The organism is Bacillus nitroreducens (assembly GCF_964021195.1).
In genome coordinates this window covers 1,980,663-2,211,348 of the sequence record NZ_CAXHYI020000003.1, presented here as the reverse complement: position 1 = coordinate 2,211,348, position 230,686 = coordinate 1,980,663, and the positions used below count along the sequence as shown (strand labels likewise).

The window sequence follows — 230,686 nt, the reverse complement described above, 5'->3', positions numbered from 1 at the left end:
TGACATAATCATCCAAGATAAATTTTAGAAATTTTCCCCTTCTATCGACATCGTATATAGTTTGACCGCGTAAAGCATCACAAAACTGCTCGGTTTCTTCTGGCTTTTTAATTATTTTTGGCCATAATACCGTGACTTTATCAATGGTCTTTCCATTTACAAGTTGTAATAATGTTCGTCTTACCGTTTCAACTTCTGGTAATTCTGGCATAACATTCACTCCTTTATTAAAACATCTGGCATAAAGCAGCCCGACTTAATAGATATCTACTTAGTCTTTGTGAAATCTTTAAATCGGGCATCCACCAGAGGCTTACATGAATCAGCTGAGTAAAAACCCCTGCAGATTCATGTCAAATTATTTCGCATCATACCAGGTCTTACCGTATTCATAGTCAACTTTTAAAGGTACTTTTAAGGAAATCGCATTTTCCATTACTTCTGGTACAATTCTTTTCAATATTTCAATCTCTTCTTCTGGTGCTTCAAATATTAATTCATCGTGTACTTGTAAAAGCAATTTTGTTTTTAGCTTATCAGCTTTTAATCTCTTAGCCATATCAATCATTGCCTTTTTGATAATATCAGCTGCACTTCCCTGAATTGGAGTATTCATTGCCGTTCTTTCTGCAAAGCTACGAACATTAAAATTACGAGCCGTAATTTCAGGGATATATCTTCTCCTGTGTAAGAGGGTAGATACATATCCTTTCTGCCTAACTTCCTCTACAATGTCCTCCATATATTCTTTAACCCCAGGGAAACTTGCAAAATAGCGTTCAATAAAATATCCCGCTTCCTTCCGTGTAATCCCCAAGTTTTGGGACAATCCAAAATCACTGATTCCGTACACTATTCCAAAGTTAACAGCCTTTGCTTGACGTCGCATATCAGAGGTTACTTCATCCTCCTCCACATGAAACACATCCATTGCTGTCTTTGTATGAATATCCAAGTCATTCGTAAAAGCACTGATTAAATTTTCGTCGTTTGCAATATGTGCTAATACCCTTAATTCAATTTGAGAATAATCAGCAGCAAAGATATACCAATCCTTTTGCGATGGGACAAAGGCTTGCCTTATTTTACGTCCTTCTTCCAGTCGAATAGGGATATTTTGCAGGTTCGGATCAGTCGAGCTCAACCTTCCTGTTTGTGTTAAGGCTTGCTGGAACCTAGTATGAACCTTGCTAGTATCTTCATGAACAACTTTTAATAGGCCTTCAATATAGGTTGATTGAAGTTTTCCAATTTGACGGTAGTGCAAGATATATTCAATGATTTCATGTTCCTTAGCTAGCTTTTCCAAAATATCTGCTGAAGTGGAATAACCTGTTTTGGTTTTCTTGTACACCGTTAATTGCAATTTTTCAAATAAAATTACTCCAAGTTGCTTAGGGGAGTTAATATTGAATTCTTCTCCAGCAAGCTCATAGATTCTTTGTTCGAGTTCCTGAAGATGCTCTTTTAACTCTTCTCCCATTGCTTTTAAACGTTCAATATCCACCTTTACACCTGTTGACTCCATTTCAGCAAGAATGATAGACAAAGGCATTTCCAAATCTGTGAAGAGCTCATATTGTTCATTTTCTTTTAGTTCTTGCAGAAATAGGTCTTTTAATTTTGCAAGACTTACTGCCTTTCTTACCAGATGTTCGGCCAAAACTGGTTCATCTGGTATGCGCTGTTTAGCTCCTTTTCCGTACACCGCTTCATCTGTTTGAACATCTGTAATTCCCTTGCCTTTAGCAATTGCGGCAATATCATTTGTCGAATCTGAAGGGTTTAAGATATAAGCAGCAATTAAGCAATCGAATTCAATTCCTTGTAAATCAATCCCCATCCATTTTAAAGCGACAATTGATTTTTTTGCATCGAATACCGTTTTCTTTTTCGCTTTATCCTTTGCCCAATTCATAAAGCTTGTGGATTCTAGAGCAAGCTTTGTAGGGATATAATAATTCCCGTTCATATTTGAAAGAGAAATGCCTTGAATATCTGCTTTATGGTATGATTCGTCGAGCACTTCGATAATTAAAGATGCTTCATCTGTTAACATTTCTTCTGTGATTTCATCTACTATTTTAAAGGAGATCTCTTCCAGGGGCTTGTCTTCTTTTTGCTCGCTTCCTTCTACTTTATCGAGTAAAGAATTAAATCCAAGCTCTCTGAAAAGTTTAATCACCTGATCCCCATCGTATCCATTATATTCGAGGTCAGAAACCCCTATCTCAATCGGGGCATCACGATGAATGGTCGCAAGCTTTTTACTCATAATAGCTTGTTCTTTATGTTCCTCCAGCTTTTCCTTTAGCTTCTTTCCGCCCACCTTATCAATCGAGTCAAGAAGCTCCTCCAATGTATTGAACTCATGCAACAGCTTCAATGCTGTTTTCTCGCCTACACCAGGAACACCTGGAATATTGTCAGAGTTATCCCCCATGAGACCCTTCATATCAATTATTCGTTCTGGCGTGATCCCATACTTTTCTTGAATAAACTCTGGTGTATAAGAATCTACATCAGTGATTCCTTTTTTTGTTATATCGACAGTAACTCGATCGGAAGCTAACTGCGTTAAGTCCTTATCTCCTGAGATAATTTTAACCTCAAATCCTTCTTTTTCAGCTTGTAAGGATAGGGTTCCGATAATATCATCGGCTTCATAATTTTCTAATTCATATCTGGCAATCTGATATGCATCTAATAACTCACGCAAAAAAGGAAACTGTTCTGATAGCTCAGGTGGTGTTTTTTGGCGCCCTCCCTTATATTCACTAAAAGTACTATGTCTGAACGTTGTTTTCCCTGCATCAAAGGCTACTAAAATATGGGATGGCTTTTCTTGTTCAAGAATACGGTTCAAAATCATTGTAAAGCCGTAAATGGCATTTGTATGTACACCTTTATCATTATTAAGCAGTGGTAAAGCAAAAAATGCCCGATACGCTATACTATTTCCATCTACTAAGACAATTTTTTTATCCAAGAATAACTCTTCCTTTCTACGACAATATTGGGCCACCAGGCTTGGTGCCAAAAAAATAGCCGTCATTTCCTATTGTTCATTTTAACATGTATTGAACATAAATAGAAAATACGACTATTGACTATTCCACTCCAACTATTAGTACGTCACTCAACTCTCCGTTAGGGAACTCATTAAAACATCAAAGGTGAGAGATACCTACGGATAAAGGACCGAACAAATAAAAAAAGACGTTGCCGCATCCTATGGCAACGTCTTTGTGACCCACATCGTGCGGGCCGCAACTAACATCAATGGGGCAAGAAAATCCCCTCTTATTTAAGTTTGACTTTATTCAGTGAACCCCATTAACATTCTTGCATACGGAGAATCTGCTGGTAAGATAATGACTGTTTCTCCATCAATTGTCGTCTTATAGGATTCTAGTGTACGGAATAAATTATAGAAATCTGGGTCCTTAGAGAAGGCTTCGTTATAAATTCGGGCTGCTTCTCCTTCCCCTTCACTTCGGATAACTTCAGCGTCAGCTTGTGCCTTCGCAATAATTTCTTTTACTTCACTATCCGTTTGTGCCTCAATTTCATTCTTTCTTGCATCCCCACGTGAAAGATAATCTTGTGCTGTAGAATCACGTTCTGAAATCATTCTAGTATAAACAGATTGCTCGTTTTCCGCTGGTAAATCTGTTCGCTTCATTCGAATATCAGTAACCACAATTCCATATTTATCTTCTTCAAGGTTTTTGTTCACAATCTCTGTAATACGGTCGTTAAGACTTCCACGTTCAGATTTCTCATCATTAATAATTTCATCATAGTTCAAATTACCAAGTTCTGTTCGAATTGCAGAATAGACGAATTCATCAAGCTTTGCCTCTGCATTAACAACGGTCCGGGTTGTGGAAATCATTTGTTTCGGATCTTCAATTCGCCATATTGCATAATTATCAATCGTCATTCGCTTTTTATCTTTTGTATTAATTTCAGCCTCTTGCACATTATAAATCATTTGGTATTTTGGCAAAGTTTCAACTGACTGGATAAATGGAATCTTATAGGAAAGACCTGGCTCTTCAACAATTCGAACAACTTCTCCGAATTGTCGTATGACCTTATACTCTCCTTCTCTTACGATAAATAAATTTACCAAAACAATCCCAATAAGGATAAGTATAATAAGGATGCCAATTCCACCCTTTGTATATTTGCTAAATTTCGAACTTCCTTTTTGTTCTTTGAAATCGACTACATTTTCACTCATTGGTTGCCACTCCCTTCTGTTTGTACAGGAGGAACCTGCGTTTGACTTCCAGCAGGACGAATTGGCAAGTATTTCATCGTATTGCCGTCATCCTTCATAATATATATTTCAGTGTTTGGTAAAACTTGATCCAATGTCTCAAGAACGAGTCGTTTTCTAGTTACTTCAGGATTCTTTACGTATTCGTTATATAAAGCATTAAAGGTTGCTACGTCCCCACGTGCAATTTCAATACGAGCCGCTTTATCACCATTTGCACGTGAAATAAGCGCTGCTTTCTCCCCTTCTGCTTCATTCATTTTTTGATTACGGTATTTATTTGCTTCATTAATTTTTGTATTCATAGTCTCACGGGCATCCGTTACATTCGTAAATGCCTTACGGACTTCTTCATTTGGTAATTCAACATCTTGTAATTTAACTGCAGTTACTGAAATTCCAATATCATATTTTTCTAAGAGATCAACTAATAATTCTCTTACTTCTCCCTCAATTTCAGCCTTTCCTGATGTTAAAGCATCATCAATTTTCGAACTTCCAATAATACTTCTTAGAGATGCTGACGTGGCATTATACAGAATTTGCTCTGGGTCCTGAGAGTTAAATAAGAATTTCTCAGGGTTTGTTATTTGCCATTGAACAACCATATCTGCAAGTACAATATTTTCATCACCCGTTATCATCTTTGTATCTTTTGGTATGTCTGTAATTTCTCCGCCTTTTTGGTCATATCCAAACTGGAGACTATATGTTGTTTTTGGCAATGTCTCAACATCTTGGATTGGCCATGGTAACTTAAAATGTAAGCCTGGTTCTGAAATAGCTTCATCTGCTTTCCCAAAAGTTAAAATAATCGCTTGTTCTGATTCATCAACTGTATACCATGATGTAAAACCTGCTACACCTAAAATCAATACGAGCACACTAAGTCCTGCAATCGTATATATTCGTTTCAAACTAACCATGTTTTCCCCCCTCAGTCTATTTCTACAATATTCTATACGATTATATTATAAAAAGGTTTCAATTTAGTAAAAAAAATGACAAGGACATGACTGTCCTTGTCAAAAAGGTTTGGCCTCCAAAATGAAGGGGTTCTCATAAACATCATACGATTCGTATATTAAGTGAATATGTTTCCATTGTAAATCTTTTGTAAATAGAACATTTAATTAACTTAAATATACTTTTTTAACTGAATCGTAACAGTAGTTCCTTCCCCTACCTGACTATTTATTTGAACAGTTCCTTCATGTGCCTCGATAATATGTTTGACAATCGCAAGCCCCAATCCTGTGCCTCCTGAATTCCTAGTTCTCGCCTTATCTACCCGATAAAACCTTTCGAAAATTCGAGGCAACTCACTTTTATCAATTCCTATCCCCGTGTCAGAAATTTCAATTCGTACAAAATCCTCGAAGTCTGTCGTTTTCACAATCACCTTAGCTCCATTAGGAGAATACGACAAACTATTGCTAATTACATTTATGAAGACTTGCTTTAGTCTGTCTGAATCTCCATCAATCTCTGTTATTGTATCACTGACAATAAGGTCAAGCTGAATATCCCTTTCGATTGCCTTTGATTGTAAGACTCGCAGACTATTTTCTAATAGTTCCTTAATATTTACTCGTGACAGATTAAGTGTAAAACCCTTATTCTCCATTTTGGATAAATCTAATAAATCTTGAATAAGGACTTGAAGTCGATCACTTTCATTTAAGATGATTGTTAAAAATTCCTGCAACACTTCCCGGTCATTCATTGCTCCATCTAATAGAGTCTCCGCAAAGCCTTTAATGGAGGTAATCGGTGTACGTAGTTCATGTGAAACATTTGCAACAAAATCCTTACGCATTTGCTCAAGTCGTTTTAAATCTGAAATATCATGAAAAACAAGAACTACGCCTTTCCATTCCACATTTGCTCCTAATATCGGTGCGCCATATACTTCAAAGTCTTTCTGTTCATTACCAATCTTGAGATGGATTTGTCTGCGAAGATTGCGCTCTGTCATAAATATTTCTTCTACCAGTTTTACAATTTCTTTCTGAGTAAAAGCCTCATAATATAGTTGTCCCTTTAAATCTTCTTGTTCAAATGAAAAGATCTCATTGATGGAACGATTAAAAATATTGATATAACCTTTGCTATCAATAAATAAAAGGCCACTCCCCATATTCTCGATCAAGGTATGTAGGCGGTCATGTTGCATTTCATAGGACTTCGTCATATCTTCAATATTTCTAGCAACGATATTAATTGACTGTCCTAATAGTCCAGCCGAGCTTACATAGTCTTCATACGTTCTTGCTCGATAATCTCCCTTTGCGAGTTCATTTACCGCTTTTGTAGCCGCATCGATTGGTTTTGTATAGCTGCTCGTAATTCTTACAATGAGAGATAAGATAACGACCAATGCAATTGTTAAACATACAAACAGCGCAATCCAAACCTGCTGAACTGTTTTATCAACTGGTAATCCATGTACTGCACTATTCGTGATAAGACTGCTAATAAATTGGCCTAACACAAAACCCATGCAAAGAAAGACAATAATAATTAATATGATAATTGCAAGAAGAAGCCTTGAATGAAATTTATTCATATACCTTTGGCTCCTCAAGCTTATAGCCCAACCCTCTCACTGTTTTAATAAAATTTGGTCTTTTCGAATCTTTTTCAATCTTTTCTCTCAAATGACTAATGTGAACATCTACAATTCTTGTATCACCAGCAAAGTCATAGTTCCAAACCGCACTTAAAAGTTGGTCTCTTGTTAACACTCTTCCTTTGTTCTTCGCTAAGTATGCAAGGAGTTCAAATTCCTTAGGTGTTAACTCAAGGGCCTCCTCATTAAAATATGCCTCGAAATTTTCTGGCAATATTTTCAAAGGTCCTATCGTGAGTAACTGAGATGTTGTAAGATCTTCCACCGAATTATCAACGATTTTACTCGTTCTCCTAAGTATAGCTTTTACACGAGCCACTACTTCCCTCGGGCTAAATGGTTTAGTCATATAGTCATCAGCACCAAGCTCTAAACCTAATACCTTATCAAATTCATCGTCTTTTGCTGTTAACATTAGGATTGGGATATCTACCTTATTTTGGCGAAGTTGTTTGCACACTTCAATCCCATCTAATTTGGGTAACATTAAATCTAATACAATTAACTGTGGCCGTTCTGCCAAGGCCTTCTCCAAGCCTTCTTCTCCATCCATTGCAGTAATAACCTCGTATCCAGCCTGTTGCAGATTATAGTGTAGTAATGTAATGATTGAACGCTCATCTTCCACAACCAGTATTTTTTTCTTCATTGACTTCCTCCAATAAATAAGATAAACCCCATCATTATTTTTCTCTCTTTATAAAATCATTATAGAATAAGATTTATAGTCTGTCATGAACAACAAAAAAAGAGAGGCTAAGCTCTCTAAAAGTTTTCGAGTATATTTCCTTCCATGGGAGTAATCCGATGTGGTGGACAAACCAGTAATTTACCTTGGATTGCTAGCAATTCCTCCTCATCGTGCGCTGTAACTGAAATTTCGACAGTGTGGTCATGATAATTTACTCTTGTGACTTCAAATAGAAATTGAATCGTAGCATAATGATATAGCGGGTGCAAAAATTCAATTTCTTGTTTGAGAATATGAGTTCCTGGACCTGGCAAATATTTTGAAATTGCTGCAGTTATAATTCCAGTCAGCATTACAGTGGGAACAATCGGCTTTTTAAAAGGGGTTTGAGATGCATAATCATGCTGAATATAAAGTGGATTCGCATCATTCGTCAAACCTAAATATAGTAGTAAATCTTTATCTTCGATTTTTTCAGTAAGGTTTAATTTTTCACCAACTGTTATTTCATCAATCTTTCTTCCTAGTTTTCGCTTTTTCCCTAATAACATGAAAAAGGTAGCACCTCCAGTTAAATGCGCCTTTGCGTATTTACGTCCAGTTTTTAGGCCCATAGAAAATGGGCCATAAAGACATTACATCTTTAGCCTTTGATCTCACAGACTAAGGAACTTCCCCCAGAAATCTGAGGATTAAACTATATTTAGTCAGATTCAAATCGCAACTTGACACTTCATGCATGGCTTCACTTAATTATAGTTTAAAATGACGAATGAATAAAGTTTAGTGAAAGCGATTACATTTTGTGTGTACAAAAAATTCGGGGAAATAACCCGAATCTTTGTTGTAGAGTTTATAATTAGGCTAGGATATTCATGACGTTTTTAACGGAAGCTGCTGATTTAGCTAGCTCAGCTTTTTCTGATGCTGTCAGTTCAAGCTCAATAATTTTTTCAATTCCGTTTGCACCTAGAATTGTTGGTACTCCGAGGTAAATCCCTTCAAACCCATACTCACCTTCAAGATAAGCAATTGCAGGTAAAACTCGACGCTGGTCTTTTAAAATTGCCTCTACCATCTCAACTAAGGAAGCTGCTGGTGCATAATAGGCACTTCCGTTTCCTAATAGACTTACAATTTCTCCGCCGCCTTTACGAGTACGTTCAACAATTGCGTCTAAGCGTTCTTTGGAAATTAAAGTTTCTAGTGGAATCCCACCTGCATAGGAGTAACGAACAAGGGGTACCATGTCGTCACCATGACCACCAAGTACAAATCCCGTTATATCTTTCACTGATAGATTTAACTCCTGGGCAATAAATGTACGGAATCGTGCAGTGTCAAGTACTCCCGATTGGCCAATGACACGATTTTTCGGGAATCCAGATTCTTTAAAAACTGTATAGGTCATGGCATCAACTGGGTTTGTTAACACGATGATATAGCTATTTGGAGAGTATTTTACAATTTCCTGGGCAACACTTTTCATGATTTTTTGGTTTGTTTGCACAAGGTCATCACGGCTCATACCTGGCTTACGAGCAATACCTGCAGTAATTACCACAATATCAGAATCAGCTGTATCTTCATAATTAGCAGTACCAGTAATGTTAGCATCAAATCCTTGAACAGGACTAGCCTCTAACATATCAAGTGCCTTTCCTTTTGTTGGATTTTCCATTTGGGGAATATCCACTAAAACGACATCACCCAATTCTTTTTGGGCAAGTAGAAAAGCTGTTGTTGCACCCGTAAAACCACTACCAATGACAGAGATCTTCTTCCGTTTAAATTGACCCATTATACTTCCTCCTATCCGTCAATATGCAAGTAACTACCCTATATAGGGTAGTTACTTGTATCTATAATTAGCCTAAGTTCTTGATTAGTTCATCAGCAAACTCCGAACATTTAACTTCTTTAGCACCATCCATTAGACGGGCAAAGTCATATGTTACAACCTTAGATTCAATTGTTTTTTCCATTGAATTCGTAATTAGTTCTGCTGCCTCGTTCCATCCTAGGTGTTCAAGCATTAGTACACCTGATAGTAATACTGAAGATGGATTAACTTTGTCTAGACCAGCATATTTTGGAGCCGTACCGTGTGTTGCTTCAAAAATTGCATGTCCAGTTTCGTAGTTAATGTTAGCTCCTGGTGCAATTCCGATTCCACCAACTTGTGCAGCTAGCGCATCAGAAATATAGTCACCATTTAAGTTCATTGTTGCTACAACATCAAATTCACGTGGACGAGTTAAGATTTGTTGTAAGAAGATATCAGCAATAGAGTCTTTTACAATAATCTTACCAGCAGCTTCAGCATCAGCTTGTGCTTTGTTAGCAGCATCTTTTCCTTTCTCTTCAACGATACGATCGTATTCTGCCCAAGTAAATACTTTATCTCCGAATTCTTCTTCTGCAAGTTCGTAACCCCAGTTCTTGAAAGCACCTTCTGTGAACTTCATAATGTTACCTTTGTGAACTAGTGTTACAGATTTACGGCCTTGTTCAATCGCATAGTTGATAGCAGCACGTACTAGACGCTTTGTTCCTTCTTCAGAAACTGGCTTAATACCAATACCAGAAGTTTCTGGGAAGCGAATTTTATTAACACCAAGTTCAGTTTTTAGGAAGTTGATTAACTTTTCAACTTCTTCTGATCCCTTAGCATATTCAATACCTGCATAAATATCTTCAGTGTTTTCACGGAAGATTACCATATCTGTATCCTCTGGACGCTTAACTGGTGAAGGTACACCTGTAAAATAACGCACTGGACGTAGACAAGTAAATAGGTCTAGTTCTTGACGTAGTGCAACGTTTAATGAACGAATCCCACCACCAACTGGAGTAGTAAGAGGACCTTTAATTGCAATTATGTAATCGCGAATCACATCTAAAGTTTCAGCTGGTAACCATTCACCAGTTTGGTTAAATGCTTTTTCCCCTGCTAAAACTTCTTTCCAAACAATTGATTTCTCGCCGTTGTATGCTTTTTCAACAGCTGCTTCTAATACTCGTGACGCTGCTGCCCAAATATCTGGACCAGTTCCATCACCTTCAATAAAAGGAATAATTGGGTTGTTTGGTACGTTCAATACGCCATTTGTTACTGTAATTTTTTCTCCTGCCACTAGTATTACCTCCTAAGATTCATAAGAAGTATTTCAAGAGAAAATTTCTCTTGAAATACTCTTCTATTCTAATATAATTATTCAGATTTATTAACCTCTTTGTTCAATTTGAACATATTTTTGCATTCCTGGCCCTGTATATTCTGCACGTGGACGGATTAAACGGTTGTTATCATATTGTTCTAAGATATGCGCTAACCATCCAGAAACACGGCTAACTGCAAAAATAGGTGTAAATAAATCATGATCAATACCTAAGCTATGGTACACAGATGCTGAATAGAAATCAACATTTGGTGGAAGTGGTTTTTCACTTGTAACAATTTCTTCAATTTTAGTTGACATCTCATACCATTTTTGTTCGCCAGTAATTGATGTTAGCTTTTGAGACATTGCTTTTAAGTGTTTTGCACGTGGATCACCTTTACGATAGACCCTGTGCCCGAACCCCATGATTTTTTCTTTATTTGCTAATTTTGTTTTAACATAGTTTTCAGCGTTTTCAACCTCACCTATTTCAGTGAGCATCTTCATAACAGCTTCATTTGCACCACCGTGAAGTGGACCTTTTAATGCTCCAATTGCAGCAGTAATACCAGAATATACATCTGATAAAGTTGCAACACAAACTCGAGCCGTGAAAGTAGATGCATTAAGTTCATGATCTGCATGAAGAACTAATGCTTTATTGAAAGCTTCTACCGCAATCTCGCTTGGTTGCTCGCCGTTAAGCATATATAAGAAGTTTGCTGCAAAGCTAAGATCCGTACGAGGAGCAATAGGTTCTAATCCTTTACGAACACGTGAAAAAGCTGTAACGATTGTTGGTATTTTTGCTTGAAGGCGTATTGCCTTTCGGTAATTGGCTTCTGGATCCATGACATCTGCTTCATCATCATATAAACCTAATAGTGAAACAGCTGAGCGTAGAGCACCCATTGGATGGACCTTATCAATTGGGTAAGTTTTGAAATGATTTAATATTTCCTGAGGTAATTCTGCATTTTCAGCAAGCTGCTTCGTTAGTTCAGCTAACTCCTCTTTATTTGGAAGTTTGCGATGCCATAATAGGTAGATTACTTCTTCAAAACTAGCATTTTCAGCTAAATCATCAATATTGAAACCCGCATACGTTAACGTATCATCAATAATTGAACTGATAGAAGAAGTTGTAGCTACAATTCCTTCAAGTCCCTTTGTTGCCGTCATATGACCCTCTCCTTTTTTCATATTCCCCTACCCCCATCTTAAGAGGTAAACCTGAGCGCTCGCTCAAAAAGAAAACATTTTGCTTATACTTGAATACGAGTTAAGTACTGTAATTCTCGCTAAGTAAATGCTTTCATTTTTAAATAAGTGCTCAAGTCACAAATAACAAAATAATATTGTGACTATACAATCAATACAAATCTTTCATGCAAGTGAAATCGAAAAATATGTAGAAAAGATATATCCTTCGACTCTATTATAATAAACAATCTGACTTTTGTGAATTAAAAGAGGTGAATATCCCCTAATAAATTATTATTACACAAAAACATCTTCCTATTAGGGCATTTTTCACTAAGTATCAGAGTCGCTTTCCCCAATTAAAGATTCAAATAATTAGACTGTCTGATTTGTGGAGCGTTTTCAACTTTTTCTCGAATATTTTCACTCGCTCATAACGTATAATATCACAAATTTATTTTTTTCTCCATAATCGGGAAACTTTATCAGCTATTTCTTCGTATTCCTTTAAAAGAACTCATAGAGATTGTAAAATAATATATGTAGGAAATACCTAGGGAGGAAAGAATTTGAATATTAACTATGTACGAAGTTTTCTTCGATTTCTAATGGTTATTGTATTAATAGTCACTGGAGTTGTCATAAGTTACTATCTTTTCAAATTGACTTATCCGTTTATTTTTGCCATATTAATAGCTTTCCTAATTAATCCTCTAGTTAATTTTTTCGAGCGTAAAGGAAGAATGCCTCGTGGATTATCCGTATTTTTAGGGATTTTTCTAGTATTTGGTAGCGTGATGGGATTACTAACTTTATTAGTTGCTGAAATTATTTCAGGTGCAAATTATTTAGCAAAAGAAGTTCCACAGCATTTTGAAAGGCTCATCATCTATTTCGAAAACTTAATTGTTGGACAAGTTATTCCTTTATATGAAAGATTAACAAGTATGTTTGATAACTTGGATCAAGGTCAACAGCAGACGATTATGGATAATATAAGCAATGTTGGTACTACAATTGCTACAAATGTTGGAGAATTTATTAAAACATTCTTAGAGAACATTCCCAAGTTTTTAGGCTGGTTACCGAATGCGGCAACTGTTATCGTATTTTCTTTGCTTGCAACATTTTTTATTAGCAAGGACTGGAACAAATTCGTCATAATGGGAAGAAAATTTATTCCTGTAAAAGCAAGAACAAGTGGTAAGTCTGTGATTACAGAATTAAAGAAGGCATTGTTCGGTTTTATCAAAGCACAAGCAACATTAATATCGATTACTGCTGGAATTGTGTTAGTTGGATTATTAATCCTACGTGTCGATTACGCTATCACTATTGCCTTATTAATTGGACTTGTTGATCTACTTCCATATTTGGGAACAGGACTTGTTTTTGTGCCTTGGATTATATATTCCGCTTTTAGTGGTGATCTTCCGTTAGCAATTGGACTTGGCATTCTATATCTAGTTGTTATCGTGCAGCGTCAAGTGATGGAACCAAAAGTTCTCTCTTCCAGTATTGGACTCGATCCTTTGGCAACATTAATATCGCTTTTTGTTGGATTTCAATTGTTTGGTTTTATCGGTTTAATTATTGGTCCTGTCATCTCAGTAATCATTAGGACCTTATATACAACTGGAGTATTTCAAGAAATATGGACCTTTATTGTCGGAAAGGAAACAAAATAACGCCATTGCAATTGCAATGGCGTTATTTAAATTTACCAGCGACGGATAACTGTGAAATTTCCCTTATCAATTCTTCGTCTAATCCAATTTGCTATAATCGGCTTTACATATTTTCGTGTTCCAGGAATAAGGAGCAGTAACCCTATGAGATCAGAGATATATCCAGGTGTTAACAGCAGTACAGCTCCTATAAAGATGCAAATGCCATCTAATATAGCCTCTCCTGGTACCTGTCCATATTCCATCTGTTGCCTAGCGCGTCCAATTGTTTCGAGCCCTTGTTTCTTTGCAAGCCATGCGCCTAAAATCCCTGTAAGGATGATTAATAGAATGGTAAGTGGAATTCCAAGGGTTTTCCCAGATAGGATAAAAACACTAATTTCTAAAGCCGGTACGATGATGAACAAAGCTAGTAAAATTTTCATTTCGTCCTCCTTACTTGAAGGCTTTTCTTATATTATATGTTTTCTACACCCAAAAGAGTAGTTATTACGAAGAAAAGTGCGAGCACTTTTGCAAGACTTGCATAAGTTGCTCGCTTTTACGAAGTAATTCTACCTTTTTAGAAACTGATTCTTTGAGCAAATATGCGCTTTAGAGAAAAAAGAGAGAAGGTTACCCTTCTCTCAGATTGCTTACAAACGCTCGCATACTTCATTGCTAGCCTCACTCGTCCGCTCATGAAGGCAACTTCTATTCGCGTCTTTAGTTGCTGCGCGCCTTTTCTAACAAGCGTTATCAAGACAGTCTGGGAACGTGAATCTTACTTGTGTTTCCTATAAAAATGAGTGTAGACAAAGTCAGGTTTGACTTTGTCTACACTCTAAGAGAAGGTTATCCTTCTCTTTTTTACAGTACGTTTGCATGTCCTTCGTAGATAACTCCACGAGATGAATCAACTGTAATATCTTGTCCGTCTGTTAAAAGTGTGGTTGCTTTTTCCACGCCAACAATCACAGGGATACCAAGGCTTAATCCTACTACAGCTGCGTGGCTAGTAAGACCACCCTCTTCCGTGATTAAAGCAGATGCTTGCTCCACATACTTCACCATATCACGGTCAGTTGCAGGTGTTACAAGGATAGCTCCTTCGAACATTTTCGTTTTTGCATCCTCACTAGTATTAGCTACAACAACCTTACCAAACGCAGACTTTCTACCGATACCTTGTCCACTAGCGATTGTATTCCCTACAACATGAACCTTCATGATGTTTGTCGTTCCACACTCACCAACTGGCACACCTGCAGTAATTACAACCAAATCACCTGGCTTAACGATTCCAGTGTTTAATGCACTTTCTACTGAGTTATCAAGCATTTCATCTGTAGATGTTGCAACATTTCCAGTTTGTGCATAAACACCCCACACTAGAGAAAGTTTTCTAGTAGTTGAATCATTTGAAGTAACGGCAATGATTGGAGCTTTTGGACGATATTTTGAAATCATTCTTGCCGTATGGCCACTCTCAGTTGGAGTCACAATTGCTGACACATCTAAATTAAGTGCAGTATGAGCTACAGATTGACCAATCGCGTCTGTAATCGTGATGCCAGAGAGTTTACTACGTTGAGATAAAATTTCACGATGTACTAAAGCACTTTCTGTGCGGGAAGCGATATTATGCATTGTTTGAACAGCTTCAACTGGATAAGTACCTGCAGCAGTTTCACCAGATAACATAATGGCATCTGTTCCATCGAAGATGGCGTTCGCAACGTCACTTGCTTCTGCTCGAGTCGGTCTAGGATTACGTTGCATAGAGTCTAGCATTTGAGTAGCAGTAATAACTGGCTTGCCAAGAGCATTACATTTCTTGATCAATTCTTTTTGAACGAGTGGTACTTCCTCAGCAGGAATTTCGACACCTAGGTCACCACGTGCCACCATTAATCCATCAGATACTTCAAGTATCTCATCAATGTTGTCTACACCCTCTTGGTTTTCAATCTTTGGAATGATTTGGATTGCTTCCCCGTTATTTTCTTCTAATAATTCTCTAATTTCTAATACGTCTGAAGCACGACGAACAAATGATGCTGCTATGTAATCGACATCCTGCTCAATACCAAACACAATATCTTTCGCATCTTTTTCAGTAATTCCAGGTAAATTCACACGAACACCAGGTACGTTTACACCTTTTTTGTTCTTTAAAGTACCACTATTTAGTACTTTTGTAAGAATTTCACGCTTTTGGTGGTGAATTTCCACTACTTCTAGTCCGATTAGACCATCATCCAATAGGATTTTGGAACCTGGTTGAACATCTTCCATTAGACCAGAGTATGTAATTGAGAACCTTTCAGGAGTACCAATTACCTCATCCATTGCTAGGATGACATTTGATCCTTCAACTAATTCGATTGCACCATTTTCCATTGTATGTGTACGAATTTCCGGTCCTTTTGTATCTAATAAAATCGCAATATTTTTACCAGTAATTTTTGAAGCCTCACGAATATTTTTTATACGTGCACCATGTTCTTCATAATCACCATGTGAAAAATTAAGTCTAGCTACATTCATTCCTGCTTGAGCTAAAGCAACCAATTTTTCAATACTTTCACTAGCAGGTCCTATCGTACATACTATTTTCGTTTTTCTCATTTTATATCCTCCTCTAACTCGCTTTAAGCGAATACCACACTACAAAATTGAATTATCCCTATGTCTAAATTGACAGTTCTTGTGACAGGTTATACATTTTTTCTTCAAGCGTGTGTTTACGATCTAACAGATCCATAATATCGTGGTCAACTAGTTGGTTCTGTTGAATTCCCACAGCTCGTCCACCTTTACCTTCAAGCAGTAATTCAACAGCCTTCGCACCTAAGCGGCTTGCCAATACACGGTCAGCTGCAGTTGGAGAGCCTCCACGTTGGATATGTCCTAAGACACTAACTCTTGTTTCAAAATTGGTTGCCTCTTGAATTTTCTTCCCAATATCAACTCCGCTGCCTACACCTTCAGCAACAACAATGATACTATGTTTTTTTCCTCTTTCATGGCCACGGATAAGCTTTGCTACAACATCGTTAATGTCATAATTTACTTCAGGAATTAAGATCGTTTCAGCACCACCAGCTAGTCCTGCCCATAATGCAAGATCTCCCGCATGTCTTCCCATTACTTCAATAACATATGTACGTTCATGTGAAGTAGCTGTGTCTCTAATTTTATCAATTGCATCAATCACTGTATTTAATGCAGTATCAAAGCCAATTGTAAAATCTGTACCTGGTATATCGTTGTCGATTGTACCTGGAACACCCACACATGGAAAACCAAGTTCCGTTAATTTTTGGGCTCCACGGTAAGAACCGTCACCACCGATTACAACTAAGCCTTCAATACCAAGCTTTTTCAATTGTTCAATTCCTTGTTTACGTCCTTCTTCTGTTTTAAATTCTTCACAACGAGCGGTATAAAGCATTGTACCACCACGATGAATAATATCTCCAACAGACCCAATTTCTAATTTTTTAATTTGACCACTAATTAAACCAGAATATCCTTGGTAAACTCCATACACCTCTACATCATGAAAGATCGCTTTTCGTACAACCGCACGAATCGCAGCGTTCATTCCAGGTGAATCTCCACCACTTGTTAATAACCCTATTCTTTTCATATTTCCACCTCTATGTAAAAAATAATAATGAAGCACTAGTATTCCATACTATTCTCAAATACGTCTTAGGTTTTGGGTAGCCCATTTTGTATTATTCATTCGTTATAGTATTTTCTCGCAATATGTATAAAATAACACTAATATATCACTAAAACAACTAAGATATTATAACAAATAAAACGAAATGTGTGAAATTTTGACGAAAAATCGAAAATATAAAGGAATATTTATAAAAAGGGGGGAAAATCCTTAATGTATAGTATCGTCTAATTTTCTATGAATACTCAAATTTAAGGCCCACACGAGGTTACTTGAAAGAATTGCCACTTAAAGAAGTGGCCTTCTGTCTTTTATCTTACATTCGAAAAAATTCCTTTTGAATCATCAGTGGCATCCTCTTAGAGGATTTACTATTATTTAGATTTCGTGGACGAATAAAAAACAAAGGAAAACGTGCTCTACACATTGTGTAAGATGCACGTCTTTTTTTACTGAACTCCAATGTACTCTTCTTCAGCAATTGTAAATTGACCAATTTTTTTATATTTTTGATATCGTTGTTGAACTAATTCATCTTTATTTAATTTTAATAGCCCCTTTAATGACTGTTGTAAAACCGTGTCAATGGAAGTTGCTTGTTCAGCAATGTCCTTATGGGCCCCGCCTTTAACCTCAGGAATGATTTCATCCACAATTCCTAATTCCTTTAAATCTGGAGCGGTTATTTTCATTGTCTCGGCAGCCTTTTTAGCAAGTCCTGCATCTTTCCAAAGTAATGCCGCAGCTCCTTCAGGAGAGATAACAGAATAGGTTGAGTTTTCAAGCATATGGATGTGATTTCCAACACCTAATGCTAGTGCTCCACCACTTCCACCTTCACCAATCACGATACAAATAACAGGTACTGTTAAACTTGCCATTTCAAACAGATTCTTAGCAATGGCTTCACTTTGGCCACGTTCTTCTGCTGCTTTTCCTGGATATGCACCTTTCGTATCAATAAAACAAATGATTGGTCGGTTAAATTTTTCAGCCTGCTTCATTAAACGAAGTGCTTTACGGTATCCTTCTGGATGCGGCATTCCAAAATTCCGTCGGATATTTTCTTTTGTATCTTTCCCACGTTGATGTCCAATTACCGTTACAGGAAGCCCGTGATACTTTGCGATTCCTCCAACAATTGCAGCATCATCACCGAAGTAGCGATCACCATGACATTCGAAAAAGTTTGAAAAGACATGTTCAATATAATCAAGGGTTGTTGGTCTTTCTGGGTGACGAGCTATTTGCACACGGTCCCAAGGTTTTAAATGGCTATAAATTTCATTCTCCAGTTTTTGAAGTCTAGTCTCAAGCTTTGAAATTTCGTCAGAAAGGTCAACTTTTGAGTTTGCTGTAAAATCTTTTAGCTCGGTAATCTTCTTCTTTAATTCTACGACTGGTTTCTCAAATTCTAGTTCCCCTACCAATTAACTGCACCCCCGCTCATATGAATATCTACTATATTTGCTAAAGTATCCCTTAATTCATGACGGTGGATAACCGCATCTAATTGGCCATGTTTTAATAGAAATTCTGCCGTTTGGAAATCTTCAGGAAGATCCTCACGAATGGTTTGCTCAATTATTCTTCTACCAGCAAATCCAATTAATGCACCAGGTTCAGCAAAATTATAGTCACCTAAAGATGCAAAACTAGCAGATACACCACCAGTAGTTGGGTGAGTCATAATTGATATAATCAGTCCGCCCTGATCACTGAATAGTTTTAAAGCAGAACTAGTTTTTGCCATTTGCATTAAACTTAGAACACCTTCCTGCATTCTTGCTCCACCTGATGCAGTGAAGATCAGAAATGGTACCTTTTCTTCCATTGCCTTTTCAATGGCTCTTGTTATCTTTTCTCCAACTACAGAGCCCATACTCCCCATCCGGAAGCTAGAATCCATAATTGCTAGTATAATGCGATTACCATCGATCGTTCCTTCTCCAGTAACAACCGCTTCATTTATACCTGTTTTTTCTTGATCCTTCTTAATCTTTTCAAGATAATCAGGAAAACCAAGTGGATTTTCTGATACCATGTCTTTATCAAATTCAATAAAAGAACCTTCATCAAGCAAGCTCTCTACTCGTTCATAGGCAGTCATTTGATAATGATAGTCACAATTCATACAAATCTTATCGTTTTTCACTAATTCTTTCGTATACATGATTTTTTTACAATTTGGACATTTACTCATAATTCCTTCAGGAACATCTTGTCTTGCTTGTACAGAAGGGATTGAAGCATATTTTTTCTTTTTTACAAAAAAGTCTTTTATCAAAAAGGAACCTCCTCACACGTTTCATATAGAATGGCTTTCTTGACCTAGTTATCTGCTTGTTTCAAAGCTATAGTTGTATAACGAAAGAAGGATACTATATCTCCTTTCGTTGCCAAAAAAGCAAGTACTTATACTTTACTCCATTGTCTGGCTATTTTTTGTAGGATTATGTCTTGAAAAAAGCGACAAATTCCTACAAGATTATTTTTTCATAGGCAGCTAAAGCTTTATCCGAATTCTTTTCACGTATTCCAGCCAATAACTCTTCAAAACCTTCTTGGTTTATTCCATGAGTCTGGTTCTCATAAATAAACTTAACAAATTCATTTAGAACGACCCAAATTCTCACTAATAATCGATTTCCTGTAGCTTCAACAATCATTCTAAAAAACAATTCTTTATGTTCTACAACAGCGTGTAGTTCATCTAGCTTTTGACTATCCATTCTTTGACAAGCTAATTCAATACTGGATTTCTCCAGCACCTGCTTTGCTTCTAGGAGATCATCCTTTGTTTTATCTCCTTGAATAATGAAAGTACCTAAAAGATGAATTAATTGATGGTCACCAAAATCTTTTAAAAAGGTACCTTCCCCTCTTCTTGTCTCAATTAGCCCTAATAATTCCAATGAACGCAATGCTTCCCTAACAGAAGATCGGCCAACATTAAGGCGCTCTGATAGCTCACGTTCAGATGGAATTTTATCCCCAGAGGAAAGCCCATCATCTTCAATGATGGACCTAATTTGCTTTACAATTTCAATGTAAACTTTTGAGTTAGGAGAAGTCACATTATCTCATCCAATCAATATTTCGGTCATTTTATTTAATGATGGCTTGTTGTCTTGTCCGTTTAGCCACTTCTTCTGGATTTACCGTAATTCTCGCAACACCTGTTTCCATGGCTGCCCTAGCTACATTTGCTGCGACTGCAGGAGCTACACGCGGGTCAAATGGTCCAGGTATGACATAATCAGGTCGGAGTTCCTCAGGCGTTACAAGTGATGCAATTGCCTCTACTGCGGCAATCTTCATTTGTTCATTAATATGAGTCGCTCTAGCATCTAAAGCTCCTCTAAAAATACCTGGGAATGCAAGTACGTTATTCACTTGGTTCGGAAAATCAGAGCGCCCTGTACCAATAACTTTTGCACCTGCTTCTAGTGCCACATCTGGCATGATTTCAGGATTTGGATTTGCCATTGCAAAAATAATTGGATCCTGATTCATGCTTTTTACCATTTCTGCTGTAAGGGCACCCGCAACAGATACACCAATAAACACATCTGCACCTTTAAGAACATCTGCAAGTGTTCCTTCGAGGCGATTACGATTTGTATATTTGGCTACTTCTTCTTTTACATCGTTCATACCAAATGTACGACCTTCGTAAATAGCACCCCTCGAATCACACATAATGATATCCCGAACCCCATAACGATATAGGAGCTTAATAATAGCAATTCCAGCTGCACCTGCGCCATTTGCAACCACTTTTATTTCAGATATTTTCTTTCCAACAAGTTTCAATGCATTTACTAGTCCTGCAACTGTAACGATTGCAGTACCGTGTTGATCATCGTGAAAAATTGGAATATTGGTTTCTTTTTTAAGTCGCTCTTCAATGATAAAGCAATTAGGTGCTGCAATATCTTCTAAATTAACCCCACCAAAAGTTGGCTCTAATAATTTTACAGTTTCCACAATTTGGTCGATATCCGTTGTATTTAAACAAATTGGAAATGCATCGACACCTGCAAAACTCTTAAACAATACAGCCTTTCCCTCCATAACCGGAAGAGCCGCTTCGGGACCAATATTTCCCAAACCTAACACCGCTGTACCGTCAGTAACAACTGCTACCATATTCCCCTTCATTGTGTACTCATACACTTTGGACTTATCATCATAAATATCCTTACATGGTTCTGCTACTCCTGGTGAGTATGCCAAACTTAAGTCCTTTGCATTTTTTACTGGTACTTTTGATTTCGATTCTAACTTACCTTTATGAATCTGATGAATATGTAGAGCCTCTTCCCTTAGGGTCATTTTCTTTCTCACTCCTTAAATTAAAGAAATGTTGTCCAACATTTTTCATTAAAACTAGTAAATTTATAAATGCTTTTCATGCAAAATTAAGTGGTCTGGCCACATCTCTATTCTACTACAATATAACATAATTGATGTTCGTGTAAAGGGGGATGTTACTGTAGCACCACATTTTTGTCCCCCAGTAAATCCTTCAGTTGGTTCAATAATTCTGGGCATGATTGAATCCAAAGCTCTGGTTGAAGTTGGATTAATTTTTGTGATTCCTCATAGTAAAGAACAACTGGAGTTTCTCCAGGATATTTCTTTAATAATTCTTTTAGAACAATATAAACTTGATCCCCTTGATGTTTTTTCTCCATTCTAACGAAAAGTTTCGTTTCATCTGGCATGTCCACATTCTCAGGTAATTCTTGTACCTGGTTAATAATCAACTGCAATTGATTATTTCTAGTGTCCATTTTCCCTTTGAATAATAGGAGTGCTTCATTTTTGATAAGGGAAGATGAGTGAGTATATGTTCTTGGGAATGCAACGCCATCTATTTCACCTGATTCATCACTAATGGTTAAGAAAGCCATTACTTCCCCTTTTTTAGTACGAATGGTACGTTCTTTCGTGATGAATCCACCGATCACAACATTTTGTTGTAGGTACATTGAAGTCTCTGATATTGAAATGGCCCCATTTTTCTTTAAATAAGATGAGTATGATGAAATAGGATGGCTTGATAAGTAGAAACCTAAAGCCTCCTTTTCAAAACGGAGTTTTTCCATTTCCTTAAATGGTTTAACCTCAACATATTTCGGTTTTAGTCCAAATTCATCCTCAAAAAACATTTCAAATTGATTTTCATCATCCTTTGGACGTACAAGTTCTGCATGTTCTAGTGCAACGTCTAAGGTTGCTAATAGGGTTGCACGATGTTCTCCAAATTCATCAAAAGCTCCTGAGCAAATTAATGCCTCCATTGTGCGTCGATTTATACTTTTTACCGAAGTTCTTACACAGAAATCAAAAAGATCAGAGAAAGGTTTAACCTTTCTAGACTCGATAATCTCTTTTAGGGCAGCTGCTCCTACACTTTTAATACCTGCAAGACTAAAGCGGATCGCCTTTTTCTCAACAATAAACGGATAAAAACTTTTATTTATTGAAGGTGGCAAAATTTCGATGCCCATTTGTTTTGATTCGCGAATGTAAGATCCTAATTTTTCATCATTGCCGATTACACTTGTAAGTAAAGCTGCCATAAAATAGAGGGGATAGTTTGCTTTTAAATAAGCAAGTTGATACGCAATCATACTATAGGCAACAGCATGACTTCGGTTAAATCCATAATTAGCAAACCTAACAATTAAGTCATAAATTTCGTTTGCTGTTTTTTCGTTATAACCCCTCTTTAAACTACCTTGAACAAAATGAGCCCGCTCTTTATCAAGGACATCTTTTTTCTTCTTACTTACAGCTCTTCGTAAGAGGTCTGCTTCTCCAAGGCTAAAACCAGCCATTTTGGAAGCAATTTGCATAATTTGTTCCTGGTACACAATAACCCCATATGTTTTCTCAAGAATCGGGATGAGATCTGGATGTGGATATTGGACTGGTTCTTGGTTATGTTTTCTAGCAATATACAGTGGAATGTTTTCCATCGGACCAGGTCGATATAGTGCATTAACAGCTACAATGTCCTCCAGTTTATTCGGTTGTAGCCTTGCAAGGACACTTCTCATTCCACTCGATTCAAGTTGAAAGACACCCGTAGTATCACCTTTGCTTAACAAAGCAAACGTCTTTTGATCATCTAAAGGAATAGTCGATAAATCTATTTTCCTTCCAGTGCTTCTATTAATTTGTGTTTGAATGTTTTCAATGAGTGTTAAATTTCTAAGTCCAAGGAAATCCATTTTTAAAAGGCCTATTTCTTCTAACTCATTCATTGGGAATTGTGTTAAATATACCTCGTTATGACCTTCTTGAATGGCAATCAAGTCTGTAAGTGGCTGTTCACTTATCACAACCCCAGCCGCATGTGTAGAAGTGTGTCTAGGTAGCCCTTCAATTTTCTTAGCTGTTTCAAAAACTTTCCGTCCGATTTCAATATTTTGAATATAGTCGCGCAGCCCTTGTGATTCTTCATAAGCTTGTTGAAGTGTAATTCCTAGCTTACTAGGAACTTGTTTGGCGAGAAAATCCGCCTCTTTAGGTGAAATTCCCATAACTCTTCCAACATCACGTAAAGCAGCTCTTGCAGCTAATGTTCCAAACGTGATAATTTGCGCAACATGAAGTCTTCCATATTTTTCCGAAACATATTCAATCATTTCATCCCGACGGTTATCAGGGAAGTCAATATCAATATCAGGCATTGAGACTCTTTCAGGATTTAAAAATCGTTCAAATAACAACTGATGTTCAATTGGATCAACATCTGTAATTCGAAGCACGTATGCAACTAGTGAACCTGCAGCCGAACCCCTTCCTGGACCTGACAAAATTCCATTTTCATGAGCATGCTTCATAAAATCCCAAACAATTAAAAAATAATCACTAAAATGCATTTTTTTAATGATCTCAAGTTCATACTCCAACCGTTCCAGATGTTCATCTGTCGGTTTTTGATATCTTTCATACAATCCTTTTAAACAAACCCTTGATAAATATTCCCCAGCTGATTCCCCATTTGGAACTGGAAATTTAGGTAAGGCAAATTTACCTAACTGAATTTCCACATTACAACGTTCTGCAATTCGTAAAGTATTTTCAAGAATTTGTGGAGTATCAGAAAAAAGGTCTGTCATCTGTGATGGAGTTTTTAAGTAAAATTCGTTAGTTGGTAGAGTTACCCGACCCTCATCTGATAGTTTTGTGCCATGCTTAATTGACAATAAGCATTCATGTGCAAATGCATCTGATTGCTCTATGTACTGAACATTGTTAGTTGCTACAAGGGGAATCTGTAATTCTTCCCCCATTTGGAAGAGTTTCTGGTTTATCTCCTCCTCATCTCTTAATCCATGGTTTTGGATGGCTAAATAGAAACTACCTTGTTCAAATAGTTGTTTATATGAGTGGGCTCTCACTTTTGCCTCTTCATAATTCCCAGCCATTAAACATTTTTCTATATCTCCATGTCGACCTGGAGAAATACCGATTAGCCCTTTACAATAATGTGATAACCATCTTCTAGGTATGCCAGCCTTCGATTTTGTCTGGATACTACTACTTATTTTTAATAGATTTTGATACCCTTTATTGTTTTTCGCGAGTAATACGACAGGGTATGCTTGTTGTTGATTATGTTCGTCCTCCGATAGAACGGAAGCAGTCATACCAATGATTGGCTTGACTCCTCGTTTTTTACATTCTTTATAAAAGGCTATCGCCCCATACATTACGTTATCATCCGTCAACGCCAATGCTTGATATCCTAGATTACTTGCTTTTTCAACCAAAGCTTCTACTTTTGCTGCACTCGATAAAAGGCTATAGGCGCTCTTAACTTGAAGATGAACAAAAGGCAAAGAAATCACACCTTTTTTATGTTTTTTCGTACTTTTTGATACTTTAATTATAGACCTAATTACAAAACAATCAAAACAAAACTCATAGAATCTACTGTTTGTCCATATACATGTAATAACTTATCATTTCAAAAAAAGAAGGTGTCCTAATGGATATGAACAATGCGTTTATGCCAGCATTTATTCATAGTTTTTTTATTGCACTTGGTGTTCTATTAGGCGGCTCCCTGATAGGAGGGCTAGGAGCGTTTATATCGGGACAAGCGCCATTGTCTGAGATTTATTCAGTTGCCAGCAAGTTGAAAATTTGGGCACTTGTTGCTGCTATTGGAGGAACATTTGATGCATTTTACAATTTTGAACGTGGTATTTTTCTCGGACAAACAAAAGACGTATTTAAACAATTTCTTTTGATTGTATCCGCGATGGGTGGAGCACAGTTTGGTTGGAGAATTATTGAATGGTTAACACAGGAGCATATCACTTAATGAGAGTACCAACCTATTATCAAAAACCTGGTTGGCAACGGTTTTTCGCAGGTGTTATAATTGGTGCCTTAATAAGTTGGTTTATCTTTCTGTATCAATTTGGTGTGTTACAAGAAAAACAAATTCAAAATATAACCGAACAGGAAGCAGAAATTGATGACCTAAAAAAAAGTAATGAAATTCTGATTGAGGACGCAAAAAAACTTAATGAGGAAAATAAAAACAAGCTTAAAATCCAAGATTTCGATATCACCTTTGCAAACCGTAAAAATGTCAATCTTAGTTCACTCGATCTCCACATGCTCAAGAGTGCTGTGTTAGAGGATCTTAATTCCTTAATTGGTCAGGATATTCAAACTTTATCTAAAAGCAAAGAACTTTTATACAGGACTATTGAGAATCGAGACTACGAATTGGACGATAAAACATATAAACTCAAAATTCACACGGTATTTGTTGATACAACACTTGAAATTTCACTTAATATTGAACTTGTAAACTAAGACTAATTAAGCTTCCTTTATGGAGGCTTTAATTTTTTGGCTATTCTCTAGGCTATCTAGCGTTTTATTGTATAAACCCTAATTGGTTGGAGCAGATTGTTGTGACTCTTCGGAAATGCACTGAGATTTTCTTAGAACGTAGGCTGATTGTTACATCCAATTCAGAAACATGTGAACGTTTTGTTACAATATCATTTCAATATTTAGAAAATTTTAAAAACATATAGCATTTTTAGGCAGAAATGAAATAAAATAAAACATAGATAGGAGGGAAATTATGTATATTAACCGTAGAAAGCTCGTAAATGAAAAAATGGCACGGATTAAAAATGGATACTCCGCTTATGCTGAATCCCCAGATATCGTCATTGCACTCAAAAAGGAAATCCAAGCATTAAACATCAATGTCGTTGAAGAAGTAACTGAACTGGGTTCATGGTTTATCCCTGTAAAATTTGAAAGCTAAATAAAGTCGCACACCTGAGGAGCGACTTTATTTCTTTATTTTTCTTCATTGCAAACAATCTGTAAATCAGCAACCACTTTATCGACATCTTGCCAAGTGTATATGGTAGCTCCAGATGCCAATGGGTGCCCCCCACCATTATATTTTTTTGCTACTTCGTTAATGATAGGTCCCTTAGACCTTAAACGAACACGGATTTGATCGCTTTCCTCCACGAAAAACACCCAAGCTTTGATATTCTCAATATTACCCAATTGACTTACAAGCTGTGACGCTTCTGAAGGTGTTACATTATATTCTTGTAAAATTTCCTTTGGGAGCGCCATCCACCCAACACCCTCTTCTGTCACTTTATAATTCTGATAAACATGACCACTGAGTCGTGCTACATTTTCCTTTGTTTTATATAAATTTTCGTAAACATTGGGAAAATCAAACCCATACTCTATTAATGCTCCTGCATATTTGAATGTTTTTGGGTTTGTACTAGGAAATAAAAATCGTCCAGTGTCTCCAACAATTCCTGCAAAAAGAAGTCTCGCTGCTTCCTCTGTTAGAGTGAATCCCCGCTCTTTTCCTTGTAAGTATAGTTCATAAATCATTTCACTACATGAACTAGCATTTGTATCTACCCATAAAAGATCTCCATATGGGTCTTCATTCGGATGGTGATCAATTTTTATGAGCTTTTTTCCAAGATTATATCGCCCATCAGAAATTCGGCCTTGATTTGCTGTATCACAAACAATTACCAATGCCTCTTCATACACTTCATCAGGAATTTGATTCATTTCTTTTAAAAAAAGTAAAGAGGGCTCATCCTCACCAACGACAAATACTTCCTTTGTCGGAAAAGAGGCTTTTAGTAGTTCTGCAAGACCGCATTGTGAACCATACGCATCTGGATCAGGACGTACATGTCGATGAATGATAATCGTATCAAATTCGGTAATTGTATCTAGAATAGTTTGAATCATGTTTTTCCCCCTTTTAAGGATGTTCATAAAATACGGTGAGATGACAGATCGATATAAAAGCCTCGACTTCCTTTGTAGATCTCCAAAGTCCCCTCGCCCTGTGAAAGCCAACTGGCTTGCTTTCGCCCTTTCGTATTGTTGTAAATACGATAATGGTAGTCGTAGCTGCACCACTCATGAACCTTCGACGCAGAATGGGGAATTGTCATCAAAATATACTTGTTATGTCGACGTTGTCCTTTTCATCTTTCTTTTGAACACGTATTTTTATTTAAAATCTTCACGAAGTATACACATTCTATGTACTAGCATTTTTATAATGTTCTGCGTTACAATAGGATTAGCAATTTAGAACTGGAGGAAACTTCATATGCAAATACTTGTTGTGTTTATCATTTTTTCACTTGTATTTTATTTTTATTATAAAACAAAATACTTTCGTACAAGACGTCCAATTGAAAAACAATGGCTCTCTGCAAAGTCTAGTATGGCGCTAGGACTATTTGTTGCTCTATTTGGTTTAAATACTTATTTTGTACACCCATCTACTGTTTCTTATGTAATTGGGACTGTACTTATCTTAGTAGGTAGCGGTAGTGTTTGGGCTGGTTTCCGTGCATACAAGCATTACCTTCCATTTGTTATAAAAGAAGCTGAACAACAGGGATAATTTAAAAAGGGACGCAAGAAGCGTCTCTTTTTAAATTATAAAAGATAGGTAGTGTAAAATTTCGTATGTAGTTTTCTTTGTCAAGCTTCAGGCGCCCCTGCGCTTTTCTTTTTTATCTTTCGATTAATTGAGCCATCATCATGGCTTTTCCTACAACAACTCCACCATTGAAAACTTCAACATCAACCTTACCAAACCTTCTTCCCACTTCTAGTACTCTTGGATGGATTTCCATCATACTGTCAAGTTGAACAGGTTTCATAAAATACACAGTCATGTTCTCAATAACCAAATCGCCTTTTTTAAACGTCTTTAACACTCGATTGGCAGCCTCGGTGACAATTGTCGTAAACACACCGTAGGATATGGTTCCCAAATGGTTGGTCATCTGTGGTGTCACTTCACATTGATAAATTGCGGCACCATCAGCTGAAATGTCAATTATTTGATTTGTGACAATATCGTCAATTGTTTCTCCCACCTGTGGTTGACGCCCAATCATCTGTAAGGCCTTTAATACGTCCTGGCGACTGATGATTCCCTGCAAACGGTTAGACTCGTCCACGACAGGAAGCATTTCAATTCCTTCCCACACCATCATATGTGAGACGGATGCAACAGAGGTTTTCCCATTAACAGTCATAGGCTGTTTTGTCATCACTTTTTCAATAGAAGTACTTGGATCCTGCCCCATGATATCCTTTGATGTAATCATACCAACAACCTTTGATTGATGGTCAATAACAGGGTAACGGCCATGGCCTGTTTCAGCATTGTGCTCATACCATTTCTCGACGTTATCAGTAATACGAAGGCTGACTGTTTCAGATTCTGGTGTCAAGATATCTTCAACCAAAACTATTTCCTTCTTAATGAGCTGATCATAAATTGCACGGTTAATCATGGTTGCAACTGTAAAGGTATCATAGCTGCTTGAGATAATTGGTAATTGTAGGTCATCCGCAAGTTTTTTCACATGCTCATCCGTATCAAAACCACCCGTTATGAGTACGGCTGCTCCTGCATTTAATGCATATTCATGTGCCTTAGTTCGGTTTCCGACAATCAATAAGTTACCAGCACCAGTGTAACGCATCATAGCTTCTAGCTTCATTGCGCCGATAACAAATTTATTGAGTGTTTTATGTAGCCCCGCTTTTCCCCCTAGCACTTGTCCATCAACAATATTGACAACTTCCGCAAAGGTAAGCTTTTCAATATTTTCCTTTTTCTTGCGTTCTATCCGAATTGTTCCGACCCGTTCAATGGTACTTACATATCCTTTATTTTCAGCATCCTTAATCGCACGATAAGCTGTTCCCTCACTTACCTTCATTTCCTTTGCAATTTGTCGAACTGATATTTTCTCACCAACTGGAAGTGTATCAATATACTGTAAAATTTGCTCATGCTTTGTCGCCAAGCTCTTCACCCTCTACTAATCATACTATCTACATTTACGTATTTTCTTACCTCCATTATACGGGCGAAGCCTATATTATTCAATTTTATCTAATGACAACTAAGCATTTCTGCCTAGATTAAACCAATACAATATAGGATACAAAAATGAGTCCATAAAACATAGTGTGCTTAGTCTATCATTCTTAGTTCGGAAATGCCTGTAATAACGAATGGCTTCGTTAATGATCTAGTTAAATCAAATACTACAGATTTAGTACTGTCGCATTCTTTGGCGTCGTTTTGCGGTTCCAGTTTGTGGACTAGTTCGTTTCTGTGTTAATTTTGGATTATATAATAAACCAATAAGATTCCCACTAACCACAATAAAAGCAAAAACAAGCCACGAAATTGCAAAGGCTCCTTCCAAACCTCCTGCCTCAATGTTTAGTCGTGGTACCCCATAATAAAGTAATACACCGCAAAGTAATAAACAAAGTAATAATCTATTATGCATACCTTTTCCCCCTTTACCTATGCTTGTATCAATATATGAAGCAAGCAAGCAAAAAAGACGTGAATCCTCACGTCTTTATTAGAGAGTTATAATTCAATGACGTCTCCTGCTGTTAATACCTTGCCATCGCTAGACGTTAGTCTGGAGACAAACTCATCCGCATCCTGTTCGATTACTGGGAATGTATTATAATGGATTGGTACAACTGTTTTTACTTTTAGCCATTCTGCAGCAATAAGTGCATCATCTGGTCCCATTGTGAAATTATCGCCGATCGGCAAGAATGCAATGTCAATCTCGTTAAGTTCACCAATTAATTTCATATCATAAAATAATGCTGTGTCCCCAGCGTGGTAGATTGTCTTACCTTCTGCTGAAAATAGGATTCCACCTGGCATTCCCGTATAAATAAATTCCTGTTTCTCTGGTATTTCAACGCTTGAACCATGGAATGCAAGCGTATATTTTACTTTACCAAAGTCAAATTGGTGGGCACCACCGATATGCATCGGATGAACATTCAATCCTTGCCAACCTAAATAGACTGCAAGTTCATTTGGGGCTACGACAAGGCTTGAATTACGTTTTGCCAATTCCACAGTATCCCCGACATGGTCACCATGGCCATGAGTCAGTAAAATAACATCTACTTTTTCTGTAGAAGCCTGCAGATCTGTATTCGGATTACCTGTAATAAAAGGGTCAATGATGATTGTCTTACCACCTGTTTTTATTTTTACTACAGAATGTCCATGATAGGAAACTTTCATATGTATCTCCCCTTGCTTAAATTAATATATACCTACAGTATATTACTTCTTGTTCAATGTTTACTTTCCTTCTTTTTATTCCCTGTTCTTTTGAAAAGCAAACCGTCAAATTTGAATGATTCTACACATCGGTTTACTTTTTTTCTTTTAATTGCTACTCTTTATTTATCATTAAGGCTATTCTAAAGGATGTTGCTTTTGATACGAGTGAAAACCAATTGATTGAAGCGGAAAACTTCGTCTAAAGCGTAAATCAATCGTATAAAAAACAACAAGGTTAATGAATACAGCCGCTAATAAAAAGGAAGTGTCATGGATGAATCAACGATTACAACAACTCTCTAAATGGTTAAAGGAAAAAGAGATAACATCAGGTTTTATTACATCTACTCCAAACGTATTTTATTTAACAAACTTTTATACGGATCCACATGAAAGACTTCTTGGGTTATTCGTTTTTCAAGATGAAGAGCCTATTTTAATCTGTCCAAAGATGGAGGTTGCCCAAGCCCAAAATGCTGGCTGGCAATATGAAATCATAGGTTATAATGATACTGACAATCCTTGGCAACTAATTCAACGTTCTCTTGCAAAACGCAATGTGACTGTATCTACTTTAGCACTAGAAAAAGAACACCTAAATGTTGAACGTTTTGAGCAACTACAACGATTATTTCCTTCTGCAACTTTTGTTTCAGCTGAAGACAAATTAAACACTTTACGGATGATTAAAGATGAAAAAGAGATTTCTATCCTTCAAGAAGCAGCAAAATTAGCTGATTATGCAGTTGAAGTGGGAGTAGAAGCTATTGCTGAAGGTAAATCAGAATTAGATATAATTGCAACACTTGAATTTGAATTAAAGAAAAAAGGAGTTCGCCAAATGTCCTTTGATACTATGGTATTAACGGGATTAAAAACAGCAGCTCCTCATGGAAAACCAGGTTTAGAAACAATCAAAAAAGGGGACTTTGTTCTTTTTGACCTAGGGGTAATTGTTGACGGATACTGCTCTGATATCACAAGAACAGTTGTATTTGGCGACATTTCAGAGAACCAACGTCAGGTTTATGATACGGTCTTAAAGGCTCAATTAGCATCGATTCAAGCATGTAAACCAGGAACTAGGGTTGGAGACATCGATATTGCAGCACGTTCTATCATTTCTGATGCTGGATATGGTGAATATTTCACCCACCGAATTGGTCATGGTCTCGGTATTGATGTTCATGAATTCCCTTCTATGAATGAAACAAATGATATGCCATTACAAAAGGGGATGGTCTTCACGATTGAACCAGGCATTTATGTTCCTGAAATTGGCGGAGTTCGAATCGAAGACGACATGCTCATCACCGCTGATGGAGCTCAAACACTTACAAGCTTCCCAAAGGAACTTATCATAAAATAATTACTCAAAAAGGACCTTTTAAGGTCCTTTTTAGTTTACTGCATTCTCTTCTTCCTCAAATTTTGAACAGAGATATTCAAACAATTTATGGTTAAAATTATCTTGATTGCGTACATAATCAAATAGGATATCATATTGCTCTTTATTGTCCTGTAAACTTTCTAATACCTTGAAAAATAATTCCTTCTGTTCCACAATCGTATCCACAATTTCCTGTTCTTTCTCACCCTTCTTATCAAACTGCTTTGAGATGATTTCACTATTTAATTCATGTTGTTTAAGAGATGCAATGATTTGGTCAAATTGTTCTTTTACAAGGTTGATATTTTCAGTAACCTTTCGATTAAAGATTTCTTGACTTTGGACAATCCGCTCTAAGATCTCAAGTTGTTCTTTATGTTCCCCATATTGTTCGGCTGTTGTTTCATTATGCTTTTCCTGTTTTCTCATAAAACCAACAAGTACCTCCAATACATTTTTCTGTTCCTTTACTTTGTTCGATAGCTGGTCTTCCTTATTTTTTTGAGTTAACTCATGCGAAAAAAATTGATGTTGAAGTCCCTTTTGTTTCTCCGCTAATTTCTTTATTAGTTGGTCATTGCTTTTTATATATTCCTTAATGGTTTCGTTATGTTTTTGCTGTAATTTAATATGTTCAGATACATAATTCGAATAGAAAATCGTTTGATTTGGATCTTTAGTTGAGGAACTTGCTGGTTTGTGAACAAGTCGTGCTAATGATTCATTAATAAAGACAGATGAACCCATAATTTTGCACTCCTTTATAAAGTAGTAGGCATGTGTCTTCCTTTCTTTATCCTATTTTTATGTACAAAAAATGGTGACAATGATTAATGGTTAATTAAACTGTAGTAAAAGTTCATTTTTTTCTCAATATTAGTGTAAATCCAATTGCGGAAGCAGTGTTATATTGATAGTAGATAGTAGATAGTCCATTTCTTTATTTTAGGAGGCTGTTAAAATGCTAGTTACCTATAAAAAAGTTCTTGTAGCTGTGGATGGTTCGAAGGAAGCCGAATGGGCATTAAAAAAAGCAATTGATGTTTGTAAGCGGTATTCTGCTCAATTAATCATTACCCATATTATCGATGTGAAACAGTTTTCTGATATTAGAGCTTACAATCTTAACTTAACAGATAAAGCAGAAGAATATGGAAAAGAGTTACTAGCGAAATACGAGGATTTAGCAAATCAATCTGGTATTGAGGATGTAAAAACCGTATTAGAATTTGGCTCACCAAAAATAAAAATTTCAAAAGATATTGCACCAGAACATCATGTAGATTTGATCATTTGCGGTGCAACAGGATTAAGCGCAGTCGAGAGATTCTTAATTGGCAGTGTTTCTGAAAGCATTACACGATATTCTAAATGTGATGTTATGGTTGTTCGAACAGAAAAAGATCTTTAATATATAGTGAAGTGCAAACAAAAAAATCGTGATTCCTCACGATTTTTTTGCATTTTTTATTTTTTGTAATACCTTCCGCACTTCTTCAAAACCTGTTCCCCCAGCACTCTTACGGCGAGCTACAGCTGTCTCAGGTAACAATACTTCATATATATCCTCATCAAACAGCGAAGAAGCTTCTTTAAATATTTCAAGTGGTAAATCACCTAAAAAAACATCGCGTTCTATACAAGTTAATACAAGCTTGCCAACGACTTCATGTGCTTCCCTAAAAGGGAGACCTTTCGAAGCTAAATAATCTGCAAGTTCAGTTGCATTTGAAAAATCCTTTTTCACAGCAACTGCCATAACTTCTTTTTTCACCTTCATCGTTGAGATCATTCCAGCAAATATCTTCAAGGAACCTTTAATTGTCTTAACGGTATCAAACATGCCTTCTTTATCTTCTTGCATGTCTTTGTTATAGGCAAGCGGTGTTCCTTTTAACACAGTTAGTAGCCCAAATAAATTACCGTATACTCGTCCTGTTTTCCCTCGGATTAACTCTGCCATATCAGGATTTTTCTTCTGTGGCATAATGCTACTTCCCGTTGCAAAGGTATCATCAATCTCGATCATATTAAACTCTTGAGAAGACCAAAGGATAATCTCTTCACAAAAGCGTGAAAGATGCATCATGATCATGGAACTATTACTTAAAAATTCAACGATAAAATCACGGTCACTAACCGCATCAATGCTATTTTCATAGATTTTGTCAAAACCTAAAAGCTCTGCACTGTAATGACGGTCAATCGGAAAGGTAGTTCCTGCTAATGCACCTGCCCCTAGCGGAGAGAGATTGATTCGTTTTAACGAATCCGTTAAGCGCTCTTTATCACGATCAAGCATCCAATAGTAAGCTAATAGATGATGAGCAAATGAAACAGGTTGTGCCCTTTGCAAATGGGTATAACCAGGCGCTACCGTTTCAACATGCTGCTCAGCTTGTTCCACTATTGAATTTTGCAATTCCTCAACAAGTTGAATAATCTCATTTACTTGCTGTCTCAAGTATAGATGCATATCTGTTGCAACTTGGTCATTTCTGCTACGTCCTGTATGAAGTTTTCCGCCAACTTGGCCGATCTCGTCAATCAACATTTTTTCAATATTTAAATGAATGTCTTCATTCGCAATAGAATATTCCAATTCATTATTTTGGGCTTTCTCCAGTAACGAAATAAGTCCTGATTTGATCGTTTCGACTTCTTCCATAGAAATGATTCCACACTTACCAAGCATTGTTACATGAGCAATACTTCCTTGTATATCTTCCTTCACCAATTCTTGGTCAAATGAGATGGATGCACCGAATTCATCGACCCATTCAGCTGCGCTTTTGGTGAATCTTCCTCCCCAGAGCTTCTTCATATGCTTACCTTCTTAGTGTTATTTACAATACTATTCACTTTTGTTGGTAATCCCCATAATGAAATGAAGCCAACTGCTGCGTTATGATCAAATTCATCATCAGATGTATAGGTTGCTAGTTTTTCATCGTACAATGAATTATCAGATTTGCGACCTTCAACTATTGCATGGCCTTTAAATAGTTTAACTCGTACAGTTCCATTTACATGTTTTTGTGTTTCTTTTAAGAAACCTAATAATGCATCTTTTAATGGGGAAAACCATAAGCCATTGTAAATTAATTCGGTAAGCTTGCTTTCAATGACAGGTTTGAAATGGGCTACTTCTTTAACAAGCGTTAGGTCCTCTAACTCTTTATGTGCCTTAATTAATGTCATTGCTCCAGGACATTCATATACTTCACGAGATTTAATACCTACAAGACGATTTTCTACATGATCAATACGGCCTACTCCATGTTTTCCTGCTATTTGATTTAATTCTAGAATTAAATCGGATAAGGAATATTGCTGACCGTTAATTGCTTTTGGAACACCTTGAACAAAGTCAATTTCAATTATGTCTGGTGTATTAGGTGTTTGTTCAAGAGGTGCCGTTAATTCGTACGCTTCCTCTGGTGGTGCTGCCCAAGGATCCTCTAAAATTCCACATTCATTACTTCGTCCCCATAAATTTTGATCAATAGAGAACGGACTGTCTAAATTGATTGGGATAGGAATATTATTCTTTTTGGCATACTCAATTTCCTCTTCACGCGACCAACTCCATTCACGAACTGGGGCTAATACTTCGAGTTCAGGATTTAATGCTTTAATCGAGACTTCAAAGCGTACTTGATCATTACCTTTACCCGTACAACCATGTGCCACTGCAACAGCATTTTCTTTTTCTGCGACTTCAACTAATTTCTTCGCTATTAACGGACGAGATAATGCAGAAACCAAAGGATACTTTCCTTCGTAAAGTGTATGTGCTTGCAAAGCAGCTAGAGCAAAATCATTCGCAAATTCTTCTTTCGCATCAATTATATATGAAGAGACAGCTCCAACTGTTATAGCTTTTTCTTTTATAAACTGAAGGTCTTTCCCTTCACCAACATCTAAACAGCAAGCAACAACTTCATATCCTTGCTCTTGTAACCATTTAACGGCAACGCTTGTATCTAGGCCGCCTGAATATGCTAATACAACTTTCTTTTTGCTCATGTTGGATCTTCCCTTCGAATATTAATTCATTTAATTTTATAATTATACAATTATAATGTATAAATATAGCAACTCAATTCGATTTTTACAATAGAAATTTAGGAAAAAAATGAAAAAAATTTTTACTATTTCTTGTAAAGTGGTAGTAGTGTAAAATAAGAGCAAGTCAGATAAAGGGGAGATAGTATGGGTGATTATTTTCAATATGATAAGCGACTTGGGATCTCACTGCCTTTGTTAGAGCAAGAGTGGGAAGATTATACGGAGGAGACGCAACAGCATATATTGTACATGTGGGAACAAATCCGAGGACATATTCCTGATCGAATTGCAGAGATTGAAAAAATTATTAATGATAAACAAGAACAGCTTGGCAATGAAAGTGATTTCTCGCGGTCGTGTGAACTAAACAATGAGATATCAGAATGCGCTTCAATCATTAATGATTTATGGATTTGGTACAGATTGAATCAAGGAATAACGAATAGAATGCACCAATAGAAAAGGTCTAATCACGACATGGATTAGACCTTTTTGATATCTTTCTTTATTTCACTTATGACATGAGTGAGTTCTGGCAGGATTAATTTTTTCATTGCAAGTCTTACCGCTCCAGAAGAACCAGGTGTTGAAAAGATAGCTGTATCATTACATACACCTGCAATAGCTCTTGAAAGAATTGCTGCCGACCCAATATCTTCCGTATAGCTAAGCATGCGAAACAATTCACCAAACCCTACAATTTCTTTATCCAATAATTTTTTCACCGTTTCAATGGTAACATCACGTTTAGCGATGCCAGTACCTCCATTTGTTAAAACCACATCGATGTCTTTATTGGTACACCCTCTTCTAACTGCTTCTTCGATACTTGTGGTCTCATCCTTGATAATCTCATATTCCTTAACGGTGAATCCATTCTCTTCAAGTAGAGAAATCATTAGTTGACCACTCTTATCATTTTTTTTTGTTCTCGTATCACTTATTGTAATAACTTTACAATTAATTGAGGAAGATGTTACTTTCTTATGCTCATGAACACTCATTTCTTAAGACTCCTTTTCCTTCAAAAAACGCAGACGATAATAATTATGAGCAAAATCACTCACTTGTCTCGTGAGTTGATAATTCATACCCGCACCGATTGCCATGCTTATAAGGGGAATCCCTTGAATCATTCTTTTTCGAAGAACTGATATGGTAATTGCCTTTATGATATGTTTCAATGGGAGTTCAAGCCATGTTTCATCAGTTAAGTCTTCTGAACCTTGATAAAAGTAATGATTTTGACTTGTTCCATCAATTTCCCCTACAAGTGATTCCCATCCTTGGTAACGAATTCGTTTTGGTAAAGTAGCCGCATGGAAAACCTTTAACGAGGTCATCATCTCATACGGTGTGTTGACTTCATACCCGTACGTCATCGCAACTAATTGGACAATACGTAAGTTAATAACTGTTATCGCAGGTATATCTGTTCCAAGTAATAGAAATCCACCAGTCCCAGTTAACCCTCCGTGTGCAAAAGAGTAGAGACGGTGCTTTGCAATCTGGTTTTCAGATAGGTATGTAAGTTGGTCAATCGCTAGTTCTTTTAAATCAGGTATATCCTCAATGTCCTCGTTAAAAATACGTGCCGAACGAATCAGTCTTTCCCGTGCGTCCATTTGAAACTGAGACCCTTGGAGAATTGCATGTAAATGAAATAACCAATTATCAAGTTTTGAAAAGAACTCCGTTCGAATGTTCTCAGGAATCAGGTTTAACGAATGATCTAGCCACTTATCATACGTCATTTCAAAATCTGTTTGCTCATGTCGCAATTGCTCTGACCATTTTTCGATTTCCGTAAGAATTTGTAATTCACGTCCTGAAAGCCGCATATTCAACCTCCGTTTCCAACATTAACTAAACTGTATTATACCATAGTATATATTGACAATAAAAAAAGACAAACCCAATAAGAGTTTGTCCAGCATACATTTATTTTGTTAAACGCATAACGTCACGAGCAATCATAACCTCTTCATCAGTAGGTATGATTAGTACTTTTACTGGTGAATGTGGATAGCTAATAAAGGCTTCCTGACCTCTTACCTTATTTAGTACTGGATCCCAATAAACTCCCATGAATTCTAAACCAGTTAAAACTCTAGCACGGACGCTTTCACTGTTTTCACCAATTCCCGCTGTAAAGACGATTGCATCAATACCATGCATACGTGCAGCATAAGAGCCAATATATTTATGGATTCTGCTTGCAAATACCTCTAGTGCTAATTTAGCACGTTCGTTTCCTTCATCTGCTTGCTCCTGAAGATCACGTAAGTCACTTGAAAATCCAGAAACACCGAGCATTCCACTTTCCTTGTTTAACACATCTAGAACTTCATCAGCTGTTTTGCCCGTTTTTTCCATGATAAATGGAATTAGAGCAGGGTCAATATTTCCTGAACGAGTTCCCATTGTTACACCAGCAAGAGGTGTAAAGCCCATAGAAGTATCAATTGATTTTCCGCCTTCAATGGCAGCAATACTTGCTCCATTACCTAGGTGACAAGATAGGATACGAAGTTGCTCTAATGGTCTTTCTAAAATTTCTGCCGCGCGTTGGGAAACATATTTATGAGAAGTTCCGTGGAAACCATACTTTCTAATGCCATACTCTTTATAATAGTCGTATGGTAAGCTATATAAAAATGATTTTTCAGGCATTGTTTGATGGAACGCCGTATCGAATACAGCCACAGCTGGAACATTTGGTAAAACTTCCTGAAATGCTTTGATTCCAGTCAAATTAGCAGGGTTATGCAATGGTGCTAATTCAGAAAGTCTGTCTATTTCAGCGATAACTTCATCCGTAATAACCACTGAATCAGCGAACGATTCCCCACCGTGAACAACCCTGTGGCCAATTCCTTCAATTTCATCCAAGGATTTGATAATTCCTAGTTCAGTTAGTTTTTCAAGTAAAATTTTTACTGCTACAGCATGATCTGGTAATTCGACTTCTGTTGTTTGTTTTTCACCATTAACTGAGATAGTAAAAATCCCTTTATCAAGACCAATCCGTTCGAAAATTCCTTTTGTAACAACTTCCTCACTTGGCATTTCAAATAGTTGAAATTTAAGTGAAGAACTCCCTGCATTTATGGCAATGATTTTTGACATTTCGTCCGCTCCTTTGTAAATATCCTCAAGGTTGGAAAATTCCGTTCTCCCTTATTCTGTGCAATTTGACACAGTTTAATTGATGCCATTCTCATTTAAACACTGGCATCAGAACATTTCAAGGAGTATGATGGTTTGGTACCGTTTTCGACATAAAGTTCTTATATTCAGACAACAGAAAGCGCTATTATTGAAAAATACCTTGTGTCCTTACATCGACATTTGATTAAAACACTGCTTACAAAATGGTTTCCTTACTGAAGCGATGCGGGTAACGTGTGATAACGAGTTTTATACGCCTAGAAATAGCCAATATAAAGAGACCTTATTTTAGGTCTCTTCAGATCAGTTTTATTGTTTTTCTTGTATAAACCATTCATCAATTTGTTGAATAATTCCTGCCATTGCATTTTGATTAGAAAATTTCGGTAAATTTGCAAGCAAGGCCTTCTTTGGTGCTTTTACCTCTGGTCCTTTTTTCTGGATAATAAAAATACTTTTCGCTGCCTTTTCATTATTAAACAAGGATAATGGCAACTGAATCAATCCTTGGATAACAGAGTGCTCTTTCAAATATTCATTTAATTGCTTTGCATATTCACTTGTAAACAAATGATTAGGAACGAGGAAAAATAAATATCCTCCTTCCTTCGTATATTTCAGACTTTGCTCGATAAAAAGGTGGTGCGCATAAGAATGCCCTTCCGTAGCGCGAAGTTCGAAGCTCGCAGCTCCACTATCATTTGGGTAATACCCAACCGGTAGATCACATACAACAACATCAACTGGATCGATGTAAAGTGGTTGAAGACTATCTTGGTTATATAATTGAATCGAATGTTGCTGTAAGTTAGCACTCACATAAGCCAACCTAACTAACAAATCATCGATATCAATTCCAAAAGCCTGTATTTCCTTGGATTGATTTTGATTCATAACGGTCGTAAGTAAATTTCCAGTTCCAATTGCTGGATCAAAGATACTGAAACTATTCAAGGTGCTTGTAAATTTCGAAACTAGATATCCCAGGAAGATTGAAACGGCATCAGGTGTCATCTCATGATTCGGTTGCGTAGCTTCTTTCATCCCTTTTAATGCAGCTAACTGATAGGCTTTACGAATTTCTTCAACTGTGTATTGTTTAAGATCGAGTTGGCTATATTCTTTTTCGATACGCTTTTTTGATATTTCGCTAAGCTCTTCCTGAAGGATCGTATTTTGGAAGAGGTTTTCTCCAGTTTCTGCGACTGCTTCAAGGTATGTACATGATAATTCTTCTTTTAAAACCATTGCAGTGTTATCAATAACAGTAAATAGTTTTTCAATTGCGGTTAATTGTGCCATGTTTATCTCCTCTTTCGATCTCTGTGCATATCTATTTATTTTAAAAGAAGTTGCAGTATTATTCAACAATGCAAAAAAGAACCCCTAGGTTGGGATTCTTTTTTGACGCTTTCTATTTTACTTAGCTGCCTTTGCTGCTTCTATGGCTGCTTCATAGTTAGGATGATTTGTTGCTTCACTTACATACTCTGCATATGTTACAGTATCATTACTGTCAACTACGAATACTGCACGAGCTAATAAGCGTAGTTCTTGAATTGCTACTCCAAAAGCTTCTCCAAAAGAAAGATCTCGGTGATCGGATAGTGTTTGAACATTTTCAATACCGTTTGCACCACACCAACGTGCTTGCGCAAATGGCAAATCAACACTTACTGTTAATACTTTAACATTTTCTAAACCAGCTGCTTCTTCATTAAAACGACGAGTTTGTGCATCACATACACCTGTATCTAGTGAAGGTACAACACTGATTAAACGAACAGAACCTTTTGAATCTGCAAGTGTAACTGGTGATAAATCGTTTGCTAAAACAGTAAACTCAGGTGCTTTGTCTCCTACTTTTACTTCATTTCCTAATAAAGTCACTGGATTGTTTTTAAATGTGATAGATGCCATTTTACCAAAATCCTCCTTTAAAAAATATGTACAGAATAAATCATATCTTTAATTCCAAAGAATTGCAATTATTTTGAATTAAAAAGAGGTTAACTGTTCCAACAGTTAACCTCTATGGTCTTATATATCAAAATCAGGTTTTTTGTCTTGATTTTGATGATCTTGATTATTTTTTTTTAACATTTGTTGAATCTTATCAACAGCTTGTGGTGCTAGTTCAAGTAGTTTTTCAAATAAGTGAGTACTTTCATCAAGATGAAGCATCTTCACTCCATTTGCACTTACAATTAAAAAGGCGATTGGTGTAATAGAAACTCCACCACCACTTCCTCCACCGAATGGTAGTTTGGATCCTTGCTGCTGTTGTTGGTCTCCGCCTCCACCACTATCTTTTCCACCTTCACCCTGTCCTTGTCCCTTAAACTCGCTACCCCCTGCAGCAAATCCAAAGCCAACTTTCGAAACTGTTAAAATAACACTCCCATCGGGGGTTTCAACAGGGTCACCAATGATTGTATTTACATCAATCATTTGTTTTAAATTTTCCATTGCAGTCTTCATTAAACCCTGTATTGGATGATCAGACATGATAAATCCCTCCAGAACGAACTAAATTGATTTTTTATCCGAATCAGCTTTATTCAGTTTTGAGAGGGATGGTGAATGAAACTTTGGCATACCCCCTCGCCACCTTTTAAACGCTTTTACTCCTGCGACAATAGCATGCCCGATTCGAAAATGAATCATGCATGTAAACCTTGTTTCCGATACAGGCACTTGAAATGATGGAGTTATCGAATAATCTGGATGGGTTTTAAGAGTTAAATAATGACTCATAATCCCGACAAGCGTCCCTTTTAGAGACCATCCAAGACCAGTAATAATACCCGTTTGGGCAGCATCTCCGACACCAATATGAGAATGCCACTCGAATTTTGATACCGAAATTTTCTTTAAAAAATTTCTTAAAATTGGCACCATATCTATGATCTTTTGAAGAATTTTTTTTGCGTCTTGAATATTTTTAATTAAATTATGAATGGAGAATTTATCTTTTTTTCTTTTTTCACCTGTCTGTATATTAGATTGTTGTTCCTTTTTAAACACAATTCCTGGTGTTTCATCGTCAACAGCGACCATTGGTACATTAATGGTATATTTAATAAGACCGAACCAGATGCTAAATCTTATTTTAATATGGTCATCGTCCTGTGAGTGATTTGCTGAAATATAGATAGTTAATCTAGTTATCATGATTAGAAGGATCAAGAGGCATAAAAATAATAAAATGAATAAGAGCCACTTCATGACACTCACACCCTTTCAATGTTTCATTATCACCTATCAGGTAGTAAAAAATACACAAAAAGGGAGTGTTTGGAAATTAACAAAATGTCCAAGTTGACGCTTATTTGCTCGAGTATTATATCCGATAATCGTTAGGAATTATATTCATTTTCCCTAACAAAAAAGTGTGCCCATGATGGACACACTATTTTTGTATATGCGTAACGGTTGTATCTGATAAAAGATCATGAATGCCCTGTTTTTTAGGAAGGAAGGCAACTATGATATATCCTATAAAAAATAATTTTGAAATATATCGACCTATAAACTCCCTAAATAGAACCGTCATCCATGTTAGAGGTTTTTCATTAAGTGAAACAACCTTGATTCCAAATACCATTTTTCCTAGTGTCTGGCCAAAAAACTTTGTCATTAATACAAAGTACACATAAAATACAACGGCTGTTGAAATCGATACTAAACTAAACATGCTACTTTCAGTTAACGGAATATCTAACGCTCTAAATACTGGGTATATTAGAATACGGTTTAGACTGCCAATCACGATAAGATCTACTACATACGCCCAGAAACGCATCCAAAATCCCGCATATCGTAGTTGAGCATCATTAACAGTACGCGTTGGATATTCGTGAGCTCGGTTATCATCTTGTATCCCATCATGTGTAAGATCCATATTCAATTTAATTCCCCCCTGCCTGAGCGTACAAATACATCATTCTAGGTGAATTAGGTTGTGATAATAAATGAACTAACGTAGCCATTTCTAAGTCATCACTAAAGATTTTTTTCGCACTCATTGAAAATAGTGAACCAAAACCAAAATGAGTCGAGTATTCAACAACCTTACTATCTTCAAGGTTGTAATCCTTTTTCATCGCTTCAACTGTATCTTCAAAATAGCCAAGTTCATCAATTAATTGATTTTCTTTTGCTTGTCTACCATCATAAATTCTTCCGTCAGCAATTTTACGAACCTCAGATTCTGACATGTTACGACCTTGGGCTATCACATCCACAAATCCTTGGTACGCATTATCTACCATTGTTTGCATGATTTGTCTCTCTTCATCAGTCATTTCTCGACTTGAAGACATGATATCTTTATATGGCCCGCTTTTAATTGTTTCAAATTTCACGCCATACTTCTCCGCAAGTTCACTATAGTTAATTCCTTGCATAATTACACCTAATGAACCAGTCATTGTATCAGGTGTAGCAAAAATTTTATCCGCCGGAGCAGAGATATAGTAACCGCCTGAAGCTGCCATAGCCCCCATTGACACATAAATCGGTTTTTCTGTTGCTTCTTTTAAATCTGTAAGTTTTTTATGTATTTCGGCACTTTCAACCACACCGCCACCTGGCGAATTCACTTTTAGAATGATCCCCTTAACTGTTTTATCTTCTTCCGCTTTCTTAATCATTTTTAAGAATGCTTGATGATTATATCCAGCTGTTTCGAAGAAAGAAGTCACATTACCAGTATCCTGAATGACTCCATTTACAGATAATACAAGAATCTTATCGGTTCCCGTTCCTTCGATTAACACATTTTCAATATAGTCCTCATTTGGTGTTTTCAAGAGTTCATCAGAAAATGCACTGAAGTTTTTCGAGGCTAGATTTGTTGCAAAATTAAAAAAGACTGAAAATACAAATATGACTGCAGCAATTCCTAGTGCTGCCCACCGTTTCCCATTCATTCTGTTTTCCTCCTATTTTTATGTATGGTAATATCTGATGCAACTTGGCGACTTATGCCCTAATTTTTGGAGCCCACAACTTTAGACACAACGCTATTTCACCTTTAAATATCTAAGACATCGCCAAAGACTTAAACTTTTATTCTACTTAGTCTAGACCAAAGTTGAATAAAGTTTAGAAAGTGTTCAAAAATAAATACGAATTAAAACAAAAATGGTTTCATTTTATTGGTAAACTATTAGTAAGATACATAACAAATTTCATTATAATTCAATTAATCACTTAAATCATATACAGGAGGTTTTTCATTTGCAACGTCGTAATGTCTATTTCTTTTACCGAAAAGAAGAGAAACTCATTGAATATGTAGAAAAATTAAATAAGCTTGCAATGGAACATGATTTTACGATCGTAGAGGACGCTGCAAAAGCAAATGTCATTGTCAGTATTGGCGGAGACGGTACTTTCCTACAAGCAGTGCGCAAAACAAATTTCCGACAAGACTGTCTTTATGTAGGGATTTCAACAACGGGTTCTTTAAACCTTTATTGTGATTTCCATGCAGATGATACGGATAAAATGGTTGAGGCCATGTTGAGTAAAAATATTGAGGTTCGCCGTTATCCAATTTTAGAAGTGAAGATTGATGATTATCCAGCCTATTATTGCTTGAATGAATGCTCAATTCGTTCAGCAATCATTAAGACATTTGTCTTAGAAGTGTATATTGATGATTTACATTTTGAAACCTTCCGCGGGGATGGAATGATTATTTCAACTCCTACTGGCAGTACCGCTTACAATAAATCAGTACGAGGTGCTGTTGTAGATCCTTTACTTCCTTGTATGCAGGTAACCGAACTTGCTTCATTAAATACGAACCAATATCGGACTTTGGATTCCCCATTTATATTAAGTGGCACAAGAAAATTAACATTACGGGATGTTGAAGATGGCAATGATTTCCCTACCATCGGTTTGGATAATGAAGCTTTAAGTATTCGTAATATTAATCAAATTGAAGTTAAGCTAAGTGAGAAAAGAATTAAAACTGTCAAACTAAAGGATAATTCATTCTGGGAAAAGGTAAAGCGGACTTTTTTATAGGAAACACTAATAAAATTTACTTTCCTAGACTCTCTTAAAAACGCTTATCAGACAAGGCTCACAGCTGATCGAAGACGCGAATAGAAGTTACCTTCATGAGCGGACATGTGAGGCTAGCAACGAAGTATGCAAGCGTTTTTCAACAGTCTTTAGACCAAGCAGTAGCTTGGTCTTTTTTATTATCTTTCAAACATAATTTGACCGTTAATAACTGTCTTCACAACATTTGTACTGAGAATATTCTCTTCTTGGATATTGAATATATCTTGATCAAGCACTGTAAAATCAGCTTTATAACCAGGGGTAATTTTCCCCATGTTTTCTTCTTTACCAATCGCATAGGCACTTCCTGTTGTATATAATCGGACTGCCTCGAAAACGGAAATTCTTTGTTCATGCATGTGTATCTCGTCCCCTTTGGGCTTTCTTCGAGAAACTGCTGCATGAATACCATGAAGTGGATCTATCGGTTCAATTGGGGCATCAGATCCGCCTGCACAATGTAATCCTTCTTGGAGGAGTGTTTTCCATGCATAGCAAAACTTCATATTCAATTTACCAATTCTTTCAACTACCCAAGGAAAATCAGAGACAACAAATCTTGGCTGAATATCAAGGATTACAGGTAATTGTTTCGCACGGTCTATTAACTCTTTTCGTAAAATTTGAGCATGAATGAGGCGATCTCGTTGTTTTGGTAATGGAGGATATTCCTCAATTGCATCTAATGCATATTCAAAAGCAAGGTCACCTATAGCGTGAACCGCAATTGGCATCTTAAAATTTCTAGCTTTTTGAACAAGCCTTTTTAGCTCATCTAACGTATGGATTGCTACACCAGACGTCTCAGGTGAATCATTATACGGATAACTCAGTAAAGCCGTTCGTCCCCCTAGTGAGCCATCGGCAAAAATCTTCATCGCTCCAAACTCGAGATACTCTCCACCTTCACCGTAAGAATAGCCCAAACGATGCATATCCTCAACAACCTCATGATGAACCAAAAGATTTGTTCTAAATTTATACCCATCTTCATTGATTACTTTCTGAAATCCTCGATAAGTCCGAAGAAACCCTCCATAATAATTCAAGTCTTCTGTATGTCCACCAACTAGCCCTTTACTTAGGCAATCTTTAATAGATAAACGCAGGGCATGTTGAAGATACTCCTCTGTAACCTTTGGTATTACTGCTTTAACCAATTCTTGTGCTTGATCTAATAGATACCCTGTGGCACGCCCCTCTGAGTCCCTTACAATAATACCACCTTCAGGGTTTGGCGTATCGTCTGTGATACCTGCCAACTCCAAAGCTTTTGTATTTACAACAACCGCATGGCGACAAATCCTCTTTAACATGAGTGGGTGATTCGGAGAAAGTTCATCCAACTCATAACGGTGAAAAATCTTTCGATCTGGAAGCTGATTTTCATTCCAGCCTTCCCCGATAATCCATTCACCCGCTGGCTTATCCTTTACATAATCATGAATAGCTTCCGATATCTGTTGTGAGGATGTCATCTCTGAAAAATCCAGTTTCATCAGTTTTTCACCATGACCAATGAGGTGCAGATGGCTATCAACAAACCCAGGTAACATGGTATTCCCTTCTAGACTGATCACTTTTTCGATTCGATTTTTATATTGATTTTCAATCTCCTTCTTCAGTCCTGTGGCTACGATCATACCGTCTTCCACAAACACAGCTTCAACCTCATAGTTTTCATGTTCTATTGTATAGATTCGTCCATCTGTCCATAATGTTCCCATCTTCACACCATCCATTTACGCTCATTTTAAGTCCACTTTAACATGAACAAGCAGATAGTAAAAAATAACTACCTGCTTTTGCATACATGGTTATGCTTTTAATTTAGATAATTCTGCTTGTCTAAGCTCAATTCTTCTAATTTTTCCTGATGTTGTTTTAGGAAGATCACTTACAAATTCAATTTTTCTAGGATATTTATACGGAGCCGTAGCTTGTTTTACATGTTCTTGAAGTTCCTTAATTAACTCATCATTTGAAGTTATGCCTTCACGTAAGACAACAAACGCTTTAACGACATTTCCACGAACTTCATCTGGACTAGCGACAACTGCACATTCCTTTACGGACGGATGTTTTACAAGTGCATCTTCTACCTCAAATGGACCAATCGTATAACCAGAGCTAATAATAATATCGTCAGCACGCCCTTCAAACCAGAAATAGCCATCTTCGTCCTTTTTCGCTTTGTCACCTGTAATGTAGTAATCTCCTCTAAATTGCATAGCTGTTCTTTCAGCGTCTTTATAATATTCCTTAAATAGGGCTGGAGTGTCTTTATGTACCCCAATATCCCCCACTTCACCAACTGCGCAAGGCTTACCAAACTCATCGACAATTTCAACATTATTACCAGGTGTAGGTTTACCCATTGAGCCAGGTTTAATCGGCATCCCCTTTAAAACTCCTACCAATAGGGTATTTTCTGTTTGTCCATACCCATCCCGAACCTCAATGTTAAATTCTCGTTTAAAGGTATCAATAACTTCACGATTCAAAGGTTCTCCAGCTGATACAGCACTGTGTAAAGCAGGCAATGTGTATTCTGATAGATTTTCGACCTTTGCCATGAGACGATATTCTGTAGGTGTACAACATAAAACATTTATTTCATATGAACTTAGTAATTGCAGGTATTTAATAGGATCAAATTTACCAAAATAAACAAATCCTGTTGCACCACTTCCTAGTGTAGATAGGAATGGACTCCAAATCCATTTTTGCCAACCTGGTCCAGCTGTTGCCCAAACAATATCTGATTCATTAATGCTTAACCAATATGGGGCTGCCGTTTTTAAATGTGCATATGCCCACCCATGTGTATGAACAACTCCCTTTGGATTCCCAGTTGTTCCAGAAGTATAAGATAAAAAGGCCATATCATCCTTACTAGTCTTCACAATAGCAAGTTCTTCAGATTGTTTCTTCATTTCATCATCTAAAGAAATCCAGCTTTCGGCTTTTCCGCCAACTGTAAATTTGGTTATATGTTCTGTATTATCTATGGTTGAAAATTGTTCGCAATACGGATGATAGCTAATAATAGCTTTTACATCTCCATGTGTAATCCGATACTGAAGATCTTTTGGACGAAGCATCTCAGAACTTGGGATTACTACTAATCCCGCTTTTAATGCTCCTAAATAAACCATGTATGCATCGACTAGACGAGGAATGATGACTAATACTTTATCGCCTTTGCTTAGTCCGCTGTTGATTAGAGTATTTCCAATTCGATTTACATTTTTGAAGAGATCTATGTACGTAATTTCCTCTTTATTCCCCTGTTCATCTTCCCATTTTAAAGCAATTTTATCTGGGTTATTCGTATACTTTTCAATTTCTTGAACCAAGTTATACTGTGCAGGTGCAAGTAAATCTTCTCTTTTCACGACAACTCCTCCTCTTAATTGATATTCTAATTATATAAAAAAGTTTGAACAATTTGGAAGAGGTTTTGTGAATTTTTTATGACCAGCTTATAATATCTGATTTTAAAGTCTGATAGTAATCCCGTCTCTTAATATGAGGTCGCGTAGAAAACCAAATAAGGAAATCAGCAGTATTATAATGATAAATAAAATAAAGGACGAGGTTGCCCCCGTCCTTGTAGCCATTTATTTATTTTTTAGAAGTTACCTCCGCCCATTTGTTGTTGAGCGAAAGATACTAAACGCTTAGTGATTTCTCCACCAACTGATCCGTTAGCACGAGAAGTAGTGTCAGCACCAAGGTTTACACCAAACTCTTGAGCAATTTCATATTTCATTTGGTCGATTGCTTGTTGTGCACCAGGTACTAGAAGTTGGTTGCTGTTGTTGTTGTTTGCCATGTGATTTCACCTCCTTGTGAGTATATATTGTGTAAAATCACATGGCATAATACATGTAAATCACTGGTAAATGTTCACAACATTGTCAAGGCTTTCTATTAGAATAGATCCTCAATTTCTTCCTTCTCTGAAAAGTCTAACGTGAGAATCTCAGTTTCCTGAACTGCTTTTTCAATTAAACTTTCAAAATCTGTATAACTTTCATAATGCGTTATTTTTTCAAGTCTTGGTCTAGTTTTTGGTGCTTTCGGTGTAAAGATTGTACAACAATCTTCATACGGTAGGATTGATATATCATGTGTATCGATTTTCTTTGCCATTTCAATAATGTCAAATTTATCTACCGTAACAAGCGGTCGAATAATAGGTGTATTTGTGACATTATTTATGACATGCATGCTTTCCAAAGTCTGGCTCGCCACCTGTCCAAGACTTTCACCAGTTACAATCGCAAGGGCATTGCGTCTTCTTCTAATTTCATCTGTAATCCGCAACATCATTCGTCTTGTTGAAATCAATGTATAGTTTTCAGGAATTTGTCTCACAATTGTTGTCTGTATCTCAGTAAACGGGACGATATGCAACTTAATTTTCCCTGAAAAGTTTGATAGTTGCTGTGCGAGATCAATAACCTTCTGGCGTGCTCGTTCACTTGTGTATGGCGGACTATGAAAATGAACTGCTTCGATCGTTAGACCCCTCTTCATTGCTAAAAAGCCAGCAACAGGACTATCTAGCCCTCCAGATAGCATAAGCATTGCTTTTCCACTTGATCCAACAGGAAGTCCGCCTAAGCCTACTTCATCTTTAAATGTAATGTATGTTGCTTCTTTTTGAACCTCTACACGAACATTAATGTCTGGAGTATGCACATTTACATAGATTTCCCCTGCATTTTTTAAAATATGACTTCCTAGCTCATAATTTAATTGATTAGAGTCAAGTGGGAATGTTTTATCCGAACGTCGGGCAGAGATTTTGAATGATTTTCCCTTATAATCAAGTTGTTCGAATATGGCTAAAACTCCATCTTTAATTTTTTCAATATCACTTTCAACCTTTACTGCTAGACTAAAGGTTTGAATACCAATGATATTCTTCAGAACTTCAACAATTCCCTCATGCGCCTCTCCGTTTAACTTTATATAAATTCGATCTCTTGTCTTTTCAACCTTGAGCCTTTTGTAGTTATTCAGTTTTCTCTCAATCGTACTAGCCAATTTATTTATGAATAGATTTCGATTACGGCCCTTTGTTGTAATCTCACCGAATCGAATAATAATGTGATCATATTCCATTTCTTTCCCCCATTACATTTTGTAATTTTTTTATTGCATTTTCAATCGCTTGTATAATAATTGGAACCTCAGCAAGTTCATTTTGAGGTGACAAGCTAATTCGAATTGAGCTATTTGCTAAAACATTCGGCACCCCCATTGCGAGCAATGTTTTACTTGGTTCATTATTTTTTGATGAACATGCAGAGGTAGTGGAAACATAAATCTCATTTTCCTCCAATAAATGAACAAATACTTCAGGCTTCAACCCATCAATTGAAAAGTTAATAATATGAGGAGCACTAAATTGTTCTGGTGTGTGTATTTTAACCGCGCTTATCAATGATAATTTTTCGGTTATACATTTTTTTAGTTGTGAGAGATGTTTAATATTTTCTTCCCTATTTTCTAACGTTAACCTTAGTGCTTTTGCAAGAGCAACAAAACCAGCTACATTTTCCGTTCCTGCCCTTTTTTGCATTTCTTGGTCTCCACCCGAAATCAAGGGCTTTATTCTCACACCTTGTCGGACGTAAAGGACACCCGTTCCTTTAAGACCATTAAACTTGTGACCTGAAATTGTACATAAATCTAGTTTAGCCTTATAGAAATCTAATCGAGTTTTACCCATTCCTTGTACGTGATCAACATGATAGATGACTTTCGGATAATTTTCCAATAGCTCGCCTATTTCTTCAACGGGCTGGATTGTTCCTACCTCGTTATTCACATGGATAATTGAAACCAAAATGGTATCTTCACGGATTGCATTTTTTAAGCTATCAATGGAAACAACACCATTACTGTCTACAGGGAGATAGGTTATCTCAAAGCCAAGCTCTGTCAATTGCTTACAGGCCTCACTAACAGAAGGATGCTCAATTGATGTGGTAATTATATGTTTCCCACGATTTTGATATTGAAGAGCAGTCCCCTTGATTGCATAATTATTCCCTTCTGAACCACCAGAAGTGAAAATGATTTCCTGTGGTTTTACTTGTAAAAGGTTGGCTATCTGTGAACGCGATTGACTTAACAACTTTTCAGCTTGTCCACCAATCCCATGTAGGGAAGAAGGGTTCCCAAAATATGATTTCGCTACTTTTATATAAGAATCTATTACATCATCAAATGGTTTTGTTGTTGCACTATTATCTAAATAAATCATCGTTTTACCCCTACTTCGCACATATTTTGCATCAAAATCATACCATACAAATCGAAAAGCGCAAGGTGCCCATCCCTCGGCGACAATCATAAGACGAACGCTGGTAAAAGGCGCACTTTGCCTTCAGAAGCGATTGGCTTATGATTTCAAGCCGATGGCACCTGCTGCTAGACACAAAAAATTGGTCGGAAATTCCATAAAAACTTAACCTTTTTAAAAGAGTAAAGGACCTCCAATTGGGGTCCTTTACTTTTTATCATTTTCAAGTAAAACTTCGATCTTTTTCAATGCTCCTGGATCAATATCCTCAATTGCAGTTGCCGCTTGTTCTAGAGCAAGCGCATATTCATAATTCCTAAAAGCTTTTTCAGCTTCATTCAAACTATCTGCTATTTTCGGATTCCGGCTTCGATATCGATTACCATATTGAATAACTTTTTCCGCAAGATAGACTTGTTCAATCATTTCTTCTGTATTCTCATATGTCTTAGATACTAAATCCAGTGCATTTTGTAAGGCTTCATTCACAGTACCCATATTCAGCGGCTTTTCATCCAGAGTTGACATGACTTGCGTTAAAGACAAATTCGCTTCTGACAATAGTTCAGAATATTTAGCAGGTAAGCCTGGAATATTACTTTTTGAAATAAGTCGTTTAGCATCAGCAAGCTTTTTGACCATATCTGAAATTTGTTCTCTTGCATGGAGTTCATCTTTACGAAGAGTTTTCAGCATTTCGGAATACTGTAAATGCTCCTGTTTTACTTCTTGAATCTTTCCATACACTTCTTCAAGTTCCATTCTAACTAAAGAATAGGCAATTTGATCTTCATCAAGCTTTACTTGTATGGACACATATTGCTTCACAAGTTGCTTAATTTGTTTGACAATATTTCGATGTCTTTCAATATCATTCTCATTCAACCTGTAGCTTTGCTGCACAAAAGATGTTTCTTCTTCTGTCTCTTTACTACCTTCAATTAAATCTTCGAGGTCCTGCTCAATTTTTTCTACTTCATTCTTAACAAACTGATTTGCCTTGACTTCTGCCTCTAATAAATCATAAATAGTATCTAATGCCTCTCTTGTGTCATCAAGTCCCTTTTTCACTTCATCTAGCTTAAGTTCCTCAATTAAACTAATATACTTCGTTAACTGCTCCCTCATTCTTTCGATTTCTTTTAAAATCTGATGATGTTCAAGCGAATAACCTTCCTGCTCCATTTGGTTATATCCATCTGAAACTTCGTTTAATTGATTTGGAATTACATGTTGACATTCATGTAATAAATGCGGAATTTCATCCATTTGCTGCTTAGTTAAAGCAAGGTCTTCTTTAATTTGTAGAACAATTTCCCTAGCTTCGAAATAATTCCCGTTTGTGGTTGCTTCTTCAAACTCATTAAATTTACCGTGTATTTCCTCCAGAATGGTTTCAAGCAATTTTTCTGTACGACCATAAGTGTGACGGTGTGCAAGCAAGCTCTTCTTTAAATCACGATATAATTTATTTAATTCTTCAACCTCAATGCGATTTTTTTCTTCACTTCCTACTAATTCCTTCAATTCTTCTAGAATTGTTGCAATATTCGTTTCTGCATCATTTAAAATTGCTTCTATTTGAGCAAGTACACGTTTCGCTTTTCCAAAGCGGTATTTATCCGCTAGGTCCTCTGAATCGAATAATAATTCCTCCACATCAGGAAGTGCAACAGTGACCACTTCATCCCATTGTTTTCTCCAGCGTTCAAACAACTCTTCCGTTTGGCCTGTCATGTTTAGCTCTTTTACTTTCGCTATTTCATCGGTAACGGGGCGATTCATCATGTCAATTTTCCAAGCTTCAAGCCGATCTACTTCTGTATATATTTTTTTTCTAGAATAAAATCCAAATATAGCAACTACACCAACTACTACGATTATGCCGATTATGATTTCCATAATTTGGCCTCCTTGCTCCCACAATCAATCTATTTTAGACAATTTATGTATAGTAAATTATTATTTTAAATAAGGAATTTTTAAATTACTTGTTATTATCGAGATAATTGAAATATTCAATAGCTATAAGCTTTTAGAAAAAGCTTTTTTAAAATCTTCTTAAATGTTTTTTTAATGTATTTATGATACCATGTAAACGACAATTTTTGACTATTACTTTTAATTTTTTTACAAATTTTATTAAAAATGAGGGATTTGTCGATGAAAGCAGATGGTCATGTTCACACACCCTTTTGTCCACACGGCACAAAAGACCCATTTGAAGATTATATATTCCGCGCTATTCAATTAGGATTTAATGAAATTACTTTTACTGAGCATGCGCCTCTTCCAGCCCGATTTAACGATCCAACACCTCACAAGGATAGTGGAATGGATCCAAATGATTTAGAAAAATACTTTTCAATCCTAAAAAACCTTCAAACAAAGTTTGCATCCGATATCAAAATTAATATTGGATTAGAGGTTGATTATATTGAGGGATTTGAAGAGGACACGAAAGCTTTTTTAAATGAATATGGTCGTTACTTGAATGATAGCATTTTATCGGTCCATTTTCTACAAAATAAGGATCAGTACTATTGCCTTGACTATAGCCCTGACACCTTTGCAACGATGATACAAGATTTTTCATCAGTTGAGGGAATCTATGAAACTTATTACGATACATTGTTACGTTCTATTACTGCAGATCTCGGTCCATATAAACCTAAACGGATTGGACATTTAACACTTGTACACAAATTTCAAAAAAAATTTCCGTGTTCAAAGCCTTTTGACAAGAAAATTTCTGAGATTTTAGATCTAATCGCGGAGCAGGGATTATCCCTAGATTACAATGGCGCTGGTATAAATAAACCTCTTTGTCAAGAAGTTTATCCAAATAATAGAGTCATACAAGAGGCAATAAAACGAAAAATCCCTCTCGTCTATGGATCTGATGCCCATAGTTGGAAGGATTTAAATCAGGGGTTTGAAGACCTATATAAAGATGCAATTTTAATGTCTCCGACTAAATGTTAACTGGCAATAGAGTCACTTTATTTTTCACCGTTTGGGGTTGTCTGCAGATGGTCAAATTGACCCATCTTTCGATTTCAGAGCAATACTGTTCACTCACATACATTTCATATGGCATTAAATGCAACACTTCTGTCATATATTGAGGGTGTAAATAAGGCATAGAGAGCATACCCTTTAATTGCATAATGACATATGGTATCGAAATAGGGGCAAATTCTAATTGTTTTGTTCCTGTTTCAAAAATGGCTTGAAAATAGTACTTTTCTTTTGTCATATAGGTGGTCATAATTTCGCGAATCAATGTGGTATCAAATGTAATTTCCCTTTGGACAAATCGTGATAATTGACGATTATCCTTTTGAAATTCCATGATACCTCTAATTGCTAGCAGTAAACATTCTCTTGCTGTTCTGTTATCTAATTCAAGGTAGGCATTTTCGACAATTGCCAAATATCTCTCTAAATAAGAGGAAACGAGATATTCTAGTAAGCCTTCTTTACTTCCAAAATAATAAGATATATTGGCAACATTACATTTTGCATGTTTCGAAATTTCACGAACAGTTGTACCATCAAAGCCCCTTGTATTAAATAAAAAAACAGCCGATTCAATAATTTTTTGTTTCATGCTTTTTTGTTTCATACCCAACCCACCTTACCTTTATTATTCTGCGTACTTTGTTATTGTATAGATTTCGCTAGTTTTAGGCAGATTCCTTTAAGATTTTATCGACAAGTCATGCACGATAAGCTATTATTGATATAATTTATGTAGGAAATACTCAAATGGAGGGGAACCATTATGTTTCATGTCGAACAATATAAAGGTAATAAAGTAGAAGACTATAGACTAGTAACAAAACAACTAGACGCTTTACTTGAAGGAGAGCATGATCAAACGGCGAATTTAGCAAATGCATCTGCTTTACTTAACCAATTTTTAGATAATATCAATTGGGTTGGTTTTTATGTAAAGAAAGAAAATGAATTAATTCTTGGACCATTTCAGGGGTTACCAGCATGCGTAAGAATTCCAATGGGGCGTGGAGTTTGTGGTACAGCAGCACAAAAGCAACAAACTGAAAGAGTGCCAGATGTGCACCTTTTCCCAGGACATATTGCATGTGACAGTGCTTCACAATCAGAAATAGTAGTCCCAATAATGAAGAATGGTGAAGTATTTGGTGTTTTAGACATTGATAGTCCAATCAAAGATCGCTTTGATGAAGTTGACCAACAATGTTTAGAGGAATTTGTAAAAGTCTTAGAAAAGCATATATAAGAATAAAGCCAGTGGGCTTCTCCCCACTGGCTTTTTCTACTTAGACTTCTAAAGCTTGATGTAAGTCCTTCCAAATGTCCTCCCACGCCTCTAGACCAACAGAAAGGCGTATCAAATTATCCGTAATTCCCATTTCCAATCGTGATGCTTCTGGAACAACTGCATGAGTCATTGTCGCAGGATGTTGGATTAGCGTTTCTGTATCACCAAGACTCACAGCAATTTTAATTAAGTTCAACCGATTTAATATATTTTGAGCATCCTTTTTGGAGCCTTTGATTGTAAAGGATATCAAGCCACCTGGTTTCTTCATTTGTTTTTTCATAATCTCATAGTCTAAACTATCCGCATCACCTGGATAAAATACTTGCTCCACACTTTTATGTTCCTTTAATAATCTAGCTATTTTTTCTGCGTTCTCGCAGTGGCGTTCCATGCGTATCGGAAGAGTTTTAAGGCCACGCAGTAATAGCCATGCATCAAATGGTGACATAATTCCACCAATATCTTTTTTTGTTGTCATGGCAACTTGTTGAATAAAGTCTTTTTTCCCGACAACCAAACCAGCGATAACATCACCGTGTCCGCCGATATACTTTGTTGCGCTATGAATGACGATATCACAGCCTAATTGAATAGGTTGCTGCAAATACGGGGAGCAGAAGGTATTGTCCACAACAACTGGAATTTTATACTGCCTTGCAATATTTACAATTTTTCGTAAGTCAATTAGTTTCATTGTTGGGTTTATTGGTGTTTCAACGTAGATTAACCTTGTTTGAGGCGTTATTTTTGAATGTACTTCTTCCTCATTATCCATATTACTAAAGTCATGTGTAATATTGTATTTCTCCTCCATCATTTGGAGAAGTCCAAACGTACATCCATAAATTCCTTGTGAGCATAGAATATGATCACCTGATTTTGTTAGAGCAAACAAAACAGCCGAAACAGCCGCCATACCTGATCCAAATGAAAGCCCCGCTTCTCCGCCCTCCAAAAGAGCAATTCTTTCTTCCAAAAGCTTAACTGTAGGGTTTCCTAATCTTGAATATATAAATCCTTCTTCAGCACTAGCAAACCGTGCCTCACCTTGTTCAGCGGTTTCAAATATAAAGGTCGATGTTTGGTAAAGAGGTGGTATTAAGCTTCCATATTCAGCAGCCGTTGAGCCACCATGTATTGCTAATGTTTCAAAATTCTTATTTTCCTTACTCATGCTTGTTTATTTCCCCCTTCATTCTTGGCTCCTACAAGTAGCATATGACAACACTCTGTATTTTGAAAGCGTTTTCTAATTTAAGGGAGGATTACTCGGTTTTTATCAATAAAGTGTTTTCGCACAAAAAAAGACATTCGTTTAAGAATGTCCTTCACTAACAAAATTTTCACTCGCAATGACTTTATTTTTCCCTGATTGCTTTGCTACATATAATGCATTGTCTGCGCGACGAAAGAGGCTTTTGAATGTTTCCTCATATTCTTTATACCAAGTTGCTACACCACATGAGATTGTTATTTTTGGATTAGAATCTTGCTCTACCCTTTTTACAAGGCGCTCTGCTACAGCAATGCCTGAAACAAGTTCAACTCTGGGTAAATATATGGCCAACTCTTCTCCACCCCATCTTGCTCCAATGTCATTTTCTCGGATATTTTCCCTGATGAGATTGGCTATTTGAACAAGTGATTCATCTCCAACCTGGTGACCGAATGTATCGTTAACTCGTTTAAAATCATCTATATCAATGAGTATAAAGGTACCAAATGCATCTCTCTCCATTGATTCTTGTACACTATTTTCTAAATGCTTACGTGAGTAAAGCTTCGTTAAAAAATCTGTAATCACTAGTTTTTCTAATTCCTCGCGAAGAATTGAGTTTGAAAATGCCAGGGATGAGTGATGAATGAGAGACTGCATAAGCTTAAATTTATCAAATGAAAAGAAATAAGGTAATTCATGTAAAACAATTGCAACCCCCAATATTTCATCACGCTGTATCATTGGAACTGACATCATAGAACGGTAGGAAGAATCACTAAATGCTGGGTCTATTTGTAAATCACCAATAAAAAGAGGCTCATTTTCTACTAAAATTCTTTTTAGACTATATAATACATATCGCTCTCCTAAACCTTCCTCAAAAAAAGCAGTACTTCCTGGTAGTACCTCTATTTGATCTTCTGATTGTAAAAAGAAACCAACTTCTTTTGCACCAAACGATTTTGTAATTTGGCTTGACATAAATGTCATTGTATCTTTTAAACGTAAATTTGAATTTAATTTATGTGAAGTTTCATTAATTAATTGTAAATCTGCAATCAATTGCTTCGATTGTTGATAGAGCTGGGCGTTTTCAAATGCATGGCCAGCTGTATTTGCCAATAGTTCAATAAACTGTATTTCTGATTTTGGGAATTTCAATCCGTAATGGGCATTGATTTGTAATACTCCATATACCCCTTGCCGTCCTTTTAAAGGAGCATAAATCACAGACTTTTTGTTAGATTCCGAATCTTGCATTTGCAAAATTCCAGTAACAAAAGCTTGCATCACAGGGGAATTCTCGCCATCTTCATACTCTTGAATATCTTTTATCGGAATTACATTATGTCTTGTATTATCATGGGCAAGAAATAATGTAAATGTAAATGATGGGTATACATCTTGTAACGTGTAAATAACCTCTTCAAGGACAGCGTCAATATCCATCGTTGAATGAAACTTAGAGGTTACCCTAAAAAGTTGTTCATATCTAATTTCTTCATTTGGAAACATCATATTTAATCACCCATCTGATTAGTAATACTTTCTTGCTTTATCACAATTTCTATCTCCATTATAATAGATAATTGCCTAAAAATGTCTCTTTATCTCAGAAAAAAATCTGAAATTCTTACAATAAACCAGATTGAAAATGATATTTCGACATAAAATAAGAGGAACTTGCATAGAGTAGTCTGAATTCCTTCACATAGTTCATTCGAGAGTACCCTCACGGAAATGAAAACTTGACTTCCTTATCTGAAAATCATATAATTGTCGTTGTGTAAAATATTGCAGCATATGTGAGTAGGTTTTTGTTCTATTTTGTTCCTCTTAATGAGCATTTGCTTAAAGATGGTGTATCACGTAACTCTTGGCTGCTGGAGCGAAGATACATGAAAACAAAATAGTCAAGAACATCTAGCGCATCTGTTTTTATTTTACAACAAAATAAAAACATTGAAGGAGGAGTCATTCATGGCTCGTTATACTGGTCCAAGCTGGAAATTATCCCGTCGTCTTGGAATCTCATTAAGTGGTACTGGTAAAGAATTAGAAAAGCGTCCTTACGCTCCTGGACAACATGGTCCAAACCAACGCAAGAAGCTTTCTGAATATGGATTACAATTACAAGAAAAGCAAAAGCTTCGTCATATGTACGGTGTAAATGAGCGTCAATTCCGTACTACATTCAACCACGCAAGCAAAATGCAAGGAATCCTTGGTGAAAACTTCATGATTCTTCTTGAATCACGTTTAGATAACCTAGTTTACCGTCTAGGTCTTGCTCGTACACGTCGTGCGGCACGTCAACTAGTTAACCATGGTCATATTCTTGTAGATGGAGGACGTGTTGATATTCCTTCATACCGTGTAAAACCTGGTCAAACGATTGCAGTTCGTGAAAAATCACGTAACCTTGTAACAATCAAGGAAGCTATTGAAGCAACTACTTTCGTACCAGAATATTTAACTTTTGATGCTGAAAAATTAGAAGGAACATACACTCGTTTACCAGAGCGTTCTGAATTACCAGCAGAAATTAACGAAGCATTCATCGTTGAGTTCTACTCTCGTTAATAATTTTGCTTCATACATGGGTTTTAAAAAACCTAGGATCGTTGATTTTTCAACAATCCTAGGTTTTTTTTGCTTTTTTAACATAAATCTTGCTTTAGATGTTTTTACTTAATACCATTTATTCCAATTTTTCCTTGAAAGATTTTTCATCTTTTTTCGTATACTGAATGACATTTCCTATCCGATTAAAAAGGTGCTCCGAAAAGGAACACCTCTACATTCTTAGTATTTAATTAAGAAGTATTTTTTCTTACCACGACGGATAACAGTAAATTCGCCTTCAATTCGATTCTTTTCTGTAAGTACCGCATTGATATCTTGGAATCTCTCTCCATTCACATAGATGGCTCCATTTGATATATCTTCACGTGCTTGACGCTTTGAAGGAGAAATTTTACTCATAACCAATAAATCAACTAAACCAACTTCAGCTTCTCCAGCATATTCATATGAAGGTACGTCTTTAAAGCCTTGCTTTATCTCATCAGCAGTTAATTCACTAATTGAACCACTGAATAAAGCTGTTGAAATTTTCACAGCTTGCTCGAATGCCGCATCTCCATGTACCAACTTCGTTACTTCCTCTGCCAACGTTTTTTGGCCCAAACGCTTTTCTGGCGCTTCTTGCATTTCAGCTTCAATCTGTTCAATTTCTTCTTTTGATAGAAAAGTAAAGTATTTTAAATAACGAACAACATCACGGTCATCTGTATTAATCCAGAATTGATAAAACTCATAAGGTGATGTTTTTTCTTTATCCAACCAAATTGTTCCACCTTCAGTTTTACCAAACTTTGTACCATCTGCCTTAGTCACAAGAGGTATAGTCAAACCAAATGCTTTTGCATCGTCAACAGTCTTACGAATTAATTCTAGTCCAGCTGTGATATTCCCCCATTGATCACTACCCCCAATTTGAAGTCGACAGCCTTCATTTTCATAAAGCTTTAAAAAGTCATAGGATTGTAAAATCATATAACTAAACTCTGTGAAAGAGATTCCTGCATCTAGACGTGATTGTACAGAATCTTTAGCCAGCATGTAATTTAAACCAAAGCTTTTTCCAATGTCCCTAAGGAAAGAAATGAGGTCTAAGTTCCCAATCCAATCATAGTTATTTGCAATTTGCGCTGGATTTTCCTTTGCTTCAAAATCTAAAAAGCGAGAAAGTTGCTCTTTAATACTGTTGCTATATTGCTCGACTACCTCTTTCGGATTTAAGGTTCTTTCTGCCTTTTTACCACTTGGGTCACCGATTAAACCCGTTGCACCACCAACTAACGCAATTGGTTGGTGTCCAGCCAATTGAAATCTTCGTAGAGTCAAAACACCTACTAAGTGTCCAATATGTAAACTATCTGCAGTTGGATCGAATCCACAATAAAGTTTTATTTTCTCATTTTGCAAGAAATTTTGTAATCCTTCTTCATCTGTTACTTGATTTATAAGTCCTCTAAAAGCTAAATCCTGTATAACATCCATTATCTACGTCTCCTTTTCACCATATAGGGTTTTTCTATCATATTACATATAATAATGTCAAATAAATATTGGAAATTCATAAAACAATACTATTGTAAGTGTCGTATATGCTATAATGTACTTGAATTTTAGGGGGATGATTATGGATTCGAATAGATTACAAATTTTGGAAAAGATTCGCTCAATTCGACAAAAAATCACATCGAATCAGGTATACCAAGCTATTACTGGCAAGAAGGCACGAAAAAGTGTAAGAGTTACATATGGTGTTGTCTGGAACTTATTCTTAATTTTCATTATTATAACCATATTAGGTCTTGGCTTTGCTGGTGGAGCAGGTGCGGGATACTTTGCATCTTTAGTAAAGGATGAACCTGTTCGAAGCTATGAGAGTTTACAAAAAGACATCTACAACTATGAAGAAAATACAGAACTCTATTTTACAAACGAGGTGTACCTTGGCAAATTACGGTCAGACCTTCATCGTGAAGAGGTCGCACTTGAAGATGTTTCACAATATGTAATAGATGCTGTCATCGCGACAGAGGATCAATATTTTTATAAACATGACGGAGTAGTTCCGAAATCAATCTTACGTGCAATCGTACAGGATGTTACAAATTCACCTGTCCAAACAGGGGGAAGTACGTTAACACAACAATTGATTAAGAATCAAATCCTTTCAAGTGAAGTTTCGTTTGACCGAAAGGCAAAAGAAATTTTAATTGCATTACGACTTGAAAAGTTTTTTGATAAAGATGAAATTTTGGAAGCATACTTAAATATCATTCCATATGGTCGTAATTCATCAGGTCGAAATATTGCTGGAGTTCAAACAGCTGCTCAAGGGATTTTTGGTGTAGACGCTAAGGATCTAAACCTACCACAAGCAGCATTTATTGCAGGAATACCTCAAAACCCATATACGTATACGCCATTTTCTAACCAAGGTGGTAAGGTAAAAGACAATATTGAACCTGGTCTTAACAGGATGAAAACTGTCCTAGAACGCATGCTAACGGGAGGCTTCATTACAGAGCAGCAATATAAGGAAGCGCTCGAGTATGATATCCGGGCAAATCTGACCGAGCCTAAATTAGAACCAAGTGAAAAATACCCTTGGTTGACCGCTGAGATTGAAAAAAGAGCAACTGAAATTCTAATGAAAAAACTAGCTAAAGAAGACGGCTACGAAGAAAAAGACCTTGAAGAAAACAAGGACTTACGCTTACACTACCGTGAAATCGCTGATAGAGACCTACGTCAAAGTGGATATAAAGTCTATACAACAATTGACAAAGAAGTATATGATGCAATGCAAGAAGCAGTGAAAAACTTTCAATACTTTGGACCAGATAAACAGGAAGTTAAGAAAGATTTAGAAACCAATGAAGATGTTATAGTCATGGAACCAGAAGAAGTAGGCTCTGTCCTAATTGAAAATAAAACGGGACGTATCATTAGCTTTGTGGCTGGTCGTGATTTCGAACGTGAACAAACCAACCATGCTTTTAACCCTGCAAAACGTCCGAATGGTTCGACAATGAAGCCACTACTAGATTATGCGCCAGCCATGGAATTAGGTTTGGTACAACCAGGCAGTGTTATTGCTGATGTGAAATTCAGCTATGGAAAATACACCCCTCAAAACGTTGGGGGACCAAATGATTTTGATGGTTTAATGTCTGCAAGACATGCTCTCAAAGTTTCTAAGAATATTCCAGCAATCAAAACATATTTAAAAGCCTTTGATCATCGTCCAATTACGTTCTTAGAGAAGATGGGATTCACTTCGTTAGATGAGAGAGACTACAATGCTCCATCACTAGCGATTGGTGGGATGACATATGGAGTTTCTGTCGAAGAGAACGTGAATGCATATGCTACATTTGCGAACAATGGTCAGTTCATAGATGCTTATATGATTGAAAAAATTGTAACCAACGATGGTGAAGTCGTATACGAGCACGAAGTTAAACCTGTTGATGTCTTTTCACCTCAGACTGCCTATTTAACAATCGATATGATGCGCGATGTTATCAATGGTGGTACTGGTGCTGCAATGAATGGGTATTTAAAATTCAAAGCGGATTGGGCAGGAAAAACAGGTACAACTAACAGGTACGAAGACGTTTGGTTTGTTGCGACAAATCCAAATGTTACATTTGGTACTTGGTTAGGGTACGATACACCAAAATCAGTTTCTAGAAATGTAAAAGGACTCAATTATTCTCGAAGAAATATTCTACTTTGGTCAACTCAGATGAATGCTGTTTATGATGTTAAACCAGAACTAGTAAAGCCGAATGAGAACTTTAAAATGCCAGGTGGAATTGTTTCTCGTTCTTACTGTGGACTATCTGGATTACTTCCATCAGATTTATGTCGAGAAGCTGGGCTTGTACAGTCTGATATCTATAATGCTAAATTTGTACCGACAAAGGTTGATGATAACCTTGTGAAGGGTAAATATATTCAAGTAGATGGAAAAGCCTATCGTGTACCAGCAAGTGCTCCACAAGAATTCGTCCAGCAAGGAATCATGATTAAAAAAGAGTTCTTAGAGCAACATGGATTAAAAGATTCGCGAGCTATCCAACAGCTACTTCCAAATAACAGCCGTTGGAGTAACCTAGTGATTACGGAAGGGTCCGAGCTTAAAGACAATGGTTCTATTCCTTCTCAAGTAAAAGGGGCTTCGATTTCTTCTGGTACGTTGAGTTGGGCAAAACACGAACATAATGATGTTATCGGTTATCGCATATATGGAGCAGCGAACTTCACTTCAGATTTCAAAAAAATCGGCAGTGTACCTGCTACAAAAAATTTAAAATTCAATGTTGGAAATGCCGTTGCAGCTTATTATGTCACAGCTGTTGATGTTACTGGTAAAGAGACACCACTCGCAAATTCAATACTAATTAAGAACGGCGACTATAAATCAGAACCAGTGGTAGAAACTCCTCCGCCACCTACACCTCCATCCGATGGCGGTATTGGTAATGAAAATGCAAATGGTAATAACGGTAATAGTAACAACAATGAAAATGATGAAGAATAAAGGTTAAGAAAAGAGGTGATCCAATTAATGTGGATCACCTCTTTTTATCCATTATACTTTTAGCTCTCCATTGTGGAAAGATCACCTGTTGGTAAATCAAGCTCCCATGCCTTAAGAACACGCCTCATAATTTTTCCACTACGTGTTTTTGGAAGCTTTTCCTTAAACTCTATTTCACGAGGTGCAGCATGAGCAGCTAATCCTCTTTTAACAAAATTCCTGATATCTTCCTTCAACTCATTTGTAGCTTCATACCCATCAACTAATGCAACAAATGCTTTTATAATTTCGCCACGAACAGGGTCAGGTTTTCCGATAACACCTGCTTCTGCAATTGCAGGATGTTCGATCAGTTTACTTTCAACTTCAAATGGTCCAACCCGCTCACCTGATGTCATAATAACGTCATCAACTCGACCTTGGAACCAGAAATATCCATCTTCATCCATATAAGCAGAATCTCCAGATACATACCAATCCCCTGGCATAAAATAAGATTCATATTTAGCAGGGTTATTCCAAATGGTATACATCATAGCAGGCCAACCTTTTTTAATGGCTAAATTCCCCATTCGGTTCGGAGGTAATTCATTTCCTTGATCATCGACAACAGCCGCCTTAATTCCTGGGAATGGTTTGCCCATAGAGCCAGGCTTAATTTCTAAACAAGGATAATTACTTATTAGCTGAGCACCAGTTTCTGTCATCCACCAGTTATCATGAATGCGTAAATTAAAGATTTTTAATCCCCACCGTACAACTTCGGGATTTAGCGGTTCTCCAACACTTAACACATGTCGTAAGGTACGTAAATCATATTGTTTGACGAGCTCGTCCCCCGCCCCCATTAACATTCTAAATGCTGTCGGTGCACTATACCATACAGTAATCCCGTAATCCTCAATCGTCTGATACCAGTTTTCTGGGCTAAAACGACCACCTACAATGACATTAGAGGCACCGTTTAGCCAAGGACCAAAAATACCATATGAAGTACCTGTGACCCAACCTGGATCAGCTGTGCACCAATAAATGTCATCTTCTTTTAGGTCTAGTATCCATTTCGCCGTTTGATAATGCTGAATCATTGCATTATGAACATGCAAGACTCCCTTCGGTTTACCCGTTGAACCAGATGTATAATGTAATAGCATGCCATCGGTTCTTTCAACCCATTCAATCTGTAGCTCTTTGCTAGCCGTTTTTAATCGGCCAAGGAAATCAATGAAAGGGCCATCCTCCCTAACATCATCTCCAACGAGTAAGATATGTTGTAAGGATGGTAAATCCTCAAAAGGAACTCGGTCTACTAAGTCAGGCGTTGTGACAATTACTTTTGCGTCACTGTCTTCTAAGCGGTCTCGTACAGCACCTTCCATAAATGCTTCAAATAAAGGACCTACAATTGCTCCCAATTTAATAGCACCTAATACAGCAAAATATAATTCTGGAGAACGTGGCATAAACACAAATACACGGTCCCCTTTTTCAACATCTGCTGCTTGTTTTAATACATTTGCAGCACGATTTGTATATTCTTTCATTTCTTTAAATGTATATTTTTCTTCACGTGAAGGATCACGATAATAAAGGGCAATTTTATTTTTTCTATCACCTTCAGCATGGCGATCAATAGCCTCATAAGCAATATTTACTCTACCGGTTTCAGACCAAGAAAACTCTTTCTCTACGTCTGCCCAATCAAAGTTCGCATACGCTTCATCATAATCTCGTAAATTATAATTCCCCTTTGTTACTGGTAGCGCTTCCACTTTCATTTTGCATTTCCCCTTTATGTAAGTTATTTACTATTTTATTATAAAATAAAAAGACTCTTTTTCCAATTTTTAAAATTTTGTTTATATATTATTTTTCTGTAACATTGTATAATATTTGTAAACAAAACTGAAAACGTTTTATTTTCACTAGATTCATATATAATAAGAATGACATTTATAAATGGTGGTGACTTTGTGGAGCATAAGAAGACTTATAATGCTAAGGAACTTAAGACCCCTCATGGTGCGCTTATTATAGAAGGCCCTATATCAGGCGAGACTCTTGCTAGCTTAGAATTCCATGAAGATTTAGTAGCATTTCGTACACCAAAACAACAACATAAGGCATTAATTGAAATTGCCGATTTACCCGAAGGACGAATCATTATAGCAAGAGAGAATAACACTGTCGTTGGATATGTTACATATCTTTATCCAGACCCACTTGAACGCTGGTCTGAGGGAAAAATAGAAAATTTAATAGAATTAGGGGCAATTGAGGTTATACCTCAATTTCGAGGCTCAAAAGTTGGAAAAAATCTCTTAATAGTTTCAATGATGGATGACGCAATGGAAGACTATCTCATTATTACTACCGAATATTACTGGCACTGGGATTTAAAAGGTACAGGTCTAAATGTATGGGAGTATCGAAAGGTAATGGAAAAAATGATGAGCGCTGGTGGCCTGGAATACTTTGCAACAGATGACCCAGAAATCAGTTCACACCCAGCTAATTGTTTAATGGCTCGTATTGGAAAACGTGTATCTCAAGATACTGTTGAAAGATTTGATAGACTTCGTTTTATGAATCGCTTTATGTATTAAGGGATAACTGGATAAGGGGGATCCAAATGATTATTGAAGAAATAATGAAAAAAAATGTTATCACGTTAGCACCCAATGATACAATTGCTACTGCGATCAAATTGATGGATGAAAATAAAATTAGACATATTCCCATCGTTGATGTAAATCAACATGTAATTGGGCTAATAAGCGACCGAGATTTACGTGACGCAAAACCCTCCATCCTAGACTTTACGAACCATGATAAAAAGCTTGATACGAAAATAAAAGAGATTATGGTACGTAATGTAATAACTGGCCATCCATTAGACTTCGTAGAAGAAGTCTCTGCAATTTTTTATGAGAACCGGATTGGTTGCCTCCCAATTGAGTCAAATGGAAAATTAGTTGGGATTATTACAGAAACTGATTTACTACACACATTTGTTCAATTAACAGGAGCAAACCAACCAGGCACCCAACTAGAAGTAAAGGTTCCCAATCGCACTGGAACATTGGCAGACGTGATAAATGTTATAAAAGAGCATAATGTAAATATTCACAGTGTCCTTGTGTATCCTGATAAGGACTCTCAGTATAAAATTCTTGTGTTACGAGTTCAAACGATGAATCCTAATAAAATTGTTGAACATTTAACGAATGAGGGCTACGCCGTTATGTGGCCACATTCATCAGGGATTAGATCATGACAAACGAGGCTGTCTTCGTCTATTCGGACCAGTTGTTAAAATACCGATTTAGTCAAGATCACCCTTTCAATCAAACAAGGGTAATGCTTACATATGACTTGTTAAAAAGTTTGAACTTGTTAAATGACTCAAGTTTACTATCCCCTAGAATAGCAACAGATGAGGAACTAGAGCTAGTCCATGATCCTAGATTTATTGAAGCTGTCAAGTTAGCTGGTGAAGGAAAACTTTCCGAAGATAGAGCCCAAGGCTTTGGAATTGGTACAGAAGATACACCTGTCTTTCCTGGAATGCACGAAGCAAGTGCCTTATTAGTAGGCGCAACCCTGTCTGCAGTTGATCATGTGATGTCAGGAAAATCAAATCATGCTCTAAATCTTGGTGGAGGTTTACATCATGGATTCCGTGGAAAAGCCTCAGGATTTTGTGTGTATAATGACAGTTCCGTTGCTATCCGTTACATGCAACAAAAATATAATGTAAGAGTTCTATATGTTGACACAGATGCCCATCATGGTGATGGCGTACAATGGACATTCTATGATGATCCAAACGTTTGTACACTCTCCATTCATGAGACAGGCAGATACCTTTTTCCTGGAACTGGTAATGTTAATGAGAGAGGGTCTGGTAAGGGTTATGGGTATACCTTTAATATTCCATTAGATGCTTTCACGGAAGACGATTCATGGTTACATGCGTACAGGACTTCTTTTAAAGAAATAACAGAGTATTTTAAACCTGATGTCATCTTTACACAAAATGGTGTGGACTCACATTATTACGATCCTCTCACCCATTTGTCTGCAACAATGAGAATTTATCGTGAAATACCTAAACTTGCTCATGAACTTGCCCACCAATATTGTGATGGCCGATGGATTGCAGTTGGTGGTGGTGGGTATGATATTTGGCGTGTTGTACCAAGAGCTTGGTCACTTATTTGGCTAGAAATGATTGGGAAGTCAGATATAAGTGGAGAACTTCCAAAAGATTGGATTAACAGATGGCAGCCAAAGGCTAAATTTGCTCTTCCTTCATATTGGGACGATGAACCTACTATCTATCCTCCTATTCCTAGAAAGGCAGAAATCGAAGAAAAGAATGCGCTTACTGTAACTAAAGCTTTATATCCAATCCGACAAAAATAAAAAACACGGCCAATGAACTGACCCGCCAAAATGGGACTTAGAAAAAACACCTATGCTACCTGACGTCCATATTCAATTGGAGCCAGGTAGTTTAATTTTGCCTGTATTCGTTTTTCGTTATAGTAACACATATATTGATTCACAATCTCAATTACTTTAATATTAGTGATAGAAGATCTTCTATGGTCTTTGAATCCTTCCGACTTTAGCGAGGAGTGAAAGGATTCGATTACGGCGTTATCATGGCAGTTTCCTTTACGGGACATGCTTGTGATAATGCCTTTTTCTCTTGCGAAATTTTGATATGCATAGGATGTATATACTGATCCTTGATCACTATGCAATAGAACTTTTTTAGGTCTTCGCTTTTTTATGGCCTCTCTCAATGTACTTAATACAAAGTTCGTATCTTGTACTGAACTTACCGTATAAGCGACTACCTCGTTATTATACAAATCCATTATTGTTGATACATAAAGCATAGAAGAGCCATATGGTAGGTATGTAATGTCAGTTACCCACTTTTCATTGGGTCTTTCTGCCTTAAAGTTCCGGTTAAGAATGTTGTCCACAATAATATTACTTTCCCCATTGATATGTTTCTGTCTTTTTACTTTAATCTGACATTGAAGATTGAATTTTTGCATTATACCTTGTACAGTCTTGCGATTAACCTTAATGCTATAACGCTGTTTTAGAAGAGCTTTAATTTTTCTATGTCCATAATGATATTTAGTCTCTTCGCAAAGGTCGATTATAAGCTTTTCTAATTTTTTTGGCCCTCGATTAATGTATTTCTTTTTCCAACGATAAAATGTAGATTTTGGTATTTCTAGAACACTGAGTATATCAATTATTTTATATTTTTTTGATAACTCCTCTACCAATTCAATAACTACTTGCGGAACCAGCTCCTTTCGAGTTCTTTGTACTTTTTTAGAATTTTAATTTGCATCTGAAGATGCTTATTTTTGTTGCGTTCTATTTCAAGTTCATCCTGGCCTTCTGGACCTTTTCCATAACTGTACTGTTTTCCAATAGGCTGTTCAAAACGATAGCTTTCCCCATTACGATCCCAGCGCATCCATGTCTTTATTTGTGAGACATTCTTTATCCCCAATTCATTCATAATTTCTGAGTTTGTAAATCCATTCTTTTTCATTTCTATTGCTTTTACTTTAATCTCTGATGGATAATGTACCTTTTTCCCCATATAAAAACACCCTCCATAAATATCGATTAGTTATTAACTAAATTCGATACAGGGGGTGTTTTTTCCTTGTCTCATTTTACTGGGTCACTCTACAATGCCGTGTTTTTCTCTTTTTATTCTTTTGTTGATTTTCTAAATTCAATGCGATGCGGTAATACGACAATCTTTTCTTCTACATTTTCTTTGTTCATAAACTTCGTTAATAATCTCATCGCTACCGCACCAATATCATACATTGGTTGAACAACCGATGTTAACTGTGGACGCACCATAAGAGCTAAACGTGTATTATCAAAGCTGATTACTTCAATATCATTAGGAATTGAAATACCATGATCTTGTGCACTATGGATAACACCTAATGCCATTTCATCTGTACCTACAAAAATTGCTGTAGGCTTGTCTGCTAATTCATTGATTTTCTCAAAACCTTCAATCCCAGAATCATATGTGTAGTCCCCTTCAATGACATACTCATCATTGAATGAAAGACCCGCATCCTCAATTGCACGTTTATATCCCACTAATTTCTTTTCACTGTTAATTGGTTCATTTAATGGACCACTAACAAATGCAATCTTCTTGTGCCCTCTGTTAGCCAATTCAGTAACCGCATCATATGCAGCTTGCTCGACATCAATTGTAACAGTTGGTACTGTGTTTGTACTATCAACTGATCCAGCCAATACGATTGGTACAGGGGATTTTTCGAATTCCTCAATGTGTTCTTTCGTAATATTTCCGCTCATGAAGACAATACCATCTACTTGCTTACCAAGCATATTATTTAAGAGGTTAAATTCTTTATTCTTGTTTTGGTCAGAGTTACTAAGAATAATATTGTACTTATACATGGTTGCAATATCTTCAATTCCACGTGCTAACTCAGAATAGAATATATTCGAGATATCGGGAATAATAACCCCGACTGTTGTTGTTTTTTTACTAGCTAGACCACGCGCAACTGCGTTCGGGCGATATCCTAGTCGATCAATTGCCTCTAGTACTTTCTTTCTGGTTGTTGGTTTTACATTTGGATTTCCATTTACTACGCGAGATACGGTTGCCATTGACACATTGGCTTCCCTCGCTACATCATAAATTGTCACATTCATTGACAGCACTCCTTATTTCAAGTTACCTCTTATATGTTATTATGAACTGTTTTATACAAACAAATGTCATGTTTGCCCACTTTTTGAACATATATTTATCTAGATAATAATACGACACTTAGCTTACAAGGGCAAATACTTTGTGCATTTCTTAACAAATTCGTAAAAAATAAACCAAAAACCTCCTACTATAGTAGTAGGAGGTCGTAATGAAAACTATACACGAACGGCATGTGATGCCTTAAGTTCTGTAATCCATTTTTCAAATTGATCAAAATCCATTTGCTGTGCTGAATCTGATAAAGCTACTGCTGGATCTGGATGTACCTCCGCCATGACACCATCTGCTCCAATTGCAAGAGCAGCTTTTGCTGTTGGCAATAATAAATCACGACGTCCAGTTGAGTGTGTTACATCTACAAAAACTGGTAAGTGTGTTTCTTGTTTTAAGATTGGAACCGCAGAAATATCTAGAGTATTACGAGTTGCTTTTTCGTAAGTACGGATTCCTCTTTCACAAAGAATGATTTGATCGTTTCCTTGAGATATGATATATTCAGCTGCATTTACGAATTCATCTATCGTAGCAGCTAAACCACGTTTCAATAATACAGGTTTCTTAACAGAACCTGCTGCTTTTAATAATTCAAAGTTCTGCATGTTACGTGCGCCAATTTGAATCACATCGATATAATCACAAGCAACTTCAATATCTGCTGGATTTACGATTTCACTAATAACAGCCATATCAAATTCATCTGCAACACGTTTTAAGATTTTTAATCCTTCAAGTCCTAAGCCTTGGAAATCATACGGTGAAGTTCTTGGTTTAAAAGCACCGCCACGAAGTAAACGTAGACCGTATTTCTTCGCTTCCTGTGCAACTGCTGCTGTTTGCTCATAGCTTTCAACCGCACAAGGTCCAACGATGAACTGCTGGGCACCATTCCCAATTTTAACTCCTTTTACATCAACAATCGTATCCTCTGGCTTTTTCTTACGTGAAACAAGGAGAGCTTTACGATGGTCATCTTCTTGTATTTCTAATCCAGCTTTAAAAATTTCTTTAAAGATATGTTGCACTGTTGATGTTTCAAAAGGACCTTCATTGTGCTCTAAGATATTATTTAACATATCTCTTTCACGCACTGGATCGTAACGGTTCACACCTTGTGTTTCTTTTACTTTTCCAATTTCTTGTACCAATTTACCGCGTTCACTAATAAGCTTAAGAATTTCAAGGTTGATTTCTTCAACTCTATCGCGAAGGTTATCTAGTTCTGCTTTACTCATCTCACTCTTCCTTTCTCCACCCAAGTTTTATATCGCTATCTAGACGAATATATGATATATTTTTATTAATTAAAATTCATTATAAACGAAATTGTTTGATATGTCACTAAAAACTTTATTACCCAAACGCTTTTAAGTGATAAAGTATTTTATTTTTATCAACTCATGATATATAACTTGTTTGTTTGAATTTGCCGAGAAAAATATTTTCCTAAATGAAAGTCCATGGTTTGAAACCATGGACTTTCAGTTTATTCAGCTGCAGCCACTAGCGCGTCTTTTGTGATATTACGATGTGAAGTGTTCCATTTTACTTTACCATCCTCAAACAGGAGTGCCTGTGGAGATTCATGTTTGATTTCAAAAGCTTGTGCAATGTGATTAGATAGATCCTTTGCCTCTTGAACATACAGGTAATAAGTTGGCACATCTTCATATTCAGATACAAACTGTTCATACTCATCAAAAGCAGCCTTACTAATTGGACAAGTTAAGCTATGCTTAATAAAGATAAATTTACTTTCTTTCTCTAAGACATTGTTAAATTCTTCAATTGTTTCAATTTTTGTTTTCCCCATTGTTACATCTCCTATTGATTTGTATTTTGTACATTTTTTTCAGCATCCATTAATGCCTGTTGAGCTTCTGCAAGTTTCTCCTGAAATAATTCTTCACTTGCAGTCTGTGGTTTCGTTGTTTCCTCTCCTACTGAAGCAGTTGCTTGGTCTTGATTTTCTTGCGAAACTTCAGATTCATTTTGCTCATTTTGCTCATTAGGAACTTTAAGATCTTTTACCTTCGTTAAAATTTGATTAGATTGTTCTGAAATAGTTTTCGATAGTGAGTTCGTTTTTTCTTTCACAACAGAAGCTTGGTCGTTTATTTGTCTACGTAATTCCTGTCCTGTTTTAGGTGCTAAAAAAAGGGCTGTTGCTGCTCCAACAGCTGCTCCAACAATTGTACCTAAAATAAAATTTGAGCCACTATTCTTTTTTCCCATTCATTTAATCCCCTTTCTTATTACATTGTTGATTTGTCATGCTTTTGTTTTTTATCTTTCCATTTATCCCAAATCTCTATAACAGCATTCCCAACTTGGACAACTTGTGAGATTTTGGTTTTATTTTTCTCCAATTGCACGCCTATTTCATCTGTCACATTGCCGACTGATTTATTGAATCGTTGCAATGAAGTTCCTACATCCTTTACAGCATCAACAACTGTATTTAAACTTTCAGATTTCTGTTGAATATCATCTGCTAGCCTATTTGTTTTATGCAAAAGGGCTGTTGTTTCACTTGTTATGCCTTCCATCTGTTTCTCTAGCCCTGATAACGTCCCCGCTACATTATCCAATGTGTTTTGTAGGGAACGGAGCGTTTTTGAAAGATAGATGACTAAAATTAAAAATGCCACTGCAATTACTGCAACACTTATGTATACGATAAGAATCATTCGTGATGCACCTCCTTAACTAATACTTACCCGATTTTTACCGTTATCAAACATTTACTCCCATTGTTTAACTTTCGACAAAAAATAACGAAGTCCTCTTGAAAATTTTAAATGAATGTAATTTAATAAACAAATTTATTGTTTTCGGTTACAATAAGATTGTACATAAGCAAATAGAAGATGGAGGCCATTATACATGAAAGATCCTCGTATTGAAACACTCGCTCACAATTTAATAAATTATTCAATCCGACTTGGGAAAGGTGAAAAAGTCCTTATTGAAAACTTTGGTTTGCAACGCGAGCTTGTGATAGCACTTATTAATGAAGCTTATAAAGCAGGTGGATATCCATTTGTCTCGTTGAAAGATCACCAAGTAAACCGTGCTCTATTACTAGGAGCACATGAAGAACAGTTTGAAATGCAAGCTGACTTTGAAGCAAATGTTATGAGCAAAATGGATGCGTATATTGGCTTGCGTTCAGGTGACAACATTAATGAACTAGCAGATGTTCCAGATGACAAAATGAAAATTGAAGGCAATACAGTCGGTAAAAAAGTTCATCGTGAGATTCGTGTACCAAAGACCAAATGGGTTGTATTACGATACCCAAATTCTTCAATGGCCCAACTAGCAAAAATGAGTACAGAGGCATTCGAAGATTTTTATTTCAATGTATGTAATCTCGACTATGGCAAAATGAGCATTGCCATGGATGCACTAGTTGAGCTTATGGATAAAACTGATAAGGTCCGACTAACAGGTCCAGGAACTGACCTCACATTCTCGATTAAAGGGATTAAAGCGATAAAATGTGCTGGAGAAATGAATATTCCAGATGGTGAAGTATATACAGCACCTGTTCGTGATTCTGTAAACGGCAGTCTTACATATAATACACCATCACCTTATCAAGGCTTTACGTTCGAAAATGTATCGCTTACTTTCAAAGATGGGAAAATTGTAGAAGCTACTGCGAATGATACTGAACGTATTAATAAAATTCTAGATACGGATGAAGGTGCTCGTTTCATTGGTGAATTCGCAATTGGAGTAAATCCTTATATCCAACACCCAATGCAGGATATTCTCTTTGATGAAAAAATTGATGGAAGTTTTCACTTCACTCCAGGACAAGCATATGAAGATGCTTATAATGGAAATAACTCAAATATCCATTGGGATATGGTAAATATCCAGCGCCCTGAATATGGCGGCGGTAACATTTATTTTGATGATGTCCTTATTCGTAAGGATGGTCGTTTCGTAATTCCTGAACTAGAACCATTAAATCCCGAGAATCTAAAATAGAAATATTAGATGCCTTTGCAAGGATTTGCAATGGACATAAAATAGACCCTCGATTGATTCGAGGCAGCTGAAAAACTTACGTTTTTTATAGGTGATTAAATTGATAAATCATAAAAGACGACTAAAATTCATTTTTTGAATTAAAAGTCGTCTTTTTTATGCATATGATACCATTTCACCCTGGGTTATTACCCTAATAGTTTTAAAATCCGCTTTATATTTACCGTAAATATCGCCATGGCACCTTGTAATTCCATGCCAATTAGACCCGAGGATTTCGCTACATCATACCCGTGTCTGTGTTTTAATTCGCTATTTTTAGCTTCTATTTTATAACGCTCTTTGGATTTCTCTTTAAAATAGTCGCTTTCCTGAAATTCCATCTGTTCAGTTTGTACATTTGGTTTAATACTAACAGAATAAGTTTTACTTATAGCACCTTCCTTATAACAACCTTCTTTAAATGGACAGTGTTTACACTTTTCGATATCAAAATAATAGGTATCCACTTGATTGGCAGCTACGCCTTCCATTAAGATTTCTTTAGGTGATTTTTGGTTATACCGTGCTTTTGTGTGGGTAGCATCTACTATAATACTTTTACTTTTGATGATTTCCTTTTCAATCGCAATTTCTACAGTTTTATTGATTAACAAATCTAATAGGTCAACATTTTTTAAACGCAGTTTTCGAAATTTAGTTAAAGAACTCGGATCAATCACTGGCTCTTCAGGAGCCATATCTAAAAAATACTTAAAGGACATGTCGTACTTAGAACGCTCGACAATATCAACATCAGACAAGTCATGGATAGTCTTTAGCAATAAATATTTGAACATGCGAATAGGGTCGACAGCATTTCGACCGTTATCATGACAGTAATTTTCCTTAAGCTCTTCATATACGAAAGAGAAGTCCACAAGTTCATTAATTTTACGTAGCATATTCCTGCGGACCGACAATATCATAGATTTGCATAAACGGACTAAAAGTCATTGATTGTTGTTTTTGAATCATAGAACCCAACCACATAGAATTGATACAACCATTATACAATGAAAAAAGGTATTATTTTCTCAAATTCAGAGAAAATAATACCTTTTTAACTAATGTTGATTGGAGCGGAAGGCACGAGACTCCTGCGGGAAAAGCGTGGCCAGGGGAGACCCCAGTAGGCTCCCGGACCGCCCGCGGAAAGCGAGTGACTGCAGCGGAAATCAACACCAATTTTAGAAAGGGACTTTTTCAGTGCCTCGATTGATTCGAAGGTCTTTTTTTAAGTTATGGTAATAGTACTTTTTGGTAAGCATCTTGAAACTTCTGAATATCTCCTGCTCCCATAAATATTAATACACTGTTTTCGTGTTTCATAAGTATAGAAGTATTGTCCTCCTTAATTAACTCAGCGCCAGGAATTTTCCCCTGCAAGTCACCAATGGAGAGCTCTCCTCTATTCTCACGTGCTGAACCAAAAATATCACAAAGATAAACTTGGTCTGCTTTTTCTAAGCTCGCAGCAAAATCATCCAAAAACGTCTGTGTTCTAGTAAAGGTATGTGGTTGGAAAATCGCCACAATTTCACGATCAGGGTATTTTTGACGAGCTGCTTCAATGGTAGCATTTATTTCAGTCGGATGATGGGCATAATCATCAATTAAAATTTGGGACCCAACACGTTTCTCAGAGAATCTACGCTTTACTCCCTGGAAGCTTAACAGTTGTTCTTGAATAATGGACACATCAATATTTTCGTAGTGGCATAATGCGATGACACCTAAAGCATTTAACACATTATGATTTCCATATCCATTTATAGAAAAGCTTGCAAAAAAGGTATTTCGAACAAACACATCAAAGGTAGTTCCTTCCGTGTCTTTTTTAATATTACGGGCTTGGAAATCATTTCCTTCTCCAAATCCATAAAACACAACAGGGACCTTAGTCTGTATGCTTTGAAGATACTCATCATCTCCACAAGCAATAATACCTTTCTTAACTTGCAACGCCATTTCCTGAAAGGCATTAAATACATCTTCAACATTCGCAAAGTAGTCAGGGTGATCAAAATCAATATTTGTCATAATTGCATAGTCAGGATAATAGCTTAAAAAATGTCTTCTGTATTCACAAGCTTCAAAAACAAAATATTTATTATTCTCTGAACCTTTCCCACTTCCATCACCAATTAAATAGGAAGTAGGCTCTGCTCCCTGCATGACATGTGCTAATAAGCCAGTTGTAGATGTTTTTCCATGGGAACCCGTTACAGCAACGCTTGTATACTTTTTCATAAATTCACCTAAAAAACGGTGATATCGAATAACAGGTAGCCCCATTTCGATTGCTTTTGCTATTTCTTCATGAGTATCAGGAAACGCATTCCCAGCAATGACCGTAAGACCTTCATGAATATTTTCTTCAGTAAAAGGCAAGATCTTTATTCCTCTTTGCTCTAATGGCTTTTGCGTGAAATAAAACTTATCATGGTCAGATCCTTGAACCTCGTAATTCATGTCATGAAGTATCTGTGCCAATGAACTCATGCCAGTACCTTTAATTCCAACGAAGTGGTAAACTGTCATATAAAGAACCTCCAACAATGTCTATCTGTAAGACAGTATATGAAATTCATCTAGTTTTGATAATTGTACCCATTATACTATGTAATGGGTGTTTTAAAATAATCAAATTTATGTATATACAATCATCTCACATTTTTTCATTATAGCACTAAACAATGGTGAAGACCATTACGAAAAAATAACTAGCAACTAGCATAACACTATGCAAATTGTCCTACTAACCAAGAGGCAGTAGGGGATGAGTTACCCTTATTATGAACGTAGTCTGTTGGATTTAACCTTATTAATGATTGATTTTTGGTTGATGGAAATCGGTTAGGTAGGTCTTTTAGCCTAATTCTTAACCCATACAAAAAAAGGTCGATAACAAATGTTATCAACCTTCAAATAACTGGGCTAAATCATCTTCATCAATTAACACTTCACGCGGTTTACTTCCACGGGATTCTGATATTATTCCTTGCTCCTCCATCATATCAATTAAACGTGCTGCACGGTTATAGCCAATTCTGAAACGTCTTTGAACACTTGAAGTCGAAGCTCCACCTTGATCTAAGACAAACTCACAGGCCTCTAAAAAGAGCTCATCTTCTTCATTTGTGATTGAAGCTTTCTTTAAGAGCTCGTCCTGTTCAAACATGTAGCTCGGCTTCATTTCTGCTTTTACAAAATTGACAATTGCTTCAATCTCTTCATCTGTAACAAAGTTCCCTTGAACACGGAATGGTTTAGACGAGCCATTCTCTAAGAATAACATATCCCCTTTTCCAAGTAACTTTTCTGCCCCACTAACATCTAAAATGGTTCTAGAATCAACTTGGGAAGAAACAGAGAATGCAATACGGGTTGGAATATTTGCTTTAATTAATCCCGTAATGACGTCAACGGATGGTCTTTGGGTTGCAAGGATTAAATGAATGCCACAAGCCCTTGCTTTCTGAGCAATTCGACTAATATACTCTTCTACCTCACCAGGTGCGACCATCATTAAATCAGCTAGTTCATCGATGATGATCACAATATATGGAAGCTTACCACTTTTTTCATCATGCTTTTTCACCATTTCATTGTATCTACCTATATCTCTTACACCTGTATGAGCAAATAATTCATATCTTCTTTCCATTTCCTCAACTGCCCACTTAAGGGAGGCTGTTGCGGCCTTAACATCTGTAATTACTGGACTAACAAGATGTGGAATATGATTATAAGGTGCCAATTCCACCATTTTTGGGTCAATTAATAGTAACTTCACCTCATCTGGAGAAGCTTTATATAGTAAGCTGACAAGCATGGCATTGATACAAACACTCTTACCTGAACCTGTCGCACCAGCGATTAGACCATGTGGCATTTTTTGCAAATCTGTTACAATCGGATTTCCAGAAATATCAAGACCCATCGCCACGGTTAGTGGGGATTGATTCGTTGTAAATTCTGGACTTTGGATGATTTCTTTTAAAAGAACTGGCTTACTTTTACGGTTCGGCACTTCAATTCCAATTGTGTTTTTTCCAGGAATCGGAGCTTCGATCCGGATATCCTTCGCAGCTAAACTTAATTTTAAGTCATCTGATAAATTAGTGATCTTATTAACCTTTACCCCTGGCTCTGGATGAACTTCAAATCGAGTGACGGCTGGCCCCTGTGTCACATTTACAACATTAGCTCCCACTTTAAAATTTCGTAGAGTTTCATCTAAGATATTTCTCTGATCGAGCAACCACTGACTGTCATCATGTTGCTCCGCAGGTGGTGAATGTAAAAATGAAAGGTCAGGGAATGTATAGCCTAAAAGCTGTTCTGTGTCTTCCTGTTGCGTTATTTGTTGCTCAGGTTGACTCTGATGTTCATGTTGTTTACTTTGTATTTGTTGTTCCTCTAGTATATCTTGATGATTTTGCCCTTGTGGTACCTGTTGATTGACTGGCTCTATTGATTTTACTGGAGTAGCTTCTACTCCATTTTTTGCTGATCGCTCTGCAAGTCTCTGTCTATCTTTTTTAAACATCATGACGTTAAAAGGAATATTTGACCGTCTAGGACGATTATGCGTTGTTTTCTTATTTCCTTGAGAATCAAGTGGTTCTGAGAGGCTTTTTTCTGGTACCTCGTCAGTAACATGTGACTCTGATTTAACTGTTTGATTTTCTCCTTCTGTTACACGTGACTCTAATGGATTTGTTGCTTTTTCTTCTTGCGATATCTGCGACTCTAAGTAGTTTTGTTCCTTTGCTTCTTTAGTTACCTCTGGCTCTATGTGATTTATTTCTTTTTCTTCTTCAATTTCCTGTGGTACTGAATATGTTACCTCTTCTGTTACGTGTAATTCTTTAACTGTTTGCTTTTCTTCTTTAGATCTCAGCGAATCTGCGTGATTTAGTTTCTCTAACTCTTCTGTTACTTCTGGCTCAAACTGATTCGGTTCTTTTGCGTCTTCCATTACTTCTAGTGCTGAATCGTCTGTCATCTCTTCTGTTATGTGTAATTCCGATTTAACAGTTTCATTTTCTCCTTCAGTCACCACCGGCTCTGAGAAAAATGTCTCTTTTTCTTCTTCAGCTTTCAGTGACTCTGCGTGATTTGGTTTCTCTAACACTTCCGTTACTTCTGCCTCAAACTGATTCGGTTCTTTTGCGTCTTCCATTACTTCTAGTGCTGAATCATCTGTCATCTCTTCTGTTATGTGTAATTCCGATTTAACAGTTTCATTTTCTCCTTCAGTCACCACCGGCTCTGAGAAATCTGTCTCTTTTTCTTCTTCAGTTCTCAGTGAATCTGCGTGATTTAGTTTCTCTAACTCTTCTGTTACTTCTGGCTCAAACTGATTTACTTCCTTTGCTTCTTCAATTCCTTGTCGGTCTGGTAGATTTAGTTCCTCTACTACTTTAGTTTCAGCATGTACTTTCAGTTCTCCAACATTGATAGTGCCTGCTGAATTTTCCTTACCGACAACTTGTTCAACTGTTTTTTCTATTACATGTTCTGGGTCTTCCTTGATTAATTGATTAGCTAGGCTTGTTGACTTTTGATGTGTGTTTACATTCGAAACTACACGAAGCTTTGATTCAACTTGTTCAGTTTGTAGGTTTGTAGGAGCAACCTCTTTGTAGGCTTCCTTCCAAGCCGAAGCAATCGATTCTGTGTCTGTAATTGGTGTTGTAGGAAGTTCAAACTCTATTATTTCTTTTTGATTAGGTTTACCTAGACCATATACAGGGGATGGTATTTCTGTTGGGCGAAAGGGTTGCTTCTCTTTAACCCTTACAGGTTCTTTCTCTTTAACTGTTACAGTGGGTTTAGGATTTGAATTCTTGTTAGATTGTGAGGTTCTAGTTCTTCTTGATTGCACCTTTTCTGTCTTAACATTATCTTGCTTTTGATCTGGAATGATTGGGAAGCGAAAATTTCCTTTTGGGTATTCATAGGTAACTCTTGCCTCAACATGTTTGTTTTGTCGATGTTGAGTGGTCTTTATTTCAATTGGATCATCATATTCCTCTTCTGTCTTAAATAATTGTAGTAGTTTTTTTATCCAATTCACAACTATCACTCTTTCTATTCAGTTACACCTCGACGTATTTGTGCCAGATTTTTCACACGCACGATGTAGGTCAAAGACATGCCACAAGAAGTGGTTTTGCATTTCCCACTGAGTGTTAGTAAATCCAATAAAGCTTTTACTGGCAATTGCTCTCCATAAGGGATTCGTACCAGTTAATGCTTACAAACTTCCTTTAAAAAATCATAGCAGCTGTCGAAGCCTTCAAATTATATTCAGCAGAACTAAGAAACTTCTATAGAATATATTTAATTCTAGTTTCCATTGTAACAAAAAAGCCGCTAGTTTTCCTAGCGACTTTGGTAGAGTATATTTAATTTTTCGGTCGATTCTTTCCAAGGATGAAAATTGGTTCAAGTTTCCCATCTTCATATAGAAACGATAATGCCGTAATAGGGACTCTACCACTCGCGAAAAAGCTCATCGTCATTTGGGCAAGTATGTCATAACCAGTATTATTTTGTACATCCACAATGATAAGTACATCTTGATGCGGCACAGCAACTGCCATGGTTCCTTTTATTTGCTGGCTCATTTTTTGTAAAAATGAATCATTCAAAATACGGCTCGCATCATACCCATCATTTTTATTTATAAAATAGAATGTATTGCCCGCAACTTCATCTGTTTTATAGGATACGTCTAATGACCTAAGATTAAATCTAGCAATTTCACGAATTCGTTCAAACTCCCAGTTTTCTTTTTGGATCAACTTCTTATCTAATAATCGGTAGGTAGTTCCTAAGTCAAGGGCATAATAAATCCTTGTTTCTGCCGTATGGTCATCAAATAGTAAGTCAACCCCTTCATTTGACTGGGTTGGGAATGAAGTTGAACGAATGACAGGAAAAATATTTTTTTCTTTTCCTTCAAGTTCTAGCTTACTATTCATGAAAGTCAAGGATTCCTCAATATAATAAATTACCTCATCAAGACTCCCTTGGCCCTCTTCCTGATATTTTGCAACTATACCAGGGAGACTTACCGTTGTTCCTTTTTTCGTTTCCTTATCCTCAATACGCAACGTATCTTTTTCACGATCAAATGAAAAATCCCAATTATGATGAGCAAGCTTATCTTGGATAAGTTTCTTTAACTTCTTAGAGTCCATACTTTTTCTATTTTTTGAGTCCATACAATCAATCTCCTTATTTGCCTATTATCATATATTCTCTATCTAAAAACAAATGAAAGCCCCTAAAAAGTTTAGGGGCTCCCACTTAATATTCTACGGAAGATACAATCTTCATCATTTCACTGGCACTTTCCGAGATTTCACTTACCTTTGCTTCTGTTGTCATTTTTATTCCACCAATACCAACTGTTACGAGGTAAAGTTTGTTCTCTATCTCAAAGGCTTTAATATAGCCAAATCGCTCGTTATCTGAAAAAGTTTGATCAATAGTAAATTCTTCCTCAACAATTGCGTTATACATCACGTCGCTTGTGCGTGCTTCATTTGGATTTACAAATAATATAAAGGTTTGATCTCCCTTTTGAAGAATGACGTTATTTTCATCCTTCTTTTCTATGTCCATAGTTGATGGTAGATAAAAAGATATCTCACCGCTATCACTATTTGTTTTTTCAGGCTTGGCTTTAAATGCAGATTCAACTTCTACAACCGCTTCCTTTGATTCATCCTCTATCGATGCACAACCTGATAAAATTCCGACTAGTAATAGAAAAGTCACAACAAAGACCTTTCCTAATTTCATTTTTTCTCACCCCTTCTAGAAAGGTTGAATTTATCCAAGTATTCCCTGTTACTACTAAAGTAAGAGAACTACTTTCCATAAAAGCCCCATTAAAGGAACAAAGACCTAGAAGGCAAGTCCATGTAGCAAAGTCTTTGTAATCCATTGTAAGGGCCTAAACTAATTCAGTATCGTATGAACAAAACCCATATCAATGGATGGCTTCCATTATCTATTTACTATAATAAACCTATTAATTTCTTTGTTGCAAGAGTATTCTAGTTATTTTAATCAATAAGAAATAAGTACCAATTTTCAAACAGTAAATTATCTTTTTTGCATTCGATACATATACTGTCCAACTAGTAGCTTTACGACATGGGTGAACATGTCCTTTCGGTTCACATAATGATGAGTGAAGATACCGATTGCCCCTTCTGACGTTCGAATATCTTTTTGCTTTGTATATTCTACCATTATGTCACCAAGTTCTATCCCCGTTTTAAGTTGGATGGCAATCTCTGTAGGTAGAAGGATTCTAGCACCGCCCGCAATAATCGGTTCACGTTCCTTATCAACAATTGCACCCCAGTTGCATAAAAACATTCCAAATTCGGTTTCGACAACTCCACCCTCTAAGCCGATACCAAGGTCTGTCTGTTCTTTTTCAAGAGCAGCTTTACTGCGGTTGATTGCACCTTGTATGGTCTCTGTATCGGAAAATGGTTGAGCAGAAACACCCGATGCTACTGATGTCGATAGGAAGCTTGCATCAATTCCCTCGAAACCACTTATGATTGCTTCAATTTTCGCAGGATTTTTTGTACCAATTGCAACTTGTAACATTCCTAACACTCCAATTATGTATAATCTAATCTGCAAAACGAAAGCTCGGCATATGCCGAGCATAATTATTTTTTATCCATTTTGACGAATAGAATCGACTGTGGTACGGTCAGATGCCTTTACAAGAGTAACAAGTAATTCTTTTGCGGCTGCATAGTCGTCTACATGAATGATCGACGCATGTGTGTGAATATATCGAGAACAAATACCAATTACAGCTGATGGAACACCATCATTTGAAAGATGGACTTGACCAGCATCAGTTCCACCTTGGGAAACAAAATATTGATATTTGATGTTATTTGATTCAGCTGTATCTAACACAAACTCACGCATACCACGATGAGTAACCATCGTCCGATCAAAAATACGGAGTAATGCACCATGTCCAAGTTTTCCAAATGCATTTTTATCTCCTGTCATATCATTAGCTGGACTTGCATCAAGCGCAAAGAATATATCTGGTTTAATCATTGCTGCAGAGGTACGTGCACCTCTCAATCCCACTTCTTCTTGTACAGTAGCACCTGAATACAGAGTATTTGGGAGATCAACTCCTTGCAATTCCTTTAACAATTCAATAGAAAGACCACAACCATATCGGTTATCCCATGCTTTTGCCAAAATTTTCTTTTCATTCGCCATTGGTGTAAAAGGACAAATTGGAACGACCTGTTGGCCAGGTTTAATTCCCAAGCGAATTGCATCTTCCCGATCATCTGCACCAATATCAATTAGCATGTTTTTAATATCCATTGGCTTTTTACGTTGGTTCTCTTCCAATAAATGTGGAGGTATTGAGCCGATTACCCCAATAACGGGACCATTCTCTGTAATGATTTGAACCCGTTGTGCCAGGAGGACTTGGCTCCACCAGCCACCGAGTGTTTGGAAACGAAGCATGCCGTTGTCTGTGATTGAAGTTATTAAAAATCCAACTTCATCCATATGAGCTCCAACCATAACAGTCGGGCCATTCTCTGGACCTCGACGAACACCAAAAATACTACCTAATCCATCTTGAACAATTTCATCAGAGTATTTTTCAAGCTGAGAGCGCATAAACTTTCTTACCTGGTGTTCATTACCTGGAGCTCCAGGAAGCTCGGTTAACGTTTTAAAAAGTTCAAGTGTATCCTGTTTCAATGTCATTCTCCTTTATGGGTTAATGGATGTAAATGATGAATAGCAAAATTTATTTATATGTATGTACACTATTTAGTATATCGAAATTGTTTTTTAGTTACCATAGCATACATGGCGGTTTTACAGAATTCTCGTTATAATATGATAAGATATAAAGTTCGTCTAGGAGGGATAAAATGAGCTGGAATAAGTTTTTCCTTGGTTTTGGTGTCGGTTTTGCAGGTGCTCTTCTATTGAAAGAAGCGCTAAGTGAATCAACCATTCCAGGTGACAAAGCCTTAAAAATTGCAAAGGAAGCTTTCAAAAAGAACGGACCAATCGATGGGTCCTGGATTCAAATGAATCCTGAAAGCTATGAAAAATCCGGTATTGAGTATCAAGTATACAAAGGTGGTATTTCACGTAATTCAAATCAAGAAAGCCGCCAATATGAATTTATTATGGATGCAAAAACAGGATCGATTATCGAAGTAACGCCCTTGTAAGAAACTTGTAGCTTATAAGGAGTTCCTTATAAGCTATTTTATTTTCTTATTCGTTTCAAAGAATCCAAGATATCACCAGTTTTATTCCATTTGATCGCTCGATAATAAGCATCATGGTAAAAAATATACCAGGATTCCTTTTCTAGTCCCTCGTTCATCCATTTTTGTTTTTGCTCAATCGATTTCATTGGATAATCATCATAGGCCAGTACCCATAAAACATTTTTATGAGCATGTGTTGGCATTATGTCAGCCATATGAATGGCCTGTTCATTCTTATCTTTCAATACGATGATGGAGTGCCCATCACTATGCCCACCAGTATGTATGATTGTAATTCCTGGGACGACCTCAAGTTTTCCTGTAAACGTCTGAACCTGATGTTCAATTGCTTCCCAATTTTCCTTCCAGTATGTCGCTTTTGATCGAATATTCGGATGCCTCATTTCTTCCCACTCAACATCCGAAGTAATAATGACAGCGTTATCAAAAGTAGGAACCAATTTTTCATTTTCCCATTTAGTCAGCCCACACGCATGATCAAAATGGAGATGAGTCATGAGAACAATATCAATATCACCAGTAGTTAGCCCCAATTCTGCTAACGATTGTTCAATCGAAGATTCCTCTAAAACTCCAAAGTTTCGTTTGAGTTTTTCACTTAACTTTCCGTTTCCTATCCCAGATTCAATTAAGATATGTGTCGAACCTACCTTAACAAGGATCGGGTCTGTTCTAAGCTCAATTTGATTTTTTTCATTATGTGGATATTTTTTTGACCATAACGGCTTCGGTACTACACCAAACATTGCCCCACCATCTAAATTGGTCACTCCACCCTTTAGCCAAGTAAGAGTAATATCACCGATTGCAAGCTGTTCCATACTTCCCCCACCCTTCATATGAATATGGCTTCATTTTATCATGTTTAGAATGTTTAATAAATATAGTAAAAAACCCATAAACCAAACTGGTTTATGGGAAATATCTTTATGTTATTTGACTCTTTTCTACATTGTTTCCTGTATAGCGTGTAAACCAAGTTAATCGTAACAAAGCTTGCTATCGCTTCAAAGGCTCAATAGTAGCCTGTGTGGTATAACCGCGTAAAGTGTATACCAAAGGGATATAAAACAACAAAGTTTATGAAAAGAAATTATTTTTTTTGAAATCGAACCTCTGAACGATAAATAGGATGACCCATTTCGGAAAATTTTTCTTCGTATTCCGTCATGATATTGCCTTCGAAATCAGATTTATGCAAGTCAAGACTTACATATGTTAATAGAAGACCATACTCTGAGAAACTTTTCAAAGAATATTCGAATAACCCGCGATTGTCTGTTTTAAAGTGAATTTCACCCTCATCAACAAGAATATCCTCATACATTTGCAAAAAGGATTTATAAGTCAATCGACGCTTTTCATGACGAGTTTTAGGCCATGGATCACTAAAGTTAAGGTATACTCGATTAATTTCACCTTTTTCAAAAAATTCTCTTAGATTTACTGCATTTTGATTTAACAATTTAATATTTGGAATTTCTGCCTCAATTACACGATCCAAAGCTGAAACAATAACACTTTCGTATACTTCAATTCCAATATAATTAATATCAGGGTTGGCTTTGGCCATTTCCGTAACAAATCTCCCTTTACCAGTCCCTACTTCTATATGAATTGGATTGTCGTTTCCAAATATTTGATTCCAGTTTCCTTTATGCTCTACTGGATTTTCAATTACGTATTGTGGATAGGACGCTAATTTTTCCTTAGCCCACGGTTTATTGCGTAAACGCATGATTGCCACCTCATTTAAGTTGTATCGCACAAAAGAATAACATGTCCTTGTCATAGGTGCAAGACTTCCTGACAAAGTTTTCAGACAAAGTGAAAACCCACCAATAGGTGAGTTTATCATTGTATCGTATAAAAAAGGTCGTTTCATGGAAATGTAGTATATAGACAACATCAAAAAGGAAGTGTTCTTGAATGCCACTAGATCATACACATCAAATGGATATTTTAAAGGATATATTATCAAATCATCAAATGGATTGCTGTGGTACAGTTTCAGAATGTGAACAACTGGGACGACTAATCCAATCATTACTTGCTAATCCAAATATCGATCAAAACGTGAAGCAAGTATTAACTGATGTCTACTCCTATAGCCAACAAGGTCAGTACACACAGCACTTAGATAACCATATCGAGGCACATCAAAACCAAATCAGTTCATGGATATCAGATATTGACCAATTCTCATAATAACTGTTCTAGGGTTCGTAGCCAGTGACTTACTTCTTTGTCTTTCTTCTTTAAGTGGTACCAACTTAAAAGGTGCAAGGATTGAGCAATCACATACCACTTCATTCTTAGAAGCAAATGATCATTTAATTCCATTCCGTAAAGACTGATCCATTTTGGCCAGTCTTCTTTTTTTATATACCAATGAAGAAGCATCCCAATATCCACAGCAGGATCTGCAATCATGGCTCCATCCCAATCAATTAAATAGAGTTCATTTTCATCTGATAATAACCAATTATTGTGATTAACATCAGAATGGCAGACAACATTTTGATCTGTTTTTACTTTATCCTGATTCTCTTCTAAGAACAAAATTGCTTTTTTCACAATATCAAAATTTAGTAAATCAGGTTGTAAACTGCGAACAACATCCTGCAATATATCCTTCGCTTCAATAGGTTTTTTACCGATACGTCTTAGCATTTCGAGTAGCTCATTCGATTGGTGAATTTTTTTAAGCATACTTGCTACATTTTCACCATTCATATCAACTGGCTTTAATTCTCTTCCATTAAGCCATTGTTGTGCAGTTACTACATCGCCATTTTCCAGACGTTTTGTCCAAATCAACTTCGGAACAATTCCTTCTGCGGAAAGAACGGCCAGGAATGGCGATGAATTTCTTTTTAGAAATATTTTTTTATCATTTAATTGGGCAAAATACGCGTCTCCCGTCGAACCGCCTGCTGGGGAGTATTCCCACTCGTTGCCTAATACGTATGTAAGCCAGTTTATCTCCAATTTCAACACAACATTTCCTAATAAATATATAAAAACACATGGTAAGCAGCCTTAGGTACAGCAATAATCGTCCTATTTGTTGGAAGCTATTTACTTAGACCTAAAGACCCAATAACATCTGTAACTAGACATTAAAAAAGACAGCTATTGAAGACCTATATAACAATAGCTATCATACTAAATTTTATCGTTGATTTACAATTAAAGTCAAGACAAAGAAACTATTTAGGTATAAAAATAAGTGAAAATCGACTAGAAATTAATACATGAAGAGGGTCATTTTACCAAAAACTGCATTTTTCGATGTTGAACCTCTACCTGCAAAGGGATATTTCCGATATATTCACCATCGGCATGGATCAACATCTTATCTTCTGAATTCACACGGATATTTACACCTTTATGTTGGTCGATTTCCTTAAATTTTGTATGAACGCCAAAAAACACGGTAATAAATACAAACAGAAGCTTTAGCCTTGAAAGATTATGAACAACTGTAATGTCAAAGAAGCCATCTGTTGTCTTTGCCTTTGGTGCAATTTTCATACCCCCACCATAAAATGGTTGATTTGATATCGTGACAAACCAAACATTCTTATATTGAAAATCTCGTCCATCTATATTCACCGTAACACTCGTTAGTCGATATGTAAAAAGAAGGCTGATAAGTGCTCCGACATAGGCTAAAGAGCCTAAATGAACTTTATTTAAATACCTTTTCATTTTCGATTCATTTGTTAGCTTCGAAACAGCAGCATCAAAACCTGTGCCTAAACTACTCACGAAATAAGAGCCTGTTGCTCTACCTTGGACTTTACATTTACCGATATCAAATAACTTTCCCTTCTTTCCTTTATTCTGAATAATAAAGGAAAGGGCCTTTAGAGGAGACTTCGGAACATTAAACCCCCTAGAAAAATCATTTCCAGATCCAGCAGGGATGTAACCTACCTTTATGTTAGGGTAATACACCATCCCATTGACAACCTCATTAATCGTTCCATCCCCTCCGACTGCAATCACAGCGTCTACCTTATCCTCGAACATCGATCCAATTTGTCTTGCTAATTCTTGCGCATGTGTTGGATATTTTGTGAAAAAGGAACGATAATTGACTTTTTTCTGATTTAACTCAGCCTTAAGCTTATTCCAAACCTTATATCCTTTACCATTTCCAGCATTTCCATTTACGATAAAAATTAATAGTTTCATAGTCTATCCCCAAGAAAATTTCGACATCTATGCATTAATAGTATTTTAATTTAAAATAGTTTACAACACAAATAAAAGGTAGGCTACCCGAATTTCCAACTAGAAAGAGGAGATTCGTCTTATTTGTAGGGAAGAATGTAATTTCACCTGAAATTAGCCATCAAAAAAAGGTGCATTTTAATTCGCACCCTAATCCATACGTCTTACGCAAACAGTCTGACAATATTGTAATAAGACATTACCTGCTTTTAATTGCATATGTTTTAACGGAGAGCTCATATTTCTCAGGTTCGAAAACCACTCGTCATAGTTTCTCTTTTCCACTAACTCCACATCATATGGTACTTCAGGGAAATCAAAATATCCAGTTCGGTTTAAGATCACTTTTCGAATCGGCAACTCAACCCCGTATAACGAAAATAATGTGCGAACAATTCCATCCATCCGATCAAGTTCAATCATCGGAGATAATACTTTTTTAGTTTGTTTCCCAATACGTTCAATCCAAAACCTTTCGTTCGACCCTAGAAATACACTATCCTCTTCCCCTTCAAGCATAGTAATAAGCCAGGTAGTCGTTGGGCTAATGATAATGATCTCAACCTCAATAGGTGCTTTTTTCAATTTAAAAATAGGTTTGTATAGAACTAGATAGGTGTCAGGAAAACGCTGGAGAAAATATTTTAAATTGGGATCATTATAAAATTCCTTATCGACATAGGATTTTTCTCGAACAGTTGAGCTTGCCCACTTCAATTGAAACTCAAAAATACCATCAAGAAATGGTTGCTTCTCTAGTTTCTTTAAATCCCATTGTTTCCTTTTCTGTCGGATGAATTGACTGGGATACCGAAACATATCAACTTCATATCTAGAAATATAATCTTGTAATTTAATTAATTGAGCCAACCTTATAACACCTCATATCAAATGCTCCTTACGTAATTGCCGTCTAATTATTAGGCATCCACACCCGAGATAGGTCATACGTGGGATGTTACGTCCTTAGTCTGGGTTCATTCATTTCAGTCGGGAAATCAAATCCAGCACTGAATAAATATTTTACTTTATAAAATTAATTTTCCATGTAAAAAATAGGGGAGTTCTGTTGAATAAATGTAAAAATTCCCCTTCTAACTCATTGGAAAAATAGTTATCGGCTGATATTTGGGTGTTCGTAGCATATGGGTTTGATATAACACAAATTGTTCTATTTTACATACAACCTCGTCTTCAGCTATTTCTAGCATCCCAATAAAGTCATTTTGTGGAAATGGTTGTTCCGATTTCCATCGCCTTGCCATTGTAATATGTGGAGAAAATGGACGCTTATCAAGAGAAAAGCCTTGATTCACACATGCTTGATATACATCTTTTTGAAGGTCCCTTAATGACTTATTTTCATCCACACCTGCCCATAAAATGCGAGGTGAATCTGACTTTCCAAACGTTCCGAGTCCATTTATTTTGAGCATAAATGGTACGTGATTTTCTGCAATCTCGTACATTGCTTTTTCAAGGTTTACTAATTCAGCTCGGGAAGCCTGTCCACCTAGGAAGGCTAGTGTTATATGTAAATCTTCAGGATGCACCCACGACTTAAATGGGAAGCTTTTTTCAAGAATTGTCCTCCATTTAAACAAAAACTCCTTGGTTTGAGCAGGAAGTGCCAGTGCAAGAAAAAAATGAGTTTGACTCATAGGTAAGCTCCTTTTCCATCATGATTTGTATTATTTTAGCAAACTTACGGGTAAAGGGAAACATGAGGAGTGTTTTTTGGAAATCATACACACAGTGGTGTAGGATACCAGGTTAGTATGTCTAACTTCTAGCTCCCTTAGATATTTCTATCATAGTTGCCAATAATCTGGACAAATTCACACAAAAAAGCCCGTCATAGGACGGACTCCATTCTCATTTTGCTAGTTCATAAATTGCTTGTGCGTATATGGCAGTTGCTTTTATTAAGTCATCTATTAAAATATACTCATCTTTTTGGTGGGCAACATCTGGGCGACCTGGAAACAGTGGTCCGAAGGCAACGCCTGCTTCTAAAGATCTTGCATATGTCCCTCCACCTATTGAAACCAATGTTGCCTCTTCCCCTGTTTGTTCCTCGTATACTTTTTGTAAAGTTTGAATGAGCGGATGGTTCTTGTCAACATGATGTGGTGTTGAGTTGCTAAAATTTCTTAACTCAAAGCCAAATGTCTTGCATACTTCCTCAATTTTCTTTTTCGTACCATCCATATCATTTGTAACAGGGTAGCGTAGGTTTAACCCTAGACTCCCACCTTTATCATTAGAGTAGATAAGCTTACCGACATTAATTGTTAGGTCGCCTGTAATGTCGTCGCTATAGGCAACTCCAAGCTTTCTGCCCCTTGAATCACCTACAAAATATTCGTTAACAAAGTTTAAATAATGCTTTGCTTTTTCATCTAGGGTGTATCCTACTAAAAACGAAGCCAAATATAAACCCGCATTCTTTCCATGTTCTGGCTCCATCCCGTGTGCAGATTCACCTTCAAGCTGAAAGATCACTGTATCCTCGTCACAAATTCCACGGCCGACTAAAGAGTTTTTCTGTGTAAACGCCTGAAAATCATTTACCATCTCTAGTAAATTTCCTTTTCCTTCAAGCTTCGCCTCTGCGTAATCTGGAACCATGTTATAACGTCGACCAGAACTGAATGACGTTAAGCACAGGCTGCCATCAGAAGCTAGTTTTGATCTTTGAACTAAATCAAAATCAGCAATTCCTTTTTCAGCATAAATAATTGGAAAATCTGCATCTGGAGCAAAACCCATCGTGGGCATTTCTTCATGTTTAAAATAATGGTCAACGCAACGCCAGTCACTTTCTTCATCAGTTCCAATTATCATTCGAACTCGTTTAGAAAGTGGCAAATTTAGCTCTTTAATAATTTTCATTGCATAATAGGCTGCCATTGTTGGTCCTTTATCGTCCAAGGAGCCTCTTGCAACGATTTTCCCATCATAAATTTCAGCCCCAAACGGGTCACTTGACCAACCATCGCCCTCAGGCACAACATCTATATGACATAGTACACCTACTAACTCTTCTCCAGAACCAATTTCAAGATGTCCTGCATAACCATTTAGATTTTTTGTTAGAAAACCATCGGCACTGCCTTTATCTAATAAATAATGCAATGCCTGATCAATTCCCGCTCCAAAAGGCGCCGTAGGTGTTGCATTCTCCTCATCGAGAACACTGTTTATTCTCAAAAAATCTTGCGTATCTTTTATCAATTGTTCTTGACGTTTTCTAACTTCTTCAAGCCAGTTGATTTGTTCCATCTAAATTCTCCTTACTACTTATTTCTAGATACATACTGTAAAATGAATTTTCATCCTGATTCACTATATAGTGTACCGTCTCTAGAAGAATTATATATCTTTTTCTTCTATTTAGGGTCATTTGATGGAACGAACCAACTTTAAGGTCAAAAGAACTTTTTGAAAGTGATGTCGCTTATTATTGTGCTTTTTCTTTTTCCTTGTTCATTTTAATATCTGTCTTAATTTCAACACATCGACTAGGGCTTGGGAAAAGTTTACCTGCATTTAAGAGATTCTTAGGGTTAAATACTTCACGAATATTGGTTTGGGCTTGAATTTCTTCTTCTGTAAAAACAAAACGCATTTCTTCCATTTTTTCAATACCTACTCCGTGTTCACCAGTAATGGTACCCCCAACATCCGCACATACTTTCAAGCATGCACTTCCTGCTAATAATGCCTTTTCCGTTTCTCCAGGCACTCTAGCATCAAAGAGTATGAGAGGATGAAGGTTTCCATCACCAGCATGGAAAATATTCGCAATTCGCAATCCGTATTCTTTACTAATTTGATTGATTTTATTTAACACTTCAGGCAATTTACTTCTTGGAATAACACCATCTTGAACGAGATAATCTGGGGAGATCGCTCCCATCGCTCCAAAGCCTGTTTTACGATTCGCCCACCATCTAGCACTTTCCTGCTCGTCTCTTGCCACTTTGACTTCTTTAACATTTCTCTTCTTACAAACTTCTAATATCTCATTAATCTGTTCATCAATACCAGCTGCAATTCCATCTACTTCAATTAATAAAAATGCTTCAATATCCTTCGGGTGTCCAACTGGGAAGGCCGCGGCTTCTACACCCTCAATTGCAATTTTATCCATCATCTCTAACGCTGCAGGTACTATGCCTGCAGAAATGATATCAGAAACAGCCTGGCTTCCATCTGCAACTTTATCGAAATAAGCTAAGACTGTTTTTTTCGCTTGAGGATTCTTCAAAATTCTCACGGTTATTTTTGTCACGATTCCAAGTGTTCCCTCAGAACCTGTTAACAAACCAATCAAGTCATAGCCAGGCATATCACAAATCCCGTTATTTCCAATTTCGATTATCTCTCCATTAGGTAAAACAACTTCTAGGCCAAGTATATGGTTCGTCGTAACTCCATATTTAAGGCAGTGCGCTCCTCCAGCATTTTCAGCCACATTTCCTCCAATTGTACAACAGTATTGACTTGAAGGATCTGGTGCATAATAATAGCCTTTATCTGCAATTGAGTTTGTCAACTTCAGGTTGATAAATCCTGGTTCCACAACAGCACGTCTATTTTCAAGATCTACACTTAATAAACGTTTCATCTTGACTAGACTAATAATCACTTCTCCATTTATTGGAATTGCACCGCCACTTAGACCCGTTCCCGCTCCACGTGCAAGAAAAGGAAGGTCGTTTTCATTGCAGTATTTCACAAGTTCTGCCACTTCTTCCGTGTTCTTTGGAAAAACAACCGCTTTCGGTAAATGCTTGTGGATGGTAAACCCATCACAATCATAGGCAAGTAAATCTTCCTTGTGATAAAGAATTGAAGATGGCCCCCCAACAATTGAAGCTAAGTTTTTAATATGTTTATCATTTGTCTTAAGTAATTTCGTTTTTAGCGTTTTAAAAACCATTACTCTCCCCCCTTTTGCTGATCCTCTTTTTGATAAGCCCAATCCAACAATTGAACGGTATGAACAATTTTTTGATTCCTACCATGCTTTTGAACACCTATCGCCATTTGAAGCATACAACCAGGGTTCCCCATGGATATCATTTCGACATCGTCAGGGACATTTTCCATCTTACTTTCTAGTACGGCACCAGCCATTTCTGGATTGGTTATATTGTATATACCAGCACTTCCACAACAACGGTCAGCGTTTGGCATGTGAACCATCTCAACGCCAGGTATATTTAGTAGAAGGTCCCTTGGTTCTTGCCTAATTCCTTGACCGTGGGCTAAATGACATGCATCATGGTACGTAATTCGAGTATTCAATTCAGCTTTTGGCTTTTCGTAGCCTGTATCATGTAAGTATTTTGAGATGTCTTCTACTTTCTCTGAGAATTCTTCTGCTTTGGCTTTCCACTCAGGCTCGTCTTTGAACAATTCCGCATATTCCTTTAACATGCAACCACATCCAGCTGCGTTTACAACAATTGTTTCGCTATCCTTAAAAGCTTCAATATTTTGTTTTGCAAGCTTTCTCCCCGTTTCTCTATCGCCTGCGTGAACGTGAAGCGCACCGCAACATGTCTGATTTTTTGGTATGACAACGTCATTTCCATTCCTTGTTAATACGTTTATTGTAGACTCATTTATATCGCTGAACATAACATCCATTACACACCCTGTTAAGAATGCTACTTCATTTTTTGTTTCACCTTTCGCCTTGATAACGTTCTCATTTTTGTATTTTTTACGAACAGGCGTATTAATTTCTGGCATGATGGATTCCATCTCTACTAAATGCTTCGGCATGATATTAATAAGTCCAGTCTTTCGGACCGCCTTTTGAATACCGCTTTTTTGATAAAACTTCAGTAGACTCCCAAGTGAATTTAAGCGATTTTGATGAGGGAATAACCCTTCTAAGAACAATTTACTAACCGCTTTTTTAGCTCCAGTTAGTGGCATTGCTTGACGAATTTGACCACGAGCCTCTTCAATTAGTCCTCCTACATCTACGCTGGCAGGACAGGCTGTTGTACAGGCTCTACAATCTAAACATTGAAACACAGGATCCATAAATTGCTCATTCAATGTAAGTTTGCCTTCTGCAACTGATTTAATGAGGTAGACACGTCCTCTAGGAGAATGTTGCTCTTGTCCTGTTTGTTCATATGTTGGACACGATTCTAGGCACATCCCGCAATGTACACAGTCTGCCCATTTGTTTTCATCTGGATGATCATTCGCAAAATAATTACTTAAACTTAAACTATTTGTAGTACAAGCTGGCTCTTGGTTTACCTTTAAATCAGCTTCTCTTAAACTCACCTTATATACCCCCTACAAACCGTTTTGAATTCAGGACTTTTTTCGGATCAACCTTTTCTTTAATTCCTTCTAAAAGTGCGAAATAGGAAGGCTTCTCTCCCCATACATCTACTTTCAGTCGAAGAGCGTAAGGCAAGTGTGTAACTACTGCATAACCACCGAGTTGTGTAACACTCTCTCTTAGTTTCTGTATAGCTGTAACAATATTGTCACTCTCACCACTTAGATTGATTTGACATAAACCATGTCCTAATCCGCCATGGGCTTCAATTTTCACATTGATAGAATCTTGTAATTGTTTGCAAGCTTCTAATACCTGCAACACATCTAAATTGACGACCCCAACCTTTAGAGCCGCTTCAACTTGATTGTTACTGTTGACTTCAGTTGTTACGCCATTTGGAGCAATTCTTGAAAATTTGTCCCAAAACAAACGTGCTTCTTCTTGAGGTAAAATCTGTAGATTTGTACCTGTTGGTTGCAGATTGTTTTTCACAAATTCCTCTTGATAATGGACCGAGCTTTCTACATCTTCAAAACTAAGTGCTAACGTATAACTATCTTGATTTATCAGTCTTTTTGAAAGCGATGGATTTAATAATTCAACAGAAACAGGCTCAAGGATAGAGTCTAATAATTTAACAGCAAATGATTTAATTTCGTTTTCACTACCCTCTGAAAAAGATAGCAATACTAGGCTTTCATATTTTGGCAATGGTAAAAGCTTAAATGTAATCTCAGAAAGTACACCAAGAGTTCCCATTGAGCCAATAAAAAGCTTATTCATATCATAGCCGGCTACGTTCTTAACCACCTTACCGCCTGAACGTATAACAGTTCCATCTGGATATACGACACGAAGCCCAATAACAATATCACGGGCAGAACCATATCGAAGCCTCTTGGGACCGCTTTCATTCGAAGCGATAACTCCACCTATCGTCGCATATTCTGGCCAAGCTGGATCTAGTGATATTTTCTGGTTTGTCTTAGCTAAGTAATCTTGTAACTCCTTAATTGTAGTACCTGGTCTAACTGTTAACGTCATATCGCCTACTGTATGTTCTACAACGCCTTTATAGTTTTTTAGAGAAAGTAAAATATCAAAATATTCTACTAATCCTCCAAATCCTCTTTTTGTACCCCCACTAATAATTGATATTTTCTTCCCATTGCTATTTGCGTACTTAAGGAGACTTACAATTTCCTCCTCAGTCTTTGGATAAACGATTACATAACCTGAGTTTCCATATGGATTGCTTTCTCCTGAACCATCTTCCATATCAATCTCAGGAAATAAAGCTTTCAATTCTGTAAAGGATTTATCTGTTACGATCATTATTAGCACCTCCATTTGTTTCGTATAAAGAAACAGCGTTTTATAAATTCACAAAAATAAAATGCTCCAATTATTAAAAGGGTTTTAACGTTCCTTCATTTTTGAACCATTTACTAGTTAGATGACTCTTGTAATACGCTTTTTTGTAAAAGTTCTTCAACCAAATTTAAGTGTTCCAACATCATTTCGTTCGTTTTCTTTGGTTCTTTTAATTTAATATATTCATAGATTTTGATATGCTGTTTATCAATTAACTCAACAATATTCGTATCTTGTTGGATATAGTTATGAAAATCAATCATTGATTTTTCTAATGTGTTTGAAATCGATTGCAATAACTGATAAACAATTTTATTGCGTGTAGATTTAGCGATAATCATATGAAAATCGTAATCTGCTTCCCATCCGTTAGATGATCGATTCGCAAGCAAATCCTCCATTATCTTCAAATCATCATCTGTTCGATTTAATGCAGACATTTCAGCTATCCCTGGTTCTAGAAGCTTTCTAATTTGGAAAAGCTCACTAATATTTTCTGAATTAGGCAGTAACAAATAGCTATTATTAAACAATTTAGTTGAATCAAATGAACAAACATAACTTCCTTCACCTTGTTTGATGTTCACTAGCCCTTTTCCTTGCAGTAATATAATCGCGTCTCGGACAGCTGAACGCCCCACACCAAATAATTCACAAAGTTCTCTAATTGAAGGAAGTTTTTCACCTGCCTTAAACTTTTCCGACTCAATCATCTTTTCAATTTGCCTTGCAACTGTTTCGGATATTTTTTCAACTGGGATTTTTTCTACATTCACATTTCCACCACCTTTTCAGATATCACATATCAGACATGTGATGTGTGTTTAACAACATTAAATCACCATATTGTTTACGTGTCAATATACTTTTTAGAATCTTTTGATTCTTATAATTATTTTAATAAAATATTCTTACTGATTAATGAACCAATTTCACCCTTGAACTGTTAATCACTCAACAAAAAAAGCCTGGCTATCAGCCAGGAACTTTACCGTATCCAATACCTTTGGAATACGTATTCAATTGCATATATTTGAAAGTAGAATGTTATTTTGCTGCTCCTATTCTGAACAAGGAAATAACTCGTACCATTCAGAAGCAATCCTTCTTACACTATAATCAAAATCAATATGATTCCCACAATTGAAATAATAGGGAGAGATATGAAATTCACGGCATACTGTTCTGCCTGTATGCGAATCAAATCATCTTTTCTTATATTGACAATAAAATGATTGGACATGATTCGCAAATAGACTGTCTTTACCCATATTCTTAGAAAAATAACGAAACAAAGAAAGATAATCAATTTTATCCAAATGGGAGGTATAAGTAATATAGCTCCAGTTGTAATACTTACAATTTGTAAGCATTGAAATACATAAGCCTTATTCCTAAAAAAGACTTTCAAAAATACTTCCTGCAAGCTCTTCTTACGATTACGTTTTTGATATATTCGTTTTGAATTCCGATAAAAAAGAGGACTTCGTTTCTTTTGACTCGGAACTTTTTCCACATATTCAGAAAAAACAAAAATTCTTTTTACATACTTAAGCTTCTCATTTTTTTCGATGTAAACATCCTTAGAAAATGTCGTAATTTTATTCAATCGTGCCGAGGAATACATAAAAAATATCAGCCATTGTATGGGACTAATTATCAATAATAAGAAAAAAAATTGCTTAAGTGCCCATGTCACAAATGATAGGATGAAGACACCTAACATAACGAATACGAAAACTGTATAAATACCTTTTTTCCAGGGGGACTCAATATCATCCAGATACTGTTGCAATCCTAGAATCAGTGCTTTTAAGCTCATAAAAAACAAGGATAAGTAAAGAATTTCGATCATGGACAGACTGTAATATTTAACTAGGAAGGGCGCCAAAAAAACAACAAGAATAAGGACCCCGATGCTATACACAACGAGAGAAAAATTACGTGTTGATTTTTTCAAGGTATAAATAAGGTTACGTTTTTGTAGTAAAAATAACTGATCCGCCTCTTCTAAAAACGTTCGGATCCGTCCCTGCCAACAAATTAAATAAAACAATCCGATTACCATAAAGAGAGGAGTTCCTTCAATCCAAGCAGGTATTTCCTGCCACCAACGATAGTAATTATAACCAAGAATAGCAAATGCGGGAATAAATAAATATAGAAAAATAGTCCAATCTACTACACTTCTCCATATCCCCCATTGATAGGTGAACTCTTTATGTAGTCGAATACGAAATAAACTTTTATTCATGAACTGCTTCACCCTGTACGATTTGGTTAAAGCATTGTAGAAGTGGAGCATCAGGTAACCCAGCTTTATTGCGGATATCGTCTAGATTCCCCTCGGCTTTAAGTCTTCCACCTGCTACTAATACAAAACGATCACAGACCTTTTCCGCGGTGTCTAGAACATGAGTACTCATCAATATCCCAGCCCCACGTCTTTTCTCTTGGTCAATAAGTGACAATAAATCTTGCATGGCCATTGGGTCTAATCCAATAAACGGCTCATCGATAATATAAATGTCTGGTTTTATAAGAAACGCAGATATAATCATTACCTTTTGCTGCATTCCTTTTGAAAATGTACTTGGCAACTTATGTATCACTTTTTCCATATGGAAGAGCTCGACTAACTTCATGGCTCGTTCTTTAAACTGTGTTTCTTCAATCTCCATCACACCTGCCGCGAGATCAAGATGCTCCCATAATGTCAATTCATCATAAAAGACGGGTCTTTCTGGAATATACGCATATGTGTGGTTATTGATAAAATCGATTGTTCCATTCGTATTATCTAATAATCCAAGTATGGTTTTAATCGTCGTGCTCTTCCCTGCTCCATTTGGTCCGATAAGTCCAACGATTTCATTCCGGCTAATTGAAAAAGAAAGATCCTCTACAACCTTATGATTTTCTTCATAGCCAGAATCTTGTATTGAAACTTCCAATAATGTCTGTTTCACTAACATCCCCTCCACTCTTACATACGAAATTTCAATAAAAAGGTTCCCTTTATGGATTCCCTTTACCAAACTGTAATAAAAATGTAAAAAACAGAATAGTAGAAATAAACTATGATAATAATAGAGATAGATGTAGAATTTTGATAACTTATGCAGAAATAGTCATACTATTCAGATACAACTATATATATAGCAAACGCACCTACGAAAAGAAGAGGTGATGTAGGACATATATTAATGAACATTTGATTGAAATATAAATGGTTGTCACCTATCTCTATATTGGGATATCAATTGGTTTTTAGTACGACTGAGGCATGATTGATCATGTCCAAAAAATGATAAGGAGTGGTTTTTTGAAGCCTTCAACAAACCGTATGTTAACTCGTATCAAATCAGTCTACATGTTTATAAACGAAAAAGGGACTGTAACAACACAGGAGCTTGTGGATGAATTTGGAACTACATCAAGAACCATTCAACGTGATTTGAATGTGTTAGCATATAATGATTTGGTTCGCAGCCCTAGTCGAGGTAAATGGACAATCACGAAGAAAAAAGTCAAAATATCGTAGTCAACTACAAAGGGCGGATTAGAAGGTAGCAATTAACTTTTACAATGGAAGGCCTTTTCATACAGATACATATAGAGAAATGAATTTCAAATATAAAAAGGGCTGTCACTTGCGACAGCCCTTATTTCGTATAATTTTTTAATAACTGAACTTCTTCATCCGTTAGCTCACGATATTCCCCTAGCTCTAACGTTTCATCAAGTGGTAGTGGACCCATCTTCATTCTTTTCAAATAGACAACACGCTTTCCTACTGCTTGAAACATTCGCTTTACTTGATGGAATTTCCCCTCTTCAATAACGACTTCAATTTCTGAACGCAAGCCACTACTTATAATAGTTAGAACAGCTGGCATTGTTTTATATCCGTCATCAAGAGTAACTCCGTTTCGAAAGCTTTCCACATCCTCTTCGGTAACCTCACCTTCAATAATGGCTACGTATGTTTTGGGAACGTGTTTTTTTGGAGAAAGAAGTTGATGTGCTAGTTGACCATCGTTCGTTAATAGCAATAGTCCTTCTGTGTCTTTATCTAAACGCCCAACTGGAAAAGGATTATAAATGGTATCTTCCATCTCCAATAAGTCGATGACAGTCTCATGAAGACCATCTTCGGTAGCCGAGATGACACCTTGAGGTTTATTCAGCATTAAATAGATGAATTCCTTATATTCAATCACTTCACCATTCACAGTGACCGTATCCGTTTCAATTTTCACATGTTTACCTGAATCTTTAACTGGAACACCATTGATTTGAACTGCTCCTGATTTTAATAATCCTTTGACCTCTTTTCGACTGCCAAACCCACGATTTGCAAGTAATTTATCAATCCGCATGTAAGCACCTCCTTAAAATTAGTGCAAATACCCATCTTTCTTAGATTAGGCGTTTTATTCATAGCACAAACGCCCCTATTTCATACAATGTTATTGTACTTTCTTAAAAAGATAAGGAGCGATACCACAATGTATTATTATGACTATCGTCAACAACCACAAGGGAGCTTTTTCCCAGGTTTTCCTGGATTTCCAGGAGGAGGCGGAAATGTTGATCGCCGCATCGAACGCCTTGAGCGCCAAATACAAAGACTAGAGAATCAAATTGACCGTTTAGACCGTCGTGTAGACCGCATTGAGCGTCGTCTAGGCTTCGGTACTTTTCAGGGCTAACATTCGATAAGAACCTTCTAACCTAGGAACATTCCTACCTCACACAAAATGGAAGGCAAACAAGTTCGAAAAAAGGCTGTTACTCAACAGCCTTTTTTTGTTTTCGTGATAAAAATCTAAATCGACTGCCGAGTAGCACTTCTAATAAGCGTGAACGATAAGCTAAGAACAGATACACAGCAGCCCCCACTACAACTCCTACCAGAAGCACAAAGACTGATTGCATTCTTCCATTTTCATAGCCGACCACAAATGATAACATCCAATCAACGAACAATATTACCATTGCCATAAACATTGCAAAAATCCCCATTAATAAGGTTCTCCTCGCAAACAATGAATAACTATATCCTGCATGTCTTTGAATCATCCAAAAGGAATATGCAATGGCAACCGTATATCCTAATGCAGTGGCAAGTATGGATCCGATCTCTCCGAACCATGTGATAAATGGTGCGTTGAAACTCATTTTGAGAATGAGCCCCATGAACAAACTAACAACTGCAAATTTTTGCTTATTGATGCCTTGTAAAATTGCAGCCGAGATAGAAAAGAAAGAAAAGAGAATCGCCACAGGTGCATACCATCTTAAAATACGTCCACCTGCTTCACTCATCTCAAATAATGCATTAAAAGCAGGATAAGCTAATACTGACAAACCTACAACTGCTGGTAAAACCAGTAGCACACAGATTTGAAATGCCTTATCGATTTGACTTCTAAGTTGCTGGAAATCACCAGAAGTAAATGAATTTGTTATCGTTGGAACGAGCGTTAAACTAAATGCCGTTGCTAAAGATACAGGAATCATAACTAACTTTGGAACCATGAAGGTAAGATAGCCAAATATCCCTTCTGATATCTCCTCTGAAACTCCGTTACCCATCATTGTTTTATTAAAGGTAAGCTGGTCAACATATTGATAAAGTGGAATAGCCAACCCTACAATGACAAATGGTCCTGCATAGGAAAGTAACTCCTTGAACATTTCCTTTATTGTCATGTCCGTTTGCGGTCTACTTTTCGCAAGCATTTCATCTAGATATGGTTTTCGCTTATACCAGAACCATAACAGGACTGCCATCCCACCAAGTGCACCAACAAAAGCTCCAAATGTGGCTAATCCAACAGCAAATACTCTCTCGCCATCAATTACCTTCATCACAATAAAGGTCGCTGATAGTACAAAAAGAACTCGAACGAGCTGTTCTACTACTTGAGAAACTGCAGTTGGTCCCATTGATTGATGTCCTTGGAAAAAACCTCGTTGCATACTCATAATAGGTACAACTAACAAAGCAAAACTAACCATTCGAATGACATAGGTAACATCCTCAACAGTATTTACCGCATTACCTCCACCAAGCACTCTTTCAGCTAAGAATGGTGCCGCTAGATTAAGGATTGAAAATCCTACCAAGCCTGTAATTCCCATCACGACAAGTCCAGTCTTGTACATCCTCATACCTGTATGATAATCGCCTAAAGAGTTATACTTCGAAACAAATTTTGAAACAGCAGCTGGAATTCCCGCTGTTGAGACAAATAAAAAGATTGTATATTGTGCATATCCATATGAATAAAGGGCAGTACCAAATTTACCTACTAAATAAACGAAAGGAAAAACATAAATCATCCCAAGGATGCGTGAAATATATGTAGCAAGGGTTAAAACAAACGTCCCACGCAGTAATTTCGATTCAGACATAATAAATCCCCAATCATTAAATTTGAAGACTAACTAATCAAGTTTAGCATATTTTTAAATATTTTGAACCAGAATATTTTGGCTATAAAACGAAATATTGAAGTCTATCACTTCACCATGTATAGTTTAGACTTGTTAGTATTGAAATTCAACAATTTCTACTCCCCGTGATATGATATAAGTTAGGAGAAAGTTATTCCATTCTTATTATCCTATTATAGGAATAAGACGTCCCAAGGCCTACATGATGAAATTGACTCAGGCGGCACGAGACGATACGCCTGGTTTTTAAAAAAACGATGTAAGGATTGATTTTTTTATTCTTATAGATACGAATCCATGGGAGAGTGTGAACCTTGAAGGATATTATTTTGTTTGATGGCGTTTGTCATTTTTGTAATAACAGTGTGCAATTTATCCTTAAAAGAGACAAAAAACAACGTTACCAGTTTGCTTCCTTACAAAGCGACGTTGGGAGGTCCTTCTTGCGTAAGCACGGTATCTCCGAAAATTTGAATAGTTTTGTCTTAATTGAAGGGGACCAGTATTATACAAAATCAACAGCAGCTCTTAGGATCTGCCGTAATCTTACAGGTCCAGTACGCTATCTTTCTTATTTCAGATATATTCCAGCACCGATTAGGGATATATTTTATCATGTAATTGCCAATAATCGATATAAATGGTTTGGTAAACAGGAAACTTGTATGCTTCCCTCACCAGAGGTACGGAAACGATTTTTAGACCGAGAATAAGGAGTGTTCTATTTGCAATATGATGTAGTTGTAATTGGAGGGGGACCCTCTGGCTTAATGGCATCCATTGCTGCTGGAGAGCAAGGAGCGAAGGTTCTTCTTTTAGATAAAGGAAATAAGCTGGGTAGGAAATTAGCGATTTCAGGCGGTGGGCGTTGTAATGTCACGAACCGACTCCCACTTGATGAAATCATTAAACACATACCTGGAAATGGCCGATTTTTATATAGCGCCTTTTCCGTATTTAACAATGAAGATATTATTGCTTTTTTCGAAAAGCTTGGAATTCAATTAAAAGAAGAAGACCATGGCAGAATGTTTCCAACAACGAATAAGGCACAGTCTGTTGTCGATGCCCTAATAAATCGTCTTGAAACTTTAAATGTTCAGATCAAAACTAATACGCCTGTAGCTAAGCTAGAATACAAAGATGGCCAAGTTGCAGGTGTTCATTTACACAACGGTGAATACATTGAGGCTAAATCTATTGTCGTTGCCGTTGGAGGTAAATCCGTCCCTCAAACAGGTTCGACTGGAGACGGTTATGCCTGGGCAGAGGCTGCAGGACATACGATTACAGACCTCTTTCCTACCGAGGTTCCAGTTACATCAGATGAAGTATTTATTCAGAACAAAACACTACAAGGGCTTGCATTACGTGATGTAGCCGTTAGTGTCCTAAACCCAAAAGGAAAAACAGTCATCACCCATCAGATGGACATGCTGTTTACTCACTTCGGCGTGTCTGGTCCCGCTGTTTTGCGCTGTAGTCAATTTGTAGTAAAAACGATGAAAAAGTTCAAAGTTGACCGTGTTGTCATGAGTATTGATGCACTTCCTTCTTTAAACGAGGAAATGATTTTTCAACAAATCATAAAACTTGCAAAAGAAGAACCAAAAAAAGCTCTTAAAAATCTGGTAAAAGGATTCCTACCAGAACGATATCTCTTATTCTTATTGGAGAAAAATGAAATTGACCCTCAGGTTACTTTTGCAAATTTATCTCATGACCGTATTCGTGCATTTGCCAAGGATTGCAAACAATTTCAGTTCACTGTCAACGGTACGCTGTCGATTGAAAAAGCATTTGTAACTGGTGGCGGTGTTTCAATAAAAGAAATTCACCCCAAGGAAATGGAGTCAAAATTAATGAAGGGACTCTTTTTCTGTGGAGAAATCCTTGATATCCACGGTTACACAGGTGGGTACAATATTACATCTGCTCTTGTCACAGGGAGACTAGCAGGAGAAAACGCTGGGAAGCAAGCACTGTCCATACAGAACTAAAAAAAGGAGCCTAACACACTATACCGTCGTGAGTTAGGCTCTATATATAATCATGGCTGAAAAACAAAAGATTTGTCCATCCTCATCGTCACAAGTGACGCCCACTTGAAATTTAACCTCGATAATATCCTGTTCATCCAATCGAGCTAAAAAGTGGTTCATTGCATACTCAAGATCCTCTTCATGCTCCTCATCAAAAATCTTAACTTTTAATGCCATATCTCCACCTCCATCATTAGTATTGACAGAGTTTGAGAATGTTAAGCTTCTAATCTAGGATATTTACTATTTTTAAATTAGAAGTATCGGTTTTTAATGATGTTATTATCTAATTTTCTCTACCACATTTGCCAATAACCTCTCCATGTATCACCCTACTTACAGCCAACAATCCATTGAATATTAGTGGATTTCTTTTCTAGCTCCCAAACCTGTAAATAAAAAGCAAGTTATAAACGCAACGAATGTTACGGTGATGGCTATTACAAGTCCGATAAATGCCATAAATGTGTCGTCCCCAGGAAACTGTGGTTCGAGCGTAACAATCATGTAGGTAAAAACAAGTGTGAGTATTAAATAAAAGCTGCTGCCGATAAAACCTCTCAGCATACGCCCCTTCTTAACACCTTTCCACGCATTGGAAATAATTATCCAGGCATACAAACTAACAACTACAGCCCCCATCATAATAAGTAGATGGATGTAAGGAATCATTAGAAAACTTAGCCCAAAGAGGATGAGAAACGTCGTGCCAAATAGAAGTGCATTTACGACAAATAAAAATAACCCGCTTAGCCATGGTTTTTGGAACCACTCATAACTTAATAGCTTTTTCACTAAGCCATTTGAGGGACCAATCGAATTTACAAGTTTGTTTCGATTAAACCTTACAATCACCAACACCAACATGCCGATCAGTAAAAAAAGGGACATAATAGGATTCAGTTCCTTTCGATTATAAATAATGGTATCTAAACTAATTTTACCTAATAGTTTATTGCAAATCAATAAATAATTATTAATATTTAATCCATTATTATTGTTTTGAATAATTTATAACCATTAAAAAAACGTGAACTCTATTTAGAATTCACGTTATGTTCCTATTTGGTTTCACCAGTCCAGTTCAACATTCCGCCAACCATGTTACGTACTTTGTAGCCTTGGTTCTCCAAGTACGCGCAGACATTGAAACTTCTGCCACCCGAACGACAAATAATAATATATTCCTTTTCTTTATCAAAATAATCGAGGTTCTCTGGTATTTCTCCCATTTTTATATGTTTGGCTCCTGGGATCATGCCCTCTGCTACTTCTTCATCCTCACGAACATCCACAAGTTCAAGCTTTTCACCATTTTCAAGCTTTTGCTTTAGTTCTTCAGTTGTGATTTCTTCAATCATTAAGTCACATCCTTTCAAAATTCATCCTGACTATTATAACAAAGACAAAATACTTAATACAATTTCCACACAATTTATTTACCATGTTTTGTAAAACTAGAATCTCATAATAAAATGAAGTATGATGTTACTAGTTAAATAACAAGGGGGAATAAATCGTGGCCTATCCAAATACTGACGAGACCATTGAGCTGATTAAAGAGCTCGTTTTGATTCCAAGTCCATCTGGAAACACAACCGAGGTAATATCTTTCGTAGAAAAATGGCTTAGAGAGCACAATGTAGATACATATCGAAATCGTAAAGGCGGACTTATCGCTACCATCCCTGGCAAAGATGCACAAAAGAATCGTATGCTCACAGCACATGTGGATACATTGGGAGCGATCGTTAAAGAAATTAAACCGAGCGGCCGACTTAAGCTCGACCTAATTGGTGGCTTTAAATATAACTCTATCGAAGGTGAGTACTGCCGAATTGAAACCTCCACTGGCAAATTCTATACTGGCACCATCCTCATGCATCAGCAATCTGTACATGTTTACAAAGATGCTGGAAAAGCAGAGCGCAATCAAGATAATATCGAGGTCCGTATTGATGAAAAGGTGAAAAATGCTGACGAAGTTCGTGCACTGGGAATTGAAGTAGGTGACTTTGTTTCTTTTGATCCACGAGTTGAGGTAACCCCAAACGGTTATATTAAATCGCGACATTTAGATGATAAAGCCAGTGTTGGTATTCTGCTTCAGCTGATTAAACAAATCAAAGCAGAAAATATCGAGCTACCATATACAACTCATTTTCTTATTTCAAATAACGAGGAAATTGGATATGGGGGCAATTCCAATATTACACCAGAAACTGTGGAATATTTAGCAGTGGACATGGGAGCAATGGGTGACGGGCAAGCAACCGATGAATATACCGTTTCCATTTGCGCAAAGGATGCAAGTGGTCCATACCATTATGCCTTCCGAAAAAAGCTAGTTCAACTAGCTGAAAAACATGAGATAGGGTATAAAATAGATATTTATCCTTATTATGGCTCTGATGCTTCTGCAGCGATTCGTGCTGGCCATGATATTATCCATGGACTAATCGGTCCTGGAATTGATTCATCTCACGCATTTGAGAGGACACACAAGGATTCTATTGAAAATACAACAAAGTTAATCTATCATTACCTTCAATCTGAAATGGTGGAATAGTTCTAAAGTTAGGGTACCTAAAAGGTATCCTTTTTTTGATCATACACCCTTTATGCTTTCTCCTATTTTTAAATCTATGAATAGTGCATATCCCAAGGTTTTCGGAAACAACAACGGATTTAATAAAAAGAGTTTGTGTAGTATTGAACTCTAAAAAGTAGTATTTGAAGGCACTCTAAATGTTGTAGAGTTGCTCCGCTCTCCTGATAAGTGGTAAATGAGGATAGTCGGCAGTAACTGGAGTATTGTCAATCTCTTTAAAGGCGGAAGATGAAAAGCACTCTAGTGGTTATCGAGCATTATCAATATCCTAGAAAAAGGAATATGGGTGCACACGGTATGGGCTGGAGTATCATCAATCTCCTAGATTGTGGAAACTAGAAACACTCTAGACGGTGTGGAGTTATATCATTCTCCTAAAATAAGGAATATGAGTTCACTCGGCATCGGCTGGAGCATTATCACCCTCCTAGATTGTGGAAAATGGAGACACTCTAGATGGTGTGGAGTGGCACCACTCTCCTAAAATAAGGAAAACGAGAACACTCAACATGGGCTGGAGTATTATCAACATCCTAGATTGTGGAAAGTGGGGACACTCTAGACACTGTGGGGTTGCACTATCCTCCTAAAATAAAGAAAACAAGTACACTTGAACTGGATTACTCCCACTCCCCTAGATGTATCATCCCCACAAAAATGATCATGAAGTAAAAAATAGCCCTCACAATGCTGTGAGGGCTACTTCTATTAATTGGCTACAATATTTACAAGCTTTCCAGGTACTGCAATTACCTTACGTACTGTTTTGCCTTCTATTTGTTCTTTGACTGGGTCTGCACCCATTGCAATTTGTTCAAGAACCTCTTTAGAAGCATCTGCTGGAACATGTAGCTTTGCTTTTACTTTTCCATTTACTTGAATAACAATCTCAATTTCAGATTCAACTAATTTTGCTTCATCAAATGCTGGCCATGATTCGTACGCAATGGTCTCTGTATGACCAAGTTTCTCCCAAAGCTCTTCTGCCAAGTGTGGAGCAACTGGAGAAAGTAATTTTACGAAACCTTCAATATATTGCTTTGGTAATTCAGGTGCCTTATATGCATCATTGATGAATACCATTAATTGTGAGATTGCAGTGTTAAAGTGTAATGCTTCGTAGTCTTCTGTCACCTTTTTCACGGTTTGATGATAGACGCGTTCAAGGGTTGTATCATTTGAATTAGCTTTAACTTTTGATGAGATGTTTCCATTGTCATCGACAAGTAATCGCCAAATTCGGTCAAGGAAACGACGAGAACCATCAAGGCCGTTTGTAGACCAAGCAATCGAAGCATCTAATGGACCCATGAACATTTCGTATAAACGAAGTGTATCTGCACCATGTGATTCAATGATATCATCTGGGTTTACAACATTTCCTTTTGACTTACTCATTTTTTCATTACCTTCACCAAGAATCATACCTTGGTTAAATAACTTTTGGAATGGTTCCTTCGTAGTCACTACGCCGATATCATATAATACTTTGTGCCAAAATCTTGCATATAGTAAGTGTAGAACCGCATGCTCGGCACCACCAATATAAATATCAACTGGTAACCACTCTTTTAATTTTTCTGGATCTGCTAAAGCTTCGTCATTATGTGGGTCAATATAACGTAAATAGTACCAACAACTTCCAGCCCATTGTGGCATTGTGTTTGTCTCACGACGACCTTTTTTGCCAGTCTTTTCATCTACTACATTTACCCATTCCGTAATATTTGCAAGTGGTGATTCACCAGTGCCTGAAGGCTTGATTTCCTTCGTTTTTGGAAGCATAAGTGGTAGTTCTTCCTCTGGAACAGCAGTCATTGTTCCATCTTCCCATTGAATAATTGGGATCGGTTCACCCCAATAACGTTGGCGGCTAAATAACCAATCACGAAGTTTGTAGGTAATTTCTTTTTTACCAACTTTATTTTCTTCAAGCCATTCAATCATTTTCGTAATAGCTTCTTCTTTATTTAATCCGTTTAGGAAGTCTGAGTTTACATGCTCACCGTCGCCAGTATATGCTTCTTTTGAAACATCTCCACCAGCTACAACTTCTTTAATTGGCAATCCAAATTTTACAGCAAATTCATAGTCACGCTCATCATGTGCTGGAACAGCCATAATTGCACCTGTTCCATAACTCATTAAAACATAATCCGCAATCCAAATTGGCATTTTTTCTTGGTTTACTGGGTTAATTGCATATGCTCCTGTGAATACACCTGTTTTGTCTTTTGCAAGATCTGTACGTTCTAAATCACTCTTACTCTTGATTTGATCGATATAAGCTTTAACCGCTTCTTTTTGTTCAGGAGTTGTAATTTTTTCAACAAATGGATGCTCTGGAGCAAGTACTGCATAAGTAGCACCAAATAATGTATCTGGACGAGTAGTAAACACAGTGAAATTGTCATCATGTCCATCTATCTTAAACGTAACGTGTGCTCCTTCTGAACGCCCAATCCAGTTACGCTGCATTTCTTTTAAGCTTTCTGGCCAATCAAGATCTTCTAAATCCTCAAGTAAACGCTCCGCATATTCCGTGATACGTAGTACCCACTGTCTCATTGGACGTCTTTCAACAGGGTGACCGCCACGTTCACTTTTCCCATCAATAACCTCTTCGTTTGCCAGTACAGTTCCCAATGCTGGACACCAGTTTACAGGAATCTCATCTACATATGCTAAACCTTTTTCAAATAGTTTAATGAAAATCCATTGTGTCCATTTATAATATTTAGGATCAGTTGTATTAATTTCACGATCCCAATCATATGAAAATCCGAGTTCTTTAATTTGACGACGGAAGGTATTGATATTTTTCTCGGTAAATTCTGCAGGGTCGTTTCCTGTATCTAATGCATATTGCTCTGCTGGCAAACCGAATGCATCCCAACCCATTGGGTGAAGAACATTGTACCCTTGCATTCGCTTCATTCTTGATAAGATATCAGTAGCCGTATAGCCTTCAGGGTGGCCAACGTGCAGTCCCGCACCAGAAGGATACGGGAACATATCTAATGCGTAAAATTTACGCTTCCCTTTATCTTCTGTTGTCTTAAATGTTTTGTTCTGTTCCCAATATTGTTGCCATTTTTTCTCGATCTTTTGGTGATTGAAACTCATAAGACTTCCTCCTTAATCAAATACAAATCCTTACATAATCTTATATAAAAAACAAAAAACCCCTAATCCCAAAAGGGACGAGAGGATATGTATTCTTCCCGCGGTACCACCCACATTAGTGACAAATTGTGCACTCACTTCATTCATCCTTAACGCGGACCATACGACAAGCACTAGTTTGCATTCAATGCAGTTCATGCTTATTGCTCTAAGGCGAGTTCATGTTCATCAACGATTGACTTTCACCACCCGTCAACTCTCTAAACGTATTTAGAACATTACTACTCCTTTTCAACGCTACAATATTTTTTGATTATATTCAGTATTGTATAGAATTTGTGAATAAACTGCAAGTAGAATAGGAAAAATTGGGCTTTTCCTCCACCATTATACCCAACACTCTTTTCATTTAATCTAAAAATGTATATTACATAGCCAACTTTCTTAAACAAAAAATAGTAATGTTTGGGCTTACAATACTCAAAAAAAATGGTCATCTATGTGACGATTTCTTGACTAATAAACGCATTTTGAAGACCTTTAAATCCTTGTCACTATTGGAATGGTGCTTATATGCTCACCTTTTCACAAACTGTCCATAGTTTAGGTAATAAAGCGTGATTTAAATCACCTTTTATTAGATGTCCTCCGAATATGATAAAGGTGTAGAAATCAAATAACAAAATATTCAGGGGGGATTTATGATGAACAAAAAAATTAAATTATTGTTTGCCTCGTTAGTTGGAACGTCAATGATTTTATCAGGGTGTGGTAGTAGTCAAGAGACCATAAAAGAAGAAAAGGTAGAAGCTCAAACAGCTGGTTCTGAATCAAGCCAAGGTGAAATAATTGCTCCTCACAAAGATCTCAACCAGGAACCTGTCCCATTAAAAGTAGAAAGAGTTTCTGAAAATGAAGTAAATGTTGAAATGACAGCCCAAATTACGGATATTGAAATTGACAAAGGATATATATACAAAGCTTGGACATTCAATGGAGAAGCACAGGGACCAGTGGTCGTCGTCAATGAAGGAGACACAATAAACTTTACTATGAAAAATATGGACCCTGCCATTCCTCATAGCATGGACTTCCATGCCGTTCACGCAGCACCTTCAAAGAAGTTTATTGACGTAATGCCAGATGAAACTGGAACATTCTCTTATCCAGCAAATAAGCCAGGGGTATTTATGTACCACTGTGGAACTGCGCCTGTTTTATCACATATCGCAAACGGTATGCACGGAACAATCATTGTAAAACCAAAGAATGGATATCCAACAGACCATGAGGTTGATAGAGAATACTTGCTCATTCAAAACGAATGGTATAAATACAACGATTTACATGACATGACAAACGGTGTACCAAGCCAAGTTGTATTCTCTACAAAAGCTCTTAAAGATGGCGACCCAAACACGAATGGAGACACATTCTCATTAAAAGAAACTCCATTACTAGCAAAAGTAGGCGAAAAGGTAAGACTTTATGTTAATAATGTTGGTCCAAATGAAGTAAGCTCTTTCCACGTAGTTGGTACAATATTTGATGATGTATATATCGATGGAAATCCCGCTAACCACATGGAAGGATTGCAAACGGTAATGTTGCCTGCAAGCGGTGGAGCTGTAGTTGAATTTACAGTTACGGAAGAAGGTACATATTCAATTGTTACTCACCAATTCAACCATGCAACAAAAGGAGCAGTAGCATTATTAAAAGTAACAGCTGATGGACAATAAAAAAAGACCCTATAAAAAAGCACACAGGGCACTCTTTTACAAGGTCAACAAAAAGTCTAAAATAAGTGTATCATAAAAATAGAAAAATAGTTAAAAAAGAATCTCATTTTTATGAGATTCTTCAGAGTGTAGAGAAAGGGGTATTTTTTCTCTACACTTTTTGTTTTCGGTGGTTTTTGTAGTTGTAAGTTGACATTATTCTTTATCAAAAATCTTGAAAATATCACTCCCAACCATCTAGCCTTGCTTGGCTAGGTGGTTGGCAATCTTTTTCATGTTCTGGCAGGCTGCTGTAAGTAATACCTGCTCACTAGCATTTTTAATTCCCCGTAACCTACAGTAGCGAAGCCCATGCAGCTCTTTTGAGTCTGCGAAGCTTCGCTCTACGGTTTCTTTTCTAAACTTATAAAGAATTTTCCCTTCCAGAGAGAGGCGATTTAGCCTCACCTTATCTTTATGATCTTCCCAAACATGACGAGTAACAACTTTTTGCTTATTCCGGGATCTAGTGCATTGTTCAAGAAGAGGGCAGGTTGAACATTTCTTGGGATCTGACTTGTACTCTCGGTAACCTTCTCTTGTAGTTGAACGATATGTTAGTTCCTCGCTATTTGGACAAACATAAATGTCATTTTCTTTATTATATTTAAACTTCCATTTTGGAAAGAGTCCTTTTGTTGGTTGATACCTTCTATGGGCAATAACTCCAAAGATCTTACGATCTGATAATCCTTTGCAAATCGGATTAGTTAAGTATCCAGAGTCAAGAGCAACAGCTTCCACATTAAAGTTAAATCGTAAGATTTGACGATCTAAACGGCTAAGATATGGTATTGAATCATGGACATTACCTGGAGTTACGAATGCATCAGTTATAATGTTAAACTTCAAATCTGTTGTCCGATGGTCTAAATAACAGAACATCTCTTGCTTATTGTCTCGCGACATAAACCCACTTTCTGGATCTGTGGTACTTACTCTAATCTCTTTTGTTTCTTTCACCTCCTCCTTTTCCTTTAAAGGCTTTTTTCCATGTTCAGCACGATCTTCTTCAATTGCCTTATTTAACTCATTTAAATATTCACGAGTTTCTACTTCAACTTCTTCCCTTGTAAATTTATGTTTATTCGCATTAGCTTTGAGATGAGTGGAGTCCGTAAATAAGACTCTTCCGCCAACCATTTTGTGATTCATTGCAAGAAGAACAATTTCATCAAAGATTTCTTGGAAGATGTCTGTATCTTTAAAACGCTTATGACGATTCCAGCTTATTGTGGAATGATGTGGTACAGGATCTTTAAATCTGAGACCTAAAAACCAACGATATGCGACATTAAGTTTTATCTCTTGTTCAAGCTGTCTTTCGGAACGGATACCATAAAAATATCCAATAAACATCATTTTAAAAAGAACAAGAGGGTCGATCGAAGGTCGACCATTATCTTCAGAGTAGTAAGGTTTTACTCTCTCAATTATAAAAGAAAAATCTATGTATTTATCTATTTTTCGTAACAGATGGTTATCTGGAACAAGCTCGTCAATTGATACAAATTCAATTTCATTTTGTGTATTTTCCCTAGTATTTAACACAATATCACCAACCCTAATTTATTAAATATATTATAACATATTAACGCGGTGAATTATTAAAGTGTATCAAAAGAATAAAGGCTGTCGAGACTTTCTCGACAGCCTGAAGAATCTCATTTTTATGAGATTCTTTTCATTTCCTATTGAGCAGTATAGCCTCCATCAATCACACAAGCCTGACCCGTTATTCCCTTTGCGTGTTCACTCGCTAAAAAAAGGACATAACTCGCAATTTCTTCAACCTCTAACAGACGTTTTTGTGGAACAAGAGGATAAATAACCTCTTCTAAAACCTTTTCTACATCTACATTTCTGGTTTTTGCTAAATCTGTTAGTTGGTTTCGTACAAGTGGAGTATCAACATATCCTGGACAAATCGCGTTAACTGTAATCCCATGATCTGCTCCCTCTAGTGCAGCAACCTTCGTTAAACCAATTACCCCATGTTTTGCACTATTATATGCTGCCTTTCCTGCAAACCCTATTAAACCATTAATGGAAGCCATGTTAATAATTCTTCCAAATTTCTGTTGTTTCATAATTGGAAACACATGTTTAATGGCAAAAAATGGTGCTGTTAGCATTACTGAAAGAAGTAATTCAAACTTTTCCTTAGGAAACTCTTCTAATGGTGCAACATGCTGCAACCCTGCATTGTTTATAAGGCAATCAATTCTTCCATAGTTCTCATATGTTTCCTTAATAACCTCAATCATTTCTTTTTCATTTGTAACATTACATTTTAAACCAATTACTTCATAACCTTTTTCTTGAAGGGATGTTGCGGACTTTTTTACTTCTTGTTCATTTAAATCTGTTAACACAACAGACGCACCATTTTGGGCAAAGGCTTTCCCCATTTCGTAACCAATTCCCCGTGCTGCACCCGTGATTAACACAACCTTTTTGTTCACCTCTACGACCTCCTAAATTCCTAGACCTAAAGAAAATAAAGCAATTGCAATGATTAACCCGATTGTTGGAACAATGACTGTTAACGCACCCACGGCTCCATAGGCATCTTTATGTGTTTCACCACAAATTGAACGAACCGTCGTAACAACATAGCCATTATGCGGGAGAGAATCTAAAGCTCCAGATGAAATAGCAACAACCCTGTGAAGTGCTTCCGTATTAACTCCTGTTTCTATGTAGTGCGGAGCTAATAATGGAAGTGCAATAGCCTGCCCACCAGAGGCTGATCCTGTCATCCCTGCAATCACGCTAACTGCAATCGCTCCTCCAATTAAAGGACTTCCTGGAATATTTGTCATTGCATCAACAGCAATCTGAAATGCTGGTGATGCTTGCGCAACCCCTCCAAATCCAACAACAGCTGCTGTATTCCCGATTGCAATTAGTGCCCCGAGTGTTCCTTCAGAGAGGGCTTTACTGACGGATGTAAAATATTTACGATTTAACAAATAGGTCGATAGGACACCACCTAATAATGCAACGATAAGCGCAGATTGCGCAAGCTTGTCATGAAAAATAAATGAGATGATAAGAACTATGGCCAATGGTATAAGTCCTGTAATTGGATGTGGAAGTTCTTTATTTTCAACAATTGGGTCATTCTCCCTTGAGACAAAGGTTTCCCCTCTAGCAACAGCTTTTGAAATCATTCGTTTCAACCACCAATAACCGAAAACCATCATAAATACTGCTACGATTGCACTTACTTCCCATCCAGCCAATGGTGATGTACCTAAAAATTCAATTGGAATCCAGTTTTGGATTTCTGGTGATCCAGCAGAGGTCATTGTAAATGTAACAGAACCAAATGCTAATGTTGCAGGGATAAATCTTCTCGGTAAATTAGCTTCTTTAAATAAGCTAATCGCCATCGGATAAACAGAGAAGGCAACTACGAATAAACTTACTCCACCATACGTTAAAACAGCACAGGCAAGGACAATTGCAAAAATCGCGTATTTCATCCCTAACTTATCTACAATCCACTTTGATACACTATCAGCTGCACCACTATCTTCCATTACCTTTCCAAAAACAGCACCAAGTAAGAACATGAGGTACCATGACGTAACGAAACTTGAAAATCCACTCATATAATTTCCAACAAAATTAGCCTCTCCCTCACCTGCCAATTGTGGAAATAATGGTAAGCCACTTAGCACAGCAACAAATAAGGCACATAAAGGACCAGCGATTAAAAGGTTCATCCCTTTCATTGTTAAATAAATGAGAAGGACTAAACCACCAATTAGTCCAATCATACTAAGCATTTTGTATCCCCCTTATCAAAGAACTTTTTAGTAATCGCTTTCAATTCCATTTCCAATAGACGGCACGTTTAGTAAACCTCCTTTTTAGATTGCAGTTATAAACAATGCAAGCTGTGTGCCAAAATGAAAATCGCCATAAAATCGCCACCATCTGTTTTTTCCACTCTTCAATTTCCAGGTTCCCGGAATAATAATCTCCGATTTTTCAAAAAAACGTACTCTTATAGGCAAAAAAAGGATTCCATAATTCTGGAATACAATTCCGAATTTCTGGAATCTAAATTTCTAACTTAAATTTTTTTATTTTTTCATACATACTTGACTTGCTAATTCCAAGCGCTTTGGCCACTAATTGTTTATCTGCATCATATTTTTGGAGCGTTCTCTGAATGACCCTTTTTTCCGTATCTTCAAGAATCTCTTTTAATGTCTTTTGACCAATTAACAATTTAGGATCGTCCATTAAGTAATCAGGTAATGAACGCATCTCTATTTTTTCACCACTTGTTAAATGGATTGCAGCCTCAATGACATTTTCTAGCTCACGAAGATTTCCTGGCCATCGATGTTGACTAAAAATATTAAGAACTTCATCATCTATAGAAGTAATTCTTTTTCCTGTACGCTTTGAAACTTTTTCGATAAAAAATTTGGTAAGTGGCGCAATATCCTCTGGCCTTTCCCGAAGTGGCGGGATGGTGAAAGGGATTACATTAATTCGGTAAAATAAATCTTCACGGAATCTTTTTTCCTCAATCATTTGCTCTAAAGGTCGATTTGTCGCTGCAATTACACGAACATCAACTGGAATTGGCTTTACTGCTCCAACAGGCTCAACTTCTTTTTCCTGGAGAACTCGTAATAGTTTTATCTGCATATGTAGTGGCATATCCCCTATTTCATCTAAAAAGATGGTTCCACCATGTGCAAGAACAAACTTGCCTTTTTTTCCTCCCTTTTTTGCACCTGTAAAAGCGCCTTCTTCATACCCAAACAACTCTGATTCTAATAGGTTCTCAGGGATTGCTCCACAATTAATTTTGATAAAGGGATTTTGACTTCTTTCACTTAATTGGTGAATACTGTGTGCAAATAATTCCTTACCTGTTCCACTTTCACCGCGAATAAGAACCGAAATATCGCCTGAAGCAATACTTTTCACCTTTTCTTTTAATTCAAGTACTTGTTTTGATGCTGTTTTTATATCATTCAGCGTGTATTTTGCCCCATTGTTTTCCTGCCAATCTTCTATATAGGTTTGCAGTTGTGACATTAAGCTTTTAATGTGACTATTCATCTTATTTAGGGCCTTTGTATCTCTAAAAATGACTGCTCCAACTGCCCCAACAATTTTTTGATCGGAATAGATAGGAATTCTGTTTGCAATCATATAATTCCCCTTTATAAGCTGTGGACTTCCAATCTCTTCTTTACCTGTTTGCACAACAATGTGCATTCTAGTATTTTCAATTACCTCTGTAACATGTTTACCAATTACCTTATCTCGATTCACTTCAAGGAAATCACAATAATTTTGATTCATGTAACTAATTTTACCTTGATAATCGACAACAACGATCCATTCATAAGCAGTATCAATAATGGTTTCAAGAATTTTACTTTTAAACTCCAAATCATCTTGATCTAACATCAATTCTCCCTCCCCCCTAATTACATCATAACATTTGGTTTCTATAGATAAAAAAGACTTGATACCTTTTTTTAGTATCAAGCCTCCAACATTATGCACTTACCACAACATGTTTTTTTTCTTTTACTTGCTTATCATAAATGAGAGTAGTGAAAATGGATACAGTCAACAAGATCGCTAAAATGGTAAATAACATACTCATTCCCCATAAGTCAACGAGAATTCCTCCAAGGACTGGTCCTATCATCCGCCCACCAGTAGCCGTACTGTTGACAATTCCTTGGTAAAAGCCCTCTCTTCCTTTTGGAGCAAGGTTATTTGCTATGGTTGGCACAGCTGGCCATACGAACATTTCACCTACCGTTAAGATAATCATGGCCACCAAAAACCCGTTAAATGAGTTTGCTGTTGACACAATCAGGAAAGAACAAATAAAGATAAGAATGCCAATGATAATTTGTTTTTTCAACGATTTTGCGATGAATGTAATTACCAAGCTCAAAAGTGGCTGTCCTAAGACAATTAAACCTCCATTTACCGTCCATAATAAGCTGTACTGTTTCAATGTAATTCCAATGTCCTGGGTATAGCTTGAAATGGTTGCCTGCCACTGTACATAAGCCACCCAACACAATGCATAACCAATACAGAGAATAAGCAATGCTGTCATTTTAGATCGATTTTTAACCATTTTCGACTGTTCGAGTAGACTTGGTTGGTTTGCTTTCTCCGCTTTTATATTCCGATACCCATATACAGCCACTAAGAAAAAGAGAAAGTACATGAATGTATTTGCCATAAAAATATAATCAAATGAATAGGAAGCAACAAAACCACCGAGTGCTGATCCAATTGCAACACCAAGGTTTTGAGCAATATAAACAGCATTAAAAGACTTTCTTCCCCCTTCTGGCCAAACAGCTCCTGCCATTGCAAACATCGCAGGAAACACCATTCCAGAACCAAGACCGATAATTGTTAGAAAAATAACATAATGTGGCCAACCATGGAAGAAAGTAAGACCTATTAGAGCCACCAATGAAATCAGTATACCTGTCAGGATTGATTTGTAACCACCGATTTTATCAAATAGTACGCCACCTACTAAATTTCCAATAACGGTTGCACCCGCATTCACCATTAAAACAATGCCAGCAACTGATAAAGATTTTTCGAGATGTCCATGGATATAAATGGCATTTAGCGGCCACAAAAAAGATGAACCAGTGACATTGATAATCATTCCAATAATAATCATCCAAAGCGCTCTCGGCATATGGGGCACCCCCTTTTTTACATTCATTTGCACACCAAAAATATTCTATTCCTTTGCGTTCCTATATTCAATTTAAAAAAGTATTCCGATAAATAGTACATATTTTAGGCGTCAAACGAACTCTTAGTAAAAGGGCTGACTGCTAGACCTAGATAATTAGATACGAACACAAGGTTGTAGTTTGGTTTTCTAAATCAATAAAAAACCGACAAGCACTTTGCACTTGTCGGTTCAACTATTATTCAGGACGTTGTTTCGATTTTACAGGCTGCCCTTTTTGTAGGTATTTTTTCTTGGACTGTTTTACTGGGTCAAAATCTTTTCCAAACTCCATATCATTGCTGTTTACTCCATTTTTTGTTTTTTGCTCTGGATTATTTTGCTTCGAACGTTTTTTCATCACTTCATCCCCTACATATTATACTCTTGGATGACATTCACATCTAATGTCATATCATTTTGAAGTTGTTGTAATTGTAGTCTCATTCGGTGCAATCGTTCACGTTGCTGATCATTACAACTTTGAGCAAGTTTTGCTAATTCATTCGTAACTTCCTCTAATTGCAATTGAGCATTAGTATATTCGGTCGTGTTATAATGCTCCTGTTTTCTCGCTTCAGTAATTTGTTCCTCTGCATATTGAATCGTATCTTCACAACGTTGTAAAAAAGCATCCACCGATTGTCGAGTAGCCATTCTTTCCCCTCCTACATTCGTAATGAGAAAAAGAAGCTTTCTCTTTTATAGTGTGTTCATCTTGATTTTCTTTTTTCAATAAATTGTTTCCAATTTATGAATTCCACACACGAGGTCAAACAGACCAAATTAAAGCTAAATGGTGTACAGTCCGTGAACTTTTCAATTTCCATTTGAGTTCCTCAAAGCACACATGCTACAATTTATCGTAGTATTTTTTTCTTAGTGAGGAGGGGCGAAAATGCCTCAAGTTAATCCATTTCTATATTCATCAGATAATAAAAGATATCATACATGGAATTATCATTTACGTAATACATTTGGCCATAAAGTATTTAAAGTAGCTCTTGATGGCGGATTTGACTGTCCAAATCGGGATGGTACAGTTGCCCATGGGGGCTGTACGTTTTGTAGTGTATCAGGTTCAGGTGATTTTGCTGGAAATCGTGCTGATGATATTCTTACACAATTCCATACCATTAAAAGTATCATGCATGAAAAATGGAAGGACGGAAAATACATGGCATATTTCCAAGCTTTCACAAATACTCATGCACCAGTTGAGGTTTTGCGTGAAAGGTTCGAACCTGTGTTAAGCCAAGAAGGAGTTGTTGGTATTTCCATTGCCACAAGGCCAGATTGTCTTCCTGACGATGTTGTCGAATATTTAGCTGATTTAAATAAACGAACTTACCTTTGGGTTGAACTTGGGTTGCAAACAGTTCACGAAACAACAGCACAGTTAATTAACCGTGCCCATGATTTTCAATGCTATATTGACGGAGTCGAAAAACTTCGCAAACATAATATTCGCATTTGCTCCCATATTATTAATGGCCTCCCACAGGAAACGCCAGAAATGATGATGGAAACAGCCAGAGAAGTCGCAAAACTTGATGTGCAAGGGATCAAAATTCACTTGCTTCATTTATTAAAGGGAACTCCAATGGTAAAACAATTTGAAAAAGGTCTGTTGGAATTTCTCACTTTTGATGAGTATGTACAATTAGTGTGTGACCAACTGGAAATTTTACCACCAGAAATGATTGTTCACCGTATTACTGGAGATGGACCAATCGATTTAATGGTTGGTCCGATGTGGAGTGTTAATAAATGGGAAGTTCTCAATACAATTGATGCTGAACTTAAACGACGTGATAGTTATCAAGGGAAATATTATAAGAAGGTAGCGGAAAGCGTATGAAATTAGACCGTATTCTTCCATTTGCTCGGAACTTGTTACGACTTGCTGTGACTGAAGGAGATTATGCTGTTGATGCAACAATCGGCAATGGTCATGACACAACAATGCTCGCGGAATTAGTAGGTGAAACGGGGCAGGTCTTCGGTTTTGATATTCAACAGGAAGCGATTGAACAGACAACTGCTCGGCTAAAGGATCAAGAGCTTTATGAACGAGTTTGTTTGTTTCATAAGAGCCATAATCAACTTTTAACGATGATCCCAGATGAGGTACATGGTAAAATTGCTGGGGCCATTTTTAACTTGGGGTATTTACCAGGTGGAAACAAAGAAATTGTCACAAAGCCTGATTCCACCATAGAGGCAATTGAGCAATTACTTACCATTATGAAAGTTGAAGGTATAATTGTCCTCGTTATTTACCATGGCCATAAAGAAGGTGCAGTCGAACGAGATCGATTAATGGAATACTGTACAAATCTCGATCAAAATCAAGCTCACGTACTCATGTACCGATTTATGAACCAAAAAAACAATCCACCTTTTATTATTGCGATTGAAAAAAGATAGAGCCTAAAACTGCTAAAAAACGCTCGCTTTCGTCTCCGCTTAGTGGTGAGCCTTGTCTGAAATGCGTTTTCAAGCCAGCTTAGGAAAGTATTCGTAAAAGGTAATCTTATTAAAAAAGATAGAGCACGTTCCGCTCTATCTTTTCTTATTCAATGACATGTTGAAGTCTTCTGTAGGCTCGTCCATTTATATAAAAGAAGTACGATGTTTTTCCACCTAGCCTAATGATTTTCCTCGCCAATTTCGATACATTTCGTTGCGTTCTAACTTTTTCATCTGACAAATAAAGCCCCAATAAACCACGATTTATCAGTCTATGGAATTTTTCATTGGGTAATCCAATGGTATGCTTATCTGCCTCGTTGATAAAATGTTTGATACGCTCTACCAATTCATTTTCATGTGAATAGTAAAAACAGAAATTCAAGTCGCCACCTTGACGATCCTCTTCTTGATCCACAAAATAATCAAGAAGAATATGTAAACCCTGAATGTAGGGAAAATACCCATTACGAACTTTCGTAGCAATTTCTTCATTAAACTCCTCATGAAAGGCATAGGCAACTAAACAAAAAATGCCTAATGTGGACCCTGAGCAAGCTGAAAACTCATACCATTCCATTCTAGGTAGATTACGTTGATGACTTTTAAACCAATTCTCAAGCCTTAGTACACGTTCTTCTTCTTTTACATGCTTATGAATTTGCAATTCACAATAATAGCTTGATAATTCCTGTAAATAATCTGCAATTTTATCATAATGAATGATATGTTGAAGGACATCTTGACATGTTGTGACTAAACTTTCTAAATAGCCACCATCATCCTGTTCATTACGATATTGATAATAATTTTTTGTGGGTTGCCCTGGTCGCAATGCATCTGGCATGGAATCATGAAGTGAACGAAAATCGGTCGGATCTAATGAAGTACTGCGATCGCAAAGATTATCAAGATAATCACTAATCGTCTGATAGGCAACAATAAAACGAATGCATTCCTCCATTTTCCTACCTGCTAATAAGGCCATGATTGCCCCACCTTCACAGTGAAACGTTTTTGTTCGAATACTTGCTAAGGCCTGTTTCTTTAGCTCTTTATTTGGAATCGACTCTGCTTTCTTTTTCCAAACCGCTAATTCACGATGCACAATCGGAAATACCTCACGATACACTTTCTTCATTAAACTTATAGGTTGCGTTGGTACCATCGATATCACCTCAAAAAAGCACTAGGCGTACGGCATATACATATTTAAGATGAGCGCTTCAGTAGATTTTATTTACCCACCTGTGGCCTAGAGCTAGATTTTATTTTTTTATTACTTCAAATGATTAAGATTTACGATACTTGTGAAAGTTGATACACTTACATTAAATGATTTTACGTCTAATATCAAACGATTGGAAAGGATGTACCTATTATGATTTATCCGTACAAAGGGAAATATCCTGAAATCGCAGATTCCGTTTTTATTGCAGACTATGCGACAGTTACTGGTGATGTAAAGATTGGCGAAGAAACGAGTATTTGGTTTAACACCGTTATCCGTGGAGATGTGGCACCAACCATTATTGGAGAGAGGGTAAGTATCCAGGACAACTCAACATTACATCAAAGCCCTAACAATCCTTTGATTATTGAAGATGATGTCACAATTGGACACCAGGTTATATTACATAGTTCCATTATTCGTAGAAATGCTCTGATTGGGATGGGATCTATTATTTTGGACGGAGCAGAAATTGGTGAAGGTTCTTTTGTAGGTGCTGGTAGCCTCGTTCCCCCGGGTAAGAAGATCCCACCAAACACACTTGCATTCGGTCGACCTGCAAAAGTTATTCGTGAACTGACTGAAGATGATCATAAGGAGATGGCGCGTATACGCCGTGAATATGTGGAAAAAGGGCAGCATTACAAGCAGGTACAAAAAGAAGTCCGAGGGAAATAAAAAACTCGCCATTATTTTAGAGTGACCCAGTAAAATGAGACAAGGAAAAAACACCCCCTGTATCGAATTTAGTTAATAACTAATCGATATTTATGGAGGGTGTTTTTATATGGGGAAAAAGGTACATTATCCATCAGAGATTAAAGTAAAAGCAATAGAAATGAAAAAGAATGGATTTACAAACTCAGAAATTATGAATGAATTGGGGATAAAGAATGTCTCACAAATAAAGACATGGATGCGCTGGGATCGTAATGGGGAAAGCTATCGTTTTGAACAGCCTATTGGAAAACAGTACAGTTATGGAAAAGGTCCAGAAGGCCAGGATGAACTTGAAATAGAACGCAACAAAAATAAGCATCTTCAGATGCAAATTAAAATTCTAAAAAAGTACAAAGAACTCGAAAGGAGCTGGTTCCGCAAGTAGTTATTGAATTGGTAGAGGAGTTATCAAAAAAATATAAAATAATTGATATACTCAGTGTTCTAGAAATACCAAAATCTACATTTTATCGTTGGAAAAAGAAATACATTAATCGAGGGCCAAAAAAATTAGAAAAGCTTATAATCGACCTTTGCGAAGAGACTAAATATCATTATGGACATAGAAAAATTAAAGCTCTTCTAAAACAGCGTTATAGCATTAAGGTTAATCGCAAGACTGTACAAGGTATAATGCAAAAATTCAATCTTCAATGTCAGATTAAAGTAAAAAGACAGAAACATATCAATGGGGAAAGTAATATTATTGTGGACAACATTCTTAACCGGAACTTTAAGGCAGAAAGACCCAATGAAAAGTGGGTAACTGACATTACATACCTACCATATGGCTCTTCTATGCTTTATGTATCAACAATAATGGATTTGTATAATAACGAGGTAGTCGCTTATACGGTAAGTTCAGTACAAGATACGAACTTTGTATTAAGTACATTGAGAGAGGCCATAAAAAAGCGAAGACCTAAAAAAGTTCTATTGCATAGTGATCAAGGATCAGTATATACATCCTATGCATATCAAAATTTCGCAAGAGAAAAAGGCATTATCACAAGCATGTCCCGTAAAGGAAACTGCCATGATAACGCCGTAATCGAATCCTTTCACTCCTCGCTAAAGTCGGAAGGATTCAAAGACCATAGAAGATCTTCTATCACTAATATTAAAGTAATTGAGATTGTGAATCAATATATGTGTTACTATAACGAAAAACGAATACAGGCAAAATTAAACTACCTGGCTCCAATTGAATATGGACGTCAGGTAGCATAGGTGTTTTTTCTAAGTCCCATTTTGGCGGGTCAGTTCATTTGGCGAGTTTTTTTATCTTATTGTGCAGCTTGTGCCTTAAGCGTTTCTGCTTTGTCTGTACGCTCCCATGGTAGATCGATATCATTTCTACCAAAGTGTCCATATGCAGCAGTTTGTTTATAAATTGGACGACGTAAATCCAACATTTTAATAATACCTGCTGGGCGTAAATCAAAATTCTTGCGTACTAAATCTACAAGTACATCTTCTGATACTGTTCCAGTACCAAATGTGTCAACTGAAATAGAAACAGGTTGGGCAACTCCAATTGCGTATGCTAGTTGCACTTCACATTTGTCAGCTAAACCAGCTGCAACAAGGTTTTTCGCAACGTATCGAGCAGCATATGCAGCTGAGCGGTCAACCTTGGTTGGATCTTTACCTGAGAATGCACCACCGCCATGGCGTGCATAACCACCATACGTATCTACAATAATTTTACGACCTGTTAGTCCTGCATCCCCTTGTGGACCACCAATTACAAAACGGCCAGTTGGGTTAATAAAATACTTTGTATTTTCATCAATTAGCTCCTGTGGAACAACTGGATTGATAACATGTTCCTTTATATTTCGTTGGATTTGTTCCAATGAAATTTCAGGATGATGTTGAGTCGAAATAACAATTGTATCAATTCGAACTGGATTGTTATTCTCATCATATTCTACAGTAACCTGCGTTTTTCCATCTGGACGTAAATATGGAAGAATCTCGTCTTTACGAACCTTCGTTAATCTACGTGAAAGTTTGTGAGCTAATGAAATAGGTAGTGGCATTAATTCCTTCGTTTCATTACAAGCATAACCAAACATTAAACCTTGGTCACCTGCACCAATTGCTTCGATTTGCTCGTCAGTCATTTGACCTTCGCGTGCTTCTAAAGCTTGGTCAACTCCCATCGCGATATCTGGTGATTGCTCGTCAATCGAAGTTAATACTGCACATGTTTCATAATCAAATCCGTATTTTGCACGAGTATATCCGATTTCTTTAATCGTTTCACGAACAATCTTTGGGATATCTACATATGTAGAAGTTGTAATTTCTCCTGCAACAAGTACTAAACCTGTCGTAACAGAAGTTTCACACGCTACACGTGCATTTGCATCACTAGCTAATATGGCATCTAAAATAGAATCTGAAATTTGGTCACAGATTTTATCAGGATGTCCTTCTGTAACAGACTCAGAAGTAAATAAATGGCGTCTATTTGTCACAAACGCTTCCTCCTTTTGCAATTCAGAACCACAATAAGATGTGAGTTCTGATGTTAATTGATACGGTACTCATTCCCTTAGTATTGTTACCTACCCGATTTTCTATCCTTTATATGAACCAACCAATCAAACAATTAAACACATGAACTCGCGTTAAGTAACATATCTTTTAAAAATAAAAAACCTTTCCCACTTTTTGAGGAAAGGTATAATCGTTCTTCTCGCCTTTCACTCTTATCGATCAAGGTCATGCCTTGCTCAGGTTAGCACCTTATCACTTTTTGATAATGTTGACCTACTAATATATAGGTTTCACAATTAATCTTTTGATATGTAAGAAAAGTGATGGTTGCCGGGTTTCATTGGGCCTGTCCCTCCGCCAGCTCGGGATAAGAGAGTATCCGTTCAATGAATAATCATACCGTAGTCGTCCTTTTTATGTCAACACAATTCCTGAAAAATAGTACATCGAAGTATGTTATACTTTTTTCTTGAAAATTCGACAAATATCGCTAGTTTCAGATTTTCCAATGACTATTTTTACAATTCACCTGCACTTTCCATTGATATATTACGTAAAATACGTTAATAGTATAGACTATTTTTTCTAATGTGTTATACTAATTATAAAATTTGAGATTATATAAAGAATTACAAAAAAAGATAAAGGATGGTTTAACATGAATTCAGTTGAAGTTACAAATGAGCAGCTATTAGAATTAGTGAATGGAAAAAATGCACTTCATAACCTATCTGTTCCTATTTTAGTTGAAAAAGTACTAGCTAGACAAGAAGGAATCCTTACTTCGACTGGTGCTGTACGTGCAACAACTGGGAAATACACTGGGAGATCGCCTGAAGATAAATATATTGTTGAAGAAGAGTCTTCAAAAGATAAAATTGATTGGGGTAACGTGAATAAACCAATTTCTAAAGCTACATTTGAAAACCTTTACAGTAAGGTCTTAGCATATTTAAAAGAAAAAGATGAAGTATTTGTGTTTAATGGTTATGCTGGTGCTGACAAAAAAATACGTCTTCCAATTCAGGTAATTAATGAATTTGCTTGGCATAATCTATTTTCACAACAAATGTTCATTCGTCCCACTTCAGAGGATCTCAAGACACATCAACCTGAATTCACTGTCATTAGTGCACCGAATTTCAAAGCCGATCCGAAGGTAGATGGTACCCGCTCTGAAACATTTATTATTATTTCCTTCGAAAAACGAACAGTTTTAATTGGAGGGACTGAGTATGCTGGAGAAATTAAAAAATCGATTTTTTCAGTAATGAACTATTTATTACCACAACAAAATATTCTTTCCATGCATTGCTCTTCTAACGTTGGGCAAGAAGGAGATGTTGCTCTTTTCTTTGGATTATCTGGAACAGGTAAGACAACTCTTTCTGCAGATCCAAAACGCCGTCTAATTGGAGACGACGAACATGGGTGGTCTAGCTCTGGCGTGTTTAATATTGAAGGCGGTTGCTATGCTAAAACTATCAATCTTTCACGCGAGAAAGAACCACAAATTTTTGATGCGATTCGCTTTGGTTCGGTGTTAGAAAACGTTGTGGTTAATGAAAAATCAAGAATTGCTGATTATGATGATCATTCATTAACTGAAAATACAAGGGCTGCATATCAAATCGAAAATATTGATAATATTATAGTACCTAGCATTGCAGGTCATCCAAATACAATCATATTCTTAACAGCAGATGCATTCGGTGTGTTGCCTCCAATAAGTAAGCTTACAAAGGAACAAGCGATGTATCATTTCTTAAGCGGATACACAAGCAAACTTGCAGGGACAGAGCGCGGTGTAACAGCTCCACAAGCAACATTCTCAACTTGCTTCGGTTCACCATTCTTACCCCTTCCTGCGACTGAATATGCTGAAATGTTAGGTAGAAAGATTGATGAACATAATGTTCAAGTGTTCCTTGTGAATACAGGCTGGACTGGCGGAGAGTACGGTGTTGGCAGCCGCATGAAGCTGTCGTATACTCGTGCAATGGTTCAAGCTGCGTTAGAGGGCGAATTAACAAATGCTGAAACTGTTAAAAATGATATATTTGGATTAGAAATTCCGATTCATATTCCAGGTGTTCCTGATGATGTGCTTCAACCAGCAAAAACATGGGCTGACCAAAGCACATACTATGTAAAAGCAAAAGAATTAGCAATGAAATTCAAAGAAAATTTCAAAAAGTTCTCCAATGTTCCAAAAGAAATTGAATTATTGGGTGGACCACGGATCTAATTTAAAAGTACCATCAACTTTTCACAAACATATGGACCTAACTGAAAGTGCACTTATTTTGGTTAAGTTTTGAAACATTCGTCATTACTTCAGTATTTTATAAAAGCTCGAGGGCTATACTTCGAGCTTTTTTCTATTTGGCTTCCTTGTCTTCATCCATTCTGTTAAACGCCTCACAGTTTCTCTATTTTCATATGGGGGAAAATAATGAGTGTAATGTGGAAAGTACCAACTTTCCACCTCTTTCCCCAATTCCCTTACCCTTTTTTCAAGTCGGTAAGCATGGTGAATGGACACATTTTTATCTTTCTCACCATGGATAATGAGCAGAGGTGCTTCAAGCTTCTCGATTTCATAAAGTGGAGTTCTCCATTTATAACGTTCTGGATATTTTGTAGGTGTTCCCCCAATTACTCGTTTAAGCATTCGACGCAAATCATTTCGTTCAATATACGTAAGACTTAAATCACTAACGCCTCCCCAAGTAACCACTGAACAAACTTGGGGGTAGCGTATGGCTGTTAGAAGAGCCATAACACCACCACGTGAGAAACCAAAAACATGTATTCGTGTTGGAATGACTTTTTCATGCTGTTCCAGCACTTTAGCCGCAGAGAATGCATCATACCTGTCATCGCCTGCAAAGTCCTCATTCCCTTCTCCACCTTGATTTCCGCGATAAAAAGGCGCCATCACTACAAATCCCTCTGAGGCAAATTGGATTATCCGACCAATTCGAACCTTTCCAACATTTTTTATTCCACCTCGAAGATATAAGAAACCATCATACACACCTTCATCCTTTGGTTCAGCAAGGAATCCTTTGATTTTTAATCCTTTGCTCCAATATGTAATTAAAAAAAGTTCAATCGTAGGATTTGGAGAAGGAAATCGTTGTTTTTCAATAATGGTTCCATCCATCATTTTCTTCATCCCCCTTATGTTTACAAACAATTTCATGTTCCAAAAAATTTAAAAATAGGCATTCACACATTTTTGTCACGTTCATACTCTAATCTTAGATAATTAACTATAGCAGACAGTTGACCTGTCAAGGAGGAATGTATCTATGCGACGTTTCGTTGCTTACTTATTTGCATTACTGCTTATTATTCCATTAGTTGCCTGTAATAATAACCAGGTTCAGAAAATCCGTATTGCCGAGGTAACACGTTCTGTATTTTACGCACCACAATATGTAGCAATTACGGAAGGATTCTTTGAAGATGAGGGCTTGGAAATTGAATTAACAACAGTGCCTGGTGGAGATAAAACCATGACTGCATTAATTTCTGGTGGAGCTGATGTAGCCCTTGTTGGATCTGAAACATCAATCTATGTAGAGGCACAAGGTTCAACAGACCCAGTTATAAACTTCGCTGCTCTAACTCAAACAGACGGTACCTTTTTAGTGGCAAGAGAAAACATCGAGAACTTTAACTGGAACCAAATCAAAGACCGTACGTTCCTTGGTCAACGTAAAGGTGGAATGCCCCAAATGGTCGGTGAGTTTGTTATTAAAAAGCACGGAATTGACCCACAAAATGATTTGAATCTCATCCAAAATATCGACTTTGCCAATATCTCAAGTGCTTTTGCTTCTGGTACAGGCGATTTTGTCCAATTATTTGAACCTACTGCTAGTTTATTCGAAAAAGAAGGACGCGGCTATATTATTGCATCATTCGGTGAAGAGTCTGGTAAAGTACCGTATACAACTTTTATGACAAAGCAAAGCTTTATCGATAAAAATGGTGATGCTGTTGAAAAGTTCACACGTGCAATTTATAAAGCACAACAATGGGTAGAATCACATAGCCCTGAAGAAATTGCTGAATCTATAAAAGAGTTTTTCCCAGATACGCCTATCGATTTAATCACATCCTCTATTGAACGATATAAAAACCAAGGCTCATATGCAACAGATCCTGTTCTGTCTGAGGAGGCATGGAATAACCTACAAGACATTATGGATGAAGCAGGTGAATTACCTAAAAGAATTGACTATGAAACGCTTGTTAATACAAGTATCGCTGAAAAAGTAATTTCTAAATAGTTGTTCAAAAAAGTATGGTGAAAATGACACATTGATAGCGTAAATTCGAATAAAAGCTGACATTTTCTGCGAAGTCGAACGTCGAAAGCACCACATCTTGTGGACTCTCGTTAGCTTGCTATTGTATTCCTCACGTATTAACTCGATACACTCTGGTACTCAAAGCTGCACCGCCTCGAACTTTACGACATACAAGATGCTCCAGTGTCGACAAGACATGAGGCCACGGCGTTTTTATCGGGTGCAGTCCTTTTCATCTGCTTTTTGAACACGTATAAATAGGAGTGTTACTATGAACTTTTTATCCGTAAAAAATATCAACCATGTTTATTTTACAAAGGATCAGGCAAAAACCGCACTTGAGAATATTTCACTCACAATAGAGGAAGGAGAGTTCATCTCTCTCCTCGGCCCTAGCGGGTGTGGTAAAACAACGCTACTCTCGATTATTGCTGGATTATTAAAACCGACATATGGAGAAGTATTGATCGAAGGGAAATCAATCTCAAAATCAAAGTCTGATATTGGCTACATGCTTCAACAAGACTATTTATTTCCTTGGAAGACAATCGAGGAGAACATTCTTGTGGGATTGCAAATTATGAATCAAGAAACTGATCACACTAGAAAACAAACACTTGCTCTATTAGAAGAAATTGGGTTAATAGGAGTTGAAAAGTCTTATCCTAAACAACTTTCTGGTGGTATGAGACAAAGAGCAGCATTGGTAAGAACACTTGCCACAAACCCAAAAATTCTTCTATTAGATGAACCATTCTCTGCATTGGACTTTCAAACTAAGTTAAAATTAGAGGATCTTGTTTCAAATACATTAAAGGAATATCATAAAACTGCTATTCTAGTCACGCATGATATTGGTGAGGCCATTGCAATGAGCGACCGAATTTATCTCCTCTCCAAAAGTCCTGGAAAAATCGCTAAGGTTTTTGAGATTCCAGAATGTCTTCGTAACGAAACTCCATTTGATGCAAGACAACATCCAGAATACTCAAACATTTTTCAGCAAATATGGGAGGAGTTAGATAATCTTGAAACAAAACCTGAATATTAAAGTCCTTCACCGCACATATTTACAGTCACTCAAAAAAGAGAAAAGAGTTGTTAGGTTTTATCAACTCCTAATTTTTATCGTCTTTTTCGGGATTTGGGAGATGGCGAGTCGCAATCACTGGATTGATCCATTAATATTTAGTGCCCCCTCAAAAGTTGGGAAACTCTTTATTGAAAAAATAAACGATGGAACATTATTAAATAATCTAGCTGTCACGTTATTCGAAACGGTGCTTGGCTTTATCCTTGGCACACTATTAGGTGCTTTGCTTGCAGCAATCTTATGGTGGTCTGAACGACTATCAAACATTCTTGACCCCTATTTAGTTGTTCTAAATGCAATGCCAAAAGTGGCACTTGGCCCGATTTTAATTGTTGCATTAGGTACTGGATATATATCAATCATAGCAATGGGAGCCATTATTTCCGTAATTATTACAACAATTGTCGTATATACCTCATTTAAGGAAGTCGATTATAACTATATAAAAGTCCTTCTTACGTTCGGTGCTAATCGAAAACAAATCTTCCGCAATGTTATACTACCTTCCTCCTTCCCAGCGATTATCTCTACTTTAAAAGTAAATGTCGGACTATCCTGGGTCGGTGTAATCGTTGGAGAATTTCTCGTTTCAAAGCAAGGTTTGGGCTACTTAATCATTTACGGATTCCAGGTGTTCAATTTCACACTCATCTTCCTAAGTCTCATCTTAATAGCTATTTGTGCAACCTTGATGTACCAAGGCGTTGAGTACCTTGAAAGAAAGTTAATAAAGGACTCAAAGTAGAGAGCTCTTCTAGTTTAATACTAGAGGGCTTTTTTCGTTTTCATGTACTTTGTAACATAATCGATGCTATGAGGAAGTACATCATCCTTCATGATAAAACTGTAACGGCGGTCCGACTTAATCGTGTTTAAAGGAATCTCTTTTAGTAAAACAGGTCCTTTTGTCTCAAAGTAATCGGTTTTATCAAGTAGTCGGCTAATTTCCGCGAAGTAAATATTCTTGATTATGGTCTTCCCTTTCCCAATTACCTTATATTGTCCAATATATTCGATTTCCTGAACCTCGGCTCCTGTCTCTTCCATGACCTCACGAATAGCAGCTGCTTCTGGTGTTTCACCTTTTTCCACTTTTCCACCAGGAAATTCAAGACCACGTTCAGAATGATCTGTTAACAACCATTGGTCCCTGTAGCGACAGATTACCCAGACATGTTTTGGTTTAGTTGAAAAAGGATCTGGGGTAAACGATAAATTCACTTCATTTTTGTATATATCATGAAAAACAATCATTTTGTCTATTCTCCATTATTCTTGTTTTTTTTACTATGATAACATAAAGTGAATCTTCAATCAGCGTGGGGTGTTATTTCTCCTTCATTTGTTAGATAAGACATACAATTTGAGTCACAACAATGTTGCTACACAGAAGTGACATACAAGATTGTTCGACTTCTACTTAAATTCCCCAATAAATTGAAGGTCTTTATCACCACTTGTTAATTCGTGATAAAAAACAAGCCGCTTCATGAAGAAGTGGCTTAATCAATGTTACCTAATACTTCAAGTATTCCTTGGGATTTGATAAAATCCTTTGTTTCTTGGTCACCAAGTCGGTAGAGCATATGAAACACCTGAAGCATGGTTGAGTCATATTTATCATTGGAAGAGTCATTATGATATTCGACAAATGGTACATGTGCGCGTAAAAAACCTTCAATTTCGTTCGTATAATTTGTATTAAAAAGATTTCTTAATTGCTGAATTTCCTCGTCTGTCGCCTCTATTTTATACTCCCAAGTAGACCCAGACTTCACCTGAGATATTTCTCCACTCCCTACAGAGATATAATATGTTTTTTTAGGCTGTTGTTCCAACATGGTTCACTCCTAACAGTTTTACGTTATTTTAGCTTTTTCCCTCAAGGTAGAAAATATGCATTTCACACAAATCCACATGTGTTGACTGCCTAATTAATTAGGCAAGTAGTATCTTTTGATGATTTAGACCATATACTAATCTGCAATAATGCATTTGAATTCTGTAGGTGAAGGGGAAGCAAACATGAAATTAATTGATGAAATTTATGAATTGTACCGGAATAAATTAACGGGTGACGAAGAGGATGCAGACATTGTCGCATTTTCTGTACTTGAACAATTTGAACGGACAGACCTAATTGATTTATTAAACGATTTATCGGATCAAGAGTTACGTAATGTGGTAGGTTTTTATATGATCGAACTCCTCAAAGCAAAAATGGCGCGTGATGGAATTGGCCAATCGAGGATGATGACCGTGGATGAGTTGAGAGATATACATTAGCTTAATTTCTTGACTCCAAAAATATGGTTAGTTCTTTATGCAATATTTTATATTTGTAAACAAACAATCCCCTACACTCACAAAGAATGTAGGGGATATTTTTTCTTATTTACCTAAGAAAGACTTAAGCATCCAATTATGTTTTTCAAGTGATTGGTGGATTCCGAGAAGCATATCTCCTGTAGCTTCATCATCTGCCTCTTCTGCTACCTTCATCCCTTCCTTTAATTCACCTATTAGAATGGAGAAATCGTTAGAAATCGATGCTACCATTTCTTCTGCACTTTCATTTCCATTTGCTTCTTTAACGGATGACATTTCAAGAATCTCTTTCATTGTCGCGACAGGCTGTCCACCAATAGATAATAATCGTTCAGCTAATTCATCAATATATTGAGATGCCTCATTATAGAGTTCCTCAAATTTTTCATGTAGTGTGAAGAAATGTGGACCCTTTACATACCAGTGATAGTTATGTAGCTTAATGTAAAGTACACTCCAGTTAGCAACCTGTTTATTAACCATTTCAATTAATTGTGTTGACATTCCTATCTCCTCCTTAATGTTAGCATACCCTCTTTATATCACAGAAAAACGCAAATTTCGATATTGTTATTTTACAAATTTCAGACAGATTGCACACCTTCTGCCTTAATCCCGTGGTAAGATATAGGGGAATAAGAGGAAATTCCCTATACTACTTATCGTATTAATTGTCTCTATCAAAAAGTTTTTTCTTATTGTTGTCGGTTGTCCCTACATTAAGGAGCCAGTAGTAAGGATAGAGAACAATTCTCATGCAGAACATCCTAAAAATAAGGAGAATCCAGATGCAAAATAAAACCCTTCTTGAGTTAGCGAATGATTGGTTGGTAGAGGCTACAATTGATGATATCCAAGAAAAGTATACGAAAAATGAACTAACTGCCAAAGAACTCGTGCTCATGTATTTACATAGAATATCAACTTACGACGCAACCTTAAAATCGATTCTTGAGATTAACCCTGATGCACTACAAATTGCTATGGCATTGGATGTTGAACGGAAAGTAAATGGACCCAGAGGCCCACTTCACGGCATTCCTGTCTTACTTAAAGATAATCTTGATACAAATGACAAAATGCATACGTCTGCTGGCTCATTGGCGTTGGCCGACTCATATGCTGTAGAGGATTCATATGTTGCATCCCTACTAAGAAAAGCTGGCGCAATCATTTTAGGTAAAACGAATATGACAGAATGGGCAAATTTTATGACAGAGGGAATGCCAAACGGCTATAGCTCTCGAGGAGGACAAACTTTAAATCCATATGGCCCAGGGAAATTTGATGTAGGGGGATCTAGCGCTGGCTCAGGATCAGCAATCGCCGCTAACCTTGGAGTAGTAGCAGTTGGTACAGAAACGTCTGGTTCTATCTTAAATCCTTCCAATCAAAATTCCTTGGTTGGCATTAAGCCAACGGTTGGCTTAGTCAGTCGTTCAGGTATTATACCAATTGCTCACACGCAAGATACAGCAGGACCTATGGCACGAACAGTGAAAGATGCCACATACTTATTATCAGCAATGGCAGAAGTAGATAACCGAGACCCGATTACTTCTACTAGTAGAGTTCTCCCTTCCTATGACTTTACAAGATTTCTAGATGTGGACGGACTAAAGGGAGCACGCATTGGCATCGCAAGAGAGTTTTATTTTGATTATCTAAGTGAAGAAAAACGAGCTGTTATGAATAAAGCTGTTACGGATCTTGAGAACCTTGGAGCAATTGTTATCGAGGATATAAAAATTCCATCGACGAAAAATAAGTGGAGCTATGATGTTTTGACATATGAATTCAAGGTAGATCTAAATGCTTATTTGCGAAGATTAGATCCTTCTATTAAAGTTCGAAATTTAACTGAGCTAATTAAGTTTAATAAGCAAAACAAAGAAAAGATGTTAAAATACGGTCAAATTCTCTTAGAAAAAGCTGAACAAACAAGTGGAACGTTAGTAGAAAAAGAATATATTAAAGCTCTAGAGAATGATCACTATCAATCAACAATAAATGGGATCGACTATGTATTAAAAAAGCATCATTTAGATGCAATTGTTTTCCCAAGTTATGTGGGATCAGCTATTCCTGCAAAAGCTGGATATCCTTCTATTACAGTACCCGCTGGATATACACCAGAAGGCGAACCAGTCGGTATTACGTTTACAGGAACCGCCTATTCCGAGGGCTTATTAATTAAATTGGCTTATTCATATGAACAAGGAACAAAACATCGGGTTCCACCTAAATTATAAATTATTGCGCAAACGCCTTGAAAATAAACCATCGACATTTGCCACCTCATTATGTAAATGTCGATGGCATTACGTCCTCCTCGATCATGCTTTGCGTTTTTTCTTCGTGTGACTAATCCTCAAGTATCCTTCCTTCTTTATGTAAGTCAAACAAGCATAAGGCGATGGGGCTAAGGGCGTGATCTTTAACTTTCTTGACATACTGGCTAGACGTAAATAGGACCTGGCTGTTTGTAGTAGACGTTGATATTCTGATTAAATACTTCTCCATAAGACCATTTCTTATACAAAACAAGACCTCAGCCGATTGACTGAGGTCTCTTAGTTTTAACCAAATACTTTATGAAGTTCTTCTTTTGATTGAGATAGCCAGAAACGCATAAGACGTTTTGCACCTTCTAAATCATGAAGCTTCGCTTGCCCACATTGTGTTTCATTTGCTGCAGGAATTTCTGTAATTTCTACTGCACTTTGCATGGTTGCCTCTAACAAGTCGATAATCTCTGAAACAGTAGGCTCTCCACTTACAACAAGGTAATAGCCAGTTTGGCATCCCATTGGAGAAATATCAATAATATCGAAATGGTCATATTTCTCACAATGCTCACGAAGATTAAAAGCTAATAAATGTTCAAGTGTATGAATAACATCGGGCTTCATTGCTTGTTTGTTAGGCTGACAAAAACGAATATCAAATTTATTTACAACTCCATCTGTACCAACCTTGTGGACGCCACAATGCCTTACATATGGGGCTTTAACAGCACAATGATCGAGTTCAAAACTTTCTACTGATGGCATTCTCTTCACTCCCTATATTTTTCTTTATCTCTATCATAACGCTAATTCCGATATTTTTCATCTATTTAGTTCGAATTAAATATTGGAAGATGTTTGTGAACCACCTTTAAAGATGATTTTCATTCATCCCTATAGTATAGTATAAGTACCTAAACCTTGTAAGGGAAGTAGAAAAAATTGTTTCAATCGTTATTTATAGGAATTATACGTTTTTATCAAAAATTTATATCACCATTAAAACCACCTACTTGCCGCTTTTATCCAACCTGTTCCCAATACGGACTTGAAGCGATCAAGCGTTTTGGCGCAATAAAAGGTGGCTATCTGACGATTAAACGGTTATTAAAATGTCATCCTCTCCATCCAGGTGGAATTGATTATGTACCTGAAAAAAAAGAAGGTAAGCATCATCATTAATGCTACCTTCTTTTAGACTATTTTACGGTCGTTGACTTCTCCAAATGCTCATGTATATCCCCTTTTTCAAGATGAACTTGTACATGATATGTTCCGCTCTCAGCAAATGTATATTCTGACTGATATACTCCTTCATCTGTTTCACTTGCATCAATGAATTCATGTTTGTCGGCTCCATCTTTCCAAATCTCAAAACGAACGCGTGCATCTGTAAGGAGAACATTTGATTCTTCAAAAGACACTTGTACAGTGGACTGCTTCCCTTTTATATATTCTGCTTCTAAGGGAAAATCAATTGCAATATCTCCACTGCCGTGATGATGATGCTCATTCGTATCTGTTGTCTCTCCTTCAAGCTCATCAGCAACCTCAGGGTTACCAATCACGACCTCAACTGTTGGCATCGTATGCATGCTTCTAGCAGTTACATGTGCTGTAACAGAATAGATCCCCTCTGAATCAAAAGTTTTTACAGCCGTATATTCACCATTTGATTGATGCTCACCATCTAAGAATTCACTTTCACCATTGGCATTTTGTCGAATTTCAAATTGAACTTCGTCCGCATCTTCTACCGTTTCATCCCCCTGAGTTACTACTGCAAGAAAGGTCACTTCATCACCTGGGTTCATTTCATTAGGGCTAATCGTTAAGTCAACTTCTAGTGGAACTAATTCAGTGGTATCAGTATTCTTCGATTCTGTTTCACTATTACATGCTACAAGAGCAAACATTGCAACGATTAAAAGAAACAAGATTGTTTTTTTCATTTCCTTCACCTCAACTACATGGTACAACAAATGTCCATTTTTTCATGTGTATTTTTTATGACATTACCCATGTTAACCAAAAGTAGTATTCAATTTACTCCAAACCGCAAAAAAAGAGATCAATTGACCTCTTTACCTTACTTTATTTCCATCTACGACTACATCTAGTTTTCCTGTTTCTGGATGAATGACAAGACCATGGACAGGGACATCATTTGGTAGGAGTGGATGATTTTGAATCAATTCAACACTATGACGAACACTATCTTCAACACTGTTAAAACCTTCAAACCATTTTTCAAGATTAATTCCCGAATACTTTAATGTATCGAACTTCTCCTCCTCAACGCCTCTCTCTTTGATTTTATGTAAAATTGAATCGGCATTAAGTGCACTCATTCCACAATCATGGTGGCCAACGATGCAAACCTCATCCGCATTCAAATCATAAACAGCCACCAATATACTTCTCATTAAACTTCCAAATGGATGTGAAACAATGGCACCTGCAACTTTTAAGATTTTAACATCCCCATTTTTCATATTCATTGCTTTTGGAAGTAACTCAATGAGTCGTGTATCCATACAAGTTACAATCACCATTCTTTTATTCGGGAGTTTCGTCGTTTCATATTTCTCATATTTTTTATTTTCAACAAATTCTTTATTGTACGCTAAGATATTATCTAATTGAGACATTCAATCACCTTTCTCTATTTTAATTCTTTTTATTTTATCAAAAGCTTGCCAAAATTAATAATGTTTTTTTCGTTACTAAGTTTCGTATCTAACTGAAATACTAAACCAAATAAGTTTTTTGTTCTCAAATCGGAATAATTACGATATAATATGAAAGGAATTTTAAACAGGTACCATATTGGATACTTGAGAGGAGAAAGGAAATTGAAGAAATATAACCTATATCTCGTGCTCCTATTAGGAATCATCATTCTTACAGCTTGCGGAGCCGATCAAAATAAAGCACCAGATAAAGAAGAAGGTAAATTTATGGTTTATACGACCGTATTTCCCTTAACAGATTTCACAAGTAAAATCGGAGGCGAAAGCGTCTCAGTACAAAGTGTATATCCACCTGGATCTGATGCACATACATTTGAACCAACTCCTAGGGACATGACGGACATCGCGAGTGCCGATGCGTTTATATATACAGGTGTTGGGGTTGAAGGATTTGTGGCAAATGCTCAAAAAACATTAAAGGATGAAAAGGTGGAGTTAATTGAAGCTGGTGAGGGGATTGAATTTTTAAGTACTGAGGATCACCATCACGAAGATGAGGAAGAGCATCATCATGGAGATATTGATCCACATATATGGTTAGACCCGCTTCATTCGATTCAGCTTGCAGAAAATATTAAAAATGCATTAATTCAATTAAACCCAGCAGAAAAACATACGTATGAAGAGAACTTCAATGAATTAAAGGATCAATTAGAAGTGTTGCACAATGATTTTATTGATGTAACTAGTTCTGCAAAACGAAAAGAAATTCTAGTTGCTCATTCTGCCTATGGGTACTGGGAAACAAGATATGGCTTAGAACAGATAAGTATTACGGGACTTTCCCCAAACAATGAACCATCGCAAAAAGAACTTAAAAACATTATTGACACGACTAAGAAACACGGTCTTAACTATATTCTCTTTGAACAAAACATTTCATCTAAAATAGCCAAAACAGTTCAAAGTGAAACAGGCACAGAAAGCCTAAACCTTCATAATCTAGAAGCGATAACGAAACAAGAAGCGGAAAAAAATGAAGATTACTTTAGTTTAATGTATCAAAACCTTGAAACATTAAAGAAAGCACTAAATTAACTACCTGCTTTGGGAGATGTTTCTTGTATCCACACCCCTTTCTTGGAGAAAATAAAAATGCTAGACCACATTCTGTAGAAAGAGGTGTAGTACAATGGCACAAGACGTCTTATGTGAAGTAAAAAATTGCCACTATTGGGCAAGTGGTAACAAATGTAGTGCTGACGCTATTTATGTTGTGAGCAGCACAGGTCAAACAGCATCAGAACAAACCGAAACTGACTGTAAAACCTTCATTCCTGAAGGCGAAATATAAACACAAATGCGTGGGTGCCTATGTTAAACGTCTACTTACTACTACTGTCACGTCACGTACTGTGACAAACGTAGACGCCAGCAAATCCTAGAGGATGTTTTGCATTCTCTTCCTCCGATGTTGATGCTTTAGAATCATTTGTTGTCCTGTGTGCAAGTTCGACAAGCATAAGACATTGTGGTTAGAAGATTGCTCTCTGACCATAATGAGAGTAGCAAAGGGCTAGGCAAGGATGCCAGACGTAAATTAGGTCCCAAGGCAGCTGATCACTCAGCTGTCTTGATTTTTTTCTTATTTTTTTCGTATTTTCAAAAATATCGAAGTAAATTAATTGACAAAATTTAAAAATGAACATATGATAATTTAAAAGTTGCACAAAGGAAACATTTATTCATATAGACAAAATGGATAACTTGACCATTTTTTAAGGAATGTATTTTATCCCTTGGATATTCGCTACGTATCAAAGATGTCCATTTCGATTAATTCACCTTCCATTTTATTACAAATAATTTTAGAAAAGATCCTATAATTTACCTTGAGAGGAGAATAAGCGATGTATGAAAATCTATTACTCGCTTTTAGCTTAACCCTATTTGCTGGCCTTGCAACTGGGATTGGAAGTTTAATTTCCCTATTCACGTCAAGAACCAATACCAAATTTTTATCATGGACACTTGGTTTTTCTGCTGGTGTCATGATTTACGTATCCATGATTGAAATTTTTGTTAAAGCTAAAGATGCCCTTACTGCCGAATTAGGTGATCAAATGGGGAACTGGTTGACCGTTGCAGGTTTTTTTGGAGGGATGCTTTTAATTGCAATAATCGATAAATTTGTACCAGAAAGTAGCAACCCTCATGAAGTAAAAAAAGTGGAAGACATGAATCTCACATCTTCCAATGTGGACGATGCACAATTACTAAAGATGGGAACCTTCACTGCACTTGCAATTGGAATCCATAATTTCCCGGAAGGAATTGCTACCTTTACCTCAGCTCTCCAAGACCCAGGGCTTGGAATCGCTATTGCAATCGCGGTAGCCATTCATAATATACCTGAAGGGATTGCGGTTGCTGTACCAGTCTATTTTGCAACAGGTAGTAAAAAAAGAGCCTTTAAGCTCTCTTTTCTGTCTGGGTTAGCGGAACCAGTTGGGGCAATTGTAGCATTCCTTATATTAATGCCATTTTTAAACGATATCATGTTTGGGATTATTTTTGCTGCAGTAGCAGGAATTATGGTTTTTATTTCTCTTGATGAATTACTTCCAGCATCTAGAAGATATGATAGTGGGCATTTATCCATTTACGGATTAATTGCTGGTATGGCTGTAATGGCCTTAAGTCTACTGCTGGTCCTATAAAAATAAAAAACGCATTGCCAATGCCATCTAATTACTGTAATACTTTCTTCTGTTTGGTTAAATGATGTATATATTCCCAGTCTATATTAAATCCAATTCCAGGCCCGTCTGGAACGGCAATGCGGCCATTTTCAACAACCACTTCTGGATCAATAACATCCCTATCCCAGTATCTTGACGATGCTGAAATATCACCAGGAATTGTGAAATTAGGAAGACTAGCTAAGGCAATATTATGAGCTCTTGAAATACCCGTTTCAAGCATTCCTCCGCACCAAACAGGAATTTGATGGGACTGACACAAATTATGAATTTGTATTGCCTCCGTCATTCCCCCTACTCGACCAATTTTTATATTCATTACCCGACAACTTCCCAATTCAATTGCCTGACGGGCATCATCGATTGATGTAATGCTTTCATCCAAACAAATGGGGGTTTGAAGTTCTTTTTGCAGCTTAGCATGGTCAATAATGTCATCTTCTGCTAATGGTTGTTCAATCATAAGTAAATGAAACTCATCCAACGCTTTAAGGTGATATGTATCCTTTAACGAGTATGCCGAATTTGCATCTACCATCAGTGATATAGTTGGAAACTCCCGCCTGATTTGTTGAAGTAGCTTATAATCCTGACCTGGCTTAATTTTTATTTTGATACGTTTATATCCTGCCTTGATATGCTCTTCTATTTTACTGAGAACTTTCTCAATCGAATTCAAACTAACAACTACACCTGAATCAATAAAATTTTTCGTTCCACCGATTGCTTTAGATAGCGAGATGCCTTGCTTTTTTGAATAGATATCCCAAAAGGCCATATCAATACTTGCTTTCGCCATGTTATTACGTTTTATAGATTGAAAATTGTTTTGTAATTGCTGAGGATGATCATATGCTTCATTTACTATTTGCGGCACTAAAAAATCTTCAATCATATGCCAACATGTCTTAATGGTTTCTTCTGTATACCAAGGCGAAGAAAAAGCTACAACTTCTCCCCACCCTACAACACCTTCCGTATCCTCCACTTCTACAAGAATACTCTCTCTCTTCTCAACCTTCCCGATACCTGTAACAAATGGGGATAGTAACTTTTGTTCAATCAGGTGGAGCGTGACCTTTTTTACCTTAATCATGTTTCTCATCCTTTAATAATTCAATCAATTTTCGCCTCATGAGTTTATTGGAAGCATTTCGTGGCAGCGATTCAACGTAGTGAATTGATTTTGGAACCTTGTACCGTGCAAGTCGTTCATGACAAAAAGCAATGATTTCATCCTTAGTAAGCGTACATTCTTCTTCGATTTTCACAAAGGCAACAGGCACCTGCCCCCACTTTTCGTCATCTATACCAGTTACGCCTGCTTCTAAAATGTTTGGATGTCCTAATAACACAGCTTCAAGTTCAGCAGGATAAATATTTTCTCCTCCAGAAATAATCAGATCTGATCGACGATCCATAACAAAAAGAAATCCTTCTTCATCAAGGTAACCGATGTCTCCTGTGTACAGCCAACCATCCACAATGGCCGTCTTTGTAGCATCGGGTCGATTTAAATAACCTATCGTAACATTAGGAGCTTTTACTACAATTTCCCCAACTTCATATGGAGGTGCAATCTTACCATCTTTTTCAATTTTGATTTGAACTGGAAAAAGCGGCTTTCCCGCTGAACCAAGCTTGGAAATACTGTATTCAGGTGCCAATGTGACAACTTGGGAGGCCGTTTCTGTCATTCCGTATGTTTGGAAAACGGGAATATTCCGTGCTAGACATTCTTCTAATAAAGGTTTTGGAGCGGGACCTCCCCCCAACAACATTCCTCTAAATGTACGAGGATAATCTTCATTTCCTAATGCATCTAGCATTCGTGCTAGCATAACACTCACTACAGACATGATTGTTACACCTTGTTTCATGATTGATTCATTTGCCTTATGAGGATCAAATCCTTCGTGTATAACTGCTGGAATCCCATAAATGATACTTCTGTATAAAATCGATAACCCACTGATATGAAACATGGGAACGGTGAGTAACCAGCAATCATCTTGGTGAAGCCCCAAATTCAAACTAGAACCTATCGCACTCCACCAATGATTCCCATATGTATGTATAACTCCTTTTGGGTTTCCGGTCGTGCCAGATGTATACATAATGGTATCAGCTTGGTCCAAAGTAAAATATTCTTGGATTTCACATTCAGCCTCAGGTAGCTCCACAAGTTCTGTTATCGTTATTTTTTTATTGAGAAAATGATTAACCTTTTCAAGAAATGCTTCTTCTGTTACAAGCATTTTTGTACCAGAGTCATTCAATTGATACTCCAGTTCACTGCTAGTTAACTTGCTATTTAAAAGTACTGTAACCGCTCCAATATATTTTAAGGCGTGAATTACTTCCACCATCTTAACACTGTTCTTCATAAGAACGGCCACGGCATCACCCTTTTTTGCCCCTGCGTATGCAAGTTGGTTCATTGTTTTTATAACATTTTGATGTAAGGATAAAAATGAAATCTCTTCATCTTCGGTTTTAAGTGCTATTCGCTCGGGTGTTAAATATGCACGCTGCTTTAGCCAATTAGGCATCTCTGTTACATTCATTTTTCTACTATCCCCTTTTTCGTAAAATGATGCAAAAACAGCTTGATGAGATTCTCATCAAGCTGCAATAAAGTTATTAAGGGAAACGTGGGAATTGCTTAAAATCAGGCTTACGCTTTTCTTTAAATGCGTCACGGCCTTCCTTCGCTTCATCTGTTGTGTAGTACAGAAGTGTTGCATCTCCAGCCATTTGTTGAAGACCTGCTAAACCATCTGTATCAGCGTTCATTGCTGCCTTTAAGAAACGAAGTGCTGTTGGGCTCATTGAAAGCATTTCTTCACACCACTTAATTGTTTCTTCTTCAAGTTGTTCTAACGGAACAACTGTATTAACTAGTCCCATATCTAATGCTTCTTGCGCATTATATTGACGGCATAAGTACCAGATTTCACGCGCCTTCTTATGACCGATGATGCGTGCAAGATAGCCAGAACCATATCCTGCATCAAAGCTTCCAACCTTTGGACCAGTTTGTCCAAAGATGGCATTATCTGCAGCAATTGTTAAGTCACAAACAACATGTAAGACATGTCCCCCACCAATAGCATATCCAGATACCATGGCAACAACTGGCTTTGGAATGACACGGATTAAACGTTGTAAATCAAGTACATTTAAGCGTGGAATTTGATCGTCTCCTACATAACCACCATGTCCACGAACTTTTTGATCTCCACCTGAACAGAAAGCTTCATCCCCTGCACCTGCAAGAACAATAACACCAATCTTTGAATCATCTCTTGCGTATGCAAAAGCATCAATCATTTCTGCTACTGTTTTTGGAGTAAAGGCATTTCTTACATGTGGTCGATTAATGGTGATTTTTGCTATGCCATTGTATGTTTCATATAAAATTTCATCATACTTACGTTCTGCAATCCATTCTACTGCAGCCATTAGCTAGTCCTCCTTTAAAAAGCTGTTCAAATCGTCCGGTAAAAATGACACTTTATAGGACATCAAGACTAAACGTTCTTTTGTCCAACGTCGAAGTCACCTTATCCTGTTAAAGTTCGTTGACTTTCTTTTTCTATTACATTTGATAAGAAAATCACTTTTACAGTGTAGCAGAACTTTAGACTCCGTATTAACAAAAATACGTTCCGCTAATCGTAAAGGGCTTGACTGGCCTTTTCATCGTCCTTTTTGAACACACACTTTTATGTATGTTTGTATGTAAATTTTGATCATGAAGATATATGATCAGAAACAAACTCATCTACTATTTTACCAAAAAACTGTGGTTGTTCCACATGAATTGCATGACCTGTGTCTTCTACTTTTTCCACTTTTGCAGTTTGAATGCGAGTTGACATCTCTTTTGCAATTGTGCAAAACTTTTGATCCAGCTCTCCACAAATCAATAAAGTTGGGACATGGATCTCATGAAGTCTCTCCCAATATGAGAGTTGTGCACCAGTTCCCATCCCTCTCAAGCTGTTAGCTAAACCAACAGGATTGTTTCCAAGTCGTTGCTTGCGGATTTCCTGTTGCTGTTCTCTAGTTAGAGTTTTTTGTGATGCGAATAACGGGATATTCTCCCAATAATCAACAAAACGTTCGACACCATCTTTTTCAATCTGGGATGCTAATAATTCATCTGAATTCCTTCGTTCGGCTCTTTCTTTTTCTGTTCGAAGGCCCGGTGAACTACTTTCCAAAATAAGGCTAGCTATTCTAGTTGGAAAAAGAACAGCCGTTGCTAATGCTAGTCTTCCTCCCATTGAATATCCTACAAGATGAGTTTTTGTAATATGTAAGACATCTAAAATTTGCATAATATCTTGAGATACCGTTTCTAGATTATATTTTAAAAAATCTTCTGGAGAATCAGTTTTTCCATGTCCAATTAGATCGATTAGCACACATTTATAACGGTTACGAAGCATCCTTGTAATTTGATACCATGTCGTTAAATCCCCTGTAAAACCATGTAGAAATACAATAGGTTCACCTTCTCCTACTACTTCAACATGATACATAATCCCGTTTGATGAAATAAACATATTTATTGTTCCTTTTTAATTAGTTCATTTATTTCCTGGGAAACATTATTCCACATTTTTCGATGAATCATGACATTTTCTTGTCGGTCAGTACGCACCTCAATTACATGCAAGCCATCCCCATTTATTGAATTTGAGATGGCTTCTCGGAAATCTTTCCAATTTGTAACACTTGTAAAATGACCACCATACATTCTAACAGCATGCTCATAATCAAGGCCAATTGGTGTTCCAAATAGCGTCTCAAAATGTTTTTCTTCTTGTGATTGTGGTAAGAAAGAAAAAATACCACCACCATCATTGTTGATTAGCACAACCGTTATATGTAAATGGTGCTGTTTTGCTGCTAATAATCCATTTAAATCATGGTAAAAAGAAAGGTCACCAATCACTAATACAGTATGTTTCTTTTGTGAGCTAATTCCCAATGCTGTTGAGACAAGTCCATCAATTCCATTCGCACCACGGTTTGCAAAAACATGAATTCCTTTTTCATTATTTGTAAAAAAAGTATCTAGGTCACGTATTGGCATGCTATTACCGACGAACAAACTTGAACCCGTAGGAAGGATATCCTGAAGCTCAGTAAAGACCTTTCCTTCAAATAAGCTGTTTTCTTTATGTACGGCGTTTACATTTTTATTTACAATCTCGTTTATCTTAAACCATGAGTTTGCCCAACTTGTATCAGTTCGTTTCTCTGTTCTATTCATTAACATGTTGCAAAACGCTAATTCATCACAGTAAATCATATCAGTCGCAAATAGTGTCGGGTCTCTCCATCCCCCATCTCCATCCACAATAATTTGTGGCGTTTCTTTATGTTTTTGAATAAATTGAAGAAGGGATTTCGATACAGGCATTGCCCCAAAGCGAATAATGATATCAGGCGAAAATGTTTCTCGAAACGCTTCATTACGCAAAAATGCATCATATCCATCTACTATGAATGACTTTGGATGTTCACCACTCCGTAGCTGTGATAATGGGTCTGCAAGTATGGGAAATTGTAGTGTTTCTGCTAGAGTTGTCACAGCATATCCAAACTCTGGTTCGTCATATGCACCACAAACAATAACGCCTCTCTTTTTATCACTAAGTAAGTTACTTATAAGCTGAGCTTGTTCTTCATTCATTGTCGGTTTCCCAACGAACACATTCACATTTTTCCCTTGTTTTCCGCTTGTACTCCATATATTTTCAAGGTTAAGGTTAGGGACTAATGGTTCACGGAAAGGGAAATTCAGATGAACGGGTCCTGCTGGAGCAGATAGAGCAGTTCCTGCTGCTCTTCCAGCCATTGTTCGAACATATGATAACATTTGCTCAGATTCCTCGGGTAATGCCATTTCAACGAACCATTTCGAATGATTTCCATATAAATGATTTTGATCAATGGCTTGCGGTGCACCAACATCACGTAATTCATGCGGTCGATCTGCCGTTAACACAATAAGTGGAACCCTTGAATAATATGCTTCAACAATTGCAGGAAAATAGTTGGCTGCCGCTGTACCAGAGGTACAAAGGATGGCAACTGGTTTTTTCGTAGCCTTAGCTATACCCAATGCATAGAAAGCGGAGGAACGTTCGTCAATATTTATCGTAACATTCATCTTAGGATGTTCAGCCATTAAGATGGCCATTGGGGTCGAACGGGAACCAGGACTCACAACTGCCTCTGTAACTCCAACTCGAACTAATTCATCTACAAATGATGCTACATAACGAGTTAATGTTTGATTATTCATTATCTAATCCTCCTAACGCGGATAGCATCGGCCTAAACTTAATCATCGTTTCTGTATATTCACTTTCTGGATTGGAATCCCCTACGATTCCACAACCAGCAAATAATGATGCTTTCTTACCATTTATTAATCCCGAACGAATGGCAACTGCAAATTCTCCATTATCATTACGATCTAACCAGCCAACTGGACTTCCATACCAACCACGGTCGAGTACTTCTAGCTCCCGAATCAATTCAAAAGATTTTTGTTTAGGTTGTCCCCCAAGAGCAGGTGTTGGGTGTAATCGATTTACAACCGTTAACAATGACACGTTTTCCTTTGCAATACCTTTGACAGGTGTATATAAGTGTTGTATATCTCTCATTTTTAAAATACCTGGATGTGATGGGGAAGAGATACTCGTACATGATTCTTTCATTTCATATTTAATCATTTGTACTACCACATCATGCTCATGCAAATTTTTAGGATCACTTAAAATCTCATTCTCAAGTTCTTTGTCCTCTGAAGGAGTTTTCCCTCGGCGAATTGAACCAGCTAAACAGGTACTTAAGAACTCTTTATTCTTTTTCTTAACAAGCCTTTCAGGAGAGGCGCCAATAAAGCATGAATTTCCATATTCAATGGCAAATAAATAACTCATTGGTTGTTCTTCTTTAAGCCTAGCTAACACACCATCTGCTTCGATTTGTTCATCAAAATGTAGTTTGATTTCTCTAGCAAGTACTACTTTCTCTACGTCACCATTTTGTACTTTTTTTGTTGCATTGCGAACAGATTCCATCCATTCTACTGGTTGAACTTCTTCTTTACTAAAAGACGAACTTTGATGATACGGTAGATGGTTCACTAGAAACTCCTCGTTCATTTCAAAGTCCAATACTATTGATGTTGCGTTCGAAGGCTCGCACACAATATTGGTTGTTATAAAAGCTCTCCCCTTATAAACTGAAAGTATAAGTGTAGGCAACACAAATTTTGCATCATCGAATTGATTCCATAACTCTGTTCTTTTTTTCAAAGGATCAAAAGAAAATCCTCCCATTAAAATAGGACCAGTAGAATATGGAGTAAAATCATCCACAATGATTGCATTTTCAATAAGGCTTTTCCATTTTTTCTCAACGTTATTAAAACGTTCCGTAGATTCATTATCAGTAATCGAATATGCCTCTCCAAGCCCAACGATAATCGTATCATTGGTTGGATTAGACCAATAACTCCTTGTTGTAAAAGGTTCTTTTTTCCCCGCAGCAAAGAACAATAGGGGGTCTATGTTCTTCATTTCTTTTACCTGACTCACAAGTACAGGCTTAGAAATTTCCTTTGAACGGATCAAACCTTTCTCTATGTATTCTCTCAAACCCTTTTGTTGTATCATTACCAACTTTATCCCCCCGAAATATATTCCATCTTAATTTATCCTAAACGTAATCGCTATTTATAGTATACCATTTATACGAATGTTACCTTTAAAAAATACTCACTTAATTATTGTTATATAATTTAGTCATAATTAGAATTTATAAATTACAACGAATAGTAGTTACCAAACTTGATTCTACCACACCTACCTGTTCCATGACCACTTTCATCCTATTATTATATATCAAGGGATTTATCGGTCTGATTATATCAAGACAATAGCTCAAGTATCACGGTATTGCTACTTTAAACCATTGACAGTATTTGTCCGATTCACTAAACTGTATTGTGGATATATATGAGTTGACATGAGAGGAGAAGTCTATGCAAACACAACTTCAGTCAAATCAGAAGCTATCTGATAAGCCTACAAATAGCTTTCAGGTATGGTGGAGACTTATGCGACCTCACACACTTACTGCTTCTTTTGTTCCTGTTATTTTAGGTACAGTCCTTGCACTATCAGATACATCCATAAACATCGGCTTGTTCATTACGATGTTGCTTGCTTGTCTCCTTATTCAGGCAGCAACTAATATGTTTAATGAGTATTTTGATTTTAAGCGTGGGCTTGATACAGCAGAATCAGTAGGAATTGGTGGGACTATTGTTCGTGATGGGGTAAAGCCAAAAGTAATTTTAAACTTAGCCTTTCTTTTCTTTGGGATTGCCACACTACTAGGTGTTTATATCTGCCTAAATAGTAGCTGGTGGTTAGCACTTGTTGGAACGATTTGTATGACGGTAGGCTATTTATACACAGGTGGCCCACTTCCTATTTCATCTACACCATTTGGAGAGCTAGCAGCTGGTTTCTTTATGGGCATGATTATTATTTTAATATCTTATTTCATCCAAACTGGTACTGTTTCAACAACAAGTGTATTAATCTCAATTCCAATTATGATTCTTGTTGGAGCCATTAATATGTCCAACAATATTCGTGATCTAGATGGAGATAAAAAGAATGGACGTAGAACATTACCCATTTTATTAGGAAAAAGCAATTCGATAAAATTTTTAGCAGCTTTGTTTATTATTTCCTATCTTTGGATTATAGTTCTAGCAGGAATGGGCATTGCCTCTTTCTGGTGCTTCCTTGTATTCCTAAGTGCACCTAAAGCTATTCAAGCTGTAACTGGCTTCATAGGAAAAACGGAGCCAATTCAAATGATGCCTGCCATGAAAGCAACAGCCCAAACTAATACCTTCTTTGGATTTTTATTATCCATTGGAATCTTTATCGGATATTACTTTTAAAAAACACGATTTTAATCGTGTTTTTTCTTTTTGTCTCGACCATACAAGCACATTTTTACATTAATGATTTTCGTGTTTATGTAAATAATACATAACAAGATTCGTTACGAAAACATCGTGGAAGGAGTGCTTTTCATGTTATCAAATAAGCAATTATCAACCTTCCGTTCACAGTTGATAAACGCAAAAAAAGAAGTTGAAGAGCAATTAAGGGATAGCGATCATTTTGACCTAGAACGCGGACATTTACATGGCTCAGTTGGAGAATTGTCCTCTTACGACAATCATCCAGGTGATGAAGGAACAGAGTTATATGAACGTGAAAAGGACATTGCATTAAATGAGCATATCGAAAAAGAGCTAGAAGATATTAATTATGCCCTACAGGCAATCGAAGAAGGCACATACGGTAAATGTGAAAAATGTGGAAAAGACATTTCTGTTGATCGTCTTCAAGCTATTCCAACAACAACGTATTGTGTTGAGCATAGCCCTACCCAAGTAGTATCACATAATAGACCTATTGAAGAAGGCGTGTTGATTCCGCCATTTGAAAAATTTGTTCATGAAGATGAAAATGTATCTTTTGATGCAGAGGACTCTTGGCAGGATGTTGCAAAATACGGAACTTCTGAATCCCCTTCAGACCTTGTAGATCCAGTTGATAGCTATAACGAAGTATTCATGGATTCCGAAGAAAATGTGGGATATGTTGAGGATTACGAAAATTTTGTGGCGACTGATATCGAAGGAAAAGAAATAATGATCTATCCTAATAGCCAACATGAGAGGTATGAAGAGGCACTCGATGAAGAAGGAATTATGACAATGTTCGGTGATCTCCCACCGTATGAAAAGGAACCATATACAAAGGACGAGGCCGAGGATTGAGTAAGAAAGCAGTGGTTAAATCCACTGCTTTTCATGTTTTTATGTAAAACAAATTTAATTTAAAGGAAAATAATAATCAATGACGAACTGTTACTTTATATTTAATTTTATATCGAAAGGAAGAAATAAATGAATGCTCATGAAATTGAATACAAACTTTATGGAGATGACATGCAATTTGTAGAAATCGAGTTAGATCCAGATGAAAGTGTAATTGCAGAAGCTGGGGCGATGATGATGATGGAAGATGGAATCTCGATGGAGACCATATTCGGTGATGGCTCAGATTCTGAAAGCGGAGGACTTATAGGAAAACTGTTTGGTGCAGGGAAAAGAGTCTTAACAGGAGAAAGCCTTTTTATGACTGTTTTTACAAATAGGCAAATGGGTAAAAAACACGTTTCGTTTGCAGCTCCCTACCCTGGGAAAATCATCCCTGTGGATTTAAGCATGCTTGGTGGAAAAGTAGTTTGTCAAAAAGATGCTTTTCTCTGTGCAGCAAAAGGCGTATCAGTTGGAATTGACTTTCAACGCAAATTAGGTACTGGCTTCTTCGGTGGTGAGGGATTCATTATGCAAAAACTTGAAGGAGATGGACTAGCTTTTTTACATGCAGGTGGGACCATTCATAGAAAAGAACTGCAACCAGGAGAATTACTTCGTATAGACACAGGCTGTTTAGTCGGAATGACAAAAGATGTAAATTATAATATCGAGTATGTTGGTAAAATAAAAACAGCCTTTTTTGGTGGAGAAGGGTTATTCTACGCAACCGTCAGAGGGCCTGGAACAGTTTGGGTTCAGTCACTGCCCTTCAGCCGTCTTGCAGACCGAATCTTTGCTAGTGCACCTAAAAATGGAGGAAACACTGGTGAAGGTAGCATACTAGGTGGAATTGGTAATTTATTAAACGGTGATAACAGATAGAATAATTACGGTCATATCTGGGAGGATAATAAGTGGAGGTGGGAAAAGGTGAAACGTAAAGATGAAGTAAAGAGCAACCCCGTTGTTCCACTATTTGATGCACCTGATGATAAAATACTTGCATTTGATATGTTTCGTGGTGTCTCACCAGGACTCTTTTCCGATGTTGATCTAGATAATCCTGGGAAAAAAATTGAAGATGATATCATTAGCCAAGACTAAAACACCTTTACGGGTGTTTTTCTTTTGGAACAAAGTGTAGTTGAATACGTTCTCACAGTTTATTTGAAGTCATTCTACTATTGGTTTTATTTACACTTGGACCGTGAGAATACGATCTTAAATGTTTCAAGTAAAATGCAAATAAAAAAGCGCCATGAGGAAACCTCATAACGCTTGATGACCCGTACGGGATTCGAACCCGTGTTACCGCCGTGAAAGGGCGGTGTCTTAACCGCTTGACCAACGGGCCATAATATTCATCTATATAAAGTATCATGGCGGAGAAGGAGGGATTTGAACCCTCGCGCCGCTTACGCGACCTACACCCTTAGCAGGGGCGCCTCTTCAGCCACTTGAGTACTTCCCCAAAAATGGCTCCACAGGTAGGATTCGAACCTACGACCGATCGGTTAACAGCCGATAGCTCTACCACTGAGCTACTGTGGAATAATATATGGTGGGCCTAAATGGACTCGAACCATCGACCTCACGCTTATCAGGCGTGCGCTCTAACCAGCTGAGCTATAGGCCCATTTAATAATTGGAGCGGGTGATGAGAATCGAACTCACGACATCAGCTTGGAAGGCTGAGGTTTTACCATTAAACTACACCCGCATTTTGTCATATGGGGCGGCTGATGGGAATCGAACCCACGAATGTCGGAACCACAATCCGATGCGTTAACCACTTCGCCACAACCGCCATTAATCTTTATGGAATTAGTAAGGTGGCTCAGGACGGAATCGAACCGCCGACACAAGGATTTTCAGTCCTTTGCTCTACCGACTGAGCTACTGAGCCACTGCATATGGCGGTCCCGACCGGGATCGAACCGGCGATCTCCTGCGTGACAGGCAGGCATGTTAACCGCTACACCACGGGACCTTTTTTTCTTAATAAAAACTTTCAATACACAATACTTGTAATAACTGTCCCTTCCTCTACTAGCTTATTCGAGATGTTTTGTCCGTCGGGACAACTCGTAGCTTACTCGATGAAGTGTCGCTCGTCGCTACACCACGGGACCTTTTTTTCAGAAAGACAAATACTATTTTACGATAGTTTCTAGTAAGTGTCAAGAGTTTTTTTGGTTGCGGGGGCAGGATTTGAACCTACGACCTTCGGGTTATGAGCCCGACGAGCTACCAGACTGCTCCACCCCGCGATAATAGAAAATTATATAATACCTTGTTATGCGACTAGTTTATTATTTACTGTCCCTTCCTCTACTAGCTAATCAAGAAGCTATATCCGTCGGGACAACTCGTAGTTATTTCGATGATGCAACGCTCGTTGCTCCACCCCGCGCTAATAACAAACTATTTCAAAATAAATATGGCGGAGGAAGAGGGATTCGAACCCCCGCGGGCTTTAACACCCCTGTCGGTTTTCAAGACCGATCCCTTCAGCCGGACTTGGGTATTCCTCCACATATAAAAAGTTGTAACTGGTGGACCTTGTAGGACTCGAACCTACGACCGGACGGTTATGAGCCGTCTGCTCTAACCAGCTGAGCTAAAGGTCCTAGATATTTAATATTAATGGTAGCGGCGGAGGGGATCGAACCCCCGACCTCACGGGTATGAACCGTACGCTCTAGCCAGCTGAGCTACACCGCCATAAATAATTATACTTTTAAGAGTCTATTGGTGGAGCCTAGCGGGATCGAACCGCTGACCTCCTGCGTGCAAGGCAGGCGCTCTCCCAGCTGAGCTAAGGCCCCAAATGGATTATATTAATGGTCGGGAAGACAGGATTCGAACCTGCGACCCCTTGGTCCCAAACCAAGTGCTCTACCAAGCTGAGCTACTTCCCGTAATGGCGCGCCCGAAAGGAGTCGAACCCATAACCTTCTGATCCGTAGTCAGACGCTCTATCCAATTGAGCTACGGGCGCATTTACTATTAAAATGGTGCCGAGGACCGGAATCGAACCGGTACGGTAGTCACCTACCGCAGGATTTTAAGTCCTGTGCGTCTGCCAGTTCCGCCACCCCGGCAATTTAGTAAATAACTTCTGGAGCGGAAGACGGGATTCGAACCCGCGACCCCCACCTTGGCAAGGTGGTGTTCTACCACTGAACTACTTCCGCATAATGCGGGTGAAGGGACTCGAACCCCCACGTCAAAGACACTAGATCCTAAGTCTAGCGCGTCTGCCAATTCCGCCACACCCGCATATTTAAATAAAATGGTGAGCCATGAAGGATTCGAACCTTCGACCCTCTGATTAAAAGTCAGATGCTCTACCGACTGAGCTAATGGCTCTAAATGGTGCCGGCTAGAGGACTTGAACCCCCAACCTACTGATTACAAGTCAGTTGCTCTACCAATTGAGCTAAACCGGCACATTTAGGAATTATGGTGGAGGATGACGGGATCGAACCGCCGACCCCCTGCTTGTAAGGCAGGTGCTCTCCCAGCTGAGCTAATCCTCCATCTTTTCAACCTAGCAACGTCCTACTCTCACAGGGGCAATGCCCCAACTACCATCGGCGCTGAAGAACTTAACTTCCGTGTTCGGTATGGGAACGGGTGTGACCTCTTCGCTATCGTCACTAGATAAGATAAAGACAAGATATATTATACTATCTTCTCAAAAAAATGCAAGAAGAAATTTTCATTCCTTCAAAACTAGATAACGTACGCACATTCATTCATTTGTCTTGCTACGGCTCCTATACAGTCGCCTTCGCAATTCTATTTGGTTAAGTCCTCGATCGATTAGTATCAGTCAGCTGCACATGTCACCATGCTTCCACCTCTGACCTATCAACCTCGTCATCTTCGAGGGATCTTACTAGTTTAACACTATGGGAAATCTCATCTTGAGGGGGGCTTCATGCTTAGATGCTTTCAGCACTTATCCCTTCCACACATAGCTACCCAGCTATGCCCTTGGCAGGACAACTGGTACACCAGCGGTGTGTCCATCCCGGTCCTCTCGTACTAAGGACAGCTCCTCTCAAATTTCCTACGCCCACGACGGATAGGGACCGAACTGTCTCACGACGTTCTGAACCCAGCTCGCGTACCGCTTTAATGGGCGAACAGCCCAACCCTTGGGACCGACTACAGCCCCAGGATGCGATGAGCCGACATCGAGGTGCCAAACCTCCCCGTCGATGTGGACTCTTGGGGGAGATAAGCCTGTTATCCCCGGGGTAGCTTTTATCCGTTGAGCGATGGCCCTTCCATGCGGAACCACCGGATCACTAAGCCCGACTTTCGTCCCTGCTCGACTTGTAGGTCTCGCAGTCAAGCTCCCTTGTGCCTTTACACTCTACGAATGATTTCCAACCATTCTGAGGGAACCTTTGGGCGCCTCCGTTACTCTTTAGGAGGCGACCGCCCCAGTCAAACTGCCCACCTGACACTGTCTCCAAGGCCGATAAGGCCTTCGGGTTAGAATTTCAATACAGCCAGGGTAGTATCCCACCGACGCCTCCACCGAAGCTAGCGCTCCGGCTTCCAAGGCTCCTACCTATCCTGTACAAGCTGTACCAAAATTCAATATCAGGTTGCAGTAAAGCTCCACGGGGTCTTTCCGTCCTGTCGCGGGTAACCTGCATCTTCACAGGTACTATAATTTCACCGAGTCTCTCGTTGAGACAGTGCCCAGATCGTTACACCTTTCGTGCGGGTCAGAACTTACCTGACAAGGAATTTCGCTACCTTAGGACCGTTATAGTTACGGCCGCCGTTTACTGGGGCTTCGATTCAGAGCTTCGCTTGCGCTAACCCCTCCTCTTAACCTTCCAGCACCGGGCAGGTGTCAGCCCCTATACTTCGCCTTGCGGCTTCGCAGAGACCTGTGTTTTTGCTAAACAGTCGCCTGGGCCTATTCACTGCGGCTTTTCAGAGCTATGCACCCTAAAAAGCACCCCTTCTCCCGAAGTTACGGGGTCATTTTGCCGAGTTCCTTAACGAGAGTTCTCTCGATCACCTTAGGATTCTCTCCTCGCCTACCTGTGTCGGTTTGCGGTACGGGCACCATTTACCTCGCTAGAAGCTTTTCTTGGCAGTGTGGAATCAGGAACTTCGGTACTATATTTCCCTCGCCATCACAGCTCAACCTTACGGTAAGCGGATTTGCCTACTTACCAGTCTAACTGCTTGGACGCACATATCCAACAGTGCGCTTACCCTATCCTCCTGCGTCCCTCCATCGCTCAAACAGTAAAGAGGTGGTACAGGAATATCAACCTGTTGTCCATCGCCTACGCTTTTCAGCCTCGGCTTAGGTCCCGACTAACCCTGAGCGGACGAGCCTTCCTCAGGAAACCTTAGGCATTCGGTGGAGGGGATTCTCACCCCTCTTTCGCTACTCATACCGGCATTCTCACTTCTAAGCGCTCCACCAGTCCTCACGGTCTGACTTCGCTGCACTTAGAACGCTCTCCTACCATTGTTCGTAAGAACAATCCACAGCTTCGGTGATACGTTTAGCCCCGGTACATTTTCGGCGCAGAGTCACTCGACCAGTGAGCTATTACGCACTCTTTAAATGGTGGCTGCTTCTAAGCCAACATCCTGGTTGTCTAAGCAACTCCACATCCTTTTCCACTTAACGTATACTTTGGGACCTTAGCTGGTGGTCTGGGCTGTTTCCCTCTTGACTACGGATCTTATCACTCGCAGTCTGACTCCCGAGAATCAAGTCTTTGGCATTCGGAGTTTGACTGAATTCGGTAACCCGATGAGGGCCCCTAGTCCAATCAGTGCTCTACCTCCAAGACTCTATACTCGAGGCTAGCCCTAAAGCTATTTCGGAGAGAACCAGCTATCTCCAAGTTCGATTGGAATTTCTCCGCTACCCACACCTCATCCCCGCACTTTTCAACGTACGTGGGTTCGGGCCTCCATTCAGTGTTACCTGAACTTCACCCTGGACATGGGTAGATCACCTGGTTTCGGGTCTACGACCACGTACTCATTCGCCCTATTCAGACTCGCTTTCGCTGCGGCTCCGTCTCTTCGACTTAACCTTGCACGTAATCGTAACTCGCCGGTTCATTCTACAAAAGGCACGCCATCACACATTAATGTGCTTTGACTACTTGTAGGCACACGGTTTCAGGTTCTATTTCACTCCCCTCCCGGGGTGCTTTTCACCTTTCCCTCACGGTACTGGTTCACTATCGGTCACTAGGGAGTATTTAGCCTTGGGAGATGGTCCTCCCAGCTTCCGACGGGATTTCACGTGTCCCGCCGTACTCAGGATCCACTCAAGAGAGAACGAAGTTTCGACTACAGGGTTGTTACCTTCTCTGACGGACCTTTCCAGGTCGCTTCGTCTACTTCGCTCTTTTGTAACTCCGTATAGAGTGTCCTACAACCCCAAGAGGCAAGCCTCTTGGTTTGGGCTATCTTCCGTTTCGCTCGCCGCTACTCAGGAAATCGCGTTTGCTTTCTCTTCCTCTGGGTACTTAGATGTTTCAGTTCCCCAGGTCTACCTTCGCTTACCCTATGAATTCAGGTAAGGATACTGCCCCATTACGAGCAGTGGGTTTCCCCATTCGGAAATCTTCGGATCAATGCTTACTTACAGCTCCCCGAAGCATATCGGTGTTAGTACCGTCCTTCATCGGCTCCTAGTGCCTAGGCATCCACCGTGCGCCCTTTATAACTTAACCTGTTTGGCTTCGATAAGCTTCAAATTTCTTCGCTTCTCATGCGCCTATAAGTTTAAAGAACTTTACTTCAATGAATGTTTTGTTACGTTATCTAGTTTTCAAAGAACGAAGTTAATGACTTCAATCACATCGTGATTTACATCAGTGAATAGTCTTCATGCAGCATTGCGCTGAGTAGTTAATCATTATTAACTAATCTTGTAGACGCAAGCGCAATTGATTTTTGAGAAAGGCAAAAATCAACCTTTGAGAGAAAAAGCACTCTCAAAACTGACCACAATACAAAACGTCTTTTTTATGAAGTTCGTAGAACTTCAGTTCCCTTAGAAAGGAGGTGATCCAGCCGCACCTTCCGATACGGCTACCTTGTTACGACTTCACCCCAATCATCTGTCCCACCTTAGGCGGCTGGCTCCTTACGGTTACCCCACCGACTTCGGGTGTTACAAACTCTCGTGGTGTGACGGGCGGTGTGTACAAGGCCCGGGAACGTATTCACCGCGGCATGCTGATCCGCGATTACTAGCGATTCCGGCTTCATGCAGGCGAGTTGCAGCCTGCAATCCGAACTGAGAATGGTTTTATGGGATTGGCTTAACCTCGCGGTTTCGCTGCCCTTTGTACCATCCATTGTAGCACGTGTGTAGCCCAGGTCATAAGGGGCATGATGATTTGACGTCATCCCCACCTTCCTCCGGTTTGTCACCGGCAGTCACCTTAGAGTGCCCAACTGAATGCTGGCAACTAAGATCAAGGGTTGCGCTCGTTGCGGGACTTAACCCAACATCTCACGACACGAGCTGACGACAACCATGCACCACCTGTCACTCTGTCCCCGAAGGGAACGTCCTATCTCTAGGAGTGTCAGAGGATGTCAAGACCTGGTAAGGTTCTTCGCGTTGCTTCGAATTAAACCACATGCTCCACCGCTTGTGCGGGCCCCCGTCAATTCCTTTGAGTTTCAGTCTTGCGACCGTACTCCCCAGGCGGAGTGCTTAATGCGTTGACTTCAGCACTAAAGGGCGGAAACCCTCTAACACTTAGCACTCATCGTTTACGGCGTGGACTACCAGGGTATCTAATCCTGTTCGCTCCCCACGCTTTCGCGCCTCAGCGTCAGTTACAGACCAGAGAGCCGCCTTCGCCACTGGTGTTCCTCCACATCTCTACGCATTTCACCGCTACACGTGGAATTCCGCTCTCCTCTTCTGCACTCAAGTCCCCCAGTTTCCAATGACCCTCCACGGTTGAGCCGTGGGCTTTCACATCAGACTTAAAGGACCGCCTGCGCGCGCTTTACGCCCAATAATTCCGGATAACGCTTGCCACCTACGTATTACCGCGGCTGCTGGCACGTAGTTAGCCGTGGCTTTCTGGTTAGGTACCGTCAAGGTACCGCCCTATTCGAACGATACTTGTTCTTCCCTAACAACAGAGCTTTACGATCCGAAGACCTTCTTCGCTCACGCGGCGTTGCTCCGTCAGACTTTCGTCCATTGCGGAAGATTCCCTACTGCTGCCTCCCGTAGGAGTCTGGGCCGTGTCTCAGTCCCAGTGTGGCCGATCACCCTCTCAGGTCGGCTACGCATCGTTGCCTTGGTGAGCCGTTACCTCACCAACTAGCTAATGCGCCGCGGGCCCATCCGTAAGTGATAGCAAGAAGCCATCTTTTAATATAAGACCATGTGGTCTCATATGTTATCCGGTATTAGCTCCGGTTTCCCGAAGTTATCCCAGTCTTACAGGTAGGTTGCCCACGTGTTACTCACCCGTCCGCCGCTAATCTTTGGGAGCAAGCTCCCTTAGATTCGCTCGACTTGCATGTATTAGGCACGCCGCCAGCGTTCATCCTGAGCCAGGATCAAACTCTCCAATAGAGTATTGATTGCTCAATAATTTAAAAATTGAATTAACGTTGACGCTTGTATTGTGTTCAGTTTTCAAAGAACCTTTTTAACTCGTCGCCCAGAAGCGACTTTTCTAATATAACATTTTTATTTCCGAGTGTCAACTTCTTTTTTCAAAAAGTTTTTTTGTTTAACACTCATTTATGAACGCTTGTTTCAGCGACAAGTACTAATATATCATCCCTATTTTACTTTTTCAAGTCTTTTTTAAAAAAAGTTTTAAACAAAATAAAAAAGCTTCTCTTCTATCTATTCTATTAATCAAATCGATAGAGAAGATACAATTTATTATACAAGAAAAAGTTTTTATATAAAATACTTTTTTCTTAAAGTTAAAGACCTTTTTCATATTATATCTTTCCTTTTTTGCCTCTATTATTTTAATCATAATTGCTAGATTTACACATATATTTTATTAATAGTGATTTCGGAAGGGGGATAAAGGTTTTGTTTATTGAATTCTTACAGGCAATGGGAATGTTTTTATCACTAGGTATGTGTTTATTTTTATTTTCTTTTGTATATATAGTAGGTTTAAGAATATGTAATAGCGAGGAAAAAATCGAAACTAGCACTTTTATCACTTTTGTTTCTTCTCTCATTTTTGCCTTTATTTTTAGCTTCTTTGCTAATACATTTCATTAATCAAAACATTAGCTGACAATCTAATTCAATGGTTGTCAGTTTTTTTATGTTCCAAACACATGCATTTTTTGGCAAAAGTTGAAAATACTACGACTATGATGAATATATTGGCTTGGAGGAAGAGGAATGAAGAACCTTTTACTGGTTGGGATTATTTTTTTGTTCCAGCTTTCATTTTTATCTGTTGACGTTTTTGCTGAAGTAACTCCCGAAGAATTAAAAAAATACACAACCGAGACTGGATTAACAGAAAGCGATCTTGAAGATTATTTAGCGGTTTATGATTTGTCTGTAAAGGATTTTGAGAGTGTTCATGAATTGGTTTCTTATCTCGGCGAACCAGTTAATAATGAAACCATCCAGACTCTACTAACAAAGCATAATATAGATGAGGATGAGTTGCACCATATCCTGAGTGGGTTTGGAGAGTCTGTAAAGGACTATTTATTCATTAGGGATCTTGAAGCAACGGTAGATTTCTACTTAAATCACGCAGAGGTTTTGGTGGATGCAGAGAGAATGCTTTCAGATATAGGACTAGACGAAGAAGAAATAAGCGGATTATTGCTCCATTTTTTAAGCCTAAATGATTTGAATCTAGAGCAGAAAATGAAATCTATCAACTTCAATTTGGAGCAGTATTTTTCCTATAATAATTCGGAAGGCTTATCATCCGAACAGCAAAAAGAGCTTCTCGTGATGTATGATAAGATGATCGAAATGTTCGAGTTGCAACCTCGATATTACTTACTAGAGGATGGTGTTCGAGAAGCGGTCACGTATGATGAACTACTGAAAAAAAAATCTCTTGATGGAGCGGACCTTCTTATTGAACTCTATAGAGGGAATGACGAGTACTTGCTCGACCTTAAAGTATCCGAGGAAATGCTAGCTTCCGACTTTATCATTGAGCGTGGGGAGAAATTCCTTACTGTTGCAACACTTGCTAATGAGATGAGCATAAAAGTACAAGGTAATAAACTCCCTACTACAGCAAGTCCTTATTTAAACCTCCTATTAATAGGAGCACTGCTGATGATTATTGGTATTGGTGCCCTTTTTATGAACCGAAAATATGCTTAATACTAAAGCCATGTCTACAAATAGACATGGCTTTAGTTGATTTAACCTACACTTTGCTCTGATAATTGAACCTGTTGTTTTTTCTTTCGTTCACCTAAGGAATATAACCAAATCCCCACTAAGATAATAATACCTCCTATTACCTGGGTATGAAGGATCTTTTCTGACAATATAAAATATGCAAGTATGGCAGCCCCAACAGGTTCGAATAGAATACTTACCGAAATAGTTGAGGTACTTACCCATTTCAATGACCAATTAAAGAGGTTATGACCTAGTAATGTAGGAACAATTGCGAGTAGTAAAAAGTACATCCAATCTTGACCTGCGTATCCCCCAAGTGGTTGTTTTAAGATCACTACATATAAAAATAATGTAATTGTACTAAAGCTGTATACAACAAATGTATAGGCAATGAGGGATAATCTTTTTAGGACAGTTTGCCCAAATAATAGATATGCGGTAATCATCATACAAGAAACAATCGCTAAAAAGTTTCCGAATAGGGCTGTCCCGCTAACCTGGAAATCCCCCCAACTAATAATGATACTTCCGACTAAAGCAAGACAAGTACTTAAAATGGCACCTAAACCTATTTTTTCTTTAAACAAGAAAAAGGTTCCAATGAAAGCAAAAACTGGCTGCATGGTCACTAATACTGTTGAGCTTGTTACAGATGTATAGTTGAGGGATTCAAACCATAGTATAAAATGCAGGGCTAAAAACACACCTGAGATCGCGGAATATAGCCAATCTTTCTTCGTAATTCCCTTCAACTCTTTCCTATGTTTTAGCACGAAAAGAGGAAACATGAGCAAAACTGTAAAAAACAACCGATAGAACGCAATAACAGCTGCAGGTGCATTAGCTAATTTAACAAATATAGCCGAGGTCGATACAGCAATAACCCCAACTGCAAGTACGAAGTATGGATTTATTTTGGGTTGATTCATGTTTGTCACTTCATTTCTATATATAATTCTAATTTAGTATATAGGATAAACGCGAGAAAAGGGTAGAAGAAATTCTACCCTTAACCCGCCTTTGTTTCTTTTTCTTAATAATGTGCGTGTTTACAAAGAAAAGCGTAACGCGTTCTCTTAGCAGCAACATATAAGGTATGTTAAAATCGCCCGCTACAAAGCTATCTATAATCCCGACCCACTATACTTAGAACTAGACGAAAAAAAGCCCTCATTTCAAGGGCTCCCATATTGTTGTATATTGAGTTAATAATCGTTCAAACACGTTTAACATCTGGCGAATTTTCTTCTCCTCATAGTTGCTTAGACATGAGATTTGTATCCATTTCTTCTCTTGTAGATAACTGCTTTCATAATGAAGGTAATATCCTTGAAGTGCCATATCATCTCCAAAATCCTTCGAAGAAATGTGGTCTGGTAACAGAACAGTCATAATGGCTGGTGATGAATATTCATACGGAGTTAGAACCTTAAGACCAAATCCCTCTATTGTCTCACGAATCATCTTATATCTAATTTTTATTTCGGTATACACATCATCATTATCATATTTTTGCAATGCTTTTTGTAATGCAGCAAGCAAGTTTGAAGACTGCGAATACGGAATACTGTTGTTAATTGTATACATCCCTAGATCTAGATATCTTGGAATAGTTGAATTTTGTGTTATTTCGTGATGATGAAACACAAAAGATAAACCAGTATAGCCACCAATTGCTTTTCCACTTACCCCAGATGCTAAATAGACATCTTGAAAATCTAATATAACTGCCCCAATTGTGCTGATACAATCTAAGCAAAGTTTCACTCTATTTGATATACATATATCCTTAAGTGTTTCTAGGTTTGTAAGCATCCCTGTTGAAGTTTCGCTATGAACCGCCCAGAGCCAAGAATATTTGCCTGTATCAAGTTTATTCTTAATTTCATCTTCGGTAATAAGACTACCCCAGTCCTTCTCTAGTTTATCAAAAACCAATCCCGCACGTTTTGCATGGTCGATAAGCCTTGAGCCAAATTCACCATTACTTAGGATTAAGCCCCTACCAGGTAATAGAGTTAACTGAGCAGCAATCGCATCATTTGCCAAAGTTCCAGATCCTATCAATATTTGCACATACTTAGAGTTCGTCATCTTACAAAGTTGTTCCCTTACTGACTTCATTTGAAAGGAAAATTCATTTGACCGATGAGAAATAGGTTCTTCTCCAAATGCAGCTTTTACATTTTCAAGAATTTTAATGGGTCCAGGTAAAAAGCTGACAGGTTCTTTTAGAATTCTTCCTGCCAAAGACTCATCAAAGGTTTGTTTGGTTAAATACATAGGCCAGAATGATGCTTCTGAAGTCCCCGTTAATGCAGCAAATGGCTTGAAGCCCAATTGTCGATATAATTTTTCTTGACGGGTTGTCCCAGAGATTAACGCAACGTCATATCCTTTCTTTAAACAATAATTGGACATGAGTTGTGCAAGTCCAAAAAACACTCGTCCATTGTTGCGATACTCTTCCACTACAGATAACAGACGAATTTCACAAGGATGTTTTGGTTTTACAGGCAATAGCTCGTCTAGATTGGAAAGCTTATGGTCCAAAGAAAATGGACGGTTGGCTCGTACAGCGATCATTCCTATTAAATGCGTATCTTTCAGACAGATTAAATATGTATTTTCATCGTGAAATTTATCAATTAATATTTTTTCATCATTTTTCTGGTGCTGAGGAATTTCTTCAACAAATGTTTTGTAGTTCAACCGATGGATTTGTTCAAATTCATGTTTTGTCCGAGCTATTTTGTAGACAAATGACACCTTGGAATCACTCCAGTTAATTTAATTTTTGCTCAAGCTTTTCTTTAAGATTATCTCGGTGCGCAAATAGTAATAAGGCAATGACAATAAAAACAAGAATACATTCTCGTATGGAATAATTCATAAACCAATAAATGAAAGGAATTGTAACAAATGCAGTCATGCCCGCTAAGGTGAAACTTCTCAGAATTGCCAATAGAAATAGAAATATGCCACCAAATATGATAAACGGCTGATAGGCTAGTACAAGTAACCCCCCCGCTGCTGTCGCAATTCCTTTACCCCCTTTAAACTTAAGAGTAACTGGCCAAATATGTCCGACTACAGCTGCAATTAATGATAAGACCTGAATATCTAAAGAGAAGCCGAAATATTTGGCACCAAAAACAACGAGTACCCCTTTTAAAACATCACCGAAAGCCGTTAACAAAAAGCCCTTCTTCCCGAGCAATCTACCAGCATTTCTGGCACCAACATTTCCACTACCTAGTTTGCGAATATCCGTGCCCTTCATTATTTTCATAACCACATAGGCAGTCATGATTGTTCCAATAAGATATGAAACTAGTACATATATAATTGCCATGAATTCACCACCATTTAGGCTTTAATCAAATTTTACCATTTATATCTATTTATTAACATTGTAATTATAAGGTCTTGTCCTATACCTGTATTAGTAGAAATATATGAACATTGTGGCATTCTCATGCAAAAAGTAAGGAACAAAATACTCTAGCAAGCACCATGACCTGTGTAAGTCCAATAAGCATAAGACAATAAGCTAAAGGCGTGTTCTTAACCTTTTAGACGGATTGGCTAGACAAGGGAGGGGATAGGATGTTTGCGATAGGCGTAGATGATTTAATTAGGTCATACTCCAAAAGATTGGCTTTTATAATTTCCTATATAACAAAAAACTACCAACCCTATGGATTGATAGTTGATAAATGGTTATTATTTGCTCGCATTTCTTCCAAGTAACATAATTGTCATGTCATCCATTGGTGGATTGTGGAGACCCGCCCGGACATCGCGGTAATAACGCTGTAATGGATTTTTTTGAGATAAACTACGAGCACCTACAATTCTCATTGCTAAATCCACTACTGCAATCGAAGCATTTGTAACAGCATATTTAACTGCCCCTAATTCTGGTGCCATCCTTCCTTGTTGTTCTTCGTTTGAATTATCCCATTGTTTGGCAACCGAATGCAGGAAATGCCTTGCTCTCATTAATTCTAATTCCATTTCTCCTATTTTTTGTTGGACATTTGGCAAATCAATTATAGATCCTGTAATACTATTGGGTGCATAATCTTTTGCAAATTCAATCGCATATGTTTGGGCTGCTTGGGCTATACCAAGGTAGCAAGCAGGAATATGAAGTAACCATCCAGCTGGACTCTTATTACCAGGTTCACTTAATTGCACAAGGTATTTTTCAGCCAATTTAACGTTCGTTAATACTAAATCATGACTGCCAGTACCTCTCATTGCGATACTATCCCATGTTTCTTCTACTTGAACCCCTTTCGTATCCCTAGGAATTAAGAAATAGCCTACTTCTCCACTTTCTTGAATAGTGGCCGTAACATTAAAATAATCAAGCATCGGAGACATTGTGGAAAACGTTTTTCTCCCATTAATTATCCATTTATCCCCCACTTTTACTGCTGTAGTTGTCGGCTTCCCGCCACGAGTAGGACTTCCTGTTTGTCGCTCAGATGCACAATTATTTATGAGTGCTCCTGCTTTTACATCCTTAAATAGCATATCTAACATCGATTCATGCCAAGGCTTTTTTTCACCGAGATCTTTCACAATCCCCATATGCCAACCTATTGATAATGCAGTTGATCCATCCCCTCTAGCAATATACTCTTGTAAACGAACAAATTCGTAAAGGGAAATTCCTTCTCCACCATATTCTTTTGGAACCGTTAATGACGTATAACCTGAAGTTTTTAGCTCTGCCAAATTTTCAAAAGGAAAACTACCTTCTTCATCTATTTTTTCAGCTCTTGATAAAAAACGCTGAGCAAACCCTTCCATTAGTTGGAGACGTTCTTCCAAACTCTTAACATCTTGAAATTTCATTACGCATTCAGCACCTTTGACTAAGTTATCTTTATTTCTCACTAATCGTATCGGTTTTCATTTATACTTTTCATTATACATGCTAATATTCATATGTTCCAATGCATTAACTTATAAATGACCGATTGTCTATTTATAAAATGCATGGTATAATTTTGTTATATTATTCTAAAAACGGGGTTGTAGCTCAGGGGGAGAGCATTTGCCTGGCAGGCAAAGGGTCGTGGGTTCGATTCCCATCAACTCCATTTAGTAAAGCCTTGAGTAATCAAGGCTTTTTTCTTTTTTATGATCATTTAAAGGATATCTTTTTGCGAGATCTTAGTAACTGCATTGTTTTAACAATCTCATTCTGCAGAAATCTTAATGCCTGATATAATTTGGTTTATCACTATTAACAGGTGAAAGGTGAAGATTTAGGTCTGAGCTTATTGACGCAAAAAAGACGTCTTCCATTTTTTTTATCCCTTTCTCTTCAAGTTTCTCCAATAACCATGATTCATTCGTGCCAAATTGCGTTAAGATGCTATGGTCGACCTTACCTTCAATAATGACTGGATACGTCAATTTTTCATGATTATTTTCTACCCCTAGATCTTCACGTAACACGGGAGATTTATTTGCCTTTTTATACACTGATAACATTCCATTCGCTTCTACGATACCTACCTCGACAGTTGAAACATCAAACACCTCTTTTTCTCTAAGCATTTGTAGAATATTATCTAAGGAGTAGCGTATTTCACGTATATTTTCTACTATAAAAACACCATTCATAATAACAATGGTAGGCTCAAACGTTAAGGCTCTTCCAATCTTTCTATGTCTAAGTATAAGATATGTAATAACTCTTTGAAGAATGGCTATACCAACAATAGCAAACGCCGTATGTATATGTTCAACGTGTGGATCCGCAATATCTGCACCCACTACAGATCCTAGAGTAATAATGATTAATAAATCAAAAACTGGTAATTGACCTATTGACCTTTTACCCATATAAAGTGTCATAACTAATAAAAGTGGAAGAATCGTTATTATTCTTCCATATACTAATAATATCTCCTTGATAAAATTCATCACTCTACCCCTTTACAGTTCACTTCTCTAGGACCAAAAATGTCTGAGACCCTTGAAATATTACTTTCTTCAAAAAATATTTTCTTATGTATTTTTACTATGCTTATTATTGTCGAAAAAAAACGTCGGGAATCGTCGAAATCTTTATCCATAAATTGGTTGATTACTAGTTTTAAAATGTTTAATATAAATATTGTAGGCGTTTTCAAGAAACCTATGTTGCTAGATACATATTAAAAGGAGGAAGAAAATGAGCCAATTAGTTTTTGCGTTACGAGAAAAGGTTGAATCATTTCTAAAAGGAACAAAGAAGCTTTATATCAACGGTGAATTTGTTGAGAGTGCTTCAGGTAAAACCTTCGAATCCTACAACCCTGCCACTGGTGAAGTATTAGCCACCGTTTCAGAAGCTGGAGCAGAGGATATTGATCGTGCAGTAAAAGCTGCTCGAAAAGCCTTTGATGAAGGTCCTTGGTCAAAAATGACTGCAGCCGAAAGAAGTCGCATTATGTATAAACTGGCAGATTTGATGGAGTTACATAAGGATGAACTTGCACAATTGGAAACACTTGATAATGGTAAGCCGATTCGTGAAACATCAAATGCAGATATTCCTCTAGCAATTGAACATATGCGTTATTATGCAGGATGGTCTACAAAAATTGTGGGGCAAACAATACCTGTAAATGGACCATTCTTTAACTATACTCGCCATGAAGCCGTTGGCGTTGTCGGACAAATTATTCCATGGAACTTCCCACTGTTGATGGCAATGTGGAAGCTTGGTGCTGCTCTAGCAACAGGATGTACGGTCGTATTAAAGCCTGCTGAACAAACACCTCTTTCTGCTTTATATTTAGCGGAATTAATGGAAGAAGCAGGATTCCCAAAAGGGGTTATCAATATCGTTCCTGGGTTTGGTGAAACAGCTGGCCAACCACTTGTTGATCATCCACTAGTTGATAAGATTGCCTTTACTGGATCAACTGAAGTTGGAAAAATGATCATGGAAAGAGCTTCTAAATCACTTAAACGTGTGACACTAGAATTAGGTGGAAAATCACCAAATATTATCTTACCAGATGCGGATCTTTCAAAAGCTATTCCTGGTGCATTAAATGGGGTTATGTTTAACCAAGGCCAGGTTTGTTGTGCAGGATCACGTGTGTTTATTCAAAAGAAACAATTTGATAATGTTGTGGCAGATATGGCAAGCCATGCCGAAAAGATTAAACAAGGGGCAGGATTACATTCCGATACAGAAATTGGACCGCTTGTTTCAATTGAACAACAAAATCGTGTGTTAGGATACATCGAAAAAGGTATTAATGAGGGAGCAGAACTAGTAGTCGGTGGTCAAAAACCATACGAAGAAGGGTACTTCGTTTCCCCTACTATTTTTGCAAATGTGAAGGATGAAATGACAATTGCGAAAGAAGAAATCTTTGGCCCTGTTATTTCGGCGATGCCTTATGATGACCTTGATGAATTAATTGCTCGCGCAAATAATTCTGATTATGGTCTTGCTGCAGGTGTGTGGACGCAAGATGTATCAAAAGCTCATTATATCGCGAATAACCTTCGTGCTGGAACTGTATGGGTGAACTGCTATAATGCATTTGATGCAGCTTCACCATTCGGTGGATATAAGCAATCTGGAATCGGACGTGAAATGGGATCCTATGCTCTTGATAACTACACAGAAGTTAAGAGTGTTTGGATTGCAATGAACTAATTAAGTAATGCATACAGTGCAGGATGTATAAACATTTAAGGCGAGAACCTTTTAAGGTTCTCGCCTTTTTTGCATTAATAAGTCGTTACATTCTGCTTTGGTGTCTGTTGTTTCGGCAGTCTCACCTTATAAATTAAGTCTATCAATCTAGAGCTTATAAATTGACTTACTAACGCATAAATGATGATTCTCCAATCTACTACAATTCCAGTAGTAAGCAGGATCGAACCATTAATCGCAAATAACGTCTTTCCAGGCGAAAACCCTTTAAGTTTAGAAATAATTAATGCTAATATATCCATTCCACCTGATGAGGCACCCATTCGAAATAATATCCCAATCCCTACTCCAAAAATGACCGAACCAATAAGTAAATCAACGATTACATATGAAATGGAACTTGTTAAAATTGGTGTGATAATCCGAATAGTAAGTGCTGTTACTGTGACACAATACAACGTCCAAATGGCAGGACCTTTCCCAAGCCACTTTATAGCTGCAAATAATAGGCCAGCATTTAATACCCATAACGTAATATCAAAAGGTATTCCTACTACATAGTTAAAAAGCACTGCAACGCTTGCCGCACCCCCAGTGGGAATAAAATGAGGTAGTAGAAAAGTAGCCATTGCGAACCCTTGTATAATTGCAGCAATTCCAAGCATTAAAGCTTTGTAAATCAATCTCATGATAACAACTCCTAGGGCGAATCCTAAATTATTATTTTAATGATAGCACCACTAGGAAGTGCAAACAATCATTTATTCCCATCAAACCTGACAAGCTTATCACACGATTTAGTTTGATATTTGTCAAACCAGTATCATATCATTTTTATTTTAAATGGGAATGATGTGTTCATTTAATTAATAAATGTTTGCACTTACGTATCTTTCAGGATATCCACGATACGTCTTTCTTCATTTAACAAGCATTTCACTAAAATTTGTTTAGACTGGTTGTAAAATGACAGCAAGTAAAAAGCCTGCTTTACCTTTTGTTAGTTGGTAAGCAGGCCCTTTTTCTTTTTGATTAGTCTTTCCAAATAATTTCACCTGATTTTGTTGTAGGATCGATTTCAACTTCGAAATCGTGTTTTTCATAAAAATAGACAAGACGATCCACATGATCCCAATCTCTTTCAGCGATATCACCAGTTATGACAGGAATGTTTTGCTCACGAGCAATTTCTTTTAAATGACTCATACAAATGGACCCATAACCTTGATTAGCAGGTCCTTTAATATCCCCAATGTGGATAGCATTATCCTCGTCTTTGTACTGTGCATGTAGGGTAAAATCCCATTTCCCTTTGTAGGCAGATTCACACTCGTTCACCATGATTTGACATTGATTACCGTCATCATAGGCCGAAACAATGACCCATTTTTCATCCTTTGATTGATCAATCCCGATCACTTGATGTTTTTTTGATATCTCCTTAATGTTGTCTTGCATGCGATAAAGTTGGAATTGTAAATCTTCTAACTCTTGTTTGACCTCTGACGGGCTCTTATTCAGATCCTCTTTCATTAGCAAACTTTGAAAATACATTTCAAACACCTTTCATTGAATATAATAATATTGGCCCACATGAAGTGGGTAACAAAATATTGCCAATGGATATGGCTTATTAAGACGTAAAACCTTTGCTTTACTTTAATTTCCAGATATATGTTAAAAGTAGGAATTGTTTACTTTTCTAACAGTAAACATACAGTTTCCGATTATACAAGACTTATAGTTTTTTTGCAAACTCAGTATTCCTTTGTCATAATCTTATCATCGCCTTATAACATTTATGTAATATGTTTGTCATTTTATTATGTTAGGATAACTTCTAGAGTAGGACAATAGTCTTGCGAAGGAGGTAGGATACATTGAAAATCTCAACTCTTAAAAGGAAAAAATCAATCCTTATTTATTTTGTTACTGTTCTATCTATTATGGGAATCAGCATCTTTGCTACAATTCATCACTCAAATGCTGAAACGTTAAATAAAAAGAACGAACACGTACAGGAAATAAAGAAAGAAAATATAAATGATCAAGAACCACAAAGTCAGCCCGTTCAAATGGCTTCAGAAAGTTATAATGTCGAACAAGAAAATACCATTACAGGTCCTGAACTAGACAAGCATTTAAAGGGGAACTTAAAAGGCTTAGGACCTAATTTTGTAAAGTCAGGCGATGAACATGATATTGACCCAATCTTTTTAGCAGCATTAGCTGCTCAAGAAACAGGTTGGGGAAATTCCGAAATTTCAACTTCTCCTTGGAATAATATTGGTGGCATTACTTGTATGCCAGAAATTTATGCGGATATTTTTGGTGATGAGTATCCTAATCCTGGATGTCAGGAGTTGGTTGAGGGTGGAACCAATTGGCAAAAGTTCCTTTCAATTGAAGACAGTATTCACTTTAAGGCTATTTATTTGAAGAAATATTATGTTGAAAACGGAAAAGAAACAATCGGTGAAATCCAAACAGTATATGCACCAAGTGAAGCAGCCAATGATGCAACTGGTTTAAATCATCACTGGGTAAACAATATTGTATCCATCATGAACAAAGTGAAGGATGAACAAGTTTTATAATTAACCTAGACTGACCACACTTATTTAGACTCGTCATATAAGTGTGGTCCTTTTATTCTTATTTGGGTTCTCTCAAGATCTTCTCCATCGCTTTACCTTTCGCTAATTCGTCGATTAACTTGTCCATATATCGGATCTCCTTCATTAGTGGATCTTCAATTTCTTCTATACGAACACCACAAATTACGCCTTTGATCAAATCACGTGAAGGATTCAGTTTGGGAGCTTCTGCAAAGAATGTTTCAAAATCTGTTTTCTTTTCGATTTGGAATTGTAACTCATCTTGGCTATACCCTGTTAGCCACCGAACGATTTCATCAACCTCTTCTTTCGTGCGGCCTTTTTTCTCTGCCTTCGTAATATAATGGGGATAGACGCTTGCAAAACTCATTTTATATATCCGATGTTTAGTCATCATACATCCTTCCTATTACAGTATTCTTTCTTATAGTTCAAAAAATAGTTACTTATATAAGTAAATCTACATTAGTTGAGAATTTTCAACCTTTCGAACGTGATAATAAACTTGTTTCTTTGGCGCTCACTTGCTGAAGAGTATTTTACTCTACCTAAAAGTATAAAACATTTCCGTTACTTTTAGGTAGAGTTTAACTTATAAACAAAGAATGATGATGTAAATTCCGATACCACCAACAATCAGAAGTGCTCCTACGAAATCATGAATCTTTAATTTATCAACAAAATCATATCTATTTAATAAAGACATTATTATATAAATAATTAAAATACATAATATAGGTTCAACGATGTCTTTTAAAAGGTATTCAAATTCGATCCAAAAGGTCAGACGCATGAAAATTCCCAACAACACCATCGCTACGAAAAATCTTAGGGGTATATTCTTTCTATAAATTCCTACCGCAATTCCCTTTTTATTAAGGTAATATATACCGATATTCAAAATGATAATGGTAATGAACATATGTAAGAAATACATAAGCCACTCTCCTTGTTTCTACCAACTGTAACCGTCAAGTAGTATTTAACAGTTTTTAATAAATAAGTCTAAACAGGTTTCATCAATTAAGATTCAACACTTTGATATCCCCTACCTAGTCTTCAAACTAGGTAGGGACATGGCATCTCCTTTTTCTAAGATTCAATACTTTGATCCGAGAATAGTGTTTTCCTGTACTTCATCCTAATACTGTCCTGCTCATCACTAAAAGTTAATATTTCACTTCGATGGAGAAGACGGTCCAAGATCGCAGTCGTAAGCGTTGTATCGCCAAGGAATTTCCCCCATTCACCAGGTCCTTTATTGGATGTAAGGATGAACGCTGCCTTGTCATACATTTCATAAATGAACTGAAAGAATAGATGAGCGTCCTGGGGTTCATATGCCATATACATGACATCATCAATGATGATTAGGTCGGATTCGATGATGCGCTTGTATCTTGGTTTAGACTTACTGATGTACTCTCTTGATTTTAATATATAGATTAAGCGATCCATTGATATGAAAGAAACTTGGTATCCACTCTCGATAGCGTGTACACCTAGAGCTGTTGAAAGAAAAGTTTTGCCAACACCCGTTGGCCCCATCATTATCAGGGTGAAACACTCATCAACCCATGTTAGCTGCTTTAATATATTTAGTTGTTTCTCACCAACCGCACTCTGTTCTTCTAAGCGGAAGTTCTCAAATGTCAGAACTTCGGGGAACTCTGCCCACTTCATTAGTTTTTCGCTATTCTTTCTCTCCCTACAGCTTAATTCATGACTCAGAATCTCATGGATGAATTCATGATATGTCCATCCTTTAGCTTCTGCTTCTCTAAGAAATTTTGGTAACTCTTTTGCTGTCTCTGCTAAGCGTAAGGAACGACACTTGTCCTGAAGTATTTCGTATGGTTGGCTCATTTGTTCCCATCTCCTTGAAGAACACTGAAATAGATATCCTCTTTTCGTTCAGGAGCGACTAGATCCTTATATTTATCATTCAAAGATATATTGTCCTTTCTTTTCTTACGGCCTTGAATTTCTAGGGAGTGGGCGATATCCCTTAAATCATTTGCACTTATCAATCTTAGACGCCTCATTTCAAGAATTGCATCTTCAATGAAAGCAGGGTATTTCAAGATAACAGATTGCACCACTTTTAATTGATCTACTAAATGACGAGGGTAATTTTCGGTTAGCAGTTCAACTAGCCATTTCACAGATTCTTTATCATCTAACATATTTTCAATTTGCTGTATTAAAAGATCTCGTTTAGTCTGACTACGCTTCCTATGGGAAGGATCCGAGATAACCTCTCCACTTCCTTCTGCAATTTTATGCTTGGCCAAAACTTGTCCATTTTTCTGCAGGCGGATATATAAATGATTCTCATTACTTTCGACATAAGCGATATTGGTGGCACCTTTTCGAAATGTACCGCGAGGTACACTGTATCGATTACCATCGAACCGAATGACATTGTCTTTGTTAATAGTTCTTGTTATACTAGAATCGAAGATATCTTCAAAAATATAAGTACCTGAGACTTTTTGTAAGTGTTGCTTTTCCAGGGCGTACACTTCAACTGGTCTCTTTTTTGTATTATGATGAACCTTATAGTTTCCAGTACGCTTCAGCCATTTCATACTAGAATTCTGCCAATCTACTAAATTATCAAATGTACGATTTTTCGCAAAATTATTTTTTACATATTTTACGACCTGTTCAATTTTCCCTTTAGACTCAGGGTCAGATTTTCTACATAGATAGACTTTGAACTTCCTAGTCTGCTGATACTTAGTAAACTCCTCTGTCATGATAAGATCTCCTGCATTCTCGCTAACCGTCAGTAAACGATCTTGGTCGTAGACTATTTCTTCGGACATTCCACCATAAAAACGGAAAGCATTCTCGTGCATTCGGATAAGGTCAGAAGTCCGAAACGGTCGATCCAGCCACTCCACATATTTGTATCTTGAGTGCGCTAGTACGAATCCTATAAAATAAAGCCGCTTATATTTCCCATCCGTTGTAGGTAACCTTTTTTGACCAAAATCAACTTGAATTTGCAGCCCCATAGGTAGTTCTGGAACTGTACTATAATCACGTTCAGAAAGCACTTTAGGTATATGGTAGGTTTCTCGTAACTCATTCACATAATTCCTTACCGTTCCCTCGGTGACTGAATTGACATCTAGTTTTTCCTCCAGCCAGTCTAATACCTGAGCTCCTGAAAGGTCTGGATGTTCCTTGAGCCATCCCAGAATCTTCTCCCGAAAGGGATCCAACTTTTTACTTCTACTTTGTAAAGATATTGCGAATAAGAAAAATTCGTCTGGTGTCATTTTTACGTAATCAATCACCCTATTTCTAGAAATCTTTAATTTTCTGGCTATCGCACTGTTAGAAAACCCTTCGCTGCGAAGCCTATGAATTTCGTTGTATATTGTCAACTTTTCCACTTCCTTGTTCCTCACTTTCCATAGACTACTTCAAGTATATAGAAAGTGTGTTATTTCAGGTTAAACTGTTGAATCTTATTTGTTGAAATTTGTTTAACCTTATTTGTGGAAAACTGTTAATTCTAGTTTATCGTTTACACCAACATTTACACAAGCCTCTAATTACTACAGATAACTTATGAAATTCCATACACTAAGCGATAATCCTGCTTAGTCAACAAGGAAAAATAAAATTGAACTTTATAACCTTTTCACTCGTATAATCTTCAAAAGCAAAATGTTATTGAATAAGAATGAGGGTGTAAGTTATGACAGAGCTTTTTATATTTTGGATTGCTGCATTAGCTGGAGCAATCGCGGTTATGCCGTATCAATTTAAATTGTTACAGGGAAAAATGGAAGAAGAGAAACGATTGAATCCAACTAAAAAGGTTCCTTCTCCCCCAGTTCTCGCCATATTAAGTATCATTCAAAGTTCGGTTTTATTAGGAATTGCTTCATTGGTTGGAACCAAATTAGCGTCAAAAGTGGATTTACATTGGTGGCTACTAGATCACTGGTTATATGGATCAACTGTTCCTTATCCCATCCTGGTCACCATCTTACTTAGCATTATTTTCGGTGTCATAGTATCAATCCTCATTATTGGATTGGATATAGGATTTATGAAAAGAATTTCTAAAGTAGAGATGGAAGAGCCTTCAAAATGGCAGTCATTCCTTGCTTCTTTTTATGGAGGGATTTCAGAGGAAGTATTAACCCGCTTATTCCTGATGAGTTTGGTGGTTTATGCGTTAGACCTTATAGGGATTGGAGAGTTTAGGTATTGGATTGGGATTGTGGTTGCTGCCCTTCTTTTCGGACTAGGGCACTTACCTGCCGCTTTTGCACTTTTAGGTAAAACAAAAATGATTTTTTTCCGAACGATTTTACTTAATACCATTCCAGGAATCTTGTTTGGCTATTTATATTGGAAGTTTGGAATCGAAATTGCAATGGTCGCTCATTTTACAGGGGATATATTTTTACATGTGATTTTGGGACCAATTGCAAGAAAAAAGCTAGCACATTAAGCTCACTAAATTTTGTGGGCTTTGTTTTTTCTCACCGAAATGTGTTCGAAGTAATACAATAACAAAAATGATTTAATGAGAGAGGAGGTATACGATGTACTATTATGAACCTTGGATGATGCGCTCGCAGCAGAAACGAACGAATCATTCCCAATCTAATTCATACAGATTGAAAGTTAGTGGAGAGGGAATTGTTACGACCGTTCCGAATTCTGCGACGATTACAATTGGAATTATCACGGAAAGTAGTACCGTCACTGAAGCACAAAATGAAAATAACGAGAGATCAAGCATGGTGATTGAGTCTCTTTTAGCACTTGGGATACCTAATGAAAATATGAAAACAAGTGATTTTCGAATCGAAATACTTTACGATTATGAAAACTCAAAACAAACATTGAGGGGCTACCGTGTGATTCATATGTTACAAATTTCTAATGTAGATATCCAAATGGTTGGAAATATTGTAGACACAGCTGTTCAGAACGGAGCAAACACTGTTACAAGCATTGAGTTCACTGTCTCGGATCCACAAACATATTATGCAAAGGCACTTGAAAATGCTGTTAAGGATGCTCAAAATAAAGCACGTACCATTGCCAATCAATTAGCTGTACACCTACAAGAAGTCCCACTTCACATTCAGGAATTATCTCACCAGCCACCACCTGTCCCATACCAAACCGCGATGTTTGCCAAAAGCGAAGCAGCCACACCTATTCAACCAGGGGAATTAACGATAACAGCTAGGATTGAAGCGACGTTTACTTATGTATTTTAATTTTCGAATGATGATTCATGTTTTTAATAGTTAAACTAAAAATAGATCTAATTAGTATTGGACCTAATTAGATCTTATTTTTGCCATTTAATGATGATTACCATTCTTTTGGCTCATAGTTTAAGTCTCGGAATAGTTGAGTTCGTTCTTTTTTGGATAAATCCCTCCATTGACCAGGAGGTAGATTTCCTAAATGGATATTCATAATTCGGATTCGTTGCAATCGATAAACATCATATCCTAATTCAGCACACATCCGTCGAATTTGACGATTTAACCCCTGTGTTAGAATAATGTTAAAATCATATTTTGATAATTGTACAACTTTACATGGAAGTGTTTTTGTTCCTAATATTTTCACACCCTCGGACATTTTCTTCATGAATTCAGGAGTAATTGGCTTATCTACTGAAACAATATATTCCTTTTCATGCTTATTTTCAGAACGCAGTATCTCGTTTACGATGTCACCGTCATTCGTTAGAAGTATTAAACCCTCAGAATCCTTATCCAGGCGCCCAATATTAAATATTCTTAATGGATGGTTGACTAAATCAACAATGTTTCCCTTAACACCTTTTTCAGTTGTGCTCGTAATACCTACTGGTTTATTTAAGGCAATATAGACATTATTCCTTGCCACTCTTACTGGATTTCCATCTACAATAACTTCATCACCAGGTTCGACTTGGCTCCCTATTGTTGCACGTTTGCCATTAATTGTAACTCTCCCGTCAGCAATTAATTTATCGGCACCTCGTCTAGATGCTTTACCAGATTCACTTATATATTTATTAATACGCATGCCTACACTTCCTTAATATAGCGATTCATTATTTGTACAGATACTAACTATACTTTATTTTTACGTTGAATCACAATCACTTTTTTAAAATTAATGTTTAATCATTGTATAAAAAATAAGATCAAAATCAAAATGCTGAAGAACCCGTTGCTACACGCTTTTTTATAGTTTAAACGGTATATAAAAGGAATATACAGGACTTAACAACCTAAGAACAAACTAGTTAAAAAGAAGAAATAAATGATTTAAATCGCTGCTTGTTTTGACGATTTACAAGTCCTATGTTCAATTTATGAAGACTTTGTAACTTGATAGAGCCATTTGAATGTTAGGTTGAATCTTAAGGTTATAGGAGTTACAAACTAGTTATTGAGGGATGTTGTTACAGTGTGTTATTGCTTTACCGATTCCTAGCCAAATACATAAAGATACACCCTACCTAGGGTGTAATTATTAGAACTATCATAAAATATCTCTTTAATATTTACATCTTAATCTATTTCTATTAAATCCCACGATGTAATAATTCCTAATGGTTTTTCATCCATTTTCCCATTTTCGGTAATGATGACTGCTTCTAGCTTTTTACCATGCGCATGACGTTTTTCAAACATATCCTCAACATCAAAAATATCTCTTTTTTCATCAACAAAATCGATAAGGTGTTTCGTTTCGTATGGAATGACCTCTCCTACTCGAATATTAGACAAATCAATCGTGTCATTAGACAGCTGTTTTGCCATCCATTTTATCACAGCTCCAGATGTTAGAATGCCGATGCATGTACCGTCTTTAAAAATAGGAAACTTTGTATATGTATTTGTATAAATCGCTAGGATTACATCTTTGATTGAAGAATAATAATTAAAATAGACCACAGGACTATTGGAAATGGATAATGCGGTAACTGGCTTTTCTAAAATTGATGCAATTTCTTCAATACGATCCACCACTTCTTGATGAGGCTCTGCAATATAGAAATCAGCACGTAACTTTTCATGAACAATGGCATTTCGAAGCTTTGCAAATTGAAAGAGTTCATCTTTATAGGAACGAATAATAGCATGTCTTTTCGAGCCATGCGCAACTAATTGAGTAAATATATTTCCATTCACGTTCTTAACCATTTTGCTTAATGCCTTATGAATCCGATTAAAGGCTACCTCAAAACGCTCAGATAGATCAATTTCAACTGTTTCCACTTTTGTCCCTCCCACTCATCATTATACTAGAGTTGGAGAGAAATTCAGATAGAAAAAAGTAGCCTCGTGTTTTCTTGGCTACTTTTGGATATTATTTATTCTCTTCTTTCTCAACTACTAAATCAAAATATAGTTGCCGTAAGACATATGTTTTATATGTCTCTAATTTTTTCCGCTCCACAGGATGATGATAGATCCCTTTTTCCTTTAATGCTTTCACATACCAACCCTTTGACCCTGGATAAGCCATTTTAAGTTCCTCCTCTTATTATGTGTTGTCCTATATGTATGCTTAAAATAGAAAAAGAATGACTGATAGAGTTTGAGAATGTTTATTTTTATTGAACGGCTGTAACCTTTTGATAATCTATACGTCTAATATTTTGAACGTTTTCATTTCTCTCTTGCCTCTGATTACTCTCTCATAATTAGGGGCAAATTTTTTCCCTGTCTCCTCTTTCATTAATAGATGAAAACCTCTAGGGCTTCCTAGAGGTTTTTCCTTTGTATGAAACATTAATAAATACAAATAGTATAAATAAGAGGTGATTGTGTGAAGAAAGTGACGATTAGTTGGATCATAACATGGCTAGTGATCGCATTTTTTCTTTGCTCATTCTTTTATTTCAGTTCCGATATTTTTGAGAAATTCGTCAAAGGATTTTGGGATTAACAAAAGCTCCCTTGAATTAAATGGGAGCTTTTGTTTTTACAATTCTTCTAACTCAGTGACTGGAACTACGTTTTTTTCGTGTTCCCTCCCCTTTAGGTGTACTGTGCACGTATTCCCCAGTTCATCACAACTATCTATCCATACAGAAACTCCTTGATAATGAACGGTTATTTCATTTGAGGAAGATAATATTTGCTTTGCTCTACGAATATCCATTTTCTTTCACTCCATTAAATAGTATTCTTTTTCAACAATAGTTTCCGTCTCAATAGGAACTTTATGCAAAAATGAATACTTTTTGTACACACTATATAGAAAGGAATGGAAAAAGGAGTAAGTGTATGAAATTAAATGAAAACGAAAAGAAATCACTTAGTGATTCAATTGATAAACTTAATGAGGGCTTAGATGTTGTCATTGGACTTTACAATGAGGCTGAAGAGGATAAGCCTCTAATTGAATTTGAGCCAGAGGTGATCGAGGCGATTGAAAAAGCCAAAGAAGCCTTTGGTGATGAAGAGATTACTCGAAGAATCAATACGATTATTAAAGAAATATTTGCCTTTCTACCAAAAGATGAAACGAAAAAATAAGACACAGACCAACCATCTTTCCGAAAGGAGTGGCATGATTGTTAACGAGTATCTTAGCATCTTTTTTTAGACGTTTTTTGATTGCAAAATTAATTGGAATTGTTATATTGGTTATTATTTTTTTCGGTACGATCATTCATCTCATTGAACCAGAGAATTTTCCAACCATATTTGATGGAGTGTGGTGGGCAATTGTAACTGCGGCAACAGTAGGATATGGTGATTACGCTCCCTCGTCTTTTTTGGGAAGGATTGTTGGCATGTTCCTTATTTTTGTCGGTGTTGGTATTGTAACAAGATATTTTGCTGCTATCTCAACCACCGCTTTTGTGACACAAAATGCCTATTTAGAAGGTACATCTGATTTCTATGGAAAGAAGCACATCATTATTGTTGGATGGAATGAGCGTGTACGAGAAACAATTACATTCCTTAAAGCACCAGGGTCTGATACAGAAATTCTTTTAATTGATGATTCTTTAGAAAAAAATCCAATGCCAGCCAATCACTTTCACTTCATTAAGGGAGACCCAACCCGTGATGAAACTTTAAAGAAAGCAAATATACAGGATGCAGAATTGGTCCTTATAACAGCTGACCAGGGCAAAGACGAGGTCCACGCAGATATGCTTTCCATTCTTACCCTCCTTGCAATAAAAGGGTTGAATCCAAGCGTTTTTACGATTGTGGAAATCCTAACGACGCATCAAATCCAAAATGCAAAACGTGGTGGTGCAGATGAAATAATTCAAACAAACAGGATTTCAAGTCTAGTAATGGTCAATAGTATTTTGTCACACGGAGTGTCTGATGCACTACTAGCTATGTTGGTTGATTTGAAGGGTGGAAAGCTTCAATACTTAGAAGCTACATTTGATCTTATAGGTTTGAACTTTCAAAAAGCCAGTGAGGTTTTATTAAAAGAAGGGAAAATCTTAATCGGGATAAAACGAGAAGAAGAAATTTCTATTAATCCTCCTCTTTCTCTTGAGATCAGAAAATGCGATCAAATCTTAATCATTAAAAGCTAAAGGGATTCCCATAATAGGAATCCCTCTTTATATATTTTAAAGTTTATAGTCGTTTTTCTAGTTCAGCTTTCTTTTCTTCAAAACCTGGTTTGCCAAGTAATGCAAACATATTAACTTTGTATGCTTCAACTCCAGGTTGATCGAATGGATTTACACCAAGTAAATAGCCGCTCATTGCACATGCTTTTTCGAAGAAATACACAAGGTATCCAAATGAATACTCGTCCATTTCTGGAACATTTACAATAAGATTTGGTACACCCCCATCAGTATGAGCAAGCATTGTACCTTCAAACGCTTTTTTATTAACAAATTCAACAGATTTTCCTGCTAGATAGTTTAATCCATCTAAATCATTCTCTTCTGCTTCAACAATTAGCTCATGACGGGATTTTTCAATGTTAATAATTGTTTCAAATAAATCGCGACGGCCTTCTTGAACGTATTGTCCTAAAGAGTGAAGGTCTGTTGAGAAGTTGGCAGATGATGGGTAAATTCCTTTTTGGTCTTTCCCTTCACTTTCTCCGAATAACTGCTTCCACCACTCTGAGAAATATTGTAGTCCTGGCTCATAGTTGATTAACATCTCGATTGTTTTCCCTTTATTATAAAGAACATTACGAACCACTGCATATTGGTATGCAGGGTTTTCCTCAAGCTCTGATTTAGAGAAATCAACACTCGCTGCTTGTGCACCCTTCATCATTTCCTCAATATTTGCACCACTCACGGCAATTGGTAACAGTCCAACAGCAGTTAATACTGAGTAACGGCCACCAACGTCATCAGGAATAACAAATGATTCATAGCCTTCTTCATTTGCCAATGTTTTTAGTGCACCACGTGCTTTGTCAGTCGTTGCAAAGATACGCCCACGAGCTTCTTCTTTCCCGTATTTTTCAATCAACAGTTTACGGAAGATACGGAAAGCCAGTGCAGGTTCCGTTGTTGTTCCTGATTTAGAAATGACATTAATTGAAAAATCTTTTCCTTCTAGTAAATCCATAAGGTCCTTCATATAAGTAGAACTGATGTTATTTCCTACGAATACGATTTGTGGAGTTTTACGCTGTTCCCTTGATAAAGAATTATAGAAAGAATGGTTTAACCAATCAATTGCAGCTTTTGCTCCTAAATAAGAACCACCGATTCCAATGACAAGTAAAATATCAGAATCTGACTTGATTTTTTCAGCACTTTTTTGAATGCGTGAAAATTCCTCTTTGTCATAGTTAGTAGGAAGGTCTACCCAACCTAAGAAATCACTACCTGCGCCAGTTTTTTCATGTATGGAATGGTGAGCGACCTTTACCGCATCACGTAGATATGTAATCTCATGTTCTCCAAAAAATGATAATGCTTTAGAATAATCGAAACGAACATGTGTCATTTTTAATACCTCCACCCTTTTTTTATAAAAACCTCTTTCCACTGTAACCAAACTTTTCTGATAAATCAAGACTACCGACTCACTGTAAGCGCAACCAACAAAAACTTTTTTTCATTTGTTTCATTTTTCGCTTTTTCACTGGGTTTCTTGGTTAGTTATTTGTAATTGCGCTTTATTTTGAGACGAGAACTTTATCTAGCCCCATTTGCGTTTTCCTTTTGACAAATGCGCTTTAGCTCAATGTACATGCCCCTGTCAAATAGACAGTTTAAAAACGCACAAAATTAAGCTACCTGAGTCCTATATTCAACAGGACTCATTTCTAATTTCGTTTGAATACGTTTATTGTTATAATAGTTAATGTAAGCTTCTACTGCTTGTCGTACTTCAATTACTGTTTCAGGTTGGCTGAAACAAAGCATTTCACATTTCAAATGCCCAAAGAAGTTCTCAATACATGCATTGTCCCAGCAGTTGCCTCTGCGGGACATAGATTGGGTAATACCCATATCTTGTAGTCGCTTCATATACCGATGGTTTGTGAATTGAGTGCCTTGATCGCTATGCAAGATCGCTCTTTTCTCAAACCCTCTTTTTTTCAGGTCATCTAATGCCCTATATACTAGTTTCATCCCCTGATTCGTTCCGATTGAATAAGCAACGATCTCCCCATTGTATAGATCTTTTATTGCACATAAATAGATCCATTTCTGAAAACTTTTTTTCACTTCAATATACGTAATATCAATCGCTAATTTAATTCCTGGTCTTATCGCATGAAAATTTCTATCCAATATGTTCGTTATTATTCCATTTGGTTGAGGTCTATTTTTGAACCTTTTTCTGCGAATTTTACATTGTATTCCATATTTGCGCATGATTCTTGAAATACGTTTCTCATTTACAATCAAACCATATTCTTTTTTCAATAAAAGTTTGATTCGCTTTCTACCAACAGTTCCTCGATGATCTGTAAATATCTTATGGATATAAAGAAATAAAGACTCATCAATCCTATCCTGATTATTGTTTCCATTCCTTTTTAACCATTTATAATAACCAGAACGTGATACCTTCGTTATTTCCACCAATTTTATTACTGGATATTGGGTTGAATACGCATGAATAAAAGCGTATTGTTCTTCTTTATCGTTCACCCCCTTTTTAGACGCAACAACTTTTTTAAATATTCATTCTCCAACTTTAGTAATTCATACTTTTCTTCTAACGTTTTTGCCTTCTTACTCTTCCCCTGACTATTCGTCCCCCTTGCATCGTTTAAGGCAGAATACCCCTCGGCTCTAACCTTCTCTACCCAATCATATACTCTACGTTGATTTTTAATCTCGAATTTCTTAGCTAATTCAGCAGCTGAATGTCCCTCTAAAAACATCTCTACAACTTGTTTCTTTAAATCATATGAATAATTATTTTGAATTCTCATTTTATACACTCCCCCTAAACTAATGTAACACTAGAGAGTGCGTTTTTCTAAAATTGTCTACCATATAGGTACAATAACACAATGAATTACGCTTTACTACCACTAGAGAAATACAACAAAATAAAAAGCCCATACAAGTAGTATGAGCTTTTTTATTAATAACCATTATAGAGATGCTTTAAGAATTTCTAGTGCATCTTGTTTACCTAATACTTTGAAGCGTCCAAACTCACCGAAAACTACAGTTTTTTCAGCCATAAGGTCAAGCTTTTCTTCTCCTATACCGTAATCCGCTAGTCTTGATGGAGCACCAATTGCTGTCCAAAACTCTCTTAGCTTCTCGATACCTTCAAGTGCGATTTCGCGATCGGTTTTGCCTTCCGTTTCTACATTCCATACCCAAACAGCCAATTGTTTGAAACGATCTACGTTTTCATCCAAAACATGTTTCATCCAATTTGGGAATAGAATCGCTAGTCCACCACCATGAGGAATATCATACACAGCCGACACCGCATGCTCAATATTATGAGTTGCCCAATCTCCACTATAACCCATATTTAACATCTTATTTAACGCAAGTGTTCCATTCAGCATAATGGTTGCACGATAATCATAGTTTTCAAGATCATTGATTAATTTTGGCCCTGTCTCGATTACCGTGCGCAGGATGGACTCACACCACTGGTCTTGTGTTAACGTGTTAGGTTCATGGTGGAAATAATGTTCTAGCACATGGGACATGATATCAACCATTCCATATACGGTTTGGTCCTTAGGTAAGGTAAACGTATTAACTGGATCAAGTATAGAAAACTTAGGGAATACAGCAGGACTTCCCCACCCATACTTTTCTTTCGTTTCCCAATTGGTAATGACTGAGCCTGAGTTCATTTCGGAACCAGTCGCTGCAATGGTTAATACTGTTCCTAAAGGAAGTGCATCGGTTGCCACCGCTTTACGGGTCATAAAATCCCATACATCCCCATCGTATTTTGCGCCAACTGCTATTGCCTTTGTACAGTCAATAACACTTCCTCCACCAACTGCTAGCAAAAACTCAATTTTCTCTTGGCGACAAATTTCAATTCCTTTTCGGACTGTCGATAGACGTGGGTTTGGTTCTACACCAGCTAACTCATGAACTTCAGCACCAATTTCCTTTAGTAATGAAATTACTTGGTCATATAAACCATTTCTTTTGATACTTCCGCCGCCATATATAAGCAATATCTTTTTTCCATACTGCGGTACTTCATTTTTAAGTTCTTCCAATTGCCCCTTACCAAAAATTAATTTAGTCGGGTTATAGTATGTAAAGTTTTCCATATACTTCGCCTCCTTATGAAAATTATGGCAAATTTCTTAATAAGTTGTAAAGCGAGAACTACTATATATTGTTTCCAGATTATACAAAAAAAAGAGGCAATAGTAATAATCGCCTCTTTTCGATATTTCTTAGTTAAAATTTGATTGTTCAATCCATTCCTCAAGCTTATCTTTTAATGTGTTGAAACCTTGCGGTGACTCTGATTGAGCTTGTTGTGCTTGAGCTGGACGTTTTTTTGGTTTTGCTGTACGCTGTTGTACTGGCTTTTCTGGTGCTTCTTGTGTTGCACGAATTGATAGCCCGATTTTACCTGCTCCTTCATCAATTGATAAAATCTTAACATCAACTTCATCGCCAACTTTTACATGTTCGTTAATATCTTTAACAAAGCCATGAGTTACTTCTGAAATATGAACTAAACCTTGTGTATCTTCGTCTAATGCAACAAATGCTCCATAAGGCTGAATACCTGTAATTTTTCCCTTAACAACGCTTCCTACTGCAAACTTTTCTGTCATGCTATCCAACTCCTAAAACTTTAGTTTATACACTTTTATATACGCAATAAATAATTATACCACAGAATGACCATATGTTCAAAAATAATCTTTTTACATTCCTTAGAGTTGCCATTATGAGATGAATTTATGAAGAAGGGATTATATATTTTTATCTGTTATGTAAGGGGTTAACACTGGAGTTAGTTGGGTATACTAGATTCAAAGGCTTTCTAGTATTCCCCCTTTTGTATGTTGGACAAAACCAAAACTGGTTTTGTCCATTTTTTGATTTAAAGAAGGTTATTTTTTTTCAAGAAACGATCCATACGTTTTACTGCTTCTTGCAATTGTTCAAGTGATGAAGCATAGGAACACCTGATATACCCTTCTCCACTTTCTCCGAACACATTGCCTGGGACAACCGCAACTTTTTCCTCAATTAGTAAACGGTGCGCAAATTCTTCAGATGACAGACCCGTTTCTTTAATAGATGGAAATGCATAAAACGCGCCACCTGGCACATGGCATGATAGGCCTATCTCCTGTAATGAAGAAACAAAGTAGTTTCGGCGTTGACGATAGCTTTTTCTCATATACTCTACTTCAGAAAGGCCATTTCGAAGTGCTTCAATTGCTCCATATTGAGCCATTGTCGAAGCACACATCATTGTATACTGATGAATTTTTAACATGGCTTCTGATATCATACTTGGCGCTGCTGAATATCCTAATCGCCAACCAGTCATGGCGAATCCTTTTGAGAATCCAGATACTAAAATTGTTCGCTCAAACATACCAGGAATGCTTGAAAAACTCGTATACTGTCCTTCATAGGAAAGCTCTGCATAAATTTCATCCGAAATTACGAGTAAATCGTATTTTTCCACGATTTTTGCTATCGCTTCAAGCTCCTCCTTCTTGAGCATCGTACCCGTAGGATTATTTGGAGAACAAATAATGATAGCCTTTGTACGCTTTGTTACAACTCTTTCTATTTCTTCAGGCTGCAACTTAAATTCATTTTCACTTTTCGTGTGTACGGGTATTGGTACTCCACCAGCCATCGTGACAATCGGTCCGTACGCGACAAAAGTTGGTTCCACAATGATTACCTCATCACCTGGGTCAACGATTGCACGTAAGGCCAAATCAATCGCTTGGCTCCCTCCGACAGTGACAATAATTTCTTTCTCAGGTGAATATCCAACACCAAAGGATGTATGTAAATATCGAGAAATTTCTTGCCTTAATTCTAGTAGTCCCGCATTCCCAGTGTACGAAGTAATGCCCGATTCGATCGATTGGATGCTCGCTTCTCTGATGGACCAAGGTGTTACAAAATCTGGTTCACCCACCCCCAAAGAGATTACACCCTCCATCGCTACCGCTAGGTCAAAGAATCGACGGATTCCTGATGGCTTTAATTCTTGAACTTTTTTAGAGAGGTATTGAGTTGTCATGGTGTCACCACAATCCGTTTGTCTTCATCACCCTGGTCAAAAATCGTGCCATCATGCTTATATTTTTTCAAAATAAAATGCGTTGTGGTAGATAGCACTGAATCAAGGGTTGAGAGTTTTTCTGAGACAAAAGAACCGACTTCTGACATCGTTTTTCCTTCGATTACAACAGATAAGTCATATGCACCAGACATTAAGTAAACTGATTTTACTTCTTTAAAATGGTAAATACGCTTAGCAATCTCATCAAAGCCAACACCTTTTTTAGGAGTTACCTTAACATCAATCATCGCAGTTACACCTTCGTGACCCTCAACTTTCTTCCAGTCAACGATCGTGGTATAGTCGACGATGATTTTTTGATCTTCTAACTTTTGAATAATTCCTTCAACTTCCTCGACATTTTTTCCAACTAACTTAGCGATTGTTTCTACAGGAAGTCGTCCATTTTTTTCGATAATCTCAAGTATTTCAATCTCATTTTCCTGTAATTGCATTAAGGTCACCCCTACTATATATTTGAATGTATACGCATTAATAAGTCTTAAAACTCCCACCTTAAAAGTCTATCAGGGTCATTTTTGCCCGTAAAAACTGATTATTTGTGTGGGACGCAGGCAAACAAACAATAGGGAATGAAATAATCCCCACTGAATATTCACTTAATAATGTCATTTATTATACCAGAGATAAACTTTTTATCCATTCAAAACTTTAAGAGTTTTTTCATTTTCATAGGGAAAAATATGGATAAACTGTTTGTTAGGATGTGTTTCTTATGGATACGATTAAAATTAAAGGAATCAATCTTCATTATGAACTTTATGAACAACCTGAAAATAAGCCAGTGTTGGTATTGTTACACGGTTTCTTATCTTCTTCATTTAGTTTTCGGAGACTGATACCATTATTAAAAGATAGATATACCATTCTGTCAGTAGACCTCCCTCCATTTGGTAAAAGTGAAAAATCAACACGCTTTACCTATTCGTTTTCTAATATAGCATTTGTAGTTTGTGATTTAATACGCTCATTTCATTTTTCAAAGGTACATGTAGTTGGACATTCAATGGGAGGCCAAATATGTTTGTATATGGCAAAGCAAGCACCCAATTTAGTCGAAAAAATAGTTTTATTATGTAGTTCTGGATACATGAAAAGAATGCCTAAATCATTAATTTACTCCTCATACCTCCCTTATTTTCATTTTATCGTTAAGAGGAAACTCGCAAAGCAGGGTGTCCTACATAATCTACGAAATGTTGTTCACAACCATGAATTAATAGATCAAGAAATGATCGATGGGTATACAGAGCCATTTTTAGATAATCGGATTTTTATGGGGTTAACAAGGATGATTCGTCATCGTGAGGGCGACTTACCACCCGAGGAGTTATATAAGATTTTGCATCCTGTCCTGTTAATTTGGGGCGAAAAAGATCGAGTTGTACCCATTTCAATTGGAAGGAGACTTCATCAAGACTTACCAAATTCAACTTTTGTATCTATAAAAGATACAGGACATTTGGTTCCTGAAGAATGTCCCGAAAAGGTGTACGAGTATATTTTGAAGTTCATTGGATAAAGTAATAAGCCCATTTTTTTGGTATAGCGCAATTATCAAGTTTAAAACACATTTAATACTCGTTATTGACGCATATTGTAAAGATTACGCAATAGTAAACATTAAAAACAGCCTATCAAAAAAAGATGTGGCACCGCGAGGCAGCTGAAAAACTTACGTTTTTTATAGGTGATTAAATTGATAAATCAAAAAAGACGACTAAAATTCATTTTTGAATTAAAAGTCGTCTTTTTTATGCATATGATACCATTTCACCCTGGGTTATTACCCTGATAGTTTTAAAATCCGCTTTATATTTACCGTAAATATCGCCATGGCACCTTGTAATTCCATGCCAATTAGACCCGAGGATTTCGCTACATCATACCCGTGTCTGTGTTTTAATTCGCTATTTAATATTAAATCAAATGTACATACTGAACAGATGGAATTTCAGGAAAGTGACTATTTTAAAGAAAAATCCAAAGAGCGTTATAAAATAATACCTTGTTAACTAATGTTGATTGGAGCGGAAGGCACGAGACTCCTGCGGGAAAAGCGTGGCCAGGGGAGACCCCGCAGGAGCACAGCGACGAGGAGGCTCCCGGACCGCCCGCGGAAAGCGGCTGCAGCGGAAATCAACACCAATTTTGGAAAGGGACTTTTTCAGTGCCCTCGGCACCGCCCCCATCTTTTTATAATTCACACGTCGCATTATTTTTTATAGTTAATAATTTAAGGGCCATATTCTCACACTCTTTGAGTGGAATGATTTCCTCGAAAGAGAATTCGTATATAGACTGTATTTTTCTCGCTACTTTTGTTAGCTCATCACATTGATGCACCACTTGCAATACATCTACTGCTTCTGTTTCATAGGAACCTACTCCATATCCTAGTGGATCCCATTCTTGAAGCAGGATCATCATTTGTATGTTAGCTTGCTGATTTTCCATACGAATCACCTATCGCTATTTGGTTATATTGTCCTTTTCTTGATTTAAACGCTTCTCTAATTCTTCTGCTTTTGCTTGTTCCTTTTTCGAATGCTTGATAAATAAGCGAAACACGATAATCGCAACAATGACACAAATAACTAATTTTATTGTGGCTGGAATATATTCAGATTTATCTTCAGGGAAATATAGAAACATGTTCAATATTTGTAACAATAGCATACTTACACACCTTTCAACCGTTCTTCATAACAATCACAAACATTATAACACAAGATGTGTTTCAGATGCTTGTTAGATTCCCATCAGGTATAATGAAAAGAGCTAGAATTTTCGAAAAAGGAGTGACTGAAATGTCAGATGGATTTAACATAGGTGACATCGTAACGGGGATTTATAAAACAGGAAAATATATCGGGGAAATTACGGCCATTAAGCCTGAACATTACCTTGTGAAGGTTAAGGCTGTCTTAAGACATCCGATGCAAGGAGATATTCATTCTCCTAAAGAGGTCAATGTCCCTTTATTTCAAGAGCGAAGAGCACTTGCTCTTAACGAACAGACAAATATTCCGAAAAAGATGGTTCGTGCATTTTCAGAGGATGTTCCTGATTATAAGACCTCCTTACGAGAAGCAGTGGATAAAATCATGAATGAGTTGGAAGCCGAAGGAACCGAGTGGGCTAAACGCAGTCTTGAAAACATGAAAGTACTGGAAAAGGACTATTTTAAATAATAAACTAAAAACCTACGTTATGAACTGACCCGCCAAAATGGGACTTAGAAAAAACACCTATGCTACCTGACGTCCATATTCAATTGGAGCCAGGTAGTTTAATTTTGCCTGTATTCGTTTTTCGTTATAGTAACACATATATTGATTCACAATCTCAATTACTTTAATATTAGTGATAGAAGATCTTCTATGGTCTTTGAATCCTTCCGACTTTAGCGAGGAGTGAAAGGATTCGATTACGGCGTTATCATGGCAGTTTCCTTTACGGGACATGCTTGTGATAATGCCTTTTTCTCTTGCGAAATTTTGATATGCATAGGATGTATATACTGATCCTTGATCACTATGCAATAGAACTTTTTTAGGTCTTCGCTTTTTTATGGCCTCTCTCAATGTACTTAATACAAAGTTCGTATCTTGTACTGAACTTACCGTATAAGCGACTACCTCGTTATTATACAAATCCATTATTGTTGATACATAAAGCATAGAAGAGCCATATGGTAGGTATGTAATGTCAGTTACCCACTTTTCATTGGGTCTTTCTGCCTTAAAGTTCCGGTTAAGAATGTTGTCCACAATAATATTACTTTCCCCATTGATATGTTTCTGTCTTTTTACTTTAATCTGACATTGAAGATTGAATTTTTGCATTATACCTTGTACAGTCTTGCGATTAACCTTAATGCTATAACGCTGTTTTAGAAGAGCTTTAATTTTTCTATGTCCATAATGATATTTAGTCTCTTCGCAAAGGTCGATTATAAGCTTTTCTAATTTTTTTGGCCCTCGATTAATGTATTTCTTTTTCCAACGATAAAATGTAGATTTTGGTATTTCTAGAACACTGAGTATATCAATTATTTTATATTTTTTTGATAACTCCTCTACCAATTCAATAACTACTTGCGGAACCAGCTCCTTTCGAGTTCTTTGTACTTTTTTAGAATTTTAATTTGCATCTGAAGATGCTTATTTTTGTTGCGTTCTATTTCAAGTTCATCCTGGCCTTCTGGACCTTTTCCATAACTGTACTGTTTTCCAATAGGCTGTTCAAAACGATAGCTTTCCCCATTACGATCCCAGCGCATCCATGTCTTTATTTGTGAGACATTCTTTATCCCCAATTCATTCATAATTTCTGAGTTTGTAAATCCATTCTTTTTCATTTCTATTGCTTTTACTTTAATCTCTGATGGATAATGTACCTTTTTCCCCATATAAAAACACCCTCCATAAATATCGATTAGTTATTAACTAAATTCGATACAGGGGGTGTTTTTTCCTTGTCTCATTTTACTGGGTCACTCTATTAGCTATACGTAGGTTTTTTCATTTTAATATACCCGCTTAGCTCCTACATAATATTTGGACCAATACGAATTATCCATTGATACAACATTAATTCCCTTTGAGGATGTAGCTGAAATAAAATTGTTATTCCCCACATAAAAACCAACATGAGAAATTCGACCTGTATTATTAACTGCAAAGAATACAAGGTCGCCAGGCTCTAAGTTTGCTTTTGCAACAGGAGTCCCCATCGTGAAGTAGCCTGCTGAAGTATTACGAGGTATATCAATTCCATGTCTAGCGTGCATAAATGAAACAAAACCTGAACAATCAAAACCAACCGTTGTTGTTCCTCCCCAAAGATAAGGAATTCCGATAAAGTTATAGGAATCATTCACCAAATCTTGAAGGACTTGCTCTCGATTTTTCACACTTTCAGCCTTTGTATTTCCAGATACTTTTAAGACCTGACCGATTGAAAGGCTATTACTAGAAAGATTATTCATGTTTTTAAGGTCCGTCACGCTCATATTATGATTTTGTGCGATACGATACAATGTATCTCCTTCTTTAACCGTATATGTAGCACCTGCTACATTTTGCTGAGGAGTATCTGCTAGATTTAATGTTTGACCAACATAAATCATTGTTGACGCAAGGTTATTCAATTTCATTAGTTGATTAACTGTCAAGTTTGCTCGTTCTGCTATCGAATACAATGAATCCCCAGGTTGAACGGTGTATGTTACCCCCGTAATTTGAGTCGACTCTGGTGCTGTGCCAATAACCTGTAAAGTTTGTCCGACTTGAATCGTGTTTGTAGTTAAATTATTTAATTGTTTTAATTGATCAACACTCATGTTATATGAGTTGGCGATCGAATAAAGAGTATCACCTGGAGTTACTGTGTAAGTTGCTGTATTTTTGGGAGGCTCCGCTGTACTTATTACTAGTGTTTGTCCAGGATAAATCATATCACCTGTTAAATGATTCAGTTGTTTAAGTTGGGACACCGAGAGATTGTATTGTTTTGCAATTCCAAATAATGTGTCCCCGCTTGCAACAGTATGATTTGTTTGGACACTAGTTTGATTATTGCTTGCTGCTTCTACCTTAGAAGATTGATTTCCCCCTGCTAAAGTGACAGTAGCAATTACCATTGTACCCATCATCACTTTTACAAAATTAGGATTAAGGTTAGGGACTTTTTCCTTTAAATATAGACGAATACTTTCATTAAAGTGAAGTTTTTTTCCATGTTCTGGGGTACCAAGTTCACTTGAGAACTCTGGTAAATGTGGATCTATATACAAGCGTATCGTCTTTTGATTTTCAATTTTATGACCTATAAACATCGAGAACACCCCTCCTTTTCCAATTAGGATATCCTATCGGGGTGCGATTATTGTTTGTTTTTTATTGTTAAATGTTAACTGATAAAAACTAAAAACCAATTCACTTGTTTAGCGAATTGGTTTTTTATAATGCAAATTTATTCAATACTTTTGAAAAGTCGACACGATCTCCGATTGTGGTTGGCTCAGGTTTTGCTAAATAACGTTTATCATTTTCCACTAACTTGAATATATTAAATGTTGTGAGGGCATCATCGAGTGCGCAATGGTGTTTGCCAGTACCTTCTTTACCATATTCTTGGACTGCTTTCCATAGACCTGTCTGATTTTGGTCTCCAAAAAAGCGTTTATACTCCATGGACAAATCCCGTTGTTTCCCTCTAAAAGGGAAAGTAATCCCAGCCTTTTGACAGTTATGACGAAGAACCTTCATATCCATGTTCCCCCAAGTGATGATTGTGCTTGTTGATTCTCTTTCATATTCAGATAGCTTAGTTACAAACTCAGAAAAACTGATGCCACAGTCAACTTGCTCTTGCGAAATATTTAAAAAGGATTTACACCGTTCTGTTAGTATATGGAATTTATTTGGTTTTACAAAAGAAGAATATTGATCGATAATCGTCTGATTTTTAACAAATACGAGACCTACTTCGATTATTTCGGGGTAAAATCCATGTGGGTTGCCTTTTCCCTCTGGCATGGTAAATTCAAAGTCAATAAATAAATATTGATGCTGATTATCCACAATTAAACCTCCTTTTTTATGTTTTATACACCGACTTTAAAAACCCACCTTAATTAGCAAGTACACTTCCATTGTTAAACGAACATCTTTTAATTATTATAGCATGATTCTAAGCATTTTTCAGAATATATTTATAATATATATACGTTTAAAGCTTTAAGAAAGTCCAATAATATTCTATACTATTTAGCAAAGCGAAATATCTGAACCTAAGAAGGTGTTATTTATTCAAACAGCACAGCGAAACTTAATCATTATGTGGTTAGCCAATTTCTTCGTTGCAGCAAGTGCCACAATGATTATGCCCTTTCTCTCTATTTACATCGAAACGTTTGGGGATTATGCAGACAGCTATGTACAAAGGTGGGCAGGTCTGGTTTTTGCTGCAACATTTGTGACGGCTTTTTTTATTTCACCATTATGGGGTCGATTCGGCGACCGTAATGGATATAAAAAAATTCTATTGATTACGGGAACTGGCATTGCTATTAGTATTTTTCTAATGGGATATGTAAACTCTGTCGAGCAATTATTTTTCTTACGACTCTTCATGGGCGCAGTTACTGGATTCATTCCAACCTCCCTTGCCCTAATTTCAGCACAAACACCGAAAGATATTGCAGGAAAAACGTTAGGAACACTTCAAATGGGAAATGTATCAGGAGCGTTATTTGGACCGTTGTTAGGTGGATTACTTGCAGATACTTTCGGATTCCAGTATACCTTTGTGATCACTGCAGTTGTAATATTAGGAGCAGTTGGACTAGTTGCGGTTGGGGTTAAAGAGGTACGTCAAAATGATAATAATACCACTGTCAAAAGGTATACTCGTAAAGAGGTTTTAGTCCATATTTTCAAGCATCCTGTTTTATTAACCATCATGTTTATCAGCATACTCATTCAGGTAGCAAATTTTAGTGTTCAGCCTTTACTTGCATTATATGTTACGCAGTTAACAGACAGTAGTAATATCGTATTTTTAGCTGGAATGGCATTTTCTGCAACAGGTTTTGGGAACTTGTTATGTACGAGACAATGGGGTAAATTGGGTGATCGATTTGGTCATGAGAAAATTTTAATATTTCTATTGCTAATTTCCTCTATCTTGTTTATTCCACAGGGACTAGTAACGGAACTATGGCATCTCGTACTTTGTCGGTTTTTATTCGGCATGGCCGTGGGGGGACTTATTCCATGTATGATTGCCTATATCCGCCAGGTTGCACCGCTTTCTATGCAAGGGGAAGTGCAAGGATATAATGTGAGCTTTCGTTTTCTAGGGAATGTGATTGGTCCTGTGTCAGGTGGGATCTTAAGTGGTTTTTTCGGAATCTCAACCGTCTTTTTTGTTACAAGTGGTCTCTTTTTAATTGGAGCTGCTATATTATGGCTAAGCGTTGTGAGGAATTCCGAAAATTCAACACAGCGTGCTGCTTGAACTAGAGAAGTTCAAATGAAGAAAACGTGCATTAGGATGAGATGGTTCCCTCTCATCCTTTTTGTTATTTCCGTTGTTCAATTCGAATATATTCACGTGGTTTGAATTTAGGATAGATGGGTGTTTGCTCAGGTTGTGAAGCATCGATCGTTTGAATTTGGAATTGATTCAAATTTTCTTCTTGTCCATCACCCATATATTCTCTTTTTGTTTGGTCATGGATCACCCATGCTATGGTAAACAAGAAGGCAAAGATAGCGATTGCCACTAGTCCTTTTTTCATATTCACGAAAACTCACCTCTTGCTACTAGCATTTATATAAAAGTAAAGTTTTATACAATCTATTTTTAAAAATTTTTTAGTATAAAAAGACGCATCTCTACTTATTTAATAACTACTGAAAATCTTGGTAACACTAGGAGTTGCAAGGCATGCAAGTTCAAATTAATTGTTATATACTCTAAAAAGAAAATGATTTAAGGGGGTACTATTTTGTCACTTGTACATTGGGCCATTTTATCACCATTTATAATGGCTATTTTCATTCCTTTCTTACGAAAGTATTTGCGTGGAATCCATACAGGTTGGTTCGTGCTAATTTTACCTGTTTTGCTATTCTCTTATTTCTTTCCGTTCATGAAGGAAACAATGAATGGAAATCCGATTATTCGTACTGCAGAATGGATGCCATCAATCGGAGTCAATTTTACGGCGTACATTGATGGTTTAGGACTATTGTTTGTCCTACTCATTACAGGTATCGGGGCCTTAGTTGTTCTCTATTCTATTTACTACTTATCGAAAGAAAAAGAATCATTACATAACTTTTATGTGTACCTACTCTGCTTCATGGGTGCCATGCTTGGAGTTGTTCTTTCAGATAACGTAATTGTGCTTTATACATTCTGGGAGATAACAAGCCTTTCATCATTTCTCTTAATTGGGTATTGGCATAATCGTGAAAAATCGCGATATGGTGCACAAAAATCGATGTTAATCACCGTTTTTGGTGGTTTGTCCATGTTAGCAGGATTTGTTTTATTATCTATCATGACCAATACATACAGTATTCGCGAAATGATTACTCAGGTAGATACCTTGCCAACAAATCCACTATTTCTTCCTGCAATGCTGTTAATTTTATTAGGTGCCTTTACTAAATCAGCACAGTTTCCATTCCATATTTGGTTACCAGATGCGATGGAAGCACCAACACCAGTAAGTGCGTATTTACACTCTGCGACAATGGTAAAAGCGGGAATCTATTTAGTAGCTCGGTTAAGTCCGATTTTTGCAGGTTCTAGCGAATGGTTTTGGATTATCTCTACATTCGGAATGATTACCTTGTTCTGGGGATCATTTAGCGCGGTGAAACAAACGGATTTAAAAGGTATCCTAGCGTTCTCAACTGTGAGTCAACTAGGAATGATTATGGCCTTGCTTGGTATCGGTTCAGCTGCACTTCACTATGAACATCTTGATACGAATATTTATTTAGCTGCAATTGTCGCTGCTATTTTCCACTTAATCAACCATGCAACATTCAAAGGAAGCTTATTTATGGTTGTTGGTATTGTGGACCATGAAACAGGCACCCGTGATATTCGCAAGCTAGGCGGATTGATGACCGTTATGCCGATTACCTTTACATTGGCTGTCATTGGTGCATTTTCAATGGCAGGATTGCCACCATTTAATGGTTTCCTAAGTAAAGAAGCCTTCTTTACAGCAATCGTAAATGCAACGTCACTGAACATATTTAACATGGAGACATTTGGAGTTCTTTTCCCAATCCTTGGTTGGATAGCTAGTGTTTTCACATTCATTTACAGTATGATTCTTGTATTTAAAACATTTACAGGAAAAGCCCAGTTTGAAAAGCTCGATAAAAAACCACATGAAGCTCCTATTGGGATGTTAATTTCACCTATTATTCTAGCTTCACTAGTTATTATTTTCGGGTTCTTTTCCAACATATTAGCACCGAGTGTCATTGAACCTGCTGTGGCATCTATCCTTCCAAGTTTACTTGATGGCGCTTCAAGCTATCATGTACATTTTGAGTATTTCCACGGATGGAATGCACCACTTTTCATGTCGATTGGAGTTGTACTATTAGGTACGATTTTGTTTCTCTCGCTTGCAAAATGGACAGGCATTTACAACATCTTTTCGAAACGTTTAACCCTAAACAACCTTTATGATAATGGACTTGTAACCATGGAGAGAACCGCTGCCAGATTAAATAACTTTTATATGACTGGTGTTATTCGTGATTATTTGGTCGTTATCTTCGCATTTTTTATCATTGCGATTGGAAGTGCGCTTATCTTAAAAAATGGGTTTGCTTTTGATTTAACACATGTTGCTCCTGTTCGACTTTATGAAACTGTACTAGCATTTGTTCTTATTGGGGGAGTTGCGACGACAATCTTTGCTAAGTCAAGACTTACAGCAATGATTGCACTTGGTGCCGTTGGATACACGGTTTCTTTATTCTTTGTATTATTCCGAGCACCTGATTTAGCTTTAACTCAACTTGTGATTGAAACTGTATCGGTTTCTTTATTCCTATTGTGTTTTTATCACTTACCAAAGTTACAGAAAAAAGAAAAGCCTATGCGTTTTCGTTTAACAAATCTCATCATTTCATTAGGAGTAGGAACAATCGTAACATTGCTAGCTATTTCCGCTAATAGTACAAGACTGGTTGATTCCATTTCGAGTTATTTCGTTGAGAATAGCTATAAAGAAGGCGGAGGCACAAATATGGTCAACGTCATCTTAGTAGATTTCCGTGGATTTGATACATTATTTGAAATCACTGTTCTTGGAATCGCAGCACTTGGTATATTCACAATGATTAAATTACGTTTAACAAGGAGGAAAGAAGGATGAAGACAAATGATTTAATTCTACAAACAGCTACCAAGATTGTTGTTTTCATTATTCTTACCTATTCCTTGAACCTCTTTTTTGCAGGTCATAATACTCCAGGAGGAGGATTTATCGGGGGACTGATCTCAGCTGCAGCAATCGTCCTTCTCCTTTTAGCTTTTGATATGAAAACAGTCAAAAAGGCATTGCCTTTCGACTTTAAAAAAGTAGCGGCACTTGGTTTATTAATCGCAACATTAACAGCGATGGGTTCATTTTTATTTGATGTACCCTTTCTATCACATACGTTTGGTTACTTTGATCTACCAATTTTCGGGGAAACTGAACTTGCTACTGCCGTATTATTTGATACCGGTGTTTATTTAGTTGTTGTAGGAGTAACCATGACCATTATTCAAACAATCGGGGAGGATGAATGATTCATGGAGATATTAATGGCTGTAGTCATCGGTATTCTGTTTACGGCTGCAACGTACCTGATGCTTTCAAAGAGTCTTATTCGGGTTATTATAGGGACAGGATTACTTAGTCATGGAGCCCACTTATTATTATTAACAATGGGTGGTTTAAAGAAGGGTGCTGCTCCTATTTTAGTTGAAGGTACGAAAACTTATGTTGATCCTCTTCCACAAGCCCTTATCTTAACAGCGATTGTCATTAGTTTTGGTGTGACATCGTTTATTCTGGTGCTCGCGTACCGCTCCTATCAAGAGCTTGGAACGGATAACATGGATAAATTGAGGGGAAATGATAGCGATGAATAATTTTGTAATCCTACCCATACTGATTCCTCTCTTGACGGGAATCATACTTATTTTTGTAAATAAATATACAAAAGCAGCAAGGGGAATAAGCTTACTATCTACCCTTCTAACTGTCGCCGTGTCATTGGCACTTGTTAATCAGGTATATCAGAATGGTATTCAAACCCTTAACCTCGGAGATTGGGACGCTCCTTTTGGTATTGTTTTAGTGGCAGACATGCTTGCATCATTACTTGTTACAACAGGTAGTATTGTAGTCTTAGCTTGTATCCTGTACTCTTTTAAGAATATTGGAAAAGAAAGAGAATCCTTTTATTACTATGCTGCTGTACAATTTCTAATGCTAGGAGTACTTGGAGCATTTTTAACAGGAGATCTTTTCAACTTATTCGTCTTTTTCGAGGTAATGCTAATGGCCTCTTATGTATTGATTGTTCATGGGGGGACAAGACCACAATTACGTGAATCATTTAAATACATCTTGGTGAACGTCATTTCATCTGCTCTATTCGTTATTGGCGTTGCTTATCTATATGCGGTAACTGGGACCGTAAATATGGCGGATTTATCCGCAAAAATAAGTGAGTTAGGTCAGCCAGGTATTGTTACGGTCATCTCCATTTTATTTTTAGTGGTATTTGGACTAAAAGGGGCTATCTTCCCATTATTCTTCTGGTTACCAGGTTCCTATAAAGCTCCACCAACTCCGATTACCGCTTTATTTGGAGCTTTATTAACAAAGGTGGGAGTATATTCCATTATTCGCACATTTACGATTATTTTCTATCACGATACTGGATTTACTCATACCTTAATCGGGATTCTAGCAGGATTTACGATTGTTGTTGGGGTAATTGGAGCAATTGCGTATTGGGATGTTAAACAAATTATCATTTACAATATTTTAACAGCGGTTGGAGTGATTTTAGTAGGTGTTGCCACATTAACACCAACATCCCTAACGGGTTCTATCTACTATTTAATTCACGATATGATTATTAAAGCGGCTCTTCTGCTTTTAGTCGGAGCCATGATTGTAATTACTGGTACAAGCAATCTAAAGAAAATGGGTGGTTTAATTAATCATCATCCTTACTTAGGCTGGATGTTTTTTATTGCAACCATATCACTTGCAGGAATTCCACCATTTAGTGGATTCATCGGGAAGCTACTAATCGTCCGAGGAAGCCTTGCTTCCGAGCATTATGCACTGGTTGCGGCAATTTTAATTTCAAGTCTTCTTGTCCTATTTTCGGTAATGAAGATATTCATTAACGGTTTCTGGGGTGAAGCAAAACTTAGGAAAGAAGAAGAAAAAGGTACAACAAAGGGATTGCTTTTTCCGATTACTCTTCTACTTTCACTCTCAATTGCACTTGGATTTGGCGCTGAATGGTTCTATCCGTATATCTCTCAAGCAGCACAAGATTTAACGGACCCATCCATTTATATCCAAGCTGTATTAAAGGAGTAGATATTATGTTGTTGCAATTAGTTTTAAATATTTTTATTGCTTTTGCGTGGATGTTTATCGCAAATTCATATGACTTTGGCTCTTTTTTTGGAGGATTTTTGATTGGTCTCCTTCTTATCTTTGTTTTACGTCGTTCTTTCTCACACCGCTTTTATCTGCATAATGTGTGGGCAGTAATAAAGTTAATCTTCATTTTCTTTAGAGAATTAATTCTTTCAAACTATGCGATTATGAAGGTAGTCGTAAAACCAAAACTTGATATCAAACCTGGAATATTTGCACTGCCAATCGAATTAGAAAAGGATTGGGAGATCCTTACACTCTCTAATCTCATTACATTAACACCTGGAACATTGGTCATGGATATTTCAGATGATAAAAAATTATTATATATTCATTCAATGGACCTTCAAGATGTAGATGCGGCTATTAGTTCAATCAAAAATACATTTGAAAAAGCAATTATGGAGGTGAGCCGGTAATGTTTGAGATTTTACTTTATATCGCCCTTGTATGCTTATCGGTTTCAACCATTGCTTATTTATACCGCGTGATAAAAGGACCTTCTATTCCAGACAAGGTCATTGCATTGGATGCAATTGGAGTCAATTTAGTCGGAATAACAGCGATTATTTCAGTTGTTCTTCGCTCCAATTCATTTCTTGAGGTTATTTTATTGATTGCCATCGTAGCTTTTGTGGGTACAATAGCCTTTTCGAAGTTTCTTGAGAAAGGAGTCGTAATTGAACATGACCGAGATGCTTAAAATCCTATTTGCAATAATTATCTTGTTCGGAGCACTATTAAGTGTATTAAGCGCAATCGGTATTGTTCGATTGCCTGATGTATACACAAGAAACCATGCTGTATCAAAAAGTGCGACTTTAGGAGTATTAGCGATCCTACTTGGAACGTTTTTATACTTTTGGGTGATTGAAGGGTATATGAATGCTAGAGTGATTTTAGGATTTGTCTTTCTCTTCTTGACATCTCCTGTAGCAGGCCATTTAATTAGCCGTGCCGCTTATCATTCGGGTGTTCCACTTTGGGAAAAAAGCTCACAAGATGACTTAAAAGACAAGGTACATCATGCAAAACAAAATGTAAGTCGATAATGAAAAGCGAGGACTATGAAAGTCCTCGCTTTTTTGGGCTATTAATCGATGATTCTTACTTCTTTAATTTCAAAATGGCCATCGTACAACGTGATACACATATGAGATTTTCTTCCTCATCAAAAATTTTAACGTCCCAAACCATGGTTGTTTTACCTCTATGTAGAGGAGTTCCAATTGCTTTTACAATGCCATCTTTTTTTGCACGAATATGATTTGCGTTAATTTCGAGGCCTGCACAACCTTCTGTTTGTTGATCAACTAGATTGTATGTACCGACACTTGCTACGGTTTCTGCTAACGCAACAGATGCCCCACCATGCAAAAGTCCAAAAGGCTGACGGGTCCGTTCATCAACTGGCATCGTTGCCGTCACCCGCTCGGGTGTCACTTCTTCAACATTAATTCCTAAAGTACTGATTAATGTATTCTCAACCATTCCTCTCGCCTCGCTCTTCGTTTATTTTCGAATACCTGTTAAAGTAATGGAAAGCAGTTTGTCATCATCTTCTCTTGGTTTCCCGCGTCCATCCCTGTTATTTGTAATTGTATAAAGTGTACTATCTTCTATGTATACATCTCTCATTCTGCTATTGATATCCATTATCGTTTCAATCTTACCAGTCTCAATATCATAACTTCTCACTTTTGATCCTCGTAAGGTTGCAATATATAGTTTCCCATTTGCAAAATCCATCCCAGATGGTGCCCATGTTTCTTCTCCTGTATGATAAAGTGGTGTAACCATATTCGGATGTGTCTCATCCCCTTCAATAATCGACCACCCGTAATTTTTACCAGGTTCAATCAAATTTATCTCATCATGTGCACTTTGTCCATGTTCCGTACTGAATAAAGTACCTTTTTCATCCCATACTAACCCTTGAGGGTTTCGATGACCATATGAAAAGATATACGAATCTGGAAATGGATTGTCTTTAGGGATGGAACCATCGAGATTCATTCTAAGAATTTTACCAGCCAAACTTGTTAATTGTTGAGAATGTTCTGGAAATCCTGTATCTCCCACAGTTACATAAAGCGTTTGGTCAGGACCAATTTTCATTCTACCACCGTTATGAATCCTTCCCCCTGGTATTCCATCAAGTAATACTGACTTCTCTTCCCATATAGAACCATATCGTTCTACAACGATTACGCGATTTAAAATTTCTCCATCTTCCATATATGTATGATACATATATGCTTGATTTGAGTTATTAGAGTCGGGTGAAAGCGTAAAGCCTAATAAGCCGCCTTCTCCTTCATGTACGATTTCTTTTTGTAGTTTTAACTCCTGAGGTGTTACATTTCCTGTCCGCTCCTCTATTTCCACTACGTTTCCACCACGTTCAGGTATGAGAAAAGTTTCGTCTGTTTTTGCAATCATCCATGGAATCATAAGGTTTGTTGCAATTATTGTCGGATCTGCACTAGTTTCTTCAACTTGCTTATCATGATCCTTTTCCTGAGAACAACCGACTATTATTAAAATCAAGAATAACAATGCTACTTTTTTCATCAATTACATCCTCTCAATGTGAAAGCTTACGTAATTTTCGAGTCCTTCTAACCTTTACAAATGTGTAGACTACCACCATGAAAACAGCTATCCCGATGGCAACATCATAGTATTTTATAAATGCAGCAATGAACTCTTCTCCAGCAAAGTAACCGACTGAATATATTAAAGTAACCCAAACTAAGATAGCTGTATAGAGAACCACTGCAAATTTTATAAAAGGAAATTTACTAAATCCGAATAATAAAGGAAATAAGATTCGAAAGCCAGGCACGAAATAGCAAAATGCCAAGGCAAACGTATTATATTTTTCAATGATAGACAATGCATGTTCAATTTTTCTTCTTGTTTTGTTTTGTTTATTCATTAGGTAAACCATCATTTGTCCTGCAAAACGCCCAATTAAATAGCTTGTTGTAACAGCTGTTAGAATTCCCATATATGTAACCAAGAAAATTTGCCAGGGGATGAAAAAATCCTCAGATGCAAAAAAACCGATGCTTGAAACAATCACTTCATTTGGGATAGGTATGACAAAGGCTCCCACCCACAGCCATAAATACAGCCCTATATAACCGTGTTCTTGAATAATTGATACTATTTCATTTATCTCCATCATATCCCTGCCTTATCAGGTTGATGTATTTTAATTTCAGAATACACTCCTACTATCTAGATACTTCCTTCTTTCTATTATAAGATTAAATGGATAATAATAGAATGTCTTAACTTCAATCAGTCAGGGTTAACCCCCAATGTCACATCGTGTGGCTCTTAATAAATCTGAACTTAATACGTCAAGGCGCATTTACTATTTGTAAGGGAGAGAGTATTGTGAACAAACCAATTGTGGTAATTACTGGCGCCTCTAGTGGATTTGGACTGCTAAGTACAATTGAATTTTTGAAAGAAGGCTACTTTGTTGTCGCGACAATGAGAGATCTACAAAAGTCAGAACATGTTTTACGTGAATTAAATGACGGTACCTTAGAAGAAAATCTATTATTTTCCAGATTAGATGTAACAAGCATAGAATCTTTGAATGAATTCAAAAAAACTTTACATAAGGTTGGTAGAATTGATGTTTTATTAAACAATGCTGGTTTTGCTACCGGAGGGTTCGCAGAAGAAATTTCATTACAAGAATATAAAGATCAATTTGAAACCAACTTTTTCGGGGTAATTGAAGTAACAAAGTTAGTCCTCCCTTTTATGAGACAACAAGGTTACGGTAAAATTCTGAATCTAAGCAGCATTAGCGGACAGATTGGATTCCCAGGTCTTTCCCCTTATGTTGCATCTAAACACGCCTTGGAGGGTTGGAGTGAATCGTTACAACTGGAGATAAGACCGTTTGGTATTGATGTAGCGCTCATTGAACCTGGTTCGTTTCAGACAAATATTTGGAGCAGTGGTAAAAAGATTGCTAAAAAATCAATGCTTTCAACTTCACCCTATCATGAAATGATGAAAAAAATTGAAAGTAGGCTTGAAAAGGGACAGGCATCGTACGGAGACCCACGTGAAGTTGCAAAACTTATAGTGGATCTTGCTGCAAAACCTTCATTACCAAAACTTCGCTATCCAGTTGGCAAAGGAACAAGATTGTCCATCCTCTTTAAAAATGTTCTTCCTTGGGGAATGTGGGAAGGAATGGTTTTAAAGTTACTAGGTACTAACAGTAGATAGGACTTATGTGCTTAATCAAATGCACCTTACTTCATAACAAACATATATTATAAGGGAATTTTGATAAGGGAGGTCTTCCGTTGTATTATCATCCGTTTGTCTATGGACATCAGGGACCACCAAGGACTGTATTGTATCCAGGATATTATTCTAACATAACCAGACATTCTGTATTCCCTGATCCTGGGGTATATTACCCAAATTCCTATTTCCGAAAGTTACCTGAAGTCGACCCGACACTATTTAAAGAATCAGCAGAAGAGATGAGAATTTTAATGAAGGATGCGAGCCTAATACTCTCAGCATTAGCTGATTCAATGGATTTTGCGAAACAGGTTATGGCTGCTGCACAAGCATCTAACGATCAAGAAGTAAATCGGTTACTAAAGTCAACCGGAATTCAATCGCAAGTTAAAACGACTTATAATCCTGATGGTTTACATCTTGAATTGGAAGCGAGTGTATCAGGATCGAAATCCAGTCAGTTAATCATTGCATTAAGATGGAGATAATGAATAACAGCAATTTGATGAACGGTGGTAAAAATTTGCCTATCGTTCTTTTTTTGATTTAAAGAATGGAATTTAACCTTTTTAGGACAAGATAAGTGAAACTTCCATTAGTGAGGCTCGACATCCCTCATGAATGGTTAGTTGAACTATCAAAACTTAACATGCTGTTAATCCCTCTTTTATACCTTACTCTTAAAATTGAAGAGGATTCTTAACGCCCGTTAAGTGTGCGACAGAAATACGAGGAGGTAAAATCAATGAAAAATAGAGATAAAGACGTACCAAAATCTACACTAAGTAAAGACGAACAGCTCGTGAATCAACTTGATCCTGAGCTCGACCTTCGTAATATAAATTTTGCAACTGGCGAAAATGAATACTTAACTGGAAGATATGATGATGTGATAAGTGACCACTGAACAAAAGGCATGGAGGTATTTCCAAAATGAAATCATTACCTTCATCTTTAATTCATCAAATACTAATCCTTAAAGAAAAAAATGGGGCTAAGTAGTGTGTGTGCCCCATTTACTATTCGGATTCATATGAAATTTCCTTTAATCTGTTATATGCTTCCACTTTGTCGAACGAAGAGTACCAACGGAAATTAGCTTCATCTAAAATTCGATAATGCTGACTAATGACATTTTGCTGTAGACGAAACTTACCTTTCCTCTGTAAATCTTTCCACCAAACTTTACCTCCCATCGTCCGTTCCTTTGCACGATCAATTCCGTTACGTCCAATAATTTCAATGATATCTAATGGATCTCCGCCTAATGCAGTTTGAATTATTTGACTATCCCGAAATAAGGCACAAACTGCTACGACAGTTGTCCAGCTTGCTTGAATTCGTCCTTTTTCAATTTGCACCAACGTTTTTTTCGAAATCCCCAATATCTCAGCCATTTTATCTTGGGTGTATCCCTTTTCATTTCTTATCAATTTCATTTTTTCTGAAATCATTCGTATGATTTGTTCCTTATCCATATATATCACCTTTAGAAGATTGCCATAAAAAAGTAAAAACCTTAGTGTAATTTTACACCAAGGTTTTAGAATATGCAATTCTTCGTGAACAAACCAATTGGAACTACGTATAACAGAAGTAGTTAGTAGATTAATTTTAACCCACTGATAAAAATAATAACCCCAATCGCCGTTTGCAGGGGTTTCATCGGGACTTTTGCAGAAAGTGAACTACCGATAATGACGCCAGGAATTGATCCACATAGTAAATTTGCTACTAATAGAAAGTCAACATTTCCAAAACCTACATGAAAAAAGCTGCTTACCGTAACTAAAATAAACGCATGTACGATGTCCGTTCCAACCAATTCTGAAGCTCGTAATTGATAAAACAATAACATGGCTAGAGCAAATAATGAACCAGAACCAACTGAGGTTAGACCAACTATGAAACCTAAAATAATTCCGATAAGAATGGTTCCTTTTCGTTTATCCTCTATAGGTTTCAAACTATAGGAGCTACTTGAAAAGTGAGTACTAAATAAAGTTTTAATTACCGTTGCAACAGCTACTATCATAAGTACATACCCAAGTGCATGCTTTACTATTTCTCCTTGCAAAAATTTATCTCCTCCTGCAAAATGCAATGTCATAACAGCTATAATTGCACTAGGAACACTACCTATTGCTAAGTATTTTACAAGTTTAAAATTAATCGTTTTCTGACGAAAATGCTGAACAGAACCAAATAATTTCGTAATAGAGTTATAAACAAAGTCCGTTCCAACTGCAATCAGAGGATTAATACCAATTAAGATTAAAAATGGGGTTAGTAATGCAGCTCCTCCTACACCTGTTAGTCCGACCAAAAAACCGACAAAAAGTCCCATTAATACAATTCCAATACTCATTTCCGACCGCTCCCAACATTTTCGGATATGGGCATTATATTTACAGGACATCCCTTTTGACACATTTTTTACATTGGACAATAGAATATTTTATAAAAATAATATCTTGTAAGTCTTCATGCCATCTTTAAAGAAAATCATATACCATTATTTTATCGATGTACGCTCATTCATATGACTGCACTTTTCATTTGTAAACTAAATAAATATTAATGTTGACATATGTAAATTCTTGATTTACTATTTTGTTAACCAAAAAATATCGGAGGTTAACTCAACATGACAGCATTATCGAAATCAAGAGTTCGGACAATTGAAATTACATATGTGGGAATGTTTGCCGCACTCATGGCAATTGGTGCAAATATTACTTCAATGGTACCTTTCTTACAGGTTGCTGGAATTCCTTTAACGATGCAAACCTTTTTTGCGGTATTAGCAGGACTGTTACTCGGAAGTCGTTTAGGTGCGATTTCTATGATCATCTACATGCTAATTGGAATTGCAGGAGCCCCTGTTTTTGCAGGTTTTTCAGCAGGCTTTGCACCCATTATCGGGAGTTCTGGTGGATTTATTCTATCTTTCATTCCAACCGCTTATTTTGCAGGAAAAATCGTTGAACATGCCAAGGGGAATCCAACCCTTAAAACATTTATGATAGCCTCATTTGTAGGTCTTTTCATGAACTATTTTATTGGAACAAATTACATGTACCTCGCTTTAAATGTTTGGCTTGAGATTGACATGAGTTACGGCGCTGCATGGGCTGTTATGGCTTGGTTTATTGTAAAGGACCTTGCTTTTACTGTTTTTGCGGCAGTTATTTCGCCTAGAATATATCGAACTGTAACAAAAAAGTCGATGAATCATACCATTACAAACGCATCCTAAGCTTTTTCAAACGATAATAATGGTTGGTTTTATTCTGGAATCAGTAAGATAACGGACTAATGTTAAAGAGAGAGTCTCCATGAGAAGGAAACTCTCTCTTCATTATTTTAAATCTTCAATTGAATCAATCTCAACATACTCAGGGACAACCAATCCATTCTTCGTTCCCTGTAGATTTTCTCCAAGGTCAATGAAGTCAGCCTTATAGGTGTTATAATATTCCATGTGTGTCGATGGTAGCCATGCCCCGACCATCCCATCAGCACTTCCATTAGCAACACCTGCGAACATTGGTCCTACTTCAACTTGACTCAATGTCACATCATAACCATGTTGCTGCAGAACTCTCCCTATTACATAGGTGCTAGCAATTTCTGTGTCCCAGGCAACGAATACAAGATTGATCGGCTCACCATTTCCTGACGCTGCACCACTTGTCCAGTTAGAAACTTTGTCAGGGTTAGCATCCACCCATTTTTTCGCCGCTTCCGATGGATCCATTCCATTCGTGACATCAACCATCACAGCCTCCATATCACTTGGTTCCCAAGAAAATTGATCGAGGATCGTGTATGCACCAGGTGCATCCTGCTCAAGACCTTTTCTTACGATGGTATGAATACTTTCCGATCCACCAAAAGCACCTTTTGGATCTTCGAGATATTTCAAATCAAAAGACGAGAACATCCAATGTGGTGACCATCCAGTAATGATAATCGGTTCCTGATTATTGTAGGCTTTCTGAAGTTCAGCCACCATTGCAGCTGAGGAACCTTCTCGTAAAACCCAGTCATCTAATTCGTACTCTTCAAGTGCTGTATTTGTCAATTCCATAATACCTGCACCTGGTTCTATTCCGATAATTTCATGATCCGTCTGGGCGCCAATCCCATCTGGATTCCCATTTAAAGGAGCTTTGTTTTCTGTAATCGCAACAAAAATGGCCGTACCTATTACAAGTATTGCAAAGATAGAAAAAACAATTTTAGGCTTAATCGCATGTCCATAGGCAGGCTTGCGTAAGTTTTGCGTGATACGGTCAAGAATGATAGCAATGAAGACAATCGACAATCCAGCTTCAAAGCCTTGTCCAACATCAATTTGACTAACCGCTCGATATACATCAGCCCCAAGTCCAGGTGCACCAACTAATGATGCCGTAACGACCATTGACAGGGCTAGCATAATACTTTGGTTAACTCCCGCCATAATCGTCGGTGCAGCCAATGGTAACTGAACTTTAAACAATTTTTGACTAGTTGTTGTACCAAATGCATTTGCTGCCTCAATTAAATCGGTAGGTACTCTCTGAATACCTAAGTTCGTCATCCGAATGGTTGGTGCAATAGCAAAAATAAAAGAGGCAATGATTCCTGGCACTACTCCTATCCCAAAAAATAATATAGCGGGGATTAAATAAACAAACGCTGGCATTGTTTGCATAAAGTCTAAAATAGGGGTAACAATGTTTTGAACTGTTTTTCTTTGGGCACACCATATTCCCAAAGGGATTCCAATAATAATCGTGAGTAATCCTGATAATAAAACAATGGCTATTGTTTGAATACTCGAATCCCAATACCCGAGATTATCAATCAAAAGCAGACTTATTAACGTAAAAATGCCTAATGGCCATCTGCTTGTATACGTAACTAAAAGAGTCAAGAGAAGAATTAGGATAACAGGAGGACCAATACTTAACACGTCCACTATTATATCCAATAAACCATCAATGACATTTGTTATAAAATTAAAGAAGCCAGCCCAAGCAACCGTTAACCATTCGACTAAAGAATCTACCCATTCTCCTAATGGAATTTTAGGAATACCCATTTATTTAGTCACTCTCCAATTCATTCAAAGAATCTTTATTTCCCGATAATGCAGCAATAACAGCCCCACGGATCACAATTCCTTTGAATCGATGTTCTTCATCGATCACAGATATCGGTAAATTTGATGTTGCGATTTCATCCATCAAATCGGTTAGTAATGTATCCTCCGAAACCGTTGGAATATCTGTTGTCATCGCTTCAGCAATTGTCTGCTTGTTCTCAATGGCTTGACGTGCTTGTTCAGCAGTAAGTGCTCCTAACAGCTTATTTTTACGGTCTACAATAAAAATACTAGAATATCCTTGGTTTCGCATAATCTCCAACGCAACCCTTGGACCTCGATCCACATTTATTTTTTCTCCTCGTTTCATCACGTGAGAAGCTGTAATCACCTTCGATAAATCTACATCTTCTACAAACTTCTCCACAAATTCATTTGCTGGACTTATCATAATTTCTTCAGGTGTTCCTAATTGAATCACACTTCCATCCTTCATTAAGGCAATTCGATCCCCAATTCTTAGGGCTTCATCTAAATCGTGAGTGATAAAAATGATGGTCTTTTTATACTGTTCTTGAATGGCAATTAATTCATCCTGCATATCTTTACGAATTAACGGGTCTAATGCACTAAACGCTTCGTCCATTAAAATAATATCGGTATCACTTGCCAGAGCCCTCGCAAGACCTACCCTTTGTTGCATCCCACCGCTCAATTGCGATGGGTATTGTTGTTCGTACCCTTTTAATCCGACTGCTTCTAGCGCATTCATTGCTTTTTCACGTCTTTCGTCAACCGCGACTTTTTTTATCTCAAGTCCAAATTCTGCGTTCTCTAATACCGTCTTATGGGGAAAAAGAGCAAAGTTCTGAAAAACCATGCTGATTCTATTTTGTCTAGTTTCTCGTAACCTTTTCGCATTCATCTTAACGATATCTTCATTTTTAATGAGGATTTCTCCAATTGTTGGATCAATTAACCTATTAAACATACGGATTAAGGTAGATTTCCCACTTCCAGATAAACCCATGATGACGAAGATTTCACTGGGGTATATTTTAAAGCTAACATTATTTACCCCAACCGTAAGTCCTGTTTCTTTTAAGATTTCTTTCTTCGATCTGCCTTGTTTCAATAAATCAATGGCAGCTTTAGGGGATTTCCCGAATATTTTCGAGACATTCCTTACTTCTACATATGGCTCCATCAGATCACCTCATATTTATATTTCTTAGGTCCGAGATAGTTTTCCCCATTTCCTATACACCTATGAAGGTTGCAGAGGAATGGGAAAGGAATAAAGAAAGACAAATCAAGTCGTAGAGCTTTCGCACCGAGGTGATATTCCAAAAAATGAAAAAAATGGATGGATTAAATAACAAAAAACAAGGTTCATCCTCTATAGGACGAACCTTGTTCAACTAAATGACTATAAGGGTACATACCCATGTTATCGATATTGATTATGAATGGGGATAAACAAATCTTCATTTGTTTGTCTAACAATTGAAAAGTTATCAACATTATAATGTCCGTGAAGAGTTTCATTGTGATGTTGAACAATTTGTTTTGCTGATAAAATTTTCGAGTCTGAAGTAGAATGACCATCTCCAACTAATGTTACATCAAAATGGTTAATTGTAGCTGTTCTAACAGCCGTATCAATACAGTGTTCTGTCTTACAACCCATTATTACCAAATGCTTGATTTTATTTTTGCTTAAATATTCTTGTAATGCTGTGCCGTAAAATGAATTTGTTGCAGCCTTATCAAATTTGACAGCACTGGATGGTACGTTAATATCTTTGTGTACTTGGAAACCTGGTCCTTCCCCAGTAGAAACATCTAAATCTCGTATAAAAATGATAGTAGCACTTGATTCTATCGCTTTATCAATGACCGTATTAATGTTGTTAATCAATTTTTCCTTTTCAAAAACTCCCAATTCTTCTTGATTACCTTCTATCAAATCCTGTTGAGCATCAATGATCAGTAGTGCTTGATTCAAATAATTTCCCCCTTCACCAGTCAAAAATTCCATATTTTTCATTCTATTTATATTTAACAATAAATATGTATATACCTTCTTTAACTCCAGAGTTTCTTGAGGTTAATATTGTTTTCATAATTATATTTTTCAAAAAAGGTTAGAACCAGTCTAATTGACACTCGAACATACGAATCAGATCGATTGTTATTTTTGAATCATAAGCACCACCCATATTGAATTAAGACAAAAATTACACAATAAAAAAAAGTATTATTTTCTCAAATTCAGAGAAAATAATACCCTTTTAACTATGATGATTGGAACAGAATGCACGAGACTCCTGCGGGTAAAGCGTGACACAGGGAGACCCCGCAGGAGCATAGCGATGAGCATCAACTTTAGAAAGAGACTTTTTCAGGTTTCAGTGCCCTCCGAATGTCGTAGCTCCAATTATTCTAAAGTCAACTCCCTACTAGAGGGCATTTTTATAAAAGAACGGCTGCAATCCATCCAAAAATAATGAGTGGAATATTATAGTGTAAAAACGTAGGTACACATGTATCCCAAATATGATTGTGCTGTCCGTCCACGTTCAGTCCAGCTGTTGGACCAAGCGTACTGTCTGAGGCAGGTGAACCTGCATCACCTAGAGCTGCAGCAGTACCAAAGATGGCAATTGTGGCCATCGGGCTAAAGCCTAGTTCCATACATAAAGGTACGAAAATCGTTGCGATAATTGGAATTGTCGAAAAAGATGACCCAATTCCCATTGTCACTAGTAGACCCACAATCAACATCATTATAGCCGCAAGAGATTGATTACCATTCATTAAGGCTGCTGACTGCTTTACAAGTTCCTCAACATCACCTGTTGCTTTAATCACAGCTGCAAAGCCAGAAGCTGTGATCATGACAAAACCAATGAATGCCATCATTTTCATTCCACCAGTTATCACTTCATCAGCTTGACTTACTTTCATAGATCCACTGAAATATAACACGGCAATTCCAGCTAATGCTCCAAAAATCATGCCATCTACATCAAACACCTGAGAAAGTGTTAACTGTACACCTAATGTACTGATTACAGCTAGAAGTGCAAATGTAAGACTCTTTTTTGTATATGTCGTTTTTTGTTCTGACTCCTTCGCGATTTGAAGATTTTGATATTTTCTTGGCTTACGATACGAAAAGAGGACTGCAATCAATAACCCTACTACCATACCAGCAGTCGGAATTATCATAGCTAATGGGATATCTCTTTTCGTTACTTCTAAACCACTTTCTGCCATGTATTGTTGTAAGAGACCTTGGAAAATCTCACCAAATCCAATTGGTAAAGCAATATACGGTGCTGTCAAACCAAATGTAATGACTGTAGCGATAAGTCGACGATCAATCTCAAGTTCGTTAAACACTTTTAGTAAAGGTGGAATTAAAATCGGAATAAATGCGATATGCACAGGTACAATGTTTTGTGATGATATTGAGATCGCTAAAATAATTAATAGGATCAAAACTTTCGAATAGGTTTTACGTTTACTGTCTCCTTGCTGGCCAACCATTTTTACCGCGAGGTCCACCATTGCATCAGGTAATCCTGTTCTTGAAATAGCTACTGCAAAGCTACCAAGTAGTGCATAGCTTAACGCTACAGTAGCATTGCCACCTAAGCCCTCAGTAAAGGATGAAACAGTAGTAGCCATGTCAAGGCCCCCTGTGAGTCCTCCAACTATTGCGCCCACTGCTAAAGCGACGACAACATTTATACGACATAAACTTAAAATCAGCATAACAAGAACGGCAATAACAACTGCATTCATGATGAAAACTCCTTCTATTTATTATTATTTTGCTTTAGTTTGCTAAATTGGTAGAGAACTAAATTACTAAATTACAATATCATACGATGTATTAGAACGTCAATGAATTTTTTCAAACGGGTGGGTTCAATGGTCATGTTAGCTAAAAAAACAGGCTCTATAATATTTGTTGGGGTTTAAACAAAATTTTGTGTGCATAAAAAAACACGCAAACTCCTCATTCTTTTATACTTGAATTGTCGAGAAACAAGTCTAAAGAATGGAGTTGCGTGTATATGGATTTTACCATGATTATTCCTGGATTAAAAGGGTCTATCCTAACCAATGTTGAAGAAGTGGGCGAAGTTATCCGCCTGTACGTTGAAATGGAGCGAAAAGTACATCGGTGCCCTAAATGTAATCAAAGGACGAGTAAAATTCATGACTATCGTATACAAAAAATTCAACACTTAAAGTGGTTTGAAAGAAAAACCCAAATCTTTTATAAGCGTAGACGATATGTCTGTGAATGTGGGAAACGTTTTTCAGAGAAAAATCCTTTTGTCATGCGTTATCAACGTACCTCAATAGAATGGAATCAAGCTATATCAATTAAAGCGATTAAAGGAAAAACATTTAAGGAAACAGCTGAAATCTACGGGTGTTCATCTTCAACCATTATACGTCGATTCGATCAAATTTCACGAAGTGAAATTCATCCGGTGGAAGAATTACCTACAGTTATAGCTATTGATGAATACAAGGGTGATACCCGCGAAGGGAAATACCAGTTAATCATTGCGAATGGGATAACAAAAGAACCGATTGATATTCTACCAAATCGTTATAAACGTACGATAAAAGACTACTTAAGAAAGCACGGATCTAGAGTGCAAATAGTCATAATGGATATGAATCATTCCTTTAAAGCAGCCGTTCAAGAGGCATTGGGTAAACCTGTTATTGTAGCTGATAGATTTCATTTTTGTCGTTACATCTATTGGGGGCTTGATGGAGTAAGACGTCGAGTACAAAACCAATTTCATGGCTACGACCGTAAAAAGTGTAAACGTATGAAACATGTCTTTCATAAAGACTGCCAACGCTTAACTAAGGATGAGAAATGGCATTTAAATCGTTACTTGGAGATGTCGAATGAACTCAAACAAGCATATGAAATTAAAGAGGCATATCGTACTTGGTTTTTACGTGCCAAAGAAAACGGAAAAAACAGTATCAGTTTGGTTAAAAAGGAATTGGAAGAACTATATAAGTTAATTGAGGATTCAAAGATACCTGAAATGATTAAAGCAATAAAGACCATACAAAATTGGCAAGTTGAAGTATTAAATAGCTTTGCCTATGAATATTCAAATGGGTTTTTAGAGGGAATTAATAATTCAACCAAAGTTCTAAAGAGAAATGCTTATGGATTTAGAGTTTTTGAACGCTTTAGGGCGAAGATTTTATTAACACACAAGTATAAAAGAATTGGGGTACATATTGGTTAACCGAGTTGGTGTGATTCTCCTCTATAAAAAATGATGAATGGTACCATCCATCATTTTTTATAGAGGCCACCAAGCGTAGCGCGGTAGCCTAAAACCCCAACATTTGATTTAGAACCAAAAAACAACACAAAATTTTGGCCAGATGCCTATAAGTATAAAGTTTTCTTTCCTAAGGGAGGATAGCTGCTTGCACAAGACGTGAATAATCTAATAAAATAATTATTAACAGACTGGATTTTTTCATTCTAGACAGTCAAAAAAAGCCTACCGATTAGGTAGACTTCCATACAAACTTAATTTTCTGTTGACTCTCCAAATCTCTCTACTAAAGTTGCTAGGGTACGAACCATTACTCCCGTTGCTCCAGCAGGTCCTAAGTTATGAGGAGACTTAGTTATCGAAGTTCCAGCGATATCTAGATGCACCCATGGAGTGTTTTCCGCAAATTCACCTAAGAAGGTGCCAGCGAATATCGCATGTCCATCACGTCCAGGTGAATTATTTAAATCCGCTACATCACTTTTACGCACACGTTTTTTATGATTTTCTGTAATTGGTAGACGCCAAATAGGTTCTCCAGCTTCCAATGATGCTTCTAATACTTCCTCGAAAAACGCTTCATTATTTGTCATTGCACCCGTAATATCATTTCCAAGAGCAACAATCACTCCACCAGTCAAGGTAGCAACATCGACAAGGTAAGAAGCTCCATGGAACTTAGCATAAGTAATTCCATCCGCTAAAGCCAGTCTTCCTTCCGCATCTGTGTTTAATATTTCAATTGTTTTGCCATTCATGGATGTCACGACATCATCTGGTTTAAACGCATTACCACTAATCATATTGTCAGTTGAAGGAATAACGGCTACCACATTTTTTTCAGGTCTTAATTCACCGATAATCTCCATTGCTCCTAATACAGCTGCAGCCCCCCCCATATCTGACTTCATGCCAACAATGCCATCTTTTGGTTTTATTGAATAACCGCCTGTATCAAAGGTAATTCCTTTTCCAACTAATCCTATAACATCTTCCCATTCATTTCGACCTTGATATTTCAGAACGATCATTTTGGGAGGCTCGACAGACCCCTTGTTTACAGCTAGTAGAGCACCCATTCCGAGCTTTTCCATATCCTCTTTTTCAAGGATTTCCACTTCAAAACCGTATTTCGTTCCAAGTTCTATTGCATAGTTTGCTAAATCAGTTGCAGTTAGCATGTTGCCAGGAAGATTCACTAAAGTTCTGGCAGAGTTTGTTCCTTGACCATATGCATACCCAACGGTAAGACTTGCCTGAATCTCTTCTACATCGCTATTTGTATAAACGATTACTTCTTCTATTCTCTTTTCAGGCTCATTTGGCTTTTGTTTATAATTTGCAAATTTATATGTTGATAAAGAAAGAGCTTCCCCAAACGCATGTGCGACATCTTGTTCGTCTAGTCCTTCTGTTACAAATGAATCAAGTTCGAGTGCGAAACTTTCTACTTTTGCTTCTGAAAGTGTTTTAACAGCTTTTCCAAAAGCTTCTCTTAGCGAATCGAAGGACTGTTTTCCACTACTCCCTAAACCAATAAAATAAATCCTTTTTATAGGTGCCTTACCTAGTGTATGTACTTTTGAAACAGTATGTAGCTTCGGTGAAATATCCCCTTCTTTTAACAACTCTGTTATGTAACCATCTAGTAAGGTATCAAGTTCTTTTGTAAGCCCAGTTGGCTTTTGATTTTTAGCATAGAGACCAATCAGTATGGCTTCATGAGAATCTTTTATATGTGTTTCGTTATTAACGATAAACATCTTTTGCACCTCCAGTTATTTTATTCTTTCATTATAAACTTCGAGGCGCTAAATTTCATCCTACATCCACTGTAGAAAAATTCATTTTGCAATAGTACTATTCATTCTTTTATAATAAGGATTAATCTTTGTTAATGCTTTCATTATACTTTTACAAAAAAAATAGAATCCAGACAAAGATAATGTTTTTTGGCGAGAGGACGAGTTTACATGGAGCTTTTTACGAATTTTCCCCTTTGGGCTGCACTTGCGGCAATTGGATTTGCACAATTTGTCAAAGTCCCCCTACATTTTGTTGTGACAAAAAAAGTGGACTGGTCATTAATTACGAGTACTGGTGGAATGCCTAGTTCCCATTCTGCGGCTGTTACTGCTTTAACCACTGGTATTGCTCTTGAACAAGGACTTGATTCTCCATTCTTTGCAATATCAACGGTATTTGCAGTGATTGTTATGTTTGATGCTTCTGGTGTACGTAGACATGCAGGTGAACAAGCTACAGTATTAAATAGACTTGTGGCAGACTTCCAAAAATTTGCCGAAGATGCGAAGTTATGGCCAAAACTAGATGAGGATCAAAAACGAAGTGAACTAAAGGAACTATTAGGTCATAAACCTATCGAGGTTTTTTTCGGCGGATTAACAGGAATTTTATTAACCTTACTGCTTCATATTCTATAAAAAAAAGGCTAATCGAAATGATTAGCCCTAACTCTTTTCACCTATTATTTGTTGACGAAACACTTGCATAGACTTATCTTCGTTCATTGCTGCAATTTCTTCTTCAGATATTTTACCTTCGCCCATTTTTATTACATAAACATCCAGGGTCTTCTTCCCCCATTTTGCATAAACATCGTCTACTGTCTCATAATACAAATCGATTTTGTTACCTTTAATAGCTCCACCTTTATCAGCTACTACGCCATACCCATAGTCTGGGATAAATAAAATCGTTCCAATCGGAAAGACATTTAGATCAGCAGCAATTGTCGAATACAGGTCACGTTTTACCTTAACACCTGAATACGTAATTCCATAAGAGGGGTGATTTTCATCCTTACCTGTTGATTCAACCCCAGCAGTGTATCCAGTCGCCACAACCGTTTTTGTAGGATATTTTGAGAAATCAATCGCTTCTTCAATTGGTAATGTACTTTCTACACTCGAAGCCGCAACTGCCTTTTCTCCATTAATGAAATATAAAAATTTAGATATCATTTCTACACTATGAATTGCCATTGTTTTCGATTTATCAACTATTTGTTCGCCTACCCAGTTTGTCATTTCCCTAGTCTGTACTCCAGAAAAAGATTGGAACGTCGTAATGAGTGCAATTGCAAATAAAAAAGTCATTGCACTTCTTCTTATAATTGTGTTTAAACGAAACACATTTTTCCACTCCTCTCACGAATCTATTTCTTTCCATTTCGATTCGAAATTATTCGTGTGAGGACAGAAAATAGCCATTTCCAAAAATTGGTGAAAACCTTCGAATGACTTTCTTATCGTAGTTTTCGGAGTTCACCATTTCTTTTTTATTCAAATAGTCCAACATAAAAAACGTAAGGATCCAAGAAAAGATCCTTACGTCATATGTAACAAATATTCAATCGTTGTTCTTGTTCTAGAACATTCTGTATCCCTTTTTTCGAAGAAGCTTAATCACAATACCCGATAAAATAGCACCAGCAAATCCACTAATTAAGATCACAATATCTAGTACGGCAAGTGTCGTGATACTATTACCTAAGGAAGAAAACGCACTTCCAGGTGAAGTAAAGTAATCTAGGAATGAAACTTCTTGAATGATAGCAATGGCAACGATAGGATAGATTATGGCCATGATCCACGACATCCGTAATAACATGTTAAGGATAAATCCAATTCCAAAAAATAAAACGAAAAATAATAGCATTGATATTAATAAAATCGGTAAAAAACTGAGTGACATGGCACCCACCTCCTAAAACAAATGCGCAAGCGCCTAATGGTGGACAATCGACTAAGTTCTGCCACGTCCTGTGTCAAAGGTCGATGTCCGCACATCCTTGAAAATGCTTTACATTTTCTTCGTGCGATGATGCTCTTAAAGCTTTCCTTGTCTTGTACAAGTCGAATAGCACAGGGCTAGCTGGCTAGAAGTTGTACTTTGCCCTCTTGTCAGATTGACTCGTGACCTCGAGCAGTCAAAGCAAAGCATTTCACAAGATACTCTCAGAAGCCTATCTAGGTTAAAAACTGGCTAAGCGCTTGTGAAGACGAATACAAATCCCTTCCTAGTGTACTAAAGGGGCTGTCCCTAGTCAATTGATTTTGCTTAGGATTCGAAGCTAAAATAGAAAAAAGGAATGCGGTCATTTTGCGCATTCCTTTAACATTTTTCTTAGATGAATTTTAATTTCCCTTTTTTAAGAACAAGTGTTGGTCCACCCACGATCAATAATGCACGATTATCGATAACTTTCTTCATGAATGCTGCTTTTGAGCCCCAAATTTTTCTACCAAATACAACTCCGATTCCATCATGTTCACCTAGCGAACAAACGGTTCCCTTATTATCAAAAGTAAATTCGCCAAGTTCACCTTGTCCTCGAACAAGAACTGCAATGTTTTTCGCAACTAATGCACCTTGTTGCATTGCAATTTGTGCTGTTGGAGGATATGGACGATTAATTTCTTCATTAATCACTAAAGAGCTATCCCCTACGAAGAAGACTTCTTCATGTCCTGGTGCACGAAGATGTTTATCTACTTTGACACGTCCACGCATTGCTTCAAAACCAGATGCTTCAATTACACTATTTCCACGAATACCTGCTGCCCAAACAACAGTTGCTGCTTTAATCTCTTCGGTTATATCATCTTTACCTACGATTATTCCATCTGGTGTACCTTCTTTAATTGCAGTACCAATCTTGAATTCTACACCTCTGCGCTCTAAATGATTAACAGCATACTCCACTAGTTCTGGATCAAAACCTGGTAAAACTGTTGGTGCAGCTTCAACACAAATGATTTTAACCTTGTTTTGATCAACATCATAATCACGACAAAGTTCTGGTACTCGGTTTACTAATTCTCCTAAGAACTCAATTCCTGTAAATCCTGCCCCACCTACAACGATAGTAAGACGAGTGTCATCTTTTTCCTCTTCAGTATTATATGTTGCAAACTGATACTCAATATGTTCTTTAATTTGACGTGCAGTATCTACATTTGAAATTGTAAACGCGTATTCTTTTAACCCCTTTATTCCAAAAGTCTCAGATTCTCCGCCCAATGCCACGACTAAATAATCATATTCAATTTGTGAATCATCTTCAAGAATGACGCGCTTTCCTTCTCGATCAATCTTTGCTACAGAGCCTTTAGTGAATTTTACTTTATGTCCACTAATGACATCTTCAATTTGATACCGTACACGGTCAGCAGGTAAAGTACCAGCAGAAGCCTCATGTAACCATGTGGTTTCATAGTGGTAATCATTTTTATTAACAAGAGTTATATCTGCTTCATTAACACCTAACGTTTTTTGTAAATTTACTACAGTGGTTAATCCACCGTATCCTGCTCCTAAAACGACGATTTTTGGCTTTCTCAAAGTAATCACGCCCACCTTTTCTTTTTTTGCAGTAAAAAAATCTATATACACCTATTTTCAACTGCAAGCTCTGATTTTATTGATAAAAAGTTTGTGATATCTTTCACGTAAGACAGCATACTAAAGCAGTAAGCATTTCGATATTTGTCAAAAAGATTTACAATTTAATATCTACATCTCATAATATGATTTTTACCTTGATTTTTCAAGAGTTTACAAGCTTTTTAAACCTTATAAATATTAAAAAAACAACACCTTTTTAACGAATGTTAGAAAAGTGTTGTTTTTTGGTCTAAAAGTTGCCATATTTGGACTTTTAAAACGAACGTCATTCAAGTTTACTTTTAACAGTCTTCAGGTGTTCCCGCAACTTGTGCTGTACGGAATGAGGAACCACATCCACAAGATGCAATGGCGTTCGGATTATCAATCGTAAATCCACCGCCCATAAGTGATTGTTTAAAATCTATTTTTACACCGTTTAAAATCGGAGCATCTTCTTTATTGATGATTATTTTAATCCCATGTTGTTCATCTTGGACATCATTTTCATTTAGTTCTTGTTCAAAGCCCATCCCGTATGAAAGGCCCGTACAACCGCCACCTTTAACCGCAACACGTAAGAATGAACCTTCTTCATCATTTTGTTTCATCATATCTTTAATTTGAAAAGCTGCAGCTTCAGAAATAGTAATTACACGATCTGTCATGTCTGTAACCTCCTTTTTCTTATTTATCAAAAATAGGTTATTACTATTAGTATAATGGTTAACGAAGTTCGTTACAAATAATTCATTTTAATTTAATTTATATATAATTTTTCCTATTACTAGTATAAAATGGAAACTTATTGTGCACAATAAGACCATCCCCCGTTTTTTAGAAACTCTTCATTATTTGATGGAGAGTTTTCTTTTTGCCCAAAACAAAGAAAAAACAGTTCATAACTGCTTTTTCTCTAATTTATATAAACATTGTATTAGAACATTGGGTTTTCTTCTAAATGGGTATAGATATTTTCTACAAGCTCATCAGCTGTTTCACCAGTTACAATATCCCCATTTACAAGAGCATATAACGACTCAAAGCATTGTCCGCAGTAACTAAGACATCCATATTCAATCACATCAAGATTTGGATCCTGTTCGAGGATTTCCTTTGCTTTCTGTGAGCCACTCGCCAAGTTACTAACACAAAATTCAATGATGGGATTCACTAAGCTTTCCTCCTCACTACAACTACATATCGTACTCTCTTTTTTTCAATACGTCAAATTCCCGAATTAAGTTGTTATTTTGCCATATATTCGCTATACTTTTAGTGTCTTTGAAAAGGATTACATTAAATAAAAATTGCAATGTATGCTTAATCAAGAGAGGAACAAAAAAGGGGATAATCATCATGAAAAATCTTGTCATTTTAGGTGGGGGATATGGTGGAATGCGAATCTTACATCGCCTACTACCTAATCAATTACCAGAGGATATTCAAATCACCTTAATTGACCGTGTGCCTTATCATAGTTTAAAAACAGAATTTTATGCACTGGCAGCTGGGACTATTTCTGACTCAGATGTTCGTGTAACATTTCCAGAGCATCCTCGATTGCACGTAAAATATGGGGAAATTACGGGCATCGATATGGATGCAAAACTCGTCCAGTTAAAAGACCAAGAAGCTGTGAAATATGATGATTTAGTCATTGGATTGGGGTGTGAGGACAAATATCATAATGTACCAGGTGCAAAAGAATTCACCTATAGTATCCAAACCATTGACAAATCTAGAAAAACGTATCAAAAGCTCAATAGCCTTCCTGCAGGCGCAACAGTATCCATCGTTGGAGCAGGTTTAAGTGGGGTAGAATTAGCAGCGGAGCTATATGAAAGTAGACCAGATTTACAGATAAAATTATTCGATAGAGGTACGCATATTCTTTCGGCTTTCCCAGAAAAATTGAGCATGTATGTTGAAAACTGGTTTGATAAAAACGATGTTGAAATAATCAATCACTCAAATATTACAAGAGTCGAGGAAAATATATTATATAATAACGATCAACCTGTTCAAAGTGATGTGGTTGTTTGGACAGCTGGAATTCAACCAAATAAAATTGTGAGAGACTTAGACGTTGAAAAAGATGGAAGTGGACGCGTTGTTTTAACGAAACAACACAACCTGCCTAATGATGAGCATGTATACGTTGTAGGCGACTGCGCAAGCCTCCCACATGCACCAAGTGCTCAATTAGCAGAAGGCCAAGCTGAACAAATTGTTCAGGTGCTGTTAAAGCGCTGGAAAGGTGAAGAACCACCAGCAGAATTTCCTAAAATTAAGCTTAAAGGTGTTCTAGGTTCTTTAGGTAAAAAAGAAGGTTTTGGTTTAGTGGCAGAACGCGCCCTCACTGGACGCGTACCTCGCATGTTAAAATCAGGTGTATTGTGGATGTACAAATATCATAATGGATGACACATTTTAATAAACACGGAAGCTTTATGCTCCGTGTTTTTTTGTTCTAGAGAAGATTTGTAATCAGAGTATAGTGCTCTTTCTTTTTCAAGGACTTTTCTTTGTTAGTACACAGGTGATTTGTTTCGGAAATACAGCCTTAAAGACGTTTCAATTAAAGTAACAGTGGCCAGTGGACTTGACAACTTGCCTTAAAGACATTTCTACTCTATTTTCTGAGGGGGAGTTGTCTCGAAAACATATCTCCGAGACACTTCTCTTCTGTCGAACAAGAGTTTGTCCCTAGAGAAGATTCTTAATCACAAAAAAGTAAGGAAGACATTGTCACCCTTACTTACACTAACTATTCAGCTGCCTTATAGCCGTGTTTCTCCATTTCTGCGTAAATAGTTTTTAGTTTTGGGCTACCTTCTCCAACTATAGCCCCTTCTAACACAACAACTGGATAAAACATATCTTCTTCAATGACACGACGAGCAAATGCCTGTTTTTCCTCGTCACTCGGCGGATCAAATATATCAATATGCGAAATATCAAAGGGTTGGTTCGGAAATTTTCTGCTCAAGGCCGCTTCAAGCCATTCATATGTCTCCTTTGAAGATGGAAGATTCACACAACTAGGACATAAGATTTCTGCGCCGTATACACAGACTTCAACCTTTTTTTCCATTTCAAACTCTCCTTTTTCCCATTCTGGACTATTATGCCTGCTTTAGGTATCACGTTGTGCTCACAAGGACGTTGTCACTTAAAGATGGTTTCTTTTGTACTAAAAGTAAATCATTTCTTTTTTCATTGTACTAAATATCTGTTAGAATAGACACCAAAAGAAGCATGAATACATCTGAATTCATCATAGATTTTCTCAGGTAAGCATATGTATTGAAAATTGGAAAAAATGCTTTTCCTTGTTTTAATAGATTTTTTCCAAGAAACAGATTATAATAATTATAAAGGTATGAGAAAGGAGTCAATCGTAATGGCTGAATTAGATATCAAAGAGCAAGTACAAGAAGTATTAGATAAACTTCGTCCGTTTTTACTTCGTGATGGCGGTGACTGTGATTTAGTTGATGTTGAAGATGGCGTTGTGAAGCTTCGTTTATTAGGAGCTTGCGGTACCTGCCCAAGTTCAACAATCACTTTAAAAGCCGGAATTGAACGTGCTTTATTAGAAGAGGTTCCAGGTGTAGTCGAAGTCGAACAAGTATTTTAATAAATAGATAAATGTGAGTGCCTCAATTTTTTTGAGGCACTTTTTTTGTTAGGCTCTATAATATTTGTTGGGGTTTAAACAAAATTTTGTGTGCATAAAAAAACACGCAAACTCCTCATTCTCTTATACTTGAATTGTCCAGAAACAAGTCTAAAGAATGGAGTTGCGTGTATATGGATTTTACCATGATTATTCCTGGATTAAAAGGGTCTATCCTAACCAATGTTGAAGAAGTGGGCGAAGTTATCCGCCTGTACGTTGAAATGGAGCGAAAAGTACATCGGTGCCCTAAATGTAACCAAAGGACGAGTAAAATTCATGACTATCGTATACAAAAAATTCAACACTTAAAGTGGTTTGAAAGAAAAACCCAAATCTTTTATAAGCGTAGACGATATGTCTGTGAATGTGGGAAACGTTTTTCAGAGAAAAATCCTTTTGTCATGCGTTATCAACGTACCTCAATAGAATGGAATCAAGCTATATCAATTAAAGCAATTAAAGGAAAAACATTTAAGGAAACAGCTGAAATCTACGGGTGTTCATCTTCAACCATTATACGTCGATTCGATCAAATTTCACGAAGTGAAATTCGTCCGGTGGAAGAATTACCTACAGTTATAGCTATTGATGAATACAAGGGTGATACCCGCGAAGGGAAATACCAGTTAATCATTGCGAATGGGATAACAAAAGAACCGATTGATATTCTACCAAATCGTTATAAACGTACGATAAAAGACTACTTAAGAAAGCACGGATCTAGAGTGCAAATAGTCATAATGGATATGAATCATTCCTTTAAAGCAGCCGTTCAAGAGGCATTGGGTAAACCTGTTATTGTAGCTGATAGATTTCATTTTTGTCGTTACATCTATTGGGGGCTTGATGGAGTAAGACGTCGAGTACAAAACCAATTTCATGGCTACGACCGTAAAAAGTGTAAACGTATGAAACATGTCTTTCATAAAGACTGCCAACGCTTAACTAAGGATGAGAAATGGCATTTAAATCGTTACTTGGAGATGTCGAATGAACTCAAACAAGCATATGAAATTAAAGAGGCATATCGTACTTGGTTTTTACGTGCTAAAGAAAACGGAAAAAACAGTATCAGTTTGGTTAAAAAGGAATTGGAAGAACTATATAAGTTAATTGAGGATTCAAAGATACCTGAAATGATTAAAGCAATAAAGACCATACAAAATTGGCAAGTTGAAGTATTAAATAGCTTTGCCTATGAATATTCAAATGGGTTTTTAGAGGGAATTAATAATTCAACCAAAGTTCTAAAGAGAAATGCTTATGGATTTAGAGTTTTTGAACGCTTTAGGGCGAAGATTTTATTAACACACAAGTATAAAAGAATTGGGGTACATATTGGTTAACCGAGTTGGTGTGATTCTCCTCTATAAAAAATGATGAATGGTATCATCCATCATTTTTTATAGAGGCCACCAAGCGTAGCGCGGTAGCCTAAAACCCCAACATTTGATTTAGAACCTTTTGTTAAAGAGTAGTTAGTGGCGATATTTTGAAATAGTGACAGTAATTCCTACGTTAGTGACAGTATTTTTGATATAGTGACAGTATTCCTACGTTAGTGACAGTATTTTTGATATAGTGACAGTAATCCTACGCTAGTGACAGTATTTTTGATATAGTGACAGTATTTTTGATATAGTGACAGTATTCCTACGTTAGTGACAGTATTTTTGATATAGTGACAGTAATCCTACGCTAGTGACAGTATTTTTGATATAGTGACAGTATTTCGATGTTACCCGCAGTATTTAAGTAAATAGATGAAAAAAATAGTGAAACCAAATTGGTTTCACTATTTTTCATGTAATGATACTGTAGTTAGTTGGCTGCCTCTCTTCTCTATCGCAAGTTCTTCGACTTGATATCCTTCAAATACAAGAGAAAGATCGGCTTTTAATTGACTGCCTCGTCCACTCTCAGTAAAACAAATAACTGTCGGACCTGCACCACTGATCGCAACTCCAAATGCTCCTGCTCTCTTTGCCACACGATGAATACTGTTGAACTCTGGAATGAGATTTGCACGATATTGCTGATGAAAAAGATCTAGTTCCATCATTTTCCCCATTAATTCCAGGTTTTTTGTTAAAAGTGCTGCTACCATAACATTGCTAATTGAACTAGCCTTTACTGCCTCTTGGTAGGAAAGGTCTTTTGGCAACACACTTCTGGCATCCTTTGTTTTTAATTCATAAGAAGGAATGACGACGACCATATCAAAGGATAGGTCATTCACATGAATAAGGTCCGTTTCCTCACTTCCTCGATGACTCCCAATTACTAACCCACCATATAAAGATGCTCCAACATTATCTGGGTGGCCTTCAATATCACAGGCTATATTTAGCTTTTGTTGAGGTGTTAATTGCAGATGACAGAGCTCATTTACTAGTTCTATTGCAGCAATAATTGCTGCCGCACTGCTTCCGAGTCCTCTTGCTAATGGGATATCGCTTTGTACAAAAACTTTACAAGGAGGAAGTTCGCATGAGAATCTGCTCGCTACCTTTTCTGCCATTTTATAGATAAAGTTCTCTTTATCCGTTGGGGTATCCGCAATCTCTTCTGATTGTGGAACAAACTCCCACTCGTGATTTGGTTCGACCTGAAGGGTTAGATATCGATTGACTGCTAACCCTAATGAATCAAAACCAGGTCCAAGATTTGCTGAACTCGCTGGTACTTTTATTTGAAAGGCTTGCTCAGACCTCATGTAAAACGGCTCCTCTAATATGTTCATAGACAAGCTTCTCATCATTTGGCAGAACAACAGGCTTAATTGAAGTTGCTTCGATTGCGATATTTGGATCTTTTAGTCCATTACCAGTTAAGACTGCAACTACTCGGCTTCCCTTCTTAATTTCACCGCTACGAACTTGCTTAATGACACCTGCAATGGATGCACAAGAACCTGGTTCTGCAAATACGCCTTCTTTGCTTGCTAATAATCGATATGCTTCAAGGATTTCCTCATCAGATACCTCATCGATTTTTCCGTTTGACTCACTTGCAGCAGCTACAGCACTATTCCAGCTAGCTGGGTTTCCAATTCGAATTGCAGTTGCTACTGTTTCAGGGTTTTCTATCACTTTATTTTTAGCAATGGCTGCCGCACCTTCCGCTTCAAATCCACGCATCACAGGGAGACCTGTATTATGGCGCTCATGATATTCTTTGAATCCTTTCCAGTACGCAGTAATGTTCCCTGCATTTCCAACTGGAATTGCTAAAACATCAGGAGCTCCATCTAACTGGATACAGATTTCAAATGCTGCTGTTTTTTGACCTTCAATTCTGTATGGATTTACAGAGTTTACGAGAGTGATAGGTGCAACTTCACTGATATTACGTACCATTTGAAGGGCATGGTCGAAATTACCCTCAATTGAAATAATTTCAGCGCCATACATGACAGCTTGCGCTAATTTCCCCATTGCAATTTTCCCTTCAGGAATGACCACGATACAACGAAGGCCTGCACGTGCTGCGTATGCTGCTGCTGCTGCAGATGTATTTCCAGTGGATGCACAAATAATTGTGTCACTACCTTCTTCTACTGCTTTAGCAACCGCCATTACCATACCACGATCCTTAAACGAACCAGTTGGATTAGCACCTTCTACTTTTACGTATAATTCAACACCTAACTCCTCAGAAATGGAATGCAGTGGGATTAACGGTGTATTCCCTTCATTTAAAGAAAGCATTGGAGTATTTGTGTTTACTGGTAAATATTCACTAAATTGCTGTAATAGTCCATGCCATCTCATCCTTGGTTTCCTCCTTCAACTCGATAAGAGCTCTTAACATCCTGAATAATTTGTAGATCTCTAAGTTGTACCAAAATTTCCTCGTAGTCACGTAGTGATGCTTGATGTGTAACAAGGACAATTTCAGCTAATTCTTTGTTTTCTAATGGTAATTGGAGAATCTTTTCAAAGCTTACGCCGCGTTCTGAAAACAGGGATGTTATTTTTGAGAACGCCCCAACTTGATCTTTTACGTGAATACGTAAGAAGTATTTTGAAAAGATCTCTGAGTCAGCTTTAAGTTTTTTCTCAAATTGAGGAGTTACAGCACTACTACCATTTACCCCAAGTCTCATATTTTTCATAACACCCACTAAATCCGAAACAATGGAAGTTGCTGTTGGTAAACTAC

At 37.2% G+C, this 230,686-nt stretch carries 214 protein-coding genes, 22 tRNA genes, 3 rRNA genes, 1 pseudogene, 1 riboswitch and 1 other annotated feature (2 of these 242 only partly in view); of the genes and pseudogenes, 70 read left to right on the top strand and 170 right to left on the bottom strand.

Features of this window, described 5'->3' with window-relative positions; genetic code table 11:
* From mutM to citZ, 10 genes are all read right to left on the bottom strand, one after another.
* Positions 1 to 211 carry the beginning of a DNA-formamidopyrimidine glycosylase gene (mutM, locus tag ACWPVE_RS14575; RefSeq protein WP_453994504.1) on the bottom strand. 626 nt of this gene lie to the left of the window's left edge, so the window shows 211 of its 837 coding nt (coding positions 1–211); the start codon lies at positions 209 to 211; the stop codon falls past the left edge of the window.
* Between the two features lie 147 nt (positions 212 to 358).
* A complete protein-coding gene (polA, locus tag ACWPVE_RS14570) occupies positions 359 to 2,989 on the bottom strand; it encodes a DNA polymerase I (RefSeq protein WP_453994502.1) in 2,631 nt (876 codons plus the stop codon).
* Between the two features lie 330 nt (positions 2,990 to 3,319).
* Positions 3,320 to 4,249: a protease modulator HflC gene (hflC, locus tag ACWPVE_RS14565; protein WP_453994499.1), complete on the bottom strand. Its 930-nt coding sequence runs from the start codon at positions 4,247 to 4,249 to the stop codon at positions 3,320 to 3,322.
* Positions 4,246 to 5,214: an FtsH protease activity modulator HflK gene (hflK, locus tag ACWPVE_RS14560; protein WP_453994497.1), complete on the bottom strand. Its 969-nt coding sequence runs from the start codon at positions 5,212 to 5,214 to the stop codon at positions 4,246 to 4,248. The genes hflC and hflK overlap by 4 nt, the downstream gene beginning before the upstream one ends.
* A 212-nt stretch (positions 5,215 to 5,426) precedes the next feature.
* The gene (gene pnpS, locus ACWPVE_RS14555; RefSeq protein ID WP_453994495.1) at positions 5,427 to 6,857 is read right to left on the bottom strand and encodes a two-component system histidine kinase PnpS; all 1,431 of its coding nucleotides are present in this window, start codon (positions 6,855 to 6,857) and stop codon (positions 5,427 to 5,429) included.
* The gene (locus tag ACWPVE_RS14550) at positions 6,850 to 7,569 is read right to left on the bottom strand and encodes a response regulator transcription factor (RefSeq protein WP_453994493.1); all 720 of its coding nucleotides are present in this window, start codon (positions 7,567 to 7,569) and stop codon (positions 6,850 to 6,852) included. Before ACWPVE_RS14550 ends, pnpS begins: the two co-directional genes overlap by 8 nt.
* 116 nt (positions 7,570 to 7,685) lie before the next feature.
* Complete coding sequence (locus tag ACWPVE_RS14545; protein ID WP_453994491.1) at positions 7,686 to 8,162, bottom strand: MaoC/PaaZ C-terminal domain-containing protein; 477 nt, start codon at positions 8,160 to 8,162, stop codon at positions 7,686 to 7,688.
* Positions 8,163 to 8,470: 308 nt separating this feature from the next.
* Positions 8,471 to 9,412 carry a malate dehydrogenase gene (gene mdh / locus ACWPVE_RS14540; RefSeq protein WP_453994489.1) on the bottom strand — a complete coding sequence of 314 codons (942 nt, stop codon included), beginning with the start codon at positions 9,410 to 9,412 and terminating at the stop codon, positions 8,471 to 8,473.
* A gap of 67 nt (positions 9,413 to 9,479) precedes the next feature.
* Positions 9,480 to 10,754 (bottom strand): NADP-dependent isocitrate dehydrogenase, encoded by a 1,275-nt coding sequence (gene icd / locus ACWPVE_RS14535; RefSeq protein ID WP_453997550.1) that lies wholly within the window; start codon positions 10,752 to 10,754, stop codon positions 9,480 to 9,482.
* Positions 10,755 to 10,838: 84 nt separating this feature from the next.
* The gene (gene citZ / locus ACWPVE_RS14530; RefSeq protein ID WP_453997548.1) at positions 10,839 to 11,957 is read right to left on the bottom strand and encodes a citrate synthase; all 1,119 of its coding nucleotides are present in this window, start codon (positions 11,955 to 11,957) and stop codon (positions 10,839 to 10,841) included.
* A gap of 590 nt (positions 11,958 to 12,547) precedes the next feature.
* Here citZ and ytvI point away from each other — a divergent pair.
* Entirely contained in the window at positions 12,548 to 13,666 is a 1,119-nt protein-coding gene (ytvI, locus tag ACWPVE_RS14525) for a sporulation integral membrane protein YtvI (protein WP_453994487.1), read from the top strand.
* 32 nt (positions 13,667 to 13,698) lie between these two features.
* Here the strand turns inward: ytvI and ACWPVE_RS14520 are convergent, their stop codons facing one another.
* The 8 genes from ACWPVE_RS14520 to ACWPVE_RS14485 all read right to left on the bottom strand — a co-directional run bounded on the left by ACWPVE_RS14520 (position 13,699) and on the right by ACWPVE_RS14485 (position 25,201).
* Positions 13,699 to 14,091, bottom strand: coding sequence for an FxsA family protein (locus ACWPVE_RS14520; RefSeq protein WP_453994485.1), 393 nt, complete (start codon positions 14,089 to 14,091; stop codon positions 13,699 to 13,701).
* A 424-nt stretch (positions 14,092 to 14,515) separates the two neighbouring features.
* Complete coding sequence (gene pyk / locus ACWPVE_RS14515) at positions 14,516 to 16,276, bottom strand: pyruvate kinase (RefSeq protein ID WP_453994483.1); 1,761 nt, start codon at positions 16,274 to 16,276, stop codon at positions 14,516 to 14,518.
* A 64-nt stretch (positions 16,277 to 16,340) separates the two neighbouring features.
* A complete protein-coding gene (gene pfkA, locus ACWPVE_RS14510) occupies positions 16,341 to 17,300 on the bottom strand; it encodes a 6-phosphofructokinase (protein WP_453994481.1) in 960 nt (319 codons plus the stop codon).
* 488 nt (positions 17,301 to 17,788) lie between these two features.
* Positions 17,789 to 18,769, bottom strand: coding sequence for an acetyl-CoA carboxylase carboxyl transferase subunit alpha (gene accA / locus ACWPVE_RS14505; protein ID WP_453994479.1), 981 nt, complete (start codon positions 18,767 to 18,769; stop codon positions 17,789 to 17,791).
* Positions 18,763 to 19,626 carry an acetyl-CoA carboxylase, carboxyltransferase subunit beta gene (gene accD / locus ACWPVE_RS14500; protein ID WP_453994476.1) on the bottom strand — a complete coding sequence of 288 codons (864 nt, stop codon included), beginning with the start codon at positions 19,624 to 19,626 and terminating at the stop codon, positions 18,763 to 18,765. The genes accA and accD overlap by 7 nt, the downstream gene beginning before the upstream one ends.
* Before the next feature lie 193 nt (positions 19,627 to 19,819).
* Positions 19,820 to 20,416 carry a FadR/GntR family transcriptional regulator gene (locus ACWPVE_RS14495; protein ID WP_453994474.1) on the bottom strand — a complete coding sequence of 199 codons (597 nt, stop codon included), beginning with the start codon at positions 20,414 to 20,416 and terminating at the stop codon, positions 19,820 to 19,822.
* Positions 20,417 to 20,447: 31 nt separating this feature from the next.
* Positions 20,448 to 21,677, bottom strand: coding sequence for an NAD(P)-dependent malic enzyme (locus tag ACWPVE_RS14490; RefSeq protein ID WP_453994472.1), 1,230 nt, complete (start codon positions 21,675 to 21,677; stop codon positions 20,448 to 20,450).
* 155 nt (positions 21,678 to 21,832) lie between these two features.
* Complete coding sequence (locus ACWPVE_RS14485) at positions 21,833 to 25,201, bottom strand: DNA polymerase III subunit alpha (protein WP_453994470.1); 3,369 nt, start codon at positions 25,199 to 25,201, stop codon at positions 21,833 to 21,835.
* 149 nt (positions 25,202 to 25,350) lie between these two features.
* Between ACWPVE_RS14485 and ACWPVE_RS14480 the strand changes: the two genes are divergently transcribed.
* The 3 genes from ACWPVE_RS14480 (at position 25,351) to ACWPVE_RS14470 (ending at position 26,658) form a co-directional block, all read left to right on the top strand.
* Positions 25,351 to 25,689 (top strand): YtrH family sporulation protein, encoded by a 339-nt coding sequence (locus ACWPVE_RS14480; protein ID WP_453994468.1) that lies wholly within the window; start codon positions 25,351 to 25,353, stop codon positions 25,687 to 25,689.
* Positions 25,662 to 26,192 (top strand): sporulation membrane protein YtrI, encoded by a 531-nt coding sequence (gene ytrI, locus ACWPVE_RS14475; protein ID WP_453994466.1) that lies wholly within the window; start codon positions 25,662 to 25,664, stop codon positions 26,190 to 26,192. Before ACWPVE_RS14480 ends, ytrI begins: the two co-directional genes overlap by 28 nt.
* Before the next feature lie 277 nt (positions 26,193 to 26,469).
* A complete protein-coding gene (locus tag ACWPVE_RS14470; RefSeq protein ID WP_453994464.1) occupies positions 26,470 to 26,658 on the top strand; it encodes a hypothetical protein in 189 nt (62 codons plus the stop codon).
* 35 nt (positions 26,659 to 26,693) lie between these two features.
* On the opposite strand, the gene ACWPVE_RS14465 is transcribed toward ACWPVE_RS14470, so the two are convergent.
* A complete protein-coding gene (locus tag ACWPVE_RS14465) occupies positions 26,694 to 27,635 on the bottom strand; it encodes a DHH family phosphoesterase (protein WP_453994462.1) in 942 nt (313 codons plus the stop codon).
* Positions 27,636 to 28,005: 370 nt separating this feature from the next.
* Here ACWPVE_RS14465 and ACWPVE_RS14460 point away from each other — a divergent pair, with 370 nt between their 5' ends.
* Complete coding sequence (locus tag ACWPVE_RS14460; protein ID WP_453994460.1) at positions 28,006 to 28,305, top strand: YtpI family protein; 300 nt, start codon at positions 28,006 to 28,008, stop codon at positions 28,303 to 28,305.
* 112 nt (positions 28,306 to 28,417) lie between these two features.
* Here ACWPVE_RS14460 and ACWPVE_RS14455 read toward each other — a convergent pair whose 3' ends face one another.
* The 3 genes from ACWPVE_RS14455 to ACWPVE_RS14445 form a co-directional block, all read right to left on the bottom strand.
* The gene (locus tag ACWPVE_RS14455; protein WP_453994458.1) at positions 28,418 to 29,728 is read right to left on the bottom strand and encodes a DRTGG domain-containing protein; all 1,311 of its coding nucleotides are present in this window, start codon (positions 29,726 to 29,728) and stop codon (positions 28,418 to 28,420) included.
* 252 nt (positions 29,729 to 29,980) lie between these two features.
* Positions 29,981 to 30,223: a hypothetical protein gene (locus ACWPVE_RS14450; protein ID WP_453994456.1), complete on the bottom strand. Its 243-nt coding sequence runs from the start codon at positions 30,221 to 30,223 to the stop codon at positions 29,981 to 29,983.
* An 86-nt stretch (positions 30,224 to 30,309) separates the two neighbouring features.
* Positions 30,310 to 30,993 carry a metal-dependent hydrolase gene (locus ACWPVE_RS14445; protein WP_453994454.1) on the bottom strand — a complete coding sequence of 228 codons (684 nt, stop codon included), beginning with the start codon at positions 30,991 to 30,993 and terminating at the stop codon, positions 30,310 to 30,312.
* A 316-nt stretch (positions 30,994 to 31,309) separates the two neighbouring features.
* Here ACWPVE_RS14445 and ACWPVE_RS14440 point away from each other — a divergent pair, with 316 nt between their 5' ends.
* Positions 31,310 to 32,404, top strand: a complete 1,095-nt coding sequence (locus tag ACWPVE_RS14440) for a M24 family metallopeptidase (protein WP_453994452.1) — start codon at positions 31,310 to 31,312, stop codon at positions 32,402 to 32,404.
* Positions 32,405 to 32,434: 30 nt separating this feature from the next.
* Here the strand turns inward: ACWPVE_RS14440 and ACWPVE_RS14435 are convergent, their stop codons facing one another.
* On the bottom strand, positions 32,435 to 33,172 hold the full coding sequence (locus tag ACWPVE_RS14435) for a hypothetical protein (protein WP_453994450.1): 738 nt from the start codon (positions 33,170 to 33,172) through the stop codon (positions 32,435 to 32,437).
* 214 nt (positions 33,173 to 33,386) lie between these two features.
* On the opposite strand from ACWPVE_RS14435, the gene ACWPVE_RS14430 reads away from it, so the two are divergent.
* Positions 33,387 to 33,836: a universal stress protein gene (locus ACWPVE_RS14430; protein ID WP_453994448.1), complete on the top strand. Its 450-nt coding sequence runs from the start codon at positions 33,387 to 33,389 to the stop codon at positions 33,834 to 33,836.
* A 36-nt stretch (positions 33,837 to 33,872) separates the two neighbouring features.
* Here the strand turns inward: ACWPVE_RS14430 and argH are convergent, their stop codons facing one another.
* On the bottom strand, positions 33,873 to 35,249 hold the full coding sequence (argH, locus tag ACWPVE_RS14425) for an argininosuccinate lyase (RefSeq protein ID WP_453994446.1): 1,377 nt from the start codon (positions 35,247 to 35,249) through the stop codon (positions 33,873 to 33,875).
* Positions 35,246 to 36,454, bottom strand: a complete 1,209-nt coding sequence (locus tag ACWPVE_RS14420; protein WP_453994444.1) for an argininosuccinate synthase — start codon at positions 36,452 to 36,454, stop codon at positions 35,246 to 35,248. The genes argH and ACWPVE_RS14420 overlap by 4 nt, the downstream gene beginning before the upstream one ends.
* 186 nt (positions 36,455 to 36,640) lie before the next feature.
* Between ACWPVE_RS14420 and ACWPVE_RS14415 the strand changes: the two genes are divergently transcribed.
* Positions 36,641 to 36,955 (top strand): hypothetical protein, encoded by a 315-nt coding sequence (locus ACWPVE_RS14415; protein WP_453994442.1) that lies wholly within the window; start codon positions 36,641 to 36,643, stop codon positions 36,953 to 36,955.
* Between the two features lie 23 nt (positions 36,956 to 36,978).
* Here ACWPVE_RS14415 and ACWPVE_RS14410 read toward each other — a convergent pair whose 3' ends face one another.
* From ACWPVE_RS14410 to sppA, 9 genes are all read right to left on the bottom strand, one after another.
* Positions 36,979 to 37,500 carry a MogA/MoaB family molybdenum cofactor biosynthesis protein gene (locus tag ACWPVE_RS14410; RefSeq protein ID WP_453994440.1) on the bottom strand — a complete coding sequence of 174 codons (522 nt, stop codon included), beginning with the start codon at positions 37,498 to 37,500 and terminating at the stop codon, positions 36,979 to 36,981.
* Between the two features lie 3 nt (positions 37,501 to 37,503).
* On the bottom strand, positions 37,504 to 38,337 hold the full coding sequence (locus ACWPVE_RS14405) for an EcsC family protein (protein WP_453994438.1): 834 nt from the start codon (positions 38,335 to 38,337) through the stop codon (positions 37,504 to 37,506).
* A gap of 100 nt (positions 38,338 to 38,437) precedes the next feature.
* Entirely contained in the window at positions 38,438 to 39,625 is a 1,188-nt protein-coding gene (locus ACWPVE_RS14400) for an acetate kinase (RefSeq protein ID WP_453994436.1), read from the bottom strand.
* 351 nt (positions 39,626 to 39,976) lie between these two features.
* Positions 39,977 to 40,969 (bottom strand): class I SAM-dependent methyltransferase, encoded by a 993-nt coding sequence (locus ACWPVE_RS14395; protein WP_453994434.1) that lies wholly within the window; start codon positions 40,967 to 40,969, stop codon positions 39,977 to 39,979.
* A gap of 117 nt (positions 40,970 to 41,086) precedes the next feature.
* Positions 41,087 to 41,587, bottom strand: coding sequence for a thiol peroxidase (gene tpx, locus ACWPVE_RS14390; RefSeq protein WP_453994432.1), 501 nt, complete (start codon positions 41,585 to 41,587; stop codon positions 41,087 to 41,089).
* Between the two features lie 120 nt (positions 41,588 to 41,707).
* A complete protein-coding gene (ytfJ, locus tag ACWPVE_RS14385) occupies positions 41,708 to 42,175 on the bottom strand; it encodes a GerW family sporulation protein (RefSeq protein WP_453994430.1) in 468 nt (155 codons plus the stop codon).
* Between the two features lie 21 nt (positions 42,176 to 42,196).
* Positions 42,197 to 42,895 (bottom strand): DUF2953 domain-containing protein, encoded by a 699-nt coding sequence (locus tag ACWPVE_RS14380; RefSeq protein ID WP_453994428.1) that lies wholly within the window; start codon positions 42,893 to 42,895, stop codon positions 42,197 to 42,199.
* 184 nt (positions 42,896 to 43,079) lie between these two features.
* A complete protein-coding gene (locus ACWPVE_RS14375) occupies positions 43,080 to 43,571 on the bottom strand; it encodes an RDD family protein (RefSeq protein WP_453997546.1) in 492 nt (163 codons plus the stop codon).
* Positions 43,572 to 43,578: 7 nt separating this feature from the next.
* A complete protein-coding gene (gene sppA, locus ACWPVE_RS14370) occupies positions 43,579 to 44,601 on the bottom strand; it encodes a signal peptide peptidase SppA (RefSeq protein ID WP_453994426.1) in 1,023 nt (340 codons plus the stop codon).
* 310 nt (positions 44,602 to 44,911) lie between these two features.
* Here sppA and ACWPVE_RS14365 point away from each other — a divergent pair, with 310 nt between their 5' ends.
* The gene (locus ACWPVE_RS14365) at positions 44,912 to 45,709 is read left to right on the top strand and encodes an NAD kinase (RefSeq protein ID WP_453994424.1); all 798 of its coding nucleotides are present in this window, start codon (positions 44,912 to 44,914) and stop codon (positions 45,707 to 45,709) included.
* Positions 45,710 to 45,888: 179 nt separating this feature from the next.
* Here ACWPVE_RS14365 and ACWPVE_RS14360 read toward each other — a convergent pair whose 3' ends face one another.
* The 6 genes from ACWPVE_RS14360 to ezrA all read right to left on the bottom strand — a co-directional run bounded on the left by ACWPVE_RS14360 (position 45,889) and on the right by ezrA (position 53,975).
* Entirely contained in the window at positions 45,889 to 47,478 is a 1,590-nt protein-coding gene (locus ACWPVE_RS14360) for an amidohydrolase (RefSeq protein WP_453994422.1), read from the bottom strand.
* A 90-nt stretch (positions 47,479 to 47,568) separates the two neighbouring features.
* On the bottom strand, positions 47,569 to 49,149 hold the full coding sequence (mbcS, locus tag ACWPVE_RS14355; protein ID WP_453994420.1) for an acyl-CoA synthetase MbcS: 1,581 nt from the start codon (positions 49,147 to 49,149) through the stop codon (positions 47,569 to 47,571).
* A gap of 236 nt (positions 49,150 to 49,385) precedes the next feature.
* The gene (locus ACWPVE_RS14350) at positions 49,386 to 49,589 is read right to left on the bottom strand and encodes a small, acid-soluble spore protein, alpha/beta type (RefSeq protein WP_453994418.1); all 204 of its coding nucleotides are present in this window, start codon (positions 49,587 to 49,589) and stop codon (positions 49,386 to 49,388) included.
* A 98-nt stretch (positions 49,590 to 49,687) separates the two neighbouring features.
* Positions 49,688 to 50,887, bottom strand: a complete 1,200-nt coding sequence (gene thiI / locus ACWPVE_RS14345) for a tRNA uracil 4-sulfurtransferase ThiI (RefSeq protein WP_453994416.1) — start codon at positions 50,885 to 50,887, stop codon at positions 49,688 to 49,690.
* The gene (locus tag ACWPVE_RS14340; RefSeq protein WP_453994414.1) at positions 50,877 to 52,034 is read right to left on the bottom strand and encodes a cysteine desulfurase family protein; all 1,158 of its coding nucleotides are present in this window, start codon (positions 52,032 to 52,034) and stop codon (positions 50,877 to 50,879) included. The genes thiI and ACWPVE_RS14340 overlap by 11 nt, the downstream gene beginning before the upstream one ends.
* A 246-nt stretch (positions 52,035 to 52,280) precedes the next feature.
* Entirely contained in the window at positions 52,281 to 53,975 is a 1,695-nt protein-coding gene (ezrA, locus tag ACWPVE_RS14335) for a septation ring formation regulator EzrA (RefSeq protein ID WP_453994412.1), read from the bottom strand.
* 261 nt (positions 53,976 to 54,236) lie between these two features.
* Here ezrA and hisJ point away from each other — a divergent pair, with 261 nt between their 5' ends.
* The gene (gene hisJ, locus ACWPVE_RS14330; protein ID WP_453994410.1) at positions 54,237 to 55,058 is read left to right on the top strand and encodes a histidinol-phosphatase HisJ; all 822 of its coding nucleotides are present in this window, start codon (positions 54,237 to 54,239) and stop codon (positions 55,056 to 55,058) included.
* On the opposite strand, the gene refZ is transcribed toward hisJ, so the two are convergent.
* A complete protein-coding gene (gene refZ / locus ACWPVE_RS14325) occupies positions 55,048 to 55,701 on the bottom strand; it encodes a forespore capture DNA-binding protein RefZ (RefSeq protein ID WP_453994408.1) in 654 nt (217 codons plus the stop codon). The two genes, hisJ and refZ, sit on opposite strands and share 11 nt — an antisense overlap.
* Before the next feature lie 159 nt (positions 55,702 to 55,860).
* Here refZ and ACWPVE_RS14320 point away from each other — a divergent pair, with 159 nt between their 5' ends.
* On the top strand, positions 55,861 to 56,340 hold the full coding sequence (locus ACWPVE_RS14320; RefSeq protein WP_453994406.1) for a GAF domain-containing protein: 480 nt from the start codon (positions 55,861 to 55,863) through the stop codon (positions 56,338 to 56,340).
* 40 nt (positions 56,341 to 56,380) lie between these two features.
* On the opposite strand, the gene megL is transcribed toward ACWPVE_RS14320, so the two are convergent.
* Positions 56,381 to 57,559, bottom strand: coding sequence for a methionine gamma-lyase (megL, locus tag ACWPVE_RS14315; protein ID WP_453994403.1), 1,179 nt, complete (start codon positions 57,557 to 57,559; stop codon positions 56,381 to 56,383).
* Between the two features lie 141 nt (positions 57,560 to 57,700).
* Positions 57,701 to 59,122, bottom strand: a complete 1,422-nt coding sequence (locus ACWPVE_RS14310) for a sensor domain-containing diguanylate cyclase (RefSeq protein WP_453994401.1) — start codon at positions 59,120 to 59,122, stop codon at positions 57,701 to 57,703.
* Positions 59,123 to 59,584: 462 nt separating this feature from the next.
* On the opposite strand from ACWPVE_RS14310, the gene rpsD reads away from it, so the two are divergent.
* A complete protein-coding gene (gene rpsD / locus ACWPVE_RS14305; protein ID WP_453994399.1) occupies positions 59,585 to 60,187 on the top strand; it encodes a 30S ribosomal protein S4 in 603 nt (200 codons plus the stop codon).
* A 222-nt stretch (positions 60,188 to 60,409) separates the two neighbouring features.
* Here the strand turns inward: rpsD and tyrS are convergent, their stop codons facing one another.
* Positions 60,410 to 61,669: a tyrosine--tRNA ligase gene (gene tyrS, locus ACWPVE_RS14300; RefSeq protein WP_453994396.1), complete on the bottom strand. Its 1,260-nt coding sequence runs from the start codon at positions 61,667 to 61,669 to the stop codon at positions 60,410 to 60,412.
* 142 nt (positions 61,670 to 61,811) lie between these two features.
* Here tyrS and ACWPVE_RS14295 point away from each other — a divergent pair, with 142 nt between their 5' ends.
* Positions 61,812 to 64,730: a transglycosylase domain-containing protein gene (locus tag ACWPVE_RS14295; protein WP_453994394.1), complete on the top strand. Its 2,919-nt coding sequence runs from the start codon at positions 61,812 to 61,814 to the stop codon at positions 64,728 to 64,730.
* Between the two features lie 59 nt (positions 64,731 to 64,789).
* On the opposite strand, the gene acsA is transcribed toward ACWPVE_RS14295, so the two are convergent.
* Complete coding sequence (acsA, locus tag ACWPVE_RS14290; RefSeq protein WP_453994392.1) at positions 64,790 to 66,508, bottom strand: acetate--CoA ligase; 1,719 nt, start codon at positions 66,506 to 66,508, stop codon at positions 64,790 to 64,792.
* Between the two features lie 195 nt (positions 66,509 to 66,703).
* Here acsA and ACWPVE_RS14285 point away from each other — a divergent pair, with 195 nt between their 5' ends.
* Genes ACWPVE_RS14285 through ACWPVE_RS14275 form a run of 3 tightly spaced genes read left to right on the top strand, consistent with a single transcriptional unit; the run spans position 66,704 to position 69,158 of the window.
* Positions 66,704 to 67,336, top strand: coding sequence for a GNAT family N-acetyltransferase (locus ACWPVE_RS14285; RefSeq protein WP_453994390.1), 633 nt, complete (start codon positions 66,704 to 66,706; stop codon positions 67,334 to 67,336).
* A 26-nt stretch (positions 67,337 to 67,362) separates the two neighbouring features.
* Positions 67,363 to 68,007, top strand: coding sequence for an acetoin utilization AcuB family protein (locus ACWPVE_RS14280; protein WP_453994388.1), 645 nt, complete (start codon positions 67,363 to 67,365; stop codon positions 68,005 to 68,007).
* Positions 68,004 to 69,158 (top strand): acetoin utilization protein AcuC, encoded by a 1,155-nt coding sequence (locus ACWPVE_RS14275; RefSeq protein WP_453994386.1) that lies wholly within the window; start codon positions 68,004 to 68,006, stop codon positions 69,156 to 69,158. Before ACWPVE_RS14280 ends, ACWPVE_RS14275 begins: the two co-directional genes overlap by 4 nt.
* Before the next feature lie 50 nt (positions 69,159 to 69,208).
* On the opposite strand, the gene ACWPVE_RS14270 is transcribed toward ACWPVE_RS14275, so the two are convergent.
* The 6 genes from ACWPVE_RS14270 to ACWPVE_RS14245 all read right to left on the bottom strand — a co-directional run bounded on the left by ACWPVE_RS14270 (position 69,209) and on the right by ACWPVE_RS14245 (position 74,234).
* A protein-coding gene (locus tag ACWPVE_RS14270) for an IS3 family transposase (protein ID WP_453990671.1) occupies positions 69,209 to 70,371 on the bottom strand; the annotation gives its coding sequence in 2 pieces (ribosomal slippage) (positions 69,209 to 70,098 and positions 70,098 to 70,371; 1,164 coding nt in all).
* A 113-nt stretch (positions 70,372 to 70,484) separates the two neighbouring features.
* Positions 70,485 to 71,486 carry a catabolite control protein A gene (ccpA, locus tag ACWPVE_RS14265; RefSeq protein WP_453994384.1) on the bottom strand — a complete coding sequence of 334 codons (1,002 nt, stop codon included), beginning with the start codon at positions 71,484 to 71,486 and terminating at the stop codon, positions 70,485 to 70,487.
* Positions 71,487 to 71,702: 216 nt separating this feature from the next.
* A complete protein-coding gene (locus ACWPVE_RS14260) occupies positions 71,703 to 72,779 on the bottom strand; it encodes a bifunctional 3-deoxy-7-phosphoheptulonate synthase/chorismate mutase (RefSeq protein WP_453994381.1) in 1,077 nt (358 codons plus the stop codon).
* A gap of 251 nt (positions 72,780 to 73,030) precedes the next feature.
* The gene (gene ytxJ, locus ACWPVE_RS14255; RefSeq protein WP_453994379.1) at positions 73,031 to 73,357 is read right to left on the bottom strand and encodes a bacillithiol system redox-active protein YtxJ; all 327 of its coding nucleotides are present in this window, start codon (positions 73,355 to 73,357) and stop codon (positions 73,031 to 73,033) included.
* Positions 73,358 to 73,368: 11 nt separating this feature from the next.
* Positions 73,369 to 73,779, bottom strand: coding sequence for a YtxH domain-containing protein (locus tag ACWPVE_RS14250; RefSeq protein ID WP_453994377.1), 411 nt, complete (start codon positions 73,777 to 73,779; stop codon positions 73,369 to 73,371).
* 20 nt (positions 73,780 to 73,799) lie between these two features.
* On the bottom strand, positions 73,800 to 74,234 hold the full coding sequence (locus ACWPVE_RS14245; protein WP_453994375.1) for a DUF948 domain-containing protein: 435 nt from the start codon (positions 74,232 to 74,234) through the stop codon (positions 73,800 to 73,802).
* A gap of 196 nt (positions 74,235 to 74,430) precedes the next feature.
* Here ACWPVE_RS14245 and ACWPVE_RS14240 point away from each other — a divergent pair, with 196 nt between their 5' ends.
* Positions 74,431 to 75,546 (top strand): aminopeptidase, encoded by a 1,116-nt coding sequence (locus ACWPVE_RS14240; protein WP_453994372.1) that lies wholly within the window; start codon positions 74,431 to 74,433, stop codon positions 75,544 to 75,546.
* Between the two features lie 188 nt (positions 75,547 to 75,734).
* On the opposite strand, the pseudogene ACWPVE_RS14235 reads toward ACWPVE_RS14240, so the two are convergent.
* The 7 genes and pseudogenes from ACWPVE_RS14235 to ACWPVE_RS14205 form a co-directional block, all read right to left on the bottom strand.
* Positions 75,735 to 76,563: pseudogene (locus tag ACWPVE_RS14235) on the bottom strand (transposase).
* A gap of 264 nt (positions 76,564 to 76,827) precedes the next feature.
* Positions 76,828 to 78,129: a UDP-N-acetylmuramate--L-alanine ligase gene (gene murC, locus ACWPVE_RS14230; RefSeq protein WP_453994370.1), complete on the bottom strand. Its 1,302-nt coding sequence runs from the start codon at positions 78,127 to 78,129 to the stop codon at positions 76,828 to 76,830.
* 376 nt (positions 78,130 to 78,505) lie between these two features.
* Positions 78,506 to 81,673, bottom strand: a complete 3,168-nt coding sequence (locus tag ACWPVE_RS14225) for a DNA translocase FtsK (RefSeq protein WP_453994368.1) — start codon at positions 81,671 to 81,673, stop codon at positions 78,506 to 78,508.
* Between the two features lie 331 nt (positions 81,674 to 82,004).
* On the bottom strand, positions 82,005 to 82,802 hold the full coding sequence (locus tag ACWPVE_RS14220; protein ID WP_453997544.1) for a DUF1444 domain-containing protein: 798 nt from the start codon (positions 82,800 to 82,802) through the stop codon (positions 82,005 to 82,007).
* A 109-nt stretch (positions 82,803 to 82,911) separates the two neighbouring features.
* Positions 82,912 to 83,409 (bottom strand): hypothetical protein, encoded by a 498-nt coding sequence (locus tag ACWPVE_RS14215; protein ID WP_453994366.1) that lies wholly within the window; start codon positions 83,407 to 83,409, stop codon positions 82,912 to 82,914.
* Positions 83,410 to 83,715: 306 nt separating this feature from the next.
* A complete protein-coding gene (locus ACWPVE_RS14210) occupies positions 83,716 to 84,234 on the bottom strand; it encodes a DUF84 family protein (protein ID WP_453994364.1) in 519 nt (172 codons plus the stop codon).
* A gap of 72 nt (positions 84,235 to 84,306) precedes the next feature.
* The gene (locus ACWPVE_RS14205; protein WP_453994362.1) at positions 84,307 to 85,386 is read right to left on the bottom strand and encodes a M42 family metallopeptidase; all 1,080 of its coding nucleotides are present in this window, start codon (positions 85,384 to 85,386) and stop codon (positions 84,307 to 84,309) included.
* Between the two features lie 170 nt (positions 85,387 to 85,556).
* Between ACWPVE_RS14205 and ACWPVE_RS14200 the strand changes: the two genes are divergently transcribed.
* The gene (locus tag ACWPVE_RS14200) at positions 85,557 to 85,865 is read left to right on the top strand and encodes a PepSY domain-containing protein (protein WP_453994360.1); all 309 of its coding nucleotides are present in this window, start codon (positions 85,557 to 85,559) and stop codon (positions 85,863 to 85,865) included.
* Positions 85,866 to 85,903: 38 nt separating this feature from the next.
* Here the strand turns inward: ACWPVE_RS14200 and ACWPVE_RS14195 are convergent, their stop codons facing one another.
* Positions 85,904 to 86,749 (bottom strand): YtnP family quorum-quenching lactonase, encoded by an 846-nt coding sequence (locus ACWPVE_RS14195; protein WP_453994358.1) that lies wholly within the window; start codon positions 86,747 to 86,749, stop codon positions 85,904 to 85,906.
* A 272-nt stretch (positions 86,750 to 87,021) separates the two neighbouring features.
* A complete protein-coding gene (gene trmB / locus ACWPVE_RS14190) occupies positions 87,022 to 87,666 on the bottom strand; it encodes a tRNA (guanosine(46)-N7)-methyltransferase TrmB (protein WP_453994356.1) in 645 nt (214 codons plus the stop codon).
* Between the two features lie 191 nt (positions 87,667 to 87,857).
* Between trmB and ACWPVE_RS14185 the strand changes: the two genes are divergently transcribed.
* The gene (locus ACWPVE_RS14185) at positions 87,858 to 88,136 is read left to right on the top strand and encodes a YtzH-like family protein (protein ID WP_453994354.1); all 279 of its coding nucleotides are present in this window, start codon (positions 87,858 to 87,860) and stop codon (positions 88,134 to 88,136) included.
* Here ACWPVE_RS14185 and ACWPVE_RS14180 read toward each other — a convergent pair.
* The 11 genes from ACWPVE_RS14180 to ACWPVE_RS14130 all read right to left on the bottom strand — a co-directional run bounded on the left by ACWPVE_RS14180 (position 88,131) and on the right by ACWPVE_RS14130 (position 100,841).
* A complete protein-coding gene (locus ACWPVE_RS14180) occupies positions 88,131 to 88,919 on the bottom strand; it encodes a phosphotransferase family protein (RefSeq protein WP_453997542.1) in 789 nt (262 codons plus the stop codon). The two genes, ACWPVE_RS14185 and ACWPVE_RS14180, sit on opposite strands and share 6 nt — an antisense overlap.
* Positions 88,920 to 89,195: 276 nt before the next feature.
* Entirely contained in the window at positions 89,196 to 90,131 is a 936-nt protein-coding gene (locus tag ACWPVE_RS14175) for a diacylglycerol/lipid kinase family protein (protein WP_453994352.1), read from the bottom strand.
* A gap of 189 nt (positions 90,132 to 90,320) precedes the next feature.
* A complete protein-coding gene (locus ACWPVE_RS14170) occupies positions 90,321 to 91,040 on the bottom strand; it encodes an NERD domain-containing protein (RefSeq protein WP_453994350.1) in 720 nt (239 codons plus the stop codon).
* 224 nt (positions 91,041 to 91,264) lie between these two features.
* On the bottom strand, positions 91,265 to 91,831 hold the full coding sequence (gene thpR / locus ACWPVE_RS14165) for an RNA 2',3'-cyclic phosphodiesterase (RefSeq protein WP_453994348.1): 567 nt from the start codon (positions 91,829 to 91,831) through the stop codon (positions 91,265 to 91,267).
* A gap of 214 nt (positions 91,832 to 92,045) precedes the next feature.
* A complete protein-coding gene (gene pepV / locus ACWPVE_RS14160) occupies positions 92,046 to 93,455 on the bottom strand; it encodes a dipeptidase PepV (RefSeq protein ID WP_453994346.1) in 1,410 nt (469 codons plus the stop codon).
* Positions 93,456 to 93,633: 178 nt separating this feature from the next.
* On the bottom strand, positions 93,634 to 95,118 hold the full coding sequence (locus tag ACWPVE_RS14155) for an FAD-binding oxidoreductase (RefSeq protein ID WP_453994344.1): 1,485 nt from the start codon (positions 95,116 to 95,118) through the stop codon (positions 93,634 to 93,636).
* On the bottom strand, positions 95,118 to 96,488 hold the full coding sequence (locus ACWPVE_RS14150; protein ID WP_453994342.1) for a heterodisulfide reductase-related iron-sulfur binding cluster: 1,371 nt from the start codon (positions 96,486 to 96,488) through the stop codon (positions 95,118 to 95,120). The genes ACWPVE_RS14155 and ACWPVE_RS14150 overlap by 1 nt, the downstream gene beginning before the upstream one ends.
* Before the next feature lies 1 nt (position 96,489).
* Positions 96,490 to 97,770 (bottom strand): FAD-binding oxidoreductase, encoded by a 1,281-nt coding sequence (locus ACWPVE_RS14145; RefSeq protein ID WP_453997540.1) that lies wholly within the window; start codon positions 97,768 to 97,770, stop codon positions 96,490 to 96,492.
* Positions 97,771 to 97,940: 170 nt separating this feature from the next.
* Positions 97,941 to 98,642 (bottom strand): FadR/GntR family transcriptional regulator, encoded by a 702-nt coding sequence (locus ACWPVE_RS14140; RefSeq protein WP_453994340.1) that lies wholly within the window; start codon positions 98,640 to 98,642, stop codon positions 97,941 to 97,943.
* 332 nt (positions 98,643 to 98,974) lie between these two features.
* Positions 98,975 to 100,120, bottom strand: coding sequence for an ABC transporter permease (locus ACWPVE_RS14135; protein ID WP_453994338.1), 1,146 nt, complete (start codon positions 100,118 to 100,120; stop codon positions 98,975 to 98,977).
* Positions 100,113 to 100,841: an ABC transporter ATP-binding protein gene (locus ACWPVE_RS14130; protein WP_453994336.1), complete on the bottom strand. Its 729-nt coding sequence runs from the start codon at positions 100,839 to 100,841 to the stop codon at positions 100,113 to 100,115. Before ACWPVE_RS14130 ends, ACWPVE_RS14135 begins: the two co-directional genes overlap by 8 nt.
* Before the next feature lie 350 nt (positions 100,842 to 101,191).
* On the opposite strand from ACWPVE_RS14130, the gene ACWPVE_RS14125 reads away from it, so the two are divergent.
* On the top strand, positions 101,192 to 101,410 hold the full coding sequence (locus tag ACWPVE_RS14125) for a DeoR family transcriptional regulator (RefSeq protein WP_335423575.1): 219 nt from the start codon (positions 101,192 to 101,194) through the stop codon (positions 101,408 to 101,410).
* A gap of 121 nt (positions 101,411 to 101,531) precedes the next feature.
* Here the strand turns inward: ACWPVE_RS14125 and ACWPVE_RS14120 are convergent, their stop codons facing one another.
* Positions 101,532 to 102,248, bottom strand: a complete 717-nt coding sequence (locus ACWPVE_RS14120; RefSeq protein WP_453994334.1) for a pseudouridine synthase — start codon at positions 102,246 to 102,248, stop codon at positions 101,532 to 101,534.
* Positions 102,249 to 102,377: 129 nt separating this feature from the next.
* On the opposite strand from ACWPVE_RS14120, the gene ACWPVE_RS14115 reads away from it, so the two are divergent.
* Complete coding sequence (locus ACWPVE_RS14115; protein ID WP_453994332.1) at positions 102,378 to 102,581, top strand: hypothetical protein; 204 nt, start codon at positions 102,378 to 102,380, stop codon at positions 102,579 to 102,581.
* Positions 102,582 to 102,660: 79 nt separating this feature from the next.
* Here ACWPVE_RS14115 and ACWPVE_RS14110 read toward each other — a convergent pair whose 3' ends face one another.
* Positions 102,661 to 104,289, bottom strand: a complete 1,629-nt coding sequence (locus ACWPVE_RS14110) for a putative polysaccharide biosynthesis protein (RefSeq protein WP_453994330.1) — start codon at positions 104,287 to 104,289, stop codon at positions 102,661 to 102,663.
* Positions 104,290 to 104,645: 356 nt separating this feature from the next.
* Here ACWPVE_RS14110 and ACWPVE_RS14105 point away from each other — a divergent pair, with 356 nt between their 5' ends.
* Both ACWPVE_RS14105 and ACWPVE_RS14100 read left to right on the top strand, forming a co-directional pair.
* On the top strand, positions 104,646 to 105,044 hold the full coding sequence (locus ACWPVE_RS14105; protein ID WP_453994328.1) for a thiol-disulfide oxidoreductase DCC family protein: 399 nt from the start codon (positions 104,646 to 104,648) through the stop codon (positions 105,042 to 105,044).
* Positions 105,045 to 105,056: 12 nt separating this feature from the next.
* Positions 105,057 to 106,331 (top strand): NAD(P)/FAD-dependent oxidoreductase, encoded by a 1,275-nt coding sequence (locus ACWPVE_RS14100; protein WP_453994326.1) that lies wholly within the window; start codon positions 105,057 to 105,059, stop codon positions 106,329 to 106,331.
* Positions 106,332 to 106,364: 33 nt separating this feature from the next.
* Here ACWPVE_RS14100 and ACWPVE_RS14095 read toward each other — a convergent pair whose 3' ends face one another.
* From ACWPVE_RS14095 to ACWPVE_RS14085, 3 genes are all read right to left on the bottom strand, one after another.
* Entirely contained in the window at positions 106,365 to 106,550 is a 186-nt protein-coding gene (locus tag ACWPVE_RS14095; RefSeq protein WP_453994324.1) for a sporulation protein Cse60, read from the bottom strand.
* Positions 106,551 to 106,733: 183 nt separating this feature from the next.
* A complete protein-coding gene (locus ACWPVE_RS14090) occupies positions 106,734 to 107,228 on the bottom strand; it encodes a hypothetical protein (protein ID WP_453994323.1) in 495 nt (164 codons plus the stop codon).
* A 206-nt stretch (positions 107,229 to 107,434) separates the two neighbouring features.
* A complete protein-coding gene (locus ACWPVE_RS14085) occupies positions 107,435 to 107,734 on the bottom strand; it encodes a rhodanese-like domain-containing protein (protein ID WP_453994321.1) in 300 nt (99 codons plus the stop codon).
* A 158-nt stretch (positions 107,735 to 107,892) separates the two neighbouring features.
* On the opposite strand from ACWPVE_RS14085, the gene ACWPVE_RS14080 reads away from it, so the two are divergent.
* Positions 107,893 to 108,942, top strand: a complete 1,050-nt coding sequence (locus ACWPVE_RS14080; protein ID WP_453994319.1) for a M42 family metallopeptidase — start codon at positions 107,893 to 107,895, stop codon at positions 108,940 to 108,942.
* Between the two features lie 750 nt (positions 108,943 to 109,692).
* On the opposite strand, the gene leuS is transcribed toward ACWPVE_RS14080, so the two are convergent.
* Positions 109,693 to 112,110, bottom strand: coding sequence for a leucine--tRNA ligase (leuS, locus tag ACWPVE_RS14075; RefSeq protein WP_453994317.1), 2,418 nt, complete (start codon positions 112,108 to 112,110; stop codon positions 109,693 to 109,695).
* Between the two features lie 70 nt (positions 112,111 to 112,180).
* Positions 112,181 to 112,414 (bottom strand) — a binding site (T-box leader).
* A gap of 400 nt (positions 112,415 to 112,814) precedes the next feature.
* Between leuS and ACWPVE_RS14070 the strand changes: the two genes are divergently transcribed.
* On the top strand, positions 112,815 to 113,852 hold the full coding sequence (locus ACWPVE_RS14070; RefSeq protein WP_453994315.1) for a multicopper oxidase domain-containing protein: 1,038 nt from the start codon (positions 112,815 to 112,817) through the stop codon (positions 113,850 to 113,852).
* A gap of 237 nt (positions 113,853 to 114,089) precedes the next feature.
* On the opposite strand, the gene ACWPVE_RS14065 is transcribed toward ACWPVE_RS14070, so the two are convergent.
* The 7 genes from ACWPVE_RS14065 to ACWPVE_RS14035 all read right to left on the bottom strand — a co-directional run bounded on the left by ACWPVE_RS14065 (position 114,090) and on the right by ACWPVE_RS14035 (position 121,311).
* On the bottom strand, positions 114,090 to 115,442 hold the full coding sequence (locus tag ACWPVE_RS14065; protein ID WP_453990812.1) for an IS1182 family transposase: 1,353 nt from the start codon (positions 115,440 to 115,442) through the stop codon (positions 114,090 to 114,092).
* Between the two features lie 140 nt (positions 115,443 to 115,582).
* Positions 115,583 to 116,356, bottom strand: coding sequence for a 3-hydroxybutyrate dehydrogenase (locus ACWPVE_RS14060; RefSeq protein WP_453994313.1), 774 nt, complete (start codon positions 116,354 to 116,356; stop codon positions 115,583 to 115,585).
* 12 nt (positions 116,357 to 116,368) lie between these two features.
* Positions 116,369 to 117,688 (bottom strand): GntP family permease, encoded by a 1,320-nt coding sequence (locus ACWPVE_RS14055; protein WP_453994311.1) that lies wholly within the window; start codon positions 117,686 to 117,688, stop codon positions 116,369 to 116,371.
* Between the two features lie 277 nt (positions 117,689 to 117,965).
* Positions 117,966 to 119,339: a sigma-54 interaction domain-containing protein gene (locus tag ACWPVE_RS14050; RefSeq protein ID WP_453994309.1), complete on the bottom strand. Its 1,374-nt coding sequence runs from the start codon at positions 119,337 to 119,339 to the stop codon at positions 117,966 to 117,968.
* Between the two features lie 91 nt (positions 119,340 to 119,430).
* Entirely contained in the window at positions 119,431 to 120,615 is a 1,185-nt protein-coding gene (locus ACWPVE_RS14045) for an MDR family MFS transporter (RefSeq protein ID WP_453994307.1), read from the bottom strand.
* Between the two features lie 238 nt (positions 120,616 to 120,853).
* Positions 120,854 to 121,015, bottom strand: coding sequence for a glycogen biosynthesis protein GlgD (locus tag ACWPVE_RS14040; RefSeq protein WP_453994305.1), 162 nt, complete (start codon positions 121,013 to 121,015; stop codon positions 120,854 to 120,856).
* 11 nt (positions 121,016 to 121,026) lie between these two features.
* Positions 121,027 to 121,311 (bottom strand): YtzC family protein, encoded by a 285-nt coding sequence (locus tag ACWPVE_RS14035; protein ID WP_453994303.1) that lies wholly within the window; start codon positions 121,309 to 121,311, stop codon positions 121,027 to 121,029.
* A gap of 241 nt (positions 121,312 to 121,552) precedes the next feature.
* On the opposite strand from ACWPVE_RS14035, the gene ACWPVE_RS14030 reads away from it, so the two are divergent.
* Both ACWPVE_RS14030 and ACWPVE_RS14025 read left to right on the top strand, forming a co-directional pair.
* A complete protein-coding gene (locus tag ACWPVE_RS14030; RefSeq protein WP_453994301.1) occupies positions 121,553 to 122,515 on the top strand; it encodes a TIGR01212 family radical SAM protein in 963 nt (320 codons plus the stop codon).
* Positions 122,512 to 123,084, top strand: coding sequence for a class I SAM-dependent methyltransferase (locus tag ACWPVE_RS14025; protein ID WP_453994299.1), 573 nt, complete (start codon positions 122,512 to 122,514; stop codon positions 123,082 to 123,084). The genes ACWPVE_RS14030 and ACWPVE_RS14025 overlap by 4 nt, the downstream gene beginning before the upstream one ends.
* A gap of 145 nt (positions 123,085 to 123,229) precedes the next feature.
* Here the strand turns inward: ACWPVE_RS14025 and ACWPVE_RS14020 are convergent, their stop codons facing one another.
* Positions 123,230 to 124,294: a tetraprenyl-beta-curcumene synthase family protein gene (locus ACWPVE_RS14020; protein ID WP_453994297.1), complete on the bottom strand. Its 1,065-nt coding sequence runs from the start codon at positions 124,292 to 124,294 to the stop codon at positions 123,230 to 123,232.
* Between the two features lie 213 nt (positions 124,295 to 124,507).
* Here ACWPVE_RS14020 and ACWPVE_RS14015 point away from each other — a divergent pair, with 213 nt between their 5' ends.
* Positions 124,508 to 125,035 (top strand): gamma carbonic anhydrase, encoded by a 528-nt coding sequence (locus ACWPVE_RS14015; RefSeq protein WP_453994295.1) that lies wholly within the window; start codon positions 124,508 to 124,510, stop codon positions 125,033 to 125,035.
* 109 nt (positions 125,036 to 125,144) lie between these two features.
* Positions 125,145 to 126,307, top strand: a protein-coding gene (locus tag ACWPVE_RS14010; protein WP_453990671.1) for an IS3 family transposase whose coding sequence is annotated in 2 segments (ribosomal slippage) — positions 125,145 to 125,418 and positions 125,418 to 126,307 — 1,164 coding nt in all. Because the reading frame shifts where the segments join, the coding sequence is not laid out codon by codon here.
* Positions 126,308 to 126,363: 56 nt separating this feature from the next.
* Here the strand turns inward: ACWPVE_RS14010 and metK are convergent.
* Positions 126,364 to 127,563 carry a methionine adenosyltransferase gene (gene metK / locus ACWPVE_RS14005; RefSeq protein ID WP_453994293.1) on the bottom strand — a complete coding sequence of 400 codons (1,200 nt, stop codon included), beginning with the start codon at positions 127,561 to 127,563 and terminating at the stop codon, positions 126,364 to 126,366.
* 231 nt (positions 127,564 to 127,794) lie between these two features.
* Positions 127,795 to 127,959, bottom strand: a riboswitch (SAM riboswitch).
* 284 nt (positions 127,960 to 128,243) lie between these two features.
* On the opposite strand from metK, the gene pckA reads away from it, so the two are divergent.
* Complete coding sequence (gene pckA / locus ACWPVE_RS14000) at positions 128,244 to 129,833, top strand: phosphoenolpyruvate carboxykinase (ATP) (protein ID WP_453994291.1); 1,590 nt, start codon at positions 128,244 to 128,246, stop codon at positions 129,831 to 129,833.
* Positions 129,834 to 129,947: 114 nt separating this feature from the next.
* Here pckA and ACWPVE_RS13995 read toward each other — a convergent pair whose 3' ends face one another.
* Entirely contained in the window at positions 129,948 to 130,754 is an 807-nt protein-coding gene (locus ACWPVE_RS13995; protein ID WP_453997538.1) for an alpha/beta hydrolase family protein, read from the bottom strand.
* Positions 130,755 to 130,902: 148 nt separating this feature from the next.
* Here ACWPVE_RS13995 and ACWPVE_RS13990 point away from each other — a divergent pair, with 148 nt between their 5' ends.
* The 3 genes from ACWPVE_RS13990 (at position 130,903) to ACWPVE_RS13980 (ending at position 133,748) form a co-directional block, all read left to right on the top strand.
* A complete protein-coding gene (locus ACWPVE_RS13990) occupies positions 130,903 to 131,889 on the top strand; it encodes an ABC transporter substrate-binding protein (protein WP_453994289.1) in 987 nt (328 codons plus the stop codon).
* 292 nt (positions 131,890 to 132,181) lie between these two features.
* Positions 132,182 to 132,961, top strand: a complete 780-nt coding sequence (locus tag ACWPVE_RS13985) for an ABC transporter ATP-binding protein (RefSeq protein ID WP_453994287.1) — start codon at positions 132,182 to 132,184, stop codon at positions 132,959 to 132,961.
* Entirely contained in the window at positions 132,939 to 133,748 is an 810-nt protein-coding gene (locus ACWPVE_RS13980) for an ABC transporter permease (protein WP_453994285.1), read from the top strand. Before ACWPVE_RS13985 ends, ACWPVE_RS13980 begins: the two co-directional genes overlap by 23 nt.
* 20 nt (positions 133,749 to 133,768) lie before the next feature.
* Here ACWPVE_RS13980 and ytkD read toward each other — a convergent pair whose 3' ends face one another.
* Positions 133,769 to 134,257 carry an RNA deprotection pyrophosphohydrolase gene (ytkD, locus tag ACWPVE_RS13975; RefSeq protein WP_453994283.1) on the bottom strand — a complete coding sequence of 163 codons (489 nt, stop codon included), beginning with the start codon at positions 134,255 to 134,257 and terminating at the stop codon, positions 133,769 to 133,771.
* A gap of 248 nt (positions 134,258 to 134,505) precedes the next feature.
* Positions 134,506 to 134,844 carry a hydrolase gene (locus ACWPVE_RS13970; RefSeq protein WP_453994281.1) on the bottom strand — a complete coding sequence of 113 codons (339 nt, stop codon included), beginning with the start codon at positions 134,842 to 134,844 and terminating at the stop codon, positions 134,506 to 134,508.
* 184 nt (positions 134,845 to 135,028) lie between these two features.
* On the opposite strand from ACWPVE_RS13970, the gene ACWPVE_RS13965 reads away from it, so the two are divergent.
* A complete protein-coding gene (locus ACWPVE_RS13965; protein WP_453994279.1) occupies positions 135,029 to 135,289 on the top strand; it encodes a DUF6154 family protein in 261 nt (86 codons plus the stop codon).
* A 105-nt stretch (positions 135,290 to 135,394) separates the two neighbouring features.
* Here ACWPVE_RS13965 and ACWPVE_RS13960 read toward each other — a convergent pair whose 3' ends face one another.
* Positions 135,395 to 135,835, bottom strand: a complete 441-nt coding sequence (locus tag ACWPVE_RS13960; RefSeq protein WP_453994277.1) for a Dps family protein — start codon at positions 135,833 to 135,835, stop codon at positions 135,395 to 135,397.
* A 284-nt stretch (positions 135,836 to 136,119) separates the two neighbouring features.
* Between ACWPVE_RS13960 and ACWPVE_RS13955 the strand changes: the two genes are divergently transcribed.
* The gene (locus tag ACWPVE_RS13955; RefSeq protein ID WP_453994275.1) at positions 136,120 to 137,583 is read left to right on the top strand and encodes an amidase family protein; all 1,464 of its coding nucleotides are present in this window, start codon (positions 136,120 to 136,122) and stop codon (positions 137,581 to 137,583) included.
* Between the two features lie 327 nt (positions 137,584 to 137,910).
* Here ACWPVE_RS13955 and ACWPVE_RS13950 read toward each other — a convergent pair whose 3' ends face one another.
* Entirely contained in the window at positions 137,911 to 138,384 is a 474-nt protein-coding gene (locus tag ACWPVE_RS13950) for an S-ribosylhomocysteine lyase (RefSeq protein ID WP_453994274.1), read from the bottom strand.
* A gap of 177 nt (positions 138,385 to 138,561) precedes the next feature.
* On the opposite strand from ACWPVE_RS13950, the gene yidD reads away from it, so the two are divergent.
* The gene (gene yidD, locus ACWPVE_RS13945) at positions 138,562 to 138,801 is read left to right on the top strand and encodes a membrane protein insertion efficiency factor YidD (RefSeq protein ID WP_453994272.1); all 240 of its coding nucleotides are present in this window, start codon (positions 138,562 to 138,564) and stop codon (positions 138,799 to 138,801) included.
* Positions 138,802 to 138,818: 17 nt separating this feature from the next.
* On the opposite strand, the gene ACWPVE_RS13940 is transcribed toward yidD, so the two are convergent.
* Together ACWPVE_RS13940 and ACWPVE_RS13935 are read right to left on the bottom strand one after the other, a co-directional pair.
* Entirely contained in the window at positions 138,819 to 139,571 is a 753-nt protein-coding gene (locus tag ACWPVE_RS13940) for a FixH family protein (protein ID WP_453994270.1), read from the bottom strand.
* Between the two features lie 132 nt (positions 139,572 to 139,703).
* Positions 139,704 to 140,270 carry a beta-class carbonic anhydrase gene (locus ACWPVE_RS13935; RefSeq protein WP_453994268.1) on the bottom strand — a complete coding sequence of 189 codons (567 nt, stop codon included), beginning with the start codon at positions 140,268 to 140,270 and terminating at the stop codon, positions 139,704 to 139,706.
* 204 nt (positions 140,271 to 140,474) lie between these two features.
* On the opposite strand from ACWPVE_RS13935, the gene ACWPVE_RS13930 reads away from it, so the two are divergent.
* The 3 genes from ACWPVE_RS13930 (at position 140,475) to zupT (ending at position 143,032) form a co-directional block, all read left to right on the top strand.
* Positions 140,475 to 141,410 carry a metal ABC transporter solute-binding protein, Zn/Mn family gene (locus ACWPVE_RS13930; protein ID WP_453994266.1) on the top strand — a complete coding sequence of 312 codons (936 nt, stop codon included), beginning with the start codon at positions 140,475 to 140,477 and terminating at the stop codon, positions 141,408 to 141,410.
* Positions 141,411 to 141,504: 94 nt separating this feature from the next.
* Positions 141,505 to 141,666 carry a DUF1540 domain-containing protein gene (locus ACWPVE_RS13925; RefSeq protein WP_453994265.1) on the top strand — a complete coding sequence of 54 codons (162 nt, stop codon included), beginning with the start codon at positions 141,505 to 141,507 and terminating at the stop codon, positions 141,664 to 141,666.
* Positions 141,667 to 142,222: 556 nt separating this feature from the next.
* Entirely contained in the window at positions 142,223 to 143,032 is an 810-nt protein-coding gene (zupT, locus tag ACWPVE_RS13920; protein WP_453994263.1) for a zinc transporter ZupT, read from the top strand.
* A gap of 31 nt (positions 143,033 to 143,063) precedes the next feature.
* Here zupT and menC read toward each other — a convergent pair whose 3' ends face one another.
* From menC to ACWPVE_RS13890, 6 genes are all read right to left on the bottom strand, one after another.
* Complete coding sequence (gene menC / locus ACWPVE_RS13915) at positions 143,064 to 144,167, bottom strand: o-succinylbenzoate synthase (RefSeq protein WP_453997536.1); 1,104 nt, start codon at positions 144,165 to 144,167, stop codon at positions 143,064 to 143,066.
* Positions 144,163 to 145,641: an o-succinylbenzoate--CoA ligase gene (locus tag ACWPVE_RS13910; RefSeq protein ID WP_453994261.1), complete on the bottom strand. Its 1,479-nt coding sequence runs from the start codon at positions 145,639 to 145,641 to the stop codon at positions 144,163 to 144,165. The genes menC and ACWPVE_RS13910 overlap by 5 nt, the downstream gene beginning before the upstream one ends.
* A gap of 76 nt (positions 145,642 to 145,717) precedes the next feature.
* Positions 145,718 to 146,539: a 1,4-dihydroxy-2-naphthoyl-CoA synthase gene (menB, locus tag ACWPVE_RS13905; RefSeq protein ID WP_453994259.1), complete on the bottom strand. Its 822-nt coding sequence runs from the start codon at positions 146,537 to 146,539 to the stop codon at positions 145,718 to 145,720.
* 290 nt (positions 146,540 to 146,829) lie between these two features.
* Positions 146,830 to 147,648 carry a 2-succinyl-6-hydroxy-2,4-cyclohexadiene-1-carboxylate synthase gene (gene menH, locus ACWPVE_RS13900; protein ID WP_453994257.1) on the bottom strand — a complete coding sequence of 273 codons (819 nt, stop codon included), beginning with the start codon at positions 147,646 to 147,648 and terminating at the stop codon, positions 146,830 to 146,832.
* A 2-nt stretch (positions 147,649 to 147,650) separates the two neighbouring features.
* Positions 147,651 to 149,399 (bottom strand): 2-succinyl-5-enolpyruvyl-6-hydroxy-3-cyclohexene-1-carboxylic-acid synthase, encoded by a 1,749-nt coding sequence (menD, locus tag ACWPVE_RS13895; RefSeq protein WP_453994255.1) that lies wholly within the window; start codon positions 149,397 to 149,399, stop codon positions 147,651 to 147,653.
* Positions 149,392 to 150,783: an isochorismate synthase gene (locus ACWPVE_RS13890; protein WP_453994253.1), complete on the bottom strand. Its 1,392-nt coding sequence runs from the start codon at positions 150,781 to 150,783 to the stop codon at positions 149,392 to 149,394. Before ACWPVE_RS13890 ends, menD begins: the two co-directional genes overlap by 8 nt.
* Positions 150,784 to 151,151: 368 nt before the next feature.
* Here ACWPVE_RS13890 and ACWPVE_RS13885 point away from each other — a divergent pair, with 368 nt between their 5' ends.
* From ACWPVE_RS13885 to ACWPVE_RS13870, 4 genes are all read left to right on the top strand, one after another.
* Complete coding sequence (locus tag ACWPVE_RS13885; RefSeq protein ID WP_453994251.1) at positions 151,152 to 152,087, top strand: 1,4-dihydroxy-2-naphthoate polyprenyltransferase; 936 nt, start codon at positions 151,152 to 151,154, stop codon at positions 152,085 to 152,087.
* Positions 152,088 to 152,222: 135 nt separating this feature from the next.
* Positions 152,223 to 152,978 carry a TraR/DksA C4-type zinc finger protein gene (locus ACWPVE_RS13880; RefSeq protein ID WP_453994249.1) on the top strand — a complete coding sequence of 252 codons (756 nt, stop codon included), beginning with the start codon at positions 152,223 to 152,225 and terminating at the stop codon, positions 152,976 to 152,978.
* Between the two features lie 129 nt (positions 152,979 to 153,107).
* A complete protein-coding gene (locus ACWPVE_RS13875; protein WP_453994247.1) occupies positions 153,108 to 153,905 on the top strand; it encodes a TIGR00266 family protein in 798 nt (265 codons plus the stop codon).
* Between the two features lie 48 nt (positions 153,906 to 153,953).
* Positions 153,954 to 154,127 (top strand): hypothetical protein, encoded by a 174-nt coding sequence (locus tag ACWPVE_RS13870; protein WP_453994245.1) that lies wholly within the window; start codon positions 153,954 to 153,956, stop codon positions 154,125 to 154,127.
* Between the two features lie 178 nt (positions 154,128 to 154,305).
* Here the strand turns inward: ACWPVE_RS13870 and ACWPVE_RS13865 are convergent.
* The 24 genes from ACWPVE_RS13865 to ACWPVE_RS13750 form a co-directional block, all read right to left on the bottom strand.
* Positions 154,306 to 154,377: transfer RNA gene (locus ACWPVE_RS13865), tRNA-Glu, on the bottom strand.
* A 26-nt stretch (positions 154,378 to 154,403) separates the two neighbouring features.
* A tRNA-Ser gene (locus ACWPVE_RS13860) sits at positions 154,404 to 154,494 on the bottom strand.
* Positions 154,495 to 154,499: 5 nt separating this feature from the next.
* Positions 154,500 to 154,574 (bottom strand) — tRNA-Asn (locus tag ACWPVE_RS13855).
* Between the two features lie 8 nt (positions 154,575 to 154,582).
* Positions 154,583 to 154,659: transfer RNA gene (locus ACWPVE_RS13850), tRNA-Ile, on the bottom strand.
* Positions 154,660 to 154,669: 10 nt separating this feature from the next.
* Positions 154,670 to 154,743, bottom strand: a tRNA-Gly gene (locus ACWPVE_RS13845).
* Between the two features lie 11 nt (positions 154,744 to 154,754).
* A tRNA-His gene (locus tag ACWPVE_RS13840) sits at positions 154,755 to 154,830 on the bottom strand.
* A gap of 26 nt (positions 154,831 to 154,856) precedes the next feature.
* Positions 154,857 to 154,929, bottom strand: a tRNA-Phe gene (locus ACWPVE_RS13835).
* An 8-nt stretch (positions 154,930 to 154,937) separates the two neighbouring features.
* Positions 154,938 to 155,013: transfer RNA gene (locus ACWPVE_RS13830), tRNA-Asp, on the bottom strand.
* A gap of 203 nt (positions 155,014 to 155,216) precedes the next feature.
* Positions 155,217 to 155,293: transfer RNA gene (locus ACWPVE_RS13825), tRNA-Met, on the bottom strand.
* Between the two features lie 171 nt (positions 155,294 to 155,464).
* Positions 155,465 to 155,557 (bottom strand) — tRNA-Ser (locus ACWPVE_RS13820).
* Between the two features lie 19 nt (positions 155,558 to 155,576).
* Positions 155,577 to 155,653, bottom strand: a tRNA-Ile gene (locus tag ACWPVE_RS13815).
* A 17-nt stretch (positions 155,654 to 155,670) separates the two neighbouring features.
* Positions 155,671 to 155,747, bottom strand: a tRNA-Met gene (locus ACWPVE_RS13810).
* 28 nt (positions 155,748 to 155,775) lie between these two features.
* Positions 155,776 to 155,851, bottom strand: a tRNA-Ala gene (locus ACWPVE_RS13805).
* 16 nt (positions 155,852 to 155,867) lie between these two features.
* Positions 155,868 to 155,944, bottom strand: a tRNA-Pro gene (locus tag ACWPVE_RS13800).
* Positions 155,945 to 155,947: 3 nt separating this feature from the next.
* Positions 155,948 to 156,024, bottom strand: a tRNA-Arg gene (locus ACWPVE_RS13795).
* A gap of 14 nt (positions 156,025 to 156,038) precedes the next feature.
* Positions 156,039 to 156,127 (bottom strand) — tRNA-Leu (locus ACWPVE_RS13790).
* An 18-nt stretch (positions 156,128 to 156,145) separates the two neighbouring features.
* Positions 156,146 to 156,220, bottom strand: a tRNA-Gly gene (locus ACWPVE_RS13785).
* A gap of 4 nt (positions 156,221 to 156,224) precedes the next feature.
* Positions 156,225 to 156,305: transfer RNA gene (locus tag ACWPVE_RS13780), tRNA-Leu, on the bottom strand.
* A gap of 14 nt (positions 156,306 to 156,319) precedes the next feature.
* Positions 156,320 to 156,395, bottom strand: a tRNA-Lys gene (locus ACWPVE_RS13775).
* A 4-nt stretch (positions 156,396 to 156,399) separates the two neighbouring features.
* Positions 156,400 to 156,475, bottom strand: a tRNA-Thr gene (locus tag ACWPVE_RS13770).
* Between the two features lie 14 nt (positions 156,476 to 156,489).
* Positions 156,490 to 156,565, bottom strand: a tRNA-Val gene (locus tag ACWPVE_RS13765).
* A 9-nt stretch (positions 156,566 to 156,574) separates the two neighbouring features.
* Positions 156,575 to 156,690: ribosomal RNA gene (gene rrf / locus ACWPVE_RS13760) — 5S ribosomal RNA — on the bottom strand.
* A gap of 141 nt (positions 156,691 to 156,831) precedes the next feature.
* A 23S ribosomal RNA gene (locus ACWPVE_RS13755) occupies positions 156,832 to 159,763 on the bottom strand.
* 327 nt (positions 159,764 to 160,090) lie between these two features.
* Positions 160,091 to 161,640: ribosomal RNA gene (locus ACWPVE_RS13750) — 16S ribosomal RNA — on the bottom strand.
* Together the 16S, 23S and 5S rRNA genes with 21 tRNA genes alongside form the textbook arrangement of a ribosomal RNA operon.
* 801 nt (positions 161,641 to 162,441) lie before the next feature.
* Between ACWPVE_RS13750 and ACWPVE_RS13745 the strand changes: the two genes are divergently transcribed.
* Complete coding sequence (locus ACWPVE_RS13745) at positions 162,442 to 163,398, top strand: processed acidic surface protein (RefSeq protein WP_453994243.1); 957 nt, start codon at positions 162,442 to 162,444, stop codon at positions 163,396 to 163,398.
* A gap of 41 nt (positions 163,399 to 163,439) precedes the next feature.
* On the opposite strand, the gene ACWPVE_RS13740 is transcribed toward ACWPVE_RS13745, so the two are convergent.
* The 4 genes from ACWPVE_RS13740 to ACWPVE_RS13725 form a co-directional block, all read right to left on the bottom strand.
* Positions 163,440 to 164,351: a DMT family transporter gene (locus ACWPVE_RS13740; RefSeq protein WP_453994241.1), complete on the bottom strand. Its 912-nt coding sequence runs from the start codon at positions 164,349 to 164,351 to the stop codon at positions 163,440 to 163,442.
* A 241-nt stretch (positions 164,352 to 164,592) separates the two neighbouring features.
* Complete coding sequence (locus ACWPVE_RS13735; RefSeq protein WP_453994239.1) at positions 164,593 to 166,191, bottom strand: aminotransferase class V-fold PLP-dependent enzyme; 1,599 nt, start codon at positions 166,189 to 166,191, stop codon at positions 164,593 to 164,595.
* Positions 166,192 to 166,207: 16 nt separating this feature from the next.
* On the bottom strand, positions 166,208 to 166,777 hold the full coding sequence (gene plsY / locus ACWPVE_RS13730; RefSeq protein ID WP_453994237.1) for a glycerol-3-phosphate 1-O-acyltransferase PlsY: 570 nt from the start codon (positions 166,775 to 166,777) through the stop codon (positions 166,208 to 166,210).
* 371 nt (positions 166,778 to 167,148) lie between these two features.
* The gene (locus ACWPVE_RS13725; protein ID WP_453994235.1) at positions 167,149 to 168,291 is read right to left on the bottom strand and encodes an acyl-CoA dehydrogenase family protein; all 1,143 of its coding nucleotides are present in this window, start codon (positions 168,289 to 168,291) and stop codon (positions 167,149 to 167,151) included.
* A gap of 176 nt (positions 168,292 to 168,467) precedes the next feature.
* On the opposite strand from ACWPVE_RS13725, the gene ACWPVE_RS13720 reads away from it, so the two are divergent.
* A tRNA-Ala gene (locus ACWPVE_RS13720) sits at positions 168,468 to 168,539 on the top strand.
* Between the two features lie 115 nt (positions 168,540 to 168,654).
* Here ACWPVE_RS13720 and ACWPVE_RS13715 read toward each other — a convergent pair.
* A complete protein-coding gene (locus ACWPVE_RS13715; protein WP_453994233.1) occupies positions 168,655 to 169,371 on the bottom strand; it encodes a DUF421 domain-containing protein in 717 nt (238 codons plus the stop codon).
* Between the two features lie 250 nt (positions 169,372 to 169,621).
* Between ACWPVE_RS13715 and ACWPVE_RS13710 the strand changes: the two genes are divergently transcribed.
* Positions 169,622 to 171,106, top strand: coding sequence for an aldehyde dehydrogenase family protein (locus ACWPVE_RS13710; RefSeq protein ID WP_453994231.1), 1,485 nt, complete (start codon positions 169,622 to 169,624; stop codon positions 171,104 to 171,106).
* A gap of 74 nt (positions 171,107 to 171,180) precedes the next feature.
* Here ACWPVE_RS13710 and ACWPVE_RS13705 read toward each other — a convergent pair whose 3' ends face one another.
* Positions 171,181 to 171,795, bottom strand: a complete 615-nt coding sequence (locus ACWPVE_RS13705) for a YitT family protein (RefSeq protein WP_453994229.1) — start codon at positions 171,793 to 171,795, stop codon at positions 171,181 to 171,183.
* A gap of 343 nt (positions 171,796 to 172,138) precedes the next feature.
* Positions 172,139 to 172,660, bottom strand: a complete 522-nt coding sequence (locus ACWPVE_RS13700) for a hypothetical protein (protein ID WP_453994227.1) — start codon at positions 172,658 to 172,660, stop codon at positions 172,139 to 172,141.
* 326 nt (positions 172,661 to 172,986) lie between these two features.
* On the opposite strand from ACWPVE_RS13700, the gene ACWPVE_RS13695 reads away from it, so the two are divergent.
* Positions 172,987 to 173,703, top strand: coding sequence for a glucosaminidase domain-containing protein (locus tag ACWPVE_RS13695; RefSeq protein WP_453994225.1), 717 nt, complete (start codon positions 172,987 to 172,989; stop codon positions 173,701 to 173,703).
* Positions 173,704 to 173,761: 58 nt separating this feature from the next.
* On the opposite strand, the gene ACWPVE_RS13690 is transcribed toward ACWPVE_RS13695, so the two are convergent.
* The 4 genes from ACWPVE_RS13690 to istA form a co-directional block, all read right to left on the bottom strand.
* The gene (locus ACWPVE_RS13690) at positions 173,762 to 174,118 is read right to left on the bottom strand and encodes a DUF2200 domain-containing protein (protein ID WP_453994223.1); all 357 of its coding nucleotides are present in this window, start codon (positions 174,116 to 174,118) and stop codon (positions 173,762 to 173,764) included.
* A gap of 198 nt (positions 174,119 to 174,316) precedes the next feature.
* Entirely contained in the window at positions 174,317 to 174,661 is a 345-nt protein-coding gene (locus tag ACWPVE_RS13685) for a hypothetical protein (RefSeq protein ID WP_453994221.1), read from the bottom strand.
* Positions 174,662 to 174,816: 155 nt separating this feature from the next.
* Positions 174,817 to 175,590, bottom strand: coding sequence for an IS21-like element helper ATPase IstB (gene istB, locus ACWPVE_RS13680; RefSeq protein WP_453994219.1), 774 nt, complete (start codon positions 175,588 to 175,590; stop codon positions 174,817 to 174,819).
* The gene (gene istA, locus ACWPVE_RS13675) at positions 175,587 to 177,131 is read right to left on the bottom strand and encodes an IS21 family transposase (protein WP_453993281.1); all 1,545 of its coding nucleotides are present in this window, start codon (positions 177,129 to 177,131) and stop codon (positions 175,587 to 175,589) included. Before istA ends, istB begins: the two co-directional genes overlap by 4 nt.
* Before the next feature lie 308 nt (positions 177,132 to 177,439).
* Between istA and ACWPVE_RS13670 the strand changes: the two genes are divergently transcribed.
* Positions 177,440 to 178,204 carry a CPBP family intramembrane glutamic endopeptidase gene (locus tag ACWPVE_RS13670; protein ID WP_453994217.1) on the top strand — a complete coding sequence of 255 codons (765 nt, stop codon included), beginning with the start codon at positions 177,440 to 177,442 and terminating at the stop codon, positions 178,202 to 178,204.
* Between the two features lie 94 nt (positions 178,205 to 178,298).
* Positions 178,299 to 178,985: an SIMPL domain-containing protein gene (locus ACWPVE_RS13665; protein WP_453994215.1), complete on the top strand. Its 687-nt coding sequence runs from the start codon at positions 178,299 to 178,301 to the stop codon at positions 178,983 to 178,985.
* A gap of 97 nt (positions 178,986 to 179,082) precedes the next feature.
* Here the strand turns inward: ACWPVE_RS13665 and rluF are convergent, their stop codons facing one another.
* From rluF to ACWPVE_RS13645, 4 genes are all read right to left on the bottom strand, one after another.
* Positions 179,083 to 179,790, bottom strand: coding sequence for a 23S rRNA pseudouridine(2604) synthase RluF (gene rluF / locus ACWPVE_RS13660; protein WP_453994213.1), 708 nt, complete (start codon positions 179,788 to 179,790; stop codon positions 179,083 to 179,085).
* A 491-nt stretch (positions 179,791 to 180,281) separates the two neighbouring features.
* The gene (locus ACWPVE_RS13655) at positions 180,282 to 180,992 is read right to left on the bottom strand and encodes a CBS domain-containing protein (protein WP_453994211.1); all 711 of its coding nucleotides are present in this window, start codon (positions 180,990 to 180,992) and stop codon (positions 180,282 to 180,284) included.
* Positions 180,993 to 181,083: 91 nt separating this feature from the next.
* Positions 181,084 to 181,242 (bottom strand): DUF2639 domain-containing protein, encoded by a 159-nt coding sequence (locus tag ACWPVE_RS13650; RefSeq protein WP_453994209.1) that lies wholly within the window; start codon positions 181,240 to 181,242, stop codon positions 181,084 to 181,086.
* A gap of 459 nt (positions 181,243 to 181,701) precedes the next feature.
* Entirely contained in the window at positions 181,702 to 181,881 is a 180-nt protein-coding gene (locus ACWPVE_RS13645; RefSeq protein WP_453994206.1) for an H-type small acid-soluble spore protein, read from the bottom strand.
* A 125-nt stretch (positions 181,882 to 182,006) separates the two neighbouring features.
* On the opposite strand from ACWPVE_RS13645, the gene ACWPVE_RS13640 reads away from it, so the two are divergent.
* Positions 182,007 to 182,258, top strand: coding sequence for an atypical membrane-integrating protein (Mistic protein) (locus ACWPVE_RS13640; RefSeq protein ID WP_453994204.1), 252 nt, complete (start codon positions 182,007 to 182,009; stop codon positions 182,256 to 182,258).
* A 38-nt stretch (positions 182,259 to 182,296) separates the two neighbouring features.
* A complete protein-coding gene (locus ACWPVE_RS13635) occupies positions 182,297 to 183,289 on the top strand; it encodes a potassium channel family protein (RefSeq protein WP_453994202.1) in 993 nt (330 codons plus the stop codon).
* 43 nt (positions 183,290 to 183,332) lie between these two features.
* On the opposite strand, the gene ACWPVE_RS13630 is transcribed toward ACWPVE_RS13635, so the two are convergent.
* From ACWPVE_RS13630 to ACWPVE_RS13600, 7 genes are all read right to left on the bottom strand, one after another.
* The gene (locus tag ACWPVE_RS13630; RefSeq protein WP_453994200.1) at positions 183,333 to 184,679 is read right to left on the bottom strand and encodes a glucose-6-phosphate isomerase; all 1,347 of its coding nucleotides are present in this window, start codon (positions 184,677 to 184,679) and stop codon (positions 183,333 to 183,335) included.
* Between the two features lie 284 nt (positions 184,680 to 184,963).
* A complete protein-coding gene (locus ACWPVE_RS13625; protein WP_453990196.1) occupies positions 184,964 to 185,836 on the bottom strand; it encodes an IS3 family transposase in 873 nt (290 codons plus the stop codon).
* Positions 185,833 to 186,123 carry a helix-turn-helix domain-containing protein gene (locus ACWPVE_RS13620; RefSeq protein WP_453990198.1) on the bottom strand — a complete coding sequence of 97 codons (291 nt, stop codon included), beginning with the start codon at positions 186,121 to 186,123 and terminating at the stop codon, positions 185,833 to 185,835. The genes ACWPVE_RS13625 and ACWPVE_RS13620 overlap by 4 nt, the downstream gene beginning before the upstream one ends.
* A 165-nt stretch (positions 186,124 to 186,288) precedes the next feature.
* Entirely contained in the window at positions 186,289 to 187,452 is a 1,164-nt protein-coding gene (locus tag ACWPVE_RS13615) for an iron-containing alcohol dehydrogenase (RefSeq protein WP_453994198.1), read from the bottom strand.
* 129 nt (positions 187,453 to 187,581) lie between these two features.
* Positions 187,582 to 187,971 (bottom strand): S1 domain-containing post-transcriptional regulator GSP13, encoded by a 390-nt coding sequence (gene yugI, locus ACWPVE_RS13610; RefSeq protein ID WP_453994196.1) that lies wholly within the window; start codon positions 187,969 to 187,971, stop codon positions 187,582 to 187,584.
* A gap of 272 nt (positions 187,972 to 188,243) precedes the next feature.
* Positions 188,244 to 189,413, bottom strand: a complete 1,170-nt coding sequence (locus ACWPVE_RS13605) for an aminotransferase (RefSeq protein ID WP_453994194.1) — start codon at positions 189,411 to 189,413, stop codon at positions 188,244 to 188,246.
* A complete protein-coding gene (locus ACWPVE_RS13600; RefSeq protein WP_453994192.1) occupies positions 189,410 to 189,910 on the bottom strand; it encodes an Lrp/AsnC family transcriptional regulator in 501 nt (166 codons plus the stop codon). Before ACWPVE_RS13600 ends, ACWPVE_RS13605 begins: the two co-directional genes overlap by 4 nt.
* 281 nt (positions 189,911 to 190,191) lie before the next feature.
* Between ACWPVE_RS13600 and ACWPVE_RS13595 the strand changes: the two genes are divergently transcribed.
* Entirely contained in the window at positions 190,192 to 190,998 is an 807-nt protein-coding gene (locus tag ACWPVE_RS13595; protein WP_453994190.1) for an alpha/beta fold hydrolase, read from the top strand.
* Positions 190,999 to 191,672: 674 nt separating this feature from the next.
* Here ACWPVE_RS13595 and ACWPVE_RS13590 read toward each other — a convergent pair.
* Positions 191,673 to 191,933 (bottom strand): DUF1871 family protein, encoded by a 261-nt coding sequence (locus ACWPVE_RS13590; protein WP_453994188.1) that lies wholly within the window; start codon positions 191,931 to 191,933, stop codon positions 191,673 to 191,675.
* Positions 191,934 to 191,948: 15 nt separating this feature from the next.
* Positions 191,949 to 192,155, bottom strand: coding sequence for a hypothetical protein (locus ACWPVE_RS13585; protein ID WP_453994186.1), 207 nt, complete (start codon positions 192,153 to 192,155; stop codon positions 191,949 to 191,951).
* Between the two features lie 131 nt (positions 192,156 to 192,286).
* On the opposite strand from ACWPVE_RS13585, the gene ACWPVE_RS13580 reads away from it, so the two are divergent.
* The gene (locus ACWPVE_RS13580) at positions 192,287 to 192,670 is read left to right on the top strand and encodes a kinase-associated lipoprotein B (RefSeq protein WP_453994184.1); all 384 of its coding nucleotides are present in this window, start codon (positions 192,287 to 192,289) and stop codon (positions 192,668 to 192,670) included.
* A gap of 57 nt (positions 192,671 to 192,727) precedes the next feature.
* Here ACWPVE_RS13580 and ACWPVE_RS13575 read toward each other — a convergent pair.
* The 3 genes from ACWPVE_RS13575 to kapD form a co-directional block, all read right to left on the bottom strand.
* Positions 192,728 to 193,890 (bottom strand): IS3 family transposase gene (locus tag ACWPVE_RS13575; RefSeq protein WP_453990671.1). Its coding sequence is split into 2 segments (ribosomal slippage): positions 192,728 to 193,617 and positions 193,617 to 193,890, totalling 1,164 coding nucleotides; the frame shifts between segments, so codons are not numbered across the junction.
* Positions 193,891 to 194,007: 117 nt separating this feature from the next.
* Positions 194,008 to 195,318, bottom strand: coding sequence for a LysM peptidoglycan-binding domain-containing protein (locus ACWPVE_RS13570; RefSeq protein WP_453994182.1), 1,311 nt, complete (start codon positions 195,316 to 195,318; stop codon positions 194,008 to 194,010).
* 124 nt (positions 195,319 to 195,442) lie between these two features.
* A complete protein-coding gene (gene kapD / locus ACWPVE_RS13565) occupies positions 195,443 to 196,066 on the bottom strand; it encodes a 3'-5' exonuclease KapD (RefSeq protein ID WP_453994180.1) in 624 nt (207 codons plus the stop codon).
* A 256-nt stretch (positions 196,067 to 196,322) separates the two neighbouring features.
* On the opposite strand from kapD, the gene ACWPVE_RS13560 reads away from it, so the two are divergent.
* Positions 196,323 to 197,504: an MFS transporter gene (locus ACWPVE_RS13560; RefSeq protein WP_453997534.1), complete on the top strand. Its 1,182-nt coding sequence runs from the start codon at positions 196,323 to 196,325 to the stop codon at positions 197,502 to 197,504.
* A gap of 64 nt (positions 197,505 to 197,568) precedes the next feature.
* Here ACWPVE_RS13560 and ACWPVE_RS13555 read toward each other — a convergent pair whose 3' ends face one another.
* A complete protein-coding gene (locus tag ACWPVE_RS13555) occupies positions 197,569 to 197,793 on the bottom strand; it encodes a hypothetical protein (RefSeq protein ID WP_453994178.1) in 225 nt (74 codons plus the stop codon).
* Positions 197,794 to 197,997: 204 nt separating this feature from the next.
* Here ACWPVE_RS13555 and ACWPVE_RS13550 point away from each other — a divergent pair, with 204 nt between their 5' ends.
* From ACWPVE_RS13550 to mnhG, 7 genes are read left to right on the top strand one after another with little or no spacing between them, the layout of a single operon-like run.
* Positions 197,998 to 200,403, top strand: coding sequence for a Na+/H+ antiporter subunit A (locus ACWPVE_RS13550; protein WP_453994176.1), 2,406 nt, complete (start codon positions 197,998 to 198,000; stop codon positions 200,401 to 200,403).
* On the top strand, positions 200,400 to 200,822 hold the full coding sequence (locus ACWPVE_RS13545; RefSeq protein ID WP_453994174.1) for a Na(+)/H(+) antiporter subunit B: 423 nt from the start codon (positions 200,400 to 200,402) through the stop codon (positions 200,820 to 200,822). The genes ACWPVE_RS13550 and ACWPVE_RS13545 overlap by 4 nt, the downstream gene beginning before the upstream one ends.
* Before the next feature lie 3 nt (positions 200,823 to 200,825).
* Positions 200,826 to 201,167 carry a Na(+)/H(+) antiporter subunit C gene (locus tag ACWPVE_RS13540; RefSeq protein WP_453994172.1) on the top strand — a complete coding sequence of 114 codons (342 nt, stop codon included), beginning with the start codon at positions 200,826 to 200,828 and terminating at the stop codon, positions 201,165 to 201,167.
* The gene (locus ACWPVE_RS13535; RefSeq protein ID WP_453994170.1) at positions 201,160 to 202,641 is read left to right on the top strand and encodes a Na+/H+ antiporter subunit D; all 1,482 of its coding nucleotides are present in this window, start codon (positions 201,160 to 201,162) and stop codon (positions 202,639 to 202,641) included. The genes ACWPVE_RS13540 and ACWPVE_RS13535 overlap by 8 nt, the downstream gene beginning before the upstream one ends.
* Before the next feature lie 5 nt (positions 202,642 to 202,646).
* A complete protein-coding gene (locus ACWPVE_RS13530; protein ID WP_453994168.1) occupies positions 202,647 to 203,123 on the top strand; it encodes a Na+/H+ antiporter subunit E in 477 nt (158 codons plus the stop codon).
* On the top strand, positions 203,123 to 203,407 hold the full coding sequence (locus ACWPVE_RS13525) for a Na(+)/H(+) antiporter subunit F1 (RefSeq protein ID WP_453994166.1): 285 nt from the start codon (positions 203,123 to 203,125) through the stop codon (positions 203,405 to 203,407). Before ACWPVE_RS13530 ends, ACWPVE_RS13525 begins: the two co-directional genes overlap by 1 nt.
* Complete coding sequence (gene mnhG / locus ACWPVE_RS13520) at positions 203,391 to 203,756, top strand: monovalent cation/H(+) antiporter subunit G (RefSeq protein ID WP_453994164.1); 366 nt, start codon at positions 203,391 to 203,393, stop codon at positions 203,754 to 203,756. The genes ACWPVE_RS13525 and mnhG overlap by 17 nt, the downstream gene beginning before the upstream one ends.
* A gap of 55 nt (positions 203,757 to 203,811) precedes the next feature.
* On the opposite strand, the gene ACWPVE_RS13515 is transcribed toward mnhG, so the two are convergent.
* From ACWPVE_RS13515 to ACWPVE_RS13505, 3 genes are read right to left on the bottom strand one after another with little or no spacing between them, the layout of a single operon-like run.
* On the bottom strand, positions 203,812 to 204,195 hold the full coding sequence (locus tag ACWPVE_RS13515) for a hotdog fold thioesterase (RefSeq protein WP_453994162.1): 384 nt from the start codon (positions 204,193 to 204,195) through the stop codon (positions 203,812 to 203,814).
* 21 nt (positions 204,196 to 204,216) lie between these two features.
* On the bottom strand, positions 204,217 to 205,278 hold the full coding sequence (locus ACWPVE_RS13510; RefSeq protein ID WP_453994160.1) for a PQQ-dependent sugar dehydrogenase: 1,062 nt from the start codon (positions 205,276 to 205,278) through the stop codon (positions 204,217 to 204,219).
* A 13-nt stretch (positions 205,279 to 205,291) separates the two neighbouring features.
* On the bottom strand, positions 205,292 to 205,897 hold the full coding sequence (locus tag ACWPVE_RS13505) for a DedA family protein (protein WP_453994158.1): 606 nt from the start codon (positions 205,895 to 205,897) through the stop codon (positions 205,292 to 205,294).
* Between the two features lie 215 nt (positions 205,898 to 206,112).
* Here ACWPVE_RS13505 and ACWPVE_RS13500 point away from each other — a divergent pair, with 215 nt between their 5' ends.
* The 3 genes from ACWPVE_RS13500 (at position 206,113) to ACWPVE_RS13490 (ending at position 207,898) form a co-directional block, all read left to right on the top strand.
* Positions 206,113 to 206,967, top strand: a complete 855-nt coding sequence (locus tag ACWPVE_RS13500; protein WP_453994156.1) for an SDR family oxidoreductase — start codon at positions 206,113 to 206,115, stop codon at positions 206,965 to 206,967.
* An 80-nt stretch (positions 206,968 to 207,047) separates the two neighbouring features.
* The gene (locus tag ACWPVE_RS13495; protein WP_453994154.1) at positions 207,048 to 207,479 is read left to right on the top strand and encodes a hypothetical protein; all 432 of its coding nucleotides are present in this window, start codon (positions 207,048 to 207,050) and stop codon (positions 207,477 to 207,479) included.
* A 257-nt stretch (positions 207,480 to 207,736) separates the two neighbouring features.
* A complete protein-coding gene (locus ACWPVE_RS13490; protein WP_453994152.1) occupies positions 207,737 to 207,898 on the top strand; it encodes a hypothetical protein in 162 nt (53 codons plus the stop codon).
* Between the two features lie 112 nt (positions 207,899 to 208,010).
* On the opposite strand, the gene ACWPVE_RS13485 is transcribed toward ACWPVE_RS13490, so the two are convergent.
* Positions 208,011 to 208,469 (bottom strand): helix-turn-helix transcriptional regulator, encoded by a 459-nt coding sequence (locus ACWPVE_RS13485; RefSeq protein ID WP_453994150.1) that lies wholly within the window; start codon positions 208,467 to 208,469, stop codon positions 208,011 to 208,013.
* A 122-nt stretch (positions 208,470 to 208,591) separates the two neighbouring features.
* On the bottom strand, positions 208,592 to 209,359 hold the full coding sequence (locus ACWPVE_RS13480; RefSeq protein ID WP_453994148.1) for a sulfite exporter TauE/SafE family protein: 768 nt from the start codon (positions 209,357 to 209,359) through the stop codon (positions 208,592 to 208,594).
* Between the two features lie 279 nt (positions 209,360 to 209,638).
* On the opposite strand from ACWPVE_RS13480, the gene ACWPVE_RS13475 reads away from it, so the two are divergent.
* Complete coding sequence (locus tag ACWPVE_RS13475; RefSeq protein WP_453994146.1) at positions 209,639 to 210,250, top strand: biotin transporter BioY; 612 nt, start codon at positions 209,639 to 209,641, stop codon at positions 210,248 to 210,250.
* Positions 210,251 to 210,352: 102 nt separating this feature from the next.
* Here ACWPVE_RS13475 and ACWPVE_RS13470 read toward each other — a convergent pair whose 3' ends face one another.
* From ACWPVE_RS13470 to ACWPVE_RS13455, 4 genes are all read right to left on the bottom strand, one after another.
* Positions 210,353 to 212,083, bottom strand: a complete 1,731-nt coding sequence (locus tag ACWPVE_RS13470; RefSeq protein ID WP_453994144.1) for a glycine betaine ABC transporter substrate-binding protein — start codon at positions 212,081 to 212,083, stop codon at positions 210,353 to 210,355.
* A 4-nt stretch (positions 212,084 to 212,087) separates the two neighbouring features.
* Complete coding sequence (locus tag ACWPVE_RS13465; protein ID WP_453994142.1) at positions 212,088 to 213,293, bottom strand: quaternary amine ABC transporter ATP-binding protein; 1,206 nt, start codon at positions 213,291 to 213,293, stop codon at positions 212,088 to 212,090.
* 243 nt (positions 213,294 to 213,536) lie between these two features.
* Complete coding sequence (locus ACWPVE_RS13460; RefSeq protein ID WP_453994140.1) at positions 213,537 to 214,094, bottom strand: isochorismatase family protein; 558 nt, start codon at positions 214,092 to 214,094, stop codon at positions 213,537 to 213,539.
* Between the two features lie 467 nt (positions 214,095 to 214,561).
* The gene (locus tag ACWPVE_RS13455) at positions 214,562 to 215,899 is read right to left on the bottom strand and encodes a Na+/H+ antiporter family protein (RefSeq protein ID WP_453994138.1); all 1,338 of its coding nucleotides are present in this window, start codon (positions 215,897 to 215,899) and stop codon (positions 214,562 to 214,564) included.
* 269 nt (positions 215,900 to 216,168) lie between these two features.
* Here ACWPVE_RS13455 and ACWPVE_RS13450 point away from each other — a divergent pair, with 269 nt between their 5' ends.
* Positions 216,169 to 217,389 (top strand): ISL3 family transposase, encoded by a 1,221-nt coding sequence (locus ACWPVE_RS13450; protein WP_453994136.1) that lies wholly within the window; start codon positions 216,169 to 216,171, stop codon positions 217,387 to 217,389.
* A gap of 293 nt (positions 217,390 to 217,682) precedes the next feature.
* Here ACWPVE_RS13450 and ACWPVE_RS13445 read toward each other — a convergent pair whose 3' ends face one another.
* A complete protein-coding gene (locus ACWPVE_RS13445) occupies positions 217,683 to 219,191 on the bottom strand; it encodes a leucyl aminopeptidase (protein WP_453994134.1) in 1,509 nt (502 codons plus the stop codon).
* A 210-nt stretch (positions 219,192 to 219,401) separates the two neighbouring features.
* Here ACWPVE_RS13445 and ACWPVE_RS13440 point away from each other — a divergent pair, with 210 nt between their 5' ends.
* Positions 219,402 to 219,872, top strand: coding sequence for a divergent PAP2 family protein (locus ACWPVE_RS13440; protein ID WP_453994132.1), 471 nt, complete (start codon positions 219,402 to 219,404; stop codon positions 219,870 to 219,872).
* A gap of 27 nt (positions 219,873 to 219,899) precedes the next feature.
* On the opposite strand, the gene ACWPVE_RS13435 is transcribed toward ACWPVE_RS13440, so the two are convergent.
* The 5 genes from ACWPVE_RS13435 to ACWPVE_RS13415 all read right to left on the bottom strand — a co-directional run bounded on the left by ACWPVE_RS13435 (position 219,900) and on the right by ACWPVE_RS13415 (position 224,011).
* Positions 219,900 to 220,583, bottom strand: coding sequence for a 3D domain-containing protein (locus ACWPVE_RS13435; protein ID WP_453994130.1), 684 nt, complete (start codon positions 220,581 to 220,583; stop codon positions 219,900 to 219,902).
* Between the two features lie 235 nt (positions 220,584 to 220,818).
* Positions 220,819 to 221,145 carry a YuiB family protein gene (locus ACWPVE_RS13430; RefSeq protein ID WP_453994128.1) on the bottom strand — a complete coding sequence of 109 codons (327 nt, stop codon included), beginning with the start codon at positions 221,143 to 221,145 and terminating at the stop codon, positions 220,819 to 220,821.
* Positions 221,146 to 221,577: 432 nt separating this feature from the next.
* On the bottom strand, positions 221,578 to 222,804 hold the full coding sequence (locus ACWPVE_RS13425) for an NAD(P)/FAD-dependent oxidoreductase (protein WP_453994126.1): 1,227 nt from the start codon (positions 222,802 to 222,804) through the stop codon (positions 221,578 to 221,580).
* Between the two features lie 335 nt (positions 222,805 to 223,139).
* Complete coding sequence (locus ACWPVE_RS13420; RefSeq protein WP_453994123.1) at positions 223,140 to 223,505, bottom strand: HesB/IscA family protein; 366 nt, start codon at positions 223,503 to 223,505, stop codon at positions 223,140 to 223,142.
* Between the two features lie 269 nt (positions 223,506 to 223,774).
* Positions 223,775 to 224,011, bottom strand: a complete 237-nt coding sequence (locus ACWPVE_RS13415) for a YuzB family protein (protein WP_453994121.1) — start codon at positions 224,009 to 224,011, stop codon at positions 223,775 to 223,777.
* Between the two features lie 185 nt (positions 224,012 to 224,196).
* Between ACWPVE_RS13415 and ACWPVE_RS13410 the strand changes: the two genes are divergently transcribed.
* Positions 224,197 to 225,264: an NAD(P)/FAD-dependent oxidoreductase gene (locus tag ACWPVE_RS13410; RefSeq protein ID WP_453994119.1), complete on the top strand. Its 1,068-nt coding sequence runs from the start codon at positions 224,197 to 224,199 to the stop codon at positions 225,262 to 225,264.
* 343 nt (positions 225,265 to 225,607) lie between these two features.
* Here the strand turns inward: ACWPVE_RS13410 and ACWPVE_RS13405 are convergent, their stop codons facing one another.
* A complete protein-coding gene (locus ACWPVE_RS13405; RefSeq protein ID WP_453994117.1) occupies positions 225,608 to 225,934 on the bottom strand; it encodes a YuzD family protein in 327 nt (108 codons plus the stop codon).
* A gap of 228 nt (positions 225,935 to 226,162) precedes the next feature.
* On the opposite strand from ACWPVE_RS13405, the gene ACWPVE_RS13400 reads away from it, so the two are divergent.
* Positions 226,163 to 226,480, top strand: coding sequence for a NifU family protein (locus ACWPVE_RS13400; protein WP_453997532.1), 318 nt, complete (start codon positions 226,163 to 226,165; stop codon positions 226,478 to 226,480).
* Positions 226,481 to 226,647: 167 nt separating this feature from the next.
* The gene (locus ACWPVE_RS13395; protein ID WP_429896512.1) at positions 226,648 to 227,868 is read left to right on the top strand and encodes an ISL3 family transposase; all 1,221 of its coding nucleotides are present in this window, start codon (positions 226,648 to 226,650) and stop codon (positions 227,866 to 227,868) included.
* Between the two features lie 449 nt (positions 227,869 to 228,317).
* On the opposite strand, the gene thrB is transcribed toward ACWPVE_RS13395, so the two are convergent.
* The 3 genes in view from thrB to ACWPVE_RS13380 are tightly spaced (each overlapping or abutting the next) and all read right to left on the bottom strand, a layout consistent with a single transcriptional unit that may run on beyond the window.
* Positions 228,318 to 229,238, bottom strand: coding sequence for a homoserine kinase (gene thrB, locus ACWPVE_RS13390; RefSeq protein WP_453994115.1), 921 nt, complete (start codon positions 229,236 to 229,238; stop codon positions 228,318 to 228,320).
* The gene (gene thrC / locus ACWPVE_RS13385; protein ID WP_453994113.1) at positions 229,228 to 230,295 is read right to left on the bottom strand and encodes a threonine synthase; all 1,068 of its coding nucleotides are present in this window, start codon (positions 230,293 to 230,295) and stop codon (positions 229,228 to 229,230) included. Before thrC ends, thrB begins: the two co-directional genes overlap by 11 nt.
* Positions 230,292 to 230,686 carry the 3' end of a homoserine dehydrogenase gene (locus ACWPVE_RS13380; protein WP_453994111.1) on the bottom strand. Its footprint extends 904 nt past the window's final position, so 395 of the gene's 1,299 nt are visible here — the last part of the coding sequence; the start codon falls outside the window, past its right edge; the stop codon is at positions 230,292 to 230,294. The genes thrC and ACWPVE_RS13380 overlap by 4 nt, the downstream gene beginning before the upstream one ends.

Coding starts and splice junctions, on each gene's coding strand:
- hflC (WP_453994499.1), bottom strand. CDS start 4,249: ATGAGTGAAAATGTAGTCGATTTCAAAGAACAAAAAGGAAGTTCGAAA.
- hflK (WP_453994497.1), bottom strand. CDS start 5,214: ATGGTTAGTTTGAAACGAATATATACGATTGCAGGACTTAGTGTGCTC.
- pnpS (WP_453994495.1), bottom strand. CDS start 6,857: ATGAATAAATTTCATTCAAGGCTTCTTCTTGCAATTATCATATTAATT.
- ACWPVE_RS14550 (WP_453994493.1), bottom strand. CDS start 7,569: ATGAAGAAAAAAATACTGGTTGTGGAAGATGAGCGTTCAATCATTACA.
- ACWPVE_RS14545 (WP_453994491.1), bottom strand. CDS start 8,162: ATGTTATTAGGGAAAAAGCGAAAACTAGGAAGAAAGATTGATGAAATA.
- mdh (WP_453994489.1), bottom strand. CDS start 9,412: ATGGGTCAATTTAAACGGAAGAAGATCTCTGTCATTGGTAGTGGTTTT.
- citZ (WP_453997548.1), bottom strand. CDS start 11,957: ATGACGGCAACAAAGGGACTTGAAGGAATTGTAGCTACAACTTCTTCT.
- ACWPVE_RS14520 (WP_453994485.1), bottom strand. CDS start 14,091: ATGAAAATTTTACTAGCTTTGTTCATCATCGTACCGGCTTTAGAAATT.
- pyk (WP_453994483.1), bottom strand. CDS start 16,276: ATGAGAAAAACGAAAATAGTATGTACGATAGGACCTGCTAGTGAAAGT.
- pfkA (WP_453994481.1), bottom strand. CDS start 17,300: ATGAAAAGAATAGGGTTATTAACAAGTGGTGGAGATTCACCTGGAATG.
- ACWPVE_RS14490 (WP_453994472.1), bottom strand. CDS start 21,677: ATGACCCTAAGGGAAGAGGCTCTACATATTCATCAGATTCATAAAGGT.
- ACWPVE_RS14480 (WP_453994468.1), top strand. CDS start 25,351: ATGGATATGAACAATGCGTTTATGCCAGCATTTATTCATAGTTTTTTT.
- ytrI (WP_453994466.1), top strand. CDS start 25,662: ATGGTTAACACAGGAGCATATCACTTAATGAGAGTACCAACCTATTAT.
- ACWPVE_RS14470 (WP_453994464.1), top strand. CDS start 26,470: ATGTATATTAACCGTAGAAAGCTCGTAAATGAAAAAATGGCACGGATT.
- ACWPVE_RS14465 (WP_453994462.1), bottom strand. CDS start 27,635: ATGATTCAAACTATTCTAGATACAATTACCGAATTTGATACGATTATC.
- ACWPVE_RS14460 (WP_453994460.1), top strand. CDS start 28,006: ATGCAAATACTTGTTGTGTTTATCATTTTTTCACTTGTATTTTATTTT.
- ACWPVE_RS14450 (WP_453994456.1), bottom strand. CDS start 30,223: ATGCATAATAGATTATTACTTTGTTTATTACTTTGCGGTGTATTACTT.
- ACWPVE_RS14445 (WP_453994454.1), bottom strand. CDS start 30,993: ATGAAAGTTTCCTATCATGGACATTCTGTAGTAAAAATAAAAACAGGT.
- ACWPVE_RS14440 (WP_453994452.1), top strand. CDS start 31,310: ATGAATCAACGATTACAACAACTCTCTAAATGGTTAAAGGAAAAAGAG.
- ACWPVE_RS14435 (WP_453994450.1), bottom strand. CDS start 33,172: ATGGGTTCATCTGTCTTTATTAATGAATCATTAGCACGACTTGTTCAC.
- ACWPVE_RS14430 (WP_453994448.1), top strand. CDS start 33,387: ATGCTAGTTACCTATAAAAAAGTTCTTGTAGCTGTGGATGGTTCGAAG.
- argH (WP_453994446.1), bottom strand. CDS start 35,249: ATGAAGAAGCTCTGGGGAGGAAGATTCACCAAAAGCGCAGCTGAATGG.
- ACWPVE_RS14420 (WP_453994444.1), bottom strand. CDS start 36,454: ATGAGCAAAAAGAAAGTTGTATTAGCATATTCAGGCGGCCTAGATACA.
- ACWPVE_RS14415 (WP_453994442.1), top strand. CDS start 36,641: ATGGGTGATTATTTTCAATATGATAAGCGACTTGGGATCTCACTGCCT.
- ACWPVE_RS14410 (WP_453994440.1), bottom strand. CDS start 37,500: ATGAGTGTTCATGAGCATAAGAAAGTAACATCTTCCTCAATTAATTGT.
- ACWPVE_RS14405 (WP_453994438.1), bottom strand. CDS start 38,337: ATGCGGCTTTCAGGACGTGAATTACAAATTCTTACGGAAATCGAAAAA.
- ACWPVE_RS14400 (WP_453994436.1), bottom strand. CDS start 39,625: ATGTCAAAAATCATTGCCATAAATGCAGGGAGTTCTTCACTTAAATTT.
- ACWPVE_RS14395 (WP_453994434.1), bottom strand. CDS start 40,969: ATGGCACAATTAACCGCAATTGAAAAACTATTTACTGTTATTGATAAC.
- tpx (WP_453994432.1), bottom strand. CDS start 41,587: ATGGCATCTATCACATTTAAAAACAATCCAGTGACTTTATTAGGAAAT.
- ytfJ (WP_453994430.1), bottom strand. CDS start 42,175: ATGTCTGATCATCCAATACAGGGTTTAATGAAGACTGCAATGGAAAAT.
- ACWPVE_RS14380 (WP_453994428.1), bottom strand. CDS start 42,895: ATGAAGTGGCTCTTATTCATTTTATTATTTTTATGCCTCTTGATCCTT.
- ACWPVE_RS14375 (WP_453997546.1), bottom strand. CDS start 43,571: ATGGATCTTACACATGATGGGATACAAGATGATAACCGAGCTCACGAA.
- sppA (WP_453994426.1), bottom strand. CDS start 44,601: ATGAATGGGAAACGGTGGGCAGCACTAGGAATTGCTGCAGTCATATTT.
- ACWPVE_RS14360 (WP_453994422.1), bottom strand. CDS start 47,478: ATGGGAACATTATGGACAGATGGACGAATCTATACAATAGAACATGAA.
- ACWPVE_RS14350 (WP_453994418.1), bottom strand. CDS start 49,589: ATGGCAAACAACAACAACAGCAACCAACTTCTAGTACCTGGTGCACAA.
- thiI (WP_453994416.1), bottom strand. CDS start 50,887: ATGGAATATGATCACATTATTATTCGATTCGGTGAGATTACAACAAAG.
- ACWPVE_RS14340 (WP_453994414.1), bottom strand. CDS start 52,034: ATGATTTATTTAGATAATAGTGCAACAACAAAACCATTTGATGATGTA.
- ezrA (WP_453994412.1), bottom strand. CDS start 53,975: ATGGAAATCATAATCGGCATAATCGTAGTAGTTGGTGTAGTTGCTATA.
- hisJ (WP_453994410.1), top strand. CDS start 54,237: ATGAAAGCAGATGGTCATGTTCACACACCCTTTTGTCCACACGGCACA.
- refZ (WP_453994408.1), bottom strand. CDS start 55,701: ATGAAACAAAAAAGCATGAAACAAAAAATTATTGAATCGGCTGTTTTT.
- ACWPVE_RS14320 (WP_453994406.1), top strand. CDS start 55,861: ATGTTTCATGTCGAACAATATAAAGGTAATAAAGTAGAAGACTATAGA.
- megL (WP_453994403.1), bottom strand. CDS start 57,559: ATGAGTAAGGAAAATAAGAATTTTGAAACATTAGCAATACATGGTGGC.
- ACWPVE_RS14310 (WP_453994401.1), bottom strand. CDS start 59,122: ATGATGTTTCCAAATGAAGAAATTAGATATGAACAACTTTTTAGGGTA.
- rpsD (WP_453994399.1), top strand. CDS start 59,585: ATGGCTCGTTATACTGGTCCAAGCTGGAAATTATCCCGTCGTCTTGGA.
- tyrS (WP_453994396.1), bottom strand. CDS start 61,669: ATGGATGTTATACAGGATTTAGCTTTTAGAGGACTTATAAATCAAGTA.
- ACWPVE_RS14295 (WP_453994394.1), top strand. CDS start 61,812: ATGGATTCGAATAGATTACAAATTTTGGAAAAGATTCGCTCAATTCGA.
- acsA (WP_453994392.1), bottom strand. CDS start 66,508: ATGAAAGTGGAAGCGCTACCAGTAACAAAGGGGAATTATAATTTACGA.
- ACWPVE_RS14280 (WP_453994388.1), top strand. CDS start 67,363: ATGATTATTGAAGAAATAATGAAAAAAAATGTTATCACGTTAGCACCC.
- ACWPVE_RS14275 (WP_453994386.1), top strand. CDS start 68,004: ATGACAAACGAGGCTGTCTTCGTCTATTCGGACCAGTTGTTAAAATAC.
- ccpA (WP_453994384.1), bottom strand. CDS start 71,486: ATGAATGTGACAATTTATGATGTAGCGAGGGAAGCCAATGTGTCAATG.
- ACWPVE_RS14260 (WP_453994381.1), bottom strand. CDS start 72,779: ATGAGTAAAGCAGAACTAGATAACCTTCGCGATAGAGTTGAAGAAATC.
- ytxJ (WP_453994379.1), bottom strand. CDS start 73,357: ATGGGGAAAACAAAAATTGAAACAATTGAAGAATTTAACAATGTCTTA.
- ACWPVE_RS14250 (WP_453994377.1), bottom strand. CDS start 73,779: ATGGGAAAAAAGAATAGTGGCTCAAATTTTATTTTAGGTACAATTGTT.
- ACWPVE_RS14245 (WP_453994375.1), bottom strand. CDS start 74,234: ATGATTCTTATCGTATACATAAGTGTTGCAGTAATTGCAGTGGCATTT.
- ACWPVE_RS14240 (WP_453994372.1), top strand. CDS start 74,431: ATGAAAGATCCTCGTATTGAAACACTCGCTCACAATTTAATAAATTAT.
- murC (WP_453994370.1), bottom strand. CDS start 78,129: ATGACAGTTTACCACTTCGTTGGAATTAAAGGTACTGGCATGAGTTCA.
- ACWPVE_RS14220 (WP_453997544.1), bottom strand. CDS start 82,802: ATGGACTCTAAGAAGTTAAAGAAACTTATCCAAGATAAGCTTGCTCAT.
- ACWPVE_RS14215 (WP_453994366.1), bottom strand. CDS start 83,409: ATGAAATTAGGAAAGGTCTTTGTTGTGACTTTTCTATTACTAGTCGGA.
- ACWPVE_RS14210 (WP_453994364.1), bottom strand. CDS start 84,234: ATGTTACAAGTTGCAATTGGTACAAAAAATCCTGCGAAAATTGAAGCA.
- ACWPVE_RS14205 (WP_453994362.1), bottom strand. CDS start 85,386: ATGACATTGAAACAGGATACACTTGAACTTTTTAAAACGTTAACCGAG.
- ACWPVE_RS14200 (WP_453994360.1), top strand. CDS start 85,557: ATGAGCTGGAATAAGTTTTTCCTTGGTTTTGGTGTCGGTTTTGCAGGT.
- ACWPVE_RS14195 (WP_453994358.1), bottom strand. CDS start 86,749: ATGGAACAGCTTGCAATCGGTGATATTACTCTTACTTGGCTAAAGGGT.
- trmB (WP_453994356.1), bottom strand. CDS start 87,666: ATGCGTTTACGCAATAAACCGTGGGCTAAGGAAAAATTAGCGTCCTAT.
- ACWPVE_RS14185 (WP_453994354.1), top strand. CDS start 87,858: ATGCCACTAGATCATACACATCAAATGGATATTTTAAAGGATATATTA.
- ACWPVE_RS14175 (WP_453994352.1), bottom strand. CDS start 90,131: ATGAAACTATTAATTTTTATCGTAAATGGAAATGCTGGAAATGGTAAA.
- thpR (WP_453994348.1), bottom strand. CDS start 91,831: ATGAGTCAAACTCATTTTTTTCTTGCACTGGCACTTCCTGCTCAAACC.
- pepV (WP_453994346.1), bottom strand. CDS start 93,455: ATGGAACAAATCAACTGGCTTGAAGAAGTTAGAAAACGTCAAGAACAA.
- ACWPVE_RS14155 (WP_453994344.1), bottom strand. CDS start 95,118: ATGGTTTTTAAAACGCTAAAAACGAAATTACTTAAGACAAATGATAAA.
- ACWPVE_RS14145 (WP_453997540.1), bottom strand. CDS start 97,770: ATGGAAGATGGTTCAGGAGAAAGCAATCCATATGGAAACTCAGGTTAT.
- ACWPVE_RS14135 (WP_453994338.1), bottom strand. CDS start 100,120: ATGAATAAAAGTTTATTTCGTATTCGACTACATAAAGAGTTCACCTAT.
- ACWPVE_RS14130 (WP_453994336.1), bottom strand. CDS start 100,841: ATGTTAGTGAAACAGACATTATTGGAAGTTTCAATACAAGATTCTGGC.
- ACWPVE_RS14120 (WP_453994334.1), bottom strand. CDS start 102,248: ATGCGGATTGATAAATTACTTGCAAATCGTGGGTTTGGCAGTCGAAAA.
- ACWPVE_RS14115 (WP_453994332.1), top strand. CDS start 102,378: ATGTATTATTATGACTATCGTCAACAACCACAAGGGAGCTTTTTCCCA.
- ACWPVE_RS14110 (WP_453994330.1), bottom strand. CDS start 104,289: ATGTCTGAATCGAAATTACTGCGTGGGACGTTTGTTTTAACCCTTGCT.
- ACWPVE_RS14095 (WP_453994324.1), bottom strand. CDS start 106,550: ATGGCATTAAAAGTTAAGATTTTTGATGAGGAGCATGAAGAGGATCTT.
- ACWPVE_RS14085 (WP_453994321.1), bottom strand. CDS start 107,734: ATGATTGAAGAAATCACAACTGAAGAACTAAAGCAAAAGCTTGAAAAT.
- leuS (WP_453994317.1), bottom strand. CDS start 112,110: ATGAGTTTCAATCACCAAAAGATCGAGAAAAAATGGCAACAATATTGG.
- ACWPVE_RS14070 (WP_453994315.1), top strand. CDS start 112,815: ATGAACAAAAAAATTAAATTATTGTTTGCCTCGTTAGTTGGAACGTCA.
- ACWPVE_RS14055 (WP_453994311.1), bottom strand. CDS start 117,688: ATGCTTAGTATGATTGGACTAATTGGTGGTTTAGTCCTTCTCATTTAT.
- ACWPVE_RS14050 (WP_453994309.1), bottom strand. CDS start 119,339: ATGTTAGATCAAGATGATTTGGAGTTTAAAAGTAAAATTCTTGAAACC.
- ACWPVE_RS14045 (WP_453994307.1), bottom strand. CDS start 120,615: ATGCCGAGAGCGCTTTGGATGATTATTATTGGAATGATTATCAATGTC.
- ACWPVE_RS14040 (WP_453994305.1), bottom strand. CDS start 121,015: ATGAAAAAACGTTCGAAGCAAAATAATCCAGAGCAAAAAACAAAAAAT.
- ACWPVE_RS14035 (WP_453994303.1), bottom strand. CDS start 121,311: ATGGCTACTCGACAATCGGTGGATGCTTTTTTACAACGTTGTGAAGAT.
- ACWPVE_RS14030 (WP_453994301.1), top strand. CDS start 121,553: ATGCCTCAAGTTAATCCATTTCTATATTCATCAGATAATAAAAGATAT.
- ACWPVE_RS14025 (WP_453994299.1), top strand. CDS start 122,512: ATGAAATTAGACCGTATTCTTCCATTTGCTCGGAACTTGTTACGACTT.
- ACWPVE_RS14020 (WP_453994297.1), bottom strand. CDS start 124,294: ATGGTACCAACGCAACCTATAAGTTTAATGAAGAAAGTGTATCGTGAG.
- ACWPVE_RS14015 (WP_453994295.1), top strand. CDS start 124,508: ATGATTTATCCGTACAAAGGGAAATATCCTGAAATCGCAGATTCCGTT.
- pckA (WP_453994291.1), top strand. CDS start 128,244: ATGAATTCAGTTGAAGTTACAAATGAGCAGCTATTAGAATTAGTGAAT.
- ACWPVE_RS13995 (WP_453997538.1), bottom strand. CDS start 130,754: ATGGATGGAACCATTATTGAAAAACAACGATTTCCTTCTCCAAATCCT.
- ACWPVE_RS13990 (WP_453994289.1), top strand. CDS start 130,903: ATGCGACGTTTCGTTGCTTACTTATTTGCATTACTGCTTATTATTCCA.
- ACWPVE_RS13985 (WP_453994287.1), top strand. CDS start 132,182: ATGAACTTTTTATCCGTAAAAAATATCAACCATGTTTATTTTACAAAG.
- ytkD (WP_453994283.1), bottom strand. CDS start 134,257: ATGATTGTTTTTCATGATATATACAAAAATGAAGTGAATTTATCGTTT.
- ACWPVE_RS13970 (WP_453994281.1), bottom strand. CDS start 134,844: ATGTTGGAACAACAGCCTAAAAAAACATATTATATCTCTGTAGGGAGT.
- ACWPVE_RS13965 (WP_453994279.1), top strand. CDS start 135,029: ATGAAATTAATTGATGAAATTTATGAATTGTACCGGAATAAATTAACG.
- ACWPVE_RS13960 (WP_453994277.1), bottom strand. CDS start 135,835: ATGTCAACACAATTAATTGAAATGGTTAATAAACAGGTTGCTAACTGG.
- ACWPVE_RS13955 (WP_453994275.1), top strand. CDS start 136,120: ATGCAAAATAAAACCCTTCTTGAGTTAGCGAATGATTGGTTGGTAGAG.
- ACWPVE_RS13950 (WP_453994274.1), bottom strand. CDS start 138,384: ATGCCATCAGTAGAAAGTTTTGAACTCGATCATTGTGCTGTTAAAGCC.
- ACWPVE_RS13940 (WP_453994270.1), bottom strand. CDS start 139,571: ATGAAAAAAACAATCTTGTTTCTTTTAATCGTTGCAATGTTTGCTCTT.
- ACWPVE_RS13935 (WP_453994268.1), bottom strand. CDS start 140,270: ATGTCTCAATTAGATAATATCTTAGCGTACAATAAAGAATTTGTTGAA.
- ACWPVE_RS13925 (WP_453994265.1), top strand. CDS start 141,505: ATGGCACAAGACGTCTTATGTGAAGTAAAAAATTGCCACTATTGGGCA.
- zupT (WP_453994263.1), top strand. CDS start 142,223: ATGTATGAAAATCTATTACTCGCTTTTAGCTTAACCCTATTTGCTGGC.
- ACWPVE_RS13910 (WP_453994261.1), bottom strand. CDS start 145,641: ATGAATGTAACAGAGATGCCTAATTGGCTAAAGCAGCGTGCATATTTA.
- menB (WP_453994259.1), bottom strand. CDS start 146,539: ATGGCTGCAGTAGAATGGATTGCAGAACGTAAGTATGATGAAATTTTA.
- menH (WP_453994257.1), bottom strand. CDS start 147,648: ATGTTTATTTCATCAAACGGGATTATGTATCATGTTGAAGTAGTAGGA.
- menD (WP_453994255.1), bottom strand. CDS start 149,399: ATGAATAATCAAACATTAACTCGTTATGTAGCATCATTTGTAGATGAA.
- ACWPVE_RS13890 (WP_453994253.1), bottom strand. CDS start 150,783: ATGATACAACAAAAGGGTTTGAGAGAATACATAGAGAAAGGTTTGATC.
- ACWPVE_RS13885 (WP_453994251.1), top strand. CDS start 151,152: ATGCAAACACAACTTCAGTCAAATCAGAAGCTATCTGATAAGCCTACA.
- ACWPVE_RS13880 (WP_453994249.1), top strand. CDS start 152,223: ATGTTATCAAATAAGCAATTATCAACCTTCCGTTCACAGTTGATAAAC.
- ACWPVE_RS13875 (WP_453994247.1), top strand. CDS start 153,108: ATGAATGCTCATGAAATTGAATACAAACTTTATGGAGATGACATGCAA.
- ACWPVE_RS13745 (WP_453994243.1), top strand. CDS start 162,442: ATGAAGAACCTTTTACTGGTTGGGATTATTTTTTTGTTCCAGCTTTCA.
- ACWPVE_RS13740 (WP_453994241.1), bottom strand. CDS start 164,351: ATGAATCAACCCAAAATAAATCCATACTTCGTACTTGCAGTTGGGGTT.
- plsY (WP_453994237.1), bottom strand. CDS start 166,777: ATGGCAATTATATATGTACTAGTTTCATATCTTATTGGAACAATCATG.
- ACWPVE_RS13725 (WP_453994235.1), bottom strand. CDS start 168,291: ATGAAATTTCAAGATGTTAAGAGTTTGGAAGAACGTCTCCAACTAATG.
- ACWPVE_RS13715 (WP_453994233.1), bottom strand. CDS start 169,371: ATGAATTTTATCAAGGAGATATTATTAGTATATGGAAGAATAATAACG.
- ACWPVE_RS13710 (WP_453994231.1), top strand. CDS start 169,622: ATGAGCCAATTAGTTTTTGCGTTACGAGAAAAGGTTGAATCATTTCTA.
- ACWPVE_RS13705 (WP_453994229.1), bottom strand. CDS start 171,795: ATGAGATTGATTTACAAAGCTTTAATGCTTGGAATTGCTGCAATTATA.
- ACWPVE_RS13700 (WP_453994227.1), bottom strand. CDS start 172,660: ATGTATTTTCAAAGTTTGCTAATGAAAGAGGATCTGAATAAGAGCCCG.
- ACWPVE_RS13690 (WP_453994223.1), bottom strand. CDS start 174,118: ATGACTAAACATCGGATATATAAAATGAGTTTTGCAAGCGTCTATCCC.
- ACWPVE_RS13685 (WP_453994221.1), bottom strand. CDS start 174,661: ATGTATTTCTTACATATGTTCATTACCATTATCATTTTGAATATCGGT.
- istB (WP_453994219.1), bottom strand. CDS start 175,590: ATGAGCCAACCATACGAAATACTTCAGGACAAGTGTCGTTCCTTACGC.
- ACWPVE_RS13670 (WP_453994217.1), top strand. CDS start 177,440: ATGACAGAGCTTTTTATATTTTGGATTGCTGCATTAGCTGGAGCAATC.
- ACWPVE_RS13665 (WP_453994215.1), top strand. CDS start 178,299: ATGTACTATTATGAACCTTGGATGATGCGCTCGCAGCAGAAACGAACG.
- rluF (WP_453994213.1), bottom strand. CDS start 179,790: ATGCGTATTAATAAATATATAAGTGAATCTGGTAAAGCATCTAGACGA.
- ACWPVE_RS13650 (WP_453994209.1), bottom strand. CDS start 181,242: ATGGCTTATCCAGGGTCAAAGGGTTGGTATGTGAAAGCATTAAAGGAA.
- ACWPVE_RS13645 (WP_453994206.1), bottom strand. CDS start 181,881: ATGGATATTCGTAGAGCAAAGCAAATATTATCTTCCTCAAATGAAATA.
- ACWPVE_RS13640 (WP_453994204.1), top strand. CDS start 182,007: ATGAAATTAAATGAAAACGAAAAGAAATCACTTAGTGATTCAATTGAT.
- ACWPVE_RS13630 (WP_453994200.1), bottom strand. CDS start 184,679: ATGACACATGTTCGTTTCGATTATTCTAAAGCATTATCATTTTTTGGA.
- ACWPVE_RS13620 (WP_453990198.1), bottom strand. CDS start 186,123: ATGAGAATTCAAAATAATTATTCATATGATTTAAAGAAACAAGTTGTA.
- ACWPVE_RS13615 (WP_453994198.1), bottom strand. CDS start 187,452: ATGGAAAACTTTACATACTATAACCCGACTAAATTAATTTTTGGTAAG.
- yugI (WP_453994196.1), bottom strand. CDS start 187,971: ATGACAGAAAAGTTTGCAGTAGGAAGCGTTGTTAAGGGAAAAATTACA.
- ACWPVE_RS13605 (WP_453994194.1), bottom strand. CDS start 189,413: ATGACAACTCAATACCTCTCTAAAAAAGTTCAAGAATTAAAGCCATCA.
- ACWPVE_RS13600 (WP_453994192.1), bottom strand. CDS start 189,910: ATGCAATTACAGGAAAATGAGATTGAAATACTTGAGATTATCGAAAAA.
- ACWPVE_RS13595 (WP_453994190.1), top strand. CDS start 190,192: ATGGATACGATTAAAATTAAAGGAATCAATCTTCATTATGAACTTTAT.
- ACWPVE_RS13590 (WP_453994188.1), bottom strand. CDS start 191,933: ATGGAAAATCAGCAAGCTAACATACAAATGATGATCCTGCTTCAAGAA.
- ACWPVE_RS13585 (WP_453994186.1), bottom strand. CDS start 192,155: ATGCTATTGTTACAAATATTGAACATGTTTCTATATTTCCCTGAAGAT.
- ACWPVE_RS13580 (WP_453994184.1), top strand. CDS start 192,287: ATGTCAGATGGATTTAACATAGGTGACATCGTAACGGGGATTTATAAA.
- ACWPVE_RS13570 (WP_453994182.1), bottom strand. CDS start 195,318: ATGTTTATAGGTCATAAAATTGAAAATCAAAAGACGATACGCTTGTAT.
- ACWPVE_RS13560 (WP_453997534.1), top strand. CDS start 196,323: ATGTGGTTAGCCAATTTCTTCGTTGCAGCAAGTGCCACAATGATTATG.
- ACWPVE_RS13545 (WP_453994174.1), top strand. CDS start 200,400: ATGAAGACAAATGATTTAATTCTACAAACAGCTACCAAGATTGTTGTT.
- ACWPVE_RS13540 (WP_453994172.1), top strand. CDS start 200,826: ATGGAGATATTAATGGCTGTAGTCATCGGTATTCTGTTTACGGCTGCA.
- ACWPVE_RS13535 (WP_453994170.1), top strand. CDS start 201,160: ATGAATAATTTTGTAATCCTACCCATACTGATTCCTCTCTTGACGGGA.
- ACWPVE_RS13530 (WP_453994168.1), top strand. CDS start 202,647: ATGTTGTTGCAATTAGTTTTAAATATTTTTATTGCTTTTGCGTGGATG.
- ACWPVE_RS13525 (WP_453994166.1), top strand. CDS start 203,123: ATGTTTGAGATTTTACTTTATATCGCCCTTGTATGCTTATCGGTTTCA.
- mnhG (WP_453994164.1), top strand. CDS start 203,391: ATGACCGAGATGCTTAAAATCCTATTTGCAATAATTATCTTGTTCGGA.
- ACWPVE_RS13515 (WP_453994162.1), bottom strand. CDS start 204,195: ATGGTTGAGAATACATTAATCAGTACTTTAGGAATTAATGTTGAAGAA.
- ACWPVE_RS13510 (WP_453994160.1), bottom strand. CDS start 205,278: ATGAAAAAAGTAGCATTGTTATTCTTGATTTTAATAATAGTCGGTTGT.
- ACWPVE_RS13505 (WP_453994158.1), bottom strand. CDS start 205,897: ATGATGGAGATAAATGAAATAGTATCAATTATTCAAGAACACGGTTAT.
- ACWPVE_RS13490 (WP_453994152.1), top strand. CDS start 207,737: ATGAAAAATAGAGATAAAGACGTACCAAAATCTACACTAAGTAAAGAC.
- ACWPVE_RS13485 (WP_453994150.1), bottom strand. CDS start 208,469: ATGGATAAGGAACAAATCATACGAATGATTTCAGAAAAAATGAAATTG.
- ACWPVE_RS13480 (WP_453994148.1), bottom strand. CDS start 209,359: ATGAGTATTGGAATTGTATTAATGGGACTTTTTGTCGGTTTTTTGGTC.
- ACWPVE_RS13475 (WP_453994146.1), top strand. CDS start 209,639: ATGACAGCATTATCGAAATCAAGAGTTCGGACAATTGAAATTACATAT.
- ACWPVE_RS13470 (WP_453994144.1), bottom strand. CDS start 212,083: ATGGGTATTCCTAAAATTCCATTAGGAGAATGGGTAGATTCTTTAGTC.
- ACWPVE_RS13465 (WP_453994142.1), bottom strand. CDS start 213,293: ATGGAGCCATATGTAGAAGTAAGGAATGTCTCGAAAATATTCGGGAAA.
- ACWPVE_RS13455 (WP_453994138.1), bottom strand. CDS start 215,899: ATGAATGCAGTTGTTATTGCCGTTCTTGTTATGCTGATTTTAAGTTTA.
- ACWPVE_RS13445 (WP_453994134.1), bottom strand. CDS start 219,191: ATGTTTATCGTTAATAACGAAACACATATAAAAGATTCTCATGAAGCC.
- ACWPVE_RS13440 (WP_453994132.1), top strand. CDS start 219,402: ATGGAGCTTTTTACGAATTTTCCCCTTTGGGCTGCACTTGCGGCAATT.
- ACWPVE_RS13430 (WP_453994128.1), bottom strand. CDS start 221,145: ATGTCACTCAGTTTTTTACCGATTTTATTAATATCAATGCTATTATTT.
- ACWPVE_RS13420 (WP_453994123.1), bottom strand. CDS start 223,505: ATGACAGATCGTGTAATTACTATTTCTGAAGCTGCAGCTTTTCAAATT.
- ACWPVE_RS13410 (WP_453994119.1), top strand. CDS start 224,197: ATGAAAAATCTTGTCATTTTAGGTGGGGGATATGGTGGAATGCGAATC.
- ACWPVE_RS13405 (WP_453994117.1), bottom strand. CDS start 225,934: ATGGAAAAAAAGGTTGAAGTCTGTGTATACGGCGCAGAAATCTTATGT.
- ACWPVE_RS13400 (WP_453997532.1), top strand. CDS start 226,163: ATGCTTTTCCTTGTTTTAATAGATTTTTTCCAAGAAACAGATTATAAT.
- thrB (WP_453994115.1), bottom strand. CDS start 229,238: ATGAGGTCTGAGCAAGCCTTTCAAATAAAAGTACCAGCGAGTTCAGCA.
- thrC (WP_453994113.1), bottom strand. CDS start 230,295: ATGAGATGGCATGGACTATTACAGCAATTTAGTGAATATTTACCAGTA.